The following is a 220,402-nucleotide window of genomic DNA, read 5'->3' as shown; positions in this document are numbered from 1 at the left end:
AATGGGGTGCGCGGGTTTCGATGCCCGTTCACCGTTCACCCGCACGGCGCCGGCACATACGCGCCCGGCAGCAAGGGTCCGGCTCTTGAAGAACCGGGCCTGCCATAGCCATTTGTCCAGGCGAATGCGCGCATTGGCCTCCGCCATCGCGTCAGATCTTGTCGCGCAGGCCCATCAGCGCAGCGGCGAAGGGATTGTCCGGATCGATCCGGTCCTTCTTTTGCGGCCGCGCCTCGAAGTTGCGGGGCTTGTCGTCACGCTTCGCGTCCTTGTCGCGACGTCCTTGCGGCTTGCCCTTGCCGGGCTTGCCGCCCCGCTCGGACCGTTCGCCACGCTCACCATCGCGCTTGACCTGCCGTTCAGGCCGAGCACCACGGCCCTCCTTGGCTTCGGGCCGCGGCTGGCGCGGCGCGCGTGGCTTCGGCGCCCAGGTAAAGGTATAGAACACCTCGGATTCGGTCACCGTCTGCATGGCGGCCTGTTCCTCGGGGATCGGATTGCCGGTCTCGCCGTCGGATGGCGCGGCGACCTCGGTCTTCACCTTCTCACGCTCGCCCCGCTCGCCCTTGTAGCCAAGCCCGGACATGAGGTCGGCAAACTGCTCAAGCGTCATGCCGGTGATCGACAGCATATCTGCGGTCGCCTCGAAGCCCGCCCGGCTGTCCTGGCCGCGCAAGAGATCGGCGAGCCTTTCCAGCATGTCGATGCGGATCGCGCGCGACCCGGCCGGGTGGTAGCCCGACAGGGTGTAATAGTCCTTGGGAACATCCGGCAGGTTCGGAATGGTGACCAGCCCCGGCGGCGGGCTTTCGGGAAACTCGTCAAGCCCTTGGGCGAGAGACGAAAGCACAAGACGCAGCCGCGTCGGAGCGGGCTTCAGCAGCGCCGCCTGGAAGATCGTGTACTGGCCGAACCGCACGCCATGCTTGCGCAGCGCGCCGCGCGCATCCTGATCCAGCGCCTTGACCTCTTCCGCCACGCCCTCGCGCGGAAGCACGCCCAGGTTCTCGATCAGCCGGAAGGCGAACCCACGCGCGAGCCCGGTCAGCGTTTCGTCGCGCTGCATGTTCATAAGCGGCTCGAAAAGCGTGGCGACCTTGCGGTCGATGAAATGCTGAAGACGACGGCGGACCTTCTCGCCGACATCAAAGCCCGCCTCTTCGTCGACAAAGGCCTCGACTTGCGGTTTCAGGGGATCGGCCCCCTTGACCAGCTTTCCCACGGCATTTGAACCCCACATCAACCCACCCTGCTCGGTGAAGTCGAGTTCGGTGTCGGGGGCGTTGTAGAAACGGTCCGCGCGCAGATGGAATTCGGGGCGCAGCGACTCGTAGGCCGCCTGGCGCAGCGTCTTAGCCTGATCCGGCGTGGCAGAGGCATCCTGACGGAAGCGGAACCCCTCCAGTCGGCCGACGAATTCCCCCTCGACCGCTACCTCACCCTTGTCGTTCACCTCGGCCACAAGGCTCTCCTTCTGCTTGAGCCGGCGAAGCAGGACGCTGGTCCGCCGATCCACAAATCTTTGCGTCAACGCGTTGTGCAACGCGTCCGACAGGCGGTCTTCTACAGCGCGCGTTTCGCCGCGCCAATGGGATTCATCATCAACCCAGCCCGCGCGCTGCGCAATGTATGTCCATGTGCGGATATAGGCCAACCGTTTCGACAACGCGTCAATGTCGCCAGGCGTGCGATCGATCCGCGCAACCTGCTGAGCAAGCCAGTCGGAGGGAACATGGCCATGATCCTGCAGGAAGCCGAATATGCGGTCCAGCAGCGACACATGTTCGCCCGAGGAAATCGAGCGGAAATCGGGGATGCGGCACACGTCCCACAAGAGCTTCACGTCCCGCGGCCCGCGCACCCTGCCCCGAATGTCGGGGATTTCCGCCAACGCCTTGAGCGCCCGCAAGTCATCGGCATCCCTGCCGCGGACAAGCCACTGGTTGTCAGGCGCGGCTTCGAGCGACGCGATCAGACGGTCGGTCGAACCGAAATCAAGCTCGGCATTGCGCCACTGAAGCCGGTCGATGGGACGGAAGCGGTGGTTTTCCAGCGCGTCCACCAGATCGTCATCGAAGGGCGAGGCCTCGCCCGTGACGCCGAAGGTGCCAGGCTGCATGTAGCGGCCGGCGCGGCCGGCGATCTGGCCCAGTTCGTGCGGGAAAAGCGAACGCATCCGGCGGCCGTCGAACTTGGACGTGGCCGAAAAGGCGACATGCGTGATGTCGAGGTTCAGCCCCATCCCGATGGCATCGGTCGCGACGATGTAGTCGACGTCGCCGTTCTGATAAAGCGCAACCTGCGAGTTGCGGGTGCGCGGCGAAAGCGCGCCCATCACGACCGCGCAACCGCCCTTCTGGCGCCGGATCAGTTCGGCGATGGCATACAGATTTTCAACAGAAAAGCTGACGATTGCCGAACGTGCGGGCAATCGGCTTATCTTTTTCGAACCTGTGTAGCTTAGCGTCGAAAAACGTTCCCGACGCAGGAACTGGGCCTTGGGCACCATCTGGGAAATGGCGGGGCGCATCGTTTCCGAACCGAGAAACAGCGTTTCGTGAAGGCCGCGCGCACGCAGGAGCCGGTCGGTGAAGATGTGCCCCCGCTCGAGATCGGCGCAGAGCTGGATTTCGTCCACCGCGACAAAGTCGGCCCCGATGTCCTGCGGCATCGCTTCGGTCGTGCAGACCCAGTACTGGGTCCGATCGGGAACGATCCGCTCCTCTCCGGTCACCAACGCCACGACCGACGGACCGCGTAGCGCGACGATGCGGTCATAGACCTCACGCGCGAGCAGGCGCAGCGGCAGGCCGATCACACCCGTCCGATGCGCAAGCATCCTGTCGATGGCATAATGCGTCTTGCCGGTGTTGGTCGGCCCGAGGACCGCCGCGATCCTCGTCTGCGCGTTCATGGCGCCACTCCTAAAGCCTGGTGCCCAGGCTTTCCCGCTCCAGTTCATCCACGGCGTGCCTTAGCGCGTCCTGATGCGGATGTATAGCAAGAGAGGCCGTGAACGCGCGCAGGGCCGCCTCTGGCTTTCCGCTGGCCTGCATGATCATTCCCAGCCCCGCGAGCGCGCCGAAGTGATGCGGGTTCAATGCAAGCGTGTGCTGGATGTCCACGATCGAGGGGCCCAGATAGCCCGCGTGGAAATAGGCCGTGGCACGGGCGTTCCAGCCCTCGGCGAAGTCCGGGGCCTGATCGACCAGCGCGGTCAGGTGTTCGATCGCGCCCTGAAAGTCGCCCGACTCGATCGCGTCCTGCCCGCGCTGAAGCAGCAGATCCATCGACGGCGACCCGGACCTGGACCATTCCCGCAAGATATCCGCCTGGGTGCGCTGCCAGTTTTCGTTTTCCGGATCGGCCAGTTCGGCATAGAGGCGATCCAGATCCGCGTCCTGCGCCATTGCCGCGCCGACAGCCATCATATGAATCGCGATCACCGCAGCGACGGGTTTGAGATATCGGAAAAGATTGCGCATAAGGTCAGTGTAACCGAAGCGCGCCGGAAATCGAGAGGCCTGGCGCTCACATTTGGAGGATCGGATGAGCGAGGTTCTTACAGCGGCGGTCGAGGCCTTGAACGGGCGGCTCAGCGGCGGGTTCCCCGGTGTGGCGAAGTTCGTGATCGAGGGCGAAGGCGCGATCATGCTGGACGGCTCCGGCGCGCGGATCGGAGACGAGGAAGCGGATGTGACGCTGAGCGCGACGCGCGAGACCTTCGAGGGGCTTTTGTCAGGCGACGTCAACCCGACCGCCGCCTTCATGACCGGAAGGCTTGCCGTGGACGGCGACATGGGGATGGCGATGCAGCTGGGCTCTGTCCTGTCCTGATGCATTCACAGGCGCCCTTCTTCGCGGACATCGCACGTGCGCCGGACGGCGTGCGTGCCTTCTGGACAGAGGCGCATGACGGCGTCAGGCTGCGGCTGGCTTTCTGGCCGACCGGTACCAAGGGGACGGTCCTGATCTTTCCCGGCCGTACGGAGTACATCGAGAAATACGGCCCTGCGATTTCGCATCTGATCAATGCCGGTTACGCCTGCCTGGCGGTCGACTGGCGCGGACAGGGCCTCTCCGACCGCGTCATCGCTGATCCGATGAGCGGTCATGTCCATGATTTCGTGGATTATCAGAGCGATGTGGCGGCGGTCGTGACCTCGGCGCGGGCGCTTGAGGTTTCGGGGCCGATGTTCGTCATGGGCCATTCGATGGGCGGCTGCATCGGGCTCAGGGCCCTTCATTCGGGACTGCCAGTGCGCGCCGCCTCGTTTTCGGCGCCGATGTGGGGGATACGTATCCACCCCGTGCTGCGGCCGACGGCCTGGTTCCTGTCATCGGCGGCACGGACGATGCGGCAGGGCCATCGCTACGCGCCCGGAACCTCGGCCGCGACCTATGTCGCCGACGCCGCGTTCGAGAACAACTTCCTGACGCGCGACCGCGCGATGTGGAACTTTGCCAGGGCTCAGATCGCGGCGCATCCCGAGCTGGGACTGGGCGGACCGTCCCTGCACTGGCTGAATGAAGCGCTGGTCGAAACACGGCGTCTGCGGTCACGAGCGGCGCCCGATGTCCCCTGCTATGCAGGTCTTGGCACGCATGAGCGAATCGTCGACCCCATCGCCGTGGACGAATTGATGTCGCGCTGGCCCAACGGTCAGCTTGATCTTTTCGACGGGGCGGAACACGAACTGCTGCTGGAGCTGCCCGAGGTGCGCGATCGCTTCATGGAGCGCACCATCGCGCTCTTCGACCAAACGGGAGACTGATCCCACCGGATCATTTCAGGATGCCGATCTTCCTGAAGCCCTCGCGCAGGGCCGCGGACCAAGCCTCGCTCATGGCGCGAAAATCCTCGTCCCCCGCCTCGATCCGACGCTCGCGCGCGACCTGGCAGGCATCGCGCTCGATGACCGCCATATCCAGCGGCATCCCGACCGACAGGTTTGACCGCAGCGTCGAATCCATCGACAGAAGCACCGCTTTCTGCCCGTCCGCCAAAGAGGTATCCGGTCGCACGATCCGGTCGAGAATCGGCTTGCCGTACTTGTGCTCTCCGATCTGTAGAAACGGCGTATCCTCGGTCGCCTCGATGAAGTTGCCCTCGGGGTAGACAAGGAACATGCGCATCACGCCCCCGCGCCGCTGGCCCGCCACGATCATCGTCGCCTGTCCGAAGGTGCCATTGGTGTGCAGGCGCTTTTCCATGCCCTCACGCACGGACCAAAGCGTGGCGCCGACGATCTCTGCGACCTTGAGCAACGAGGGCGCGAGAAGGATCGAGCTTTCCGGCGACGCCTCGGGGTCTTCGACCGCTTCCTGCAAGCGCGCGATGGTGGCCTGGCTTGTCGAAAGGCTGCCGGCCGTCAGGATGGTGATGACCCGCTCACCGGGCACGGAAAAGTGGAACATCTTGCGGTAGGAGGAGATGTGATCGATCCCCGCGTTGGTCCGGGTGTCGGACAACAGAACCATGCCCTCTTTCAGCAATAGCCCGACGCCATAGGTCATGGTGATCTTCCTCGTTCCTGAGCGGCGCCACACTATGGCGGCGGATGGCCACCTGCAACCGGGACCATGCTTTTGCGCCGCCCGCCCTTGCCTTGCGCTGCCGCCATGACCATTGTCGGGACGACGAATGAAGGAGATCTCCATGCCGATCCGCCTGCCCCGCCCCGTCCACGATGCCAACGCCGCTGCCGGGGGTCTTGGCGATCTGCCGGAATGGGACCTGAGCGATCTTTACACCGCGCCCGACGCGCCGGAGTTGAAGCGCGATCTTGAATGGCTGGAGGGTGCCTGCTCAAGCTTTGCCGCCGACTATCAGGGCAAGCTTGCGACGCTTGACGGCGCGGCGATGCTGGACTGCATCCGGCGCTACGAACGGATCGAGGCCGTGGCCGGGCGCATCATGTCCTTCGCGGGATTGCGCTACTACCAGAACACGGTCGACGGCGCCCGCGCCAAGTTCATGTCGGATTGCCAGGACCGCGTCACTGACATGACGACGCCGCTCGTCTTCTTCTCGCTCGAGTTCAACCGGATCGAGGATGCGCGCTACGCCGAGGTCTTCGCCGCCTCGCCGGACGTCGCGCGCTACAAGCCCGTTTTCGACCGTATGCGGGCGATGAAGCCCCACCAGTTGTCCGACGAACTGGAACGCTTCCTCCACGACCAATCCACGGTCGGTGCATCGGCCTGGAACAAGCTCTTCGACGAGACGCTGGCAGGGCTCACCTTCACGCCCGAGGGCGAGGAGGAGCCCCTGAGCCTCGAGGCGACCCTGAACCTTCTCTCCGAGCAGGAGCGCCCCCGGCGCGAGGCCGGCGCGCGGGCCTTGGCTGCGGTCTTCAGCCAGAACGTCAAGCTTTTCGCCCGCGTCCACAACACCTTGGCCAAGGAAAAGGAAATCGAGGACCGCTGGCGCAAGATGCCCTCGGCGCAGTTCGCCCGACACTTGTCGAACGACGTCGAGCCCGAGGTGGTCGAGGCCCTTCGCAACGCCGTCGTGGCGGCCTATCCCAAGCTGTCGCACCGCTACTATCGGCTCAAGGCGAAATGGATGGGCCTGGACAAGCTGCAGGTCTGGGACCGCAACGCGCCGCTGCCGATCGAGGAAAAGAAGACCGTCTGCTGGAACGAGGCCCGTGAAACGGTGATGTCCGCCTACGCGGGCTTCGACCCCGAAATGGCCAGGCTGGCGGAGCCCTTCTTCGATCGCGGCTGGATCGACGCGGCCGTGAAGCCCGGCAAGGCGCCAGGTGCCTTCGCGCATCCAACCGTCACCGAAGTGCACCCCTATGTCATGCTCAACTACCTGGGCAAGCCGCGCGACGTCATGACCCTGGCGCACGAACTTGGGCACGGCGTCCACCAGGTCCTGGCCGCGCCGCAGGGGGAAATGCTGGCCTCCACGCCGCTGACGGTTGCCGAAACCGCCAGCGTGTTCGGGGAAATGCTGACCTTCCGCAAGCTTCTAGCGCAGGCGAAGACCAAGAACGAACGCAAGGTCCTGCTGGCGGGCAAGGTCGAGGACATGATCAACACGGTCGTGCGCCAGATCGCGTTCTACGACTTCGAATGTAAGCTGCACGCCGCCCGACGCGAAGGCGAACTGACACCTGAGGACATCGGCGCGCTTTGGATGAGTGTGCAGGGCGAAAGCCTTGGCGACGCGTTCGAGTTCATGGACGGGTACCAGACCTTCTGGGCCTACATCCCGCACTTCGTCCATTCGCCCTTCTACGTTTATGCCTACGCCTTTGGCGATGGACTGGTGAACGCGCTTTATGCGGTCTACGAAGAGGGGCTTCCTGACTTCCAGTCCAAGTATTTCGACATGCTCAAGGCGGGCGGCTCCAAGCACCACAAACAGCTTCTGGCGCCATTCGGGCTTGATGCAACAGACCCGAAGTTCTGGGACAAGGGCCTGTCCATGATCGCCGGAATGATCGACGAGCTTGAGGCCATGGAGGAATAGCCCAAGGATCCGATCGCAGGACACGGCGGCAGGAATGCGTACCTGCCGCCCTGGTGGTTGCGGTATCGCTCCAGGTCCGCGGGAAGGATCGGCCGCTGCGGCAGGGTTACCGGTTTTTCCATGCGCTCGCCGTTGCGCAGCCAGGTCACCGCTTACGTCTGTCCGACCTTCAGGAGCCTGACCATTGCAAGCGTGGCGTCAAGGTCGTCGACCCGGATGCCATCAACATGGGTAATGATGTCCGCGCCTACGACGTCGGCATTTCAGGCACCCTGTTCGTCATGGACGATCACGGTCTGGGCGTCTGCGACGACATGCTGGTTTGTCGCGACCATGCCATCCGCAAGGTAGAAGCCCGATCCGAAGCTCGGCAGCACGCGATCGGCGACGCGGAATCTGGCGATCGTCAGGGAAAAGACCTCGACAACAGAAGGTGCCGCTCGCGCGTAGACTTCTTCTGCTGACATCCCGCACCGCGGCGCCTCGGAAAATGCTGGCGAAACGGAAAAGCAGGCAAACAAGAGTGCAGGACAAAAGACCCGAAGAACATTCATGGACAACTCTCCCGCCAAGACCATCTTCAGTCTGCAAGGCAAGGTGTCGCTTGTGGTCGACCTGCGTCAGTTCGCAGGCGACCGTTGTTGCTGCGGATAGAGCCGATTCACGTCATAGCCGGTTGCCGCGATCCGGTTCAGCACGTCGTCGATCATGTCCGGCGCGCCGGCATTCACGCAGTTCACCTTGAGGAACCAGTACAGAAACGCCGCGTAGTGCCACGGCCAGAGCCGCGCCTTGGCAAGCCCCGCATCCAGATCGAAGGCATCGCGGACCGTCACCGCCGAGTGGTGGAAGTCCGAGGGACCGCACAGCACGACCGGCACGCGGTGCATCATGCTTTCCAGCCCGACAGCGGAATTCAGCATCACCGTCACCCGCGCAGATGACAGGATGTCGTGAATGTTGGCGTGCGTCACGCGCACACGTGGATCGCGCGCTGCCACAGCGAGGAGTTCGGCCGTGTCTTCGCCGTCGTCGCGGGGGTGCGGCTTTATCAGGATGGGCGAGGTATCGTGGCGGGACAGAAGCGCATCGATCATCTCGCGGCGACCGAAAAAGGCCCCGGCATCGGCCGCGCCGTTCTGCAAGAATACGGCGATCGCGCCCTTCGGGAACTCCTCTGTTCCCTCTGCCTGCGGGTATCTGGATACCCGCTCACTCACCCGCCTGCGTCGCAGCGCTGCGAAGAAATTCTGCGCCTTCGCGGGGTCGATTGCTGCGGGATCGAAGGTCCTTTCCCCGATCGAGGACTGAAGGCGCACGCCTTCGGGATCCAGATACCAGAACGGCGCGATGTAGGCGGACGCCGTGTTCAGCGCGCGCGGGTGCCTGAAATTGCCATGGTTGACGATGTGGAAATCCTTGTCGCCGTCGATGCGGCGCAGCAGCCCATCGCGGTCAAGCGCTTCGATTTCAACGCGAATCTTCCGCTCCGAAAGGCCATCGCGCAACTTGTGGAAGTACGGCGCGATGTGTTCCTGCCCCAACAGGCAGCCAATCGGGAGATGGATAACAACGGCGGGTCTGGTCATGCGGCGACATTAGCAGAGCATACGGCACATTCAACGCTGGCCGACACCGGGACGCGAGCGCGTGATCGGCCATTACACTGCCAAGCGCATTCCAGACGCCTAGAGCGCAAGAACGACGCCCAGATGCGCTTCAAGCTCGATCAGCGGAACCTTGACCAGGTCCTTCGGCAGTTCCGCCGAAAGCGACGCGCGCCGGACTGTTCCGATCTCCTTGCGCAGCGACCCCAGCATCTTGGGCGCGGCCACCAGGATCAGCCGGTCCGGGTTGAGGCCCTGCCATTCCTGTTCCAGCGCCTCCGCGACGCGACGCGCAAATCTGGCACGCCCCTCCTCATCCGCGGACTGGTGGGGGGCAAACCCGTGTTTCGCCGTGCCCCCCGGCCCTGCAGAAGACCGTCCGGGACGGTCGCCATACCCGACCTGGTCTTCGGCGAACTGATGGGCCGACACGACTGCGCTTTCGCTTAGACCCTTGCCCAGGCCTTCATTCAGAACGAAGCGCGCGAGCGCATCGTCGGCGATCACGATCATGGTCCTGACAGGCTTCATCGACACATCCTCCCATTGCAGTCCGGCGTGATGTTACCGAACTCCCAAGGGTGGCACTTTGATCCATCTCACTCAAGGAAGGGGATTTCGCTGGCAAGAACCATGTCGATCATCGCTTGCGTTCCTCGTGCGTCCTCCAGCGACCAGGGATAGGGCGCGCCTTCACGAATGTGGCGCCCGAAAGCTTCGACCTGGTTCCGATACTGTCGGGCGCCCGGAAAGCGTTCGACGTGATCGGGCTTGCCCGGGCGCAGCATATGGACCTGTGCCTCGCCGAAAAGCCCGGCGTTGAACGGCGCGGTCAGCCGGATCAGGCCCCTTTCGCCCTGGAACACCACCTCTTGCCGGGCAGGCAGCCGCATCGAGGTCATCGCGGAATAGGTAAAGCGCCCCGCAGGCCCCTCCATGTCGGCCAGCACCTGCGCGAAGGTGTCGACACCGTTTTCGCGGCGGATGCGCGAGCGGACAGCGACCGGCTCTGCCCCGGTTGCCCAGCGGACCGAACCATAGGCGTAGACCCCGATGTCCGGGATCGAACCGCCGCCGGTTTCGGGGCGGTTGCGGATGTTGCCCGGATCGGCCCGGTTGTCGTAGCTGAAGGCTGCATCGGCATGAAGGACGCGGCCGATCGCCCCCTCCTCAAGCAGATCGCGCGCGCGCCGCCACTGGGGATGATGAACGATCATGTAGGCCTCGGTGGCGAAAAGCCCCGTACTGTCGCGCAGCGCGATCAGCGTGTCGATCTCGGCCACCTCCATGGCGATGGGCTTTTCTGTCAGGACATGCTTGCCCGCTTCCAGCGCCTTCAGCGTCCATTCGACATGCAGATGATTGGGAAGGGGAATGTAGACCGCATCCACATCCGGGTCCGCCAGAAGCGCGTCGTAGTCCCGATGGATCTTCAGGTCTGGGCTGAATGCACGAAACGCGTCGGCCTTGGTGTCGTCCCTCGTGGCAAGAGCGAAAAGCCTTGCGCCCTCGGCTTCGTGAATCGCGCGCGCCATGTGTTCCCGCGCGAACTTCGCGGCGCCGAGCACGCCCCAGTTGACCGTATTCATGTCCACCTCCCTGCCTGGCGACAGGTTAGGCGGCCTCGGCCGTTAGCGCAATCGCCAGACTAGCCCTTCGGCACGTTGCGGTTGCGCCGCCACTGGACGAAGGCGACGACCAGGCCCAGCATGTAAAGGATGTCCGCCACGAACAGCGTGACCCATGGGTAAGTCACAAGCGCCGCCAGCGCCGCCACGACAGCCACAAGGATATAGCGCGCGTGGTCGGCCCTGACCTTGACGGTCTTCAGCGAAAAGGTGGGCAGGCGGCTGATCATCAGTCCGCCGACAAGGATCATGTAGAAGCTGATCGCCTCTCGCGGGATCACGGGCCAGCCTTCGACCGACTTCGTGGCGAAGATCGGGAACAGCACCAGAAGCGCGCCTGCGGGCGCTGGAACGCCCGTGAAGAACCCCTTGTCCCCGCCATCAGGCGACTTGATCCCGACGTTGAACCGAGCAAGCCGCATCACACAGCAAATCGCGTAGATCAGAACCGCGATCCAGCCCGCCCCACGGGGTTCCGCCAAGGTCCAGGCGTAAAGGGTGAGAGCAGGTGCAACGCCGAAGTTCAGGAAATCGGCCAGGGAATCAAGTTCGGCCCCAAGATCGCTTTCGCTTTTGAGCGCGCGGGCAAGCCGCCCATCGATCGCGTCAAGAACACCCGCCAGAACGATGAGCCAGACGGCGAACTCGATCCGCCCCTGGAACGCAAAGCGGATCGCCGTCAGGCCCGCGCAGATGGCGGCCAAGGTCACCAGATTGGGAAAAAGCTGGAAGAACGGCAGTTCCGTCTTTTGCGATCGGGGGGCGCGCGCCATCGGATCAGTCCCGGCGCTGTCCGCTGGCGCGAATGCCGCCAGCCAGATCGGCGATGATGGTTTCGCCGGCGACCATGGTCTGCCCAAGCCCGACCAGCGGCTCGACCCCTTCGGGAAGATAGACATCGACCCGGGATCCGAAGCGGATCAGGCCGAACCTTTCACCGACATCCAGCCGACGCCCCTTTTCGACGAAACAGACGATCCGCCGGGCCACCAGCCCCGCGATTTGCACGACGGCAAGCGAGCGGCCATCCTCCATGTCGATCTTCAGGCTCATCCGCTCGTTGTCTTCGCTGGCCTTGTCCAGCGATGCGTTCAGGAACTTGCCCGGGCGGTAGGCGACGGCGCCCACAGTTCCCGGCACCGGAGTGCGGTTCACATGGCAGTTGAAGACATTCATGAAGACCGACACCCGCGTCAACGGGGTCGCTGGCATGCCAAGTTCCGCAGGCGGCACGGCCGGTTCGATCAGCGACACCACGCCATCGGCGGGGCTGATCACCAGCCCCTCGTTCAGCGGAACGACCCGGACGGGATCGCGAAAGAAGTAGTAGCACCAGATCGTCAGAACCAACCCGATCCAGCCCAGGGGTTCCCAGATCAGCCAAAGCACGATGGTCGCAACGGCGAAGGCCGCCACGAACTTGCGCCCCTCGGGGTGCATCGGCTTGATCACCGTGCTCATCATGTTCATCGTTTTACTCCGCGGCGCATTGCACGAGGAACGTGCATAGCGGTGATGCGAGGGAAGTCAACCGCGCTGGCAAGCCGATGCGATTTCGTGATCGCTACCGTGACGCCCGCATCCGGCATGATGGCCCGCACACTATCCCCCGATCAGCGCCCGGACGCGGTCGGTGAAATCCTCGCCCCGCTTTTCAAAGTCCTTGTACTGGTCGAAGCTCGCCGCGGCAGGCGCCAGAAGGACGGTGTCTCCGGACTCTGCCTCTTCCGCCGCGCGCGCGACGGCGCGTTCCATCGTCTCGCATATCTCGTGCGGGACATCGCCCAACTGCAGCGCGAAGTCTCGGGCCGAATGGCCGATCAGGTAGGCCTTGGTCACCGATCCGAAGTACGGGGCAAGGCCGGCGATCCCCCCGTCCTTGCCCAGCCCGCCCGCGATCCAGCGGACGCGGTCGAACGCCTGGAGGGCCTTCGCGGCGCTGTCGGCATTCGTCGCCTTGCTATCGTTGACGAAACGCACACCGTCCCGTTCGCCGACGACCTGAGACCGGTGCGGCAAGCCTTGGAAGCTGCGCAGCGCGTCCTCGACCAGCCGCGGCGCAAGGCCAAGACCGCGCGCGGCTGCATAGGCTGCGCAGGCGTTCTGATGGTTGTGCGCGCCAGGCAACCCGGCAATGTCGCGCAGGTCGATCGACGCGACCTGCCGACCTTTGCGCCACTCGGTCAGGAAACCCTTGCGCGCGAAGACAAGCCATCCCGGGCCGTCAAGCTTCTGCCCCGAGGATATCCGGATCAGGCGGTCGTCGGTGGGGCCTTGCGCGATCTGGTTCGCCAGGAACCGGCCTTCGATTTCGTCGACGCCGATGACCGCGCGGTCGGGGGCGCCTTCGGTGAACAGACGGCGCTTGGCCGCGAAGTAGCCGCCCATTCCGCCGTGCCGGTCCAAGTGATCTGGCGAAAGGTTCGTGAAGACACCGATGTCGGGCGTAAGGGCGCGGGCAAGCTCGATCTGGTAGGACGACAGCTCAAGCACCACCACCTCGCCATCCGAGGGCGGCTCGATATCAAGGACGCCGCGGCCGATGTTGCCCGCCATCTGCGTGGGCCGCCCGGCGACGCGAAGGATGTGATGGATCAGCGCGGTTGTCGTTGACTTGCCGTTCGAGCCCGTCACCGCGACCACGCGCGGCGTCGTGTCCATCTCGTCCCAGTCGGGCGTCGCGAACGAGCGGAAGAATAGGCCGATGTCGTTGTCCACCGGCACGCCCGCCGCCACCGCGCGGGCGATCAGCCGATTGGGTTCCGGGTAAAGGTGGGGAATGCCCGGCGACACGATCAGCGCGGCGACATCATCCCAGGCATTGCCGCGCGTCAGATCGAACAGTGTGAAGCCCTCAGCCTCGGCCTTGGCGCGCGCCTCGGGGCTGTCATCCCACAACAGCGCCTCGGCCCCGCCAGCCGCAAGCGCCCGCGCCGTGGCCAACCCCGACCGGCCCAGTCCCAGCACCGCGACGCGAGCCCCTGAATATCCTCTGACCGGAATCATCTTTCCCCCCGGATCCTTGCGGCGCCGACATTGCCCCGAGGCCGCTGCATGGGCAAGGTCGCGGCGCGCGTTGCCCCGACATCGACCGTTAGCGCGAAACGTGACTCACTGTCGCGCCAAGTTTCTGCAGGTGCAAAATTTGCGCAACATTCTTGTGAGAGGCGCAAGCGAGAAGTAAGCATTTTGCGGCCCGGTCGAGCCGGGCATCTAGGAGGAGGCGACCCCCGTGAGCTACCAGGAAACCTACGCGCGCTGGAAATCCGATCCGGAGGCCTTCTGGATGGAGGCGGCCGAGGCGATCGATTGGGACCAGAAGCCTAGCAAGGCGCTTTTTGCCGATCGGGCTCCGATCTACGAATGGTTTTCGGACGCGAAGGTCAACACCTGCTGGAACGCGGTCGATCGCCACGTCGAGTCGGGTCGCGGCGAACAGCTTGCCATCATCCACGACAGCCCGATCACCCATTCGACCAAGGGGATCACCTACCGCGAACTGCGCGACCGCGTCGCGTCGCTTGCCGGGGCGCTGCGGGCGAAGGGCGTCCAGAAGGGCGACCGCGTCATCATCTACATGCCGATGGTGCCCGAGGCGCTTGAAGCCATGCTGGCCTGCGCCCGCCTGGGCGCGATCCATTCGGTCGTCTTCGGCGGCTTCGCTGCGAACGAACTGGCGGTGCGCATCGACGACGCCAAGCCCAAGGCCATCATCGCGGCGTCCTGCGGGCTCGAACCCGGCCGGGTCGTCCACTACAAGCCGCTTCTGGACGCCGCGATCGAGCAGGCGGCCCACAAGCCCGATTTCACCGTGATCCTTCAGCGGGAACAGGAAGTCGCAAAGCTGATCGACGGGCGCGATTTCGCCTGGCACTCGTTCCAGTATGGCGTGGAGCCGGCCGAATGCGTTCCCGTCGAAGGCAATCACCCGGCCTATATCCTTTATACCTCTGGCACCACGGGTGCGCCCAAAGGGGTGGTCAGGCCGACGGCCGGTCACCTGGTCGCGCTGAACTGGTCGATGAAGGCTGTCTACAACGTCGCGGCGGGCGACGTGTTCTGGGCGGCCTCGGACGTGGGTTGGGTCGTCGGCCACAGCTACATCTGTTACGCGCCGCTGATTGCGGGCTGCACCACGATCGTGTTCGAGGGAAAACCCGTCGGCACTCCGGACGCGGGCACCTTCTGGCGCGTGATCCAGAACCACAAGGTCAAATCCTTCTTCACCGCCCCCACGGCGCTACGTGCCATCAAGCGCGAGGATCCCAAGGGCGAACTGATCGGTGACTACAACATCAAGGGCCTTCAGGCCTTGTACCTTGCGGGTGAACGGGCGGACCCCGACACGATCCAGTGGGCGCAGCGCCACCTTGGCGTTCCCGTGGTCGACCACTGGTGGCAGACTGAAACCGGTTGGGCCATCGCCGCGAATCCGCTTGGGATCGAGGAATTGCCGGTCAAGATCGGCTCCCCCTCGGTGCCGATGCCGGGCTACGACGTTCAGGTTCTGGACGAAGGCGGCCATCCCGTGCCCGCCGGAACGCTGGGCGCCATCGCGGTAAAGCTGCCCCTGCCGCCGGGCACGCTGCCGACGCTCTGGAACGCGGAAGAGCGGTTCCGCAAGTCCTACCTGAACCACTTCCCCGGCTATTACGAGACGGGCGACGCGGGCTACATCGACGAGGATGGCTATCTCTACATCATGGCGCGCACCGACGACGTGATCAACGTCGCGGGTCACCGTCTGTCGACAGGAGCGATGGAAGAGGTTCTGGCCGGGCATGACGATGTCGCCGAATGCGCGGTCATCGGCGTTGCGGACGAGCTCAAGGGCCAGCTTCCGATGGGTTTCCTCTGCCTCAACAAGGGGTCGAACCGCCCGCATGAAGAGGTGGTCAAGGAGTGTGTCGCCCGTGTGCGCGACCAGATCGGCCCCGTCGCGGCCTTCAAGCTGGCGACCGTCGTGGACCGTCTTCCCAAGACCCGGTCGGGCAAGATCCTGCGCGGAACCATGGTGAAGATCGCCGATGGCGAGGACTACAAGATGCCCGCCACGATCGACGATCCGGCAATCCTTGACGAGATCACCCAGGCCCTGAAAACCTTGGGGTATCCGCGCCGCTAAGGGCCGTGAAGCCGCCCCGGCAACCGGTCGGCCGGTCGCCGGGGGCAACGCGCATCAATGACCGCTAGACTGGTTGCGCGGTCAGACAAACTGTTCGCGGGTCAGGCGCTCCTCAAGCCCGTGGCCCGGGTCGAACAGGATGCGGTGCCGCACCCGCGGTTCCGACCGGATTTCGACGGAGCGCACGTTGCGAACGGAGACCCGGCTGTCGGCATCGGCCATCACCGGCCGCTTGTAGCCGTCCAGCACGTCGATGCGCACCGTCGATCCTTTGGGCAGCAATGCGCCGCGCCAGCGCCGGGGGCGAAACGCGGCCATCGCGGTCAGCGCCAGAACCTCTGCCCCGATGGGCAGGATTGGCCCGTGTGCGGAATAGTTGTAGGCCGTCGAGCCGGCAGGCGTGCAGACCAGCGCGCCGTCGCAGACCAGTTCCTCAAGCCGAACCTTGCCGTCGACCGTGATCTTCAGCTTCGCCGCCTGCGGGCCGGCCCTGAGTAGCGACACCTCGTTGATGGCAAGCGCCTCGAAGACCCGCCCGTCCTCGGCCTCGGCGCGCATCGCCAGAGGGTTGATCACCTCTTCCTCGGCCAGGTTCAAGCGCTCTTCCAGCCCGTCTTCGCTGTATTCGTTCATCAGGAAGCCGATGGTGCCGCAGTTCATCCCGTAGACGGGTGCGGTCTTGCCCTGCATGGCGTGCAGCGTGTGAAGCATGAAGCCGTCGCCGCCAAGCGCGACGATGACCTTCGCTTCATCGACCGGCACGTTGCCGTAACGTCCCACCAGCCGCGAGAGCGCCGCCTGCGCAACGTCGGCGTCGCTTGCCAGAAACGTGATCGGAATGGACACTTTGACCTCTGGCAAGCGGCGACCCCCACTGTGACTGCCCGCTGCATTGATCCATGCAGCCAAGCCAAAGCACAAGCCCTATCGGGCTGGCGGGCCATGATGGGGTCGTCTGGCGCCACACGCGGGTCCAAGACCTGCGCCGACGCAGAGAACGGCAATACTCCGCCGCCGGTCAGAAAAGTTTCGTATAGGAAACAGAGTTTCGCCCTCGCACCGAAACAGGTCGGATTCAAACTTTTCCAAGTCCCGCCCCTCGGCTAAAGAGCGGTCAACCTTAGATCATGAGGAGACGCCAATGAACGCCCCGCACCGTGACGATGGATTTTTCACTGAAAGCCTCGCCAGCCGCGACCCCGAGCTCTTTGGCTCGATCCGCAACGAACTCGGCCGTCAGCGCGACGAGATTGAGCTGATCGCCTCGGAAAATATCGTCTCGCTCGCCGTGCTTGAAGCGCAGGGCTCGGTGCTGACGAACAAGTACGCCGAAGGCTACCCCGGCAAGCGATACTACGGTGGCTGCCAGTTCGTGGACGTGGCCGAAACGCTGGCGATCGAGCGCGCCAAGGAACTGTTCGGCTGCAAGTTCGCGAACGTCCAGCCGAACTCCGGTTCGCAGATGAACCAGGCGGTGTTCCTCGCGCTTCTGCAGCCGGGCGACACCTTCATGGGTCTCGACCTGAACTCCGGCGGTCACCTGACCCACGGCTCGCCGGTGAACATGTCGGGCAAGTGGTTCAACGTCATCTCCTATGGTGTGCGCCAGCAGGACCAGCGCCTGGACATGGAAGATGTCCGTACCAAGGCACTGGAACATCGCCCGAAGCTGATCCTGGCCGGCGGCACCGCCTACAGCCGCGAATGGGACTGGGCCGCGTTCCGCGCGATCGCGGATGAAATCGGCGCCTATCTGCACGTCGACATGGCGCACATCGCTGGTCTGGTTGCAGGCGGCGTCCATGCATCGCCGCTGCCGCACGCCCATGTCGTGACCACGACCACGCACAAGTCGCTCCGCGGTCCGCGCGGCGGCATGATCCTGTGCAACGACGAAGACATCGCGAAGAAGATCAACTCGGCCGTGTTCCCCGGCCTGCAGGGCGGCCCGCTGATGCACGTCATCGCAGCCAAGGCCGTCGCCTTCGGCGAGGCGCTGCGCCCCGAGTTCAAGGCCTATGCCGCGCAGGTCAAGAAGAACGCCTCCGCGATGGCGGACGAACTGATGAAGGGCGGCATCGACATCGTGTCGGGCGGCACCGACAACCACCTGTGCCTGGCCGACCTGCGCCCGAAGAAGGTGACCGGCAAGGCCGCCGAGGCAGCGCTTGGCCGCGCCCACATCACCTGCAACAAGAACGGCGTGCCGTTCGATCCCGAAAAGCCCTTCGTGACCTCGGGCATCCGCCTTGGCGCGCCCGCCGGCACCACCCGCGGCTTCGGCGAGGAGGAATTCCGCCAGATCGCCCGCTGGATCGTCGAAGTCGTGGACGGCCTGGCCGCCAACGGCGATGAAGGCAACGGTGCGGTCGAGGACAAGGTCCGCGGCGAGGTTGAGGCGCTTTGCGCACGCTTCCCGCTTTACCCGACGCTCTGAATGTCCGGGAACAGACTTGAAGGGGCGCCCTGCGGGGCGCCCCTTTTTCGTTGCGCTGGAGCGGCGAAGCAACCCGTCAGGGGCCGCAGAAGCCGCTACTTCGGAAACACGCCAAGCCCGCGGGGTGCCGGGCGCACCGCGGGAATGGCTGCCGTTTGCAACCGGACAGGCCGGGTTTCGCGCGCGGCATCTGCCCTGAACCGGGACAGATCCAGGCGTTTCTTCGGAATGCTCTTCACCCTCGTTACTTCCTTTTGATTGTCCGTTCCGGAAGGCGTTCCCAGCGCCTGCCGCGGCGTGCCGTGGCAAGCCTGCTGTCCGCTGGAACCGCCCGTCGGCCGTGGTAGCGCCTTGGCCGCGGCTCCGCAACAAAGCGGAAAAAAATGCGCGGCAGATTGCCTGTCGACAATGGCAAGGGCTGTTCATGGTTGCGATCAGATGATCAACCTTGGCGCATGAGCCAGCACCGGACCACCCGCCAGATCGAACGCGCCCTAGGCGATGCCACCCGCGCCCGCCTCCCGCACTGGGCGGCGGATGTGGTCCTTTTCATCCTCAAGCAGGGTTGGGCCTGCCTGTTCGGCGGCCTGCTACTCGTGGCCCTTTTGCTGACGCGGACGCTCTGGCAGGCCGATTGGCCCATTCAGCGCTACGACGCCCTGTTCATCTTCGCGGTGCTGACCCAGGTGCTGTTCCTCGCGTTCCGGCTGGAAACGCCGCGCGAGGCCAAGGTGATCCTGCTCTTTCACCTGACCGGAACGGCGATGGAGTGGTTCAAGGTCGGCGCAGGATCCTGGGCGTACCCCGAACCGGGCGTCCTGAAGGTTATGGGCGTCCCGCTTTTTTCGGGCTTCATGTACGCCGCAGTCGGCAGCTACATTGCGCGGGTCATTCGCATCTTCGAGATGCAATTTTCGCCCTATCCCAGGTTTTCTGTCACGCTCCTTCTGGCCGGCGCGATCTACGTCAACTTCTTCGCCCACCACTACCTGCCCGACGCGCGGGTCGTTCTGTTCGCGGCGACGGTGATGATCTTTGCCAGGACCCGCGTCTGGTTCACGATCGGCATGCGCCAATACTGGATGCCCCTTCCTCTGGCCGCCTTTCTGACCAGCCTGTTCCTGTGGCTTGCCGAAAATGTCGGCACGATGACCGGCACATGGCTGTACGCGGGCCAGTCCCCCTTGCAGGGGGTCAGCTATGCCAAGATCGGTTCGTGGTACCTGTTGCTTTACGTCAGTTTCGTCACGGTGACACTGGTGTTCCGCGACGCGCTGGAACCTGCCGTCAAAGGTAGCCCCGCCACACCAGCGTCGCCAACACCAGCAAGCCCGTCACGAGGATGACGAAGGCCAGCTGCGCCGCGAAGTCCATCAGCCGGTTATACCACCTTTGCCCTGCCCCGATCGGCTGAAGATGGCGCAAGCAGGCATCGAAGGCAGCGGCCACGCGCTCTTGGTCCATCCGCGCGAGTAACGCCGGGTTTGCGGCCTCATCGACCGCGCGGCTCAGATACTCGGCCTGCTTTCGAACGCGGCGCGGAAGTCTTCGCCCCCCTCGTCGCAGCTTGTCCGCAAGGGTGCGCCCACGGATGCCCAGTCTGTTCGACATGAGCTCGGCGACCCGATCCGCCATTTGCTGTACCGAAGCGCCGTCCATCAATGTCTCCTGCGGCTTCGATTCTAGACCCGGATCCGCCCCTCGGCAACGCTCTGGCGGGCCGGCGGCAGGCACGATAGGAAGGGCTATGCTGAACACATCCACACACGGCGCCCGAAGCGCACTACCCACCGTCCTGATCGTCCATGGCCTTTTCGGTTCGGCCCGAAACTGGGGCGCGATCGCGCGGCGCCTGTCGTCCGACCGGCAGGTCGTGACGGTGGACATGCGCAATCACGCCGACAGCCCTTGGTATCCCACGCATTCATATGCCGATCTGGCGGAAGACCTTGCCCAGGTGGTTGATGCGATCGAGGGGCCGGTCGACGTCGTCGGACACTCAATGGGCGGCAAGGCGGCGATGCAGCTGGCTCTGACCCATCCTGACAAGGTCAACCGCCTTGTGGTGGCCGACATCGCGCCCGTGGCCTATGGCCATTCTCAAAACCACCTGATCGCGGCGATGCGTTCGCTTGACCTTGCGGGGCTCGACAGCAGGTCCGAGGCGGACAGGCACCTGGCTGGCACGATCGAAGATCCGGGCGTGCGCGCCTTCCTGCTGCAATCGCTGGACCTGAAGTCCAATCCGCCGCGCTGGCGGCTGAACCTGGACGTTCTTGAATCCGAGATGGACAAGATCACCGGCTGGCCGGGTACGGACGGGCGCTACGAAGGGCCGGTGCTGTTCCTTGCAGGCGCCCTGTCCGACTATGTCCAGCCCGAGCATCGCGCCAAGATCAAGCGGCTGTTCCCGGCCGCAAAGCAGGCGAAACTACCCGGCGCGGGCCATTGGCTGCACGCCGACCGCCCGCGCGAATTCGAAGCGGCCCTACGCGCCTTTCTGGACTGACTTCAGCCCGCCGGACGCTTCATGCGCTCCATCAGGCCGTCGCGCAGCACGAACTGGTGGTAGACTGCCGCCAGGACGTGCAGGCCTGACAGGATCAGAAGCGCTGTCTTCAGCACCTCGTGGACTTCGCCCAGTTCGGTCAGTCCGCCGAACCATGCCGCCGCGCCCGTGATCGGCAGCGCCAGCAGCAAGGCGTAAAGGGCCAGATGCGTCAGGCCGGCGAAGCGGTCCAGGACGGGTTTGCCGCCCGGCGGAAGAGCGGGCGCGCCGCGCCGCATCCTGATCGCGATCCGCCAGGCGACGATCAGAAGGATCGCCAGCCCACCGAAGACATGCATCGGAACCGTCGGATCAAATCCGGCCTCCTGCCCGCGGCGATAGGCGCGCCACGCGCCTTTGATGCCGTCTTCGAACAGGTACTGGGGAAGAAGCAGTACAAGTACTGCCCAATGCAGGGCGATCTGCACCCTGCTGTAGCCCGCCGGTCTCATGGTAACCTCCAACGCTCATTCGCTCATGAAACGCGTGGGACGCGCATTTCCGTCGTCTATGCGGCAATCAGCCGGCGCGCGACTCCATAGGCCAACGGAACGGCCGCGATGGCGCCCAGCGCGGCGGCGACGATGATGGGCCGATAACCGGGCATTTCCATCGTCAGAACGGCAACGATCGCGGACCCGGCCAGAACCGTGGCTGCCAAGGTATAGATGATGAAGAACAGGCGTAGCATGGGATATCCCTACAAACTCGCACGCGTTTCCGCCGCCAAACTGATCCGCGCGTCCTGCCTTTGCCTTGATCTGGATCATCAGCCGCAATCAAGGGTAAAGCGCGCCTCGCCCGTGTCGCCCGGCACGCCCGTTTCCTTGGATCCGGGTGCTGGCTTGCAGCCAGTGGTCAGCGCGATCGCCTGCTCCATCAAACGGGGCACGGGGTCGCGTTCGCTGCGGCCGAGATATCCCAACCGCACGACTTCGGCCCGGTTACCCTTGCGGAAGACCGCGAAGTCGATCCCTTCCAACCGAATCTCGTGACGCTCGGCGCCAAAAAATTGCGGCGCCGGAGAGGCGCCGCAGCCGCATAATGAAATCAGGAGCAGTATGCCACGCATGAATGGACCTAGTCTGAACATGGATGCAGGCTCCGCGGAACTGGTTAACATTCGGTAAATTTCCCCCCGGCGCATGTGTTGCGCGGGGCCGACAAGGGCAACACCTGGCAGTGTGCCCGCGAAAGCGATGAACCCATAGCGAGGCTAGGGAAGCACCCGGCTTGCAAGGTTTCCGATCCCCTGCGCCATTCCGCGCGCGGGCGGCCCGCTCAGAACCCCGCCCCCGGCTTGCGGCAGGCCCACGCTGGTCCGCGCCGAAGGGTTTATCACGGTATAGGCCCAGATTAGTCCGGCACCGATCAGAGCGGCAAGCAGCAGCCTGGTCATCGACACCTCCTGTAAGCTCTGCCCATCATAGCACGGCGCGTGTCATTTGCGGATGGGGTCACTTCACGGGATCCGCCGTGCGCTTGTTCCCTTCGGTGCAAGCTTCTGCCAAGCTGTGCGCAAAGGAGGACCCCATGGCACCGATGCGTTTGATCTTGATGATGGTGATGCTGAGTGCGCTTTCCGGCTGTGGCGCCGTCGTGGTCGGCGCAGGCGGCGCGGTCCTGGCCGATCAGGTGGTCGAGGACCAGGAGGGCGGCGACGGCCTGTTCTGATGCGGTTCGCCGCCGCCCAAGGGCTTTGATCAGTTCGGCGCGCTGTACTTTGCAGCGATGGCGCCGGCTTCCTTCTGCGCCGAAAGGAATTCCGCCGAGGTGAAGCACTGAACGGTCTTCAGGCTTGAAACCGCGCCGGACGCCCCGGCCGCGATCAGGGCGGCAAGCATCTTGACGATGTTGTCGGTGGTCACGCGGATGATGAAATCCGTCTCTCCGGTCGTCAGGAAGAAGCTCTCCATCTTCCCGCCCGACGCTGCGATCAGGGCGCCGGTCGCCTGTTCGCGGTCGCTGGGATTGGCGATCATGCCTTTCATTGCGGCAGGCGAATAGCAGCCGGTGATGATGTATTGCGCCATGTGCTGGTCCCTCCCAGGCGGAACCACACTTACCCGGCCCACGGAATTGCAGGCCGATCCCTGGGATCCACCCGGCAGTGAGCCTAACACGAAATCGTGATAATTGGCAGGCTTCGGCACCGAGCCTGCCAGTGAAGCGCCCGTGTTCAATTGGCATGCGGTCGATCAACCAGCTTGGCAAGGCCAAGGGCTACGAAAATCCACGTCAACTCTTGGGTGGCGGAACCCTTGTTTGAGACTGTTTCAAGGATTCTTCCGCTTGCGGCGCGGCCAGTTCGGGTCATCGCGCTTGATCTGGCGTGCGGTCCAGATTCCGGCGGGAACGCCGACGATCACCCCAATCGCACCCGAAATGGCGAATGGCACCCAGCCGTACCAGCCATAGCTGAAGAAAGCGGTCAGGACGGCACCTGCGAGGCAGGTCACCCACAAGGCGACCATGATCGTTCGAAGAGGGGCAGGCATGCGAACCTCCTTTCGGTTTCACGAAAGGAAAACGCCGCACCTGCGGGCCCGGTTCCAGCGCATCGTCGCGAGGGCCGCCGCCAACACCTGACGGACGCCGGCGATCGGTCGAGAAAACCCGGCGACCGGACGGTTTGGAACGCGGTACGGGTTGGTACCGTTGCGCCCGCGCTCAGGAATCCATCTTGAGCGCGTTGATAAACGCTTCCTGCGGGATCTCGACCTTGCCGAACTGGCGCATCTTCTTCTTGCCGGCCTTCTGCTTGTCCAAGAGCTTCCGTTTCCGGGTGGCGTCGCCGCCGTAGCACTTGGCCGTCACGTCCTTGCGCAGCGCCGCAATGGTTTCGCGGGCGATGACGCGGCCGCCGATGGCGGCCTGGACCGGGATCTTGAACATGTGCCTGGGGATCAGGTCCTTGAGCTTTTCGCACATCACCCGGCCACGGGATTCCGCGCGGTCTCGGTGCACCATGATGGACAGCGCATCGACAGGCTCGTCATTCACCAGGATCGACATCTTGACCAGGTTGTCCTCACGGTATTCGAGCATCTGGTAGTCGAAGCTCGCGTAGCCCTTGGTGACGGATTTCAGCCGGTCGTAGAAGTCGAAGACGACCTCGGCCAGCGGCAGGTCGTAGACCACCATGGCGCGGGAACCGGCATAGGTCAGGTCCATCTGGATGCCGCGGCGGTCCTGGCAGAGCTTCAGCACATCGCCCAGGTAGTCGTCGGGGACCATGATCGTGGCCTTGATCCGCGGTTCCTGGATGTGGTCCACATAGGTCAGATCGGGCATGTCGGCGGGGTTGTGCAGGTCGCGCACCTCGCCGTCGCGCATGTGGAGCTTGAAGACCACCGAAGGCGCGGTGGTGATCAGGTCCAGATCGTATTCGCGTTCCAGCCGGTCGCGGACGACCTCAAGATGCAGAAGGCCCAGGAAGCCCATGCGGAAACCGAAGCCAAGCGCAGCCGATGTCTCCATCTCGTAGCTGAAGCTCGCGTCGTTCAGGGCAAGTTTCTCGATCGCGTCGCGAAGCGCCTCGAAGTCGGCGGCGTCGACGGGGAAGAGACCGCAGAACACCACGGGCTGCGCCGGCTTGAATCCCGGAAGCGCCTTTTCGCAGCCCTTGCGTTCGTGCGTGATCGTGTCGCCCACGCGGGTGTCGCGGACCTGCTTGATCGAGGCGGTGAAGACGCCGATCTCACCCGGTCCAAGCTCCGGGATATCCGTCATCTTGGGCTTCAGCACGGCCAGCTTGTCGATGCCGTAGATCGCCCCGGTCTGCATCATCTTGATGCGGTCGCCCCTGCGGATGACTCCGTCCATGACGCGGATCATCACGACGACGCCAAGGTACGCGTCATACCAGCTGTCCACCAGCATCGCCTTCAAGGGAGCGTCAGGGTCGCCTTTGGGCGCGGGCAGGCGCGTGACGATGGCTTCGAGCACTTCGGGAATGCCAAGGCCGGTCTTGGCGGAAATCGGAATGGCGTCCTGCGCGTCGATGCCGATGACGTCCTCGATCTCGTGCTTGACGGCGGCGACATCGGCGGCGGGCAAATCGATCTTGTTCAGCACCGGCACGATGTCGTGGTTCGCATCGATGGCCTGGTAGACGTTGGCAAGCGTCTGCGCCTCCACCCCCTGCGTCGCGTCGACGACCAGCAGCGATCCCTCGACCGCGCGCATCGAGCGTGAAACCTCGTAGCCGAAGTCCACGTGGCCCGGCGTATCGATCAGGTTCAGGACATAGTCCTTGCCATCCTTGGCGCGATAGTCGATCCGGACCGTGTTGGCCTTGATGGTGATGCCGCGCTCGCGCTCGATATCCATCGCGTCAAGAAGCTGGGCCTTCATGTCCCGATCGGCCACTGTGCCGGTCATCTGGATCAGCCGATCCGCCAGCGTGGATTTGCCGTGGTCGATATGCGCCACGATGGAGAAATTGCGGATCTGTGCAAGCTCGGTCATGGGCCCGGCATATGCTTGGGATTTTGCTTACGGTCAATGGGGAGCATTGAGCACTCCGCCTGCCCGGTTCCGTTTGATGTCGGATCGGGCTGGGGGGCCGTCAAAGAACGACGTCAAGCGGCCGCGGCGTGATCCCGCGTCGCCGACGTCGGTCAGGCCAGTAGGTCCAGCGTCCGCTCGACCTCTTCCACATCCACGCTGAACGTATCGACTCCGCCTTCGGCGATCACAGCGCCAAAGCGCAGCTCCATGCGGTCGCAAACCAGCTTGAGCGCCGCCGTGACGCGTTCGGGCGGCTGAATCGTCAAAAGCGCCCCCCCTTTCGGCATGGCCACAAGCGCATGGGTCAATTGGCTGCCTTCGACCCCCACCACGATCCGAGCCCGCGCGCAGACTGCAATCAGATCGTCCACCGTTTCATCGGCGGGCGACATGACGCGGAACCCATGGCGCCGCTCCAGATGCTCGGCCAGCGCCAGCTCATTCAGGAGCAGGCGCCGGTCGCCGGTCTGGCCACGCAGCAGGAAGACGCCAGGACCTGGCTCAGTGTCGAGACCGCCTACAAGCTGCGCCCGGCGCGCCGCCGCACGGGCGATGCGGCCTTCGTTGTTTTGCATGTTGTCGAAAAGCACGAGTTCGGTGAAATGCGCATCACCGATCCTATGTGGCGTCATGCCGTGGAGCACTTCATATCGCGCCACATGTCCGCTTAACTCGGTGGCGGTCGTGACGGGACGCCCGACCTCTGCAGCCAGTTGGTAGGTATCGCAATCGTCTGTGAGCCAGTTTCCAAACCAGCGGTTTCCCAGCCAGGACTCGTACATTGATCCCGAAATGGAAACGACTGGCCGGCGGTAGGCTGGAACGCGAGTCCTGCGTGCGCGAAGATGAAACTCGGCCCCGCCACTATAGACGACACCATCCACGCAATCGACGTCACGGAACCGATAGGCCAATGTTGGCCCGATGCGCGGGTCCAGGTCGCCCAGAAGCATCGCCCTGACGACGTCGAGACTGCCGAATTCGGTGCGCCTGATGCGCTCCAATTGCCCTGGCAGCATCACCGCGGCGGGAAAATCGATCTCGCAGGCGGGCGCCACCTCCCAGCTTTCGGTCGCCCTGTCGAAAAACTCCGGTTGGGGCCGATGCAGCAATCGTCTCAGTCGATTGGTCAGCGGGCTGAACTGCAGCACTGCACGGCTCCGGCCCAGAGGGGCGTATCAATCAGACTTGACCCCACGACTTGCGACCGTCAAGGCGGCATCGCCCGGCCCATGGCGCGGGGATACACGCGCGACCCGCACGGGGGCGGCGGCACAGCTTATTCGAAGCGCACGCCGCGCGTCTGTGCCCGCAGGCGCGGATCATGGGATTTGACCAAAACCGGCCGGCCCGAAAGCGCCTCGTCGCAACGCTCGATCGTCTCGCGTTCCAGCCGCTCCATCGCCTCGGCGGTATAGAAGGTGAGGTGCGGCAGCATCAGCACGTTGGGCAGGCTGAACAGCGGGCTCATCAGGTGTCCGCCTGTGCTGAGCGGCTCGGCGGAAAAGACGTCCAGCCCCGCCCCCGCGATACGGCCCTGCGTCAGGGCCGCGACAAGCGCGGCTTCGTCCACCAGCGCGCCGCGGGATGAGTTGATGAGGAAGGCTGTGGGCTTCATCGCCGCAAGCTCGACCGCCCCGATGATGTGGCGCGTCGTGTCATTCAGAGTGCAGTGGAGCGAGACGAAATCCGATTGTGCCAGCAGGTCATGCAGGTCATCGATCTTCTCGACACCAAGCGCGGCCATGTCCGCGGCCGGCATGCCGGGATTATAGGCGATGACGCGCGCGCGGAACCCCTGCCCCGCCATCCTTGCGAAACTTCGCCCGATGCGGCCAAGCCCGACGATTCCAACGGTCTTGCCGGCAATGTCCTGTCCCATCCAGCGCGCGGTCGGCCATGCCCAGCCTTCGGCCTGCATCTGCCGGTCAAGCGGGATCAGCTTTTTCGCCAGCGCAATCATCATGGCAAACGCGCCTTCGGCGACCGTATCCTCGGCGTATTCGGGAATGTTGACCACGGGGATGCCGCGTTCCATCGCCGCCGCCATGTCGATCGCGTCGATGCCGACGCCATATTTCACGATCGCCTTCAGCCGCCTGGCCGCGCCGATCACGCGGGCGGTCACGGGCGTGTAGCACATCAGCAGGACATCTGCCTCGGCCACTTCATCGGCCAATTTGTCCTCTGCAACGCCATCGGGAAGAAGCACAAGCCCACCCCGCCGCGCCAGCTCCGCATCGATCAGCGGCGTTTCCAGTTCCCGATCGGTCCTGACGAAGTTCATTGCGCCCCCGATGACCTTGGCTGCCGCGGCGAGAGTGCGATCGGCAAGGGCTACGGTCAAGGCCGGGACTGTGCTAGACTTGTGGTCTGGAGGGGACGCCATGCACGAAATGGCAGTGCAGGTCCGCGTGACAGGCCGGGTTCAGGGAGTGGCCTATCGGGCCTGGACCAAAGCGGTCGCGGGGTCGCGCGGGATCCGCGGATGGGTCCGCAACCGCGAGGACGGCTCGGTCGAAGCTTGTCTGGCCGGGCCGGAGGACGACGTTAAGGAAATGGTCCTCGCGATGTCCGATGGCCCCGGCGCGGCACGGGTTACCGACGTCTGGACGGAACCTGCCGATCCCGATTCAGTCACCCAAGGCTTCGAAATTCGGTACTGACCGCCTATGAGTGGTGCGACCAACCAAGGCCCGGCACCACCGTCTCGACGGCAGAGGGCTGGTTTCCCGGATGGTCCGGTCAAGTTCTGAGCAAATGAGAGTAAAGCATCAGCCCTTGCGCAGTCAGCCTGCGCTCAACCGGCTTCCACAAGGCGTTGAACGCAAGGGGATCCAGACCGCGCGCCCGGGCGATCTCGGCCAGGTTGCGGCGGCCATCGGCAAGCGCCAGCAAAGGTGCAGCGGCCCGATCCAGCTTCACGGTGATCCGGCTGGCGCTACGCGTCACGATGATTTCGCCCTTGCGTTCCACCTGGCGGCCAAGGTCGGCCCCCGAAACGCCCTTGAGGTGGGGCACTGAACCGGGATCGGCGCCAGCCGGGATCAGCCTGCGGCCCTTCGGAACGGCATAGACGACGTGCGTCTTGAGCGTCCCGTCAAGTTTTTCGGCCAGCGCCATGCGTTCGGCCTGCCCCAGCCCCTCCGGCAATGTCGCGCCTTCGGGAAGGAAGCGCGCGGGATCGTAAAGCGCCGCCATCGGCGCGCCGGCAAAGGACAGGCCCGCCCTTTCCATACACGCAAGGAGCTCGTCGATGGCAAACGGCCGGTCCTGCGAATGCAGGAGCAGGTCATAGAACCCGGCGTCGCCCTGGTTGTGATCCACCAGATGCGGATTGCGCCGAAAGGGATGGCCTTCGGGCAGACGTGCATAGACGGCGCGGGCAAGCTTCAGCCGCGCCTCGGGTGTCATGCCGGACGTCAGCGTGCCGAAGGCGTCCTGCAAGGGATAGACCCCAGACCGTCCGTAGGGCGCGTAGACCATGATCCCCATGCCGCCGTCAGGGGCAAGCGCAGCTCCAAGCGCGTCGAAGCCCGCCTGCGGATCGGACAGGTGATGCAGCACGCCGCAGCAATCGATGTAGTCGAACCGCCCGTGATCGGCGGCGTCCAAAAGGCTGCCGGTGACGTAGGTGATGCCCCTGAGGCCGCGGACCGCCGCGCGTTCCTCGGCGATCTTTCGGGACGCGCGGGACAGGTCGACATAGGTGATCTCATAGGGCTTGCCGGCAGCCGTCAGCACCGCCGCCAGCTGGATCAGCGCATCCCCCGTGCCGCCGCCCGCGACCAGCGCGCGCAAGGGGCGCGACCAGTCGCGCGCGCCGCCCCAGATGAAATGGTCGATCTCAAGCGGATGGGAGGGCGAACCGGTGATCAGCCGCTTCCTTTCCTCCTGCGGGTCGCGCTCGGGGTATGGGTAGGCTTCGTACTGTTCCTCGATCGCGGACATGGGGTGCCTCCGTTTTTCCTCCTCTAGCAAGGCGCGGCGGCGGAGAGAACAGCTGAAACCCGTCATTGTCGTGTCGCGATTGGAAAGGACCGCAGCCGCCCAGCCGCAGAAGCTGGCCTCGACCCTTCAAGGAGCCGTCCATGGACACGCATTATTCTGATCGTCGCAAGATCGACCCCAACCGGGGCGACAAGCTGGGCGACGGAACACCCAACGACAACAACCGGGTCGAGATCGGCCCGACCCAGCTGGCCTTCGGTGAGTGGCAGGCGGCGGGACTGATCCTGCCGAACCTGGAACGGATGCGCGAACACCGCTGGAAGCGACTGACCAAGGCAATCGTGGATCGCGGCTGGGGCGGGCTTCTGATGTTCGATCCCCTGAACATCCGCTACGCCACCGATTCCACGAACATGCAGCTGTGGAACACCCATAACCCGTTCCGGGCGCTTCTGCTTTGCGCCGACGGCTACATGGTGATCTGGGACTACAAGCAGTCGCCGTTCCTGTCCGCTTTCAATCCGCTCGTCCGCGAACAGCGCTCGGGCGCCGACTTCTTCTACTTCGACCGCGGCGACAAGGCCGGCGACGCCGCCCGCCGCTTCGCGGCCGAGGTAAAGGATCTGATCGCGTTGCACGGGGGCGCGAACCCGAGGCTTGGCGTGGACAAGATCATGCTGCACGGGCTTCGGGCGCTGGAGTCCCAGGGCTTTGAGATCATGGAAGGCGAAGAGGCGACAGAGAAGACACGCGCGGTCAAGGGTCCGGACGAAATCCTGGCCATGCGCTGCGCCCACAACGCCTGTGAAATGGCCGTGGCCGAGATGGAGCGCGCCTGCCGCGAGGGCGTGCCCCTTGGCAACATGAGCGAGGACGATGTCTGGGCCGTGCTCCACGCCGAAAACATCAAGCGCGGCGGGGAATGGATCGAAACCCGGCTGCTGGCCTCGGGTCCGCGCACCAATCCCTGGTTCCAGGAATGCGGCCCCCGCATCATTCAGCCGAACGAGATCGTCGCCTTCGACACCGACCTGATCGGCTCTTACGGCATATGCGTGGACATCTCGCGCACGTGGTGGGTCGGCGATGCCAAGCCCACGAACTCGATGGTCCACGCGATGCGCCACGCGCACGAGCACATCATGACCAACATGGAGATGCTCAAGCCGGGCGTTTCGCTCAAGGAACTGACGTTCGGCGGGCATACGCTGGACGACCAGTTCCAGAAGCAGAAATACGGCTGCAAGATGCACGGCGTCGGGCTTTGCGACGAGTGGCCTCTGGTGTCGTACCCCGATGCCTGGGTAGACGGCGCGTTCGACTATGTGCTGGAACCCGGCATGGTCATGTGCGTCGAGGCGCTGGTCAGCCCCGAGGGCGGCGACTTTTCCATCAAGCTCGAGGATCAGGTGCTCATCACCGAGACGGGATACGAAAACCTGACGACCTACCCGTTCGACGAACGCCTCATGGGTCTTGCCTGACGGTCGGCGGACCTTCGCGAAGGTCCGAACGAAACGAGGGCAGGCCAGGGCTGGTCTGCCCTTTTCCGTCCTACGGGGTGCGCGGAGCAGGAGAGTACCGGCTTGTCATCGTATAGTCCTTGCGCGGGCCGCGAACCGTCCACTCGGCACTCCAGTCGGGCCAGTTCGTGAAGTCGTAGCGCACGACATAATCGTCCGGCGCACAGAAGTGCGAGGCGCCCGGATCATCGGGCGCAAAGTCGTGAAACGGGCGCCCGTCTGCGAAGGCGACCAAGATGCGACCGTCCTGCTCGGACCAGAGATATTGCCGCTCGGCCTTGACCGGCGGGGACGCACCGAAGGCAAGACAGCCCTCTTCCGAATAGCGCAGATGGTCGCCCGCAGGCGCAAAAGTCGCGGTCCCCTCGAAACGCCCGCGCAGATCGGCACGGCGATCGACGATGTCCCGTTCGACCTGCCAGCGCCCCTCGAAATCGCCCAGTCTCAACACCGTCATCTGGCCAGGTAGGTGCCGACCATGGTGCTGCCGTCGTCGGCCTTGAAGCGCAGCCGCTTGCGATCGCCGCTGAGGTACAGGCGATAGCAGGTCCAGTCTCCGGCGGGCGGCCAGGCGGTGCACAGCTTGTCGCCGTCGATCTTCCAGTATCCGCGCCGCGACACATCGGCCGCGTGTCGGGTGAAGCCGTCTTCGCCGAAGCTTTGCTCGGCCCCATCCTCCAATCGCAGCCGCTCGGCCACGATCGCGTTGTTCAGCTCTCCATGGCGAAGGCGGATCCACTCCTCCTGCGCGGAAGCGTCGGTCGCGGTCAAAAGAAGAATCGCGATCAATGCCCGTTTCATGCGTCCTCGCCCATTGCCACCCCGGCTCATGCGGTCTAGGAGAGCCGCGATTGCCAGGACATTCAAGAGGCCGCGATGATCCCCCGCTACGCCCGCCCCGAAATGGTCGCCATCTGGTCGCCCGAAACGAAATTCCGCATCTGGTACGAGATCGAGGCCCATGCCTGTGACGCCCAGGCCGCCCTGGGCGTGATCCCGAAGGCCAATGCCGAGGCCGTGTGGCGCGCGAAGGACGTCGAGTTCGACGTCGCCCGCATCGACGAGATCGAGGCGGTCACCAAGCACGACGTGATTGCCTTCCTGACCCATCTGGCCGAACACATCGGATCCGATGACGCGCGCTTCGTCCACCAGGGCATGACCTCGTCGGACGTCCTGGACACGACGTTCAACATCCAGCTAGTCCGCGCTGCGGACATCCTGCTGGCCGATCTGGACAAGCTTCTGGCCGCGCTCAAGAAGCGCGCCTTCGAACACAAGGACACCGTGCGTATCGGCCGGTCCCACGGCATACACGCCGAGCCGACCACGATGGGTCTGACCTTCGCACGCTTCTACGCCGAGATGGACCGCAACAAGGCCCGCCTTGCCGCCGCGCGCGACGAAGTCGCGACCGGCGCGATCTCGGGCGCGGTCGGCACCTTCGCGAACATCGACCCCGCGGTGGAAGAGCATGTCTGCGCCAAGCTGGGTCTGCGTCCCGAACCGATCTCGACGCAGGTGATCCCGCGCGACCGCCACGCGATGTTCTTCGCCACCCTGGGCGTCATCGCGTCGTCGATCGAGAACGTCGCGATCGAGATCCGCCACATGCAGCGGACCGAGGTCCTGGAGGCCGAGGAATACTTCTCCCCCGGTCAGAAGGGTTCTTCCGCGATGCCACACAAGCGCAACCCGGTCCTGACCGAGAACCTGACCGGCCTTGCCCGTCTTGTCCGCATGGCCGTCGTGCCCGCGATGGAAAACGTGGCCCTTTGGCACGAGCGCGACATTTCCCACTCCTCGGTCGAGCGCGGCATCGGGCCGGATGCGACGGTCACGCTTGACTTCGCGTTGAACCGCCTGGCGGGTGTGATCGAAAAGCTGGTCGTCTACCCTGAAAACATGCTGAAGAACATGAACAAGTTCAAAGGCCTGGTCATGTCGCAGCGTGTGCTTCTGGCGTTGACGCAGGCTGGCGTCAGCCGCGAGGACGCCTACCGGCTGGTGCAGCGCAACGCCATGAAGGTCTGGGAACAGGGCAAGGACTTCAAGGAAGAACTGCTGGCCGACCCGGAAGTCACCGCGGCGCTGTCGCCGGCCGAGATCGAGGAAAAGTTCGACCTTGGCTACCATACCAAGCACGTCGACACGATCTTTGCCCGCGTCTTCGGCGCCTGATCCCCGGCACACGATCGCGTGAGAACCGCCGGCGCCCCGGCGGTTCCCGTTGCCACGACGCGCCTTCTGCTGGCAGTATCCGTGATATTCGGAAGGAGGACACCATGAAGACAAGGACATTTGTCGCTGCCCTCGCCGTGATCGCGGGGATGATGCCTGCCTTGGCGATGGCCGAAGGATGCAGCCACGACCAGCGCAGCGCCCAAGTCACCTGTGCCGAGGGCATGGCCTGGGATGAGTCGGCGCAACGCTGCATCGTCATTTCAAGCTGACGATAACTCCGGATTAACGACGCTTTGAAATCATTCCCTCTGCCAAGGAGTGGAGGGAAAACATGAGCGTGGCAACCGCGGGCAACACCGGCGAGCTTCGGCTTTCAGGTAGGGAAAAGGCCGCCGTGATCGTCCGCCTGCTTTTGTCCGAAGGCGCGCAACCGCCGATCCAGGCGCTTTCCGAGCCCATGCAGGAGGCGCTGACGGAACAGATCGGCCGGATGAGAACCATCGACCGTGAAACCCTGCGAACCGTGGTTGAGGATTTCTGTTCGAGAATCGAATCGATCGGCCTTTCGTTTCCCGGTGGCATCGAAGGGGCGCTTGGCATGCTTGACGGCCATATCTCGGCCAATGCGGCAAGTCGGCTGCGCCGGACGGTGGGCGCCTCGGCGAGGGCCGACCCCTGGGACAGGTTGGCGGACCAGCCGCCAGACCGGCTGCTGCCGCTTCTCGAACGCGAAGCGCCGGAGGTCGGCGCGGTGATGCTCTCAAAACTGCCAGTCGCCCGCGCGGCGGAACTGCTGGGGATGCTGCCGGGGGAACGCGCACGCAGGCTTGCCTATGCCGTATCGCAAACCGCTGCGGCTGCACCCGAAGCGGTGCACCGGATCGGCCTGTCACTTATGCAAGAGTTGGAAAAGCAGCCTGCGCGCGCCTTCGATTTCGCACCCGACGAACGTGTCGGCGCGATGCTGAATCTGTCTGCCGCCGCGACCCGCGACACCGTCCTTCAGGCGCTGGAGGAACAGGACACCGATTTCGCCACCGCTGTGCGCAAGTCGATCTTCACCTTTGCCCATATTCCCGCGCGGCTTGACGCGCGCGACGTCCCCAGAGCGGTTCGTGGTGTCGACCAGGCGGTGTTGGTGCGCGCGCTTGCGGGTGCGGCCGACGATCTGGAGCCGGTGGCGGATTTCATCCTGTCGGCAATGTCGCAACGCATGGCCGCCTCGCTGCGCGAAGAGATGGCCACAGCCGGCAAGATCAAGGAAAAGGATGCCGAGGCCGCGCAGGCCGAGCTTGTCGGCGCCATCCGCGACCTTGCCGCGGCCGGTGACATACGCCTGTCGACAGAAGAGGAAGACTGAGCGGCATTCAGGCGGAACCCGCCTCGACTCAGCGCAACACCGCCGCAGCCAGAATCCGGCCCGGACCGGGTTCCTGCACGATCACGACGACCTGGTCCGGGCCGGGAACCTGAATATGCCGGGTGAAAGGCCGGCGCCCGTCCCAATCGCCCACGTGGATCCAGTCACGGACGATGTGCGAATAGGTGATGGACCGGCCCGCATTTTCGCCCCGGTGGATATCGACGGTTTCGGCCGGACTCACCCTGACGAGTTGCACCATCATCCGATCGGGCACTTCGCCCAGGGCGGTCGCGTTCAGGGTGACCTTGGTGCCGACCCGATCCAGAACCAGCGCGACCGGATCGGGGACCGAACGCAGGCGCTTGATGGCCTTGTCCACCATTGCGGACCGCGTGCCGACGAGGTGGTCCATTCCACCGACGATCATCTGGGGCGTGTAGACCATGCGGGCGCCGGCGTGGTGGGCATAGGCGCGCTGGCGCGCGGCGAACTCAGGCTGGCCGAAGGTGTCCTTCCAGCCGATGTAGTCCCAGTAGTCGACGTGCAGCGCGAGCGGCAGAACATCATTTCGCCCGGCCATCGACTTCAACAGCGCGTCCGCCGGCGGGCACGAGGAACAGCCCTGCGACGTATAAAGCTCGACGACGACCGGGCTTTCGCCTGCGACCAGGGCGGTCGGCACGGCGAATCCAAGATGAAGACAAGACGCGATAAGCAGAAGGTGACGCATTCCAAGGTCCGTAGCCATTTGTTCCGTGTTACGCTGGTGATGCGAATTTGACCAATCAAGGATGCGCGATGGGCTGGTCAGTCACGTTCTGAAGGGTGAAAGAACGACAATTGTGCACAATGGTATACAAAAAACGCCTTGCCCTCTTGATCCGCGACTTCCGTTGCGGCATTAGCCTTGGAAGTCTCACCCTGACCGCAGAAGGGAGTCCGAAATGACCGTCGTTACTGGAACCGATACCGCCAAGACCCGCCGCACGCTGACCGCCGGCGGCAAGTCGGTCGACTACTACTCGATTCCCGCCGCCGAGGCCGCGGGTCTGGGCGAGTTTTCGCGCCTGCCCGCAGCGCTGAAAGTCGTGCTGGAAAACATGCTCCGCTTCGAAGACGGCGGCCGCACCGTATCGGTCGACGACATCAAGGCGTTCTCGGACTGGGGCAAGAACGGCGGCCAGAACCCGCGTGAAATCGCCTATCGTCCCGCGCGCGTGCTGATGCAGGACTTCACCGGCGTTCCCGCGGTCGTGGACCTTGCCGCGATGCGCGACGGGATCAAGGCGCTTGGCGGCGACGCACAGAAGATCAACCCGCTGAACCCGGTCGACCTCGTGATCGACCACTCGGTCATGATCGACGAATTCGGCAATCCGCGCGCCTTCCAGAAGAACGTGGACCTGGAATACGAACGCAACATGGAGCGTTACGTCTTCCTCAAGTGGGGTCAGAACGCCTTCCAGAACTTCCGCGTCGTTCCCCCCGGAACCGGCATCTGCCACCAGGTCAACCTTGAATACCTGGCCCAGACCGTCTGGACCGACACCGACCAGAACGGGCAGATGGTCGCCTATCCCGACACGCTGGTGGGCACCGACAGCCACACCACCATGGTCAACGGCCTTGCCGTGCTGGGCTGGGGCGTCGGCGGGATCGAGGCCGAGGCCGCGATGCTGGGCCAGCCCGTGTCGATGCTGATCCCGGAAGTCGTGGGCTTCAAGCTGACCGGCAAGTTGGTCGAGGGCACCACCGCCACGGACCTCGTGCTCAAGGTCGTTGCCATGCTGCGCAAGCACGGTGTCGTGGGCAAGTTCGTCGAGTTCTACGGCGAGGGCCTTGACCATCTGCCGCTTGCCGACCGTGCGACGATCGCCAATATGGCGCCGGAATACGGCGCCACCTGCGGCTTTTTCCCGATCGACGCGGAAACGCTGCGCTACCTGCGCCAGACCGGCCGGGACGAGGACCGCATCGCATTGGTCGAAGCCTATGCCAAGGAAAACGGCTTCTGGCGCGGAGCGGACTACGCCCCGGTCTACTCCTCGACGCTGCATCTCGACATGGCAGAGATCGTGCCCGCGATCTCCGGTCCGAAGCGGCCGCAGGACTACACGCCGCTGAACCTTTCGGCAAAAAGCTTCTACAAGGTCGTCAGCGACTTTCGTGGCGTGGACACATCGGAAGCGGCCAAGGACATGGCTTCGGAAGGAGACACGCTGACAGCACCCGTCGAAGTGTTGAAGAGTACGGCGGTCGAGGGTGAGGACTACAAGCTGCGCGACGGCTCTGTGGTGATCGCCTCGATCACCTCCTGCACCAACACGTCGAACCCCTACGTCCTGATCGGCGCGGGTCTTCTTGCCCGCAAGGCGCGCGCGCTTGGACTGACGCGCAAACCCTGGGTCAAGACCTCTCTCGCACCCGGCTCGCAGGTCGTGTCGGAGTACCTTGAGGCCGCGGGCCTGCAGGAAGACCTGGACGCGCTCGGCTTCAACCTGGTGGGCTATGGCTGCACGACCTGTATCGGCAACTCCGGCCCGCTGCAGCCCGAGATCTCGAAAGCGATCAGCGACAGCGACCTTGTCGCGGTCTCGGTCCTGTCGGGCAACCGCAACTTCGAAGGACGGATCAGCCCGGACGTGCGCGCGAACTACCTCGCCTCGCCGCCGCTGGTCGTGGCCTATGCCATCGCGGGCGACATGAACGTCGATCTGACCTGCGACCCGATCGGCACGTCCAAGGACGGAGAGCCTGTCTACCTCAAGGACATCTGGCCCTCGAACAAGGAGATCGCCGAGCTGGTCCACGAGGTCGTCACCCGCGAGGCGTTCCAGAAGAAATACGCCGACGTCTTCAAGGGCGACGCGAAGTGGCAGGGCGTAAAGGTGACGGAGTCGGAAACCTACGACTGGCCGCCGACCTCGACCTACATCCAGAACCCGCCCTACTTCCGCGGCATGTCCAAGGAAAAGGGCACGATCAGCGACATCTCGGGCGCGCGCATCCTGGCGCTTCTGGGCGACATGATCACGACCGACCACATCAGCCCGGCCGGCTCGTTCAAGCCCACGACGCCCGCGGGTCAGTACCTGACCGAACGTCAGGTCGCGCCGAAGGACTTCAACAGCTACGGGTCGCGCCGCGGCAACCATGAGGTCATGATGCGCGGCACCTTCGCCAACATCCGCATCAAGAACGAGATGCTGGACGGCGTCGAAGGCGGCTACACGCTTGGCCCCGACGGAAAGCAGACCTCGATCTACGACGCCTCGATGGCCTATCAGGACGACGGCGTGCCGTTGGTCGTGATCGGCGGCATCGAGTATGGCGCGGGCTCATCGCGCGACTGGGCGGCCAAGGGCACCAACCTTCTGGGCATCAAGGCCGTGATCGCCGAATCGTTCGAGCGCATCCACCGCTCGAACCTGGTCGGCATGGGTGTGATCCCGTTCGAGTTCACCAACGGCCAGAACCGCCGGTCGCTGAATCTGAAGGGCGACGAGGTCATCTCGATCCACGGGCTCGAGGGTGACCTGAAGCCGCTCAGCCTGGTGCCCTGCACCATCCGGCGCGCCGACGGAACCGAGGAAACGATCCAGATCAAGTGCCGGATCGATACCGAGGTCGAGATCGAATACGTCGAGAACGGCGGTGTCCTGCACTACGTCCTGCGGAACCTGGCCAAGGCGTAAGCCAGGCCCAAAGATGGGAAAGCCCCGCTTCGGCGGGGCTTTTTTGCTTTGGCGCGCAAGGTCCGGCCGGTCAGTCTGTGCTATCCTGCCCCCCTGAAAGGAGCAGAGACATGATCATCCGTATCTTCCGCGTCACGGTCGAAGACGGCAAGGAGGCCGAGTTCGAAGACTTCTTCCTCAATACCGCGCTTCCCCTGGTCAAGAGCCAACCGGGCATCATCTCGGTCACGCCGGGTCTGCCCCGGCCAGAAACGCCAAACGAGTTCTGCATGGTGATGGTCTGGAGCGACGTCGAATCGATCAAGGCTTTCGCGGGCGACAACTGGCAGCTGCCCCACATCCACCCGGACGAGGCCGGGTTGATCCGCGACCGCGCCCTGCACCACTACAATCTGAACCAGCTGATAACGTGACAGGTCAGGGCAGCGGCGAACCCGTTTGATCAGCCGTCCAGTGCGGTCTGCCTGGAATTGCCAAGCGCCTTTTCCAGTTCAGGCAGGAACCGCTGCTGGAAGTCGGCGCCAACCAGCGGTCCGATGAACTTGAACAGCACCGTGCCGTCGCCGTCGACAATGAAGGTTTCCGGCGGCGCGGTCACGCCCCAGTCGATCGAACGGCGGCCGGTCGGATCGGACACCACCCCGATGAAGGGGTTGCCCTCTTCGTTCAGGTAGTCGGTCGCCTTTGCATCGTCATCGCGGATGTTGACGCCGATGATGCGCACGCCGTTCGCCGCCAGGTCTTTCAGCTTGGGGTGTTCGGCGCGGCAGGGCGGACACCAGGTCGCCCAGAAGTTCACCAGCGTCACTTCGCCCGTCCGCAAATCGGCGTCGGTGGAAAAGGCGAACCCCGGCAGCTGCGATCCGCCCAGTTCGGGCGCGGGCTGTCCGATGAAGGTGGACGGGATTTCATTCGGGTTGTCCCGCCCCATCCCCCAGTAGAAGGTCGCAGCGAGCGCTGCGAAGATCACTGGTGGCAGGATCACGAGGGGTGAGATTCTAGCCATTTTTCGCCATCCGTCTTTCCTGCGCCTCAAGCGCCCGCTTGACCCTTGCGCCCCTGCGCAAGGAGATTGCCACCAATCCCAGGACCAGAAGGATGGTAATACCGTAAGCCGCAAGCACCGTCCCGGCGTATTTTCCAAGTTCCACCATCACGCCATCCTTTCCCGCGCCTCAAGCGCGCGCAGACGGCGCGAGCGGATTTCGGTCCGGGTGCGGATCAGCACAAGTGATACGAACAGCAGGCCGAAGCCGACGATCGCAACCCAGAGCGGCCAGGCGTAGACGTCCGAAACGTGCTCTTCCGCATCCATCGAAAGCGACGAGCCCTGGTGAAGCCCTTGGTTCCAGAACAGCACGGCATAGCGCGATATGATCGCGAAGACCGACCCCACAAGACAGAGGACCGAGGTCAGGTCGGCTGCGGTGTCGGGATCCTCGATCGCTTCCCACAGGGCCATGTATCCCAGGTAGAACAGGAACAGGATCAGGAAAGCCGTCAGCCGGGGATCCCAGGCCCACCAGGTCCCCCACATCGGCTGGCCCCAGATCGCGCCGGTGAAAAGCCCGATCAGAGTCATGGTCGTGCCCACGGGCGCCGCGGCCTTGGCGGCAAGAACGGAAACATGATGCCGGCGGATCAGCCAGATCAGCGAGGCGGCGAGCATCATGAACCAGGTGCCGGTGGCCATGATCGCAGCCGGGACGTGGATGTAGATGATCTTGACAGTCGACCCCATGCGGAAGTCGTCGGGCGTGAAGAAGAAGCCCCAGACCAGGCCGGTGATCAGTGTCAGGACGGCAAGCCCCGTCACCCAGGGCAGGGCCCAGGCCGAGGTCTGCATGAATTTCTTCGGGTTCGCGTATTCCCAGATCGACATGGCGTCTGACTAATTGCTCCGGTGCGCTGTCACAATAGGCATAGCATGACCGCGACTATCTCAGATTGACGCGGATTGCCGCAGCGGCGGCAAATGGCAGGATCGCGACCGAGCCGAGCGTGATGCCAAGCAGCATCAGAAGCGGTGTCGTGGTCGGCAGCCCCTCGACCCCGCGCCGGACGCAGTCGGCGCCAAAGATCAGGGTGGGAATGTAGAGCGGCAGAACAAGAAGCGAAAGCAGAAGACCCCCGCGCTTGAGGCCGACGGTCAGCGCGGCCCCGAACGCGCCGATCATCGAAAGCGCCGGCGTTCCGACGGCAAGCGACAGCGTCAGCCAGGAAAAGCCCGCCGTGGGCAGGTTCAGCAGCACCCCAAGCGCCGGCGCCGCCAGCGTCAGCGGCAGGCCCGTCGTCAGCCAGTGCGCAAGCGCCTTGGTGGCCGTGACGGTTTCCAGCGGGATCGGGGCTGTGGCCATGAGGTCCAGCGTGCCGTCCTCGTAATCCAGCGCGAAGATGCGGTCGAGCGACAGCAGGCAGGCCAGAAGTGCGCCGACCCACAGGATGCCCGGGGCGATCCTGCCCAACACACCGCCTTCGGGCCCCACGCCGAAAGGCACCAGAACAGTGACGATCAGAAAGAACGCGAGGCTGAGCCCGAAGCCCCCGCCCGCGCGCAGGGCAAGCGTCAGGTCGCGAAGCAGAAGCGCCGTCATGCCAGGCCCCTCTTCCTGGCCCGCGCGCCGGGGGCGTTGCCCCCGGACCCCCAGGATATTTGGGAAAAGAAGAAGCTCATGCGAAGGCCTCGTCGAACCCGCCGGGCGCGGCGGCGGACGGGGCGGCGCGGAACGGGGTAAGGTCCAGAACTTCCGCCTCGGCGATCCCGAGATCGATGTGGGTCGCCATGAGCGTCGCGCCCCCGTTGGACAGGTGCGTGCGCACGGCCCGCGCGAAAAGTGCGACCGAGGCTGCGTCAAGCGACACGGTAGGTTCGTCCAGCAGCCAGAACCGGCGCCCGGTTACGAGCAGCCGCGCAAGGCCAAGACGGCGCTTCTGCCCAGCGGACAGGCTGTGAGCCGGTCGTTCGGCCAATGCTGCCAGGTCCATGGCGGCAAGCGCCGGGGCGATATCGCCTGTTCCGAAGATGCGCGCCCAGAAGCGCAGGTTTTCGGTCACGCTCAAGGTGGATTTGATCCCGTCGGCGTGACCGGCATAGGCGACGTCCTCGGACGGCAGACCGATGGTGCCGGACAGCGGCGGCTGCAATCCCGCGATGGTGCGCAACAGCGTCGTCTTGCCGATCCCGTTCGGCCCGCGCAGCACCAACGCGCACCCCGAGCGCAAGGTCAGTGAGACATGCCCAAGCACGGGAATGCCGCCGCGCGCGATCGAAAGGTCGGTGACGGTCAGGTCCATGATGCCCGGTTATCGAAGTTCGTGGCCAAGCGCAAAGTTTCAGTCGACGGGAAGCAGAGCCGCGGCAATGCGCCGCCCTTCGGACAGAAGCACGTTGTAGGTTCGGCAGGCTGCCGGGCTGTCCATGATCTCGACGCCGATGCCGGCGTTCTCAAGCCGGGTGCGGAACGCCGCGGGCAGATGCGCGATCTCGCGCCCGGTGCCGATGAAGATGACGTCCACCTGGTCCGAAAGCGCAAGCAGCGGCGCGGGATCCCCGTAGCCCTGCCAGAGCCGCGCGCCGGTTCGGGTGACCAGCACGCCGCCCTTCAGCACCTGCCCCGCGATGCGGAAGAAGCCGGGGCCATAGCTGTCGATCGGCTGGGCCTGTCCGTAGTCGATTTCACTCAGAGGCACGTTCGGTCCTGATCTTCCAATTCGCCGCCCAAGACTATCCGTTCCTTGCGGCCGCGCCAAGGCGGGTGTCCGCCGCATTGCCTGACCGCCCCCCCCTAGGCAAGCCAGCGGGCATAATCGCTGACAAGCAGATGCAACGGCGGTTCATCCTCGTCCACGGTCGAAAAGCGGCCGATCGGTTCGTGAAAGATGTTGTCGGTTTCATCGTCGTTGACGGTCGAGACCTCTCCGATCAGGACGTCGCCGCCCTCGCCCCAGAAAGCGTGCCAGTCGCCGGGGCGCAGTGTCACGCTTTCGCCGGGGGCGAGGCGCAGCTTCTGGCCCGGCGCGTAGTCGATGCGCAGCCCGTCGCACCAGACCGTGCCGCCGCGATCCCCGGCGAAGCCACCCCGGTCGTCGGAGCCGTAAAGCTCGACGACAAGCGTGGCGCCACCCCGGTTGATGATGTCCTCGGCCTTCAGGATGTGGGTGTGCATCGGTGACAGCTGATCCTGTCGCGAAATCAGAAGCTTTTCGGCGTAGCACATGCCGCCGCCCCGCTGCAGGTCGGCAAGAAGCCCGTTTCGCAGCGTGAACAGGAACAGGCCCATCCGATCGAAATCGCCTGCGCCGTAGTCGGTGATGTCCCATCCGCAGCGCGCGTCGATGACATGGGCCGCTGTTCGGGCGCGTCGCTGAAAGTCCTGGGGGGTCCAGTAGGCGAAGGGCGGCAGGGAGAACCCGTACCCGCGGATCATGTCGTCCGCCGCACGCATGATATCGTTGATCCGTGACCGCTTCATTTCCGCCCCTTGATCCGCCCGCCTCAAGCCTTAGACCATTTCGGGGCAAGAGCAAGCGCGGGCCCGTCAGGGCGCCATTGGTCGGGCTATGAGCTTTTGCCTTTCCGCCCCGCGGGCAGCAGATCGACCGGCAGCGGGAAGATGACCGTCGAAGTTCGCTCGCTCGATATGTCGTTCAGCGCGTTGAAATACCGCAGTTGCATCGAATTCGGCTGCGTCGCCAGAAGCTTGCCCGCTTCGACAAGCTTCGCGGCGGCCTGAAACTCCCCCTCGGAGTTGATGACGCGCGCACGGCGCAGCCGCTCGGCCTCGGCCTGCTTGGCGATCGCGCGGATCATGCTGTCATCGATATCGACATGCTTGATTTCGACATTCGCGACCTTGATCCCCCAGGCGTCGGTCTGTCGGTCGAGGATTTCCTGGATATCCGCGTTCAGCTTGTCACGCTCGGCCAGCATTTCGTCAAGCTCGTGCTTGCCCAGCACCGAACGCAGGGTCGTCTGGGCAAGCTGGCTGACGGCGGACCGGTAGTCGGCGACATTGATGATGGCGCGTTCGGCATCAACGATCCGGAAATAGATGACCGCGTTGACCTTGACCGAGACGTTGTCGCGCGAAATCACGTCCTGCGTGGGCACGTCTTCCACGAAGGTGCGCAGGTCGGTTCGCACGACCTGCTGGACGATCGGGATCACGATCACGAAGCCGGGCCCGCATACACGGGTGAACCGGCCAAGCGTGAACATGACCCCGCGTTCGTATTCGCGAAAGATGTAAACTGCGGCCCAGAACAGGAGTACGACCGCCGCGATCCCGATGAGATAGGCGAGGCCGTCAAAATAGGTGGTTTCCATGGCTAATCCTTTCCTTCCCTCAGGTTTCTGCCGCCGCCGCGGGGTTGGGTGGCCGCACCGGGACGAACGATCAGCGTAAGCCCCTCGATGGCCTGGATCTCGACTGCCGCTCCGGGCGCGATCTCGGTCTGCGCTGTCGCGTTCCACCGCTCGCCCTCGGCCCAGACGTGGCCGGTGCGACCCGACCAGTCCAGGACCTGGGCAATGGAACCGACCAACCGGCCATCGGCCGGTACCGCCCTGCGCCGATAGATCCGCACGGTGTAGCCCAGGACCAGCGTCAGGAACGCGCCGCTGATCGCCGCAAGCGTCCCTATCAGCCACCAGGATATCTGGTAGGCAGGCACGTCCGTATCCACCAGCATCGCCGATCCCACGACAAAGGCGGCAAGCCCTCCGAAACCTAGGACGCCGAAAGTCGGGGTGAACGCCTCGGTCACCATGAAGGCCACGCCAAGCCCGATCAGAGCCAGCCCGGCGTAGTCAAGCGGGAGAAGGTTCAGTGCATAAAGACCAAGTGTCAGCGAGATGGCCCCGATCACTCCGGGCCCGATGGATCCGGGGTTCCAGAATTCGAAGATCAGTCCATAGATGCCGATCATCATCAGGATCAGCGACACGTTCGGGTTCGACAGCACGCCCAGCAGCCGGGTGATCGCATCCATCTCCATCCGCTGGACTTCAAGACCCCGCGTTTCCAACACGACATCCGAAGATCGTACCAGCACGGTCCGCCCATCGACTGCGTCAAGCAGTTCATCCGTGTCCGAAGCGACAAGGTCGATCACGCCCAAGTCAAGCGCACGGGCGGAGGAAAGGCTTGCCGCCTCGCGGACGGCACTTTCGGCCCAGTCGGCATTGCGTCCGCGCAGCTCCGCCAGGCTGCGGATGAAGGCGACGGCGTCGTTCGTGGCCTTCCGCGTCATGGCTTCGTCGGGGGCAAGCCAAGGCGTGCTTTCGCCCGTTGCCCCGCCTTCATCGGTATCCGCGGTGTCGTTCGCCGCGCCGGCTTCATCGGAAGTGTCGGAGGGGCCGCGATCGAACTGATCGCCACCGCCAGGGCTTTGCCCGCCGATCTGCACGGGTGTCGCGGCACCGATATTCGTGCCCGGCGCCATGGCTGCGACATGCGTGGCATAAAGGATGTATGTCCCCGCACTGGCCGCATGTGCACCCGGAGGAGCGACATGGCCGATCACCGGTACCGGCGATTCGAGAATCTCAGAGATGATGTCGCGCATGGAGTCAGCAAGACCGCCCGGCGTGTTCAGACGCAGGATGATCACGGACGCCCCGCGCAAGTACGCCTCGGCGATCGTCTTTTCGACGTGGCGGGTCGTGGCCGGACCGATCGGACCGTCGATGTCGCTGAGCAGGGCGATCCCCCGCGTATCGGGGCGCTCAGCCTGCTGACCTGCGGCTTCGACGTGGCCCAAGAACACGATCGCCAGCGCCAGCAGCATGCGGACGATGGACAGACCCGTTGCAACCACCTCCTCCCTCTTCAAAATATAGGTCGACGGGCCTAGGCGACAATGGGCGGGGCAGTCGGGGGCCGATGGCTCCGGTTCACAGGGGCCGTCCATTCTGATGCGGCACGCAGCCTTGCCGATGCCGATTCGGCGCATCGGCCAGCTTGTGGACGATCCGGCCATACTGCTTTATCACGTTCCCGCCTCGACGGGTCGTGATCCCCGACGGGTGCCGGCGCCCGGCCATGGGCCACGTCGGCAAGCAACCTGCAACGCGCTCGACTTCGAAGGCTTCAATGACGCGGACATCGAAAAACGGAATGCCAGAGCAGCCTGTCGACAAGGTCCGTCGCGCCGCGCGCCTGTCCGTCGCGCCGATGATGGACTGGACCGATCGACACTGTCGGTTCTTCCACCGGCAGATGTCACGCCATGCGCTTCTCTATACCGAAATGGTCACTTCCCCGGCGGTGATCCATGGCGACCGCGATCGGCTGCTTGGGTTCGACGCCATCGAACATCCGGTGGCGCTGCAGCTGGGAGGGTCCGATCCGCGTGAACTGGCCGAGGCGACGCGGATCGCGGAGGGCTATGGCTATGACGAAATCAACCTGAATGTCGGCTGCCCATCGGATCGGGTGCAGTCGGGGTGCTTCGGCGCAGTGCTGATGGAGCGGCCCGGACTGGTTGCGGATTGCGTGGCGGCGATGATCGACGCGGCACGGGTCGAGGTGACGGTGAAGTGCCGGATCGGCGTCGACGACCAGGTTCCAGAGGACGTGCTGCCCGCCTTCCTCGAAACCGTATCCGCCGCGGGCGTGACCCGCTTCGCGATTCACGCGCGCAAGGCGTGGCTGCAGGGATTGAGCCCCAGGGAAAACCGAGAGATCCCGCCCCTGAACTACCCTCTGGTCGAAGAGATGAAGCAACGCTACCCCCACCTGCACATCTCCGTGAACGGTGGAATTCAGTCGCTTGAGCAGGCTGGCGGCTTTCTTGATCGCGGGCTTGACGGCGTCATGGTCGGACGGTCGGCCTATCACGAGCCCTGGGAGATCCTAGGCCGCGCGGACCACGTCATGTTTGGCGCCGAACCGGGACCGGATGCGTTCGAGGTGGTGGAACGAATGAAGCCCTATATCGCGAACCACCTGCAGCACGGCGGGCGGCTGCACCAGATCACGCGCCACATGCTGGGCCTGTTCCACGGACGCCCGGGCGCGCGCGGCTGGCGTCGCGTGCTGTCCGAACGCGGCCATGGTGGCGAGGCCGGGCTGGACGTCCTTGACGCCGCTTTGGCCGAGGTGCGCCGCGTCGCTGCCTGAGCCCTTCCGCCCCTCCCGCAAACCCGCTACCAAGGGCACGAAAGTGGAGGGCAGGATGCCGGAAACAGCTGACTTGATGACGATGGCCGCGCTGCTTCTGGCGATCGGCGGTTTTGCAGGGGTCATTGCGGGGCTTCTGGGTGTTGGCGGGGGTATCATTCTGGTGCCGGCCTTCTTCTACGCCTTTGCGGCCCTGGGATACGGGGGGCCGGATCTGATGCAGGTCTGCCTCGCGACTTCGCTTGCGACGATCATCGTGACCTCCCTTCGCTCGGTTCACGCCCACAACCGCAAGGGCGCGGTCGACTGGGCGATCCTCAAGGGCTGGGCGCCGGGAATCGCGATAGGGGCCGTCGCGGGGGTGCTGGCGGTCGCTCAGCTGCGCACGCCGGCGTTGCAGGCGATATTCGGCTCGCTTGCGCTGGTGGTCGCCTTCTACCTCGGCTTTGGAAGATCAAGCTGGCGGCTGGGGCCCGCGATGCCCGTGGGCGTCGCGCGCGCGGCGCTTTCGCCCTTGGTGGGATTTCTGTCGGTGCTCATGGGGATCGGCGGCGGATCCTTCGGCGTCCCGTTGATGAGCCTTTTCAACACCCCCATCCACCGCGCCGTTGCGACCGCCGCGGGCTTCGGCGTGGTGATCGCGGTGCCCTCGGTCGCGGGCTTCCTGCTGACGTCCGTCAGCGGCGCGCCGCCCTACACCTTGGGCGCGGTCAACCTGCCCGCCTTCGTGCTGGTCATCGCGATGACCCTTGTGACCACGCCCTGGGGGGTGCGGCTTGCCCACGCCATGGATCCGGGCCCATTGAAAAGGGTCTTCGCGGCGTTTCTTGCCGTCGTCGCGCTGAACATGCTGCGCAAGGCGGCGGGATGGTGAGCGCGCTGGCATCGGCGGGCTGGCTCAGGTTTCCCGCCGAAGCCTCGACCCTTGCCTGGGCATCGGCGGCCCTGCCCCACGCAATGGCGGCCGTTTCAAGCCCGGATGCCGATTGGCGCTCTGGCGGCACCTGGCTGGTCGGCCTGGAGGCTTTGCCAAACGCCCGCGACGGGTCGGTGGACAGCGTCCCGTTTGTGGGGGCGGCCGCGCGGGCCGTCGGCACGACCTTTGGCCCGCCCGTCTGGCACAGGGCGCAGTTGTCGGTCACGTGGCCAGGCTATCCAAGGCCTTCCGCCGGTGAAAGCGAAACCGCATTCGGCTATCGACTGCGCCGTGACGCGGCCCATGTGGATGGGCTTCTTGCCATCGGCCCGGACCGACGGCGCATGCTGAAGGAACCGCATGCGTTCATCCTTGGTATCGGCCTGAACGACTCCGAAGCGGGCGCCGCACCGCTTGCGGTTTGGGAGGGAAGTCATCACATCGTCGCCCGCGCCTTCCGCAGCGCGCTGTCGGGCCTGCCTGCAGAAGCATGGGGAGATGTGGACCTGACCGAGTGCTACCAAGCCGCCCGACGTGAAATCTTTGCGACCTGCGCCCGGCATCTGGTCCCGCTTCGGGCGGGTGAGGCCGTGCTGATGCACAGGATGCTGCTGCACGGCATCAGCCCTTGGGCCGAAGGCGCCATCGCGCCGCCCGAAGGCCGCGCAACCGCCTATGTGCGTCCGCTGCTGAATTCCGTTGAAGAATGGATGGGGCCGTCCTAGGCCTGCGCCGATCGCGATGCGACGTCAATTGCCCAGACGCGCCGAGCGGCCGCCCCGGCGCTGGCGCAGCAGCCCCGCACGACCGGGAAGCTCTGCCATGACCGCGCGTCGCTGCTCTGGCGTCATCCGGCCCCAACCCGCGATTTCATCTATGGTCCTGTGACAACCGATGCAGATGCGCGCCTCGGGATGCACCGTGCATATCTTGATGCAAGGGCTGTCGATCTCGTTCCGCTTCCAGACTTCGTCAGTCATGTCTGCCGCCTCAGATGCCCGATCCGGTCGAGCGCACCTTGAAGAATATAACCCGCCGCGACGTGGTCGATAACCTCGGAGCGACGTTTGCGCGACGTATCCGCCTCAAGCAACGCGCGTTCGGCGGCAACCGTTGACAGCCGTTCATCCCAGAACCCGATCGGCATGTCGGTCAGGCGCGACAAGTTGCGGGCGAAGGCGCGCGTCGACTGGCAGCGCGGCCCTTCGCTTCCGTCCATGTTGCGCGGCAGGCCCAGGATCAGTCCGCCCAGTTCGCGCGCAGCGGCGATCTGCAGCAGCGCCTCGGCGTCCTTGGTGAACTTGGTCCGCCGGATCGTCTGCAGCGGGCTTGCGACCGACAGCATCCGGTCCGAAACCGCAACCCCGATGGTCTTCTCGCCCAGGTCCAGGCCCGCAAGCGCCCGCATCGGCGGCAGCGCGGCCAGAAGATCCTCGATCTTTTCGCAGATCATCGCGAAATCCCCGCCCGCTCGGCCGCGGCATCGATCTCGGCCATCGCGGCCGGATCATCAGCATTCGCTGTGCGTGCGGCCTCATACGCGGCTTGCGCGCGCTCCGGCTCGCCCAGAACGCCAAGCGCACCGATCAGACGAGCCCATTCGGCGGGCGTTCCGCCATCGGATGACAGGCGCGTCTCAAGCCCCTCGACCATCGTGCGGATCATCGCAGAGCGGTCTTCGGCCGACATTTCCGCCGCAGCCGCCATGTCAGCGCTGCTGGGACCGGACAGCGCCGCGGGCGGGGCATAGTCCACCCCGGCCATCGCCGCGACCGTCACGATGTTTTCCCGCAGATAGGGTATCCAGGGGGCGTTCTGCGGCCCCGTCTCAAGCAGGCTGCGCCAGATCGTGAAGGCATGATCGGGCCGGCCGGTCTGGAACTCCATCAGCCCGGCATAGAACCGCGCCGTGCCGTTCGCCGGATCGCGTGCCAGGGTCGCACCGATCGCCGCCTCGGCGTCGGCCGTGACGATACCGCCCGCCGCACGGATCAGCAGGTCGGCAAGCTCGGCATAATCGTCGGCCCGGACGTCCGCTTCGGGCAACAGGGCGATGAACCGCGACTTGGCCCGCGCCGCATTCCCGAAGTTGCCCAGCCGAGCTTCATAGGTCGCAAGCAGGCGAAACCCTTCGGCAAGGTCCGGATGCTCCTGCGTCGAAAGGCGCAGCTTCTCCATCAGCGCCGCGAATTCCGGATCGGGCTCGATCAGTTGATCGGGAACGGCGGCCTCCGCCTGTTCCTGCGTCGGCCGCGCGGCCTTCAACTCCGCCGCCGCGGCGACGCGATCCGACATCGGCATGTCTGGCATCTCCGGCGTGCCCAGCCGGAGGTAAAGCGCGGTCGCGCCCAGCAGGATCAGGCCTGCGACCACCGGCACCGCCAAGCGCGGCCCCCGCGCGCTGTCCGACACCTCGGCCCGGGCGCGGTCGGCGGCAAGAATGCGGCGCGAAATCTCGATGCGAAGGCGCTCGGCGTCTTCCGCGCCGATCACCCCACGCGTCAGATCGCGTTCGACCTCCGCCAGCTGGTCGCGATAGACAGAGATATCGTGCTGAGCGCTTCCAAGCGAAACCTCGCCCCCCAGCGAAGCGCGCCAAAGCGTCGCCACGACAAATGCCGCGAGCGCCGCGGCGATGATCCAGAACAGCATCGCGCCTCCTTGTCGGGCCTGATATAGAATGTCGGTTGCAGGGGCAAAAGCCCAAAGACCGGCCACAATGCCGCAGGATCGCCTGTCGCGCGCCTCTTCACACCGGGGAATGTCGCATTTGTCGCGATTGCGGCGTTTGCCGGACGGTTGAAATTCGTGTGTCGTTCCATGAAGCGCTCGACAGACGCCGGACCATACGGAAAGGGATTCGCATGGCCATGAGACGCTATTCCGCCTTCGCCATCGCCAAGGAAGCGATGAGCTACCACCTCGGCTGGGAACGCGCCTGGGGTTCGCCCGCGCCGAAGAAGAAGTACGATGTGATCATCGTCGGCGCCGGTGGCCACGGGCTTGCCACGGCCTATTACCTTGGCAAGAACTACGGGATCACCAACGTCGCCATCATCGAGAAGGGATGGCTTGGCGGCGGGAACACCGGTCGCAACACGACGATCATCCGCTCCAACTACCTTCAGGACCCATCGGCCGCGATCTACGAGAAGGCGCGCTCGCTCTACGAGACGATGAGCCAGGACCTGAACTACAACGTCATGTTCTCCCCCCGCGGGCTGCTGATGCTTGGCCAGACCGAACACGAGGTGCGCGGCTACAAGCGCACGGTCTACGCCAACAACCTGCAGGGCGTTGCGACCGAGTGGATCAGCCCGGCCAAGGTCAAGGAACTGGTGCCGATCATCAACATCGACGGACCGCGCTATCCGGTCCTCGGCGCGCTCTACCAGGCACGCGGCGGCACCGCCCGCCACGACGCCGTGGCATGGGGCTATGCGCGGGCCTGTTCGGCCATGGGCATGGACGTGATCCAGCAGTGCGAGGTCACCGGCGTCCGCACCCAAGGCGGCAAGGTCGTCGGCGTCGACACCACCAAGGGCGCGATCGATTGTGATAAGCTTGGCATGGTCGTCGCAGGCCACGCGAGCGTTTTGGCCGAACAGGCCGGCTTCCGCCTTCCGATCGAGTCGCTTGCGCTGCAGGCGATGGTGTCCGAACCGATCAAGCCCTGCATGGACGTGGTCGTGATGGCCAACACCGTCCACGGCTACATGTCCCAGTCCGACAAGGGCGAAATGGTGATCGGCGGCGGCACCGACGGCTACAACAACTACACGCAGCGCGGCTCCTTCCATCATATCGAGGAAACCGTCCGCGCCCTGATCGAGACTTTCCCGATGATCAGCCGCCTCAAGCAGCTGCGCCAGTGGGGCGGCATCGTCGACATGACCGGCGACCGTTCGCCGATCCTGTCGAAGACCCCGGTCGAGGGGATCTTCGTGAACTGCGGTTGGGGCACCGGCGGCTTCAAGGCGATTCCGGGTTCGGGCTGGGCGATGGCGGAACTCATGGCGCGCGGCCATTCGCCGCTGACCGAAGAGTTCTCGATGTACCGCTTCCGCGAAGGCAAGTTCATCGACGAAAGCGTCGCCGCGGGGGTGGCCCACTGATGCCTCTTCTTCTTTTGAAAAATATCCCGGGGGACCGGGGGCAGAGCCCCCGGCCGATTGCCGAAAGGATCGCCACATGCTGACCCTTGAATGCCCCTACTGCGGCGTGAAAGCCGAGGAAACCGAACTCCAGGCCGGCGGCGAGGCGCATCTGAAGCGCTACGGGCCGGGCTCGTCGGATGACGAGTTCGAAAGCTACCTCTTCATGCGCAAGAACCCGAAGGGCGTGCACTTCGAACGCTGGCGGCACGCCTATGGTTGCGGCAAGTGGTTCCTTGCCGCCCGCTGCACCGCCACGCTCGAGGTCTTCGGCACCTATTCCGCGCAGACCAAGGAACCGCCCGCCGACCTTCAGGCGAAAATCAAGGCCAAGCGTCCGAACTGGGAGGGCTACAAGTGAGCACCCGTCTTTCCAAGGGCGGTCGCCTGATCGACCGCGCGAAACCCCTGAACTTCACCTTCAATGGCCGCCGGATGGCGGGCTACGAGGGCGACACGCTCGCCTCGGCCCTGCTTGGTGCGGACCAGATGCTGGTGGGCCGTTCGTTCAAGTATCACCGTCCGCGCGGCATCATCGCCTCGGGCGCAGAAGAGCCGAACGCTCTGCTCGGTCTGGGCGAAGGCGGCAAGTTCGAACCGAACCAGCGCGCCACCACGACCGAGCTTTTCGACGGCGCGTCGACAACGAGCCAGAACCACTGGCCGAGCCTGGAATTCGACGTCGGGGCGATCAACAACAAGCTTGGTCGCTTCCTGCCGGGCGGCTTCTACTACAAGACCTTCATGTTCCCGCGCTTCGCATGGAAGCACGTGTTCGAGCCGGTCATCCGCCAGTCCGCTGGCCTTGGCAAGGCGCCGACTGCGCGGGACGAGGATCGTTATGAATACGCCTACGCCTTCGCCGACGTGGTCGTCGCGGGTGGCGGCATCGCCGGCCTGACGGCTGCTCTTGCCGCCGCCAAGGCGGGCAAGCGCGTCTGGCTCATGGAACAGACCGCGCATTGGGGCGGTCGCGCGGTGGTCGATGGCGTCGAGATCGACGGCAAGCCGGCCGAAGCCTGGGTGAACGAAACCGTCGAAGCCCTGGGCAAGATGGACAACGTCACGCTGCGCACGCGCACCATGGCCTCGGGCCTGTTCGACCATGGCTATATCATGGGCTACGAACGCGTGGCCGACCACACCCCCGGCGACGGGCGTCCGCGCCACCGGCTGTGGCGCATCCGCGCGGGCCATGTCATCACCGCAACCGGCGCAATCGAGCGGTCGCTGTCCTTCGCGGGCAACGACATTCCCGGCGTCATGCTGGCCTCGGCCGTGCGCGACTATGTGGTGAACTGGGCCGTCAGCCCGGGCGACCGCACGGTCATCGTGACGAACAACGACGACGCCTATCGCACCGCGCTGGCGCTTCTGGACGCGGGCCTTCTGGTTCCCGCCGTCATCGACGCCCGCCCCGAGGCGACCGGCGCCCTGCCCGAGGCTGTCCGTGCGCGTGGCGTGCGCGTTCTGGCAGGCCATGGCATCGCCAAGGTCAAGGGCGGCAAGCGCGTGACCGGCGTTTCCATCTGCGTGCAGGCCGGTGAAGGCGCCGAGATCGAGTCGATCGCCTGTGACGCCGTCGCGATGTCGGGCGGATGGTCGCCCGTCGTGCACCTGTGGTCGCACTGTGGCGGCAAGTTGATCTGGGACGAGGAACGCGCGATGTTCCGCCCCGATCCGAAGCGCCCCGCAACCGGCGACGACGGCGAGGCGATGGTGACCGCGGTCGGTTCGGCCAACGGTTTCCTGACCCCGGACGAGGTTCTGGCCGACGCGCACAAGGCCGCCGGAGGCCAGGGCAAGGCGCCCGCCGCCCCCGCCGAGTCCGAAGCGCCGATGATGCCGGTCTGGATCATGCCGCAGGGAGCGGGCCCCGATCTTCGCATGAAGATGTGGCTCGACCCGCAGAACGACGTCAAGGTTTCCGACGTCCAGCTGGCCGCGCGCGAGGGCTATGAAAGCGTCGAGCACACCAAGCGCTACACCACGCTTGGCATGGCGACCGACCAGGGCAAGATGTCCAACATCAACGGCCTCGCGATCCTGTCGGACGCGCTGCACCGTCCGATCCCGGAAACCGGGACGACGACCTTCCGCCCGCCCTACACGCCGATCTCGATCGGCGCGATTGCAGGCGAAGCACGTGGCGACATCTTCCAGCCGCTGCGCCGCACACCGATGCACGCATGGCATGAAATCCATGGGGCGCACTGGGAACCGGTGGGCCTGTGGCGCCGTCCCTACTGCTTCCTGCGCACCGGTGAGGGCGTGCATGACGCCGTCAACCGCGAGATTCGCACAGTCCGCAACTCGGTCGGCCTGCTCGATGCCTCCACCCTGGGCAAGATCATCGTGAAAGGGCCGGATGCGGGCAAGTTCCTCGACATGCTCTACACGAACATGATGTCGACCCTGCCGGTGGGCAAATGCCGCTACGGCCTGATGTGTTCGGAAAACGGCTTCCTGTCGGATGACGGTGTTGTCGTGCGCCTGTCCGAAGATACCTGGCTGTGCCACACCACCACCGGGGGCGCGGACCGTATCCACGGCTGGATGGAAGACTGGCTCCAGTGCGAATGGTGGGACTGGAAGGTCTACACCGCCAACGTGACCGAGCAATATGCCCAGGTCGCGATCGCCGGCCCGAACGCCCGCAAGCTTCTGGAGAAGCTGGGTGGCATGGACCTCTCGAAAGAGGCGATCCCGTTCATGGAATGGCGCGAGGGCACGCTTGGCGGCTTCCGCGCCCGGGTACACCGGATCTCGTTCTCGGGCGAGCTGTCGTTCGAAGTCGCGGTCCCGGCCTCCGAAGGCCGCGCCTTCTGGGACGCACTGATCGCTGCCGGCGAAGAGTTCGGCGTCGCGCCCTACGGCACCGAGGCGATGCACATCATGCGCGCCGAGAAGGGCTTCATCATGATCGGTGATGAAACCGACGGCACGGTCATCCCGCAGGACCTGAACCTGCAGTGGGCGATCTCGAAGAAGAAAGACGACTACCTTGGCAAGCGCGCGCAAGAGCGCAGCCACATGGCCAGCCCCGACCGCTGGAAGCTCGTGGGCCTTGAAACGCTGGATGGCGGCGTGATCCCGGATGGCGCCTACGCAGTCGCCGAAGGGGTGAACGCCAACGGTCAGCGCAACATGCAGGGCCGCGTGACGTCGACCTACTATTCGCCCACGCTCAACAAGGGCATCGCGATGGGTCTGGTGAAACATGGCCCGGACCGGATGGGCGAGGTTCTCGACTTCCCGGTGGACAACGGCAAGGTGGTCAAGGCGCGGATCGTCGATCCGGTCTTCTACGACAAGGATGGGGAAAAGCAGAATGTCTAAGGCTGTCAGCGCCCTGGGCGGCGTTTCTCACAAGGGCTTCGCAGAGGTGGCGGAAGCCGGACTGCGCGGCATGATCACCGTGCGCGGCGACCTGTCGTCCGCCGCGATGAAAAAGGCGGTCAAGGCCGCGACCGGCACCGCCGTCCCGGCAGCCCGGCGCATCGAGATCGACGGCGACAAGGCTGCGGCCTGGATGTCACCGGACGAGCTTCTGGTCATGGTTCCTTATGAAGGCGCCCAGGACGCGGTCGCGGCGCTTGAAAAGGCGCTTGCGGGCGAACACCACCTTGTTGCGGATGTTTCGGACGCGCGGTCGGTCTTCACGGTGAAGGGCTCGAAAGCTCCCGAGGCGCTGATGAAGCTGTGCCCGGTCGATTTCGGGACCTTGGCCGAAGGCGAGATTCGCCGCACCCGCGCAGCCCAGGTCGCCGCCGCGTTCTGGAAATCGGGCGCGGATGAGTTCACCCTGGTGTCGTTCCGCTCGGTCGCAGGCTACGTCATGGGCCTGCTCGAGGTGTCCAGCCGCAAGGGTGGAGAGATCTTCCCGGCCTGACGCCAATACAACACCGACCGGCGCGTTGCCATGCGCCGGTTGGTTGCGGTTGCTTAATGCAACCACAGACATTAGACCTCGGTTCGCACAGTGATTTACGGGCGAATTTCGATGTCTAAGCACCCGATTTCCAACATTTCCAATCCGGTCAAGGTCGTGATCTGGGACCTGGACGAAACGTTCTGGAACGGGACGCTGTCCGAGGAGGGCATAACCCCGGTCGCAAAGCATATCGAGATCGTGCGCGCCCTGGTCGATCGCGGGATAATGTGCTCGATCTGCTCGAAGAACGATTTCGAGACGGCCAAGGCCAAGCTTGAAGAACTTGGTGTCTGGGACATGTTCGTGTTCCCACACATCGATTGGACGCCGAAGGGTCAGGCCATCAACACCATGCTGGAACGCATGGGGCTGCGGGCAGAGAACGCCCTTTTCCTGGACGACAATCACTTGAACCTCGAAGAAGCGCTTTTCTTCAACGAAGGCATCATGTGCGTCGACGCGAACCTGGACCTGACCGGGCTTCTGGACCTGCCGCAGTTGAAGGGCAAGGACGACCGGGCGCATTCGCGGCTGAAGCAGTACCGCGTCATGGAAGGCAAGTTCGCCGAGATGAAATCCAGCGGGCTGTCCAACGAGGACTTCCTGCGCCAGTCGGACATCCAGATCCGCATCATCACCGACATCGACGACAAGATGGACCGCGTGCTTGAGCTTCTGAATCGAACCAACCAGCTCAACTTTACCAAGGTCCGCGCGAATACCGAGAAGGAGCGCGATGATCTTGAAAAGCTTCTGCGCACCTCGGGGATGCATGCTGGACTTGTCCACGTCAAGGACCGCTACGGTGACTATGGCATTGTCGGTTTCTTCTGTGTCCGGACCAAGTTTTCCGGCACGACCGTCCACCACTTCGCCTTTTCCTGCCGAACGCTCAACATGGGCGTGGAACAATGGGTCTGGCAGTATCTGAACAAGCCTGAATTCAAGGTCGTCGGTCCGGTTTCGGGCGATCTCGACCCGGACAAGACCGTAGACTGGATCACCGAGGTTGCCGATTTCGGCGCCGGCGCCCCCGAAGATCAGAAACGCCTGGTGCTTGTCGGCGGCTGCGATCTTTTGCAGGTCTCCTTCTATTGCGGCACCAACCGCGACGAGTTCGTGAACAAGCAGGACGACATGGGCCTCCTGGTCCGCTACGACGATGTCGGCTTCTTCATCAATCCGCGCGACATGGAACTGAAGCATTCCAGGACGCTCAGGAACTTCATGGGCTGGTCCTTTGATGACATGAAGAACCTGGACGCCAGCCTGAAGGAAGCGGACCTGATCCTGTTGTCGATGTACTTCTCCGTCCCCTCGGACAATCTCTTTACCTTCGGGGGCCAGGAATTCGGCGGCAAGTATTGGGGCACGGTGCCGCCCCGGCGGCTCAAGCAACTGATGAAGGATCCCGATCTTGCTTTGCGCTTCGCGAAGGAAATGTTCCATCGCCGGCTGCCGCTGGAGGATCGGCTGGCCCTTACGCGGCAGGCGTTTGCGCATGCCTATGGGCTCAAGCAGCCGGGCGTACCGCTTTTCATCCTCTCTGCGGTGGCAGAACATGGCCAGCAGGCCGAGCGGACGCGCGACATGCGTCTGGCGTTCAACGCCATGTGCCGCGACTTCTGCGCCAGTCACTCCGAAGCGGTTTTCGTCGACATCGACACCTTGCTTGAACCCGATGAATTTGCCGATAGCGATCACTACACCCGAACCGGCTACTTCAAGATCGCGGAGTTCGTTAACAAGAACCTTGGCGCAGATGCGAAGGTGAAAGCTGCCTGACGCGCGGACCGAAGGTCCAAGTGGACCCGGTCTGCCGTTTTACATTTCTTCCCACTCAAGAGGCCAAGGCATGTCGACGCAAGCTGCCGCGCAACCAAACTCTGGTGCGGACGTTCCGGCGCCGCAGGAGAGCTACCAGCAACTGCTCGACGAAGCGCGTAATGCCGTGCAGGAACTGCGGCTGTCCGCGAGCCTGATGCGCGTTTCGCCGGACGGCACCTGCCCGATCTTCTACCGTGATTGCGTAATCCATGCCGCGCTTCCCTGGGCCGATGTCGACCAGTATCAAAGAAAGCTGCTGTCAAGGCGCGCGCCGGAGGACGAGGTTCTTCTGACCCAGCTGATAGACCTGATTCCGTCGCTTGCGGGGCGGACGCTCGTTGACGTGGGCAGCTTTACCGGCACCACCGCCTTCTTCCTGCGCACCTTCCTGAAACCCGACGCGACCCACCTTTTCGAGCCTCAGGCCTTGATGCAAGAGGCGCTGAGGGCAGCCGTTGCACGCAACGGCGCCGAGGGCTCCGCGATCCAGCTTCACCGCGACATCTTGGACCAGGACGAGCGTGAAATGGAAATCGGCGCAAGCACCCCGGCCCGCCTTTTCCAGACCCGCTACCTGAGACGCGAAGGTGGTCCGCTCCGGTCCCGGGCCCTGGACAGTCTTGAGCTTGGCCCTGTGGGCCTTCTCAACGTCGATTTCCATAACGACAAGGTCCCACTGTTGCGTGGTGCGATGAAGACGCTGGAACGCCACCGTCCGATCGTCGTCATGGACCTGACCGCGCGCGATGTTCAGGAAGTACGCGACCTGCTGGATCCATTGAAGTACACCGAGGTGCGCGCGGGCCGTCAATCCATCATCTGTCTGCCGGACTGAGACAAGGCGCATGTCCACCGTCTTCGTCACGATGGTCTACAATGACGAGGTTTTCCTCGACATCTGGTCACGCTACTACGCGCAGTACACCGACCGTAAGAACCTGCACGTGATCACTCATGGACCGCAGCCGAATGCGGCGAAGATCGCCCCTGGATGCACGTTCCTGGAATGTCCGCGCGATCCGCGCAATCCGCGGCTGGATCAGGACCGGTTCGCGTTCATCAACGACTATTGTGCGGGCCTGACCAAGACCCACGACCGCGTAATCTATAACGACGTCGACGAAATCGTGGTTCTGGATCCTGGCGTCGGGTCGGACCTGGTGGGATACATCGAGGCGATCGCGCCCGATATCGGGGTCATCACGCCGTTGGGGCTCGAGATCATTCACCGCCCCGACATCGAGAACGACTACGACTTCACCCGGCCGCTTTTTTCACAGCGCAAGTTCGTTCGGGTCAACGGCTGGTACACCAAGCCGTGCATCACCAACGTGCCGGTGGTCTGGGGGCCCGACGGACACGGCTCGTCCCATCCCCATATCCATGTCGACGAAAACCTGTTCGTCTTCCATCTCAAGTGGTTCGACAAGACCTATCACGTCAATCGCCACAAGGAGCGCCTGGCCTACCGCTTCAAGGACGACAACGGCGAAGAGGTCATCATCGGCGCCGGCAGCTGGTCCTGGTCGGCGCTGACCTACAAGATTGTCACGAACAGCTTGCTGCGCATGAGCTTCGACAAGAACGGCAAAGGTTTCGATTTCTCGGCCCAGCGCGAGCGCGTGCGCAACAGCTTCGTGGAAAATGACAGGGGTATGCACAAGATCGACTGGTTCGTGGAAAGCGACATGCGCGAATTGCCCGAACGTTTTGTCGGATTGATCTAGGCGTGCCATGCCCGCAGAAATGGTGCGCATATAGCTCCCGATTTCAGCGACCAATGAAGATACCCACTGATACATGATAGATTGATTGGAAAACCCATGCCGCTACCCGAACGCACCAGGTATCTTTTTGAAGTCTTCGACCTGCAGGATCGACTGCGCATTCTGGATGTTGGGGCCAATCCTCTTAGCCCTCCGCCGTATCAGCAACTGGCCGAAGAAGATCTCTGCGATGTATTCGGGTTCGAACCCCAGCGGGATGCGTATGACAAGCTGATGGAAACACGTCGGCCCAATGAACAGTATTATCCGCATGCGGTCGGAGACGGAAACGCTCACGACCTGCACATCTCGCCCAATAGCGGATTTACTTCACTGCTGCCCTTCTATGAGCGCGGCTTCCTCGAGTTTTCGATTTTCCCGGGCGCGGTGAATGGGCTGTCCAAGGTCAACGTCGCGACCGTCAGGCTCGACAGTTTGGCTGACCTGCCTCAGATCGATATGCTGAAGATCGACATTCAGGGCGGCGAAAAACTCGTGATCGAGAACGGACGCCAGAAGCTGGCTAACGCGGTCGTCGTCATTCCCGAAATCAGGTTTAGTCAACTCTACGAAGGCGAGCCGATGTTCGCCGGTGTTGATGCGGAACTGCGATCCCAAGGATTCATCCTGCACCGATTTCTTTTCGCGAAGAAGGCTCTCATCGGCCGGCGCTTCCGCAGCCAGATTGCCGTGCGAGATAACGCCAGCCACCTCGTGGATGGGGATGCGGTGTACATTCGCGACCTCATGCGGCACGAGTTGATGAGCGATGATCAGATCAAGAAGCTTGCCCTGCTTGCGGATACCGTTTTCAAGAGCTTCGATCTGGTTCTGCACTGCATCGACCACTTGATCCGGCGTGGTCTTCTGAGCGAAGAGCACGGGCACGAATACATTCGCAGACTTCCGGGACGTTTCCGGAAAGGCGGAGAGCTAGATGACGACCAGGTCGTCGTGGGCAGCATCTAACAACGGGCATTCAAGGCGGCACAGGAATCCCTGTGCGCCTACGCCGCCCTTTGCCGCCGATTGTGGCGGATCGACGAGATCAGCGCGAGGCCGATGAAGCCTGCGCCCAGGAGACCGGTCAGAAGCTCGTGGACATGCCAGAGCGTCTGCGTGAACATGATCACAGACAGGACAAGGATCGAATAGAAGGCCCCGTGTTCAAGATAGCGGAACTCGGCCAGGGTCTTCTTTTCCACCAGCATGATCGTCATGGACCGCACGTACATCGCCCCGATCCCAAGCCCGATGGCGATCAGGAACAGGTTGTGCGTCAGCGCAAACGCGCCGATCACCCCGTCGAAGCTGAATGACGCGTCAAGCACCTCCAGGTAAAGAAACGCGCCCAGACCGCCACGCGCGGCAAGCCCGACCGCCTGGCTTCGGTCCAGGAAATGGCCGATCACCTCGACCGCGAGAAAGGTCAGAAGGCCGCCCACCGCCGCGAAGAGGAACGGGGCGACATCGTGTTGCGGCAGGACCGAAGCGAACAGAAGCACGACGGACAGAACGAACCCGATCTCGAGCCCGCGAACGGATGCGCAACGGCGCAACTGGCATTCAAGCGCGCGGATCCAGTCCACCTCCTTTCCCTCGTCGATGAAGTAGCGCAGCGCCACCATCATCAGGAAGGTCCCGCCAAAGGCGGCGATCGTCAAATGAGCCCCGCCGACAAGGCGCGCGTATTCGTCGGGACGCGCGATGGCCAGGTGCAACGCCTCGAAGGGGCCGATGCCCGCCGCGACCACCACGATCAACAACGGAAATATGATGCGCATCCCGAAAACGGCGATCAGGATGCCCCAGGTCAGGAAGCGCTTCTGCCAGACGGGGCACATGTCCTTGAGCTTGTTCGCGTTGACTATGGCGTTGTCGAACGACAACGATATCTCAAGCACGGCCAAGACAAAGCCGATCACGAAGAACGACAGCGCGCCGACAAGGTTGTGGTTGTAGCTCCATCCCAGCCAGAAGGTCGCGACCAATCCGGCGATGGTCACGATGAACGCCCAGCGAAAATAGGAAAGCGTCGCGCTCATTCTTTTCTCCGCAGGCTACCGTCCCTGCCAGATAAGCCCGGCGGACCGCAGGAACAAGGCACAGTGACGGAAAGTGTGGGGTTCGATGCGCAGATCATGCGTCTTCAGAGGCAGTCAGGGGGCGCGCGGATTGCGGCGAAGTTGTGCGGCACCGCCTTTGACGCGCCACAAAAGGCGGCATTCCGCCCATATGTGAGCAGCAAATACCACGAGCGGGTCAAACTGCCGCCCCGATCCGCCCGCATATCTTGGTCAACGGATATCGGAGATGCAGATGGATCTTCTTGCCCAGATCACTTTCGATGACATCGCGCTTAGCTTTCTGACGTGCGTCGTGGTTCGGGAAACCATGATCATGTTCCTTCCCGACCAGATCGCCGGGCCCGGCGGCTGGCTGATCGACACCGGCGCCGAAGAGGCCTGAGCACACGATCCGTTCAGGTTCAGCCACGACGGGTGGCCATGTGGCGCGAATTGTGATTTGGCTCTGAGAGCCGAAAATACAGACAGCGCGACCTTGAATGCAGGACAACCCCACTTCCCCTGAAGCCAACCGTGCGTTTCGCGACGTTCTGGGGCATTTCGCAACCGGCGTCGTCATCGTCACCGCAAACGGGCCGCGCGGCCCGGTCGGTATCACCGCGAACAGCTTCACTTCTGTCTCATTGGAACCACCGCTGGTGCTTTGGTGCGCGGCAAAGCGATCGGCCCGCTTTGACAGCTTCGTTCAGGCGCAGCACTACGCGATCCATGTGCTGGGGGCCGACCAGCTTCCACTCTGCCGGCATTTCGCGCGGTCCGGAGGTGACTTTTCAGCATTTGGAGAGGATCTGACGCCAGAGGGGCTACCCGCCCTGCCCGGCTGCCTTGCCAGGCTGGACTGCGTCGCGGAGAACCGGCACGACGGCGGAGATCACGCCATCCTCGTCGGGCGCGTGACGCGCACGACGATGCGCGAAGGCGATCCGCTGCTTTTCTGGCGCGGTCGTTACGGCGACTTCATACACCACGACTGAACGCGCGGGCGCGCCGGTGCCCGATCGTCACATCTTTGCGACTTCGGCTGCAATCCTTCTCCGAATCTGCGATGATGGGTCGAAATCATATATGGCTTAGCCTATATGAACTCCGCCTCGGCAAAAGGCGCCCGTACAAAGGCGCCCCTACAGCGTTTCCGAGGTGCGCCGGAGACAGGAGATTCCCAATGGCCACTGCAGCGATCGATCTCGCGAATGATGCGCACGCCTCGGCGGAGGACATGCTTGCCCGCGCGACCGATGCGGCAGGCCTCTTGAAGGCGCTCGGGCACGAGGGCCGCCTGATGATTCTATGCTACTTGTCCGAAGGCGAATGCTCTGTGACAGAGCTTGAAAACCTGCTGGGGCTTCGTCAGGCGGCGGTGAGCCAGCAACTGGCCCGTCTGCGGGCCGAAGGGCTGGTGGGGTGCCGTCGCGACGGCAAGACGATCTATTATTCGATCGCTGACGAGCGCGCGGCCCGACTGGTGAAAACCTTGTACGAACTCTACTGCAAGGCTTGACGCCACCCAGGCCTCAGAAACCTCTTGTCCCACATCCTCGACTTGGGTCGCGTGCGTGCCCCGATAGCGCAGCGCAGTGTCGCAGACTTTCCGACGACTGAGATTTTTCCGGGCTCAAACCGGCAAACCTGGCAACTTCACCGCCGAGATATTCAATTCTTTATATGTCTTGATCTTGATCAAATCGCGCAAGATCGCTCCACCCTATCTTGCTCCAGATGCGCTGGCCACCTGCTTGCGCGCACGGGATCGCCGGTCATCCGGCCTTGGGGGAGTTCAGAAGATGGCAGATATCGTCGTACTTGGCGCCGGTCTGGGCGGCACGATCATGGCATACGAACTGGCGGACAAGTTGGGAGGGCAGCATCGCATCAGCGTCGTCAATCAGGGGTCGAAGTACCAGTTCGTTCCTTCGAACCCCTGGGTCGCGGTCGGGTGGCGCACGGAAGAGGCCACGACGGTGGACTTGGTGCCGGTCTTTGCCAAGCGCGACATTGCACTTCATGCGCAGGGCGCCAAGCGCCTTCACCCGGACGAAAAGCGCATCGAGTTGAACGATGGCGGCTCAGTCAGCTACGACTACCTGGTGATCGCGACAGGGCCAGAGCTTGCTTTCGACGAGATCGAGGGGTTCGGACCCGAAGCCAACACCCAGTCGGTCTGCCACGTGAGCCATGCGCTTCAGGCCAAGGAGGCTTTCGATCGCCTGGTGGCCAACCCCGGCCCGGTGGTGATCGGCGCGGTTCAGGGCGCGTCCTGTTTCGGCCCGGCCTACGAATTCACCTTCATTCTCGACACGGCGCTGCGCGACGCCAAGGTGCGCGACAAGGTGCCGATGACCTTCGTGACGTCAGAGCCCTACATCGGCCACCTTGGCCTTGACGGCGTGGGCGACACCAAGGGGCTTCTGGAGAGCGAGCTGCGCCAGCATCACATCAAGTGGATCTGCAACGCGAAGCTGGAAAAGGCCGAGGCAGACAAGCTTCACGTCTCGGAAATGGCCGAAGACGGCTCGGTCGCGAAAACGCACGAGATCGCGCAGCGCTTCACGATGATGCTACCGGCCTTCCGCGGTGTCTCGGCGGTTAGGGGCATCGAGGGGCTTACCAATCCCCGCGGCTTCATCATCGTGGACCAGCACCAGCGCAACCCGACCTATCCCGACATCTTCTCGGTCGGGGTCTGCGTGGCGATCCCGCCCATGGGCCAGACGCCCGTTCCGGTCGGTGTGCCCAAGACAGGCTTCATGATCGAAAGCATGGTGACCGCGACAACCCACAACATCGCGCGCCTGATCGAAGGCAAGGAACCGAATGCCGAGGGCACCTGGAATGCCGTCTGCCTTGCCGACTTCGGCGACGGCGGCGTCGCGTTCGTGGCCCAGCCGCAGATCCCGCCGCGCAACGTGAACTGGTCGTCTTCGGGCAAGTGGGTCCACGCAGCCAAGATCGGGTTCGAGAAGTACTTTCTGCACAAGGTCCGCACCGGCAAGGCCGAAAGCTTTTACGAAAAGCTGGCGCTGCATGTCCTTGGCATCCAGAAGCTGAAAGAAATCAGTGTAGACGCTGACTGAAGCCCGGCCCCATCCCGCGTCGACTTCCGCCACGCAGATCGCCGGACAAAGATGCGGTTTGGGGCTTGCAAATTCGCCAATACATTCACATTTACGAATGTATAGAATCTTTCCGAATGGAGTTCCCATGACCATCGACCGTGTGATGTTCGCCTTTGCAGGCACCATGATCCTTCTGTCGCTAGCGCTGACCCTTTGGGTTTCGCCCTATTTCATGTGGCTGACCGCCTTCGTCGGCGCCAACATGCTTCAGGCAGCCTTCACGGGCTTCTGTCCTGCCGCCGCGATCCTGCGTAAGATCGGCGTCAAACCCGGCTGTGCATTCTGATCCCGGAAAGGACCGATCCCTTGCGCGCGCTCCTGCTTGCCTCGACCCTGTTCGCTCTGCCCGCCTTTGCAGAGACCGTAGCCCTTGAACCCCAGCAGGTGACGGAATGGAAGCCCGTCTACGGGCGGGTGGAGGCGAAGGAAACCGTCCCCGCCCGCGCCCGGATCGGCGGAACCGTGACAGAGCTTTCGGTATCCGAGGGCGACGTTGTCGAGTCGGGTCAGGAAATCGCCCGGGTGCACGATGACAAGATCTCGTTCCAGATTGCGGCGCTCGATGCGCAGATCGAGGCGCTTCAGGCGCAGCTTGCTACCGCGGAGGCGGAACTGAAGCGCGGCGAGGCGCTGCTGGAAAGGGGCGTCACGACGGCCCAGCGGCTGGACCAGTTGCGCACCAGCGTCGATGTCACACGCGGCCAGATCCTTGCGACCGAAGCCCAGCGCGACGTCGTAGAACAGCAGGCGGCAGAGGGACAGGTCCTGGCCCCTGCCGCAGGACGGATACTGACGGTGCCTGTCACGAAGGGCGCGGTGATCCTGCCTGGGGAACCCATCGCTACGGTCGGCGGGGGCGGGTTCTTCCTGCGTCTGGCCATTCCTGAACGCCACGCGGCCGCCTTGAACGAAGGCGCCGCTCTGCGTATCAGCACCGAAACCGGCGAGGCACAGGGACGCATCGCCAAGCTTTATCCCCAGATCGAGAACGGCCGCGTCATTGCCGATGTCGAGGTCGAGGGACTTGACACCGCCTATGTCGGGCTTCGCCTTCTGGTTACTCTGCCCGTCGGCAGCCGCATGGCCTTGTTGGTGCCCGAAGGCGCGGTGGAGACGCGCGGCGGCATCGACTTTGTCGAGCTGCACGACGGGGCAGAGCGCGCGGTCGTTCTGGGCGAAAGCGTCGCGACCGACGAGGGTGACTTCATCGAGGTGCTGACCGGTCTGGTGGCCGGTGACAAGGTGGTGGCGCCGTGACACCCGAAACGCAGAAGCCCGGCCTGGCCGGGGCGCTGACCCGCGCCTTCATCACATCGCCGCTCACCCCTCTTTTCCTCGTGGCAGCCTTCGTTTTCGGCCTCGTGGCGCTGGTGTCGCTGCCGCGCGAGGAAGAGCCGCAGATCTCGGTGCCGATGGTGGACATCCTGCTAAGGGCGGATGGCCTGCGCGCAGAAGACGCGGTGAAGTTGATCACGGAACCGCTTGAAACCATTGTCAAAGGCATCAACGGGGTCGAGCATGTCTATTCCCAGACGCGCGATGACCAGGTGATGGTCACCGCGCGGTTCCTGGTCGGCACATCTTCCGACGCCGCGATCCTGCGCGTTCATGAAAAACTGCGCGCCAACATGGATCGCATCCCGGTCGGCGTGCCAGAACCGCTGATCGTCGGACGCGGCATCGACGACGTCGCCATCCTGTCGCTGACCTTGACGCCAAAGGCGGAGGCGGCCGAGCGGATGACCGCCAACGACCTGACCCGGATCGCGCGCGAACTCAGGGCAGAGGTCGCCAAGATCGAAGACGTTGGCCTGACCTATATCGTGGGCGAAACGACCGAGCGGATCCGCATCGCCCCCGATCCCGAAAGGCTTGCGCTTTACGGGATGACGCTTCAGCAACTCGCCGGCAAGGTGCAGGGCGCGAACGCCGCCTTTCCCGCGGGCCAGATCCGCGACGACGGAGAACAGATAGAACTTGCCGTCGGCGAAACCCTGCGCTCCCCCGAAGACATCGGAAACCTTCTTTTGACCACGCGCGACGGGCGTCCCGTCTATGTCCGCGACGTTGCCGATGTCAGCTTCACGTCCGGCGCCGAGGAACACATGGTCTCGTCGGTCAGCAGGAATGGCGAAGGGACGATGCGCGTGCCCGCCGTGACGCTTGCCGTGGCCAAGCGCGCGGGCGCCAACGCCGTTGTCGTCGCCGAAGCGATCCTGCACCGAGTCCACGCGCTGGAAGGTAGCCTCATCCCCGAGGACGTGGCGATCGAGGTCACCCGCGACTACGGCGAAAGCGCTAACGAAAAGGCCAACGAACTGCTCTACCACCTTGGCCTTGCCACGGTGTCGATCATCGCGCTGGTCTGGGCCACCATCGGCCGGCGCGAGGCATTCGTCGTCGCCATCGTCATTCCGGTGACCATCCTTCTCACGCTGTTCGCATCGTGGATCATGGGCTACACGCTGAACCGCGTGTCACTCTTCGCGCTGATCTTCTCGATCGGCATCCTGGTCGACGACGCGATCGTGGTGATCGAGAACATCGCGCGTCACTGGGGCATGTCCGACGGCCGGTCTCGGCGCGACGGCGCCATCGACGCCGTGGCCGAGGTCGGCAACCCCACCATCGTCGCCACGCTGACCGTGGTCGCGGCGCTCTTGCCGATGCTCTTCGTGTCGGGGCTGATGGGCCCCTACATGAGCCCGATTCCAGCCAACGCCTCGGCCGCCATGATCTTTTCGTTCTTCGTCGCCGTTATGGTGACGCCCTGGCTGATGCTCAAGGTCGCGGGCCGCGCCGAAATGACGGCGCATGGCCATGATGACGCCCATGGTGACCACCCCGGCGGCCCGCTGGGGCGCGCCTACGCGATCGTCGCCCGGCCGATCCTGGCCAGCAAGGCACGCAGCTGGGGCTTTCTGGGCGTGGTTCTCGTCCTGACCTTCGGCTCGCTGACGCTCTTTTACACCAAGCACGTGACGGTCAAGCTGCTGCCCTTCGACAACAAGTCAGAGCTGTCGATCACCATCGACATGCCCGAGGGCACCTCGGTCGAGGAAACCGACCGGATCGCGCAGGGCGCTGCGGAGATCGCGCTGACCCTGCCCGAGGTGATCTCGGCCCAGCCGCACGCGGGAACCTCGGCACCGTTCAACTTCAACGGCCTCGTGCGCCACACCTACCTGCGCTCGATGCCGGAAATGGGCGAGGTCGCCGTCAACCTGTCGCCCAAGGGCGATAGGGATCGCACCAGCCACGAAATTGCGCTTGAACTGCGGAAGAGGCTTTCTGACTTGAACCTGCCGCAGGGAGGGAGCCTGAAGGTCGTGGAGCCGCCACCGGGCCCGCCCGTCCTTGCGACGCTTCTGGCCGAAATCTACGGTCCCGATCCAGAAACGCGCCGCGCAGTCGCGGAACGGGTCGAGGCAGCGTTTCGTTCGGTCCCCTTCATCGTCGACGTCGACAATTCCTATGGCGACCCTGCGCGCCGCATGCGGCTGACCGTTTCCACCGACGCGGCCGAGTTCTTCCAGGTCCAGGAAGCGGATGTGCTGGATACGCTTGCGATCCTGAATGGGGGCCGGACGGTCGGCTATTCCCACCGCGGCGAAGGCCGGCAGCCGATCCCCATCGTGATGGAGCGGGACAAGTCCGACAGGGTTCTGGATGAACGATTCCTGACCACGCCCATTCCGGCGAACGTCCTTCCCGGAGCCCGCGGCGTGGTCGAGCTTGGCGACGTCCTGACGGTAACCGAAGAACGCGCCTCATACCCCGTGTTCCGCCACAACGGCCGCGAGGCCGAAATGGTGACGGCCGAGCTTGCCGGCGATTTCGAGGCCCCGCTTTACGGTATGCTCGCCGTGTCCGAGGCGTTGAACGCACAGGACTGGACCGATCTGCCGAAACCAAGGATCGCCCTGCACGGCCAACCCGTGGATGAAAGCCACCCCACCCTGCTGTGGGATGGCGAATGGGAAGTGACCTGGGTCACGTTCCGTGACATGGGCGCGGCCTTCGGCGTGGCGCTTCTTGGCATCTACATCCTGGTGGTCGCGCAGTTCGGGTCGTTCAAGGTGCCACTTGTCATCCTGACCCCGGTACCCTTGACCTTCATTGGCATTCTCGGAGGGCACTGGGCCTTTGGCGCGCCGTTCTCTGCGACGTCGATGATCGGGTTCATCGCGCTTGCGGGGATCATCGTGCGAAACTCGATCCTTCTGGTGGATTTCATCCGCCACGCCCGCACGCCCGATCGACCGCTGACCGAGGTTCTGATCGAGGCCGGGGCGATCCGCTTCAAGCCGATTCTTCTGACCGCACTCGCCGCCATGATCGGCGCGGCAGTGATCCTGACCGACCCGATCTTCCAGGGACTTGCGATATCGCTTCTGTTCGGGCTTGCCTCGTCGACGGCGCTGACGGTCCTGGTGATCCCGGCGCTTTACCGCGTGCTGCGGACCTGACCGGCCACGCGCGCGGAACGATCAGCGGCAAACCTGGAAATTGCACAAGGGGGCGAGATCAATCGCCCCTTTTTGCGCCTTGCCTCATGACAATGCCGCGCGCGGTCGGCATGGTAGCTTGGACTGTGCAGTAACTATCGCTTGGAGTTTGTCATGGCAGGCGCCGTCTACCCGCTTGATCCCGAAACGCTCGTCGCCTCGTCCGAGGCCGCGCGCGAAGCCGCGAAACCCTTTGCCGCGGCCTATCAGGGCGCGGGCCCCTACAACCACGGCGCCTTCGAAAACTTCCTGCCGCCCGAGATCCTGGAACGCGTGCGCGAAGAGCTGAAAACGCTGCCCGAGGCCGAGCAAAGCTTCGACCGCGCGCAAGAGAAGCTCAAGTTCAGCTATGTGCCAGAACGCCTGCCGCCCTATACGCGCGCGCTGTTCCATGCGCTGAACTCCCGCGCCTTTATCCTGTTCCTGGAAGAACTGACCGGCATCAAGGGTCTGATACCAGACCCCTACTACTTGGGCGGCGGCATCCATGTCGTCCGCAATGGCGGGCATCTCGACATCCATGCCGACTTCAACCACCACGGCAAGATGAACCTGGAACGGCGGTTGAATGTCCTGATCTACCTCAACAAGGACTGGCAAGAGGAATGGGGCGGTTCGTTCGAGATCTGGGACACCGAGATGAAGCACAAGATCCGAAGCTTCGTGCCGCTCTTCAACCGAATGGTCTGCTTCTCGACCGGATCGGATACCTGGCACGGCAATCCGGAGCCGGTAAATTCACCCAGCGGCGAACCGCGGATGTCGATCGCGCTTTACTATTACACGGCCACCTGGGGGCCGCACCGCAAGGAGCACACCACCCTGTTTCGTCCCCGCCCGGGAACCCGCGACAAGGCCGATCGCTCGGTGGCGAACATGCAGTTCTGGCAGGACATCCTGCCGCCCGTGCTGTTCCGCAAGATCGTCTGGAAGATCTGGGGCTGACCGAGGAAGCCCGCACCAATCGCGGGCTCCGAGGGCAAACGCCGGACCTGTTTACCGGTCAGACCTCGACCAGTTCCGCGCCCGGCGCGTTCGTCTTGACCGACTCGATGCCGTTTTCGCGGGCAGCCGCGCTTTCATAGCTTTCGCTGGTGCCGATCACCTGGCCGTTCGTGGCCTTGAGGTTGAACATGTGTTTGCCGGCCTTGGTTTCCTTGCGCTCGTAGCGTTCGTCGGTGGCGCCGTTGCGCCGTACGGAGTCGATGCCGTTCATTGCGCTGGCTTTGCTCTTGTATCCTTCGCTGGCCAGGATCACCTGCCCGTTTCCGGCCTTGAGCCGAAACCTGAATTCGCCGGCCTTGTCCTGGTAAAGTTCGAATTTTCCCGCCATCGCAAATCCTCCGATCACACCAAAAGTTGTTTCCGCCCCGCACGGTCGCACCGCAGGGAGTTTCCATAGCAGCAACACTGCGTCACAAGTCCGATATTGGCAACCCGGATGCGTATGCGCGACACCGGATTCAACCCGCGGCCTCACCGAACCGTCGTCGGGTCGGTGAAGGCAGCGCGCAGGGGCCTAGATAAGGTTGAACAGCATCACGACGGCGTTCAAAGCGACGTAAAGCGCCGAAATGATCAGCAGCGACCAGTTGTCGAGCCTGACGGATGCCTCGTCCCGATCCGCATAGCGCAGCCGAAGCGACCAGATCGAAATGAACACCGTCAGGAAGATTGCCCCGACGGCGATCAGGTTGATCTGTTCGGCAAGGGTGATGTGCGTCGTTTCCGGCAAGCTGTCCGAAATCACGAAGGCGTTCGCCGAGGCGGCAAAGATCGACCCAACCCCCATGCCGAAGCGGGCGTCTAGGTCGTCCGACTTCACCTTGAAGGCAAGAAGGCCCAGCACCACCGACAGAAGCGATATCCAGAATAGCTTGAACAGCGGCGCGATGCTTGTGCGCTCCAGCGTGATGGGAACGCTGAAACGGGAATACTTGGCCTCGACCTCACCGGAACTCTGGAAGCCGTAGTTGGTGGGATAGGCGTGGATGTCGGTTGCCGGGCGGCCAAGCCCGACCTGCCATCCCGCGACGTCGACCTTGGGGTCAAGCTCGGTCCCCGGGTCGACCACATAGACAAGGTTCGTCGCCTCGCGTTCGGCGTCCTCGATCTCGATCGTCAGGGTGTGATCGTCCAGCGGGAACTGGCGAACGTCGAATTCATGGTAGATCGTCCCCTGTACCCGCACCGCGGCGTAGTTGTAGCCGTTATCGTTCAGAACCTCGGTATCCGAGCGCGACGCGATCACCCCGTTGGCCAGTTCGAATGTCTGATCGGGGCGGACATCCGAGCCCTGCCAGCGGAACCAGATCCAGAAATCGGCGTCGAAGCTGCCATCGCGCGGTGACACGTTGGTCAGGCGCAGGACATAGATCCCCGTCTGCACTTCTGTCAGCGTATCAGAAAGCGTCGCCGCATCTGCGACGAGGTTCGACGATGCGTCCGACTGGGCCTGCCCCAAGGCCGGGCCGCAGATCAGGATCGCACACATCATCAGGCACGCGAAAACGCGCTTGAGCCACATTCATACCTCCCCCGATGAACGCCAGACGCTGGCGGATTTTCGCCGAAGCTATGCGAAGCCCGGGTGAGATTTCAAGCTGGATCGTCAAGGCCGACGGACCCTGGACCCAAGCCATGCTACGCCATGGGTCAGCTTGCGTAAGTGCTGCCCTCCGCGTCAAGAATTGCCTTGATTTCACGAAGATGCGCTTCCGCCTGCCCCGGATAATCCTCGATCTCCTGCGCGGTCTTCTCGGCAATCTCATCGCTGAGCACACGCAATGGGCGCCCGGTCTGAAGGGCGCGAATATAGGTTTCCGCGGCCCGTTCGAAATAGTAGAGCCGGTTGAAGGCCTCGGCGGGGTCGCGGCCGATCACAAGCACGCCGTGATTGCCCATGATCATCACCTTGATCTTGGGATTGGCAAGCATGGCCGCGCAGCGTGTGCCCTCTTCTTCGAACGCGAGCCCGCCGTAGTTGTCGTCAACGACATAGCGGCCGAAGAAGGTAGCGGTGTTCTGGTCGATGGGTGGCAAGGTGCTGTCGGCAAGACTTGCCAGAACCGTCGCGTGTATCGAATGGACGTGCATCACGCACCGCGCATGCGGACAGGCCCGGTGGATCGACCCATGCAGCCCCCAGGCCGTCGGATCAGGCGCATCGGGTCCGCTTAGCGTCGTGGGGTCGTTCGCGTCCAGAAGCAGCAGGTTCGACGCGGTTATGCGCGAAAAATGCATCTGGTTCGCGTTCATGAGGAACTGCGTCCCGTCGTCGTTCACCGCCAGACTGAAATGATTGGCAACGGCTTCGTGCATGTTCAGCCGCTCTGTCCATCGGAACGTCGCAGCAAGGTCAACGCGTTCCTGCCAGTGACCGATGTTGGTCTTGAGTTTCGTGACGCTCATGTCAGCCTCCGATTGTCACGAGAAGTGTGGGACAAATCGCACGCGCGGGCCAAGCAGAATCCGACAGGAAACGTCGCTTCAGGGCAAGACCGATATCCAGAACCAGACCGTCAGCAGCGCAAGCGCCGTGCTGATCAGCACGGACGATGCGGCGACGCGCCGCGCCGCGCCGTACATGGAGGAGAACAGGAACGCATTGATCCCGGGCGCCGCCGATGCGGTGACCACCGCAGAACGCAGCTGGTCGACGCTCAGCGCGAACACATGGCGCCCAAGCCCCCAGGTGATCGCGGGATGCACCGCAAGCGACAGGACGCAGACCATCAGGATCGTCTTCGTGTCGCCTTCGGGACGATAGCGGACCAGAACCCCGCCAAGACCGAACAGCGCCGCGGGAAGGGCCGCGCGCGCCATCATTCCAACCCCTGCCATCACGGGTTCTGGCATCGGAATGCGGGCAAGGTTCACGACAAGGCCCAAGGATATCCCGATCACCAGCGGGTTGCGGACAAGCGAACGGCCGATCTGCCGCGCGACACGCCGCGCAGGAAGGCCGCTGCCCTGGCTTCGCGCGAACTCCATCGCCGTGACGCCGGCGGCGTATAGCAACGGGGCATGGATCGAGATGATGGCGAAGTTCCCGGCCAGGGCTTCGCTTCCGTAGGCGCGCTCCATGATCGGCAGGCCCAGCAGCAGGGTGTTCGAAAAAAGACAGACGAAGCCGATAGCCACCGCGTCGACCGGTGTGCGGCGGAACAGGCGCCGGGCGCCGACATAGCCAAGTCCGAAGCAGACGAAAGCGCCAGCATAGAACGATACCAGCAGACCAAGGTCGAACTCGGCCCCGAGGTCGAGACGGGCAATCGACTGGAACAACAGGCAAGGCACCGCAAAGCTTTGCGCGAAGGTCATCAGCCCGTCGATCGCACCGTCGCCGATCCACCTGCGCCAGTTCGCAAGATATCCGAACCCGATCAGCAGGAAAACGGGCAGGATGACCTCGAACAAGGCCTGCACCGCTCAGACCTCGTATTCGACGGTCATCCCGTCAAATGCCACATCGACATGATCGGGCGTCTCGGCAACAAGCGTGGCATGGTCCAGATCGATGTGCATGTTCGTCAGGATCGCACGGCGCGGTTTCGCGCGCTCGATCCAGTCAAGGGCCTTGCCCAGATGGATGTGCGTCGGATGGGGCTTGCGCCTGAGCGCGTCCAGGATCCAGCAATCCAGTCCCCGGACCTGGTTCCAGGCGTCCTCGTCCATGTCGGAAACGTCGGGCAGGTACGCCAGCGCCGCGATCCGGAAGCCAAGCGCATCGATCACGCCATGTTCGACGCGGAACGGCGTCAGCGCGATCGCACCGCCCGCGCCCTGGACGGAGAAGGGACCGTGGATCGTGTTCATGTCGCAGATCGGCGGGTAGGACGACCCTTGCGGCTGCACGAAGGCATAGCCGAAGCGTGAGATCAGCGCCTCTTGCGTCGGCCCGTCGGCCCAGACCTGCATCCGGCGGCGCGTGTTGAATACGATTTGGCGGATGTCGTCGATGCCGTGGACATGATCGGCATGCGCATGTGTGTAGACGACGCCGTCAAGCTCGCCCACGCCGGCCGCCAGAAGCTGTTCGCGCATGTCGGGCGAGGTGTCGATCAGGACGCGCGTGGTGCCGCCCGTATCGATCCGCTCCACCAGCATGGAACAGCGGGTGCGGCGGTTCCTGGGGTTCGTCGGGTCGCAATCGCCCCAAAGCCCGCCGAGACGAGGAACGCCGCCGGAAGATCCGCAGCCAAGGATGGTAAAGCGAAGCCGCGCCATGTCAGACCGCCCCGTCGGCGGAACCGGCACGCGCTGCCTTCGCGAAGAGCCGTTCAAAATTGCGCTCGGTCTGGGCAGCGAAATCGGTCAGGCTCATCTGGAAAACCTCGGCGCCGACCTTTGCGGTATGCGTGGTATAGGCCGGCTCATTGCGCTTGCCGCGGTGGGGCGGCGGAGCCAGATACGGCGCATCGGTTTCCACCAGTATGCGATCTACCGGGGCAGCGGCGAAGATCTCGCGCAGTTCACGGCTTTTGGGGAAGGCCGCGATTCCGGACATGGACAGGTAGAAACCCAGGTCCAGAGCGGCACGCGCCAGACTGGCGCCCGAGGAAAAGCAATGCATCACGCATCCATACGCTCCCGCACGATGTTCTTCGGCCAGGATCCGCGCCATGTCTTCGTCGGCATCGCGGGCGTGGATGATCAGCGGCAGTCCGGTTTCCCTGGCCGCCGTGATATGGATGCGCAGTGAACGCTGCTGCACCTCGGCGCTTTCCGCGGTGTAGTGGTAGTCCAGTCCGGTTTCCCCGATGCCGACGAATTTCGGATGACGCGCCAGCGCGATCAGTTCATCGACCGTCACAACGGGTTCTTCCGCGGCGCTCATAGGATGAGTTCCGGCGGCGTAGAACACGCCTTCATGCGACTCGGCGATCGCGCGCACCCTTGGTTCGTTCCTCAGCCGGGTGCAGATCGTGACCATGCGCTGCACGCCCGCAGCGCGGGCCCGCGCGACAATTCCGTCCAGCTCGCCCTCGAAATCGGGAAAATCGAGATGACAATGGCTGTCCGTGATGCGGGGGGGCGTGGGTTCGGTCATGGCTGCCTCATCGCGCGGCAAGCCTGCCTGCCGTCTCGTCGATCTTGAGGATCATATCGAGGAGAAGCGCGCCGGGGTCAAGGTTCACCGCCCGCCCATGCCGCGCGCGGGCGCCAAGGCTTTGGTGCAGCTCCGCCCATCCGCGCCCTGCGCCGGCATCGGGCGACAGACCTGCCAGCAGCGCGGACTCGCCCGGCGCAGCTTCCGGCTTGGGCGGTCCCGCGATCCCGGTGCGCGCGAGCCTGGCCAGGAACAGATCCATGAGCGTCAGGACAAGGTCGAACCGTGCCTCGGCCGCCCGCCCACCGGCACTGTCCGCCAGACGGACGGCAGCCAGGCGGTCCAGGCGCGGCAGGCCGTCAAACAGCGCGACCATGGCGGCATAAACCTCGATCCCGCCCAGGTTCACCAGACGCACCGCCTCGCCCACCGATCCGCCGGACAACGCGGCCAGCGCGTCGACGGCCTCGGTCTCCGACCCAGCCGCCGACAGGGCCGAGGCAAGATCGGGCGGAGACAGCGGAACCAGCCGCAGTTCCCGGCAGCGCGACCGGATCGTGGGCAACAGGGCGGAGGGCTGGTGCGACACCAGAAGGATCGTGACCCCCGCAGGCGGTTCCTCAAGCAGCTTCAGAAGCGCGTTGGCGGCGCTGGTGTTCATTTCGTCGGCGGCATCCACGATCACGACGCGCCGCCCGCCGTCGGCGGCCGAAAGGCCCAGAAACGCCTTGAGGCGGCGCACTTCATCGACAGTTATGACGGTTTTCAGCCGCTTCTTTTCATCGTCCCAGGCACGCCGCAACAGGAACAGCCGTCCCTCTGATCCGGCCAGAAGCCGCCTTGCGACGGGATGTTCGGCATCAATGTCCAGCGTTGCGGGTGCGATCGGCGCATCGCCGAAAAGGCCGCCGCCAGCGTTCTCGGGCGTGGCCAGAAGGAACCGCGCGATGCGCCAGGCCATCGTCGCCTTGCCCACGCCGCGCGGCCCGGTCAGAAGCCAGCCGTGATGCAGTCGGCCACTGTTGTAGACATCCAGAAAGGCGCGCTCCGCCGCCCCCTGTCCCACGAGGTGAAGCGTTTCACGCGGGTGCGGGGCGCCATCGACCCTGTCAGGTTCCGGAATATCCTCACCACTCATGCCTTTTGGGTCCAGGCAAGCGATTTTCGGGCGATCTCTGCGATCTCCTCTGCCACCACTTCGGGCGCGCGGTCACCGTCAACGACGCGGCAGCGGCCTGAAAATTCACGCGCCAGGGCAAGAAATCCCTCACGCATCCGGGACTGAAGCCCCTCGCCGAAGTCCTCGAATCGTTCCTCGTGGCCGTTGCGGCCCTTGGCACGGGCAAGACCCTTGGCCGGGTCCATATCGATGACGAACGTCAGGTCAGGTTCGCGCCCGATCATTAGGCCGTGAAGCTGATCCACGATGCCGCGCAGATCACCACGCGACAGTCCCTGGTACATCCGCGTGGAGTCCGCGAAGCGGTCGGTGATGACGATCTTGCCTGCGGCAAGCGCAGGCAGGACCGTGCGTTCCATGTGATCGCGCCGCGCGGCGGTGAACAGAAGGATCTCGGTTTCTGCGGACCAGCGATCCGGGTCGCCCTCAAGCACCAGGCGCCGAATTTCCTCGGCTCCCGGGCTGCCGCCGGGTTCTCGCGTCAGAACGACGTCGTGCCCCTGCAAGCGCAACATCTCAGCCAAGAGCCGCGCCTGCGTCGACTTGCCCGATCCGTCGATCCCTTCGAAGCTGATGAACATCGTCGGGTCAGTTGGCGAACTTGGCGATGGCAAGGGCCGCAAGCTTGTCGAACGCGGTCTTCAGCCGGGTGGTGAAACCGCCTTTCGGTACCGTCTCCTCTGCGACCAAAGGCACCGAAACGGGTTCACGTCCGGGGATTTCCACCCTCATTTCGGCCAGTTGCGCGCCAGCTTCGATAGGCGCCTCGATCGGCCCTGTGTAGGAAATCTCGGCCTTGAGCTTGTCCTGCGCCAACGAGGGAAGCAGCAGGTTCAGATCCTCGCCCACCACAAGACCAACTTGCGATTTGGCGCCCATCCAGACTGGGGCGTCCGAAATGCGGGTGCCCGACTTTGCCACGGTCTTCTGAATGAACTCGCGAAATGCCCAGGATACGATCCGCTCTGCCTCTTCTGCGCGCTGGCGGTCGTCCGCAAGACCCGAGATTGAGAACACGATGCGCCGGCCATTCTGCACGGCGGATCCGACCAGACCGTATCCCGACTCTTCAGTGTGACCGGTCTTGAGCCCATCGGCGCCGATGTCGAGCTTGAGAAGCGGATTGCGGTTGTGGCGGTTGTCGGGTGCGCGATTGTCGAACGGAAACTCCTTGATCGCGAAGTAGCCATAGTACTCGGGGAACTCCGTGATCAGGCGAACGGAAAGCCGGCCCAGATCTTCCATGCTCATCCGCTGGTTCGGGTGCGGCCAGCCAGAGGCGTTCGCGAAAGTCGAATGCTCCATTCCAAGTGCCTTGGCACGCTCGTTCATCTTGCGGGCGAAATCCTCCTCGGTGCCGGCAAGGCCTTCGGCGACAACCACGCAGGCATCGTTTCCGGACAAGACGACGATGCCCTTGATCAACTCCTCGACCGTGGGACGATCGGTTTCGTTCAGGAACATGGTCGACCCGCCCATGTTCTTGGCGCGCGTCGATACCGCGAAACGATCCTCAAGCGAAACACGGCCGTCTCGAAGGGCTTCGAACAACATGTTGATCGTCATCAGCTTCGACATCGACGCTGGCGGCACCGGTTCGTCGCCGTTCTTGTTCATAAGCACGGTGTCGGTGGTGATGTCGTAGACCCATGCGTGGCGCGCGCGCGTCTCGAACGCATCGCCCCGGCTTCCAACGGTTGCGCTGGCAGCAGCGACCACGATCAGAAGCAGGCTGCGAAACAGTTTCATTCCCGGTCCTTTCCTCTTAGCCGCCAACGGCGAACGCGTCGGGGTAACCCGCAGACTTCACCCGATTGAGAAGCGCGTCGCGCTCGGCCGTGCCAAGAGCCGGGCCCACGATGACGCGCCAACTTGCGCCCGCATCCTCCCCGACCTTGCGCACCACGGCGGAAAGCCCTGTCTTCGACAATTCCAGCGCGGCGCGCTTGGCGTTGTCCTCGTTGCTGAATGTTCCGATCTGGATGTAGGGCTTTTCCAGAACCCCGGACAGCACCGCGCCACCCTCGGCGCTTGCCGCGGGAGCCGTAGCCTCGGGCTGGGGCTCGGCCGGCTTGGGCGCAGAGGCCTTTTCTTCCTGCTTGGGCGCGACGGCTGCGGCATCCATATTGGCGGGCTTTTCGGCCTTTTTCGCGGTTTCCTTGGGTGCCGGCGCCTCGGTCGAGGCGGGTTCGGCCGGCTTGCTCTTGGCCTCGGCTTTGGCGGGCCGCGCGGTGGGTTTCGCCTCTGCCTTCGCGATAGCCGCCGCAGCGGTCGCAGCGACCGGGTCGATCGCCTTCGTCTCGATTTCGCTGGCCGACGCGGGATCCGGCTCTTCCACGAGGGGCTCAGTACGCAGCGCTATGACGCTGACCTTGACCGGTTGCCCCGCGAGAGCGCCAAGCGCGCTCGCGGCGTCCGACGACATCTGGATCGACGGGCCGGGGAATTCACGTTCGCGCCGGAACAGCGCGGCCTTGACCGACTTCCCGTTCTCGGTGTTGCGCACGATCACCCTTTCTGGCGTCGTGACCGAGCGGTGCGCGACCCAGATACCACCCAAGGAAGGACGGCCATCCCACAAGGCCTGATCGGTCAGACTGAAGACCTCGGGCGCTTCGCGCTCTTCCTCCCTGACCTTCTTCGCGCTCGCAGGCGGCTGCACCGTGACCGGATCGCTGTCCGACCCGCCGCCAAAGGGCGACGCCCCTTCCATACAGCCGGAAAGAACAAGCATCATGCCCGCCAGGGCGCCTGCAAACCTCATGAAATCCGGCATCCTTGCCCCCATGTCGCGCACGCCGTTCCGGCGCGTCGCCTGCCCATTTTTCCTGTCGGGGCGCCTCCCGGCCGTTTGGGCCTTGGCCCGCCCCTTTTCGCTGCCTCGCGCGGCATACTAGCGGCATGGCCGATGCAAGAAAAGACTGCCTCCGACAACGGGCGGAAATCGGCCTTTAAGAATCGTCTCGCCCGGTCTAATCCCGACTGGAACTTGCAGCGGCGCTGACTGGCTATCCCAACCGCCAGACAACAATCAGCGGCGCCGCCGCGAACGGAAGCGTGGCCGAGTGGTTTAAGGCACTGGTCTTGAAAACCAGCGAACCGAAAGGTTCCGTGGGTTCGAATCCCACCGCTTCCGCCACACCCAAGACTTTTCTCCACGCATATTCCCAGAGAATGACGGGAAACGTGGAAGTCGCGCTATGTGATGCGGAGAAAGGGCCAGGATCTGCCCCACAATTTGCCACACAACGGCGTCCGATATGGGGGTGATCATGGCGAGGAATCTGGTTCTCCGGGGAGGCGTATTCCACCTCCGGCGGCGGGTGCCGCGGCGGTATGCCAAAGTTGAGACGCGCAAAGAGGTCTAGATCTGCCGGCTCGACGCAGGTTGCGGTGGCTTGCGGCATATCCTTGTGGACGATCGCCGGTCGGAACGGCGAGTACTCGTCCAAGGATCGCACCCAGGCGGGCATCGATTACCCAGATGCGGGTTTTCGCGTCGTGAGAGGTTGTGTCATCGCAACGCGGAAGCGTTGACCACGAGAAGCAGTTGCCGGCTCCTCAGCCGCGTCCCGGACGGCTCAGGCGGCAAGCGTCCGGGCCTCCGCGAATGAAAGAATTTCCGGTGCTTCTCGTCCCATAGGTGCAGCCTTGCGCAGCGGAAGCTCTGCCACAGCGTAATTCGCCGCGTCTCTACCAGAATCGCGTGATCCGCTATCACCTCGGGCAAGCGGTAGAATGGGATCCGGCTGGCCAAGTGATGCACGTGGTGGACGCCGATATTGCCCGTGATCCAACGCAACATTCTGGGCAGGTCGTAGTGGGAACTGCCGTGAAGGGCCGCCTCCTGGACGTTCCAGGCATCCTCGTGTTGCCAGCTGGTTTCCTCGAACTGATGCTGGACGTAAAAGAACCACATGCCGGCGACAGCAGCCAGAAGCGTCGTGGGCAGGAACACGAACAGCAGTACGTCCCAGCCGCCCAGCCAGACGATGACACCGAGAAAGAGGCCAATGGCTGCATTCGTCGCCATCGCGCTCAGCCAATAGCGCCAGCCAGAGCGCATCAGGTGAACGGGCAGCCGGTTCTGCAGGAAAAAGGTATAGAACGGCACCACCCCGAACAGAAAGACCGGATTGCGAATCAGGCGGTAGAGCGCCCGGCCGAGCCATCGCTTCTGCCGATATTCAGTGACCGTCAGTATCGGGATGTCGCCCACTCCCCTGCGGTCGAGATTGCCGGTCGAGGCATGGTGGATCGCGTGGGTCCGTCTCCAGACGTCGTAGGGTGTGAGCGTGAGGACGCCGAGCCCTCGGCCGATCCAGTCGCAGAGGCGCCGGCCGCGGAACAACGATCCGTGCCCGCAGTCGTGCTGGATCATGAACAGTCGGACGAGGAAGGCCGCGTTCGCCAACGCAAGGACCAGGGCCAAAACGGTGCTGATCGACAGAATCCACCACGCTACCGCCCAGATCGCGACGAATGGCACGAGCGTGACGGCAAGCTCGAAAACGCTTCGGGAGGGAAGCGGCTGGCGATATCTCGCCAGCGTCCTCGTCCAGTCCGACGCGCGTAGGTGCGTGCTGTCCTGCGCTGGAACGGTCGCAGACGAGAGGATGCCCGCATCAGGGGAGACACCCGCGGATGGACCCCGCGGCGCGTGGGCTTGACCCGGCCATGCGGCCGAACGTCGTTCGTCATCCCGACGGGCGGATCGCACATCGCCATCAAGCCCGTCGTTGCCGGGAAGCATGTCCTGATCGTCGGGCGGTTGAAGCAGCGGGTGGGGCAATGGGGAAGTAGATCGGCAAGGCAATCTGGGGTCCTCGGTGGTGGAACGTGTTGGGGTTAAGACCTGCGCACGGAGTTTCCACCGGCGATGATCCCGTTGATGAGAGCCGCAACCGCTCGGTGCATTTCCGCGTCCGGGCCGGTGTCGTTCTCATGGGTTGCCGCGGCATCACGGAGAACACCGATGATCTCCAGCTCCGGAAGCACCTTGCGGTCGATCATCGCCAGCAGAAGCGCTTCGCAGATCGACAGGGCCGCCATGCCGGCATGATCTTTCTGGTCGGGCATCGTGGGCGCTCCTCTCTGCGAACTGGCGTGCATGGTTGTGGCGCGCCGGGGTGATCCGCACCTTTGTTGCAGAAAATGTGCTAGGATGGGCTGATCTAAAGCAGTCGCTAGGCCAGAAGTTTTCGCCAATGCATCAACCATGACCCGCTCAGCCGTCGAGGGAGCCCATGACCGTCGAGGCGCTCAGCCCCCTTACCCGCAAACTTTCAGCCTTTGTCGCTCTGTCGGAGGTCGAGCTGGCCGGGCTTGAGCGACTGCACCAGCGGCGTCGCTCCTTTGTTGCGGGGCGCGATATGGTGCATCAGGGCCAGTCGTCTCAGGCCGCCTATATTCTGTCCGCGGGCTGGGTCTGTTCCTACAAGCTGCAGGCCGACGGGACGCGCCAGATCGTCGATTTCCAGGTGCCCGGGGATTTTCTAGGGTTGCGGAGCGTGCTCTTGCGCACTTCAGATCACAGCTTCGAACCCATCGTAGACATAGAGGCAGCCGAAGTACTGACGAGCGACCTCCTCGATGCGTTTGCGCAGACCCCTCGCCTGGCGACCGCCATACTCTGGGCGGCGTCAAGGGACGAGGCGATGGTGGTGGAACATCTCGTCGGGATCGGTCGACGCGACGCGAACGCCCGCATGGCGCATTTCCTGCTGGAGCTTGGGTCGAGGCTTGCGCTGGTCGGCATAGGCAGCAAGGAAGGGTTCGACTGCCCGCTGACGCAGTATCACCTCGCCGATACGCTGGGGCTGAGCGCGGTCCATGTGAACCGCGTCCTGCGGCAGCTTCGCGAGAGTGGACTGGTGACCTTTCGGGACGGCCATGTGACGTTTCACGACCATGGCGGGCTGGTGAAGCTTGCCGAGTTCGATCCGGCATATCTGGACCATGCCGGGCCGCTTCTAGAATGAGGAAACCGCCCCGCGGTCAGGTGGGGCGGCTTGTTGGCATTTGGCTGATCCAGCGCCCGGCGCACGGGCGCGCGGCGCGCCATGCCAGCCGCTTGCGCGATGTCAGTCGTCGCGATCACCTCTGTCAAACACGTCCAGGCGAGACACGACCTCGTCGAGCGTCAGGGTGCCGCATTCAGCCTTGGTCATGTCCGCGGACAGCTCCAACTGGGTGCAGGCCCGGGCGATGGATTCCGATTGAACGTCGCCTGTCGAAACGGGGTAGTTGCCAGCGAAGCTCATCCCGGCGGAGGCCGACAACAGAATTGCAGAGACCGCGATCAGCTTTCCGGGGCGGTAGAACCCGTTGCGGATTTCGAACTTCCCTAAGGGATTTTTCGTAACGGAAAACATTGTGTTGTCCTTTCATGGACGTGCCGAAGCCGTCGGACTGCCGGAGAACGAACTCCCTGGAGACTGTTTGTCCCCTTGGCTGTCAGGATGCTTCGGAAGATGTGTTGCTGCCGAGGATCGGCGGACACAAGTCACCATGGCGGTTTCGTCAGGCTGCGGCACTGATCAGTGTTAGTGCCGCGAAAGTTTGCCTTCCAAGAGCGGTATTCTTGGGGTGGACCGCCACCGCTGTTTCGCTCTCGGCTGAAGCGGCCGGGCGCAACGGGCGACAAAGCCGTCCAACATGTTGAGCGAAGTGCATCGTGAAGACGCGAAAGGCCGCCCTCCTTCGCTCGGCAGGCGGCCCCGATGATCAAATTAGACGCTGGAGGTCACGCGAGAGCGTGGGTCGCCGCATCAAGTTCCTTGTTGGTCTCGGCAAGGTTGTGCGCCATGTTGGCCTTCTCGGCTGCCTGATAGTGCTTGAGCGCCGCGTCCTTTTTCGGACCAGCGGGCGCCCTGTCCCACGCGGCCTTCACGGAGGTCATCTTTTCGGCGGTCTTGTTCTGTTCGGGAATCATTGGGATTGTCCTTTCCTGGACGCTCCGAGAAAAAAGAAGCCCGTCGACGTGCCGACCTTTTTGGGGTCGGCACGCCCACACGCTTCTCGGGTACTCGGAAAAACGCGCCGCCAAACACTCGGCGGGCACGTCTCACCTAACCGTGTCAGATCCTCGCCGCACTGACGCAGGTTAGTCCCTGCGCGTGTAGGTGAAGATTATCGTCAGCGCCCAACTTGAATACGGATGCCAACCGCGGGGCGAAGCCCTGCACCCGGACGCCTGAGCCGGTTGATGCAGAGGCGAGGCCCGCCTCAAATCCCTGTCGTTTGCTGGTGGGAAAGTCTCACCCATCTGTCGCTATCGTGAAGGTATGCGGTCGCGCAGAGCGCCTTGAAGATCGGCACGTCTGGCCTCTCTGCCGATACCCGGTAGGTGAGAATGGCGATGCCACGACTCCACGTCACGCGCCGCTCGGCCATGACGACAGAGCGCCAGCCGGTCCTCTGCTGAAGATGGGTCCAGATCTCGTCACCCTGGAGGATGCCGGAGGGATAGGGAAAGATCATCACGGCATTGTTCGCTGTGGTCGCCCGCGCGTTGTCGGTGCCACCGGTCCAGAAGTGTTCCTCCATCTCCCAGAGAACTTCCCGTTCACTTGGGGACAGGGTGCCGGCGCGGTGCGCCGCATGGGCCAGAGCCCTTGGTGTCTTGCTGGAAACGGTCATTCGCCCGACCCCGACCCGCCAACCATCAACATCTGATACAGAACAAGGACGATCGCGAGCACCGCCCAGATCGTTCCGCTCGTGCCCAAGCGGCCGTCGGTGGCCGTCGAGGCAGCTCGCTTCAGGGTACTTGATGCCGGGCCTTCGGGAAGCAGCTCGCACAGGTCTCGTACGACCCTGCCGTGATCGCTGGCGAGCGTGGGAACGTCCTGAAATCGAACAAGCAGCGTCCCCAATCGCGCTCGCGCGGCTTCGCGTCCCAGCGTGACCAGTTCGGCGGTTTCCTGCCATGGATCGAGACCGAGCCGCGCGAGCGCGGAGAGAACCGTCACGACGTATCCGTTCCGGTCCTCGCCGACCGACGCATAAAGAAATCGTTCGAACTCGGGCGGGTGCGGGTTGAGAATATTGGATTCGGCCATCGTCATTCCATTCCATCGTTGCGGGAACGCAAGTCGTCCCTTTCCCGCTATAGGTACGCGCAAGTCCGTTTCGGCGCCCTTACACAGGTCAGTGCCGGCAACTGTCCCCAAGGCGCTCGCTACTGGTTTGGTGGCCGGGACTAACATGCGTCAGCGCCAGTCGAACTATCCTGACGTACAAGAGAAGAAATCGTTCAACTGTTCAGGCCTGTAATCCGATCGGCCTTCAACAATGGTGAGCGACGGATCTGCCTTCATCACGGAGACCTTTTATGAACATGCGGTCGACCAGATCGACGGTCACGTTTTCGAATTCGTTCACCTTGCCGGGATGCCCAAGCGATTTGCCCGCGGGCGACTACGATGTTCTCGTCGAAGAGGAACTTCTCCAGGGCCTAAGCTTCGAGGCTTATCGACGGACGGCGACTTACCTGACGGTGCGCGGCGAGGGCAGTCATGCGGGACGTACCGAGATACGGGCGATATCCGATCGCGACCTGAAAGAGGCGCTGCGCCGGGATGCGACCACACACGAAACGAACAATCACAGCGAGGCGGCGCTTTCTCCGCAGGAGGACTTGAAATGAATACTCCCGAATGGCTCAAACCTGGCATCTATGGTGCCGTGATTGGCGCCGCCTTCGTCGGCGTGGTCGGTTTTTCCTGGGGTGGCTGGGTGACCGGCGGAACCGCGAATGACAGGGCGATGGCGATGTCCCGAACCAAGGTCGTTGCCTCCATGGTACCGGTCTGCCTCGACATGGCGCAGTCCGACCCCGCACGGGCAGAGAAGCTCGAAACGATCCGGGCCGCCTCGACCTATCAGCGGCGCGACGCGCTCATGACGGCCGGCTGGGCGACGGTTCCGGGAACAGATGCTCCCAACCGTGACATCGCGCAGGCCTGCCTGGCAGCCCTTGATGTTGACCGTTCGCCGGAGCGCCCGGAAAACACGATTGACGAGGGATGAGGCGCGCCATGCCGGAAGCTTCCCCAGAGACCACCGATCTGGAACGGCGTGTGCTCGCCCATGAAAGGGTGCTTCAAGCTCTGATCGCCTTCATGGCGCGCACGGAGCCGCGTTTCGTCGAACACCTCCGGGAACGGTTCGTCGAACCTATGCGCATGGCACGGCACGAACACGACCACCGTGAAACCGACGACTACGCAGAGGAGTTCATCCGCGCCGTGATGCAAATTGGAGAGGTGCGCATACCGCAGCCCAAGGCGCCCCAAATGACCGTTGAGCACCCTGGGCCACCGGAGAAGCTGGAAAGACGGGGTCGTTCCGCGAAGCAATCGGCGAAGCGCTCCGGGGTTCAGGTGCGTGAACGAAACGGGATCTGGGAGGTGAAGGTCGGTGGCAAATTCCACGGCGACTACCACCAGGAGGAGCACGCCCTTGCGGCGGCTGCTTTGCTGAAGTTGTCCCCGCTATGACCGGTAGTGTCCGCCCGACAGTCCCAAAGGACTTCGCGATCGAGGCAGCCGAGAACGAAGGTATGCCGTCGCTACCGGCTTGCGAGGGTATTTCCCCACCTATGGCGGCGCCCGGGCCCCGCAGGGGAACGCTGCGGCTGGGTCGGCAAGATGAAGCCGTACCGACCCGCAAACCTTTGATCATGGCGAGAACGCAAATCGACTCCCCACAGGCGCGACATCCCCTAAAACACCTGCGTTCGAGGCTGGCGATCTTGGCAGGCGTGGCCGCATCCATCGCATTTCCGGTCCTTGCGCAGGACGGCACCGGAGCGGTGCCTGAGAATGCACAGGCCCGGAGCTATGGCGGTGGCTGGGACTGCGACCTCGGGTATCGTGTGGACGGCGCAAGGTGCGTTGCCATGGACGTCCCGGATAACGCTTATGCGACGGGGCGGTCATACGGCTTGGGCTGGGCGTGCCGACACGGATACGAAGAAGTTGGAGGTACATCCTGCGCTGCTATCCCAGTTCCCGAGAATGCCTTCTTGCAATCGTCGGGCTACGACTGGCAGTGTGATCGCGGATATCGGCAGGATCGCGAGACCTGCGTTCCGATTGTCCTTCCGGAAAACGCATACCTGACGGAAGAGTTTTCGGGTACCGGCTGGGCGTGCGAACGCGGCTTCAAAGCGTTGACAGACGCTTGTGTGCCGATTGCGGTTCCCGAGAACGGTTATCTCACCAATTCGGACTACGGCGCGGCATGGGTCTGCGAGAGAGGCTTCTTCGAGATCAATGGTCGCTGTGATCCCGTGGCACTTCCGGCGAACGCCTTTCTGAACCACGATGCCTCCGGGCCGGGATGGCGTTGCGAACGGGGCTTTGCCGCGGCGGACGACGCCTGCGTCGCGATTGACCTGCCTGCAAATGCCCATCTCGATCGCGCCGGAAACAGTTGGCGCTGCGACCGCAGCTTTCAACTTTCGGACGGAGAGTGTGTTCTTGGACGATAAAGCGCACCATTCGGCGCGCGACGATGCGCCCGGCATACGGATGCGGATCGGCTGTCGCCTGGGCTACCGGCTGACGCACGCCACGCCACTCATAGCCATGCTGAACGTGCATTACTCGCGCTTTGGCGATCTGGAGCGAGCCGACTATCTCGTGACGCAGCCGAGCGTGCCGCTGGAAAGCTATCGCGACGGCTTCGGGAACTGGTGCACGCGGATGGTGGTGCCGGCGGGCGACTTCACCCTGTCCACCGACGGGATATTCCGCGACGCGGGACTGCCTGATCCGACAGAACCCGATGCCACGCAGCATGCCGTTGAGGATTTGCCCTGCGAAACCTTGGTCTATCTTCTGGGCAGTCGCTATTGCGACACCGATCTGCTTTCGCAGGAAGCCTGGCGCCTGTTCGAGAACACGCCTCCGGGCTGGGCACGCGTCCAGGCGATCTGCGACTTCGTGCACTCTGCCGTTTCGTTCGACTACACGCAGGCGAGCGCAACCCGCACGGCGTCTCAAACGCTGGCTGGCAGACAGGGTGTCTGCCGGGATTTCGCCCATCTCGCCATCGCCTTCTGCCGTTGCATGAACATCCCGGCGCGCTACTGCACCGGCTATCTGAGCGATATCGGTGAGACTGAACCCTACCCGCCAGGCGACTTCGCTGCGTGGATGGAAGTCTTTCTCGACGGTCGGTGGTGGGTCTTCGATCCGCGGAACAACACGCGGCGTATGGGGAGGATCCTGATTGCCCGTGGTCGGGACGCCGCCGATGTCCCTCTGACCCAGACATTCGGGTCGAGCACCTTGACCCAATTCGACGTTTGGACAAGGGACGCTCAGGACGACCCCGCCGAGGCCCCACCCGGTTCTTGAAACCAGACGGGAGCGAGTCAATGCCGGGTGTGCAGGTTTACCCTTCCCCGGCTTGCCGACGGACCGGTTGGTCCGCGTGTCCTTAGGGGCATTCGCAGTCGGAAACCATCGTGGAGAATTGAGATGACCGCTTCGATCAAGACGACCGCCGTATTTCTGCGACCTTTTCAACTTCCAAGTTTCAACGAGACCCTGCCGGCCGGAGAATACGAAATTGAGACCCAACCGCTTGAGCCTGTCGACTGGATCGAACCGGGCGCCTGGACATCGTCCGTCCTTGTCCACCTCCATCCGCGATCGTCGCATCCTGGGCTTAGCCGAACGCTCACCGTGCCGCTCGCCGAATTGGAGCAAGCTGTTGCAAGGGACAAGCTCACCGGCAAGGCTCTGACGGATTACTTCCTCGAGGAGATGCTGGCGGACCCGATGATCCGTCTCGTGATGAAGGCGGATGGCGTGGCCGAATCCGACCTCCGCGACCTCTATTCGGCCCAGCCCGAAATAAGGCGCGAAGACCGACGGAAGATGGGAAAATCGGGCGGGGTAGGCAAAGGGAAAGATAAAGGCAATACCGGACCGCGCCCCGGAAGCGCGCGCCCTGGGATAGGAGAATGACATATGTTTCGGGAAGACGGCTTCCCGTTCAACCGAGAGTGGCTCTTGTTAAGAGCCTTGGGGCTTCGCAGTGACCGACGACCCGGTCGATCTCGGCGGTCCCAGGGCCCTTTTCGAACGGCATAGGACCGAAATGCGGCGGCGGCGGGCCAACGCGCCGTCCGGAGCACCTTCCGAGCAGCCGCGGCCGGGATGTCTTGAAGGCCAAAGGATTGCCGTGCTTGCGCGGACTTGGCGCGAAGTTATGGAGAATTGCCGTCATGATCGCTTTTCAGAAACGCCAGATGCCGACGATGACTGCATCCAACGACGCATCAAGCGCGCAATTGGCGACATGGAGCGACTGCGAAAACGGGAGAAGCGCAAGTGAAGATAAAATCGACAGACGAAGAAGTTCAGACGGTCAAGGCAATGGCCGACATTGCGGCCGAGCGCGCCTGCCTGCGGTGCAGGGCGACGTTTTGGAGCGAAGGATTCGGCGAGCGGATATGTTCCCGTTGCAAGGGGACAGTCGCTTGGCGCACGGCTGTACCTGGAGGCGGCGGACAGGCGCGACGCCGCTCTGGCGGTCGTTTGTCGTAGGTCTCACCGGTGCCAACCGTCACCATAACGCATGCAACCATGTATCGGTATTGTGGCGCGGTCGCTCTCGGACCGCACAGGCTGATGCTGCTTCCGCGGGAGCCTTGAGATCTCAGCTTGACGTCCTTTGACCTAGAGATCAGCCCCGAGGCCCGCATAGACACTGGTCACACGACGTTGCCGGCAACGCGATCGCGACTGCACAGTTCGATTCCTTGACGGAAATGCTTTGGATAATCGCGCTGCGTGAAGAGTGGTGCGCGCGCGCTGGATCAACCCGGCCTATGGGAGGCGGCACCGCTTTCGCAAGACTAGGAATTCCACGCCGGGTGCTCGTAGATATCCTGATAGCTTTCAGCGACAACATACTGCATCTGAAGCCCCTCGAAGAAGGGCTTGCGGTGAAGACTGCCCTTCTTGGGCGTATCAACGAACCAGGTCGGCGCTTTCCACGCGGGGATGATCTTGTGGAGGCGCGCACGTTCGAGAAAAAGCCAGCGCAGAAAGTTCTCGTCCTTGTTGAAGCTGAACCCAAAGATCACGAGCGGACAGAAGAACAGGACTTCCAGCCAGCTATCTGCGCCGCGCCAATTGGCTTCGGCGTTCTTGGCCGACGCACGAAGACCCCGGTCGCCGTAAACCCATTGCCGCGCGCGCTGAACCGAGCCCATGTAATGGGTGAGACCAAGACGGATGCTACGCTTGTAGTGCATCATGCCGTGGGCGTGCCAGATCGCGAATTCCGTCTTCGGATCAGAGATCGACGTATCCGAGAAATAGCAGTTCCACGGATAGTAGTCCGTGGACGGCTTGCCCAACCATTGCCGTCGCGCCTTCACAGCGAGCGACAAATTCTCATCGAAGTTGACGGTGATGACCGGACGGCGATGACGTTGAGCCCAGCCGACGATTGACTGATGATGCTGTGCGGGCCTCCAGTCCTTCATCGTCTCACAGAATTTTGCCTGAAGACTGCTGCGATCTTCGGCCGGTCGCGCAAGATCGAGAATGTCGAACAGTTCGGTGTTGGACATCTCGCGAATTTCGTCATCGGTGAAGGCAACGCCATAGTCTCGCATGAGCCCGCGCAGCAGGTCGTCCCAACTGGAGCGCGCATCATTGTTGTGCCTATTGATCCCGTTACCGATGAACAGAGCCGGTTTTTCAGGACGGTCGAGGATTTCAGATAGCGGCGGCAATGACAGGTTCCATCGAGAAGGCTTCAGCTCAATACTTCGTAACGACGAGGTATCCCATGCGCCCCATGCACGGGTAGCCCTTGATCGGCGCGAACTGGTATTTCGCCACGCTATCGACACCCGCGTTCGAAGCACCCAGATCCATGTTTTCTTGCGTGGTCTTTTCGTCGTTCATCACTCGTTTTTCCTGAAATGCCAGTTCTTGGTGTCACAATAGGCGCGCATATCGCAGTTCTCACACCGCTTCGCCGGGCGGGCCTTGATCCGGCAGTCGCCGTCTTCGACCCGGCCGACGATCTCATCGAACCGCGCGATGGTCGTGCCGATGGCCCGGTCATCCTTGGAGCAGGTGACATACGGGTTCCTGAACAACACCGCGATCGTTGTCGAGCAGGGAGACGCGGAAGGCGCGAAGTCGATCGAAACGATCTTCGAGCCGTGGGTTTTCTTCCAGGTCTCCGCGGCACTCCAGGCCGCCGGGCTGTCCTGCATTTCACACAATTCAATATTCGAGCCGATGGCAAGAGATCGTTTCTCGGTCGATCTCGATCGGAATGCGGCGATAGATTTTGAAGCCCTGACCTGAGACCCGACTTCCCTCCAGCCTTTGGGAGAATCCGTCGGTTGGTTTCTGGCCTCATGCGGCCTTCATTTCCAGTCTCGATCTGATTGCAAATTCCTCGGGCGTCAGGTTGCCCAAGGATGAGTGTGGTCTGATCTGGTTGTAGTCCTCCTTCCATGTGGTGATCTTGGCGCGCGCTTCAGCGAGCGACGAGAACAGTGTTTCGTTGAGAAGCTCATCGCGGAAGCTGCCATTGAAGCTCTCGACAAAACCGTTCTGCATCGGTTTGCCGGGCGCAACGAACTCAAATGTTTCCGCCAAGGTGGAGAAGGTTCGACGACAGGCCCATCCCCTCCGCCACTTGCGTCGATTGCCCAAGCGTTTGAGCGCTAATATGCTCCAGCCGTGTTCTTGATGATGTGGGCTAGGGCCGCCTTTGCAGCGTCGTGTTGGGAGTATTGCACTCCTATTTTGCTGACTCGCTGCCCCGCCTGTGCGAAGCTTCCGTTCGCAATCAATCGGAAGCAGAGGACAGCGAGAAAATGAAGGCGATCGAACTAACGGCGCTTTTGGGGTGCGTCGCACTTGTGGCAGCCTGCGCTCAGAAACCCGAACCGATGACGGTAAATCCAGAGCCCATGTACGACAAGTACGGCAGTGGGTCGTGTGCTGCTGGCTATGTCTATACGCCGGGTGCAGGGGTGACAGCAGATCAATGCATTCCCGAAGACGATTGCGTGCCATCAACAGCGTCTTCGGCGCAGGATGCCTGCCTGCCGCCGACGAGTGATGGAGGCCGGGACACGTCTCGCAGCACTCCTGGCACCGCTCCGTAACCCTCCGCAAGCCCAAGCGGCCCGCGCCGGATTCGACCTGGCGGGGGTGCGTTCGGTATGCCGGTTTGGCAGCAGAAGCGTCAGCCGATGCGGGCTATGTTAGCCGTGGTGAACTTGTTGAAGGCAGCCCATGCCTTCATCATCTTGCGGCGCTTGTCCAAGACGTTCGAGCGGGCGCAAGCCGCTACTGACTTGTCGCGGATGGCATGAGCCAGCGCCGCCTCCGCGACCTCGCGCGGGACGTTGGTGCGCGCCTGCGCCCAAGTGCCGAAGGACGTGCGGAAGCCGTGCACGTCGGCGTCAAAGCCCAGTTCTTTGACCAGCTTTGATAGCGTCATGTCCGACAACGGCTTGCCGTGCTTGGTGCCGGAGAACACGAACCCGCTTCCATCCGACAGGTTCCGCGCCGCTTGCAGGATTTCCTGCGCACGCTGGGACAGGGGCACGACATGCGCGCGCTTTGCCTTCATGCGGCTGCCGGGGATGGCCGCAATCGGTCAATCCTGCGAGAGAACGGTGACGATCGGGAATTCCTGCAGATCGGTCGGCGCATGCCGGGTCACTTGGCCCTGGCCCTTAACCTTTGCAGTGCCTTTGCAATGGACTCTGGCAGAGCGTGCGGTTTTTCTTCGGGGTATGCGCGACGCAGATGCGCATCCACCTGATCCGCTGCTCCGTCCGGCTGTTCCCATTCTGCTGCCTCATATGCTTGTAAAGTCTGGTGTTTCATGGTGCGCCTCTTGCGTGCCTTCAGAATCCAAACCACGCCCAGGGGGTTTTGTTCCGCAGGCATTCATCCAAAAGGCCGGCGTTGAAACAGCTCTCCGCGCGGAGGCTTCATCCAACACCTTTCGCTGGTTCGCGAACTGACAGCCGTCAATCTTCCGCGGCCCAGTCCTGCAGACGATCGATCACCTGATTGGACAGGGACTGCAGATCCTTCCGAACCGCGATCGCCGGGCAGGCGTTGTCCAGTCTGGCGGCCATGTCTCCGATCCTGAACCCGTTCGCGGCCTTGAGCCCTTCAAGTTCGTCCCATGTCACCGGAACCGCGACCGGCGCACTCTTGCGGGCGCGAAGTGAATACGGCGCGATGGCGGTAGCGCCGCGTTCATTGCGCAGCCAGTCGACGAATATGCGGCCCTTGCGCCGGGCCTTGGACATGGTGGCAGTGTAGCGGTCGGGCGACTTTTCGGCCAGCGCATGGGCAAAAGTCCTGGCAAACAGTTTCACCACATCCCAATCCCGCGTGCGCCGCAACGCGGTCCAGACATGGATGCCCTTGCCGCCCGTCACGATGGCGCCGGATCTCAGGCCCAGAAGGTCCAGAAGGTCGCGCACCTCGATCGCGGCCGCCCGCACCTCCGCCCAATCCAGCGCCTCGTCCGGGTCGAGGTCGAAGACCAGCCTGTCAGGCCGTTCCAGCCGATCGGTCCGCGCGCCCCAGATGTGAAATTCGACCGCTCCCATCTGCGCGGCCGCGACCAGGCTTTCCGGCCGGGTCGCGTAAAGGTAATCCTCGATTTCCCCGTCCTTTTCCCGGATATCAATGTGCGACAACGCATCGGGCATGCCGCCATGGCCGTGCTTCTGGAAAAAGCACTCGCCCAGACCGCCTGGACAGCGGAAAAGCGACAGCGGGCGCCGCCCTGCGAGCGCGATCATCCGTTTGCCCACGCGCGCGTAGTGCTCAGCGATATCCAGCTTGGTACAGCCGGCGTCGGGAAAGACCTGCCTGTCGCCGTTCGATATCTCGATACCGAGCACGCTGTCGTTCATGGCCTTGCCCCTTCCCGATTCAAGCGTCACCTCTTGCGCGGACTTGTCCTCACGCAGTCCCAGGTAGCTGCCATGCCGAACGTGGTCGTCGGCCGTGAACTCGGTGAACGCGACCTCGGCCACAAGCTCCGGGCGAACCCACCGCGCATGGCGGGCCACCGCGTCGGGCACATCCTCGAACGGCGCCGTCTTGCGCGGCGACATCGAGCCGGACAGCCGATCGAAATCCGCCTGCGCGAAACCGGTGCCGATCCGGCCACGATAGCGCAATTGCTTTCCGTCGTATGTTCCGATGAGCAGGGAAGAAAACGGACGGCCAGCCTTGTCGGAAGGGCTTAGCCCGCCGATCACGAATTCCTGCCTGCGCGTGCACTTGATCTTGCGCCACGCCTTTGTGCGCCGTCCGCGATAGGGCGCGTCGATCCGCTTTGACACGATGCCCTCCGCTCCGCGGTCGCAGGCCTGCGCGAACAATTCGGGGCCGTGCCCGATCACATGCTCGCTCATTCGCAAGGGCGCGTCCGCTGGCAGATCCTTCAGAACCTGCGCAAGCCGGTCCTTCCTCTCGCTCAGCGGCTCTGCCGTCAGGTCGCGCCCGTCAACGGACAGAAGGTCGAACGCGTAAAAGACAAGCGGCCCGCCGTTCGACAGCGCCGATTGGAGCGACGAGAAGGCGGACCCTTCGATCTTTGCCGCCATGACCTCGCCATCGATCAGCGCGGAGGAGCATGTCAGGGGGGCAAAGGCCCCTTCCAGGGCGGCGAAACGGTCGGTCCAGTCCTGGCCCGAGCGCGTGTAAAGACGCGTCCCGCCTTTGCCGATCGCGGCAAGCGCGCGGTAGCCGTCGAACTTGGTTTCGTGCAGCCAGTCGTCCCCTGCCGGTGCGGCGTCGAAAAGCGTGGCAAGCTGAACGTCGCGGAAGGCCGGGCGCTGGCGGGTGCGTTTTCCTTGCGGGCCGTCGGGGTTGCCTTCGGCGATCTCGTCCATGCTGCGTCCAGTGGCGATCGAGCGGGTGTTGCCCTTGGTCAGTGCATCGGCATCGCCGCTGGCCTCGGGGTCGCGTTCCTTGATCAGCAACCAGTTTTCGCGCTTCTCATTCCCCTTCATCCGGACAAGCGCCCATCCGCCCTTCATCCGTTCCCCCTTGAGACTGAAGGACAGCTTGCCATCCTTGAGCCCTTCGTCCGGGTCGCCCTCGGGCAGCCATGTTCCCCGGTCCCACAGCATCACCGTCCCGCCTCCGTATTCCTTCTTCGGGATCGCGCCCTCGAACTCGGCGTAAGACAGCGGGTGATCCTCGGTTCGAACAGCCAGACGCTTTTCGCCGGGATCGGCGCTTGGCCCCCGCGTCACCGCCCAGCTCAGCAGCACGCCTTTCCACTCCAACCGGAAATCGTAATGTAGCCGGCGCGCCGCATGTTTCTGGACGACGAAACACAGGTCGCTGTCACGCGCCTTCGCGGGCTCGCCCCGAGGTTCATCCGTTCGGCTGAAATCGCGCTTGGCGAGGTATTCGGAAAGCCGGTCCGACGTCTTTGCCATCATGAGGCTTTCTTCTTGCGCCCGCGCCCCTTGGAGCCCGCCTTGCCAGCCGACTTCAGGCTTTCCTTCAACGCCGCCATAAGGTCGACGACGTTTTCCCCATCCCCTTCGCTCTTGCTGTCCCGCGCTTGGGTTCGGGGCGTCTTGCGGTTCTTCTGCTTCGCCTCCAGAAGCTCGCCGAGCGCGGTCGCATAGCTGTCGGAATAGCTGGACGCGTCGAACGGGGCCGTCTTGCGGTCGATGAGCGAGGTGGCGACCTCCAGAAGCTCCTTGTCCGCCGTCTCATCCTCGATCTGGTTGAACATGGGCTCCGCATCGCGCAATTCGTCCGCGTAATGAAGTGTTTCAAGCAGCAGGCCATCGCCACAGGGGCGCACGGCGGCAAGATACTCCTTGCCGCGCATCGTGATCTGGCCCAACCCGACCTTGCCGCTCTCGCGAAGCGCGTCGCGGATGACGCGGTAGGCGTCCTGTGCAAGCTCATCCGTGGGAACAAGATAGTAGGGCTTGTCGAACCAGATCGGCGCGATGTCGCAGGCCCCGACGAATTGCACCAGTTCAAAGGTCTTCCTGGTCTCCAGCTTGATTGCGTCGACCTCTTCGGGGTCGATCAGAAGGTATTCGCCATCGCCGATCTCGTAGCCCTTGACGATATCGTCCTGATCGACCGGGCCGATACCGGGAACCACCTTTTCGTAGCGGATGGGTTTGCCCGACGGTTCGTGGATCTGGCGGAAGGATATCTTGGCAGCGCGTCGCGTGGCCGAATAGAGCTCGACCGGGATAGAGACGAGCGACAGCCGAAGCTGGCCTTTCCAGAGCGCGCGCGCGGCCATCATCCACTCTCCTTCGCGATAAGGGGGTCATATCCGATCGATGCGCTCATGCGGGGTTCGCTGATGCTGCAAGCTGTTTTCGCAAGTTGAACGTTCCGAACCACGCGGATGTTCCCGAATGAGATTTCCGCTCCAAAGCGTGGAACCATGCCCGGCAGAACTTGTTGTGCTGGCGTCGGCTGATGTACCTCGGGCCGACATGAAGGCTCGGGATTCGCCCCGGCCAAGTTCCGCCGGCCTTTCCCTGAATGGCCGGCGGCCCTTGGGGCAAGACGTCTAGGGTCGATCCGGGCCAGAAGTATGCCGATGCCCCAGGTGCGGCGGGGGTGCCGGCGGGTTTCGCCCAAGCCTTGCTTGGCCCTTCAGTCGCTCTTGTGCTCGGGCTTTCCCTTGCGCTCGGTCGAGGCCATTTCCTCAAGCTCGCTTTCGGACATCGAATCGTACATGTCCTTGGAAGCGCCTTGAAGTTCGCTGACTTTCGTCTCGCCGCGCTTGGCCGACAGGGCAGCGCCCGCGGCTTTCTGCTGTGCCTTTGATTTTGCCGGCATGTTCCATCTCCTCTGCACCAGCCCAACTGCGTCGAAAACATCGGAGCGCCGGGATTGTTCCGGTGAACACCCGAAGGTGCGGAAGGTTGGAATCGCCGGATGCCCATGCCGAGGTCCTGCCATCCAGGGTGACACCGGTCGTCTCTTGCCGATGCTTGGCGCATAAGGCGCTGTCGCGCCTCAGGGTGCGCATCGCGACAGGGCCGCATGCCACCCGGCGCAAAAGGAAAGGGGGCCGACAGCCCCCTTTCGCGTTCGCTTCACTTGGGCGGGACGCGCCCGGTTATTCGCCCAGTTTCTTGATGCGGCCCTCGACGGTCGCCTTCGCCCCACCCTGCGCCTCGATATAGGCCATCACGTCGTTGGCGACGAGCTTTCCTTCGCCCACGTTGGTCAGGATGCGGCCGCCGCCCAAGGCCGAATAGCCGTCTCCGCCCGCAAGGACATAGTCGTTGGTGGCAAGGGTGTAGAGCTTGTCCATCTCAAGCGGCGCGCCATCGACAGTGACCGAGGACACGCGGCTTCCCGGTTCGGCAGAGGGGTCGTAGACGACCTCCATCCCCGACACCTGCGGGAAGCGCCCGGCCCCCTTTTCAACCTGACTGAAGCCGTTTTCCAGCGCGGCCAGAACCTGTGAACCGGGAAGTTCCGTCACCTGCGTGATGTTGCCGAAGGGCAGTTCCGTCAGGATGTCGCGCCGGGTCAGCATCGTTCCCGCATCATAGGTGCGGTCCGCACGGATGCCGCCGCCGTTCATGATTGCCAGGTCCGCTCCGGTCGCGGCGCGCATCGCATCGGCGATCAGGTTGCCCATGGCCGATTCCTCGCCCCGAACCACATTGCGGCGGCTATCGAGCGCGCCTTCGGTCTGACCGATCTCCACGTTCAGCGCGGCATCCAGATCCGCGGTCAACTTATCGACCATGGCCTGTGTTTCGGGATCGGGTTCGACCGTCGCGGTGTCGATGAACCGGAACGTGGGCGTCCACTTCACCGTCTTCTTGCCGTCCTTTTCCCCGATCTCGACCTCAAGGTCGAGCGGCGCGACGATGCGCGCGTCGACCGAGGTGTCGATGTAGGCCGTGATCCCGTCGTAGGACGTGGCATAGAAATGGTCGTCGCCCGAAATCACGACGTCGAACGCCTTTGACGTGACCAGCTTGCGGTCGTTGTTCAGGTCCGTCTGGACCACGCCGATCACCAGATCGGCGCCACCTTCGCGCGCGGCCCGCGCGGCCTCGACAGCCGTGTCGACTGTGGGCAGGAACTTCAGGTCTCCGGTCGAGGCGACCTCGGGCGAGGTGTCTTGAGCCACTGGTACCAGCGCGATGTTCAGCCCGGCCATTTCCTTGGTCATCACGCCGCCAAGCCCTTCGATCGGCGACCCGTCGGCGTTGGTCACGTTGATCGCGGCCCAGGGGTAGTTCGACGCCTTCATCTTCTCGATGAAGTTCTCCGGCCCGAAGTCGAATTCATGGTTGCCGGGCACGGCCAGGTCGAAGGGTACCAGGTTGGTCAGATCGATCGTGTTCTGGCCCTTGTCGAAGCCCGAGATGAGCGAGGGCGACAGCATGTCGCCGTCGAACAGATAAAGCGTGTTCGGGTTTGCCGCGCGCTCCGCCTTGACGACGGCGTTCAGGCGCGCAAAGCCGCCACGGGTGCCGTCACCATCGTAATCGTAGATGTCTCCGATCCCGACGATGGTCAGCTTCACGGTCTCGGCGCCCACGGCGCCGGCGCCCAATGCGACAAGCGCGGCCGCCCCCATGATTCCTGCGATGCTGCTTCTTGCGGATTTCATGCCTTACCACTCCCGATCAAACGATACCCAAGAACTCTGCGCCGTCGTCCTGCGGCTGTCAAAGACCTTTCCCGATTTGACTACAAGGCGGATGTGTCGGCGCGATGAAGGTTCAGGGCATTGACCGCGCGAGACGCAAAGGGCATGACGTCTTCATGCTGATCCTCAAGATTTTCCGTCGCAACGAATGGGATGCCTTCCGCAAGGCGGGCGAAACCGTCGGCGCGCCGGTGGATCTGGCGGATGGCTTCATCCACTTTTCGACGCCCGCGCAGGTGGCCGAAACGGCGGCGAAGCACTTTGCCGAGGAAAGCAACCTTGTTCTCGTGGCGGTCGAGGCCGACAGGCTGGGCCCGATGCTCAGGTGGGAACCCTCGCGCGGCGGCGCGCTTTTCCCGCATCTTTACCGCCCCCTGCGGCTGGATGAAGTGGTCTGGGACAAGTCCCTGCCCCTTGGCAAGACCGGCCATATCTTTCCGGAAGGTGTGCTTTGAACATCGTAGAATGCGCGGGGCTCGCCGCACTGCACCGGCTAGACCCGGAACGGGCGCACGGCCTGGCGATCCGCGCGGTTTCGCTGGGGCTGGTTCCCCTGCCCGGCGCCGTCAGTTCCCCCCGCCTGGCGACAAGCATCGCCGGCCTGACCCTGCCCAATCCCGTCGGCCTTGCGGCGGGCTTCGACAAGAACGCCGAAGCGGCGGGGCCCCTCACGCGTGCCGGGTTCGGCTTTGTCGAGGTGGGGGCCGCGACCCCGCGCCCTCAACCTGGCAATCCGAAACCCAGGCTTTTCCGCCTGCGCGAGGATCGCGCAGTGATCAATCGCTTTGGCTTCAACAACGATGGCGCAGGCGCTGTCGCGGCGCGGCTATCCCATGTCGAAAGGAAGGTGCCGGTAGGCATCAACCTCGGCGCCAACAAGGATAGCAGCGACCGCGCCGCGGACTTCGCCAAGGTCCTGGCCACGGTGGGCCCGCATGTCGATTTCGCGACGGTCAACGTGTCATCCCCCAACACCGAAAAACTGCGCGACCTGCAGGGCAAGGCAGCGCTTTCGGCGCTGCTTGCCGGCGTCCTGGCCACCCGCGACACACTGGACCGACCGATCCCCATCTTTCTCAAGATAGCGCCGGACCTGACGGATGCGGAACTTGCCGATGTGGCCGAGGTGGCGATGTTGGCTGGCATCGACGCAGTGATCGCCACGAACACCACGCTGTCCCGCGACGGGCTGGCAAGCCGCCACAAGGCCGAGGCCGGTGGTCTGTCGGGAAGGCCGCTGTTGCGCAAATCGACGCGTGTGCTGGCGCGGCTTTCGCAACTGACCGAGGGGCGGCTGCCCCTGATCGGCGTCGGCGGCATCAGCTCGGCCGAGGATGCGCGCCAGAAGATCCTGGCGGGTGCGTCGGCGGTGCAGCTCTATTCGGCGCTTGTCTACCAGGGTCTGTCGCTGGCTGCGCGGATCGCGCGCGAACTGGATGCGATGTTGAAGCGCGAGGGCGTGGACAACATCTCGGACCTTGTCGGCCAGGGTAGGGACGCGTGGCTGAAACCGTGATCTGGCATAACCCTCGCTGCTCGAAGTCGCGGGAAACACTGAACCTTTTGCGGGATCGGGGGGTTGATCCACGGGTTCGCCTGTATCTTGAGGATGCGCCGTCCGTGGCGGAAATCGGCTCGGCGCTTGCCGCGCTTGGCCGGCCTGCCGGGGACCTTGTGCGCTGGAAAGAGCCAGCCGTTCGCGACCTGGGCTTGACCAGGTTCATGCCAGAGGCAGAGCTGATCGCGGCCCTGGCCGCCACGCCCGCGCTGATCGAACGGCCGCTGGTGCTGCACGATGGCAAGGCAGCCCTTGGCCGGCCGCCCGAAGCCGTGCTTTCGCTGTTCCAACTGCGTGGCGATTGAAGGTCGGGCCCTCAGGCTGCCGCCCGCTCGACCCGCCCGTAGACCGCCCCCAGCGTCACCGCACGCGTGACGTTCATCACCATCAGCGCCGCCCACAGCCCATGGTTGCCCCACCCGGACAGCACCACCACGGCGACGGCATAGACCAGCACGGAAATGGCCGCAGAGTTGCGCATTTCGCGTGCGCGGGTCGCGCCGATGAAGATGCCGTCGAACATCCAGCTTGCAATGCCGATGACGGGGGCGACGGCGACCCAGGGCAGGTAGCTTCGCGCGTCGATACGCACATGGGGCTCGGTCGTCATCAGGTCGATGATCCCTGGGCCGGCCACCCAGAAGAAGATGCCCAGAACCAGCGATCCTCCGACGCCCCATTGGCTTGTCAGCACCGAAGCGCGCCGCACGTCGCGGACAGAGCGGGCGCCGACCGCCTGCCCTACCAGCGATTCCGCGGCAAAGGCAAATCCGTCTAGACCGTAGGCGGTGATTTCAAGGAACTGAAGCAGCACCTGGTTGGCCGCCAATGTCACGTCCCCGAAAGCCGCTGACATGAAGATGAAGCCGGTGAAGGCCCCCTGAAGCAGGATCGAGCGCAACATGATGTCGCCGTTGACCTGCATCATCCGCTTGACACGCGCCCGGTCGAACACGCGCGCCCAGTCATGCCATTGCCCGCCGGCAAACGCCGGGCGGCAAAGCCAGAGGCCAAGCGCCAGCCCCGACCATTCCGCGATCAGCGAGGCCGCGGCCACACCCTCGATCCCCCAGCCCTGGCCAAGCACGAACCAGATATCCAGAATCACGTTCAACGCATTGATCCAAAGTTGAAGGACCAGGACCGCGCGCGTGCGTTCGACCGCGATCAGCCAGCCCGTGACGGCATAAAGCGCGATCGTCGCGGGCGCGCCCCAGACCCGGATCGTCAGGTACTGTGTCGCCAGCTCCTCGACCTCGGCCGAGGCGGGCGCGATCGCGAAGCCAAGGGCGAAGAGCAGGCGATGGAACAGGATGAACACCGCCCCGGCCGCCAGTCCGATCAGCAGCGCGCGCATCAGGATCGCGCCGGTTTCCGCAGGATCCTTGGCGCCATGAGACTGCGCCACCAGACCCGAGGTCCCCATACGCAGGAAGCCGAATATCCAGTAGATGGCTGCAAGGATGACGGCGCCGATGCCAACCGCGCCGATCGGGGCAGCCTGCCCCATCTGGCCCACCACACCGGTATCGACGGCACCGATCAGGGGAACCGTGGCGTTGGACAGAACGATCGGAAGCGCGATCTTCAGAACGCGCGCGTGGGTGATGTTATCCATCGCGGCCAGGCATGAGGAAATGGCCCGTCGCCTGGGCAAACAGCCGCGCACGGTTGTCCTGCCAGGCCTCGACATGCACACTGGCATAGCGTCGGCCCGACCGGTTGATGCGCGCACGTGCATAGGCGTCGCGCGGCAAGCCCGAGCGCAGGTAATCCACCGTGAAATCGATGGTCTTGGGAAGCCTCGGCAGTGCCGTGTCCGGCGCGGACGCATCAAGCCGCCCGCTTTCCATCTCTTCCCACAGCATCGACCAGGAAAGCTCGATGATGGCGGTCACTTCCAGGAACGCCGCGGTCACGCCGCCGTGCAGAGCCGGCAGCAGCGGATTTCCGATCAGCTTCTCGTCGAAGGGCAGAACCGCCGTCAGTTCGTCGCCCCGCCGATCGAACTCGATCCCCAGGAACTGGATGTAGGGAACGCCGTGCACCAGCGATTTCAGTGCCGCGTCGCGGCGCTGCTTCACAACCTGCACGGGTTCGGGGCGCTGCCGGCTCATGCGGATTTCTCGCGTTCGACGGTAAAGGCGCCCGTCGCGGTCGCGACCGGGCGGTCGGGATCGTCGTCGTGGGCGGTCGCGCGGACGAAGGCCACCGAGCGCGTGACGTTGTAGCATTCGGCCCGGGCGGTGATCCTTTGTCCCGGCGTCGCAGGCCGCATGTAGTCGATCCGCAGGTCCAGTGTGGCAGTCGAGGTCACGCCGGGATAGCTCATCACCGCCGCGCCGCCACAGGTGTCCATCAGCGCCGAAACTGCACCGCCGTGAATGACCCCGGTCTCGGGATCGCCGACGAACCGCGGATCGTAATCCATCGCGATCACCGCCCGGCCCGCGCCGATGTCTTCGAGCTGCATGCCCAAGGCACGCGAATGCGGGATCGCCTCGATGAACTGCCGCGTCATCTTCTGCTTCTGATCGTCCACCGCTGCGGCCCCTTCCGCCTTGCCCCAGGCGCTTGGATAAAAGGCCCTTGCGTTATGCGCCGCAAGTGTTATCTTTCGCAATTGAGAATTATTCGCAAGATAAGATGCACAACGTAACAGGCTCCGTCGCCTCCCCCACCGCCCTTCCGTTCCGCCTGAGGCCCAGGCGCGCCGTCCTCGTCCTCGGCCTCGTCGCCCTTGCGCTGGCGCCGGGCGAACTTGGCGAACTGACCCGGTCGCTGATGTCCGACGCCTTCGTACAGGTTTCGGTCTTCGTCGCGGCGACGCTGCTTCTGTTCTACGGGCTTGAGCGGTTGTTCCGTTTCGACCTTGGCCTTGCCATGGGTGGCGCGCGGGCCATGCAGGTTCCGATCGCGGCGCTTCTGGGCGCGACACCGGGCTGCGGCGGCGCGGTGGTGGTGGTTGCGGCCTATGCTTCGGGCAAGGTCAGCTTCGGCGCGGTCGTCGCCGCGCTGACCGCGACGATGGGCGACGCCGCCTTTCTTCTGCTCGCGACACGGCCTGATGCGGCGTTGGTGCTTCTGCCCATGCAGTTCGCCGTCGGCATCCTGACCGGCTGGCTGATCGACCGCTTCGTATCGGTCGACTACCGGCCGCGCGGAGGAACCTGCGAGGTCGTGGCCCCAATCGGCAGGCTGCGCGCGCGCGACATCGGCTATCTTATACCGGCGGCGCCCGGCCTGATCGTCGGCGCTGCACAGATTGCCGGGATCGAGATCGTCGACATCCTTTCCATCCCGGTGCAGGCGATCGCCCTTGTCGGGGTGTTCATCGGACTGGCGATCTGGGCGACCTCATCGGTCACGGCGATGACCAACCCGTCCGACCATCCCGTGACGCGCATGGCCGAGGAGACCTCTTTCATATCGGTCTGGGTGATCCTGGCCTATCTTTCCTATGACTACGCAGCCGCTTACGCGGGCCTTGATCTGAAGACGATGTTCAGCGCAATCGCCCCGGTTCTGCCGCTGGTCGGCGCCGCCATCGGCTTCATTCCCGGCTGCGGGCCGCAGGTTCTGGTCGCGACGCTTTACACACACGGGGCAATCCCGTTTTCGGCCCTGGCCGCCAATGCGATCTCGAACGACGGGGACGCATTGTTCCCGGCCATCGCGCTTGCCCCCCGCGCCGCCATCATGGCAACGGCCTATTCCACGGTGCCCGCGCTGATCGTCGCCTACACGCTGCATTTCTTGGCACCAGGCTTCCTGAACTGAGTTGTGCGCGCAACTTCAAGCCGTTAGGGTCGGCGCGGAGGGTGCCGATGTCTGATCCGCGTCTGTCATTCAAGGAGATGTGCGCGCGTTTCGATGTGACGCCGCGCACGTTGCGCTACTACGAATACATCGAACTTCTGGCACCGGAAAAGGAAGGACGCGCGCGCTTCTACGGCCCGCGCGAAATCGCGCGCATGACGCTGATCCTGCGCGGCCGCCGCTTCGGCTTCAGCCTTGAGGAAATCCGCCAGTGGCTGGAAATCTACCAGAAACAGGGCACGCGCGAACAGAACCTGATCTGGGTTCAGATGGCCGACCGCCAGCTGGGCGTCCTGCGCCAGCAGCATGAAGATCTGGCCGCCACCATCGCCGATCTGAAGGCGTTGCGCGATCAGGTCTCGGACCTGCTTTGACGCGCCGAGCGGCGCGAATTTCCGTGTAACGAAATTGCGTCAACCGCATGAAGGCTTTCCTGACGTTTCGTCAGCATCGCCATGACGTCACGTCACAGGTGACGTTAAGGTAAACCTTGCTTGTATGATGGGGGCAAGCCTCTCCACCTTGGCGGTCATGACCCGGTTGAAGGGATATCGAGGATAAAGATGACCAAGGACGTTATGACAATCCGCGAAATGTGCGACGCATTCGACGTGACGCCGCGCACGCTGCGCTTTTACGAGGCGAAAGAGCTTCTGTTTCCGATCCGCGAGGGCCAGAAGCGGCTGTTCACGCGGCGCGACAGGGCCCGCCTGAAACTGATCCTGCGGGGCAAGCGCTTTGGCTTCACCCTTGAGGAGCTTCGCCAGCTTCTGAGCCTTTACGACCTGGGCGACGGGCAGCGCACGCAGCTGACCAGGACCATCGAAGTGGCGCAGCAGCACTTGTGCAACATGCAGCGCCAGCGTGAGGACCTTGAAACCGCGATCACCGAGCTGCAAGACCAGATCGAAATCGCGGCGCAGCTGCTTAGGGAAAGGTCAACGCGGGACGCTGCCTGACCAAGGGGAGGATGACCATGCCCAGCTACTCGGCGCCGACGCGGGACATGCAGTTCGTACTGCATGAGGTTCTGGACATCAGCCACAGCGAAACGCCGGGCTACGCCGATCTGGACCGCGACTTTACCGGCGCCATCCTGGAAGAGGCGGGCAAGATCGCCAGCGACGTTCTTGCCCCGCTGAACACGGCGGGCGACACGCAGGGCTGCCGGCTTGAAAACGGCATGGTCATCACCCCCGAGGGTTTCAAGCCGGCATTTGACGCGCTCAGGGCCGGCGGCTGGCCAGCGATCGATGGCGACGCCGCGTATGGTGGACAGGGCCTGCCCTACATCATGAGCTGCGCGACCGGCGAGATGTTCGTGTCGGCCAACATGGCGCTGAACATCTATCAGGGCCTGACCCACGGCGCGGTTTCGGCCATCCGGGCGCATGGGACGGATGCGCAAAAGGCGACCTACCTGCCAAGGCTCGTGACCTGCGACTGGACCGGCACGATGAACCTGACCGAGCCGCAGTGCGGCACCGATCTGGGCCAGGTGCGCACCAAGGCAGAACCGCAGGACGAAGGCAGCTACGCGATCACCGGCCAGAAGATATTCATATCGGCCGGGGACCACGACCTTGCAGAAAACGTGATCCACCTGGTTCTGGCCAGGGCGCCGGGTGGAGGTGAGGGCACCAGGGGCCTCTCGCTGTTCATCGTGCCGAAGGTTCTTGTCAACCAGGACGGCAGCCTGGGCGCGCGCAACGCCGTGTCGGTCGGCAAGATCGAGCACAAGATGGGCATTCACGGCAACGCCACCTGCGTCATGAACTACGACGGAGCGAAGGGCTGGCTTCTTGGCGATTTGCACAAGGGCATGCGCGCGATGTTCACCATGATGAACGAGGCACGGCTTTCCGTCGGCCTTCAGGGCTACGCCGTGGCCGAGGCCGCCTATCAAGGCGCCGCCGCCTACGCGACAGAGCGGCTTCAGGGCCGCGCCGTGACGGGACCGGAAAACCCCGACGGCCCGGCCGACCCGCTCATCGTCCATCCCGACATCCGCCGCAGCCTCATGTCGCAAAAGGCGTTCGTCGAAGGCGCCCGGATGCTGACCTTCTGGGGCGCGTCGCTGGTCGACCGGGCCCAACGCGCCGATGACACCCAGGCCGAAGGGCTGATTTCCCTTCTGACGCCGGTCATCAAGGGGTTTCTGACCGACAAGGGGTTCGAGGCCACGGTCAACGCGCAGCAGGTGTTCGGCGGTCACGGCTATATCGAGGAACAGGGCATGTCCCAGTTCGTCCGCGACGCGCGGATCACGATGATCTACGAAGGCGCGAACGGGGTGCAGGCGTTGGATCTTGTCGGCCGCAAGCTGGCTGCGGACGGTGGCAAACCGCTGATGGGCTTTTTCGAGATGGTGAAAGCCTTCATCAGGGAAAACGAAGCCGATGCTGCGTTGAAGTCCGCCTTCCTCGACCCCCTGAAACGAGCGTCCAAGGACCTGCAGGCGGCGGCAGTGTTCTTCATGTCCGAGGGGATGAAGAACCCGAATGCCGCCTTGGCGGGGTCCCACGATTTCCTTCATCTTTTCGGCCATGTCTGCATGGGGCTGATGTGGGCGCGCGCGGCAAGGGCCGCCCATGCGGCATTGAAGAGTGGCGACGGGGATACGGCATTCTATCAAGCCAAGATCATGACGGGGCGTTACTACATGGCACGGGAACTGCCCGCGACCGCGTTTCATCTTGCGCGCATAACGAGCGGCGCCGATCCGGTCATGGCGCTGCCCGCAGAGTCATTCTGATGCCGGCGGCCGGGATCGTGGCGCGCGATCGGCAAGGTTTGCACGACCGGCGGCGGCTTGGGTCCATGAAACCGCTTGCACCACGGCCCATCCACTCAAGGCGGATCTGCATGGAATCGGTTAACAATTGCAGCTTCTTCATTGAAACATACCCGCATGCAGGAGCGCGGCACCCACCAGCTTGCGCCTGGGACCGGAGGTGCGGATCATGACAGCGAAGCTCCACTGCTTCGGCGAAAGCGGCAACGCCTACAAGGCGGCGCTGACCCTGACTTTAGCGGGATATGACTGGGAACCGGTCTTCGTCGACTTCTTCAACGGTGAAACGCGCACCGAAGCCTTCCGAAAGCTCAACGTGATGGGCGAGGTGCCGGTCTTCGATGAGGATGGCCGCATCCTGACGCAATCGGGGTCGATCATGTACCATGTCGCGAACCGAACGGGAAAGCTGGCGGGCGCGCGGGACGAGGCAGAAGAAGTGCTGCGATGGATCCTGTGGGACAACCACAAGATGTCTTCCCAAGCCGGTTCGACACGGTTCCTGATGAACTTCCTGCCCGCCGAAAAGCGCCCGAAAGAAGTCATCGCCTTCATGCAGGCACGCCTGAAGGCGGCCTATGCGACGCTTGAGACGCATTTGACGGGCCGCGACTGGCTGGTGGGGGATGCCCCGACCATCGCCGACCTGTCGTGCTGCGGATACCTCTATTATCCCGAACCGTTCGGCTTTTCCCGCGACGACTGGCCCGGGATCGACCGGTGGCTGGGCAACATCGCCGCCCTGCCCGGTTGGAAGCACCCCTATGACCTGATGCCCGGAAACCCTTCGGACCGGGACCCGAAATGACGCGGAGAAGACCATGACAGATGCGTTCATATACGACGCCGTCCGCACGCCCCGTGGCAAGGGCCGCCCGGACGGCGCGCTGCACGAAGTCACCTCGGTCGCACTTTCCGCCGGGATCCTGAACGCGGTCGCGGACCGCAACGGCCTTGAGGGTCACGCGGTCGAGGACGTGATCTGGGGCAATGTCACCCAGGTGGGCGAACAGGGCGGCTGCCTGGCCCGATCCGCGGTTCTGCTTTCCGGCCTTGACGAAAGCATCCCTGGGCTTTCGATCAACCGTTTCTGCGCCTCGGGGATGGAGGCGGTGAACCTTGCCGCCAACCAGGTCAGGGGCGGTGCCGGCACGGCCTATATCGCGGGCGGGGTCGAGATGATGGGCCGCGTGCCCATGGGATCTGACGGCGCGGCGATTGCGGTGGACCCCAGCCTTGCCATGAAGACCTATTTCGTGCCGCAAGGAATTTCGGCCGACATCATCGCCACCGAATACGGTTTTTCGCGTGCAGATGCCGACGCCCTGGCGGTCGAAAGCCAGCGCCGCGCAGCACTTGCCTGGGGCGAAGGGCGCTTTGCCCGCTCGATTGTTTCCGTGCGCGATCAGAACGGCCTGACGATCCTTGATCGCGACGAGCATATGCGGCCCGGCACGGACATGGACGCGCTTGCCCGGCTTGACCCCGCCTTCAAGACGATGGGAGAGGTCATGCCGGGCTTCGACAAGCTGGCGATCATGAAGTACCCGCATCTGGAACGGATAAACCATATCCACCATGCCGGTAACTCTTCCGGCATCGTCGACGGGGCCGCCGCCGTCCTGATCGGAAACGAAGCGTTCGGCAAAGCGCACGGGCTTAAACCCCGCGCCCGGATCCGTGCGACGGCAAAGATCGGCACCGACCCTACGATCATGCTGACTGGACCGGTGCCCGTGACCGAAAAGATCCTGCGTGAGGCCGGCATGTCCGTCGCCGACATCGACCTTTTCGAGGTGAACGAGGCCTTCGCCTCGGTCGTTCTGCGCTTCCTGCAGGCGTTCGACGCCGACCCCGCCAGGGTCAACGTCAACGGCGGCGCCATCGCGATGGGTCATCCGTTGGGCGCGACGGGCGCGATCATCATCGGAACGCTTCTGGACGAACTGGAACGCACCGGCAAGGGAACCGGCCTTGCCACGCTTTGCATTGCCAGCGGCATGGGTGCCGCAACCATCATCGAGAGGGTATGATGCCAAAGATTGATCTCACCAAGGTTCCGGTCAAGACCGGCTCGATCTATCCCGAACCCTATGCCGCGATGATGGCCGGGCGGTCGTCCATGCGGCTTGGCGCCGCCGGTGGCCTGACGCAGTTCGGCGCGAACCTTGTCACGCTTGAGCCGGGCGGGCTGTCAAGCCTGCGTCACTGGCACCAGCACGAAGACGAGTTCGTGATGGTGACCTCAGGTGAATGCACTCTGATCGACGACGCGGGCGAACACGTCATGCTGCCAGGTGACTGCGCGGCTTTCCCGGCAGGCGACGGCAACGGACACCACTTCGTCAACCGCACCGACCGCATCGCGCAATTCCTGGTCGTCGGGACCAAGGCGCCGTTCGAGGTCGCGACCTATTCGGACGTCGACATGAAGGTGGAGATGGCAGACGGCAAGGCCGTCTTCACCTATCGGGACGGCACACCCTGGAACGGGCCGCGGTAACGACCGGCGCGCGCGCCGCCCCCGAAAGAGGAGTTGAGGATGGCTGATTTCACCTGTTCCGTGGACGCGGACGGCATCGCGACCATTACTTGGGACGTTCCGGGCAAGTCCATGAACGTCCTCAACCTGGAAGGAGCGGCCGAACTTGAGGCCCACGTGGACAGTGCGCTTGCCGACCCCGCCGTCGCCGGCGTGATCCTGACTTCGGGCAAGAAGGACTTCGCGGGGGGCATGGACCTGAACGTCATCGCGAAGATGAAGGAAAGCGCGGGCACCGATCCCGCGCAGGGCCTTTTCGACGGGATCATGCGGTTCCATGCGCTTGAGCGGAAAATCGAACTGGCGGGCATGGACCCCAGGACCAAGAAAGGCGGCAAGCCCATTGTCGCCGCCCTGCCCGGCACCGCGCTCGGGATCGGACTGGAGATCCCGCTGGCCTGCCACCGCATCTTCGCCGCTGACAACCCCAAGGCCAAGATCGGCCTGCCAGAGATCCTGGTGGGAATATTCCCCGGCGCGGGCGGCACGACGCGGCTTGTCCGCAAGCTCGGCCCCATGGCCGCATCCCCCTTCCTGCTTGAGGGCAAGCTTTCCGACCCGCAAAGGGCGAAGGCGGCGGGCATCATCGATGAGGTCGTCGCACCCGACCTGTTGCTCGCCCGTGCCAAGGAATGGGTTCTTGCCGCGACAGAGGCCGACCTGGTCAAACCCTGGGACCAGAAGGGCTACAAGCTGCCCGGTGGTGCGCCCTATCACCCTGCGGGCTTCATGACCTTCGTCGGCGCCTCCGCGATGGTTCTGGGCAAGACGATGGGCGTCTATCCAGCCGCCAAGGCGCTGTTGTCGGCCGTCTACGAAGGCGCTCTGGTGCCCTTCGACACCGCGCTTCGGATCGAGGCGCGCTGGTTCACACATGTGCTGATGAACCCCTCCTCCTCGGCCATGATCCGGTCGTTGTTCATCAACAAGGCGGCGCTTGAGAAGGGCGCGAACCGCCCGCAGGTGGCCGATCAGAAGGTGGCGAAACTTGGCGTTCTCGGCGCAGGCATGATGGGTGCGGGCATCGCGCATGTCGCGGCCAGCTCGGGTATCCAGGTCATCCTGATCGACGCCACGCAAGAGGCCGCCGATCGCGGAAAGGCGCATTCGCAGGGTCTTCTCGACAAGGGGATCAAGCGGGGCAAGGTGACGGCAGACGAGAAGGCTGAAGTGCTGGCGCGCATCACCGCGACGGCCGACTACGCGGCGCTTTCGGGTTGTGAACTGGTGATCGAAGCCGTGTTTGAAGACCCGAAGGTGAAAGCAGAGGTCACGGCGAAAGCCGAAGCGGTGCTTTCCGAAACGGCCGTGTTCGCCACCAACACCTCGACCCTGCCCATATCCGACCTGGCAAAGGCATCGCGGCGTCCGGCGCAATTCATCGGCATCCACTTCTTCAGCCCGGTCGACAAGATGATGCTGGTCGAGATCATCAAGGGCCGGGATACCGGCGATACCGCCGTCGCCAAGGCGTTGGACTTCGTGCGCCAGATCCGCAAGACGCCGATCGTCGTCAACGACGCGCGCTTCTTCTACGCCAACCGCTGCATCATCCCCTACATCAACGAAGGCATCCGCATGGTGGCAGAGGGGGTCGAACCCGCGCTGATCGAGAACGCGGCCAAGCTGGTCGGCCTGCCGCTGGGGCCGCTGCAACTGGTCGACGAAACGTCGATCGACCTGGGGGTGAAGATCGCCAAGGCGACCAGGGCCGCCATGGGCGACGCCTATCCCGACGGTGCGGTCGACACGGTTCTGTTCGCGATGGCCGATCGCGCGCGGCTTGGCCGCAAGGCCGGCGCGGGCTTTTACGCCTATGACGACGCCGGCAAGCGCACCGGGCTCTGGGACGGGCTGTCGGACTTGTGGCCCGTGGCCCAGGTTCAGCCCGAGCTGACCGAAGTTCAGCACAGGATGCTGTTCGTGCAGGTGCTGGAGGCGGTCCGCGCGCTGGAACAGGGCGTGCTGACCGACATCCGCGAAGGCGACGTGGGCGCGATCCTTGGATGGGGCTTCTGCCCGTGGTCGGGCGGGCCGTTCAGCTGGCTGGACATGATCGGAGCGGAAACGGCGGTCCAGATATGCGACCGCCTGGCCGATGCCCATGGTCCGCGCTTCGCGGCGCCGGGGCTTCTGCGCGAAATCGCGGCGGACGGGGACAGTTTCTATGCCCGCTTCGCCACGGCGGTGCAGGCCGCGTGACGAGGAACGCGGCGGCGGCGGTGCCTATTTGCCCCGTACCGCGATGATCAGGCCCGCAAGGAAGATGAGCGCCATGCCCGCCATCGCGCGCAGTGACAGGAGATCACCCCAGATCGCCCAGGTCCAGAAGGCGGATGCGGGCAGGATCACGTATTCGAAGACCGCGACGCGGCTTGCCTCGGCCATCTGGTAGGCCTTGACCATCATCCCGACACCCAGAAGCGACCCGGCGGCCTGCACGAAGGTCCAGAACAGGAAGGTGGCAGAGGGCCAGACGGCACCGCGCAGGATGAAGCCGTCCGTGCCCGCGGGAACCTCGGGCTGCCACAGCGCCAGCGCGACAAGCCCCAGAAGGCCATAGGTTCCAAGCGCGGCGAAGAAACCCGCCAGCATCGTTTCGGCGCTTTCGTCCCGGCACCACTGCCGCGTGGCGATGTTGCCCAATGCGTAAAGCGCCCCGGCCGCGACGGGCAGCAGTGTCGCCGGACCGATGGCCATGTCGCCGTCGGGCCCCAACACCATCATCACGCCAAGAAACCCGACCGCGACCGCCAGGATCCGGAAAGGCCCGATATACATCCCGAATGCGAAGCGCGAAATCAGAAGCACGAAGATCGGCGCGGTGAAAAGCCCGGCCGCGACGACCGCGACCGGCAGGAAGGCCAGGCAGCCGAAGTAGACGACCATGGCCGATCCGTGGACGAGGCTGCGGAACCCGACAGCGCGCCAGTTGCGCGGCCGAAGCCGTAGCCCAAGCGGCACGGCCGCCAGCGCCAGGATGACGAATGCCATGGCCGTGCGCGTGGCGTGAAACTGCCAAAGCCCGGTATCCGCGGCGATCAGTTGAACGTAATTGTCCGTGAACCCGATCACGAACGCGTAGATCAGGATCGCCCCCGCCGCGGCCAGGGTTCGGTTCGCAGGCATGGTTGCCGCCGCTGTCGTCATGTGAGAATCCGGTGTCGTTTTCCGCTTCCCTTCAACCCCTGGCCGCCTCCATATTCGCGCCTGAATGCGACATGATCGGTCGGGGAGGTATGTCATGGGTTGGCTTTCAGATGAAACGGGTCTTGGCAAGAACCCGGCGAACTTCGTGGCGATGACGCCCTTGTCGTTTCTCAGGCGTGCGGCGGACGTCCACGCCGAACAGACCGCCGTGGTCTACCGCGGCACTCGGCGCAGCTATGCGGACTACAGCGCGCGCGTCAGCCGCCTTGCATCTGCTTTGGCGCGGGCGGGGGTCGAGCCGGGCGACGTGGTGGCGACGCTTCTGCCCAACATCCCCGCGCAGGCCGAGGCTCATTTCGGTGTGCCGGCTGCGGGCGCGATCCTGAACACGATCAACACCCGGCTTGACGCCGACACGATTGGATACATCTTCGACCACGGCGAGGCGAAGATCGTCCTGGCCGATACGGCACTTCTGCCGCTGGTCGCCGAGGCGATCGCGCGCATGGAAGGCCCCGCGCCGATGATCGTCGAGGTCGCCGACCGGGAGGCCGGCTTCGAACCCTCCGGGGCACATGCGGAATACGAGGATTTCCTGGCGACGGGCGATCCGGATGCAGCTTGGCACATGCCCCAGGATGAATGGGAAAGCCTTGCCCTCAACTACACCTCCGGCACGACGGGTCGGCCGAAAGGGGTCGTCTATCATCATCGTGGGGCCTACCTTCTGGCGATGGGGACGGCGGTCACCTGGGCCGTCGGAATCCGGCCGGTCTACTTGACCATCGTGCCACTTTTTCACTGCAACGGCTGGTGCCACACCTGGATGATGCCGGCGGTTGGCGGCACGCTTGTTTGCTGCCGCGACATCACCGCCAAGAACATCTATGACGCCATCGCGGACGAGGGTGTGACCCACATGGGCGGCGCGCCGATCGTGCTGAACTCGATCATCAACGCCAAGCCCGGCGACCGGCGCGATTTCGACCACATCGTCGAAGTCTACACCGCAGGCGCCCCGCCCCCGGCCGCAACGCTTGCCGCGATCGAACCGCTGGGCTTCAGTGTGACCCAGGTGTACGGGCTGACCGAAACCTACGGCCACGTGACCGAATGCCTCTGGCATGATCGCTGGGACGACCTGCCGCAGGCGGAGCGCGCGGCGATCAAGGCGCGCACTGGCATCCTCATGCCGTTCATGGAGGACATCACCGTCCACGACGAGCAGGGCAATCCCGTGCCGCGCGACGGGCAGACGCTGGGCGAAATCGCCATCCGCGGCAATTCGGTGATGAAGGGCTATTACAAGAATCCCAAGGCAACCGAAGAGGCCTTCAAGGGCGGTTTCTTCCGCTCGGGCGACATCGCCTTCCAGCATCCCGACGGTTACATCAAGATCACCGATAGGGCGAAGGACATCATCATCTCGGGCGGGGAAAACGTGTCCTCGGTCGAGGTTGAGGGCGCGTTGATGCACCATCCAGCCGTGTCGCTCTGCGCGGTCGTGGCCAAGCCTGACGACAAATGGGGCGAAGTGCCCTGCGCCTTTGTCGAACTGAAGGAAGGCGCCGAAGCCGACGAGGTCGAGTTGATCGCCTTTGCCCGGTCCCGCCTGGCCGGCTTCAAGACACCAAAGCATGTCATCTTCTGCGACCTGCCGAAGACGTCGACGGGCAAGGTCCAGAAATTCGAACTGCGGGTCCGCGCAAAGGAAGTCTGATAACGCAGGGCGGGGTATCCCCTACGCCGCCACCGCACGAATGGCGTAGAAGATCACCGCCGACATCAGCGCCGCCGCTGGGACCGTGATCACCCAGGCGGCGATGATCGTCATGAAATGGTTCCGGCGCACCAGCTTGCGGCGGCGGCGCTCTTCGGGCGCAAGGTTCGGCCTCTCGGGGCTTGCCACGCGGCTCATCTTCAGGCGGCGCTCGGAATCCCATTCGCGGAAGAAGCCAACCCCGAATACCGCGCCGACGGCGATGTGCGTGGAACTGACCGGAAGACCCAGCCAGCTTGCCACGATCACCGTCAACGCGGCCGAAAGGGCCACGCAGTAGGCCCGCATCGGGTTCAGCTTGGTGATCTGGCTGCCGACCATGCGGATCAGCTTGGGCCCGAACAGGAAAAGCCCGAACGAGATCCCGAAGGCGCCGATCACCATCACCCAGTGCGGAATGCTGACATCGCCGCCGATCTCGCCCGAGCCCGAGGCCTGCACGATCGCGGCCAGCGGCCCAACGGCATTGGCGACGTCGTTGGCGCCGTGCGCGAAGCTCAGAAGCGCGGCCGAGACGACCAGCGGAATGCCGAACAGCACCTTCAGCGACTTGTTTCGGTTTTCCAGCCCTCTGGACTGGCGGCGTATCACCGGGATCATCGCGGCCCAGGTCGCAACGCCGCCAACCAGCCCGATCAGAAGCGCCATCGGGAAGGTAATCTTGACCAGGTGCTTGAGCCCCTTCAGCGAAAGATACGCGGCAAAGGCCCCCGCCATGATGCCGACAAGGACCGGCACCCAGACCCGCGCCGCCGCGATCTTGTCGTCGCGGTAGATCACGCGGGCCTTGATGAACCACAGGAAAGCGGCCGCGATCAGACCGCCAAGAAGCGGCGAAATCACCCAGCTTGCCGCGATCGTGCCCATCGTGGCCCAGTTGACCGCGGCGAACCCGGCCGAGGCAATGCCCGCCCCCATCACGCCGCCCACGACCGAATGGGTCGTCGAAACCGGTGCGCCGATCCAGGTCGCAAGGTTGACCCAGAGCGCCGAAGAAAGAAGCGCGGCCATCATCGCCCAGACGAAGACCGAAGAGGTCTCGATGCTTTCGGGCGCGACGATCCCTTTTGAAATCGTCTTGACCACATCGCCCCCGGCAATCAGCGCGCCCGCACTTTCAAAGACCACCGCGATCGCGATAGCGCCCCCCATGGTCAGCGCATTGGCGCCCACCGCGGGCCCCATGTTGTTGGCGACATCGTTTGCGCCGATGTTCAACGCCATGTAGGCGCCAAAGATCGCGGCGACCACGACGACCAGCGTGTTGCTGGTCTGGCCAAAGAACAGCGCAGCCGCCAAACCGGCAAGCATGATGAACACGAAGGCGATGCCGGGTGCGACCGTGGGCCGCGCGACATAGGCTGTCGCTTTTTCCAGATTGGAGAAGCGACCCAGGTCACGGTCCAGCGTCTCAAGATGGCGTGGTTCGAAGTCGTTCTGGGCCATGTCGGTCTCCGGCTGCTCTGGCGCTGCTGGTTAGGGATCTTTGCCGCACAAATCAATGGCCTCGGCATGCTGGCGCCGCCTCGCCTGCCGATTGTTCAAGCGGCCCCGATGGTCTATCCTTGCCCTCAATCGAGGCAAGAGCAGGCCCGGCCCGACATGACGGCGTTATCCGAGTATCAGCGGCTGGAATCGACCGGCCTTTGGCGCGCCGCGCCGGACGGGCAACGGCGCGAAGTGCTGGTGGTGTTCGGGGATGCGACGCTGGTGATATCGGACACGCGCACGATGGCGGCGCTGGCGCACTGGTCGCTGCCCGCGGTGGTACGGCTGAATCCCGGCAAGCGGCCCGCGCTTTATGCGCCCGGAACGGATGGCGGGGAAGAGCTTGAAATCGACGACGACACCATGATCGCGGCGATCGGCAAGGTCCGTCGCCTGATCGAGGCGCGCCGCCCCCATCCCGGAAGATTGCGCCATGTGTTGCTGGGAGCGTTCGTCGCGACGATGCTTGCGCTCTTGCTGTTCTGGCTGCCCGGCGCGCTGGTCGCGCACACCGCGAAGATCTTGCCGGACTCCAAGCGCGAAGACATCGGATCGCGCGTTCTGGCGGACCTTGGGCGTCTGACCGGCTCACCCTGCTCCACGCCCGAAGGCGACGCGGCGCTTGCGCGCCTTGCGGCGCGGGTTCTTACGGCAGGGCGCGGCACGATCCTCGTACTGCCGACCGGGCTTGACGCCCCCCGCGCGCTGCCCGGCGGGCGCATCGTCCTTCCCCGCTCATTTGCCGAGTCCGACGCGGCGCCCGAGGTGCTGGCGGGTCACATCCTGGCTGCGCGGCTGCGGGCGGAACAGGCCGACCCGACGCGCGAACTGTTGGACTGGGCCGGGCTTGGTACGGCTCTCAGACTTCTGACCACGGGCGATCTCTCCGACGGGGCAGTCCATGGCTACGCGGAAACCTTTCTGACCGAACCGATCACGCCGGTCCGGTCCGAAGACCTGGTCGGAGCCTTCGATCAGGCCCGCATCCCCTCCACCCCCTTCGCCTATGCGCTAGACCCCAGCGGCGAGGCGACGCTCGCCCTGATCGAGGCCGACCCCTTCCGCAGCGGATCACCGGCAGAGCCGGTGCTGAGCGACGGAGACTGGGTCGCGCTTCAAGGCATCTGCTCGGGCTGAGCGCTAGCGGTAGAAGGCATCCGCATAGCCCGCAGTCTGGAAAGCCAGCCAGGCCGCACGAAGATCATCGGGCCGATCGAAGGGGCCAGCAAGCACCAGCGTCAGCTTGCTTCCCGAAACCCGCCTCTGCTCTGCTGGAAACCCAAGCCGCTTGGCAAGATCGGCGCATTGGTCCACGTTCGCGGACTGCCCGAAGGCGCCAAGCTGCAGATAGCGCGCGCCAGCCGGAACCGCGGGCGCGCGCTTCACGGCACGCAGGAAGCCCCGGTTGACCAGAACATCAAGCGGATCGTCTGCGGGGCCAGCACAGCGCACAGGCTGCCGCCCGTCGGAAAGAAGGTAACGTTCAACAAGCGCCGCGCCATTCTTGCAATCGGTCTGAGCGATTGGAAGCGTCGATATCGCAAGAAGCCGAACAGGCCCGGTCGTCCCGCGCGTCGGGGCGGGATTGGCAACAGGTTCGGGTTCCGCCACCGTTTCCGGTTCATCGGCTGGTTCCTCGACATCGGCCATGGCCGCCGCGGGCGGGGTTTCGTCCGACACCTGCGGCTCTGGCACAGGCTCCACGGAAGGGGGCGGAGGCGCATCGACGCTGAGGTTGAGGGTCGCCGTGGGCTTGTGGCCGCACAGAAGCTCCCCTTCCGTCGTCGCCACCGGCGCCCAGGCGACAACGCCATCATCGCCTTCCACGCGCACGAACATGCATCCGTCGCTGTCCACGTACTGCCGTTCGGCATAACCTTCGGGCGGCGGCTCGGCGGGTCCAGAAACCTCGGACACGGGAACGGCGCCAGCGGCGAAGGACGTCATCGCCACCGCAACCGAGATCGCAATCAACCGCACCTTGTCCTGCATCCGTTTCGCCCTGCGCTTTCCTCGAAGATGACGCAGCACCAACCGCCCGTAAAGTCCCGGCTACTTCGTGCCGAACATGCGGTCGCCCGCATCCCCAAGCCCCGGCACGATGTATCCATGCTCATTCAACCTTTCGTCCACCGCGGCTGTCACGATGGGCACGTCGGGGTGCGCCTGTTGCATCCGCTCCACCCCTTCGGGCGCGGCCAGCAGGCACATGAATCGGATGTTGCGCGCCCCGGACTTCTTGAGCAAATCGATCGCCGCGACCGAGGAATTGCCCGTCGCAAGCATCGGGTCGAGCGTGATCACCAACCGCTCATCCAGTTCCGAGGGAACCTTGTAGTAGTACTGGACCGGCTCAAGCGTCCTTTCGTCGCGGTAAAGTCCGACGAAGCCCACCCGCGCCGCGGGCATCAGCTCCAGCACCCCGTCCAGAAGCCCGTTGCCCGCGCGCAGGATCGAGATCAGCGCCGGCTTCTTGCCCGCCAGCGTCGGCGCCTCCATCGGGCACAGCGGCGTTTCGATCACCTGGGTGGTCATCTCCATCTCGCGCGTGATTTCATAGGCCAGAAGCTGGCTGATTTCGCGCAGAAGCCTGCGGAACGTGTTCGTGGATGTCGTCTTGTCGCGCATGATGGTCAGCTTGTGCTGGACAAGCGGGTGGCGGACGACGTTCAGGTGCTCAAGCATGCGCAGTCTCCAGTTTCTTCAGAATCTTGTCTTTCATGATCGTGTCGCAGAATGCAGCTTCGGCAGAGGTTCTGGCAATGGCCGCGAAGACGCCCGCGTCCCAGTCGAAGGCATCGGCCAGCCGGTCGTATTCGCGTGTCATCGTCGTGTGGAAGAACGGCGGGTCATCGGTCGAGATCGTGATCTTTACCCCCCGATCGTACAGCTGCCCGACCGGGTGCCTGCGCCAGTCGGGGTAAAGGCCAAGCGCGATGTTCGACCCCGGGCAGACTTCAAGCACCGTTCCGCGCTCGGCCAGTTCTTCGACCAACGCCGGATCCTCGATCGCACGCACGCCATGGCCGATCCGTTCGACCTGCAAGTCGCGGACCGCGTCGCGCACGCTGTCGGGTCCGCCCCACTCTCCCGCATGGCAGGTGAGCCTGAGTCCCGCCTCGCGCGCGGCGTCGAAGGACCAGGCGAAATCCTTGGGTTTTCCGAGCTTCTCGTCCCCCGCCAGCCCAAAGCCGACGATCCAGTCGCCTGCGGTTTCGGCCGCGCAGATCGCCGTCTGCTTCGCCTTTTCCGGTCCGAAATGCCGGATCGGGGTGACGATGCCGCGCAGGACGATCCCGTCCTGCCGCTCGGCCTCGTCGGCGGCTTCTCGGATCGCGTGCAGATACTCACGCCACGCGCCAAGGTCGCGACCACCGCAGAAGTCCGGCGAAAGAAACGTTTCGCAATAGATGACGCCGGATGCGGCGCTTTCCTCAAGCACCGCGCGGGTGAGGCGGTGATAGTCGCGTGGCGTCTTCAGAGTTTCAGTCGCAGCTTCGTAAACCTTCAGGAAGTGCCAGAAGTCGGTATAGCTGTAGTGCCCCTGCGCATTGAAGATGCCCGAAATGTCCATCTTCTTTTCCGCCGCAAGCCCCCGGATGAAGGCAGGGGGTGCCGCGCCTTCCAGGTGCAGGTGCAGTTCGATCTTTGGAAGCGTGTTCGTCATCAACTTCGTCCTTCGCGCCGGTACGTCCGCCGTGGGTATGGCCGGCGCTGTCCTACGCGGGCGCTGCGTTCCTTGCCAGCCTTACAGAAAGCTGTTCCCCGGCCCCTGCGAGGGCACGCCCAGGTGCTCCGCGACCGAGGCGCCGACATCCGCGAACGCGACCAGTCCGACGCCGCGCGCGCCCCGGCCATGGCCCAGCACAGGCACCCGTTCGCGCGTATGATCCGATCCGGCCCAAGTCGGATCGTTGCCATGATCGGCGGTGAAGATCGCGAAGTCTCCGGGGCGAAGACTGCTCATGAAGGTTCCGGCCATGCGGTCGAACCATTCCAGAGCGTGGGCGTAGCCCGAGACGTCGCGTCGATGACCGAAGTGGCTGTCAAACTCGACAAAGTTCGCGAAGGTCAATGAACCATCCTCTGCCTCTGAAGAAAGCGCCATCAAATGTTCGAAAAGTGCAATGTCTGTTCCCTTGCGGACATCCGAGATTCCGCGGCCCGAGAAAATGTCTTCGATCTTGCCGATGCCGTAGACCTTGCGCCCTGCCTTGGATACCCAGTCACACAGCGTGGGCGCGGGCGGCGCTATCGCAAAGTCGCGACGATTGGCCGTGCGACTGAAATTGCCGCTGTTTCCGACGAAGGGGCGCGCGATCACACGGCCCACCCTCATCGCGTGAAGGGTCGGCGCGAGGTCCCTGCACAGCTTCAGCAATCGGTCGAGCCCGAAGGTTTCCTCGTGCGCGGCAATCTGGAAAACACTGTCAGCCGATGTGTAGCAGATCGGCCAGCCGGTCCGCATGTGTTCGGCACAGTGTTCCTCGATGATCGGAACACCGGAGGCGTGGCAGTTTCCAAGCGTGCCCCCGGTGCCCGCAAGCTGCGCCACCTTGTCCATAAGCTCCTGCGGAAAGGCAGGTTTCGTGTCCGGAAAGTAGTGCCAGTCCCACGGAACGGGCACTCCTGCCAGTTCCCAGTGCCCCGAGGGCGTGTCCTTGCCTTTGGACACCTCTGTGGCCGCGCCCCAAAGTCCTGTCGGCATCGCGTTGAAGCCGGGGGTGGCGGCCCCCGATGCAAGCCGGATCGTTGCCCCAAGCCCCAGAGCGTCAAGATTGGGCATCCGCAGCGGACCGGATCGCCCATCCTCGGCCCGGCCGGCCGCGCAGGCCTGCGCGATATGCGCCAAGGTGTTGGCGCCGGTGTCGGGCAGGTGGCCATTGAAGAACGACGCCGCGTCCGGCGCGCCGCCGCATCCCACGCTGTCCATGACGATCAGGAATGCGCGTCGCATCAGCCCACCCTTTCATGGATGAGCGGCGGTTCATCCGGAACCGCCTCGGCCAGACGGAAAGCCGCCTGCACCGCAGCCACGGCACGATCGGCCGCATCCTCGCTGGCTGCGTGAACGCGCGCCAGGGCTTCGCCCCGCGCCATCGGTTCACCTACGGGCCGCATCTCGGACAATCCGACGGACGGGTTGATGCGATCGGTGCCCCGCAGCCGCCCGCCGCCAAGGTGCACAACCGCGTGGCCAAGGGCCTCGGCGTCGATCTCGGAAATGAAGCCAGCCTGCGGCGCGGGAACGTCCCTGACCACCCGCGCCGCCGGCAAGCGGTCCGGATAGTGGTCGACGAAATCCGAGGGGCCGCCCAATGCCGCCACCATCCGGCCGAATGTTTCCGCCGCGCGGCCCGATTCCAGCGCCTCGTCGATCTGGTCAGCGCCTTCGTCGGCATCGGTCGCCAGACCAGCAAGCACCAGCGCCTCGCCGCCGAGGGCTGCGGTGACATCCCAAAGCGCCTGGTTCACGACCGCGCCAGTCAGAGTCTCCATGACCTCGAGAACCTCAAGCGCGTTGCCCGCGGTCGAGGCAAGAGGCTGGCTCATGTCGGTGATCAGTGCCGCGGTCCGGCATCCCGCGCCGTTCGCGGTCGCGACCAGCGACTGCGCCAGCGCGCGGGCGTCCCGCATCGTCTTCATGAAGGCACCCGACCCGACCTTGACGTCCAGGACCAGCGCCTCAAGCCCGGCCGCAAGCTTCTTGGACAGGATTGAAGCGGTGATAAGGTCGATGCTTTCGACGGTGCCTGTCACATCCCGGATCGCATACAGCCGTCGGTCGGCCGGCGCGATATCGGCCGAGGCCGCGACGATGGCGCACCCCACGTCGGCCACGATGCGATGCAGCTTGTCCACGCCGATATCGGTGCGATAGCCCGGGATGGCTTCCAGCTTGTCGACCGTCCCGCCGGTATGCCCAAGGCCCCGGCCCGAGATCATCGGCACATAGGCGCCGCAAGCCGCCAAGGCGGGGGCCAGCAACAGCGATGTGGAATCGCCGATGCCACCCGTGGAATGCTTGTCCACGACTGGGCCCGGCAAGATCCAGTTCAGGACCTGTCCGGAATCGCGCATGGCAATCGTCAGCCCGACCCGGTCGTCGTCCGAAAGCCCCTTGAGCAGGACGGCCATGGCGAAGGCACCCGCCTGGGCATCGGTCACGTCGCCCGAGGCAAGCCCCCGGGCGAACCAATTCGCGGCATCACCCGGAAGACCGCAGCCATCGCGCAGCGCCGCGATGACGGTCCGCGCGTCCATTACGCGCGATCCATGTGGCTTGCGTCGAAGCGGCCGGGCAGCAGCCCGCCAACCGTCGTTTCAAGTCGTGCGCCTTCGGTCGTCGCAAGCGTTACCGGTGCGTCATGGCGGGCGAACTCTGCCAGCTTCTGGCGGCATCCGCCACAGGGCGGCACGGGTGCGGGACTGTCTGCAATCACGGCAACCTCGATTATCTCGGTTTCGCCCGCGGCGATCATCGCGGCGATTGCGCCTGCTTCTGCGCAGGTTCCCTCCGGATATGCCACGTTTTCAACGTTGCAGCCGGCAAATACCTTGCCCGACGGCGCGCGCACCGCCGCACCAACCTTGAAATGCGAGTACGGCGCATAGGCGTTTTCTCGAACCGCCCTGGCCGCGGCGACAAGATCGGCGTCATCGGAAGACATATGCAACCCTTTCTTGACCGTATGGTCATGTATCGCGCCATTCCCCGTTCGGGGCAAGCGAAGGCTTGCCCGAGCCAGACGACCGCCGCGACAGGCCGTGGGTCACGCCGGCACGGTGACAAAGTATCCGGGCAAGGACACTTCCAGCAGCTCGAAATCCTCGGTCGGGTCGGCCCAGGAGGTGACCATGCCGGGCGGCGTCACGAATGCGTCGCCCCTGCCAAGACGGAAGGGCTCCTTGCCTTCGCCCTGCAGGGTCATCGCGCCCGCCATGACGAAGCCGAAAAGGATGTCGCTGTCATGGCGCGCGGGCACGGGTTTGCCCTGCCCGCGGCGCACGACCTGCACGCCCGCGACGCCCTTGGTGTTCTCAGCTACGGTGGTGTCGCGGCAGATGTAGCCCGGCAACCGGAAGTCCTGCCAAATCGCATCGTTGCCAAGGTTGTGGACGAACTTCTGCCCGTCCCATTCGCGCTCGGGGCGGTAATCGGGCGTGGGCAGGGTCATGTCGTGGTCGATCTCGGTAACATGCTCGGCGGGAACGCCGATTTCGACCACCTCGATGTCATCGCCTGCCTCGACCACGCGGTGGCGGATTCCCGGCGGCTGGATGAAGCAGTCCCCGGCATGAATGCGGCGAAGCCCGCCCTGATCCTCGTAAAGCACGTCCACCCAGCCGTTTACGCAGAAGATCAGCTGGAAGCCGACCTTGTGGAAGTGGACCATGTCCGGGACCTTGCCATCGGGCACGCGAATGTGGCTGGCGATGATCGCACCGCCAAGGCGGCTGGGCACCAGATCCCGGTAGGCCATGCCCGCACGGCCGATGACCCAGGGCGCCTGGTCGGCAAGGCGGCGCACGACAAAGGCATGTTCCGTGGGCGGCAGGACCAGCGGCGGGTTCAGCTCGTCAACCTCAACCACAGTCCCGCCCGGCGCGGTGATGCACCGCTTTCCCTCCGCAAGGGCATCGGGTGTATCGGTCAGGATGCGAAGCCGCCCGGGCGCCTGAGGTGCGGCCTGATCCAGCCGCACCCGCAAGCCGTGGCCCGAAAAGACCGCGACCGCCGGATTGTCCGCAGGATAGATCATGTCCATCCGCATCCCGAGCACCTTGGTGAAGAACGGGATATCCTGCCTCAGGTCGGTGGTGGGCAAAAGAACTTCGGCGCGGGTCTCGCTCATCGTATGCTCCTGGTCGGAGAAGGTTCCGGTTTCGGCCAGTCTTCCCGCCGGGTCGCTGAGTTCAAGCGAAATCTGTGGTCGTCCCAGCCGTGGCGTGGTAAGGGCAAGGCATGCGAAGTATACTAGTTTAATACTAAACTAGAAGGGGAGGCGTCATGGAAGAGGCCCGTCAAGACAGCGCAAGACAGGCGGCGCTGGACTATCACGAGTTTCCGAAACCCGGAAAGCTTGAGATCCGGCCTACCAAGCCGATGGCGAACGGGCGCGATCTGTCCAGGGCGTATTCCCCAGGCGTCGCGGAAGCCTGTCTGGAGATCAAGGCCGATCCGGCAACAGCCAGCCGCTACACGGCGCGCGGAAACCTGGTTGCGGTGGTGTCGAACGGAACGGCGGTTCTTGGCCTTGGCAACATCGGCGCGCTGGCCTCGAAACCGGTGATGGAAGGAAAGGCCGTTCTTTTCAAGAAATTCGCCAACATCGATTGCTTCGACATAGAGGTCAACGAGAGCGACCCGGAGAGGCTGGCGGACATCGTCTGCGCGCTAGAGCCGACGTTCGGCGCGATCAACCTCGAGGATATCAAGGCACCGGACTGTTTCATCGTGGAGCGGCTGTGTCGGGAACGCATGAACATCCCGGTCTTCCACGACGACCAGCATGGAACCGCGATCGTCGTCGGTGCGGCGGCGACCAATGCGCTGCACGTCACAGGCAAGCGGTTCGAGGATATCAAGATCGTTTCGACCGGCGGCGGCGCTGCGGGGATCGCCTGCCTCGACATGCTGCTGAAGCTGGGCGTCAGGCGGGAAAACGTGTGGCTCTGCGATCTGGCGGGCCTGGTCTATCATGGACGGGCAGAACAGATGACGCCGCAGAAGGCGGCCTATGCCCAGGGAACCGACCCCGCGACACTGGACCAGGTGATCGAGGGCGCGGACCTTTTCCTTGGCCTGTCGGGTCCCGGCGTGCTGACACCCGGCATGGTGGCCAAGATGGCGCCGCGCCCGATCGTCTTTGCCCTGGCCAATCCCACGCCAGAGATCCTGCCGGACGAAGTGCGCGGCGTGGCGCCGGACGCGATCATCGCGACGGGCCGCAGCGATTTCCCGAATCAGGTCAACAACGTCCTTTGCTTCCCTTTCATCTTCCGCGGCGCGCTGGACGTGGGTGCGACCACGATCAACGACGAAATGGAACTGGCCTGTGTCGCGGGGATCGCCGCGCTTGCCCGCGCGACGACCAGCGCAGAGGCCGCCGCCGCCTATCGCGGCGAAAAGCTTAGCTTCGGGCCGGACTACCTGATCCCCAAGCCCTTCGACCCTCGACTGATCGGCGTCGTCGCCTCAGCCGTCGCGAAGGCGGCGATGGAAACGGGCGTGGCCTCGCGGCCGATCGCCGACATGGACGCCTACAAGCAAAAGCTTGACGGTTCGGTCTTCCGGTCGGCCCTGATCATGCGGCCGGTCTTCGAGGCGGCGCGCGGCGCGACCCGCAAGATCATCTATGCGGAGGGCGAGGACGAACGCGTCCTGCGCTGCGCCAACGCAATGCTTGAAGAGATGACAGACAGCCCGATCCTGATCGGCCGCCCCGAAGTGATCGAGCGACGCTGCGAACGCGCGGGCTTGCCGATCCGGCCCGGACGGGATTTCGAGGTCATCAACCCCGAGAATGATCCGCGCTACCGCGACTATTGGGGCACCTACCATCAGCTGATGGAGCGCCGCGGCGTGACGCCCGACATCGCCCGTGCCGTGGTCCGGACGAACACCACGGCGATCGCCGCCATCGCTGTGCACCGGGGCGATGCCGACAGCATGATCTGCGGCACCTTCGGGCAGTACCTGTGGCACATGAACTACGTCACCCAGCTTCTGGCACGCGACGGGCTGAGTCCGCACGGCGCGCTTTCGCTGATGATCCAGGAAGACGGGCCGCTATTCATCGCGGATACGCATGTCAACGCGATACCCACGCCCGAACAGATCGCCACGACCATCTGCGGTGCCGCGCGCCATGCCCGCCGCTTCGGCATCATCCCCAAGGTCGCGCTGTGTTCGCATTCGAACTTCGGCAACCTGGAGACCGATTCCGGCCGCCGGATGCGTGCGGCAATGGACATCCTTGACGCCAAGGGCGTGGACTTCGCCTATGAGGGAGAGATGTCGGCCGACACGGCGCTTGACCCCGAACTCCGGGCGCGCGTGTTCCCCAACTCTCGGCTTGAGGGCGCGGCGAACATCCTGGTGTTCGCCTACACGGACGCCGCAAGTACGGCGCGCAACATGCTGAAGATGCGCGCTGGCGGGCTTGAGGTCGGGCCGATCCTGATGGGTATGGGGAACAAGGCCCACATCGTGACGCCGTCGATCACGGCGCGGGGCCTTCTGAACATGTCCGCGATCGCGGGCACGCCGGTGGCACATTACAGTTGAGGGAGGGCGCGGGCCCTCCCCCTTCGCTTGGCCTTAGGCCAGAACGATGTTGATCGCGCTTTCGCGGCCGTCACGGCCGGCCTGAACGTCGTAGGTGACCTTCTGGCCGTCCTTCAGCTCGCGGATGCCCGCGCGCTCAAGAGCGGTGATATGGACGAACACGTCCTTGTTTCCGCCTTCGGGGGCGATGAAGCCGTAACCCTTGGTGGCGTTGAACCATTTCACGGAGCCGGTGGCCATCGTGCATTCTCCTGTCATGTCCCGCCCGCGATATGCGGCGGCCCGGCGCAGTCAGTGCAAGATCGAGACTGGGCCGAAGACGGAGACAGTGGTCGATAGAGGTAACGTCGCGGCAAAGATTCTAGGTCAATTTGGGGTAAAACGCAATAAAGTCTGAAGGCTCGGACGGCACCTGCCTGGTACCCGCGGCAAAGTCTGAAGGCTCGGACGGCACCCGCCTGGTACCCGCGGCCGGACTCGAACCGGCATGGCCTTTCGGCCTAGGGATTTTAAGTCCCCTGTGTCTACCATTCCACCACGCGGGCCGGGCGGAGCGACCATAGAGGAATGCGCGCTGCGGACAAGGGTTACAAACCGCGTTCCTTAACTGCCTCCATCACCACGTAGGTCGAAGTCGATGCCACGTGGGGAAGCGACGATATCCTTTCGCCCAGGACGCGCCGGTAATCCGCGATGTCGCCGGTGCGCACCTTCAGCAGGTAATCGAAGCTTGACGCCATCATGTGACATTCCTCGATCTCGGCGACCCCCTGCACGGCCCGATTGAAGGCCTGAAGCGCGCTTTCCCTGGTGTCGGACAGCCGGACCTCGACGAAGGCGACGTTCGCAAGACCCAGGCGAACCGGGCTCAGCACCGCGCGGTAGCCCGCGATGACGCCGGTTTCCTCCAGCCGCTTGACCCGTGCCTGAGTCGGCGTTTTCGACAATCCGATGCGCCGGGCAAGCTCCGTCACAGGCATTCGCCCGTCCGCCGCAAGCTCTCGCAGAATCGCGGCGTCGTAGCGATCCATATCCGGAAGATCGTTTGGCATGTCCATACACCCGAAAATAGTCTACTTGCCTACCTTCTACCATTCTTTGGGAAGAATGCCCCGTCTGCAAGCGATATCATGGTTCAAACGTCAGGAGGATTTCATGGACGCGCTCTGGCACAGGATCGAAACCGGCTCTCTTGCTGCGGAAGGTCCGCTTCTGGAACGGCTGATCGCCGAGGCCGCCCTTTCGGCGCAGGACCGCGCGCGCATCGTCGCCAAGGGCGCGGATCTGGTCCGGCGCATCCGCGCGGACGTGCGGCCGGGGCTGATGGAAGTGTTCCTGGCCGAATACGGGCTTTCGACCGAAGAGGGCATCGCGCTGATGTGTCTGGCCGAGGCGCTGCTGCGCGTGCCCGACGCCGAAACCATGGATGCGCTGATCGAGGACAAGATCGCGCCCTCGGACTGGGGCAAGCACTTGGGCCACTCTGCCTCTCCGCTGGTCAACGCGTCCACCTGGGCGCTGATGCTGACCGGCAAGGTCCTGGAAGAAAAGGAGCCGGGCGTTGCCGGCCACCTGCGCAACGCCGTCCGCCGCCTGGGCGAACCGGTCATCCGCAAGGCCGTGTCCCGCGCGATGAAGGAAATGGGCAAGCAGTTCGTGCTGGGCGAAACCATCTCATCCGCGATGGACCGCGCCGCGGGAATGGAAGCGCAGGGCTACACCTATTCCTATGACATGCTGGGCGAGGCCGCAAAGACTGCCGACGACGCCCGCCGCTATGCCGTGGCCTATGCGCGCGCGATCACCGCGATCGCCTCGGCCTGCCGTTCTGACGACATCCGCGCCAATCCGGGCATTTCGGTCAAGCTTTCCGCCCTGCATCCGCGCTACGAAGTGGCGCAGGAAGCACGCGTGATGGCCGAGCTGGTGCCCGTCGTGCGTGATCTGGCCCGGCAGGCCGCCAAGGCGCAGATGGGCTTCAACATCGACGCCGAGGAAGCCGACCGTCTGACGCTTTCGCTGAAGGTGATCGAGGCCGTGCTGTCGGACCCGGAACTTGAAGGTTGGGACGGGTTCGGCGTGGTCGTGCAGGGTTACGGCCGCCGCGCAGGCCTCGTGATCGAATGGCTGCATGCGCTGGCAGACAAGTTTGACCGCAAGATCATGATCCGGCTCGTCAAGGGCGCGTACTGGGACGCAGAGGTGAAGCGCGCGCAGGTCATGGGCCTGACCGACTTCCCGGTCTTCACCCGCAAGGAGGCGACCGACGTTTCCTACATCGCGAACGCGCGCAAGCTCCTGGGCCTGACGGATCGCATTTATCCGCAGTTCGCGACCCACAACGCCCATACCGTCGCCGCGATCCTGGACATGGCGGCGGACAAGACCGCGTTCGAGTTCCAGCGCCTTCACGGCATGGGCGAGCGTCTGCATGACATCGTCCACCGGGATGAGGGCACGCGCTGCCGCATCTACGCCCCCGTCGGCGCGCACCGCGATCTTTTGGCCTATCTGGTGCGCCGCCTGCTGGAAAACGGAGCCAACTCCTCGTTCGTGCACCAGATCGTCGACCTTGAAGTCGCGCCGGAAACCGTCGCGTCGGACCCGTTCGATGCGGTCGAGGCGATGCTGCCCGACATTGCCAACCGCGTCATCCGCAAGGGTCCGGAACTCTTCGCGCCCGAACGGCGGAATTCGGAAGGGTTCGACCTGACCGACGCGCCGACGCTGTCTATGATCGACACGGCGCGCGACGAACACGCCAAGACGGAATTCACCGGCCAGCCGCTGATCGCGGGCAAGGTGAAGGGCTTGGCGCCCCGCCTTGTTGCCAACCCCGCCACCGGCGCCCGCGTGGGCCGCATCACCGACGCATCGCCCGAGGATGTCGACACCGCACTGTCCGCTGCACGTCCCTGGGCGGCCTCTTCCAAGGAACGCGCAGTCATCCTGAACCGTGCCGCCGACCTGTACGAGGAAAACTTCGGCCCAATCTTCGCGCTCCTGGCGCGCGAGGCCGGCAAGACGCTGGCGGACGCAGTCGCGGAAGTGCGCGAAGCGGTCGACTTCCTGCGCTACTACGCGGCGCGCGCGCAAGCGATCAGCGCAGCCCCGGCCGGGCTATTCGTCTGCATCAGCCCCTGGAACTTCCCGCTTGCCATCTTCACCGGCCAGATCGCCGCGGCGCTGGCCACGGGCAATGCGGTCCTGGCGAAACCCGCCGAGCAGACGCCACTGATCGCCACCTTCGCGGCGGGGCTCATGCTGAAGGCGGGTGTGCCGGCCTCGGCCCTGCAGCTTCTGCCCGGCGACGGCGCAACCGTCGGCGCACGGCTGACATCCGACCCGCGCGTCAACGGGGTGTGCTTCACCGGATCGACCGAAACCGCGCTGATCATCCGCCGCGCCATGGCCAAGCACCTAGCGCCGGGTGCGCCGCTGATCGCCGAAACCGGCGGGTTGAACGCGATGATCGTCGACTCGACCGCGCTGCCCGAACAGGCGGTGCGCGACGTGATCGCCTCGTCCTTCCAGTCCGCGGGCCAGCGGTGCTCGGCGCTGCGCTGCCTCTACGTGCAGGAAGACATCGCGCCCCATTTCACCGACATGCTTTTCGGCGCGATGGAGGAACTGAAGCTGGGTGATCCCTGGTCGCTTTCGACCGACGTTGGCCCCGTGATCGACGCCGAGGCCGAAGAAGGCATCCGCGCACACATCGAAAAGGCGCGAAAGGAAGGAAGGCTGCTGCGTCAGCTTTCGATCCCGCGCAACGGGCATTTCATCGCGCCGTCGGTAATCCGGGTGAAGGGCATCGCCGATCTTGGCCGCGAAATCTTCGGCCCGGTGCTGCATCTCGCGACCTACAAGGCTGAGGACCTGCCCAAGGTCATCGATGACATCAACGCGACCGGCTACGGGCTGACCTTCGGTCTTCACACCCGCATCGACAACCGCGTGCAGGAAGTGTGCGAGGCGCTGCGCGTCGGCAACATCTATGTCAACCGCAACCAGATCGGTGCCGTCGTCGGCAGCCAGCCCTTCGGTGGCGAGGGACTTTCCGGCACCGGCCCCAAGGCGGGCGGCCCGGAATACCTGGCGCGCTTCACCCAACCCGAACCTGCCGCTCTGTCGGCGGGATCGAACGCAAAGGCCGACCCGAACGCCGTGCGCGCGGCACTTGCCAAGGCCGGCGCGGGCGGAGAGATCACCAGGATCGACCTGCCCGGCCCGACGGGGGAATCGAATCAGCTGACGCTTTGCGCCCGTGCCCCGTTCCTTTGCCTTGGACCGGGCGCCGCCGCCCAGACCCAGGCCGAGGCAATCCGCGCGCTTGGCGGGACCGCGGTGGCGGTCGAAGGGCAGCTTGCGCCGGAAATGCTCACGACGCTTGAGGGCTTCGCCGGCGCGCTGTGGTGGGGCGAGGAAGAACAGGCCCGCGATTACGCATTGGCTCTTGCAGAGCGCCGGGGGCCGATCCTGCCGCTGATCACCGCGATGCCGGACCTTGGACATGTGGCATTGGAACGCCACGTCTGCGTCGACACGACCGCCTCGGGTGGAAACGCGGCGCTTCTGGCCGAAGCAGGGGCGGCCTGACCCCTTGACGGCAGATCGCGGATCGGAAAGCGTCGAACGATGTTTCCGATCCGCGACCACAATCCTTCCGGTTCCACGCCCTGGGTGACCTGGACGCTCATCCTGGCGAATGCTGCGGTCTTTCTGGTCGAATTGGGCTACCTCAACTCGCCCGCGGGGCAGTCAGCGCTATTGCGCGACTGGGCATTGTACCCGGTTTTGGTGACGCAGTACGGCGAATACACGGGCATATTCAGCTCGATGTTCTTGCATGCCGGCTTCATGCACCTTGCGGGCAACATGCTGTTTCTGTGGATCTTCGGCGATAATCTGGAAGATGCCCTGGGGCACGCGGGTTTCCTGTTGCTTTACGTCGTCGCCGGTGTGGCGGCCGCGGTCGCGCAGATCGCGGCAAATCCGCTTTCAGATATCCCGACCGTCGGCGCATCCGGCGCGATCGGCGGCGTCATGGGGGGCTATGTGCTGCTGTTCCCCCGCGCGCGCATCGACGTCCTGATAATTTTCATCGTGTTCTTCCGTGTGGTCGCCGTGCCCGCCTGGCTCATGCTGGGGCTGTGGTTCGCGATACAGGTCTTTTCGGGGCTTGGCACGCCGACGGACATCGGCGGGGTCGCCTATTGGGCACATGTGGGGGGCTTCGCCGCCGGGCTCGTCCTGACGCTGCCGGCCTGGCTGAGACGCGGTGCCGCCGAATTCTGGCAGAGGACGGGCGGGCGCCCGCCACATCCGGACACCGAATATACGCACACGCGCGTCCCGCGCGTGAAGCGTCGCAAATGGTAGCTTTTTCTAAGGACGTCCGTCGCGATCAGGCCGGTGCGCGCAGGATGTTCGCAAGCGGTTCGTGCAGCTGGCCATTGGCCGCGATGATCGTGCCGCTGTCGAAGATGTCCTGATCTTCACGCACGCCCGACACGAAACCGCCAGCCTCGCGCACCAGAAGCAGACCGGCAGCCATGTCCCAGGAATTCAGTTCGCGTTCCCAGAACCCGTCGTAGCGTCCGGCTGCAACGTAAGCCAGGTCCAGCGCCGCAGAGCCCCAGCGACGCACGCCCGCGCAGGCGGGCATCAGGCGCGCAAGGTCGCGCATGGTCGCCGGCAGTGTCTTCTTGGTGCCGAAGGGCACGCCCGTCGCGAAAAGCGCCTCGGCCATCACGCGGCGGCCCGAAACGCGGATTCGGGTGTCGTTCATCCACGCGCCCGCGCCCTTTTCAGCCCAGAAAAGCTCGTCCTTGGCAGGATCGAAGACGACGGCAGAAACGATCTCGCCCTTGTGCTCAAGCGCGATGGAGATCGCCCAGTGCGGCAAGCCGTGAAGGAAATTTGTGGTCCCGTCCAGGGGATCGACAATCCAGCGCCGGGTCGGGTCCTGACCGTCCGCCGCGCCGGTTTCCTCGCCCAGCCAGCCGTAGCTGGCCCGCGCGGTCATCAGTTCTTCACGGATGATCTTTTCCGCCGCGATGTCGGCGCGGCTGACGAAGTCGCCCGCCCCCTTGGCAGAAACCTGGAGGTTTTCGACTTCGCGGAAGTCCTTGACGAGACTGCGGCCCGCCTTGCGCGCGGCCTTGATCATCACGTTGAGATTGGCACTGCCCTGCATCGCTGGCTTCTCCTGGATCAGCGCCTGCCTATACGCGGCCCCTGCGCCCTTGTGAAGGGCGCGCGGGGCGAAAAGTTTCCCAGTGTCCGCCCGGTTGCGCCTGGGCGGCTCAACCGCCCCCCTCCTCCGCCTCGCGGAAAAAGCCTTCCGGACTTTCGACCTCGACCAGCTGGCGCCCGGCGATCCGCCAGAAGCGGGTTCCGACCGCCCGCACGAAAGCGCGGTCATGCGATATGATCAGCGCGGCGGCCGCATCGGTGGCGATCTCTGCCTCAAGCGCTTCCTGCCCTTCGATGTCCAGGTGGTTGGTCGGCTCGTCCAGCAGGTACAGGTTCGGCTGCTCAAGCCGGAGGATCAGCATCGCAAGCCGCGCCCTTTGCCCGCCCGAGAGCCTGCGGGCCGGCGCGGTCTGGCGATCGATGGCGATACCCGCGCCCGCCAGCGCGCCCCGCAGCGCCTGATCGCCAAGATCGAACCGCTCAGAAAGCTGGGAATGAGGAGAGCGGTCGGGATCGATCTGCCCCAGGTCCTGGTCCGCGATCCCGACGCGGGCCGATGCCGCCGCGCGGATCGCCCCGTCCGCGCCGCCTAGCGCCGCGCGAACCGTGGCCATCATCCTGCTCTTGCCCGCGCCGTTCTGCCCCAGCAGGACCACCCGGTCGCCCGGCACGATCCATTTCGGGCCTGTCCGGAACAGCAGACGGCCGTCGGGGGCAAGGATCTGGGCATCCTCGAAGGTCAGAAGCGCGCGCGCATGACTGGCGCTGCCCTCGAGACGGATGGCGCCTGCCGACCGATCGCGGTGTCCGGGCCTTGCCCCGGCCTCGATCTTGTCGGCCCTGTCGGTCAGTTGCCGTGTCTTGACCGTCAGCAGGTCGCTGCCGGAGTTGATCCCGATATTCTTCAGCTTCGCCGCCTGCCTGCGCAGTTGCTGCGCTTCCTTCATCTGGTTGTCGAAGACGCGGGCGTCGGCGGCGTCAGCCGCGTCCAGCGCGGCGCGCGCGGGTGAATAGGGAAGCGCGAAGATCCTGCTGCGGCTCTGGCGCAGGAACAGTGTGTGCGTTGTCGAAGCATCAAGGAACGCGCGGTCGTGGCTTACCGTGAGGACCGCCACCGCACGCGGCAGCGCCCCCAGCCAGCGGGTCAACACACCTATGCGCGACAGATCAAGATGGTTGGTCGGCTCATCCAGAAGATAAATGTCCGGTTCGGCGACTGCCGCGCGGGCAAGCAGCGCGCTGCGCTGCCAGCCCCCCGAAAGCGCCTCCATCGGCCTGTCGCGCAGGTCATGGGGCACCAGCAGGTCGTCCAGCGCGATATCCACGCGCCACCCCTCATAATCGCGCGACTCCTCTGGAAGGCCAAGCAGGACTGCCTCGCGCAGGGGCAGGAACCGAAGCGACGCGGGTGGGTCCTGCTCCACCAGCGCGACCTTCGCATCCCTCGCAAGGACCACGCGGCCGTGCGTCGGTTCCGAGAACCCTGCAAGAACGCGCAAGAGCGAGGACTTGCCGCGGCCATTGGCGGCGACAAGGCCCACGCGGTCGCCGGGGTGGATGGTGAAATCAAGATCGGAAAACAGCGGCTCTGCGAGCGTCAGGGCAAGGTCGGATACGGAAAGAAGGCTCATCGTGGTCTCGTCTGCCGGGGGATGCTTTGCATCCTGAACACATCCGGCTGGTGCTCTTGCTCCAGCCTTGGGGCAGACGGGGTTCGCTCAGGCTTCCACGCCGCCCCGCATCACGCCATGCGGGGCCGGAACAGGGCCAAGCGTCAGTCGCCGCGTCACGCGGTATGTCATCGCGGCCCTCCTTGCCTGAAGCTTCGAAACGAAGCCTAGCCGCACTGTTCCTGCCGGTCAAACGCCGCGTGACCCGCCAAAGGTGGTAAAGCGCAGCATCGCCACCCATCCCAGGGCCGCGAAGGGAATGCTGCCCAGGAAGATCGTGCGCGCGACCTGCGCTGCGTCTGGCGCGCTGGCCGAGGCATCGAACCCGGCGGAGTTGGCGAAGATCCCCATGGTCGAGGCACCAAGCGCGTAGCCCAGCCGTCCGATCGTCGGCAGCGCCGCGGTCATCCGGTCCGTATCCTCGCCCACGGCCAAGCGCCCGGCGCGGCGGACGATGAAGGACCAGGCCATGCCATAGCCGATCCCTTCGCAGGCGGCGAATACGGCAATCAGCCACACCGGCCCTCGGGGCACCGCGTGGAAAAGCCCCATCACGCTTAACAGCACCAAGGTCATGCCGGCCATGATGAACATCGGATCGCGTCGCTGGGGCTGGCCAGAGACAACAACGGCGGACACAGTCCATGCTATCGAAATGATCGCGACGATGTAGCCGGCGACCAGGGGCTTGGTCCCGTGGATCAGGTCCATCAGAAGCGGCCCATAGGTCGCGAGCCCCATGGTCGAGATGTTCATGGCGAGGATCATCACCAGGGCCGCACCGGTCGGATGCCGCAGATCGAAGGCCCGGCGGGGCCAGAGCCGGTCCGCTCCGCTGCGATTGTCGAGCCAGGCGAACAGCGCCAGCGCCCCGACACCCAGGGCCAGGAACAGCGACATCAGCGCGACGGAGCCTGCGATCCCGGCAAAGGCCACCGACAGCACCGCCGCGCACAACAGAGCAAGCCGCCGCATCGGCAGGCCGGCCGCGTCATCCTGACCCTTTGGTGCCGCGCCATCTCCGATCCCGAAGCGGAACCAGACCGCCAGAAGCGCAGCCTGCAGCGCAAAGGCGACGAAGCCCGCGCGCCAGCTGCCCCAGGTCACGAAGACGCCCCCCACCAGCGGCCCTGCAAAGGCCGAGGCGCCCCAGACGACCGACATGGCCGCGAAGGCGCGCGGCATCATTCTGACGGGAAAGATCCGCGCAACCGCGACGAAGGAAAGCGAGACAAGCCCGCCTCCGCCCAGCCCCTGTGCGACCCGGCCCGCAAGAAGCACCGGCATCGTCGGCGCCACCGCGCTGAGAAGGCATCCGGCCGCGAACAGCAGCGCGGCGGCGATCATCGGCCCTCGGATCCCAAGGCGCAGCGCGACAAGACCGGTTGCGGCCCCGGCAACGATGGAACCGGTGTCATAAAGCGCGAAGTTCCAGGCGACGATGCGGTCGCCACCGATATCGGCCACGATGGCCGGCATCATCGTCGTCACGACCAGCGCGTCTGCGGCATGCAGCCAGACACCAAGGCAGCACAAGAGGACGGAAGCAGCGTAGCGCCCCCGCAAGACCTCTGCCCAGGTGACATATTCGCCGTCTGCCGCCTGCATTCTTCCTCACATGCGCCCCTGGGGCCCGTTCGCGATGCCTGACCGACGCGCCCCTCAGACGGGGCGAAGATCGACCAGTGTGGTATGCGCCGTAGGCCCCTGCGCGATCGGGGATGTTCCGATGTCGCGCGTCAGCACGTTCGGATTGCCCTGCGTGTCCCGCCCCTGGCCGTCCGGCCGGTACCACGCGCCCGTGGGAAGGATCAGGACGCCGGGCATCACGTCGTCGCTGATCCGCGCGCGCGCCAGGCAGGTGCCGCGGTCGTTGAAGACCTCGACCAGCGTGCCGTCCGCGATCCCGCGGGACCTCGCCTCTTCCGGGTTCAGGACGACGCGCATGGGCCGGGCGTCGGGTTCATCCGCCAGCGCCGCTTCAAGTTGCGAATGCAGCTTGTCGGCGGGCTGCGGCGACAGCATGTGCAGCCGGTAGCGGTCGCGCGTCCCCAGCCATTCGGTTGGCTCGATCCAGACCGCGTGACCGGGGCAGTGACCGTAGCCCATGGCCGCGATCGTGTCTGAAAAGACCTCGATCCGTCCCGAAGGCGTTTGCAGCGGGTGCGCCTCCGGATCCCTGCGGAAAGCGGCCAGCGGGCCCTCGGCAGGTTGCGGGGGCGGATCGATCTTGGCCCAGTTGCGCGCCTTCAAATCGTCAAGGGCCGGCGTCGCGACCCCTTGCCCCGCGCTGTGGGCGCGAAAATCGCCGTAAAGGCGGGCGATCCACTCTGTGGCGCTCAGCCCTTCCGTGAAGGCTTCCTCTGCGCCCAGGCGGGCGGCGAGGCCGCGGAAGATCTCGAAATCGTCGCGCGCCTCGCCCAATGGTTCGATCAGGCGGGGCATGTGAAAGATGTAGGGATCGGTGCTTTCGCGCCCGAAATCTTCGCGTTCGTAGGGGGTCGTCGCCGGAAAGACGATGTCGGCCCGGCGCGCCGTCGCCGTCCACCACGGCTCGTTCACGATGACGCAGTCGGGCTTTTCCCAGGCCCGTTCCAACCTCCGAAGGTCCTGGTGGTGATGGTAGGGGTTCCCGCCCGCCCACATGATCAGGCGGATGTCGGGATAGGTCCGGTTCTGACCATTGTACTGGTAGGGCATGCCGGGGTTCAGCAGCATGTCCGCGATGCGCGCGACGGGAATGGCGATGCCCACTGGGTTCGTCCCCTGCGGCAACGCACCACCGCCCCAGCGGCGTGTCGGCCCCGTGCCACCGCCATCGGTCGTTCCATAACCTTCCCCGAAGCCCCCGCCCGGCAGGCCGATCTGTCCCAGCATCGCCGCCAGCGTCGCAGCGGCCCAATAGGGCTGTTCGCCGTTCTCGGCCCGCTGCACCGACCAGGAGACGGCGACCATCGTGCGGGTCGTGGCCATCCGGTCTGCCAAGGCGACGATTTCCTCCGCGGGCACCCCCGATATCGCGGACGCCCAGGCGACATTCTTTGCGACGCCGTCCGTTTCGCCTGCAAGGTAAGCGCGGAAGCGGTCGTAGCCGACAGCGCAGCGCGACAGGAAATCGCGGTCCACGCGCCCCGTCCGCTCAAGCTCGTGTGCGAGGGCCAGGATCAGCGCTGTATCTGTGCCTGGAATGACCGGTATCCAGCGCGCGAACTCGGGGCTGTCGCCCCGCTGCGGGCTGACATTGAACATCACACCGCGCCCGGCGCCGAACGCGCGCAGGTAGGCGCCGGTCCGATGCGCGCCCGTTCCGCCGGGGTTGACCTGTGCGTTCTTGGTGTTGATCCCGCCGAAGGCCACCAGAGTTTCGGTATGTTCGACGATTTCGGACCAACGCTCCTGGTAGGAATAGTGGAATTCGCTCTCGCTTACACCGAAGATATGCGGGATCATGACCTCGGCCGCGCTGAGCGAATAGCTGCCCTGGCGCGCGACATAGCCACCGATGCAGTTCAGGAACCTGTGCAACTGGCTTTGCGCGTGGTGAAACCGCCCCGCGCTGGACCAGCCGTAAGAACCGCCGTAGATCGCTTCGTTCCCGTGGACGCGCCGGATGCGGCCTATCTCCTCGGCCGCGATGTCCAGGGCCTCGTCCCACGGCATCTCCACGAAATCGTCGTGGCCGGACCCGCGCGCCCTGTCACCCTTAAGCCACCCCTTCCGGACCGAGGGCCGCGCGACCCTGTCGGCATGGTGGACAGCCTTGGGCAAGATATGTGCGATGGGCGAGGGATCCGGATCCTCCTCGAACGGTTCGGCGCGCACGATCCGCCCCCCCTCGGTGAAAACCCGCGAGGCCCCCCAATGAGCTGAAGTCACCTGTCCCCGATCGCCAGACATGCCGTCCCTCCCTGCGAATGGCGGCAGGTTCCTCCGGGCGGCCGACTTGGTCAAGCTTTACGCGCGCTGAAGCTTCACCGCCTCGGTTCTGGCAAGCCGCAGGAAATGCGCCATGAAGGGACGGGTCGCGTCCTCCTCCCGCGTGGCGGCATACATCCGCTTGACCACGCCGTGTTCGGTCAGGCGGCGCGTGACATAGTCGTCTTGCCGCTTGACGTCCCGCAAGACCCAGTCTGGCAGAACCGCGACGCCGCGGTCCGAGGCGACCAGCATCAGGATCACCGCCGTGAGTTCGACCTGTCGCATCCCAAGGGGTTCGACCCGCGCAGGGGTCAGCAGCGTGGAAAAGACGTCCAGCCTTCCGCGATCCACCGGATAGGTGATCAGGATCTGGTCGCGCAGGTCCTCTGCCTCGATCCACTCCTTGGCGGCGAGCGAATTCGATGATGAGGCGACAAGCGTGGGCGAATAGTCGAAAAGCGGGTTGAACACGGCTCCGCCCGGCCCGTCCGGATCGGAGGAGATGACAAGATCCACCTCTTCTCGCATCAAGGCGGGCAGTGCATCGAAGGCCAGCCCCGCGCGAATGTCGACGTCGATATCCGGCCAGGCGTGACGGAACCGCTCCAACACCGGGAACAGCCAGTCGAAGCAGGCGTGGCATTCCATCGCGATGTGAAGGCGACCGGAGCGGCCCGCGCGCAACGCGCGGAAATCCTCGGTCAGCGCCTCAAGCTCGGGCAGGATCCGCTCGGCGGCCCGCAGCATCCTGAGCCCCGCGGCCGACAGCTTCAGCGGCTTCGTCCGGCGCACGAAAAGCTCCACCCCCGCCTGATCCTCAAGCCCCTTCATCTGATGAGAAAGCGCCGACTGGGTGATGTGCAGCAGGTCGGCTGCCTTGGCCAGCCCGCCGGCATCATGGATCGCCTTGATCGTCCGCAGATGCCGAAGTTCCAGATACATCTTGTTGCACGACTCATATTAATGATGAGAATTATGAATTTGTCTCACGCCGACAATCCCGGCACAAGGGGAGCAAGCAAAAAGAGGTTCCCCATGACACTTCGCATCTCCTTCGAATTCTTCCCGCCGCAAACGCTCGATGCGTCCTTCCGTCTCTGGGATGCGGCGCAGACCCTGGCGCCGCTGCGCCCGGATTTCGTTTCCGTCACCTATGGCGCCGGCGGCACGACGCGAAAGCTGACGCACGAGGCCGTGGGCGCCATCGGTCAGAACTTCGGCCTGAACGTCGCGGCACATCTCACCTGCGTCGAGGCATCAAGGGCCGAAACGCTTGAGATTGCCCAGGATTACGCAGCCGCCGGTGTATCAGAGATCGTGGCGCTTCGGGGTGACCCCCCCGGCGGCGCGGACGCGTTCTGCCCACACCCCGAGGGCTTTCGTGATGCGGTCGAACTGGTCGAGGCGCTGGCCGACACGGGCAAGTTCAAGATCCGGGTGGGTGCCTATCCCGAACGGCACCCGGACGCAGCCGACACGGCCGCGGACATCGCTTGGCTCAAGCGCAAGATCGACGCAGGCGCCAGTTCCGCGATCACCCAGTTCTTTTTCGAGGCCGAAACCTTCTTCCGCTTCCGCGACGCCTGCGAAAAGGCTGGGATCGACGCGCCGATCATTCCCGGCATCCTGCCCATCCACTCCTGGCAAGGTGCGAGGCGCTTTGCCACCCGGTGCGGCACCGCGATCCCGACCTGGCTGGACGAGGCTTACGCCCACGCCATCCGCGACGGCCACGAAACGCTGCTGTCAACAGCGATCGCGACCGAGCTTTGCGACGAACTGCTGACGGGCGGGGTTGAGGACCTGCATTTCTACACGCTCAATCGCCCGCAGCTGACCCGCGACGTCTGCACCGCGCTTGGGATCGCGACCGAGGTCTCCCTGCAGAACGTGGCCTGATGCACAGTCTCTGCACTGGCCCCGAAGCCCCGGCTTCGGGGCCTTTTCGCGCGCGACCGCCCGGCACACGGCATCACGCCTGGCGCATGTGGTGTGCCATCGCCCGCCGCGCGCCGCGCGACCCATCGCGCGCGCTGCGGTGCAGCGCCTCGGACGGATCCTGGCCAAACCTCCGCTTCGAGCGCAACAGGAACGCCTTGCCCCAGCCATTCCAAGTCCCGACCGAGGGCGCCTTGGGGTCGGTGGGGAAGTCTCCCCGCCAATCGACCGGCAGCGGCAGCCCATGTGCCTCGGCCTTTTCCAGCATCCAGACCAGCGGGATGTTGGCAAGCGGTCGGGCCGCAGCAAAGCCGCCGATCTGCCCCCCGATGTCGCCGTGGGTTCCGCGAAACCAGACCTGCTCGACCTGAGCGGACTTTTCAGCCGCAGTCGTGTCCCACAATAGCGGGTCATAGGCGGCGCGCGTCTCATCCAGCGCAAGCGCGTGGTAGCCGTTGCGGATATGAGGACCCAGTGCATGATTGTGGAAATCATGCTGCGGTTCGGTCCAGCTCCAGAGGAACGGCAATCTCAGGCCAAGCGCTTTGACCGTGTCGAAGACGCCCAGCATCTCGATCCCGACCTTGGCATGGCAGAAGCGCCGGACGAAGATGTCACGGGACTCCGACGCTTCGGCCTGGCGGTAATAGCGATAGGCAAGCTGGACGTTGCGCTCGATCGCGCAATCGGTCCGCAGAAGCCCGACCTGGTCGATAATCCCTGCAAGGGATCGCACGGCGAAGGCGCCCCGCGAAAAGCCGAACAGGAAAACGCGGTCCCCCGGACGGTAGCGCGTGGCGAGCCAGCCGTAGGCGCGCTGGATCTGGCGATTGATCCCCCGGCCCATCGCGACATCGCGCGCGTCGCGCCAGCTTCGCCACTGCACGCCAGGTTCGTAGTACATCGACATGCGCGCCGACTGCGGCACCGCGCGAAGCGCAAGGTAGATGCGGCCGATGTTGGTTTCCTGCCCCGGATCAAGCGAGGACATCGTTCCATCAATCAGGATGACGTGATCGGTGGGCTCCCGTCCGCGTGGCGGAACCTGCACCTCGACCGCGGCACGACGACCGAGACCAAGCAATCCCCAGAGCCTTCGCGCGACATCGCGCATTGTATCGCCGTCTCCTTTCGTCGGCAGCCCCTACCCCTATCCCCATCATCGCCCCGCCGGCCGCATACGTCCAGAAAAGATCCCGTGACGGCTTGTGCCGCGTTCATCGACGAAGTGTTTACGGCAAACTGGAAACAGTGACGCCGCAAGAGGGGGATCTGCGATGTGCAGGACACCTTGGCGCGGGTCAAACGCCCAGCGACATCACCGTGGCGATCGACAGATCACCGAACCCGTTGAAGCGCGTGTTGGTCGCGGTCGAATAGGCGCCCATTCCGGCGAAAACCAGATAGTCTCCCTCGTCCATATCGGCGGGCAGCGGCAGTTCCCCGGGCAGCCGGTCGACCGAATCGCAGGTCGGACCAAAAACGATGTGATCCTCTAGCGCACCGCTGCGGATCTCTCCGCGTTCGGACAACACGCGGACCCGGTCGATCGTTCCCATCAGCGGCAGTTCGTCCATCGCGCCATAGGCACCGTCATTCAGGAACACGTGCTCGTTATCGCGGATGCCCTTGATCCGCGCGGCAAGCGAAAAGCATTCGGCGACCAGCCCGCGCCCCGGCTCGCAGACGAGCGCCGGCGGGGCACCATCGAAAGCCTCCGCCGCTACGCGGCCGATCAGGGCGAAAATCGCGTCAAGCTGGGGCAGTTCGCCCTGCAGACGATGGGACGGGAATCCGCCGCCGACGTTAAGCCGCCGCACCATGACGCCAGACCGGCCGCAGATGTCTGCCGCGGCGCGAATGTACGCGTCCCACGCCATCGGGTCGCTGCATTGGGTGCCGGGATGGAAGGTCAGCGAGGGGATGTAGCCCGCCTCTGCGACCTCTTGCAGCAGCAGGACCGCCTTTTCGAAAGTCGCGCCGAACTTGGCGCCAAAATTGTAGGTCGCGCCTGAAACCGGCAGCTTGAAGCGCACGCTGATCTCGACGCCCCTGGCGGGCACGAGTTCGATCAGTTTCTTGAGCTCCGAATGGCTGTCGACCGAGTAAGAGCATACGCCCATGCCCACGGCGTAGGTGATCTCGTGCCGGGCGCGTACGGGATTGTTGTAGTGCATGGCCGCACCCGGAGCGAGCCGCGCGACCATCTCGATCTCGGCCGGGGAGGCCACGTCAAAACCCTTGACGCCCGCAGCGACGAGATTCTGGATCACCATTTCCTCGGGGTTTGATTTTACCGCATAGGTCACGAGACCGGGAAAGCCGTCGATGAACCGCCGCGCCGTCGCCTGCAGGACCGTGGGCGAAAAGAACATCACCGGCTGATCAGGCCGTTGCGTGCGCAGAAATTCGGACGGATTCGTCCAGATCGTCTTGGAAAGCCCCATCGGCGTGCTCCTGCCAACAAGGCGCAGCCACCCTATGCCCCGGCACGACCGGTTGGAAAGCGCTTACGCATTTGACCAAACCAGGCAAGGTGCGTATGAGCCGCCCTTTTCCCTGAACGTGCCGGGCATATGGGGCACATTCCGACCGATCGAAAGAGTGGATTTGCCGAAAATACCTGCTAAAACGACGAAACGACAGGTCACAACGCCGGCACCCCGAAATGGACGATCTCGACAAGGCAATTTTGGCCCAACTGGGCACGGATGCCCGCACATCAGTCGCGACTCTTGCGCGCAAACTGAAGGTCGCGCGGTCCACGGTTCAGGCGCGGCTTGAACGACTGGAGGGCACCGGCATCATCGCCGGATACACCGTCAAACTTGGCGAGGCGGCCCGACAGGGCCACATCCGCGCGACGATCCTTCTGAACATCGAACCGCGCGCGCAGGCAGCTGTCCTGTCGCGATTGAAGACCATCCCCGAGGTCGAGCGCGCCTTCACGACCTCGGGCCGGGTCGACCTGCTGCTTCACGTCGCGGCGGCGTCGACGACGATACTCGACAACGTTCTGGATCAGATCGGCGCGCTGACAGGCGTCAAAAGCTCGGAAAGCCTGATCCACTTGTCGACCAAGATCGACCGCGGGTCATGATCACGGCACGGCGCGGCGACCTGCGCTAGACTTGCGCGCCGGGTCCATCGAAGGTGCGCATGCGCTCCATCAGCCAGGCGCGGAAGGCCCGCGCAGGGCGGCGCAGCGTGCCAGGATCGGGATAGACCAGGTGGTAGTATTCCAGCCCCATCACGCCGACGCCGGGAAGACACGGCACAAGACCCTGCGCGGCCATGATCGGATCGCTCGCCGGCGCGCGCGCCAGCGCGACGCCCGCGCCCTGCCCCGCCAGCGCAGCCGCCATGACGGTGGAGTCAACCATCAGGAACCGCGCGCCTGCGCCAAGGATGCGAAGCGATTCGAAGACATGCGGCCAGCCCGCGCGATGGGTCGCCACCTCAAGCAGTGGATGGGAAAGCAGGTCGGCGGGCGTCCGGATGGATGCCGCGATCTCGGGGCGCGCGACGGGGTACAGCGTTTCACCGATCAGCCGGTCGTGAGCAGGGCCAAAGGCCGAAGGCGCGCCGAAGATGATCTTCAGATCGCTGAAGGCATGGGTGAAATCGCCGACCGCGTTGCCGGTGGTCAGCACCAGCTTGATGCCGGGATGCCGTGTGGTGAAATCGCTGTACAGCGGGGCCAGGACCCCTTGGGCGAAGATGTGCACCGCCTGCACGTAAAGCCGCTCTTCCCTTCCCCGGCCGAAGAGGCCGGCTGTCGAGGTTTCGAGCGAGACGAGTGACATCTGGACTGAGGGCAGATAGGCGCGGCCCGCCTCTGTCAGGCGCACGGCATGGGCGTGACGGGTGAACAGCTCTGCCCCCAGATGCGCCTCCAACGCCTTGACCTGCTGACTGACGGCCGGTGCCGACATGCTCAGTTCGACCGCGGCGCGGGCAAAGCTTTCCGTCCGCGCCGCCGCCTCGAAAACGCGCAGCCAGTTGAGCGAGGGGATGCGGGTTCGTTCCATGAATTCAGGATAAGCTGAACTTATCCTGACCGGCAAGATATACCGCTCTGAGCAGCTGCCATTCCGGCATACCGTGACCCCGACGCTGTGAACCGGAGACACCCGATGAACATTCCACTGCCCGACGGCCGCTTGAGCAAGGCGGCGGTCGACCGTTACTGGGAAGATGGTTATCTGCATCCGATCAAGGCCATAAGCCCCGCGCAGGCCGCCGAATGGCGCGCTGAACTTGAAGCGATCGAGCGCGACTGGCTGGACGCCGGGCTACCGCTGCCCCTGAACACCTACAAGCGCGTGAACGCCAACTGCGTCTTGCCGCTTGCCCACCGGATCGGGACCCACCCGGCAATTCTGGATGTGGTCGAGGACGTGCTGGGCCCCGACCTGCTGATCTACGGAGTCGAGTTCTTCATCAAGGAGCCGCATACCAGGCACAAGGTTTCCATGCACCAGGATCTGACCTACTGGGGCCTGGGCGCGATTGACGGCATGGTGACGATGTGGCTGGCGCTTTCGCCCGCGACTCTTGCATCGGGCTGCATGGAATTCGTCGCCGGTTCGCACCGCAACCCCATCCTGCCGCACGACGACACCTTTGCCGAGGACAACCTTCTGAGCCGTGGGCAGGAGATCAAGGTCGACGTCGCCCCCGAAGACCGCGTGCCGATCGAACTGATGCCGGGAGAGTTGAGCCTGCATCACGGCCTGACGATCCACGGTTCGGGCCCCAACACCTCGGACGATCGCCGGATCGGCGCAGTGGTCCGCTACATCCGGCCCGAGGTCGCGCAAGAGGTCGGCGACAAGGATTACGCGATGCTGGCGCGCGGGGCCGACAGGATGCGCAACTTCATCCTCTATTCGCCACCGACCCAGAACTTCACACCACAGAGCCTTGCGCTTTACGAGGAAATCCGCTCCGCTCAGGGGGCATTCCTGATGAAGGGCACCAAGAACGACAAGGGACTATACGCGGGAGCCGCACAATGAAGACGGTAAGCTTCACCCAGATGAAGGACGGCACGAAGGAAGAGTACGAATTCCTGACGGCGCATGAAATCGACCACACCAAGCACACCGCAGACCGGCTGCTGACGGCGCTGGTCGATCTGGACAAGAGCCTGTCGGGCTACAAGATCACGCGACTTGGCCATTCCGTGCAATCCGCAACCCGCGCCTGGCGCGACGGGGCGGACATCGACTGGGTCGTCTCTGCCCTGCTTCACGACATCGGTGACATCTACGCGCCCTACAACCATGATGAATACGCCGCCACGATTCTCAAGCCCTTCGTGCGCGAACAATGCACCTGGTGCGTCCAGACCCATGGCGACTTCCAGATGCTTTACTACGGCCACCACCTGGACGGCTTCGACCAGCACAAGCGCGAACGCCACAGGGGGCATCCGTATTTCGATGACTGCGCCGAATTCTGCGAACGCTGGGACCAGGCCAGCTTCGATCCCGACTACCCAGACCTGCCGATCGAGTTCTTCGCCCCGATGGTGCGCGAGGTCTTCGACCGCAAGCCCTATGACCCGGCGGTGATCCGTCGCGGCGAACGCGCGCCCCTGACCGACGCTGCCGTCGCCGCAGGCCGCTGACACCGGCGGGGACGGCAGCCCCGATCGGCTGAAAGCGGCAACACGCGCCTTGCCATCGGGGCGGCCTTCGGTTTGGAGTTCCAGACAGAAGGCTGTATGAATGCTCATCGATGCGCTCATTCTTTGCTGCGGGCTGGCGACTGCCGGGCTGCTTCTTTGGCCGCGCCTTTCCCGGGCGCGGCTTTGGCGCGCCACCGTCACTCCGCTAGCCTCGATCATCGGCTCGGGTTTTTCTGGTGCTGGGACCTGTTCTGGAACACAGCTACGGGGTTTACGCGCCCGCCGTCATGGCGCTGCTCTGCCTTGCGGCCTACGCCTTCGGCGATGCGATCCGCTTCAACATCACCCGGCGGTTGGACGGCGAAAGCGGGCGTAGCGCGACGGAACAACGGCTGGAAACCGTTGCCTCCTGGGCGCTGGCCATCGCCTATGTGATCTCGGTCGCCTACTACCTGAACCTGTTCGGAGCCTTCGCGGTCGACCTGACACCCTTCGCCGGCGACCTTGCCGGCAGGATCGTCACGACGGCGATCTTCGGGGTCATTCTGATCACCGGGTGGGCGCATGGATTCCAGGCGCTTGAGCGGATGGAGCAGGTGTCCGTCGGCATCAAGCTGGCCATCATATCGTCGATGCTCGCAGGACTTGCCGTCTACTTCTCCGAAAAGTTGAACGGTGGCGGGCTGGTCTTCGACCCGCCGACGCTGACGGGCTGGCCGGCGGTGCAGCTTGCCTTCGGGCTGATCGTGACCGTCCAGGGATTCGAGACCGCGCGCTACCTTGGCGCCGAATACGACGCGCCGACCAGGCGCCGGGCGATGCGCATCGCGCAGCTTCTTTCCACGGCAATCTACCTCGCCTATATCGGGCTCATCGCCTACCTCTTCACCCCGGACCAAGCACGGCTGTCCGAAACCGCGATCATCGACATGATGCAGATTGTGGCCCCGGTCCTGCCCGGCCTTCTGGTCGCCGCCGCCCTGGCAGCGCAGTTTTCCGCGGCCGTCGCGGATCGATCATCGCCTATGCGTCGCGCGCCTTCGCGCTTTACTACGCAATCCAGGCTGCCATCGCGGCTGCGGGCGCACGTAAGGGCTCGAGGATGCGCGCGGGCGCCTATGACCTATTGGCGGCCCTGGGGCTTGCGATGGCGGCCTGCGGCACCCCTGCGGAGTAGCCGCCCCTTTTCCTTCGCCCGCCCTTTCGCTAAGGGAAACCCGAGCGAATGACGGGACGAACGACATGCCGATGGAAAAGACCTTCAACGCCGCCGAGGCCGAAACCCGCCTCTACGAGGCCTGGGAAAGCGCGGGCGCCTTCAAGGCCGGCGCCAATGCCTCGCGCGAGGATACCTTCTGCATCATGATCCCGCCGCCGAACGTGACCGGCTCGCTCCACATGGGCCATGCGTTCAACAACACGCTGCAGGACATTCTGGTGCGCTGGCACCGGATGCGCGGCTTCGACACGCTCTGGCAGCCGGGGCAGGACCACGCCGGTATCGCAACCCAGATGGTCGTGGAACGCGAGCTGGCCAAGGACAAGTCCAATCAGACCCGCCGCGAGATGGGGCGTGAGGCGTTCCTGGCGAAGGTCTGGGAATGGAAGGGCAAGTCCGGCGACACCATCATCAACCAGCTCAAGCGCCTCGGCGCCTCCTGCGACTGGTCGCGCAACGCCTTCACCATGTCCGGCGCCCCCGGCGCGCCCGCGGGCGAAGAGGGCAACTTCCACGACGCGGTGATCAAGGTCTTCGTCGACCTCTACAACAAGGGCTATATCTACCGCGGCAAGCGGCTGGTGAACTGGGACCCGCATTTCGAGACCGCGATTTCTGACCTCGAGGTCGAGCAGGTCGAGGTGCAGGGCCACATGTGGCACTTCAAGTACCCGCTCGCAGACGGCCAGACCTACGAATACGTGGAGAAGGACGAGGACGGCAACGTCACCTTCCGCGAAACGCGCGACTACATCTCCATCGCGACGACCCGGCCAGAAACCATGCTGGGCGACGGCGCGGTCGCGGTTCACCCCTCTGATGAACGTTACGCGCCAATCGTCGGGAAACTTTGCGAGATTCCGGTCGGCCCCAAGGAACATCGCCGCCTGATCCCGATCATCACCGACGAATACCCCGACCCGAGTTTCGGTTCCGGTGCGGTCAAGATCACCGGCGCCCATGACTTCAACGACTACGGCGTGGCCAAGCGCGGCAACATCCCCTGCTACCGGCTGATGGACACCAAGGCGCAGATGCGCGCCGACGGCGCCGCCTACGCCGAGGCTGCCGCCATCGCGATGTCAGTAGCGAAGGGCGAACGGCAACTTTCCGAGGCCGAGGTGGATGCCATCAACCTCGTCCCCGACGACCTGCGCGGCCTTGACCGTTACGAGGCCCGCCGCCGCGTGATCGACCAGATCACCGCCGAGGGGCTGGCCGTCACCATCCTGCAGAAGTCCATCGACAAGGAAACCGGCGCGGAACACCTGGAGCGCGTGCCCTTCGTCGAGCAGAACAAGATGATGCAGCCGCATGGCGACCGCTCGAAGGTCGTGATCGAGCCGATGCTGACCGACCAGTGGTTCGTGGACACGGCAAAGATCGTCGAACCCGCGCTTGAGGCGGTGCGCAAGGGCATGGCCGCGCATGAGGCCGGAACCTTCGACGAAAAGGCCGGCTACACCCGCATCCTGCCCGAACGCGACGCCAAGACCTATTTCCACTGGCTGGAAAACATCGAGCCCTGGTGCATTTCGCGCCAACTCTGGTGGGGCCACCAGATTCCGGTGTGGTATGGGCCGACCAAAGATTTCGTTTCTTCGATGGCTTGGCGAGATGGCGTTTCTGACAAGGGTACCTGGCCCTTGCAGACATTCTGCGCCGCCACCGCGGAAGAGGCCTGCAAGATCGCGCATGCCTACTACTGGAATGAAGAGATCGCCGCAGGCGACACACGAGCAATCGGGGATATCTTGGTTGCGGAAGGCGCAGAGCCTTCAATTGCTGGCTTCGCTGGCGAACTGCCAGAAATCCAGATCGCCCGCGACCCCGACGTCCTCGACACCTGGTTCTCCTCCGGCCTCTGGCCCATCGGCACGCTCGGCTGGCCCGAGGACACCGAGGAGCTGAAGAAATACTTCCCGACCGACGTCCTCGTCACCGGCTTCGACATCATCTTCTTCTGGGTCGCCCGGATGATGATGATGCAGCTTGCGGTCGTCGATCAGGTCCCCTTCCACACCGTCTATGTCCACGCCCTCGTCCGCGACGAGAAGGGCAAGAAGATGTCGAAGTCGCTCGGCAACGTGCTCGACCCCCTCGACCTCATCGCCGAATACGGGGCGGACGCCGTGCGCTTCACGCTCACCGCCATGGCCGCCATGGGACGCGACCTGAAGCTCTCGAAGGACCGGATCGCGGGCTATCGGAACTTCACCACCAAGCTCTGGAACGCCACCCGCTTTGCCGAGATGAACGGTGCGCTGCGGCGTGACGTGGGCACCGCCGACCTGCCGCAGGCCAGCCACACGGTGAACCGCTGGATCATCGGCGAAACCGCCCGCGCCCGGCTTGCGGTGGACGAGGCGCTGGCCGCCTACCGTTTCAACGATGCGGCCAACACCCTTTACGCCTTCGTCTGGGGCAAGGTCTGCGACTGGTACGTTGAATTCGCCAAGCCGCTGATGGATGGCGAACAGGCCGCCGAAACCCGCGCCACAATGGCCTGGGTGCTGGACCAATGCTATGTCCTGATGCACCCGTTCATGCCCTTCATCACGGAGGAGCTTTGGGGCCAGACGGGCGAGCGTGCCAAGATGCTGGTCCATGCCGACTGGCCATCCTATGGCGCCGAACTGATCGACACGGACGCCGACCGGGAAATGAACTGGGTCATCGGCCTGATCGAGGAGATTCGCTCTGCCCGGATGCAGATGCATGTCCCGGCGGGCCTGAAGCTGCCCATCGTGATGACCGCGATGGACGACAAGGGCCGTGCGGCATGGGCCAACAACGAACCGATGATCACCCGGCTTGCACGGCTTGACGGCATGACCGAAAGCGCCGCCCCCAAGGGCGCGATCACTGTCGCGGTCGAAGGCGGCAGCTTCGCGATCCCGCTTGAAGGCGTGATCGACATCGCCGAGGAAAAGGCGCGCCTGTCCAAGACGCTGGAGAAGCTGGAAAAGGATCTGAACGGCCTGCGCGGACGCCTGTCGAACCCCAAGTTCGTCGAAAGCGCGCCCGAGGAGATCGTCGATGAAACGCGCGAGAAACTGGGTCTGGGCGAGGATGAAGCGGCAAAGCTCAAGGCCGCCCTGTCGCGCCTGGCCGAAGTGAACTGAGGCGACAGGCCATCCTTGAAACCGTCCTGATGGGCCCCGGGGGGAAAGATCCGGGGCCTTGTCATGCGCGCCCCTGCGTCCCATTTTGGAATCAGGAGGTTAACCATGTCAGACTGGCTGAACAGAATGGCCGAACGGCGGATGCTGAAAGCCCGTGCGGAAGGCACGCTTGACCACCTTGCCGGCGAAGGCCGGCCACTTCCCGAACGCCCGGGCGACGCCTTCGTGGATACCGGCACCGCATTGGGGTTCCGGATCATGGCGGAAGCTGGGGCCTTGCCGGAAGAGGTGATCCTGAAACAGGAACTTTCCGCCGCAAGGGCGGGCTATGCCGAGGCCACGACCGAGGATGAACGCCACATGGCGATGAAGCGCATCGCCACGCTGGAACTGAAGATCGCGGTCGCGGAAGAGGCCCGCAAGAAGTTCATGCGCGACTGAGCGCTTGCCGAAGCCGGGGAATTCGGCTTTCACTCGGTCCATGACCGGACCGCGCTATACCCAGCTTGTGGCGTCTCTGCCCGCCACCGTGCCCTTCGTCGGCCCCGAGACGCAGGAGCGCGACCGTGGCAGGCCATTCGCCGCCCGTCTGGGCGCGAACGAAAACGTCTTTGGCCCCTCGCCCCGCGCCATTGAAGCCATGGCAAAGGCCGCGCACGACGTCTGGATGTACGGGGACCCCGAGAACCATGACCTTCGCCTTGCCCTGGCCGCGCATCATGGCGTCAAGGCCGAAAACATCGTCGTGGGCGAAGGGATCGACGGCCTTCTGGGCTACCTTGTCCGCATGTTGATCGAGCCGGGCGACGCGGTGGTGACCTCTGACGGGGCCTATCCGACCTTCAACTTCCATGTCGCGGGCTTCGGCGGCGCCATCCACAAGGTTCCCTACAGCGGTTGCCACGAGGACCCCGACGCCCTGACCGCGCGCGCCGCCGAAACCGGGGCGAAGCTTATCTACCTGGCCAATCCGGACAATCCGATGGGCTCCTGGCACGGGGCCGACACCATCGCGCGCATGATCGCCAAGGTTCCCGAAGGATCCCTTCTGGTTCTTGACGAGGCTTACGTGGAACTCGCGCCCGCGGGCACCGCCCCCGTCCTTGATCCGCAAGATCCGCGCGTGATCCGGATGCGGACCTTTTCAAAGGGCTACGGCATGGCGGGCGCCCGCGTGGGCTATGCCATCGGGGCCGCACCCCTTGTCACCGCCTTCAACAAGATCCGCAATCATTTCGGGATGAGCCGCATCGGACAGGCGGGCGCGCTGGCCGCCCTGTCGGACCAGGACTGGCTGACCAGGGTTCAGGTCTGGGTCTCTGATGCGCGTGCCACGCTGGGCGCCATAGCACGTGCAAATGGCCTCGCGCCGCTGCCATCGGCCACGAACTTCGTCACCATCGATTGCGGCGGCGATGGCGCCTTTGCCCGGCGGGTTCTGTCAGAGCTGATCGCGCACGACATCTTCGTTCGTATGCCCTTCGTCGCGCCGCATGACCGCTGCATCAGGGTCAGCGTCGGCAGGGCCGAGGATCTGGCGGCATTCGACGCGGCGCTGCCGGCGGCGCTGGACGCCGCGCGCGCCTGAGGCGTCTTTATCCCGTCGCGCGGGCAGTATCGCCGCCTTATGAACAGCCCTGAGGACCTTCAAGGCTTTCGGCACCGCGGTAAGTTCCGATCGAATGCGACCGCAGCCGCCCTTCGACCAGTTCCGTGGCCATGACGCGCGACCAGTCGGCATCGGCGGTCAAGAACACAAGGCGCCCGCCGCAGAGCGCGATGCCGCCCTGGATGAATGCGTCCCCGATGCGATGATTGGTCATTCCGGATGTCTGGGCGACGGGCAGCAGCCGGTCGCCTTCAAGCCGGACGACCTTGAGTATCTTGCCCAGATGCGGCGTTTCCACATAAGCGATTTCAGCCCGCCCGTCGCCATCCACATCCGCAGCCCCGACGGGCGCAAGCCAGCGGTGCCTTGTTCCGATATACGGCGTTGCCGCGATCAGCCCATCCTCGCCATAGACTGACAGCCGTGCCCCGCGTTCAATATCGGTTTCGACGACGATGACCTCTGGCGCGCCGTCGGCGTCAAGGTCAGCGAGTCGGGGCGCGATATCCTCGAACACGCGGTCTTCCGGCAAACGAATGCGCAAAGGCCCCCGCGTCGTCGTCAGCACCAGCGCGCCGTATTCGATCTCGTCGCCCAGCACGCCATGATCGTAGCGCGTCGTGGGTTCGTCGAAGCGGGCCTGCGTGATCGTGGCCGAAGCCCCTTCCGGGCTTCCCGCCAGCACCAGCGCAAGCGCCGCCCCGCGGATCAAATCTGTTTTTCCGGCATGAAGACCTTGAGCCCGTCCAGCGCATCCGTCACCTTGATCTGGCAGGTCAGGCGCGAGCGGGCGGGATCGGGTTCGTAGGCGAAGTCAAGCATGTCCTCTTCCATCGAATCCTTCGACGGAAGGCGGTCCACCCAGGCGGCATCGACATAGACATGGCAGGTCGAACAGGCACAGGCGCCGCCGCAATCCGCTTCGATCCCCGGGATGCCATTGTCGCGGGCGCCTTCCATGACGGTCATCCCGTTGGCGACGTCCACGACATGTTCCTTGCCGTCAAATTCTACGTAGGTGATCTTCGCCATCTTGAGTCCCTTGCAGCGGTTCCCTTGGCTATCTAGTCCGTGACCGCTTCGTGTTCCAGCCCCCCAGCGACGCAGGAACGTCGCGCCCCGACGCGCAAGCCGTTATCAGTCCGGGAACCGTTGCAAAAACGAAACGGGCGCCCCGGCAGAAGCGCCCGCTGCCATTCTTGGGCCGCGCCTTACTCGACCGACAACGCGACAAACCGCGGGTCGCCTGAACGGCGGATCAGCAGAAGCAAGGACTTGCGGCCTGCTTCCTTCGCCTCGTCGATCCGATCCTCAAGGTCGGCCAGCGTCGCCACCGACTGCTGGCCCGCCTCGGTGATGACATCGCCAGAGCGGAGGCCTTTGCCGTAGGCCTCGCTGGTTTCGTCGATATCGACGACCACCAGACCTGTACTGCCTTCCGAAAGTCCAAGCTCGATCGCCAGATCATCGGTCAACTGCGTCAGCGTCAGCCCCAGAAGGTCCTTCTGCATGGGTTCGGCTTCGGCCTCCGGCGTCACTATGGCGCCCTCGCCTTCCGCCTCGGCCGCCTCGCGCCGTCCCAGCGTCACCAGCAGGGTCTGGCTCTTGCCTTCGCGCATCACGACGACGCGAACCGCCTTGCCCACATCGGCCTCGGCGACGCGCCGCACGAGATCGCGGGTATCGGAAACGTCGGCACCGTCAAAACTGGTGATCAGATCGCCCGGAAGCATGCCCGCGTCCTTGGCCGGTCCATCCGGCACATCGCTGACCAGCGCGCCCTTTGCCTCGGACAGGCCCATCGCCTCGGCGACGTCGGGGGTCACGTCCTGGATGCGCACACCCAACCATCCGCGCCGGGTTTCCCCGAACTCGCGCAGCTGGTCGATCACGCGCGACACCACGTTCGACGCCATTGAAAAGCCGATGCCGATCGAACCGCCGTTGGGGCTTAGAATCGCGGTATTCACCCCGATGACTTCACCCTCCATGTTGAACAGAGGCCCGCCTGAGTTGCCGCGGTTGATGGCGGCGTCGGTCTGGATGAAATCATCATAGGTTCCGCTCAGTTCGCGGTTGCGGGCAGACACGATCCCGGCGGACACCGAAAACCCCTGCCCCAGCGGGTTGCCCATCGCCATGACCCAGTCGCCAACGCGCATCAGGTTGGAATCGCCGAAGCTGACGAACGGCAGCGGTGCGTCGCTTTCGACCTTCAGCAGCGCGATGTCGGTCTTGGGATCGGTACCGACCAGCTTCGCGTCCAACCGCTTGCCGGTGAAGAACTCCACCTCGATCTCATCGGCGCCGTCGATCACGTGGTTGTTCGTGACGATGTAGCCGTCCTCGGAGATGACGAACCCCGACCCCAGCGCGTTCGAGCGGCGCGGACCATTCGGTCCGGGCGCGCCGAAATCCTTGAAGAAGTCCTCAAAGGGGGAACCCTCGGGCACGATGGGATTGCCGTCGGTCGGCGCCGCCACGACCATCGAGGTCGTGATGTTGACCACTGACGGGCTGACCTTGTCCGCAAGATCCGCGAAGCTCTCGGGTGCGGCCCGCGCGCTTGCCTGAAGAGCCAGCGCCAAGGCGAGCACGAGCCCGATGAACAGGGCCCAGAAATACCGCAGGTTTGACGCGTTCCCTTCACGCGCAGCAGCAACTGAAATTGCCTGAGGTCTCACTCCACTTTCCCCTTGTCACTTCCGGCGGCGCTTGGCGCCGCCCTTGTCCGTCCTAGTAGGTAGGCATGTCCTACCGGGAATCAAACCCGCAGGACCCGCGTCACACAAGCGTGATTGCAAACAGTGTTTCAGGCCCCAAGGTGGCGGGCAAGCCAAATGAGCGCGAGGCCAAGCGTCGCGGCGGCGATTCCGATGTTTCGGCGCGTCTCGGCCGGCAGGCGCCGAAGCAGGTCAAGGACCTCTTCGATGCGCGAAGGGGCCAGCGCAAAGGCCAGCCCCTCCAGCAAAAGCACCAGACCGATCCCAAGCACCAGGAGAGCGAAGCCCCCCATGCCTTACCGCCTCTGGTCGGACTTGAGGTAGTTGAAGAACTCGCTGTCCGGCGCCATCACCATGGTCGAGTTGCCGCCCAGAAGGGATGCGCGATAGGCCGCGAGAGACCGGTAGAAGTAGAAGAACTCCGGATCAGCGCCATAGGCGTCGGCGAAAATGGCGTTCCGTCTTGCGTCGGCCTGTCCGCGGATGATTTCCGACTGGCGCTGCGCGTCCGATACAAGCTCGACCTTGGTACGATCGGCCTGCGCACGCAGCCTCTGGGCGGCCTCCTTGCCTCGCGCGACTTCGTCGGCCGCTTCCCTTTCGCGTTCCGCGCGCATCCGCGCGAAAGTCGCGTCAAGGTTCTGGACCGGAAGATCGGTGCGCTTGAGCCGCACGTCAATGACTTCGACGCCCAGGGTCGCGGCCTCGTTGCGGGACGCATCCCGGATGCGCTGCGCAAGTGCCGCGCGGTCGGCCGACAGGATCTCGGAGGACGTCACGCCGCCCAGAACCTCGCGCGTCTGGGCGCGCAGGATCGTGTCGATGCGGCTTTCGGCCAGTCCCAGCCCGGACGCGCCGACCGCCTGGCGGAAGCGCTGCACATCCGTGATCCGGTAACGCGCGAATGCGTCGACGACCAGACGACGGTCGTCCAGCGGCGTGACTTCAAGCGGCTCGACGTCCAGCCCAAGGATGCGATCGTCGTAGCGAACGATCTCCTGCACGATCGGGATCTTGAAGTAGAGCCCCGGTTCCTGGTGCACGGCCCTGATCTGGCCGAACTGGAGCACCAGCGCCCGTTCCTTTTCATCCACGATGAAGATGGCGGAAAGCGCGCCCGCGATTGCAAGAACGATGACGGGAATGATAAGTGCGGCGCGGTTCATCAGTTGCCCTCCGCGGCCGGCTTGCGGCCCAGTTCATTCAGCGGCAGGTAGGGCACAACGCCCTGGCCGCCCTGGTTCTCGTCGATGATGACCTTGTCGACCCGGCCCATCACCTGCTCCATGGTTTCAAGATAAAGACGCTTGCGCGTGACCTCGGGTGCCTTTTCGTATTCGGCAAGAACCGCCGAGAAGCGGCTTGCCTCACCCTCGGCCTGGTTCACGACCTGCGCGCGATAGGCTTCCGCCTCTTCAAGGATCTGCGCGGCCTGACCCCGCGCGCCCGCCACAACCGTGTTGGCGTAGGCGTCGGCTTCCTTCTGCAGGCGGTCGCGTTCCTGTTCCGCGGACTGGACGTTCTTGAACGCCTCGATGACTTCCCTCGGGGGGTCGGCGCGGTCGAAGTTCACGCGCACCACGTTAAGCCCGGAGTCGTAGCCGTCCAGCGTTGTCTGGATCAGGTCCTTCAACCGTTCTGCAATCGCGCCGCGATCCCGGTTCAGGATCGGCGCAAGCTGGGACTGGGCGATGATTTCACGCATCGACGCTTCGGCCACGGCGTTGATCGTCAGTTCCGGGTCGCGCAGGTTGAACAGGTATCTTTCAGGGTCAGAAATATTCCAGACGACCTGGAAGTCGATGTCGACGATGTTTTCGTCACCGGTCAGCATCAGGCCGCTGTCGTCCTGCCCGCCGCGCCCGACGCCGATATCCTCGGTGCGTTCCGTCGACAGCTGCACCTTTTCGGGAATGACGATCGGCCAGGGGGCAAAGTTCAGCCCCGGCTCGCCGATGCAGGGCGAGTTGCACTTGCCCAGGAACAGTTCAACCGAGCGCTCTTCAGGCTTTACGGTGTAAAAGCTTTCGTAGGACCACAGCGCGACCGCGGCCAGCGCGGCAAGCACGAAGGTGCCGCGCGGCAGGCCGGGCTGATCGCCACCATTGCCGCGGCCCGATCCGCCCCTGCCGCCCATCAGCACCTTCAGCCGCTCCGAGCCTTTGCGCATGATGTCGTCGATTTCGGGGATCTGCGCCCCCCCGACCGGGCGCCGAGGTCCACGGGATTGACGATCGTCGTCATCCCCGCCGCCAGAACCGCCACCTCCCCAGGGGCCTCCGCTTCCACTCATCTATGCCTACCTTCTTTGTTCAGATTTCGTGCATCCTGCATCCCAACTGGGACTTTTGACAGGAAAATCAAGCCGTCCTGACCGGTTTGCGCAACGTGACCAGTTCCTCAGCCATGACAGGGTGAACGGCGACGGTGCGGTCGAAATCCTCTTTCGTTGCGCCCATCTTGATGGCTATGGCCGCAAGCTGGATCATTTCCCCGGCGCCAGGCGCCACGATGTGGCATCCCAGCACCTTGCGGCTCTGCGCGCAGACGATCAGTTTCATCATCACGCGGTCGCGCCGGCCCGCAAAGGCCGACTGCATCGCGCGGAACGAGGTTGCATAAACCTCGATCGGGCCAAGGTCGCGCGCGGCTTCCTCGGTCAGGCCCACGGTCCCGAACTCTGGCTGCGTGAAGACGGCCGAAGCCACAAGATCGTGATCCGCCTTCGTCGGCTTCGCACCGAATACCGTGTCGACAAAAGCGTGCCCTTCGCGGATGGCGACCGGCGTCAGGTTGATGCGGTCGGTGACGTCGCCGACGGCATAGATCGAGGGGACCGAGGTTTGGCTCCAGCCATCGACAACGATCTCGCCGCGGCGTCCCAGTTTCACACCTGCCTCTTCAAGGCCAATGCCCGAAGAGTTCGGCGTGCGGCCAGTCGCGTAAAGCACCTTTTCAAAGACATGCTCACGACCATCTGTGGACTTGACCCATGTGCCGCCGTCGGCGTCGCGCATCTCGATCACGTCGGTGCCGACGTGCAGGTTCACGCCCGAGTCGCGCATCAGTTCCGCGATATGGCCCCGCGCTTCGCCATCGAACCCGCGCAGGATCTGCTCTCCGCGGTAGAACTGCGTGACCTCGACACCCATCCCGTTCAGGATGCAGGCGAATTCGCAGGCGATGAAACCGCCGCCCACGATCAGAATGGACTTTGGCAGGGTGTCCAGCTTGAAGACGTCGTTCGACGTCATGACCCCGACCGAGGCTGCCGGTTCGGGCACCGATGGCTGCCCGCCCGTCGCAACGAGAATGTGCTTGGTCGTGAACCGCGCGCCGTTTTCCAGCCGGACGGTATGAGCATCCTCGATCACGGCACGTTCGTCGTGGATGGTAACGCCGTTCCTGACAAGCGCGGCGCGATAGACGCCCTCCAACCGATCAAGTTCCGCATCCAGCTTGGCACGAAACGCGGACCAGTCGAAGGCACCCGCCCGAACGTCCCAGCCGTAGGCGCGCGCGTCCTCGATCTGCCCGGCATAGGAAGATGCGAAGACCATCAGCTTCTTGGGCACGCAGCCCCGGATGACGCAGGTCCCGCCCATCCGGTATTCCTCGGCGATAGCGACTTTCGCGCCGTACTCGCCGGCGGCGATCCGCGCCGCACGCACGCCGCCCGAACCGCCACCGATGACGAACAGGTCGTAGTCGAATGCCATCGGGTCCCTATTCCTCGATATTGGCAAAGATGTTCGTGGTGTCCCCAACCGGAAGCTCCGTCACGTCGATCGAACAGTCGTGTATATCGCGCACTTCGACCCTTCCGTCCGCATGTCCGATCACCACCCTGTCGCAGATATCTACGAAAAGCCCATTTTCAACCACGCCGGGAACCTGATTCAGCATCAGCGCAAGCTGGCGCGGATCGCCGATGCGGCCCAGGTGCAGATCGAGGATGAAGTTGCCCTCGTCGGTGCGGAAGGGGTCGCTGCCGTTCATGCGGATCGTGGTGCGCCGTCCCATGACGTCGAAGGCGCCCAGAAGCTCTTCGACCAGCCCGCGCGTGACGTTCACGCCGAAGGGAATGACCTCGATCGGCAGGGGGAAGGCGCCCAGATGCGCGACTTCTTTCGCGGAGTCCGCGATCACCACCATGCGGTCGGATGCCGTCGCCACGATCTTTTCCTGCAAAAGCGCCCCGCCGCCGCCCTTGATCAGGTTCATTTCGGCGTCGAACTCGTCGGCGCCGTCGATCGTGATGTCGAGCCACTTGGCTTCGTCGAGGGTGATGACGGTGATGCCCACCTCGCGCGCAAGCGCGGCGGTGCGGCTTGAGGTCGGCACGGCGACGATACGCAGGCCTTCGTCGCGCACGCGCTCACCAAGGCGCTTGACCATCCAGGCAGCGGTGGACCCGGTGCCAAGCCCCACCTTCATTCCGCTTTCGACGAAATCGACGGCCTTGCGGGCCGCGTTCGCCTTGGCCTGGTCAATGGGGGACAGGTTCTCGGACATGGCACTCTCCTGCATCGTGTCGCGCGCGTTATAGGAAAACTCGTCGCCGGGCGCGAGCGGCAATTGTCCAGGCGCCGGCATTGTTGATGCGAACGCGGGCCGAAGCGCGAACCGAGGACATCAGGACGCAGAGTCGCGTTCGCAGACCGCCGACAGCTTGTTGCCATCGGGGTCTCTGACATAGCAGGCGTAGAAATGCGGCGCATAGGGCCTCAGGCCCGGCGCGCCCTCGTCGCTGCCTCCGTTGGCCAGGGCGGCCTTGTGAAAGGCATCCACCGCTGCCCGGTCGGCCACATCGAACGCAGGCATGGAGCCGTTCCCGACCGTCGCCGGACGGCCGTCGAAGGGCCGCGTCACCCAAAAGCGGGTGCGCTCCCCAGGCTTGCGATAGCCAACTTCGCTTGCGTTCTCCGCCGCTCTCTCAAATCCCAGGGTGGCCATGACGGCGTCGTAGAAGCGGCCCGCCCGCGCCAGATCGTTCGTCCCGATCGTAATATAGAGAAACATGCGCCCCCGAAGCCTCCACGCGGCGATTTTGCTGTTTCGCCCGGCGGGCGTCACCGTTATAGGACGCGGGGTTTGTCAAAGTTGCAAGGACAGGATCATGGCCAACGTGGTTGTCGTGGGCGCCCAATGGGGCGACGAGGGCAAGGGCAAGATCGTCGACTGGCTGTCGGAACGCGCCGACGTCATCGCGCGCTTCCAGGGCGGCCACAACGCGGGCCACACGCTTGTCATCAGCGGCAAGGTCTATAAGCTGAACGCGCTGCCGTCGGGCGTGGTTCGCGGCGGCAAGCTGTCCGTCATCGGCAACGGCGTGGTGCTGGACCCCTGGCACCTGGTCAAGGAAATCGCCTCGATCCGCGAACAGGGCGTCGAGATCACGCCCGAGACGCTGATGATCGCGGAAAACACCCCGCTGATCATGCCCTATCACGGAGAGTTGGACCGCGCGCGCGAGGCGCAGGCGACCGGATCGAAGGCCAAGATCGGCACGACGGGGCGCGGGATCGGTCCGTGCTACGAGGACAAGGTCGGCCGCCGCGTGATCCGGGTCGCGGACCTGGCCGATGCGGCGACGCTGGAATTGCGCGTGGAACGCGCGCTGGTCCACCACAACGCGCTGCGCGCGGGTCTGGGGCTTGAGCCGATCGACACGGACGCGCTTCTTGCCCAGCTGAAAGAGATCGCGCCCGAGATCCTGCAATATGCCGCGCCTGTCTGGAAGGTGATGAACGAAGCCCGTCGGGCCGGCAAGCGTATCCTGTTCGAAGGTGCGCAAGGCTCCCTGCTTGATATCGACTTCGGGACCTATCCGTTCGTCACATCGTCGAACGTCATCGCGGGACAGGCGGCGACAGGCGTGGGACTTGGTCCGAACGCCATCGACTTTGTCCTTGGCATCGTCAAGGCCTACACGACCCGCGTCGGCGAAGGCCCCTTCCCGACCGAGCTGCACGACGCCGACGGCGAACGCCTGGGCACGCGCGGGCACGAGTTCGGCACCGTCACGGGCCGCAAGCGCCGCTGCGGCTGGTTCGACGCGGCTCTGGTGCGCCAGACCTGCGCGATCTCGGGCATCAACGGCATCGCGCTGACCAAGCTCGACGTGCTGGACGGCTTCGACACGCTGAAGATCTGCGTGGGCTATGACCTGGACGGAAAGCGGCTGGATTATCTTCCGACCGCCGCCGATCAGCAGGCGCGCTGCGTGCCGGTCTACGAGGAAATCGAGGGCTGGCAGGAAAGCACCGAGGGTGCGCGCAGCTGGGCAGAACTGCCGGCCGCCGCGATCAAGTACGTCCGCCGGATCGAGGAGCTGATCCAGTGCCCGGTGGCACTTCTGTCCACCAGCCCCGAGCGGGACGACACGATCCTGGTCACCGACCCGTTTGCGGACTGAGCCTATGCTTTCCTACCGCGCCCGCCGCAGGCTTTCCCTACTGATCCTGATCTTCGGGTTGCCGGCCTATATCGTCGTGGCGGTCACGCTGGCGAACTGGATCGACGCGCGCTTCGGACGACTTCCGATCTGGGCGGAGGTCGCCCTCTACGTGGCGCTTGGCTTCCTGTGGGCACTTCCGTTCAAGTCGGTGTTCAAGGGCGTCGGGAAAGAGGATCCCGACGAACCCAAGGACTGATCCTTAGCGCGATCCCCGCAGTCCATCGCTGAGAAAGCGCGAGGCGTCCGTTATCTTGAACTGCCCCCTCCGCACCTTCTGGATCTTGCCTTGCCGCAGAAGCATCCCGAACGACCGCAAGCCGTCCTCGCGGCTGAAGTCAGGGGTATCCGACACGGTTGCCACCTTGCGCAGAAGCTGCGGGCGAGAGAAGTGCGGCGTGCCTTCGATGGTCGCGGTATAGGCCGCGGCGGCCTCAAGCAGGTCCGAAAGATCCGAGGCGCCCATCATTTCGGCGAACTCTGCGAAGCTGTCGGCGTCCTCGGGCTGCACCCGGCGGCGCGGCACCACCACCTCATCCTCGGTAAGGATGCGGGTCGGGATCGCCGAGCGGCGACGGGCTACCGCAGGCTCTGCGGCTTGTGATTCATCCTGAACCTTCTGCTCCGAGAAAAGCACAAGCGGCGCGGGATGGACCGACGACCGGGGCGGATTGGGGGCCGGCGCCTTCGCGGGCTCTGCCACCGCTGGCGCTTCGGCCTTACGCTCTTGGGCAGGCGCGGGTGGTACTGCAGGCCTGCCCGTTTCTGTAGCCTTGGGCGGCGTCGAGGGCGCGGAAGCCGCCTGCCTCTTGGGCGGGGACGGCGGCGTGGGCCGCGGGCGGACGACGCGCGACAGGTCCTCCCGGTAGCGGTTCAGCTGGGTTTCCTCGCCGCCCTCATCACCATCGTCCTCGACCTCTGCCTCCGCCTTGAACCGGCGGTCTGCCACCGTCGCGGCAACCGCGGCCTTCATATGCGAGATCGCCGAAAACTTGCGCTTGCTTTCGGGGCCTTCAAGCTTGCTGTGCGCCTCTTTCATCAGGCGGGCAACAGCGGCTTCGTCGTCACCCGACGCCTGCTCGAGGATTGAGCGGCCTTGAACGGTGTCAGCGCTTACCGCTTGGTCTTCGGCGCGGCTTTCCTCGGTGACGCGGCGCAGAAGGTCCTCATCGACTTTCGGCGCCGGGCGCGGAGATGCCGGGGGGCGGGGACCACCGCGCAGATAGGGTGCCTCCGCCTCGTAGGCGCGCAGCCGCGCGGCAAGGTTCGGCAGCGTCGTCTGACCCGCGGGTTCTTCCCGTTCATCGCTTGCGGCGGCCTGGGATGGCCGCTCCGTTGCGGGTGCAGCGATGTCCTCGGCCTCCTCGTCCTCGTAGAACTCCTCCTCATGGAATTCGTCCTTCGCGGGTCCCGCCTTGATGTTGGCGGATACGACATCAAGCGTATAGCCGAAATCGGCGGCTGGGGCCTCGGCGGAGAATGAGGTGCGGTTTTCGACCCAGTCTTCTTGTGACGCTGCGGCCTCGGCCTCGGCGACCGCCGCCCGGAGGCGCTTGAGCTTCTCGGCAGCGGTCTCGGCCGGGGTCTCGGCCGGGGCCAGGCTTTCCTGCTCAGGGCTGGCCTGATCGGGCTCTTCTACGGTTTCGGGCTCCTGAACCTCGGGTTCCGCTGCTTTCAGGGTGATCCCCTCGTCGTCCACGCGGGCCTCGACCCGGCGGCGCACCTCGCGCTCGGCGATGCGGTGAAGCATTTCGGTGTCAGGCGTGGGCGGCTCGGCGCCAAAGTATCGATCCTGCGAGGCGAGATCCCGGAAGTACTCAGCGATTGCCCGCATCGTGCCAAAAGGCTCCTCAAACCCCTCCAGAGTGCAGGAGAAGGTTCCGTAGGAAACCGTCAGGATCTTGTTCGCACCTACCATCGTCATTCTCTACCCAAACACGGCTCACCTTTTGCAGGTTTGCCCACTACTCGTCCCCTACAATGATGACATATAGGAAAAAGGAAGGATTCTTTCAGGCCTGAATTGCCTTTCTTTGCCCTAATCGTCATCAATGCCGCCATGCCACCAACATTGCCACCATTTTCGCAACCCGTCACGCTTCTGGGCGGCGGTGAAGTCGACCGCGAAACCCTCTCGGAAGCCCTGTCATTCGCCCCTCGGATCGTAGCGGCGGATGGTGGCGCGAATGTGGCGCGGGCCTTTGGTCACGTTCCCGAATGGGTGATCGGCGACCTGGACAGTGCCGATCGGCGGCATCTGGCCGAACTTGACCCTTCGCGCGTGCTGTTTGTCGCCGAGCAGGAAAGCACGGACTTCGAAAAATGCCTGATGCGGCTTCGCGCACCGTTCATCCTGGGGCTTGGATTCACGGGGTTGCGATTCGATCACTCGCTTTCGGCCTGCAACGCCCTTGTGCGCCATCCAGGGTCAACGTGCCTGCTGGTCGGGCGCGACGACGTGATCTTTCACGCCCCGTCCAGCGTGTCGCTGGACCTGGCCCCCGGCATGCGCGTGTCACTGTTCCCGATGGCCGAAGTTTCGGGCCGTTCCGAGGGACTGCGCTGGCCGATCGCGGGCCTGACGCTTGCGCCTGGCGGGCGCATCGGCACTTCGAACGAGGCGACCGGAAGGGTCGAGATGGAATTCGATTCCCACGGGATGCTGGTCATCCTGCCGCGCATCGCGCTTGGCGCGGCTATTGCGGCACTGCGACCGGATTGCGGACAACCAGCCGCGCCTGCCGGTCCAGCTGCCGCTCGCGGTAGATGACGTAAAGTCCGGAACCGACGATCACCCCGATTCCGGCCCAGGTCAGGCCGCCGGGAAAGTCTCCGAAAACCAGGTAACCGAAAAGCGTTGCCGTCACGATTTCCAGATAGTGCAACGGCGCCAGCGTCGAGGACGGCGCAAAGGTCAGCGCATAGGTCATCGCCATGTGACTGACCGAAGCGGCAAGCCCGACGCAGAACAGCCAGAGCCAGAAGATGCCCGAGGGCAGCGTCAGCTTCAGCGAAGGCTCGCCCAGGTAGTTGCCGATGGCAAGCAGCGGCACACAGACAAGAGCCGCGACAAGCGCGGTGTGGAACTGCATCGGCACCGGATGCACCAGCCGCGAAAGGCGCCGCGTGACCAGCATGTAAAGCGCGAAGGTCACGGCCGTGCCCAACGGGAACAGCGCGACCGCGCCGAATGCCGCGAAGGACGGCTGGATGACCATCAGCGATCCGCCGAAACCTATCGCGCAGGCCACCAGGCGGCGCGGGCCGACCTGTTCGGCCAGCACGAGGCGTCCTATCAGCAGGATGACGAAGGGCTCGACGAAGGCGATGGCCAGGGCATCCGCGATCGGCATCGCCTTGAGCGCGGCGACGAAACAATAGGTGGACAGGATCAGCATCGCAGCCCGGACGGCGGTCAGCCCCAGTGCGCGGGGGGACAGCCTGAGCCCGAGGCCCAGCACCAGCACTACGGGCAGCATGAGCCCCGCCTGGACCACGAAGCGCGCCAATGCGATCACGCCGACGGAAACAGCGACCGCCGAAAGCTTCGATGCCACGTCGATCAGCGGCGCGAAGACGCAAAAGACGATCATCAGCGCGACGCCGGGAAGGATGCGGTCAGACGGGTTCATGACGCCCCGCTATAGCGGCGCTTGGACTACGTCCATGGGGAAAATGTGCCAGATACAATCCGCCCGCGTGTTCCCGGTTCAGGCCAGCGCTATGGATGCGAATGTGCGCGCATCCAGTTCGGCGCGCAGCGCGGCACCGCGGCCAGCGAAACCGCCCCCCGGCAGGATGCAGTCCTCGATCGCTTCCATCCGGAACAGGCGAAGGTCTTCGGCAAGCTCGCACCACGCCACGACGAACGCGGCATCAGCGCGCGTGACGGACGCGACAGGCAGAATCGCGCGATGTGAAATCGCCCCGTCCTGCCCCCTGTAGGCGATGGCCAGCCTGCGTTCCTCTCGCATCGCCCTGCGCAACAGCGCCGGCTCGGCGGCGGTCGATGAGGATGCCCGCGGCAAGGTCCGGCGGCCTTTCGGCGGTTGCGCGATCTGGATCTTCGCCGCGACCGAGCGGGCCGCGGCAGACAGGCCCCCTGCACTGGCCGGCAGAAGCGCGAGGCCGACGATGATCGCCTCGATCTCGGCGGGTGAGAAACCGATCGGCGGCAGGTCGAAGCCCGGCCGCAGCACATATCCCTGCCCCGCGGTTCCATCGATCGGGACGCCCATCGCCTGAAGGGCCGATATGTCGCGGTATATGGTGCGCCGCGACGCACCAAGCCGCGCGGCCAGCGCCTCTGCCGTCAGCGCCCCTCCCTCTGACCGGAACAGCGCTATGATCTGAAGCATCCGGTTCGGTTTCATCCCCGTGCCCACCGATTCCCTGCTGCCAGGATAATGGCAGCAGGATCGCGGGTCTGGGCGCCCCCGGCAAGCGCATACCGATCAGCAGTTGGGGACGTTCACCGCCAGGCCGCCCAGCGAGGTTTCCTTGTACTTCTCGTGCATGTCGCGGCCCGTCTGCCACATCGTCTCGATCGCGGCATCAAGCGGAACCAGGTGCTGGCCATCGCCCCGAAGCGCCAGAGAAGCGGCGGAGACCGCCTTGATCGCGCCGAGGCCATTGCGTTCGATGCAGGGCACCTGAACCAGACCCTTCACCGGGTCGCAGGTCATGCCCAGGTGATGTTCCAGCGCAATCTCTGCCGCGTTTTCGACCTGTTCGGGCGTGCCACCCATCACGGCGCAAAGCCCTGCCGCCGACATCGCGGCAGCGGATCCGACTTCGGCCTGGCAGCCGCACTCGGCGCCCGAGATCGAGGCATTGTGCTTGCAGAGCCCGCCGATCGCCGCCGCGGTTAGCAGGAAATCACCGACACGGGACGCGCTTGCGCCGGGAACGTGATCCAGCCAGTAGCGGATGACGGCGGGAAGCACCCCCGCCGCACCGTTCGTGGGCGCGGTTACGACCTGCCCGCCGGCTGCGTTTTCCTCGTTCACGGCCATTGCGTAAACGCTCATCCAGTCGTTGATGGTGTGCGGCGCGGACAGGTTCATGCCGCGTTCGGCCAACAGCGCTTCGTGGATGCCCTTGGCACGGCGGCGCACCTTCAGCCCGCCCGGAAGGATGCCATCGGTCGCAAGTCCACGCTCGATGCAGTCGTTCATCACCTGCCACAGCCGCGCCATGCCATCCTCAAGCTCGCGCTCGGTGCGGAAGTGCAATTCATTGGCCCGCTTCATCTGGGCGATTGACTTGCCCGATGCCTTGGCCATCTCAAGCATTTCGGCCGCATTCTGGAACGGATAGGGGCAGCCGGATGGTTTGGCCGCGACCTTGTCGGCGGACTCGCTTTCGGCGGCCGTCAAGACGAAACCGCCACCGATGGAGTAATACGTCTCCTGCAGGATGACGTCGCCCTGCGCGTCCGTGGCCATCAGGATCATGCCGTTGGCATGACCGGGCAGCGCCGGACCATAGTCAAAGGACAGATCCGTCGAGGGGTCGAATTTCAGCGTGGGAAGGCCGGGCGGCGTCACGGTGCCGGTTTCGGCGATCGCGGCCAGCGTCGCCTCGGCCTTTTCGTTGTCGTAGGATTCGGGCACGAAGCCGGCAAGCCCAAGGATCGTCGCGCGGTCAGTGGCGTGTCCCTTGCCGGTGAAGGCAAGCGAGCCGTGAAGCGAGGCCTTGAGGCCCGCGGGATGGAAAGGCGAGGCGCGCAGCAGGTCAAGGAAGCGCGAGCCCGCCACCATTGGCCCCATCGTGTGCGAGGACGAAGGGCCTACCCCGACCTTGAACATATCGAAGACGGACAGAAACATCGGGTGGTCCTTTCAGGTCGCGCTGCCCTCTGTCGGGCAGGCATAAGACGGTTGCGTAAAGATCGTGGCTCCAAGCCCCTCGATCAAGGAGGCCTGGAGAGCAGAGGGCCTTTGCTCCATCGCGGCGGCGACCGCGCCAAGCGCGGGGTAACGCCCCAGGTCGAGCCATCCGGCGGTTTCAACCGGATAAAGCGCGAGCCAGCGCACAAGGCAGCAGACATAAAGCGTCAGGACCGACGGCGCATCCGGCGAAAACCAGCCGGGGCGGGTCGCGGCCATCGCCTCGACCAGACCAAGATGACTTGCGACGCGGTTGCGCGCGGCATCCCGGAAAGCCGCGACATCGGCCGACTGCCCGGCGTGACGCTCGGGATAGAACAGCAGGCGCGTGTCGGCGTGAAGCGTGTTGGAAACGAAGAAAAGCCACTTGAGGAAATCGCCGCGCGCGGCGTCGCCCGGTTGCGGAGCCAGCGCGCCGTGGCGTTCGGACAGCCACAGCAGAATCGCGCCGGTTTCGAAAAGCGCCCCATCCGGCGTTTCCAGCGCAGGGATCAGACCGTTCGGGTTCAGTCGCCGATATTCCGGCCCGTCCTGGGCGCGGACACGCCGGTCGACAAGCGACGTCCGGTGCGCGGCGTCCAGTTCCAGAAGCACCAGGCGGACGATCAGCGAAGCATTGTCAGGCGCGTAGTGGAGCACGTACATGGTTTTCTCCTCGTCTGGCCTTATCGCCGGAGCGGCTTTCGCGGAAAAGCGCGAAAGCGACGTTTCTTGCCGCGAAGGCGGTCGGGCACCTCCGCTTCCGGGCTTGCGCCCCGGACGTCATACGCCTAGATAGGCGCGTCAGCCCGAAACAAGACCCGGTCCCGATGGAAAACGTCATTCTTACCGTCCACCTGATCCTCGCGCTCATGCTTATCGGCGTGGTGCTGCTTCAGCGGTCGGAAGGCGGCGGTCTTCTGTCCGGCGGCGGCGCCATGAGCGCGCGGGGCGCGGCGAACGCGCTGACCAAGCTGACCTGGGGACTGGCGGCCGCCTTCATCGCGACGTCGATCGCCCTGACGCTGCTTGCCGCACAGAATTCCGAAGGCACCTCGGTCGTCGACCAGGCCGAAACCGAAGCTCCGGCAGACGCGCCGGTTGCACCTGTCGTCCCGACCGGAGACCTGCTGCCACCCTCTGCGGCCGATGGCGATCAGGCACCTGCTGCCGATGATGCGCCGCTGACGCCCCCTCCGGCCAACTGACCACAACCCTTTGATCCGAGCGCGAAAGCGCACCACTAGACCTTGCGGTCCTGTTGCGGGCAGGCTGCGAATCTGATAAGGCTTGAATCCCGTGATGCCGAAGCTAGGGCGCTTTGGCGAAACCAAGAATTTGAGGCATTCACGGGGGCATCCGAACCATGGCGCGTTACGTTTTCATCACCGGCGGTGTGGTTTCTTCGCTCGGCAAGGGGCTTGCCTCGGCGGCGCTCGGGGCCCTTTTGCAGGCCCGCGGCTATTCGGTCCGCCTGCGCAAGCTGGACCCCTACCTCAACGTCGATCCCGGCACCATGTCGCCCTTCGAACATGGCGAGGTCTTCGTGACCGATGACGGGGCGGAAACCGACCTGGACCTTGGCCACTATGAGCGTTTCACGGGTGTTCACGCCCGCAAGACCGATTCCATCTCCTCGGGCCGGATCTACTCGAATGTTCTCGAGAAGGAACGCCGGGGCGACTATCTGGGCAAAACGATCCAGGTCATTCCCCACGTCACCAACGAGATCAAGGACTTCCTCCACATCGGTGAGGACGAGGTCGATTTCATGCTGTGCGAGATCGGCGGAACGGTCGGCGACATCGAGGGCCTACCCTTCTTCGAGGCGATCCGCCAGTTCATCCACGAACGCCCGCGCGGTCAGTCGATCCTGATGCACCTGACCCTTCTGCCCTACCTGGCGGCCAGTGGAGAGCTGAAGACGAAACCGACCCAACATTCGGTGAAGGAACTCCAGTCCATCGGCCTCGCGCCCGACGTTCTGGTCTGCCGCTCGGAACACCCGATCCCGGAGAAGGAGCGCGCCAAGATCGCCCTTTTCTGCAACGTCCGGCCCGACGCCGTGATTCCAGCCTACGACCTCAAGACGATCTATGAGGCGCCGCTGGCCTATCACCGCGAGGGGCTGGACCAGGCGGTTCTGGACGCCTTCGGCATAGCGCCTGCCCCCAAGCCAAACCTCGCACGTTGGGAAGACGTCATGGACCGGCTCGTCAACGCCGAGGGCGAGGTTCGCGTCGCCATCGTGGGCAAGTACACGCAGCTTGAAGATGCCTACAAATCCATCGCCGAGGCGTTGACGCATGGCGGCATGGCGAACCGGGTCCGGGTCAAGGCCGAATGGATCGACGCGGAGATCTTCGAGCGCGAAGATCCCGCGCCTTATCTGGAACGATTCCACGCCATCCTGGTGCCGGGCGGCTTCGGCGAGCGGGGGACAGAGGGCAAGATCAAGGCCGCCCAGTTCGCCCGCGAAAAGAACATCCCCTACCTGGGCATCTGCCTGGGGATGCAGATGGCGGTGATCGAAGCAGCGCGGAACAAGGCCGGCCTGACCAAGGCGGGATCCGAGGAGTTCGACCACGAAAAGGGTGAAAAGCGGTTCGAACCCGTCGTCTATCACCTGAAGGAATGGGTGCAGGGCAACCACACCGTCGCGCGCAAGGTCGACGACGACAAGGGCGGCACGATGCGCCTTGGCGCCTACACCGCGCATCTGAAGGACGGATCGAAGGTCGCCCAGGTCTACAACGCATCCGAGATCGAAGAGCGACACCGCCATCGCTACGAGGTGGACGTGAAATACCGCGACAAGCTGGAAAGCTGCGGAATGATCTTTTCGGGCATGAGCCCGGACGGGCGGCTGCCGGAAATCGTGGAATGGAAGGACCATCCCTGGTTCATCGGGGTCCAGTTCCACCCGGAACTGAAGTCCAAGCCCTTCGCCCCTCATCCGCTGTTCGCGGATTTCATCCGCGCCGCGAAGGACGTCGAGCGGCTGGTCTGACCCACGGCCAGAACAATCTTGGTTCCCGCCCCCAACGACACGGTTGGGGACCGAGATAACCGCCGACCGACGGCGATTGCCGAGTTTGCTTGACCACTCGGAACACTTTTCAGTGTTCTGAAATTCGACGAACGTGGTACATCCGGAAAGACGCGATGGGGGGCTGATTACGCCCCCCCGCCCATCGAACGCTTGGCCCAGACATGTCCGCCCGGCCCTTGCTTGTCCTGCTTCTTCTTGCCGCCCCGGCGCAGGCCGAGACGCTGAAGGGAAAGTCCTACATCATCGAGTTGTCTTCGTCGCAATATGCCAGCGGTTACGGCGAGTATATTCTGCCGCCGCTCGCGTCGGTTCTGGACCGGTCGGGAATGCGGGCTCGGAACGGTCCTGGCGCCGACTACGTCGTGAACGTCGTCACCGACAGCGATGTCGGTCGATGGGTCGGAACGGGCGAGACCAAGACGTGGACATATACGATTTCTGCAATGGTGGGTTTATCCCCCGAGTCCCATGTGATCCCGCTTGACGGCACACCGGTCCTCGGCGTCCGCGCCGTCCTTGAGACCCCGAACCCGGACCGGCAGGATGAATGGAATTGCCTGATCACGATGGCCGCTCGAACGGTTCTGGAGAAGGCGGGAGATAGGGGCACAAGCCGCGTAGACGGGCGCCCTTGCCTGCGCCGTTGAGTCGCCAATGTCGCGACATTTGGCTGCCCCGACCTGACATTTGGCGGCACCGCCCTCTTGAAACCGCGCAAGGTCCTTGCCAGTTCCCCGCCTCGGAACGCAACCAATCAAAGTTTCCAATACAAAAACGCTGCATTTCCCAAGGGACCACAAAGGGACTCGGCTGCATTTTGCCGAAATGCAGCATGCGCAGGCGCGCTTTTTCGCGTGCCGCCAAAATTTTGCCCTAATCGCCAATCAAGCTGATTTATGATCACGATCTGACGCGGGGGCGCAGAATGTATCTTGGAATGCTGATATTCGGATGGGTGCTGGGACTGGCCGCTGGGCTGGTGGCTTCGTTCGTTTACGGCGCTCCTCTCTGGGCCGGATTCCTGATATGGTCGTTTGGCGGCGCGGCCATCGCGCTTCTGGGCCTTGTCAGCCTGCACCTGCTGCCAGGCGATCAGGCCAAGGAACGCAGGCACTCTGCGCGCGTCGGCACGCGCGCAGGCTAAGGCGCTTTTCTACAGGCACCGGGATCGCTATATCCTGATCATGTTTTCAAAGCTGCTATCGACGCTGATGGCGTCGCCCACCTCACTTCCACCCGACGACGCCCGCCTTGCGCTCGCAGCGCTCTTGGTGCGGATCGCGCGCGCCGACGGCGTCTATGCCCTGGTCGAGGCGGCGCGGATCGATCGCGCCCTTGTCAGCAGGTACGAACTTTCACCTTTCGAAGCGGCACATTTGCGGCAGGAAGCCGAAGCACTTGAGGCAGAGGCGCCAGACACCGTGCGGTTCACGCGCGCCCTGAAAGACGCGGTGCCGCATGAAGATCGTATCGCGCTGATCGAAACGCTATGGTCGATCGCCCTTGCGGACGGCGAGCGCGACGCGCATGAGGATGCCGTGATCAGGCTGGCCGCCAGCCTGCTTGGGGTCACCGATGCCGAAAGCGGACTGGCCAGAAAAAGAATGGAGCGCGGGACATGATCGCACTCTTGCCAATGTACGACTGGGACGAAGTGCGCGAACCGACCGATCGCTTCTGGGGGCTGATCCGCGACGGGTTGCGCGCGCGCGAGATCGATGCGCCCGACAACCTGACCCGAGGGATGGATCTGTGGGAGGCATGGGAAAGCCCCGACCTGATCCTGGGGCAGACCTGCGGTTTCCCATACCGCACACGCCTGCATGATCGGGTGTCATTGATCGGAACGCCTGATTACGGGCTGCCCGATGCGGCACCCGGACACTATTATTCCCAACTGGTCGTCCGGGCGGACGAAGAGCGATCGACGCAGGATTTGTTCGGGCAGCGTTTGGCGGCCAACAGCACCGACAGCCAGTCGGGCTGGGCCGCGCCCCTCAATCACTCCGCGATGTTGGGGATTGCCGTCAATGAGGTGATCCTGACCGGCGCCCATATCGAAAGCGCTCGTGCTGTCGCGGAAGGGCGCGCCGACATTGCTGCGGTTGACGCGGTGACCTGGCGGCTTCTGGAGGCGCACCGGCCTGCCCTTGCCGCGCAACTGCGCGTCCTTGGCCCCACGGCGCCCGCCACCCCCGGCCTGCCCTACATCAGCGCGCTAGGGCGCGACGTCGTTGCCATCGGAGAAACGGTGGATGCGGCAGTCCGTGCGCTTGCCCCCGGCGATCGTGCGGCATTGGGGCTTGCCGGCCACGTGCGGATCGGCCGGGATGCGTACCTGAACGTTCCGGTGCCGCAGCGTCACTGACGTTTTGCGCGCTTTTGTCGTCCAAATCGCGCAACTTCTTCCAAAACGCCCCACATCGGACGTTGCATGACGCCGTTTTTTTAGCACACTTGGTCGCCAGACCAGGGGATGGGCGACAGTGACGACGAAAGAAACACCGGTCATCGAAATCAGGGACCTGCACAAATCCTACGGACAGCTGGAAGTTCTGAAGGGCGTGTCGATAACCGCGCACAAGGGAGAGGTAATTTCCCTGATCGGTTCTTCAGGCTCTGGAAAATCCACGCTTCTTCGCTGCTGCAACCTGCTTGAGGACAGCCAGCAGGGCGAGGTGATCTTCAACGGCGACGCCGTGCGCTGGCGCGGAGAGGGCCTTGGCCGCCATCCCGCCGACCGCGCGCAAGTGATCCGAATCCGCACCAACCTGTCGATGGTGTTCCAGCAGTTCAACCTCTGGTCACACATGACGATTCTTCAGAACGTGATGGAGGCGCCTCTGACCGTTCTCAGGCGCGACCGCGCGGACGTCGAAAAGGCCGCGCGCGGGTATCTGACAAAGGTAGGAATCGGTGACAAGTGCGACGCCTACCCCGCGCAGCTTTCGGGCGGGCAGCAGCAGCGCGCGGCAATTGCCCGCGCGCTGTGCATGGAGCCGACCGCCCTGCTTTTCGATGAACCCACCTCGGCGCTTGATCCCGAGTTGGAGCAAGAGGTGGTCAAGGTGATCAAGGCGCTGGCCGAGGAAGGCCGAACGATGCTGATCGTGACGCATGACATGCGCCTGGCCGCCGATGTATCGGATCATGTGGTATTTCTTCACCGCGGCCTGATCGAGGAAGAGGGCCGACCGGACGACCTGTTCGGCAACCCCAAAACCGAGCGTTTGCAGCAGTTCCTGAGCGCGACCGCGCCGGCCTGACCCCCGGCACGAGCCATTTCGGGCAAGCCCGCCAGACCTAACAATAACAACCAGACGACCATCAAGGAGAAAACGATGAAATACCTTCTGATTGCGGCGGCCGCGCTTGCCGCCGGGGCAGCCCAGGCCCAGACCGTGCGCATGGGCACCGAGGGCGCCTACCCTCCGTACAACTACATCGACGATAGCGGCCAGGTCGCCGGCTTTGAGCGCGAACTGGGCGACGAGCTTTGCAAGCGCGCCGAGCTGACGTGCGAATGGGTCACGAACGACTGGGATTCGATCATCCCGAACCTCGTCTCCGGCAACTACGACACCATCATCGCCGGCATGTCGATCACCGACGAGCGCGATGAGGTCATCGACTTCACCCAGAACTACACCCAGCCCGATCCCTCGGCCTTCCTGGCCAAGGCCGGAGCGGATGTCGATCTGACCGGTGGCGTGATCGCGGCTCAGACCGGGACGATCCAGGCCTCCTACGTCGCGCAGTCGGGCGCGACCCTGCTTGAGTTCGCCACGCCCGAGGAAACCATCGGTGCCGTGCGCAACGGTGAAGCGGACGCGGTGCTTGCGGACCGCGCCTACCTTGAGCCGATCGCGGCCGAAGACGCCGACCTGGACTTCGTTGGTGACGACGTCCTGATCGGCGGCGGCGTCGGCATGGGCCTGCGCGAATCCGACACCGAACTGAAAGAGAAGTTCAACGCCGCGATTCAGTCGATGAAGGATGACGGAACGCTGAACGAACTCATCACCAAGTGGGAAATCGGCGCAACCTTCTGACCGGAAAAGGGGGGCGGGGTCGTCGCGATCCCGCCCCGGACCCGCATGTTTTCATACTGTTCGGACCCCGAGACGCTTTCCGGCCTCACTTGGCTTTCGTGCTATCTGACCACCGGCAAGCACACGTCGCTTTACCTGTCCTTCGGGACCGTGCTGCTGCTACTTGCGATCACGGCCCCCATAGCCCTTGTCTTCGGCTTCGGCGGCGCCAGCGCTGCGCGGTCGCGCTTCGTGCCGCTGTCCTGGCTCGGCAAGGCCTATATCGGCATCGTTCGGGGCGTACCGGACATCGCCTTCTTCCTGTTCTTCGTCATCGCCCTGGATCAGGCGTTCGAATATCTCCGCCACACGATCAAATGCCCCGATTGGGATCAGCCGATCCGTCAGGGCAATGATTTCGTCGTCTGCGCGGCAGCCAAGCTGCCCTTGGGCGACGCACCACAGTGGGTCCATGAAACCTACGGATTTTTCCTGGCGGTTCTGACATTCTCGATCATCTTCGGGGCTTTTGCCGCCAACGTGCTTTACGGCGCGATGCAGGCGGTTCCTCGCGCCCAGGTTGAAACCGCCGAGGCTTATGGCATGACGCACCGCCAGGCGTTCTGGCGCATCATGGTGCCGCAGATGTGGGTCTACGCGCTGCCGGGCCTTTCGAACCTCTGGATGGTGCTTATCAAGGCGACGCCACTTCTGTTCCTGCTTGGGGTGGAGGATATCGTCTATTGGGCCCGCGAACTTGGCGGCACCAAGACGCCAAAGTTCACCGACTATCCGCATGGCGACTGGCGCATGTGGTACTTTGGCGCGCTGCTAGTCTTCTATCTTCTTTTCACCAAGGTTTCCGAGGTCGTGCTTGGCCGGATCATGCGCCGTCTGACCCACGGTCAGGCCACGATGGGGGGCGAAGCGCAAAGAAAGGCTGCCGCATGAGTTGCTGGGATACGGTCGCCGACTACGCGCTGCGCAGCGTCGGCATTGGCGAAAGGCTTCTGCCCAGATCCGACTTCACGCTTTGTCAGCAGGTGACCCTGATCGGCTCCGGCATGATCTGGAACATCTATTTCGGCACGATCGCGCTGTTGTCCGGCTTCTTCCTGGCCACGGCGCTGGCCATGGCCAAGGCGGCGCATTCGCCGTTGCTGCGCAAGCCGGCAGAATGGTTCATCTTCGTCTTCCGGGGCTCGCCCCTCTTCATACAGTTCTTCTTCGCCTACTTCCTGTTCCTGAGCCTGAAGAACGTCTTCCCGGTCTTCTCTCCGCTGACCTCGGCCTGGGCGGGGGCGCTGGTTGTCCTGTTCTTCAACACCTCTGCTTACTCGGCGGAAATCTTCTACGGCGCGATGCAGTCCATTCCCAAGGGCGACATCGAGGCCGCGGACGCCTACGGAATGTCCGGCTGGCCGCGCTTCCGCCGGATCATCTGGCCGACGATGCTGCGGCTTGCCTGGCCCGCCTACACGAACGAGGCGATCTTCCTGTTCCATGCCACGGCTCTTGTCTTCTTCTCGGGGTTCCCGGCGACGCAGCAGATGGGCGACGCGCTCTACTATGCGAACTACTTCGCGGACAAGACATTCAACCCCTTCATCCCCTACCCGATCCTGGCCTGCTACTTCATCTTGCTGACGCTCACGGTCATCAAGCTTTTCGGCATCGTGAACCAGCGCCTGAACCGGCACCTGCCGCAACTGCAACGCGGCAGAATTCGCTTGCGTCCTATGCTGGTCCGGTAGTATCTGTTATTTGATCAAATTCATCTGGTGCAGCCCCTTCGGCGCAAAACTGCAGGGGCCTGCCATGTCGGCCACCAGATCGCGATTTGATCAATTGAACGGAAGGACAACGGCCGGGCCATTCCGCCCCCTGCCCCTGAGGGACAGCGCGAGGCGTGCCGAATGCCCAGGTCTCCCGGTGAGATGATGAAGGACTGGCTCAGAAAACACCCGCAGGTGCGCACGATCCGTGTGGCCGCGGCAGACCTGAACGGACAACCCCGCGGCAAGCGCATTCCGACGCGCTTCGCTGACAAGATCACGGCCGATGGGACAAGATTCCCGTTCTCGGTCCTGAACCTCGACATTTGGGGCGAGGACATCGAGGATAGCCCACTGGTCTTTGACACGGGCGATGCGGACGGCGTGCTCAGGCCGACCGAACGCGGGTTCATGCCAATGCCCTGGCTCGAGGCGCCGACGGCGCTGCTGCCGATCTGGATGTTCCGCGAAAACGGCAAGCCGTATGAGGGCGATCCCCGCCACGCCCTGGCCCGCGTCGTCGATCGCTACAAGGCGCTCGGCCTGACGCCGGTCGCGGCAATGGAACTGGAATTCTTCCTGATCGACGACAGCGGCAAGACCCTGCAGGTTCCACCAAGCCCGCGGTCGGGCAAGCGTCGCAAGGCGGCCGAGATCATGTCGATCCGCGCGCTGGACGCTTTCGACACGTTCTTCACCGACCTCTACGACGCATGCGAGGAGATGGACATACCCGCCGATACCGCCATTTCGGAATCGGGTCTGGGGCAGTTCGAAATCAACCTGATGCACCAGGAAGATGCGCTGCGTGCCGCAGACGACGCCTGGCTGTTCAAGCTTCTGGTCAAGGGTCTGGCCCGCCGGCATGGCTTTGCCGCGAGTTTCATGGCCAAGCCTTACCCGGAATACTCCGGCAACGGGCTGCACACCCATTTCTCGGTCCTGGACCGCGACGGACGCAACATCTTTTCCAACGGCGGGCCCGAAGGATCGCTGAAGCTGCGGCAAGCCATTGCCGGATGTCTGCACGCGATGCCGGACTCCACCCTGCTGTTCGCGCCGCATTCCAACAGTTTCGACCGCCTCGTGCCCGAGGCTCACGCCCCGAATGCGGTCTGCTGGGCCTACGAAAACCGGACCGCGGCAATCCGCGTGCCTTCAGGCAACCCGGCCGCGCGCCGGATCGAGCATCGCGTGGCGGGGGGCGACGTCAACCCCTACCTGATGCTGGCTGCGATCCTGGGTGCGGGCCTCTTGGGGATCGAGCAAGAGCTGACGCCACCGCCGCCGATCACCGGAAACGCCTATGCGATGGACCTGCCGCTGATCCATGACAACTGGGCCGACGCCATCGAGGCGTTCGAGAAAAGCTCGATCATGCCCCAGATCTTCGCGCCAGAGCTGATCCGCAATCTGGTGATGACCAAGCGTCAGGAACTGCACTACATGGCAGAGCTTTCGCCGGTCGAGCAGACCGAAATCTACCTCGATACCGTGTGAACCGCCCCGCCCCTTGCCAGGTGGTAGGGGGCGGTCTATTTTGATCAAAAGCAGCCAAGAGACAGCCATGCTGATCGGCATACTTCAGACGGGACAGGCGCCCGACGTCCTCAGGACCGAGATGGGCGACTATCCCGACATGTTCATCCGTCTGCTTGCGAACCGCGGGCTGACTTTCAAGACCTTCCATGTCGAAGCGATGGAGTTTCCCAAGGATGTGCATGATTGCGACGGCTGGCTGATCACCGGCTCGCGCCATGGCGCCTACGAGGACCACGCGTTCATCAAACCGCTCGAAGACTTCATTCGCGACGCCTTCGCGCACCGAGTGCCTATTGTGGGTATCTGTTTCGGTCATCAGATCATCGCGCAGGCCCTTGGCGGCAAGGTCGAAAAGTTCAAGGGCGGATGGGCCGTGGGCCCGCAGGACTATAATTTCGGCGGCGAGACCATCAGTCTGAACGCCTGGCATCAGGACCAGGTCGTCGAGCGCCCCGAGGCCGCGGAAGTGATCGGCTCGAACGCCTTTTGCGAGAACGCCGCCCTGCTTTACGGCGACAGCGCCTATACGGTCCAGGCGCACCCCGAATATGGCAATGAGTTCATAGACGGGCTGATGCGCACAAGGGGCAAGGGCCTTGTCCCGGATGAGCTGATGCAGCAGGCGCGCGCGCGCTTCTCCGACCGAAATTCCTCGGCCGCGATCGCAGATCGGATCGCGGATTTCTTCAAGCAAACCCGTAACTGAAAAAGCGTGATCCCATGTCCGACTGGACCGAAAAACTGCCCGAAGCAGCACGGGAATATATTGCCGGCCGCCGACTGGACGAGGTCGAATGCCTTGTCTCCGACCTTGCCGGCGTTGCCAAGGGCAAGGCCATGCCCGGCTCGAAGTTCGCCAAGCAGAAGTTCTTTCACCTGCCCAACTCGATCTTCGCCCAGACGATCACCGGCGACTATGCCGACATGCCCGATGAAAGCGAGTTCACCGAGCCCGACATGGTTCTGGTCCCCGATTTCACCACCGCCACCGCGGTGCCCTGGACGGCTGACATTACTTTGCAGGTAATCCACGACGTCAACGACCAGAAGGGCAACCCGGTCACGATGGCGCCGCGGAACGTGCTGAAGCGGATGGTGCAGCTTTACACCGAACAAGGCTGGCGCCCGATCGTCGCGCCCGAGATGGAGTTTTACATCGTCGCCCGCAACATAGACCCCAACCAGCCAATCATCCCGCCGGTCGGCCGGTCGGGCCGGCGGGTCATGGCCAACCAGGCCTATTCGATGTCGGCGGTGGACGAGTACGGCAAGGTCGTCGACGACATCTACGACTTTGCCGAAGCGCAGGGGCTCGAGATCGACGGCATCGTGCAGGAAGGCGGGGCGGGCCAGGTCGAATTGAACCTCTCCCACGGCGACCCGGTCGTTCTGGCGGATGAGGTCTTCTATTTCAAACGACTGATCCGCGAGGCAGCCCTGCGCCACGATTGCTTCGCCACCTTCATGGCCAAGCCGATCGAGGGCGAACCGGGCTCTGCCATGCACATTCACCAGTCGGTCGTCAATGCACAGACCGGAGACAACATTTTCTGTGACGCCAACGGGCAAGAGACGCCGGAGTTCTTTCACTTCATCGCGGGGATGCAGAACTACCTGCCTGCGGTCGTGGCGCTCATGGCACCTTATGTGAATTCCTACCGTCGTTACGTCCCGGATTTCGCCGCCCCGATCAACCTGGAATGGGGGCGCGACAACCGCACCACGGGCCTGCGCGTGCCCATCTCCGAGCCGCCGGCGCGTCGGTTGGAAAACCGCCTGCCCGGCATGGACTGCAACCCCTATCTGGGCATGGTCGCGACGATGGTTTGCGGCTACCTCGGCCTGATGGAAAAGAAGATGCCGCGGCCCGAAAAGGTAGGGAACGCCTACATTGACTCGGACGAACTGCCGACCAACCTGGGCGACGCCCTTGACCTTTTCTCTGAGTGCCAGCCGGTGCGCGAAGCGCTGTCTTCGGATTTCTGCGACATCTACGAGGCGGTGAAGCGCAACGAATACAAGGAGTTCCTGCAGGTCATCAGCCCTTGGGAACGTGAACACCTGCTTCTGAACGTATGAACCTGCTTTTCGCCAATGACCGCCGGGGCGAATACCCCCGAAGCTATTACGCTGCCACGGCCGCGCCCATCGACCGCTTTCCGGCGCTGGAAGGTGACGCCAAGGCGGATGTCTGCGTCGTGGGTGCTGGCTTCACCGGGCTTTCCGCGGCCCTGCACCTAGCCGAAGCCGGGTTGTCCGTCATCGTGCTTGAGGCGCATCGCGTGGGCTTCGGTGCTTCGGGGCGCAACGGCGGCCAGGTGGGCTCGGGCCAGAGGCTTGAGCAGGACGCGCTGGAACGGATGTTCGGACTGGATACGGCGCGCGGGCTCTGGGCGTTCGGAGAGGAATCCAAGCAACTGGTCCGCGACCTGATTGCCGCGCACGACATGCCCTGCACGTACAAGCCGGGCATCGCCCATGCGTGCTGGCACGACGGCGAGGTGCGCCACTCCCACGACTATGCCGAAAAGCTGTCGCGCGATTACGGATACGACCAGGTCCAACCGCTGGACGCGGCCGAACTGGCCGCGATCATCCCCTCGGGCGTCTACAAGGGCGGTGACATCGACCACGGCTCGGGCCATATCCACCCGCTGAACTTCGCGATAGGACTGGCACAGGCGGCCGCAGCCAAGGGCGCCCGAATTTGCGAGGACAGCCATGTGACGGCGATCCGCCATGGCCCGCGCCCTGTGGTCGAAACCGCGCAGGGACGTGTCACGTGCGGCCATGTCCTGCTGGCCTGCAACGGATACCTGGGCGGCCTCGATGACAAGGTGGCCGCACGGGTGATGCCCATCAACAACTTCGTCATCGCGACCGAACCGCTGGGCGAGCGGGCGGACGAAGTGCTGGCACGAGATGTGGCCGCCTGCGATACCAAGTTCGTCGTGAATTACTGGCGGCTTTCCGATGACAAGCGGCTGTTGTTCGGCGGCGGCGAAAGCTACGGCTACCGCTTCCCGGATGTCGTCAAGACCGTGCGCCCGCCGATGCTGAAGGTTTACCCTGGGCTTGCGGATGTGCGGATCGACTACGCCTGGGGCGGCACTCTCGCGATCACGATGAACCGGATGCCGTGTTTTCTGCGGCCCGCGGACAATGTGCTTTCGGCGTCCGGCTACTCGGGCCATGGCGTCGCGATGGCGACGCTTGCCGGCAAGATCCTGGCCGAGGCGGTTCGCGGACAGACGGGGCGCTTCGACGTCTTGTCCGGACTGAACCTGCCGCGCTTTCCGGGAGGGCCTGCGATGCGCTGGCCGCTTCTGGTGCTGGCCATGACCTGGTATTCCATGCGCGATCGCCTTGGAATATGAAAAGGCCCCTGCGGGGGCCTTTGTCACATCTTGGACAGCTTGGCCTGCAGTTCTGCCAACTGCTTCTTGATGGCCGCCAGGTCTTCATCGTCCCTGGGCTTGGATTTCGCCTTGGCAGGCTTTTCCCGCTCGGCGTCCTCTTGCGCTGCCTCGGCCCATCCGCCCATCATCGACTTCAGAAAGGCTTGCTGCTGGCGCTGCAACGCGTCGAAACCCGGCATCGACGCCATCGGGTTGGGGAACTGGTTCATGTTCTCCAGCATCTTGGAATGGCCTTCGCGCAGCATTTCGAATGACGCGGCCAGGAACTGCGGCACGACGCTTTGCGCGCTTGTGGTGTAGCTTCGGACCAGATCCGTCAGAACGTCGATCGGCAGGACGCTTTCACCGCGGCTTTCATGCTCTGCGATGATCTGCAGAAGGTATTGCCGTGTCAGGTCGTCGCCGGTCTTGAGATCGACGATCTGAACCTCCCGACCATCGCGGATGAAGGCTGCGATGTCCTCAAGCGTCACATAGTCGCTTGTTTCAGTATTGTAGAGCCGTCGGCTTGCATATCGCTTTATCAGCAGCGGCTTGGAGTCTTCGGCCATGCAATCCTCCCAAAGGGTCGTTTCTTATTGGCGCTGCAGCGAGATTAAGGCGCGGCGCGGAAAAAACAACAACCGAAAAGCCGCACAGTGCTGCGAGCGCAAAGAAAAGCGGGCCCCGAGGGGCCCGCCAGTGCGATCGACCGTATGGGAGGAGGACGGTCGTCGACAGATTACTTCGCAGCGGTGGTCGCGGCGGTCGCGGCTTTTTTCGCGGCGGTCTGGACTTCGGCGGTCGCCTTCTTGACGGCGGCGGTCGCTTCTTCCGAGAAGTCCTTGCCGGCGGCCAGCATCAGCTCGACGGTTTCGGTCTGGGCTTTCTTCGCGACTTCGGCGAAGGCGGCCAGGTTTTCAGCAGTCAGCTCGGCAGCCGACGAGGCGAAGTCGCTGAACGCTTTGGTGTAGTCGGCCGGCTCGGCCTTGGCTTTCGACAGCTCGCCGAACTTGGCGATCGCTTCCTTGGCCCACTTCGAGGAGATGTCGTTCGACTTCTCGGCGGCTTCCAGTGCGACCTTGGTCATCTTCTCGCCCAGAACGGCAGAGTTCTTGTAGGCGTCTTTCATTGCAGCGGCGTCAACCGGGAACGCCGAAACCATGTCCTGAAGGACTTTCGAGTAATCTTGCGGCTTCGTCATGGTGGTCACTCCATTTGCGACGGGGGGTTTCATTCGCTTCTGGAGCCTAGATACATGCTGCGGCGCAGCATTTCAAGTCCTTTTTGCTGCACCGCAGAAAAAATTCACAAAACACTCACGTGCCGGGAACCTCGCTCACGTAGGTTCCCGGCGCCGCGGCAAGCACCTTGTGGGTCTGGGAGCCCAGGGGGCGGGCGTCGATCATGCGCCCGGAGCGGGCCGACAGCCAGTCGCGCCAGCGTGGCCACCAGCTTCCCTTGTGATAGCCCGCGCCCTCCTTCCATTCATCAACGGTGCGCATCGGGCCCTCGTTCGTGTAATGGCCGTACTTGTCCTTGCCGGGCGGATTGACGATGCCCGCGATGTGGCCGCTTTCGGACAGGATGAAGGTCTTCTCCCGCGATCCGAATTGCTGGATTCCGTTGTACGAGGACTTCCACGGCGCGATGTGATCGGTCTCGCAGGCGATGGCGCAGACCGGGATCTTGACATCCTTCACTGTCACGCGTTCGCCACCGACATCGAAACCGGGCGCGATCAGCTGGTTTTGTTGGCACAGCTCCCGAAGATATTCGACACACATGCGACCGGGAAGGTTGGTGCCATCGCCATTCCAGTAAAGCAGATCGAAGGCCGGGGGGGCCTCGCCCAGCATGTAGCTTCTGATGGCAGGCGTGTAGATCAGGTCGTTCGCCCTCAGATAGGAGAAGGTCCGCGACATGAAGAACTTGTCCAGATAGCCCTCCTTGTTCACCGTTTCCTCGATCCCGTCGACGAAATCGTCGTCCAGGAACACGCCGATCTCTCCGGGATCGGAGAAGTCGGTGAGCGTGGTGAAGAAGGTGGCGGAATTCACGGACTTGTCGCCACGCTTGTTCATCAGCCCAAGCGTGGCTGTCAGAGTGGTCCCCGCGATACAGTAGCCCACGGCATTGATCTTTGCCTCGCCCGTGATCTCCTTGACCTGCTCGATTGCCGTCAGGTAGCCATCCTGCACGTAGTCGTCCATGCCGACCTCGGCATAGCTGGCGTCGGGGTTCTTCCAGCTGACCACGAACAGCGTGAAGCCCTGGTCGACGATCCACTTGATCAGGGAATTCGCGGGCTTCAGATCCAGGATATAGAACTTGTTGATCCAGGGTGGGAAGATCAGCAGCGGGGTCTTGTGAACCTTGTCCGTCGTGGCCTTGTACTGGATCAGCTCGAACATCCGGTTACGGAAAACGACGCCACCTTCGGTCGTGCCGATATTGTTGCCGACCGCGAAGGCCTCCTTGTCGGCCAGCGTGACCAGCAGATCGCCCCGGTTAGCCTCGACGTCGCGCACAAGGTTTTCAAGCCCCTTGACGAGGCTTTCGCCCTCGGTTGCGACCGCGCGCTCAAGGGCGTCGGGGTTGGTGGCCAGAAAGTTCGTCGGCGCCAGCATGTCCACGATCTGCCGCGTGAAATACGCGATCCTGCGTTTGTCCGCTGGTTCAAGCCCCTCGAGCCCCTCGACGGCCTTCGACATCGCCTCGACGTTGGTCTGGTACTGGCGCTTGATGAAGCTGAAATAGGGATTGGTGTCCCAAAGCGGGTTCGAGAACCGCCGGTCCTTCGGCCCCTTGTCATCTTCGGGCTCCACCGTCTGGCCGGCGAATGCCTGCTGCATCTCCATGTAGTGCTCAAGCGACTTGCCCCAGAATTCGACCTGCTGTTCGAGAATCCGGGTCGGATTCGAGATCGCCTCGCTCAGAAACGCGGTCATCGCCTTGCCGTAAAGTTCCTGTCCGGGGGCTTCAAGCGCCGGCGTCCGCATCCGCTTTTGCTGCAGCGCAGCGACCAACCGTTGCGTCAATTCCTCAATCTTAGCAAGATTTGAGGTGAATTTCTCGAGATTGGGGCCAGATTCGGTTACCTCTGTTGTCATCTCGATCTTTCCCTCCTAATCTTTCTTGCGGTGCAGCATAGCGCTGCCCGCGCGACCGTGAAAGCAATGATTTCCGCAGGGCCAGTCCCGGAGAAGGAGATACGATGAAGGGCATGGCAACCTACGACCTGATGGAAAGCATTCGCAACACCAACGAATGGCTTGGGGCGAGCGCACGCGCGATGGCCTCCTATCCGGTCTGGGGACTTGCCCCGCATCCGATGTTCAAGGTCATGTCCGCCTGGGGCCGCATCACCGAGCGGTCGTTTGCGCGCATGGTCATCAAGCCCGACTGGGGCATCCGGACGATTGTGGGCCCCGACGGCCGCGACCACATCGTCGAGATCGACACTCTGGTCACGCGCGCCTTCGGCGACCTGATCCATTTCCGCGTTCAGGGCCGCGCTCCAATGAAGCGTCGCGTCCTGCTGGTCGCGCCGATGTCCGGCCATTATTCAACGCTCCTTCGTTCTACGGTCAAAAGTCTCCTTCCCGACTGTGAAGTCTATGTGACGGACTGGAAGAACGCACGCGACATCCCGGTTTCGCAAGGCAAGTTCGACGTCGAGGATTATACGCTCTACCTCGTGGATTTCATCCGCTTCCTCGGACCCGACATCAACATCGTATCGGTCTGTCAGCCTGTGCCCCTGACGCTTGCCGCCACGGCGTATCTGGCCGGCGAAGACCCTGCCGCGCAGCCCAGGACGCTGACGCTGATCGGCGGCCCGGTCGACCCCGACGCCGCCCCGACCGAGGTGACGGACTTCGGACGGCGCGTAACGATGGGTCAGCTTGAGCATATGGTGATCCAGCGCGTCGGCTTCAAATACGGCGGCGCGGGACGGCTGGTCTATCCCGGGCTCATGCAGCTCGCGTCCTTCATCTCGATGAACCTAGATCGCCACACCACCGCGTTTTCCGAACAGATCCTGCGCGCGGCCAAGGGCGAGGCAACCGAACGGGATGCGCACAACCGGTTCTATGACGAATATCTGTCCGTCATGGACATGACGGCAGAGTTCTATCTTTCGACGGTCGAGCGCGTCTTCAAGAACCGCGAGATCGCGCGCAACGACTTCACGGTGGCCGGCACCAAGGTCGACTTCGGCAAGATCACCGACGTTGCGGTGAAGATCGTCGAGGGCGAAAAGGACGACATTTCGGCGCCGGGCCAGTGCCTTGCGGCCCTGGATCTTCTGACCGGCCTTGCCGACGAAAAGAAGGCCCAGCACCTGGAACCCGAAGCCGGCCACTATGGCATCTTCGCCGGCAAGTCCTGGCGCAACAACATCCGCCCGCTCGTGCTCGACTTCATCGATGCCAATGCCGGGCCGTCCAAGGCGCATATCCGCGCGGTCTAAGCCGCGCGGTTTCCAACCTTCAGCACGGTAGCCTCGATAAGCCTCAGGCAGTCGGGCGTCGAAAACCGATGGTCGGCACCCTTGACCAGGGTCAGCCGGATGTCGGGGCCCGACATGTGATTGAGCAGGCGCATGGCGACGTCGACGGGAACATCGGCATCCGCCGTGCCTTGGAGCATGCGGACAGGCATCGCCAGATCCAGCGGCCGGTCGAAGATCAGCCGCTCGCGTCCCTCTTCGATCAGCCTCCGCGTGAACACATAGGGCTCGGGCGAGTAGTCCGAAGGACGCTCCAACCGGCCCTTTTCCATCATCTCGTGCCGCTCGGGCTCGGTCATTTCGCTCCAAAGGCTTTCGGTGAAGTCGGGTGCCGCCGCCACGGTGACCAGCCCCGCCACCTTTTCGGGATAGTCGCGAGCCAAGAGCAGGGAAATCCAGCCGCCCATCGAAGACCCGACAAGTATCTGCGGCCCTTCGGTCAGCGCGAGGATCGCCGAAAGCGCGTCGTCGAACCAGTCGCCGATGGCGCCGTCCATGAAATCGCCGGAGGACAAACCGTGACCGGAATAATCGAACCTGAGAAATGCGCGCCCGCGGGTTCTTGCCCAGTCCTCAAGCGCCAGCGCCTTGGTGCCTTCCTTGTCCGACTTGAAGCCCCCGAGGAAAACGATGCCCGGCCCCTTACCTTCAAGACGGTCATAGGCAATGTGCCGGCCCGTTTCCGTTCGATGATGATCGCTCATGCTCCGCCCCCCTTTGCCTTGCTCCATGCGACAAATACCGTCGAGCGGCACGGCGTGAAACCCCCGGTGATTGACTTCCCCGCCGCGATTGAGGAATAAGGCGCGACATCACCCGCAACCGGGCGTTCCGTGGGCGCCAAACCGACGAGGAGCCGGCCATGAGCCAGATTTCCCTGACATTTCCCGATGGCAAGCAGCGCGACTACGACAAGGGCGTGACCGCGGCCGAGGTTGCGCAGTCGATCGCGCCCTCGCTTGCGAAAAGCGCGATTTCGGCCAGCGTCAACGGCAAGCACTGGGACCTGCAGTGGCCCATTGAAGACGATGCGCAGATCGCCATCCACACGATGAAGGACGACGCCCAGGCGCTTGAGCTGATCCGCCACGACTTTGCACATGTCATGGCCCGCGCCGTCCAGAAGCTCTGGCCCGACGTCAAGGTGACAATCGGCCCGGTGATCGAGAACGGCTGGTACTACGACTTCGACCGGGATGAGCCTTTCACGCCCGAGGACCTTGGGCTGATCGAAAAGGAAATGAAGGCGATCATCAACGAACGCGACCTGGTCAAGACCGAGGTCTGGGATCGTTCGCGCGCGATCGAGCACTACATCCGCAAGAACGAGCCCTTCAAGGTGGAACTGATCGAGGCGATCCCCGGCGATGAACCGCTGCGGATGTATTGGCACGGCCACTGGCAGGACCTGTGCCGCGGCCCGCACCTGCAGCATACCGGCCAGCTTCCCGCCGACGCCTTCAAGCTGATGTCGGTCGCGGGCGCCTACTGGCGCGGCGACCACACCAAGAAGCAGCTTCAGCGCATCTACGGCGTGGCGTTCAAGAACCGCGAGGACCTCAAGGCCTACCTGACCATGCTGGAAGAGGCCGCCAAGCGCGACCACCGCAAGCTTGGCAAGGAGATGGAGCTTTTCCATCTGCAGGAAGAAGCGCCTGGCATGGTCTTTTGGCATCCCAACGGCTGGACGGTCTATCGCGCGCTTGAAGACTACATGCGCCGCCGCCTCGCCCGTGCCGGATACAAGGAGATCAAGACCCCCCAGGTCGTCGACCGCATCCTGTGGGAACGTTCGGGCCACTGGGAGGCCTACCGCGAAAACATGTTCATCGTCGAAGTCGAGGAAGAACATGCCAAGGAAAAGCGCATCAATGCGCTGAAGCCCATGAACTGCCCCTGCCACGTGCAGGTATACAATCAGGGCCTGAAATCCTACCGCGACCTGCCACTGCGCCTGGCCGAGTTCGGCTCCTGCCACCGCTACGAATCCTCGGGGTCCATGCACGGCCTGATGCGCGTGCGCGGCTTCACTCAGGATGACGCGCATATCTTCTGCACCGAAGACCAGATCGAGCAGGAATGTGCGAACTTCATCGGCCTTCTGTCCTCGATCTATCGCGACCTGGGCTTCACCAAGTTCGACGTCAAGCTGTCCACCCGCCCCGACGTGCGTGTCGGCAGCGACGAGATCTGGGACAAGGCCGAGGCCGCGCTGGAAAATGCCGTCCGCAAAGTCACGAACGACTATGAGGTCGACCCCGGCGAAGGCGCGTTCTATGGCCCGAAGCTCGACTTCAAGCTGACGGATGCGATCGGACGTGAATGGCAGTGCGGAACCTTCCAGGCCGACTTCAACCTGCCCGTTCGGCTGGGTGCGGAATACGTTGGCGAGGATGGCGCAAAGCACCGGCCCGTCATGCTGCACCGCGCGATCCTGGGCAGCTTCGAACGCTTCCTCGGGATACTGATCGAAAACTACGCAGGCAAACTGCCGATCTGGCTGGCCCCGCGGCAAGTCGTCGTGGCATCCATCGTGTCGGACGCGGATGACTACGTGAACGAGGTCGTGGCGAAGCTGCGCGATGCAGGCATCCGGGCCGAGGCGGACACCCGCAACGAGAAGATCAACTACAAGGTTCGCGAACATTCGGTGGGCAAGGTTCCCGTGATCCTCGCGATCGGCATGAAGGAAGTGGCGGAACGGACTGTTTCACTTCGCAGACTGGGCGAGACGCGCACTGAAACGGTGGCGCTGTCGGACGTGCTATCGTCTCTAACGGCGGAAGCGGCGCCGCCTGATCTGGCAAATCACTGATATATAAAGAAAAGCGCCCCGTTTCAGGGCGCTTTTTTCTTTACCTGCGGCGTGCTGGACCTTCATCAGCAATGTTTCACTGGGTCACACCGGCGTGGCCCACGGGGTCGTGACTGGCCCGTTACGCCGTCCGCCGGATAGGACTCCGGTGTCGATAAAGAAACGACGCAACACATTTCAGGAGGAAGATAATGTCCAATTCCGTCAAGACCCTCGCCGTTGCAAGCTCTCTCGCAGCAGCCCTCGCCGCACAGTTCGCCACGCCCGCCGTCGCCCAGGAAAACGAAAAATGCTTCGGCGTGGCGCTTGCCGGACAGAATGACTGCGCCGCGGGTCCGGGCACGACCTGCGCTGGAACCTCGACGGTCGACTATCAGGGCAACTCCTGGAAGCTGGTGCCGGCCGGCACCTGCACCACGATGGAGCTTCCCGACGGCCGCATGGGATCTCTTGAGGCGCTCGAGCGCGATCTTCCCCAGAGCTGATGGAAACAAGTCCCCCCGTGCACTGGCGTGGGGGGACGCTTGCAACCAGGGGGTAAGAAATGTTGGACCAGGGTTCCCGCCGCAGACTGCCGACCAGTCCCGGTATCGGTTACAAGCCCCAGCACATATCGAACATTCTGGAGCACCCAGGACCGGTTGAATGGCTTGAGATCCATGCAGAAAACTACATGGGGGCCGGTGGACGCCCGATCGCGCAACTGCGCCACCTGGCCGAACGGTTTCCGATCTCGGTTCATGGTGTGGGCCTGTCGATCGGGGGGGAAGCGCCACTGGACCGCGATCACCTTGACCGGCTCAAGCATCTCCTGAACTGGCTGAACCCCGCCAGTTTCTCGGAACACCTGGCCTGGTCCACGCATGGGGCAGAGTTCCTGAACGATCTGCTGCCTCTCCCATACACAAATGCGACGCTGGCACGCGTCGCCCGCCACATCGACCAGGTGCAGGAATGCCTGGGACGCCAGATGCTGTTGGAGAATCCTTCGGTTTACGTCGAGCTCACCGGATCGGCGCTGGATGAGATCGATTTCCTTGTCGAACTTGCCCGCCGCACCGGCTGCGGACTGCTTCTGGATGTGAACAACGTCTACGTATCCAGCACGAACCGGCGAACCGATCCGCAGGACTACATCACCCGATTTCCGCATGATCTGGTCAAGGAAATCCACCTTGGCGGCCATGATGAAGACCGTGACGATACAGATCAGCCTTTTCTGATCGACGCGCACGGATCGGAAGTCGTGGACCCTGTCTGGCAACTCTACGCTCGGACGATCGAACTGGGCGGCGCGAAACCCACCCTGATCGAGTGGGACAACGACGTGCCGGACTGGCCCGTGCTTGCCGCCGAAGCCGCGCGCGCCGCACGCATCCTCGACCGGGTGAAAGCATGAACCAGTCCGAATTCCGCGCGGCACTTCTTGACCCCGAAAGGCCCCTGCCCGCTGGCATTACGGATCCTGAGGGCCGTCCCGCGCCGAAGCGTTTCAATGTCTACCGGAACAATGTCACCGCATCCCTGACAGAAGCCCTGCGCAAGGCGTTTCCCGTCGTCCATGCGCTGGTCGGGGCTGAGTTCTTTGCGGACATGGCGCGCGTGCACCTGCGCGCGCATCCGCCCAAGTCCCCGCTTCTGATGTTCTATGGCGAAGACATGCCTGCTTTTCTTGAAGGCTTCGACCCGGTGCGGCATCTGGGCTATCTTCCCGATGTCGCGCGATTGGAACTTGCCATTCGCCACTCCTACCATGCTGCCGACGCATGCCCCATGCGCCGCGAATTGTTCGCATCGATCTCGCCAGACCGCCTGATGTCGGCGCGGGTGCGCTTCACCCCCCCGACCAGGTTATTGCGGTCGCGTTGGCCCATCAGGTCGATCTGGGCCGCGAACGTGTTGGGCGAGAACCCACCCAAAGCGGCCGCGGCCGAGGACGTCTTGATCGTGCGTCCGGAATTCGACCCCGAGCCTGTCCTGCTGCCGAACGGTGCGGGGGACTTCATTGCCGCGCTCATGGAGGGCGCGCAGCTGTCCGAAGCACTTGATCGAGCGCCGGAGATGGATCTGACCGCAGCGTTGACGATCCTGGTCGGCAGGCGCGTCATCGCGGAAATCGCCGCAGGAGATGCGACATGAACATGCTTCTTGCCCTTTACGACCGAGTCTCTGCGACGCTCGCCAGCGTCGCGCCTGGCGTCCTTCCCACCTTGGCGCGGCTTGGCTTCGCGGGCGTGCTGCTTGTCTACTTCTGGAACTCGGCGCGCACCAAGGTTGGCGACGGCATCTTCGGCATTCTGTTCCCACGCGATGGGGCCTACATTCAGATATTTCCCAAGGCGGTCGAGGCTGTCGGTTATGACGTGAGCCAGCTGGGCGTGTTTCACTACCTGGTCGTTCTGGCTGGGACCCTGGCCGAGCTGACCTTGCCCGCCCTGATCCTTGTCGGCCTGTTCACCCGGCTTGCCGCGCTTGGCATGATGGGCTTCGTCGTCGTCCAGAGCCTGACCGACGTCTACGGCCATGGCATCGGCGGCAGCGACTTGGGAAGCTGGTTCGACAGGGCATCCGACGCGCTGATCCTTGATCAGCGCGCGCTGTGGATGGTGCTGCTCTCCATCCTCGTCTTCCTTGGGGCCGGCCCGCTTTCCCTGGACCGACTATTTGCCCGCGCCAGAGCCAAAGCGCGCGGTTTCTGACCTTATCGTCAAAATTCTTGATTTTTTGCGCAAATCGCTCATCCTTCACTCCGCGTGACCGCAGACTTTCTACCGCTCCTCGTTTCGGGGCAGCCGGACTGAGTGAAAGACCTGGCTGCACGATCCGCAGGCAATCTCGCAGGCGGAGAATTAAACAGGGAGTAAACGGATGGCCACCGGCACCGTGAAATGGTTCAATTCGACGAAGGGTTATGGCTTCATCGCCCCGGATGACGGCGGGAAGGACATTTTCGTCCATATCTCCGCGGTCGAGCGGGCTGGGTTGAAGTCGCTGAACGACAATCAGAAGGTTTCGTACGAACTTCAGGCGGGGCGCGACGGGCGGTCGTCGGCCTCCGACCTCAAGCTGCTCTGAACTTCGCCAACGCGCATGCAACGGCCCGCCCCGCGGGCCGTTTTCATTTCAGGACGCGGGCCTTGGCCTCGGCGGTCCAGCCAAGGATCAGTTCGCCCTCGTGCTCGATCACCGGGCGCTTCATCAGCGTCGGATGATCGGCCAGAAGCTTTTCCGGAGCGGCCGCACGGGCATCGTCGTCAAGCCCCCGCCAGGTCGCCGACGCGCGGTTCACCAGACGGTCGCCAAACACGGACAAGAAGCGGGAGACCTGTTCCGGCTCAAGCGGCTCGGCGCGGATGTCCCGAAAGGCGACGGCCTTGCCAGCGGACTCGATCTCTTTCCTGGCCTTTCGGCAGGTGTCGCAGGTCGGGATGCCATAAAGGATCATGGGTGTCCTATCCTTACAGTCAGCGGACCGGCAATAGCAGCCCGCGGGGCCAGAGCCAAGCACGCCCTGCGGCACGCCCCCCCCACGAACGGCGCAGACATTTCTGATCCACATTCACGAAACGGTGAAGACATGATCCAGCCTGCCCTTCCGCCCGTAGTCAAAGGGTCGATCTAAAAGACGGCACAACAATGGGGGTAGATATGAAAACGACTCTGACGATCCTGACGGCGGGACTTCTGGCTGTTGCCGCGCCGGCGATGGCCGACAGCAACAAGGACGCGGCACAGAACATGGCCGCGGCGCTGAAGGGCGGCGGCGGTGGAAACAATTCGCCCATCAAGGAAGCGCTTGGGCTTGAAGGCAACGGCGGCGTCGCCAGCTATGTCTCGGGCGGCGGGACCGGCGGCTGGGGCAACGTCGGCAGTGGTCTAGTCGGCGACCAGGTGTCGAAGCGCAACAAGTGATCGGACGATCCGTCCGGGCAAGGCCCCGTCCGATCGGCGGGGCCTTTTTCCTTGCACGCTAGAACTCTTCGTCCACGAAGCGGTATTCGCCGTCGCGGAGGATCTTCATGACGTGGCGGTCGTCGTGATACTGGTCCACCAGTTCCTCGCATCCGGAAACCACGACCGCGGTGATCGCCAACATGAGGAAGCGCGTCGGCGCGGGAGCGATCTTGTCGGGCGCTTTCGCCCACTTTTGCCAGAGGTCCATGGATTGAGCGTCGCACCAAGGGGCGAATGGCGCAAGGGGGAATGAAGGGTGCGCTGGCGCTGGCGCTCCAAAATCCTAGATTATTAACTTCAGAGAACTCATAAAGAGAACCCTATTAATTATTCAGCGCAAATCTATCAGTAATACACCGAATGAATTGCGCCGACCCCGCATATTCTCCTAGTGCGCAACGGGAATCGCATTCCAAGGTCGTTTGTTCGAGGTGGAAATTCGTCTGAGATAATGACAAAGAAAGTTATCAGTATCTACTACCAAGTCGTCAACAAGATTCGTCAATTCAGTAAGACGTTCAATGCGGACATATTGCGCATCTGCGCCTCGATGAGCAATTTCGCCACGCAGCCCAACAAAATCGTTCAGAGAATCAGCGGGATGCCGCCAAGCGCCTTCTAATTCCTCGGCGGGAACACCTAACCATTTCTGAAACAATCCAGATACCTGCGAGAATTTTGGTGTATTTAAAACGGCACACTCAGCCACTGCAGCATTCTTGTAGACATCCTTCCAACCATCTCCACACAATTCCAAGGCGCCGTGATCATGTTTTGACTTCTTTGCTACTGACGCTATCTCTGTTTTGACATTGGCGGGCAAAAATTCTGGACTCATAGAACTCTTCACTAAGAAATCAATTCCTTCAACAATGACTTCTTCTGTATACAACTCCCAAGCGGCACATAACATAACCACGCCACTACGGGTAATGTGCCCAAGGTATCGCCTCCCTCGTCCTGGCGCGTTCAATAGACCGTGAGTGGCGATGAGTTGAACTACATCTGGATATAGTTTGTCGTGAAAAAACTTTCTTGATTTTGACGGCATCTCACCCCCAAACGCCTTCGAACTCCCGCCATTCACCCTTCGACATGCCCGAGGTCTCTTGCGTGACGACCTCGCCGGCCAAGCGGCGTTTCAGGACCTCGACCCCCTTGGCCGACAGCGTCGCGCCGCCCATGCGGTAATCCTCGAAGGCGGCGTAGGCGAGCGGGACCCAGTCCTTGACGATTCCGCACATCGTTTCGGCATAGGCGCGGATTTCGTACTGGGCGTGGGCGTCCGCGCGCAGGCGCAGGAAGTGGAACAGGTTGTGCAGGTCCACCTTCCAGTACCACTGGGTGTAGACGTTCGCGGGCAGGTTCATGCGGGCGAGTTCACGAGCCAGGCCCTTCTGCCCGTCCTGGCTCAGCATGTCTTCGTAATGATCGTAGGCGCGGGTGGCGTCGTCGCGCAGGATGTCCAGCACTCGCTGCGCCTCGTCCCCTTCAAGCAATTCGCCGCGGCCCTGGTTGTTGACCGTCGATTGCGCGGCCAGGTGTTCGGGCGCGGGGATGTAGAATTCGCGGTCCAGAATCGAGTAGCGGGCAGAGTACTCGTTAACGTTCGCTGTGCGATGGCGGATCCACTGGCGGGCGACGAAGACGGGAAGCTTGACGTGAAACTTGACCTCGCACATCTCGAACGGGGTCGAGTGCCAGTGCCGCATCAGATAGCGGATCAGCCCCTCGTCGTTCTGCACGGCCTTGGTTCCACGGCCGTAGCTGACGCGGGCGGCCTGGGTGATGGCGGCGTCGTCGCCCATGTAGTCGATGACGCGGACAAGGCCATGGTCCAGCACCTCGTGCGCGACGTAAAGGCGGCGCTCCATCCCCTCGGAGGTGGCGCGCAGCGTCGGCCGAGTGGTGGCGCGGGCCTCGTCGATTTCGGCTTGCTGTTCGGGGGTGAGGGTCATCGGTCGTCCTCCGCATCATCGAATCGTTACCCACCTTATATTGATGCAGGCGCACAGGACACCACGATGGAATGTGTCTGCCGTGTTTTTTCCGGGCGGCTTGGAAAACCGGAGCAGGGTGGTAGTCTGGGGGCCAATGAAAGACGGGGGAAAGATGACGATCCGATATCTGCATACGATGGTCCGGGTGCTGGACCTTGATAAATCGATGGCGTTCTACGAGCTGCTCGGGCTGAAGGAAACGCGGCGCTGGGACAACGAAGGCGGGCGCTTCACGCTGGTGTTCATGGCGCCGCCGGGTCAGGAGGAGTGCCCCGTCGAACTGACCTGGAACTGGGACGGCGATCCGGGGCTGCCCTCGGACAGCCGCCATTTCGGGCATTTGGCCTACGAGGTCGACGACATCTACGCCACCTGCGCGCATCTTCAGGCGAACGGCGTGACGATCAACCGGCCGCCGCGCGACGGTCGGATGGCCTTCGTCCGGTCGCCCGACAACATCTCGGTCGAGTTGCTGCAGAAGGGCGAGGCAAAAACGCAGGCGGAACCTTGGGCCAGCATGGGCAATACAGGGCACTGGTAGCGGCGGCGGCGCTGTCGCTTTGGGCGGGGCCCGGCTGGGGCGCCTGCCGTCTGGCGCTGGCGCTGGGGTTCGATGTATCGCGTTCGGTCGATGTGCAGGATTACGCGATCCAGCGCGACGGGATCCTTGCCGCGCTGGCCGCACCAGAAATCGTTCGCGCGCTTCTGGGGGGCGATCAGCCCGTGCGCCTGGCGCTGTACGAATGGTCGGGCCAGGGCGCGCAAGCGATCGTGGTCGACTGGACCGAAATCAGCACCCAATCGGATATCGACGCGATATCGGCCCGGGTTGCGGCGCACCCCAGATCCGAGGACAAACTGCCGACAGCGTTGGGGGAGGCGCTGGATTTCGGGCTGGACCTGCTGAACCGGTCAGGGGATTGCCCAGTGAGGACGCTGGACATATCGGGCGACGGTCGCAACAACGACGGCGACGCACCTGAACAAGTCCGCGCGCGGCGCGACCTTGGCGACATTCTTGTCAACGGGCTGGCGATCGGCGGGCATGAAGCCGACATCGCCGTGTACTACCGGCAGCACCTGATCCACGGCAAAGGCGCCTTCGTCGAAGTCGCGCGCCAGCACAGCGATTTCCCACGCGTCTTCCGCCGCAAGCTTGAGCGAGAGTTGACCGAGCAGCTTCTGGGCCGCCTCGAACCGCGGGAGGATCGTGGGTGAAGGCTTTGGCCCTGGCACTTGCATTCGGTTTTCCCGCGACCCAGGCTGCGGCAGCAGAGTGCCGTCTGGCGCTGGCGCTGGGGCTTGATGTCTCGTCTTCGGTCGATCCGCAGGAATACGCGCTTCAGCGCGACGGCCTTGCCGCCGCGCTTCTGTCGCAACAGGTGAAAGAAGCGCTGTTTTCCGGTGACCCCCGCTGGGTCGCGATCGCCGTATACGAATGGAGCGGGCGCTGGCAGCAGGCCATGGTGCTTGACTGGACGCCGATCCGGAACGACATGGACCTGACGCTTGCCGCCGAACGCATCGCATCGGCGCAACGCAGCTACCAGGACTATCCGACTGCGCTTGGTGCAGCTCTTGGGTTCGGCTCAACGCTGCTGGATCGCGGGCCGGCTTGCGACCGGCGAACGCTTGATATCTCTGGCGACGGCGTCAACAACGAGGCGTTCGCCCCTTCCGACGCGTACCGGGCGTTTCCGTTCGGTGACACGTTGGTAAACGGCCTTGTCATCACGGGATCCGACCCGAACGTCGCGCAATTCTACATGTCTCATGTATTGCGCGGCCCCGGCGCATTTCTGGAGCAAGCTGGGGACTACCGCGACTATGAAGAGGCAATGGCGCGCAAGCTGAGGCGCGAGATCGGATTCGCGATCATTGGCGCGGCTGCGCAACCCGATGGAGAAGAAGGGTAGATGCGAAAGACGCTGATTCTTGCGGCGACTCTCGCGGTGGCGGGTCCGACGGTGGCCCTGCACTGGCCGCGAGAAGCGCGCGTGGCAGCGCAGGTCGTCATGGCGCAGTTTGTCAACCCCGCCGTGCCGGACGCCCATCTGGTTCCGACCACGCCCGAGGCGGCGCGTCTGATCACAGCGGCAGAAGCGCAGGTGGGCGTAACCAGTCGTTATGATCCCGCCTATGTGACGCTGGCCTTTCCCGGCGGGGATGTTCCGGCCGAGCGCGGGGTCTGCACCGACGTCGTGATCCGTGCCCTTCGGGCCGGGCTGGGCATCGACCTGCAGGCGGCGGTTCATCACGACATGACGCGCAATTTCCAAGCCTATCCGGCGCTATGGGGGCTCACCCGCCCCGACGCAAACATCGACCATCGCCGCGTGCCGAACCTCGAGGCGCTCTTTCGCCGCACCGGGGCGGAGGTTCCGATTGGGCCAACACCAGCGGCGTTCCGACCCGGCGACATCGTGACGTCACGGTTGCCGGACAACAGGCCGCATGTGATGATCGTGACCGCGCGGATTTCGCCGGACGGCACCCCCCTTGTAGCGCATAACATCGGCGCGGGCGTACGGATTGAAAATGCTCTGTTCGACTATCCGCTGTCGGCTCAGTTCCGCTTGACGCCGGACGTCCTTGCGCGTCTGTCCGGTCTTGCCAATCAGTAGATGTACCGGATCTGGTCCGTCCAGTAGCGCTCAAGCCGCTTGAGCGTGGTGTTGGTTTCCTCGGCCATCAGCCGCACGATCAGGCCGCGCGCCTCCATCCCGTCGGCGTGGCGTCGGAACAGCGCGGCGACGACATCGCGGACCCGCCTGCCCTCGGCTGTCAAGCTTACCCGAACCGAACGGCGATCCACGGTCGAGCGTTCGTGATGCATGTAGCCGCCATCCACCAGCTTCTTCAGATTGTAGCTGACGTTCGACCCCTGATAGTAGCCGCGGCTTTTCAATTCGCCCGCCGTCACCTCGGCGTCGCCGACATTGAACAGCAACAGCGCCTGCACCGGGTTTATCTCGAACATGCCCAGCCGTTCGAACTCGTCCTTGATAAGGTCAAGCAACAGGCGATGCAGCCGTTCGAGCAGCGCCAGCGTTTCCAGATAGCCCGCCAGGACATGCGCCTGCGGCGTGTCCGGCACGGCTGCGTGAATGGTCATCCTGGCCTCCACCTTGGTCTTGCCTTTGGGCAGACTGGGCGAAAAAGCCAAAGTTTCTGTTAAAAGCGTGAAGGCTCAGTGCGCCTTCGCGTGACGTGCGCGCGCGAAGGCGGATATGTCGGCCACCAGGGGCCGAAGGACCGGCGGCGCATCCGCGACACCGGTCATCCAGGGATAGATATCCTGATCATTCTCGGCCAGAAGACGCTCATACAATTCAAGCGCATCGGCCTGCATCGAAGCCAGGTGTGCGTCGGCATAGGGGCCAAGGATAAGATCCATTTCCTTGGTTCCCCGCCGCCACGACCGCATGGCGAGCCGTTTCAGCCTGGCCTCGTGCGGGTCGGTCATGCGGCCTCCAGTCCGATCAACCGTTCGAGGCGGCTTTCCAGCGCGGCGATGCGACCGGCCAATTCTGACGCATCGCGATACAGCACGCGCAGGTCGCCCCGAAGGCGGGTCATCTTGCCATTGTCATCGGAGCTGGGTGGCGCAACGCCCGGCCCCTCTCCGGTCAGCAGCCACATGATGGACACGCCAAGCATGCCGGCGATCATCTGAAGCCGGTTGGCGCGCGGCTCTCGCGCGTCTTCTTCCCACTGCCGCACTGTCTTCAGCTTGACGCCAAGACGCTGGGCGAACTCTTCCTGTCTGATCCCCTGCGCCTCGCGCGCAGCAGCCAGACGATCGCCAAAGGTCGCGATGCTGTCCGCATACCAGCTTTCATCGGTTACGTCGGGCATGGTGTCTCCTCTCGTTGCCGCTTGAACAGGTTCTGCACCCAACCTATGACATGGGCCCGGCAATTACAAACCGGAGTACCCCCGATGGCCTTCCTTTCCGACACATTGGCCCGCGTCAAACCGTCGCCCACCATCGCCGTGACGACCAAGGCGCAGCAACTGAAAGCCGATGGCAAGGACGTGATCGGCCTTGGCGCGGGCGAGCCCGATTTCGACACGCCCCAGAACATCAAGGACGCAGCCAAGCGCGCGATCGACGCGGGCAAGACGAAATACACCGCCGTAGACGGCATCCCGGAGCTGAAGGCCGCCATCTGCCGCAAGTTCAAGCGCGAAAACGGCCTGGACTACACACCGTCGCAGATCACCGTGGGCACGGGCGGCAAGCAGATCCTCTACAATGCGCTGATGGCCACCTGCAATCCGGGGGACGAGGTGATCATCCCCGCGCCCTACTGGGTCAGCTATCCCGACATGGTGCTTCTGGCCGGCGGCACGCCGGTGACGGTCGAATGCGGGATCGAGACGGATTTCAAGCTGACAGCCGAAAAGCTTGAGGCCGCCATTACGCCGAAGACCAAGTGGTTCATCTTCAACTCGCCCTCGAACCCCACCGGCGCGGGATATACCGCAGAGGAGCTGAAGGCACTGACCGATGTTCTGATACGTCATCCCCAGGTCTGGATCATGTCGGATGACATGTACGAACACCTTGTCTTCGACGACTTCAGATTCGCGACGCCGGCCCAGGTGGAGCCCCGCCTTTACGACCGTACGCTGACCTGCAACGGCGTCTCCAAGGCCTATGCGATGACAGGCTGGCGCATCGGCTACGCGGGCGGCCCGGTCGCGCTGATCAAGGCGATGGGCACGATCCAGTCGCAATCGACATCGAACCCCTGCTCGGTTTCGCAATACGCGGCGGTCGAGGCGCTGGACGGGCCGCAGGGCTTCCTTGACGAAAACCGCAAGCTCTTCCAACGCCGCCGCGACCTGGTCGTATCGATGCTGAACGAGGCGAGCGGCATCACCTGTCCGCGCCCCGAGGGCGCATTCTACGTCTACCCCGACATTTCCGGCTGCATCGGCAAGACTTCGGCCGGTGGGGCGCCGATCAAGGATGACGAGGCGTTCGCCACTGCACTGCTTGAGGAAACCGGCGTCGCGGTCGTCTTCGGTGCGGCCTTCGGCGTGTCACCGAACTTCCGCGTCAGCTACGCGACCTCGGACGCGGCGCTTGAGGAAGCCTGCCGGCGCATCCAGAACTTCTGTGCAGGGCTTCGTTGAGCGAACGGCAAAAGCGGCGCGGTGCTTTTGACAGCGCCCGCCGCGGCCCCTAAAGTCTGCGAAAACCAAGGGCGGGTGCCATGTCCGAACTGCCAGAGTTCTACTTCCGCATCCGCGAAAACGGCGCGGCGGTGTTTCGGGTCGATACCGAAAACCGCATGCGCCGGATCGAGATGGACCAGATCGCCGTCGTCAACGTGAAGAACGGCGAGATCAAGCCGCAGGGCGGACGCACGCTGTCACCAGGGGACCTTGCCGCGATACGGGATTGGCTAGCCCAACGCCAGGCGCTGGTCGCGCGGCGCGATACCGACGACATCCTCAGAACCGTGGACCACCTGAACCAGACCGCGCATTGGGCCCAGACACGGGCAAGCGAGGCACAGCTTGACCAGGTCACCGACGCGCTGCTTCTGGCCATGCATGACCTGAGATCTGTTTTGGTGAAGAAAAGATCCGAACGCCCGTCCAGAGAGCCCGCGCGGGATCAGGCGGGCTGAGCGGCTATGCCGCGCCAGCGCCAAAACCGCCACATCAGCAGGACGGCCGCCACGGTCAGCCCCGCGACCAGGCCAAGCCATAGCCCGATGCCCCCCATGCCCATCGGAAAAGCCAGCAGGTAGCTGACCGGAATCCCGATAAGCCAATAGCTGATCGACGCGATGACCATCGGCACCCTCGTGTCATGGATGCCGCGCAGCAGCCCCAGCGCCATGACCTGCGCGCTGTCCGCCATCTGGAACAGGGCCGCCATGGCCACCAGGCTGGTAGCGTAGGCAACGATCTGGGGGCCTTGCGGGTTTTCGGGATCCAGGAACAGACGGATCATCGGCTCTGGCAGCATCAGGAAGGCGGTCACGACCAGTACGCCGAAGAGCGAAGACATGTAGATCGCCGTCCGCGCGCCGTCGCGCAATCCGATCATGTCTCCGATGCCAAAGGCTCTTCCGGCGCGCACGGTCGCGGCGTTCGACAGGCCAAGGTGGACCATGAAGGTGATCGCGGCCAACTGCAGCGCGATCCCGTGAGATGCAAGCTCGACCGCGCCGATCCATCCCATCATGATCGCCGCCGCTTCGAATAGGCCGCTTTCGAAAAGACCCGTCAGCCCGATGGGCCAGCCCAGCCGGAAGACCTGAACCAGGGCCGCGTAGTCCGGCCGCCAGAACCGGACGAAAAGCTGGAAGCGGCGCAGGGCCGGATGAAACGATGAGTGGAGCGCCAGCAAGGCCATCATCAGGAACTGCGTCGAGGCCGAAGCGATCGCCGCGCCGCGCACGCCCATTTCGGGCGCCCCCCAATTGCCGAAGATCAGCAGCCAGTTGAGAAAGACGTTCAGGAAAACCCCCGCGATCGTCGCCCACAGGACAACGCCGGCACGCTCCAATGCGGACAGCAGGCTTCGCAGTGCGGTCAGGACAAGCGCCGGCAGCATGCCAAGTCCGGCGATGCGCAGGTAATCCTGTCCAAGTTCGGCCACGCGCGGCTCCTGGCCAAGCGCCAGCAGCAGGGCGCCCGACCACCAGAAAACCGGAATCGTGAGAACCGAGAAGCCGATCGACAGCCAGAGCCCCATCCGCGTGTCGCGCCGCACCTGCACCTCGTCCCCGCGCGCAAGCGCCGAGGCCACCATCGGCATTACCGCCTGGGCAAAACCTGAACCAAGGATGAAAATGACGAAAAAGGTGGCGGACCCGATGACGACAGAAGCCAGTTCAATCGTGCCATACCAGCCAACCATGACCGTGTCGGCGACATGCAGCGCCATCTGGGCGATGTTGGACCCGATCAGCGGCAGGCCCAGCACCAGCAGCGCCCTTGCATGGGCCGGATATGACAGTCGCGCGCTCATCCCCGAGGATTACAGCCACGGTTGAGACAGGTCCAGAGGCGTAGAGATCAGCCAGATGGGTGCCCCCCAAGTCGCAACAACCTTCGCCAGAGGGGCGTCTTTCCAAACCGCGCGTGTACCTCGGCGATGTTCGGATCACCACTGTCAAGCGGCTCCAGGCCTGAGCGCGCTGCGATGCGCTGCATCGCCGCGTTCGCCTTGCGGAAGTAGAGATGCACGTCCGCGAAGCCGCGCCTCCGACCTTCCTTCAGCGCGGCGTCGATCAACGCCTGTCCGATGCCTGACCGGCGATGGCCTTCGTTGACCGATACGGCAATCTCGCCCTCGCCCGACACATCCGGCCAGCGGTAAAGCTCTGCCACGCCGACGATGACACCGTTTTCCACGGCGTCGAAGACGACCTCGGGCCGGGACGTCGCGGCGTAGCGCTCCAGATGCGCGTCGGACACCCATGTGAAGAAGCGGTTGAGCCGGGCGTCAGGTCCAAGGCCCAGCAGATGCGCCTTCATCCGGTCCCGCCAGCCGGGCTCTGCCGGCGAATGCGAGGCGATCCGGACACCTTTTGCAGGTGCAGCGGCCATGGCGGCCTCCTTGCAGGCACCGCCATGCTGCGGCGCAGCACAAGGATGGGCCCTGCCGCCGCGTTTGACCAGCCCCACCGGCGCAGAGCAGTCATGCATCAGCCTCAATGCGGCCAACGTGACCGCAGTATCAGACCTTGCTGCGCCGCAGGTCCGGATGAAGCGAAGCGCCCAGGATGTGTTCCGCCTGGTGAACGACATGGCTGGCACGGCCGACGATAAGGGGGTCGGGCTGGGTGACAACCGTCAGATCCTTGTCGGGATAGTCCAGCGAGGACAGGAAATGCTTCATGCAATTCAGACGGGCGCGTTTCTTGTCGTTCGACTTCACGATCAACCACGGTGCATCCGCCGTGTCGGTGTAGAAGAACATTGCCTCCTTGGCCTCGGTGTAGTCGTCCCACTTGTCAAGCGACGCCTTGTCGATGGGCGAAAGCTTCCAACGTTTCAGGGGATCCGTCTCGCGTGACATGAAGCGCCTGCGCTGTTCTTCGCGCGTGACCGAGAACCAATACTTGTAAAGCCGGATGCCGGAACGAACGAGCATCCGTTCCACCTCGGGCGCCTGGCGCATGAACTCGAGATATTCGGTGGGCGAGCAGAAGCCCATGACCCGCTCGACGCCCGCGCGGTTGTACCAGCTGCGGTCATAGAAGACCATTTCCCCGGCGGTCGGCAGGTGTTCGATGTAACGCTGAAAGAACCACTGTCCCTTCTCGACATCCGAGGGCTTGTTCAGCGCCACGACACGGGCAAAACGTGGATTCAGGTGTTCCATGTAGCGCTTTATGGTGCCACCCTTGCCTGCGGCGTCGCGCCCCTCGAACAGGATCACGAATTTCTGTCCGGTGTCCTGCGCCCAAAGCTGGACCTTCAGCAACTCGGTCTGAAGCCTGGCCTTTTCTGCCTCGTAAGCCTTGGTCGCCAGCTTGTGCCCGTAGGGATACTTGCCGCTTTCGAATGCGTGGCGGATTGCGTCGGCATTGACGACCGGAAACGCGCGCGGACCCTTCCTGTCAGGCGATGCGGCGGCACTTTCGGGCGCGGCTGCGTCAGGGATGGCTGCTTCAGCGGCGGTTTCATCGGCGGGAACAGCTTGAAGGGTTTCGGCCATGGATCCTCCTTCCAGTTTTCAATGACAGGCCGAGTCTCTGGCCCTCGGCGACGCCGCGCCATGACTCGTGTCAAATTTCGGCTGCCCGACGGGAAAAATCGTCATCGGCGGCGAGCTCGCGTGGCTTGATCGATGGCGTGATTTGCCAACCCGGACGATGGCAAACGACGCGATTGCACCTTAGAAAGGACAGGACCCCGCGACCCGGCGCGAAACACCGGGCCCGCTTCAAAGGAGAGCTTCCATGCTTCGTCTTCACGGCGTCTACCGATCGCGCGCGGCGCGCAACATCTGGCTTCTGGAAGAACTCGGCCTGCCTTACGACCATGTGCCGGTCGTTCAGCGCTACCGCCTGTCCGACGAACAGGCCGAAACGCGGATCCACACGCAGTCCGAAACCTTCAGGTCCATGTCGCCCGCGGCGGCGATCCCGGTTCTGCAGGACGGCGATCTGATCCTGTCTGAGTCCATGGCGATAAACCTTCATATCGCGCGGACGCAAGGCAAGGACCTTGGTCCTCGCGATGAACGGGAACAGGCGATGATGGACCAATGGTCGTATTACGGCATTACGGCAATCGAACCCCCGGCGCTGGAACTGCTTTATGCCGACCAGGCGACCGATGACGGGCGCGCGCAGGTCTCGGCAGCGGCGGAAAAGCTGCGCCGACCGCTGTCGGTGGTGAACGGCGCGCTAGCGGAAACCGGATGGCTTGTCGGCGGGCGGTTTACCGTGGCCGACATCAACATGGCCGAGGTCGTCCGCTATGCGATGCCCGCATCCGGCCTGATCGAGGGTTTTCCGGATCTGCAGCACTGGATCACGCAGCTGCATGCCCGCCCCGCGTTCCGGAAGATGTGGCAAGCCCGCGAGGCCGAAACGCTTTGACGCCAAGGCATCACTGGGGTTTGCGCGCTATGAAATCTATCAGCGCCGAGCGGCCGGAATGGCCGCGCCCCTCGTCGACGTCGGCGTCGAAATCCTTGGCGCGCAGAATCTCGTAGTCCGAGAATGCATCGGTTAGCATTTCGAGCGTGTACATGTTTTCCCGATGCGGCGGCCCGCCCGTCCCGTAATCCACTTGACGCGGCGCGTAACCGTGCAAAAGCAGCAGCCCGCCGGGGCGGATCGCGCGGTCGATGCGGTCGAACAGCAGCGACCGCTCGGCGGGCGTGACGAACTGGATGAAGATGCCCGCGACGACGTCAAAGCGCCGCGACCAGTCCCAGCCATCCAGATCGGACAGGTGGAAATCCACCGTCACAGCCCGAGCCGCGGACAGCTTCCGCGCCTTGGCAACGGCATTGGGCGCCGGATCGAAGGCGGTCACCTTCAGGCCCTGCCCCGCCAGCCAGACCGAATTGCGGCCCTCGCCGTCCGCTATGGCCAGCGCGGTTTCCCCTTCCTTCAGCCAAGGTTCAGCGCGCAGCAGGAAATCGGCCGGCTCCGTCCCGAACAGATAGTCATCCCCGGCGTATCGCTCGTTCCACATTCCACGCTCCCTTGTGGCCCTTCGGGTGTCTTCACCCATATTTCGTGAGGCCCGCAGCGCGATCAAGCCCCGACCGCTTGCCCCTGCCCCGCGCGCGTGGTCTAATCCGCAGCCAATCAGAACGAAGAGCAGTGCCATGCCCAACGACCTTCTATCCGCTCGGGCGGACGACTATAACGCCCATTCGATCGAGGTGCTCGAGGGGCTTGAGCCGGTTCGCAAGCGGCCGGGCATGTACATCGGCGGCACCGACGAACGCGCGCTGCACCACCTGGTGGCCGAAATCCTCGACAACTCCATGGATGAGGCCGTGGCGGGTCACGCCACCCGGATCGAGGTGGAACTGCACGCGGACTTTGCCGTCACCATTCGCGACAACGGCCGGGGCATCCCGACCGATCCGCATCCCAAGTTTCCCGGCAAATCGGCGCTCGAGGTGATCCTGTGCACCCTGCATGCGGGGGGCAAGTTCTCGGGCAAGGCCTATGAGACCTCTGGCGGTTTGCACGGAGTGGGCGCGTCTGTCGTGAACGCGCTTTCGGACAGCATGGTGGTCGAGGTCGCGCGCAACAAGGAACTGGTCGAGCAGCGCTTTTCGCGCGGCATACCGCTTGGCCCGGTCAGGAAGATCGGGCAGGCCCCGAACCGGCGCGGCACATCCGTAACCTTCCACGCAGATGAGGAGATCTTCGGCCACCACCGCTTCAAGCCCGCGCGGCTGATGAAGATGGTGCGCTCCAAGGCCTACCTGTTCTCGGGCGTGGAAATCCGCTGGAAGACCGCGATCGAGGATGGCGAAACCCCGAAAGAGGCCGTGTTTCACTTCCCCGGCGGGCTGGCCGACTACCTGGGCGAAAACCTGAACGGATCGACGACCTACGCCGACCGGCCCTTCGCGGGCAAGGTCAGCTTCCAGGACAAGTTCGGCGAGCCGGGTAGCGTCGAGTGGGCGATCAACTGGACGCCGTCGCGCGACGGGTTCATCCAGTCCTACTGCAACACCGTCCCCACGCCCGAGGGCGGCACCCACGAGGCCGGATTCTGGTCGGCGATCCTGAAGGGCATCCGCGCCTACGGGGAGCTGGTCAAGAACCGCAAGGCCGAACTGATCACCCGCGACGACCTGATCGCGGGCGGCTGCGCGCTGGTGTCCTGCTTCATCCGCGAACCGCAGTTCGTGGGCCAGACCAAGGACCGGCTCGCGACCGAGGCCGCCGCGCGCATGACGGAAGGCGCGGTCCGGGACCATTTCGACAACTGGCTGGCCTCGGACACGAAGTCGGCGGGCGCGATCCTCGACTTCCTGGTGCTGCGCGCGGAGGAACGCCTGCGCCGCCGGCAGGAAAAGGAAACCGCCCGCAAGTCGGCCACCAAGAAGCTGCGCCTGCCGGGCAAGCTGGTGGACTGTTCCGCCACCAACCGCGAGGGGACCGAGCTTTTCATCGTCGAGGGTGACAGCGCGGGCGGCTCTGCCAAGATGGCGCGGGACCGGGCAACGCAGGCGCTACTGCCCCTGCGCGGCAAGATCCTGAACGTGCTTGGCGCGGCCTCGGGCAAGATCGGCACCAACCAGGAGATCAGTGACCTGACGCAGGCGCTTGGGGTCGGCCTGGGCACCAGGTTCAACGTCGATGACCTGCGTTATGACAAGGTCATCATCATGACCGACGCCGACGTGGACGGGGCGCATATCGCATCCCTTCTGATGACGTTCTTCTTCACCCAGATGCGCCCGATGATCGACAAGGGGCACCTCTACCTTGCCTGCCCGCCGCTTTACCGGCTGACACAGGGCGCACGCCGCATCTACGTCGCCGACGACGCCGAGAAAGAGGCGATGCTGGCCAAGGGCCTGGGCGGCAAGGGCAAGATCGACGTCCAGCGCTTCAAGGGCCTGGGCGAGATGGACGCCAAGGACCTGAAGGACACCACCATGAACCCCGCCACGCGGAAATTGATCCGCGTCAGCATCGACGAGGATGAACCGGGCGAGACCTCGGACCTTGTCGAACGGCTGATGGGCAAGAAACCCGAACTGCGGTTCCAGTATATTTCCGAGAACGCGCGGTTCGTGGAGGAGTTGGATGTTTGAGTAATGGCGCTGAGTGGTGCCATTCTTCAGGAGGCACGCCTTGTATCTTGGATATTTTGATGAAGCTGATCACACTTCCAAAAACAACTTTACGGTATGTGGCCTGACTGCAATTCATGTAGAACATGCAGCAGATCTGTCGCGGCAGATTGAAAAAATCAGGATTGTTGGCGAATTTAAACCAGAAGACCTCCTCAAATTTTCGACCAATTCAAGGCCAGTATATTGCAGTGAAGACAATCACAGACAGACCAAAGACTCTGTAATCAGTGCGGCTGTCGACCATGGCGTCGTATTCTTCGGTTATTGCCATTTCAACGAGGACCACGTCGCACATGATTCTGATCGGAACAGAATTTACTGATTCAACACTTTAGCTGCTAAGTTCAACGATTTCCTTTCACAGAACCGAGCCTTTGGTATTCTGCAAATGGATAGGTGTGACTTTTCTCGAAATACGAAGAAAAGATATCGAGATGCATATGATTTTATGAAAGAGAAGTTTCAAAATGGAAATTCGTACCCCGAAGGTTACAGGAAGCTAGAAAACATCATTTCATATGGAATGAGTAGTGAAGGCACGTCGCACCTAAGTTCTTTAAATGATATTCTAACAGGAAGTCTCCGGTATCTTGCGAACGGCGATAACCCGATTGCCAGAAGGACAATTCAGTCGAAGCTGCAGAAACTTCTGTGGAAAGATCACTCAGGTCGATATAGGGAGCGCGGCTTCACATTGCGGCCATACAATGTTAGCCGACTTAAACCCGTCATTCTGTCCGAATACACCGCGCTAAGAGAGTTCCTAAACTCGTCGACGCAATAGCGCAGCACTCGCTGTGGCACTGGTGCACGGCAACCTCTACCCTCTACCTCACCCGCCAGGCCTGCGTGCGGCGCAGGATGCTCCGCGAGGCGAACGCGTGCAGGACCCTTGCCGTCGCGTTGGTGTAGAAGATCATCATGCCCATCGCGGCGGCGGGCGCGATGTCGCCCGCGTCGTCCATGTTCAGCACCGCGACCGAGGCGAGCGCGGTGTGGGTGGAATAAAGGAACACCACCGCCGACACCGTCGTCATCGCGTTCACGAACATGTAGATCGAGATGTCGAGGATCGCGGGCAGGCAGACCGGCACCGTGACGCGGGCAAAAAGCCTCCAGAACGGCTGGCGAAGGGATGTGGCGACAGGCTCGAACTCTGCGTCGATCTGCTTCAGCGCGGTCAGCGCGGTCAGGTGGCCCACGGTGTAGAAATGCGTCACCGTCGAAACGACCAGGATCGCCATCGTCCCGTAGATCGCGTTCAGCGGATTGGCGGGGTTGTTGAAGAAGAAGATATAGGCCAGCCCCAGCACCATCCCCGGAATCGCCATCGGCAGCATCGCCAGGAACTGGAACGCCGCCCGGCCGGTTTTGAAGCCGTCGATCTTTTCAACCATGTAGGCGCCCACGAAGATGATCGCGGTGCCGATCACGGCGGTCAGCGCGGCGAGTTCGAGCGAGTTCCAGTAGGCCCCCCAGCCGCCGCCATCCATCTTGTTGAAGTCGTAGTTGCGCAAGGAGAAGCTCAGGTCATAGGGCCAGTAGTTGATCAGAGCCGCGAACTGGCAGACGGCGATGATCCCGGCGATGAAAATGCCCATGATCGTGCACCAGGCCAGCATCGCCATGTCGAAGCGGCGGTTGGGCTTCGGCTCATACGGGACAGAGCGGGCGGAAAGGAGCGAGACCTGTTTCTTCTGTACCTGCCGGTCGATGACGAAGGCGACAATGGCGGGGATCAGCAAGACGACGGACACGACCGCCCCCATCTCGAAATTCTGCTGGCCGATGACCTGCTTGTAGATGTCGATCGCCAGCACGTTGTATTGCCCGCCGATGACCTTGGGCAGGCCGAAGTCGGTGATGACCAGCGTGAAGGTCACGAAGGCGGCCGAGATCAGCCCGTAGCGCGCGCCCGGGATCGTCACCGTCCAGAAGGTCCGCCACTTCGAGGCGCGAAGGGACTCCGCGGCCTCGTACTGCCGCTGGTCGGAAATCGAGAGCGCCGTCGAGATGATGATCAGCGCGTGCGGGAAGGTGAAGAACACCGAGCCGATGACGATGCCCAAGGGGCCGTAGATCGACTGGCCGAACAGAAGCGGCTTGAGGAACCCCTGGTTGCCGAACATGTAGATCAGTGCGATGCCGGGCAAAAGCGACGGCACGAGGATCGGCATCATCGCGATCAGCCGGAACGCCCCCTTGAGTGGCATGCAGGATCGGTTGATCGCATAGGCGAAGCCAAAGGCGAAAAGCACCGTCAGGACAGTCGAGATCGAAGCGATGTAAAGCGAGTTCTCGATCGACGAGAAAAGAGCGGGGTTCGAGAAATACTCCTGGTAGTTCTGCAGTCCCGTATCCGCGACCGGGCGCAGGTTCACGCGGCGGAAGGTGTTGCTGTCAAGCTCGCGCCAGTCGGTCGAATTCTGGAGGTCGAGCCCGACAAGGTAGGGCGCATTGTCGGTCGTGCCCCGGATCCGGTACATGACCGGGCTGCGAAAGCTGAAGTCGGGGAACAGATCCGTCACCGAAAGACGCCCGTCCGAGCTTGAGCGCAGATCGTCCGGCGCGAACTCGCCGAGCCGGTCGTTCAGTTCGGCCGCGGTAACCGGATCACCCCAGACGGCGCCGCTTTCATCGCTGACCTGGAATTCGTAGCGCGTCAGGTCGAAGCTGTAGGTCACGAAGCTTTTGGACAGCATCGCGTAAAGCGGCAGCGCAAGCGCCACAACCAGGTAAAGCGCGATGACCCCCATGAAGGCGCGCTTGATCCAGCCGTCGCTGTCGATCCTGAGCCGAACGTTGCGGCCCTCGGGAAGGACGGTCGCGTCAGCCATCTTCGCCCCCGCGCGGGAAGACAAGCACACGCTCGGCCGGCAGTTCGACCGTCAGCGAAGCGCCGGCTGAAAGCCCGAAGCGGCGGACCGCATTCATCGAGAAATTCGCGAACAGCGGCGTGTCGCCCAATGCCGGGCTTGTCAGATGCGTGCGCCAGTAGGACCCGAGGAACTCCATCGCCTCAATCCGGACGTCCAGGTGATTTGGGCGCGGCGCGGCACCGTCCGCGCTGGCATGAGGCAGCACATCCTCTGGCCGCACCGCCATCGTGACCGGGGCACCGTTCGCCAGCCCGACGGCATGGGTTTGTAGCACGGCGTCCCCGATCGTCACGGCGCCGTCCGAATAGGTCGTCGCGACGCGGTTCGTCTCTCCGATGAAGTCGGCGACGAACAGCGTCGCCGGTTGCCGGTAGATTTCCGTCGGTGTGCCGATCTGCTCGATCACGCCATGATTCATCACCACGATGCGGTCGGCCATCGACAAGGCCTCTTCCTGGTCGTGGGTCACCATGATGGTGGTGACCCCCAGCTTGCGCTGAAGCTCCTTTATCTCGTGCCGCAGGTGAACGCGCACCTTCGCGTCCAGCGCCGACAGCGGCTCGTCCAGCAGCAGCAAGCCGGGGTTGATCGCGATGGCCCGCGCCAGGGCGATCCGCTGCTGCTGGCCGCCTGAAAGCTGGGCCGGATACTTGCGTGCCTGGTCGGGCAGCCCGACGAGGTCCAGAAGCTCCCGCACCCGCGCGGCGATTTCGGCCCTTGGGCGCCTGGTGTTTTCCAGACCGAAGGCAATGTTCCGTTCGACCGTCAGGTTGGGAAAAAGGGCGTAGGACTGAAACACGATGCCGTAATCGCGCTGTGACGCCGGCAATTCCGAAATATCGCGTCCGCCCTGCCAAATCGTCCCGCGCGTCTGCGGGTCAAGTCCTGCGACCGCCCTGAGCAGGGTCGTCTTGCCGCAGCCGGACGGCCCGAGGAAGCAGATGAATTCCCCTTGCGCGATTTCCAGCGAAATGTCCTTGAGCGCGAGGAAGTCGCCAAACGCTTTCCACAGCCCTTCGATCTTCAGATAGGTCGGTTCCGCTGCGGCGCCTTGCATCACCACTGCCTTGGATTCGCTCATGTTTGCCGTCCGGTCAATGCAGGCGCAGAAGGGGCGCCGGTCAAACGGCGCCCCCGCCCAATTCGGGTCAAGATCAGCCCTTCGGCTCCGATTTGGAATCGTAGCGCTTCGACCACTCTTCCAGGATGGCCGAGCGATTGTTCGCCGCCCATTCGAAGTCGTTGTCGATCATCTTTTCCGGAATGTTGGCTGGGAAATGTTCGACCGGCTTGGCCATTCCCGGAATACCGACGACGGCGTAGCCTACGTTGTACATCTCCATCGCCTTGGGCGTGATGGACCAGTCGACAAGCGTCTTTGCCGCCTCTTCCTTGGCCGTTCCCGCGACGATCGCGGTCGCCTCCATGTCCCAGCCGATGCCTTCTTCGGGGATGATGATCTCGACCGGGGCGCCGTTGGCCTTTTCCTTGGCGCCGCGGAAGGCGAATGAAACACCCATCACGGTTTCACCGGCAGCCGCCATCTTGCAGGGCTTGGATCCCGAATGGGTATAGGCCGCGATGTTGTTGTGCAGGGCGTCCATGTAGGCCCAGCCGCCTTCCTCGCCCATCATCTGAAGCCAGCTCGACACGTCAAGGAAACCCGTGCCGGAGGACGCCGGGTTGGGCATGACGACATGGCCAGCGTATTCCGGCTTGGTCAGGTCCGCCCAGCTTGTCGGTGCGGTAAGGCCAAGCTTTTCACCCTCGACCGTATTGTAGCAGATCGCGGCAACCCATGCGTCCATCCCGACCCAAGAGGGCGGATTGTCGCTGTCGCGGAACTTCGGATCCAGCGCATCAAGACCGGCAGGCGCGTAGGGCTCAAGCATGTCTTCCGTCTTCAGAACCAGAAGCGATGTCGCGGCCAAGCCCCAGATCACGTCTGCCTGGGGGTTATTCTTCTCTGCCAGCAGCTTGGCGGTGATGACCCCGGTGGAATCGCGCACCCAGTTGATCTTGATGTCGGGATGATCCTCGTTGAAGGTCGCGGCGTAGCGCTCCAGATCCTCCGCCTCGACCGCCGTGTATACGGTAAGTTCGGTTTGGGCCCAAAGCGCGGTGCTGCTCATCACAAGCGCCAGCGCGCCCAAAGCCAAAGATTTCGAATTGGTCATTTTTTTCCCCAGTGTTGGCCAGTGCGATTTCACTGTTGTCGAGCCTGTCGGCGCATGGCGCCGCAGGCTTCTTTGCGTTCGGTAGCGCGTGAGTGTGACACCCGCATGAACCGGTGTCCGTTCTACGCGACCCCGAAAGGAGTTTGGGGACCGCCAAACAATAAGTAAAATCTATTTATCTTATAGATCCGTCAAAATAATCGATACCGCTAGATGACGGACGCACGGCATTTTCAACGGTCAGGCGGCCTCGTCCGCGATCGCTTGCGCGACGATGTCGAGCGCGCGATCAAGGTCCTGCCTTGCGATCGTCAGCGGCGGCGACAGCGTCAGCACGCAGCCGGCGCTGATCTTGAAGCTTAGCCCCGCCTCCAGACAACGATAGTAGATGCGCTCGGCGGCGGCCTTCCCCGCGGCCTTGAACGAACGGTCCTCGACGATCTCAACCCCGAACATGAGCCCGCGCCCCCGAATGTCGCCGACGATTGGGCAATCCCCGACCATATCGGCAAGCCGCTGAAGCGCGTGACAGCCAAGCGCCGCAGCCCTCTCGACCAGGCCCTCTTCCTGAATGACGGCAAGCGTTTCCAGAGCGGCGCGCGCCGTCACGGGGTTCTTTTCATGCGTGTAGTGGCCGATGGCGAAATCGCCGCACAGGTCCAGGTCGCGCCGCGCGACGACCGCCGCGATGGGCAGGATGGCGCCGCCAAGCGCCTTGCCCAGGGTCACGATGTCCGGAACGATGTCGTCATGCTCGAACGCGAACATGCGGCCCGTCTTGCCCAGCCCCGTGGGGATCTCGTCCATGATCAGAAGCGCGCCGTGCCGGTTGCAGGCTTCGCGGACATGCTTCCAGAAGCCCGCCGGCGGAAGCGTGGGAACCGCCCGCATCGGCTCGGCGATCACCGCGGCCACATCGCCCTCGCGCTCAAGGACGAACTCGACCATTTTCGCACAGGCCAGTCCGCAAGCCGCCGGTCCGGGATGCCCGTAGGCGCAGCGGTAGCAGTTGAATGGCGCGACATGTTCTGCCCCCGGCAAGAGGGGACCCGCGATATGCGACCGGAACGTCGCCTCGCCGCCGACGCTTGAGGCGCCGAAACCCGCGCCGTGGAATGCGTCCCAGAAGCTGACCGTCTTGAAACGCCCGGTGGCCGCGCGCGCGAGCCGCAAGGCGACCTCGTTCGCGTCCGAGCCTCCGGTCGTAAACAGCACCTTGCCCAGATCGCCCGGCGCGATCTGCCCCAGACGCTCGGCCAGTTCGACCGACACCTCGTTCGTGAAGCGGCGCGGCGCGAAGCTCAATTCATCCAGTTGCGCCTTGATCGCGGCGACGACGCGAGGATGGCTGTAGCCGATGTGATGAACCGAGTTGCCATGGAAATCCATGTAGCGCCGCCCGGCGGTATCCTCGATCCAGATCCCATCCGCCTTCGCGATCGTCGAAACGCAGGGGGAGGACAGCGACTGGTGCAGGAAGGCGCCCGCGTCGCGCGCCAGAAGCGCGCGCGTCGCCGCATCCGGGTGCTTCTCTGCCCAGGCGCGGCGCGCTTGCGACGTGTTAGACTCGCCCTCGGTATGCGTGATCACACCCCGCCCCTTCCTCTTGTCCATCCCGGCCCGGGACCTGCGCGACCCAAGCCTTTCAGCGCGGCCAGGGAAGCGAATAGGTCTTCACGTTGGTGAAGAACTTCATGGCCTCGCTGACACCTTCCTTGACGCCGTTGCCCGAGTCCTTGATGCCGCCGAAGGGCGAGGTCTCGATCCGGTATCCGGGCTGCTCCCAGATGTTCACGGTACCCACATTCAACCCCTCGATATAGGCCTGCATGCGGCGGAAGTCGTTCGTGCACACGCCCGAGGACAGCCCGAAGGGCGTTCCGTTCGATATCCGCATGACCGCGGCATCGTCGTCGGGCACACGCACGATGGGCACGATGGGGCCGAAGGTTTCCTCCATCACCAGTTCGCTGTCATGGGGCACATGGTCAACCACGATCGGCGGCAGAAGCGCACCCTTGCGGCCGGGATCGTAGAGCACCTTGGCGCCCTGCTCGGCCGCCATGTAGACGCGCTTCTCGAAAAGCTCCGCAGCCTTGGCATGGATCACGCAGCCAAGCTCGGTCGCGGGGTCCATCGGGTCGCCGAAGCGGATCTTCCTGGCCTTTTCCAGCACCATCGGCACGAAGCGGTCGGCGACGCTTTCCTGCACCAGGATGCGCTTGACCGCCGTGCAGCGCTGCCCCGAATTGCCCGTGGCTCCGGCCACGGCGATCGTCGCGGCCTTTTCAAGGTCGGCGTCGTCCAGATCGTTCAGCACGATCAGGGGATCGTTGCCGCCCAGTTCCAGCGCCTGGCGCTTGTAGACGCCCTTGTCCGCGATCATCTTGCCGACTGGCACGCCACCGGTGAAGGTGATGATGTCGATGTGCTCATTTGTGATCATCTCGTCGCCGATGTCCTGCGGCCAGCCGGTGACGACCTGGAACATCTGCGGCGGAAGACCCGCCTCATACAGAATGTCTGCCAGCGCGATGGCGGTCAGCGGCGTCAGCTCGGTCGGCTTGCAGACCATGCAGTTGTTGGTCGCGATCGAGGGCGCGATCTTGTGGCTGACCATGTTCAGCGGATGGTTGAAGGGCGTGATCGCGCTGATCGCCCGGACTGGCTCGCGCTTGGTGTAGATCTTGCGGTCCTTGCCGTTGTGCGTCAGGTCGCAGGAAAAGATCTGCCCGTCGTCTTGCAGCGCCTGCGCTGCGGCGAAGGTATAGACATCCTGCGCACGCTTGGTCTCATAGATCGCATGCTGCCAGCAGATGCCAAGCTCAAGCACAAGCCACGTTGCCAGGTACTCGCGCCGCTCTCCGATCAACTCGCCCGCGCGCTTGAGGATCTGGCTGCGCTCGTAGCGCGAAAGCGTCGCGCGATAGCTGGCGGCGATCTCGAAGGCGCGGCGGGCATGTTCGGCCGTGCCCGCCGGGACCGTTCCCACCACCTCATCGGTGTAGGGATAGCGGACCTCGATCACGCGGTCGGTAAAGACCTTTTCGCCCCCGATCCGCATGCCTTCGTGCCGGACCTCGATCGTCGTCATGTCCTGGTCCTTCATGATCAAAGCGCCGCCGCCGTGCAGGCGTAAAGGAAGGCGTCGAAATTGCGAAGGTCCGGCGCGTCCGGCAAGTCGACCTTGCGATTGACGATGAAGGGCACCTCCTGCTCGGTCAGCCCGCCATGGCTGCGCAGCGGCTCCTTCAGCGCCGCCAGGTCGTGGCGGTGGGCCGAAGTGCCGATGGTCATGTTCTCGCCCGAGATCATGACGATGTCGCCGATCCGGTCGGCCGGCAGTTCGAAACGCGTCACCGCCTCGTCCCGGTCCACGACAAGGATCAGCTCATCCCGCGCCGAAAGCCGCGCCATGATGTCCGCCCTGTCCGCGCCCTCGGGCAGATAGGCGGTGGCAAAGGAGCCGAGTGCGCCGTGATGGACGACATAGGGATCCGTGATGGGCAGGATCACGCGCGCCGCGTCCTTTCCGAGCCAATCGTCCAGAAGGTCCTGGACGTAGATCACGGCAGGTGTGCCGTCGGCGTTGTGCTTGGGCTTCATGCCATGGTCGGCCGTCACCACGATCGCCGCGCCAAGCGCGTCAAGCTGGGCCAGGTAGCCGTCGAACATCCTGTAGAAATCCTTCGCCCCCTGTTCGTCAGGCGCGAACTTGTGCTGGATGTAGTCGGTCGTGGACAGGTACATCACGTCGGGCTTCCATTCCTTCAGAAGCTTGACGCCAGCGGCGAAGACGAATTCCGACAGGTCGGCCGAATAGACCTCCGGCACCGGGCGGCCCAGCCAGGCACTGGCGTTGTCGATCCCGTGTTCGGCCTTCGTCGTGGTGTCGGCGCGCTCCGAGGAAAAGGCGATGGCGCGATCTTCGTCGAACTTCAGCCCCGCGCCCAGAAGCGCGCGAAGCTTGTCCTTGGCGGTGACAACGGCCACTCGGGCGCCGGCATCGTAGAACTGGGCGAATACGGTCGGCGCGCGCAGGAAGCGCACGTCGTTCATCATCACCTCTTGCCCCGTTTCCGGCTCATACAGGTAGTTTCCGCAGATCCCGTGCACCGCGGGCGGGCGCCCCGTGGCGATCGACAGGTTGTTTGGGTTCGTGAAGGACGGAATGACCGAGTGCGCCAGACGCTCGGTGCCGGTTTCACGAATGCGCTTCAACGTGGGCATCAGCCCTTCGGAGATGGCCACGTCCAGGTATTCAGGTTCGCATCCGTCCAGGCAGATCGCGATGGCGGGCACCTTGGGCCAGGGATAAACGCGGCCGTTGGCGGTCACGGCGGCGCGGTTGATCATGTTCATCTTCGGTCCTTCCGTCAGTGTCTCGGGGCCGCTCAAGCGGCAAGCCTGGCGCGTTCGGCGATGGCGGCTTCGGGCGGGGCGGCAGAAGCGACGCCCATTTCGGCCAATGCTTCCTTCGCGGCCTGAACCACCTTGCGCATCACGTGTTCGTCCATCCGCCCGATACAGCCGACACGGAAGCTGTCCACGACCGTCAGCTTGCCGGGATAGATGATGAAGCCCTTGGCCTTCATCAACTCATAGAAGCGCGAAAAGACGAAGTTCGGATCGGCGGGGCAGAAGAACGTGACGATGATCGGGGACAGCCAGCGGTCCTTCAGAAGGGTTTCGAACCCCAAGCCCCGCATCCCGTCAACCATCACGTCGCGGTTGCGGGTGTAGCGCGCGCCGCGGGCGGGAACGCCGCCTTCTTCCGCGTGCAGGCGCAGTGCCTCAAGGAAGGCCGCGACGACGTGGGTCGGCGGCGTATAGCGCCACTGGCCGGTCTTTTCCATGTAGGCCCACTGCGCGTGCAGGTCGAGCGCGAGCGAATGGCTGTTGCCCTTCGCAGCCTCAAGCTCGGACCTGCGGGCGACAACGAAGCCGAAGCCCGGCACACCTTCGATGCACTTGTTGGCCGAGGACACCATCGCCTCGTACCGGATCCGGTTCACGTCCAGGTCGATCGCCCCGAAGGCCGACATGGAGTCGATCAGCAGCTTGCGCCCGCGTGAATAAACCGCCTCTGAAATCTCGGCGACCGGGTTCAGGATGCCGCTGGACGTTTCGCAGTGGATCGCGACGACATGGGTGATCGCGGGGTCGGCGTCCAGCTCCGCCGCGACCTCATCGCCCCGCGGCGGCATGTAGTCGCCCTTGTCGATCAGCGTGTAGGCGCGGCCAAGGTAGCGCATGGTTTCGGCCGCCCGCAGCCCGTAGGCGCCGTTTGCAAGGACCAGCGCCTTGCCCTCCCGCGGGACGAAGGTGCCCAGCATCGCCTCGACCGAGAACGAACCGGAGCCCTGCATCGGCACGCAAACGAACTCGCCCCGGCTGTCGCCAGCAAGCGCAACCAGCTGATCGCAAAGCGACCTGGTCATCGCCCGGAAATCGGCGTCCCAAGACCCCCAGTCTTTCAGCATCGCCTCCTTGGTTGAAAAGGCGGTGGTCAGCGGACCGGGCGTCAGCAGGTAGGGTTCGCCCAGATGCGGCGCGGGAAGCGGTTTGGCAGAAGCAGTCATGGGAACGTCCTGGCTTCGTGTTTCGGCATGCCTTTCGTATCTGTCACGCGGCTTGTCATCTGTAAAATCGTTAATTTGTATTGTTATATAAGCTCAGCTTACCGATAATCCCGCCCAGGCTCCAAACAGTACGACCGGATCAGCCCCAGAGCCGCATCAAACCACGAGGACCCGGATGCGCTACGTTCAGCTTCGCGCCTTCCACTATGTCGCGATCTGCGGCGGATTTTCCCGCGCGGCAGAGGAGCTTCGGCTGACCCAACCCGCCATTTCGGACCAGGTGCGAAAGTTGGAGGAAGAATACGACGTCCTTCTGTTCAACCGGCACAAGAAGCAGGTCGCGCTGACGCCGGCGGGCGAGCGGCTGCTTGAAATCACGCGACGTCTTTTCGACAACGAACAGCAGGCGCTGGAGCTTCTTTCGGAATCGCGCGCACTGCGGGCTGGCACGCTCAGGATCGTCGCCGACAGCGCCCATCACCTTCTGCATGTGCTTACCCAGTTCCGGCAGCGCTATCCGGGTGTGCGGATATCGATGCGGGCCGGCAATACCGACACGGTGCTTGAAAGCCTGCACAGTTACGAGGCCGACATCGGCGTCCTTGGCGAGATACCCCAAAGCCGGGACTTCGACTATATCCGCCTGAACTCCACCCCGATCATTGCCTTCGTGGCAAAGGAACACCCGTTTGCAGGTCGGGTCTCGGTGTCGTTCTCGGATCTTGCCAATCAACCGCTTGTAATGCGCGAAAGCGGGTCGCGCACGCGCCAGAAGCTGGAAGCCGCGGCACGGGCGAAAGGCTTCGCCCTGACCCCGGCGATCGAGGCCGAGGGACGGGAGGCCGTGCGCGAAATCGTGGCCTCGGGCGCGGGGATCGGCTTTGTTTCCGCCGCCGAGTTCGGACAGGACCCGCGCCTGGTGCGGATCAGGATCGAGGGGGAGGACGCCATGCGGATGGACGAGGCCCTTGTTTGCCTGCGCGAAAGAAGGGGAAGCACCCGCGTTTCGGCCTTCTTTGAAATTTGCAGGGAATTTGCTGAAAAATCATTGCGTTGATCGTCATCACACGCGAAACTTCGTATCGGGACGGGCAGCATCCCAAATTCGCCCCATCCCGTGAAATTCTGCACTAAGCTGGTTGCGGACACATCCATCCGGCGAATCAAATCGCCGCCCTTGACGCCCATATTGCGCTGAACGACGGGCGCACCCAGCCCTCAAGAGGTTTGCCATGCCAATGACCCCCGAAGCGACCGAAGAACTCAAGTCGATGGTTCCCGTTGCGCGAAAGCGGGCCTTGGGGTTCGGCGTGTGCCTTGGAAAGAAACCCGAGGGCACCGTGATGGTGCTTCACCGCATGAAGGAGCCCGCGATTCTTGCCCGCCAGGCCAAGAAGGAGGGCGAGACGCCGAAGGTCACGTTCGGCACGGTCGAAATCAAGGGCAAGAAGATGATGCTGCAATGCCAGGGCGACATCCTGCCCGGCATGTCGAAGAACCTTCGCAAGTTCCTTGCCGGGCTTGACCTGAAGCTGAAGATCGTGGCGCTTGACGCCGACGGGAATGTGGCGGACGACGACGGGGAGCCGGAGGAAGAGGGCGATCAGGATCAGGTGGAAACCGCCGAGGCCCAAAGCCCCGAGGCGCAGAACTGGGCCAAGATCGCACCGGCCATGACGGCGATGGTCGAACGGGCGCTGAATGCGGGACATGAAAAAGCCCCCCAGATCGAGGCCGCATGGAACCGGGCCCTTGAGGCGGCGGAAGCCGGCAACCATCAGGAAGCGCTGGCCATCGCGGCGAAGCTGCGCCCATTGCTGAGCGCCCAGCAACCGCAACAGCAGGCCCCGGAAAGCAACGCGCCCGAGGGTCCGGACGCCAAGCGTTGGGGCGCGGTCGCGGGCGCGATCGGCCAGCTATACGAAAAGGCCATGGCGCTGAACCCCGAGAACCGCAGCCAGCTGAGTGCCGCCTGGGCCATGGCGACCGAGAAGGCAGAGGCGGGCGACTTCGCGGCGGCGCTTCAGATCGCCACCAGGCTGAAGTCAGCGCTCGAGGCCGCGATCAGCAAGGGCGGATCAGGCACCGAGCGCGAGGTCCCCAAGGATGTCGTGCCCTTCCAGAAGTCCCGCGTGCTCTGGGGCGCCACCAGGTCCACCATGATGAAGGAAATGGCGAAACTGGAATCCGCGATCGTCAGCGTCTGCGCTGGCGACCCGGAACTCGCCCCCATCGCGGCCGAGGCAAGCGAACTGCGCAAGCGGCTTGATGTCTTCGACGCGCGGCTCGAGGATGTGCTTGACCGGATCACCAACACCCCCGAGGGCGATCAGCGCAGCGCGCTGAAGGTCGAGGCGCGCGCCGCAATTCGGGACTACAGTAGCGCGCTTGAAAGCGACTTCTTCGCCGAAGTGGATGACGACAACGGCTTTGTTCAGGTTGCCGTCGCCGCAAGTGCGCGCAAGGCATTGGATGCGATCGCAAAGGTCCTTGGCTAGGACGCATCCGCCAACTTACCCCCTTCAGACCTCAGCGCCCCGAGGAGATATAGATGCCGTTTTCATCGCTTGACCCCAAAGCCCAGAAATTCGTCAAGAAGTACTTCAAGTCCGGCGGGCTTTTCGGAAAGGGGACCAGTCAGGTCGACAAGGACCGGATGTCGGATGAATACCAGGCGTACCAGGACGCCTGCGCGCAATTCTCTCTGAAGATCCAGAACTACCCGCCCTTTATCGGCACGAAATCCATCGTCAAATCGTTCGATACGGCGCGCGACTCCGTCGACAAGGACAAGAAGCAGCTGAACGCCGCCGCCGCGACGCAGGAAATAGGCCGGCTGAGCACGGCATTGGAGACCTTGGGCCAGACCTACGTCAACCGGTTGCAAACCGAGGCGCAGCAGGCGGTGACACGGATGCAGGCGCTCAGGGGCACCGTCATTCACCGTCAGAAGGCCGAAGCGCGTCTGGTCGAGTTGCGCAATGCCGGCGCGCGAACCCCTCCCGACTTTGACGCGGTGCGTTCGGCGCACGCCTTCATCCTTGGCGAAGAGACAAGGGTCACGCAGGTTTCGAACGCCTACATGGCCGAATACAACAAGTACAAGGGCTGGCCGCAGATGGTCCGGAATCGCTATCCCGAGATCAACGACGCCTTCGTCAGTACCGAACGGCAAGAGGTCGAAAGGCTTGTCGCCCTTGCAGAGCAGCAGCTTGATGAGCACTCCATCTCGGTGGCGCGCAGCAACATCAGCATCGCCTGGGGCAAGGTCGACGCGGCCAAGCGACTTCTGGACAACCGCGCCGACTACGAACTCGTCAAGGCCGCCGCCGAAACCGAGATCAACAAGCTTCTGGCCAAGCGTTGTCCAGGGGTCGAGGAAGAATGCGCCGAAATCGTGCGCCGACAGGGGGAGGCTGCGACCGCTGTCGCTGCGCGCGACTTCATCACACCATGGCACATCATGCAGGACCTGAAGAAACGCGCGGTGGCAGAGTTGCCATTCGCGCAAGGCTACCTTGACTTCGAGGCTGCGGCCAAGACGGCAAGTGAAGCGATCAGCGCGCTTGCCAGCCATCCTCAGGGCAAGTTCGCCCTTGGTCAGATCGCCGAGGCGCGGTCGGTCTTCGCGCAGGCAGAGGCGCTTGCCGGCGTTCGCAAATACGCCCAAGCCGTCGCGCGCCTGGATCTCATTCCCGACATGTGCAAGGCCGCCGCCGAGAACGCGGCGGCGGGTGCTCCGTTCACGAGGCTTGAGGAAGCCGTCGGCAGCGAGCCGCCCGAACGGATCATCTCTCAGGCCGAGGCGCTGATAAAGTCGCTCGAGGCGCATCCCCGCGCGGCCCAGATCGCCGAAGCGATTGCGGACTTGAAGCGGCGCCACAAGGCTGCCGACGAGGGCGTTGAAAACTTTGACGACGATACCGCCCGCAGTCATCTTAAGGAACTGGCCGAACTGGCCAGCGGCGCCCGGCGACTGGCCGATATCGTCGACGCGCTGATGACGCGCGCGGACAGGCTGATCGATCGGATAACAAACCTGCGCGACACGCACGGCCAGGCGAAGTACGCCGAAACCAGCCTGAAGACCGCGTTGGAAACCGCCAAACAGGGCCGCGAAGCCGCCGAAAAGGGCAATGACGCCGCGACGGGAATGCTGGACCGGGCAGAGGCCGCACTGGACCGCGCGCGCATGTTGGCGGACGGCCAGGAGGTCTATCTCATCCGTCGCGCCGAGGTGAAATCCGAAGCAGACAAGGCGCTGAAGCAGAACTTCCCCGACAAGCCGGGGGCCCAGGGCCGCATCAACGACGCGATGCTTCGGGCAGAGGAGTTTTCCAAGGGGCTTGAACCCGCAAAGGCCAAGGGTGCGCTTGACGGTGTGATGGCAGAGGTCGCCAGCATCAACATCGCTGCGAAGGCAAAGGCCGGGACGCCGCCGACCAAACAGGAAGTTCTGGACATCATCGCGCAACCAAACGGCCAGCGAATGCTGGATGGTCTGATCGAGCAGCTTGGCCCGAACGACGTGACGCAGGAAGTCATGATGGCCTTGCTGGGCGCCCGCTTCGACATGGAGGTTGGAGTATTCGATACCAAGGCGCAAATGGAAGCCGGTGGCGGCAAGGCGTCACTTACCGGGCCCGCGCCAAATTTGCTTAAATATTACAAGATGATGACCAAAGTTCCTGATGCTCACACCAAGCTCAATGAAAGCCTTCTTCGTTTTGATGAGGTCGAACAAGTCGGTGTTTACGATTCCTTCTACCAGTCCGGCAAGCGCCAGGTCGTAATGGGCTTGGGTGGCGCCATGGACTGGGGCTCAAGCCTCAGCGACCCCGACAAGCTCGAGGACATCGAGCCTGACTGCGTTTGCGTTCCCGACACCGAAAAGCCTCAGCCAACCTACGGAACCTGGACGACCCTGCATGAGATCGGACACGCGGTGGATGATGCGAAGGGGTTCATGAAGGGCAAGGCAGGTAATGCGGCATTCGGTGGCTGGACCGAATATGGAGGTGACATCAGGCCAATCGCGAAGGCGGTAGCCGCCGAATACAAGTACGACGAGTTCTACGTCGAGCGCTTGATCTCGGGTGGTGCACCAGAAGATCCGGAGATGCCGGAAGAACTGAAGGAGAATCCCAACGGCGC

General features: G+C 63.8%; 223 protein-coding genes, 2 tRNA genes and 2 pseudogenes (2 of these 227 cut by a window edge). 104 read left to right on the top strand and 123 right to left on the bottom strand.

The features are described from left to right. The 3 genes in view from OEW28_RS07080 to OEW28_RS07070 are tightly spaced (at most 10 nt apart) and all read right to left on the bottom strand, a layout consistent with a single transcriptional unit that may run on beyond the window. Positions 1–147: the beginning of an RNA-binding S4 domain-containing protein gene (locus tag OEW28_RS07080; protein ID WP_263734001.1), read on the bottom strand. Its footprint begins 159 nt before the window's first position; only the first 147 of its 306 coding nucleotides appear in the window; it begins with the start codon at positions 145–147; the stop codon falls past the left edge of the window. A gap of 4 nt (positions 148–151) precedes the next feature. After that, on the bottom strand, positions 152–2,914 hold the full coding sequence (locus tag OEW28_RS07075; RefSeq protein WP_263734000.1) for a helicase-related protein: 2,763 nt from the start codon (positions 2,912–2,914) through the stop codon (positions 152–154). 10 nt (positions 2,915–2,924) lie between these two features. Continuing rightward, a complete protein-coding gene (locus OEW28_RS07070) occupies positions 2,925–3,485 on the bottom strand; it encodes a tetratricopeptide repeat protein (protein ID WP_263733999.1) in 561 nt (186 codons plus the stop codon). A 64-nt stretch (positions 3,486–3,549) separates the two neighbouring features. Between OEW28_RS07070 and OEW28_RS07065 the strand changes: the two genes are divergently transcribed. Both OEW28_RS07065 and OEW28_RS07060 read left to right on the top strand, forming a co-directional pair. After that, positions 3,550–3,837, top strand: a complete 288-nt coding sequence (locus OEW28_RS07065; protein ID WP_263733998.1) for an SCP2 sterol-binding domain-containing protein — start codon at positions 3,550–3,552, stop codon at positions 3,835–3,837. Continuing rightward, positions 3,837–4,775 (top strand): alpha/beta fold hydrolase, encoded by a 939-nt coding sequence (locus OEW28_RS07060; protein ID WP_263733997.1) that lies wholly within the window; start codon positions 3,837–3,839, stop codon positions 4,773–4,775. Before OEW28_RS07065 ends, OEW28_RS07060 begins: the two co-directional genes overlap by 1 nt. Positions 4,776–4,785: 10 nt before the next feature. Here the strand turns inward: OEW28_RS07060 and OEW28_RS07055 are convergent, their stop codons facing one another. Beyond that, entirely contained in the window at positions 4,786–5,517 is a 732-nt protein-coding gene (locus OEW28_RS07055; protein WP_263733996.1) for an Ntn hydrolase family protein, read from the bottom strand. Positions 5,518–5,659: 142 nt separating this feature from the next. Here OEW28_RS07055 and OEW28_RS07050 point away from each other — a divergent pair, with 142 nt between their 5' ends. Next, positions 5,660–7,486, top strand: coding sequence for a M3 family oligoendopeptidase (locus OEW28_RS07050; RefSeq protein WP_263734387.1), 1,827 nt, complete (start codon positions 5,660–5,662; stop codon positions 7,484–7,486). A 263-nt stretch (positions 7,487–7,749) separates the two neighbouring features. Here OEW28_RS07050 and OEW28_RS07045 read toward each other — a convergent pair whose 3' ends face one another. From OEW28_RS07045 to murD, 7 genes and pseudogenes are all read right to left on the bottom strand, one after another. Continuing rightward, positions 7,750–7,953: a hypothetical protein gene (locus OEW28_RS07045; RefSeq protein ID WP_263733995.1), complete on the bottom strand. Its 204-nt coding sequence runs from the start codon at positions 7,951–7,953 to the stop codon at positions 7,750–7,752. Positions 7,954–8,106: 153 nt separating this feature from the next. Further along, positions 8,107–9,075 carry a capsular polysaccharide export protein, LipB/KpsS family gene (locus OEW28_RS07040; protein ID WP_263733994.1) on the bottom strand — a complete coding sequence of 323 codons (969 nt, stop codon included), beginning with the start codon at positions 9,073–9,075 and terminating at the stop codon, positions 8,107–8,109. 99 nt (positions 9,076–9,174) lie between these two features. Next, positions 9,175–9,624 carry a host attachment protein gene (locus OEW28_RS07035; protein WP_263733993.1) on the bottom strand — a complete coding sequence of 150 codons (450 nt, stop codon included), beginning with the start codon at positions 9,622–9,624 and terminating at the stop codon, positions 9,175–9,177. Between the two features lie 68 nt (positions 9,625–9,692). Then, entirely contained in the window at positions 9,693–10,682 is a 990-nt protein-coding gene (locus OEW28_RS07030) for a Gfo/Idh/MocA family protein (RefSeq protein ID WP_263733992.1), read from the bottom strand. Positions 10,683–10,741: 59 nt separating this feature from the next. Beyond that, on the bottom strand, positions 10,742–11,494 hold the full coding sequence (pssA, locus tag OEW28_RS07025; protein ID WP_263733991.1) for a CDP-diacylglycerol--serine O-phosphatidyltransferase: 753 nt from the start codon (positions 11,492–11,494) through the stop codon (positions 10,742–10,744). A 4-nt stretch (positions 11,495–11,498) separates the two neighbouring features. Then, a pseudogene (locus OEW28_RS07020) lies at positions 11,499–12,200 on the bottom strand (phosphatidylserine decarboxylase); the annotation flags it as partial. A 123-nt stretch (positions 12,201–12,323) separates the two neighbouring features. Continuing rightward, a complete protein-coding gene (gene murD / locus OEW28_RS07015) occupies positions 12,324–13,727 on the bottom strand; it encodes a UDP-N-acetylmuramoyl-L-alanine--D-glutamate ligase (RefSeq protein ID WP_263733990.1) in 1,404 nt (467 codons plus the stop codon). A 226-nt stretch (positions 13,728–13,953) separates the two neighbouring features. On the opposite strand from murD, the gene prpE reads away from it, so the two are divergent. Then, on the top strand, positions 13,954–15,846 hold the full coding sequence (gene prpE / locus OEW28_RS07010) for a propionate-CoA ligase PrpE (RefSeq protein ID WP_263733989.1): 1,893 nt from the start codon (positions 13,954–13,956) through the stop codon (positions 15,844–15,846). Between the two features lie 81 nt (positions 15,847–15,927). Here the strand turns inward: prpE and OEW28_RS07005 are convergent, their stop codons facing one another. After that, complete coding sequence (locus OEW28_RS07005) at positions 15,928–16,692, bottom strand: NAD kinase (RefSeq protein WP_263733988.1); 765 nt, start codon at positions 16,690–16,692, stop codon at positions 15,928–15,930. Between the two features lie 295 nt (positions 16,693–16,987). Between OEW28_RS07005 and glyA the strand changes: the two genes are divergently transcribed. Together glyA and OEW28_RS06995 are read left to right on the top strand one after the other, a co-directional pair. After that, positions 16,988–18,283: a serine hydroxymethyltransferase gene (gene glyA, locus OEW28_RS07000; protein WP_263733987.1), complete on the top strand. Its 1,296-nt coding sequence runs from the start codon at positions 16,988–16,990 to the stop codon at positions 18,281–18,283. Between the two features lie 455 nt (positions 18,284–18,738). Next, positions 18,739–19,629, top strand: coding sequence for a DUF817 domain-containing protein (locus OEW28_RS06995; protein WP_263733986.1), 891 nt, complete (start codon positions 18,739–18,741; stop codon positions 19,627–19,629). On the opposite strand, the gene OEW28_RS06990 is transcribed toward OEW28_RS06995, so the two are convergent. Further along, complete coding sequence (locus tag OEW28_RS06990) at positions 19,571–19,942, bottom strand: hypothetical protein (RefSeq protein ID WP_263733985.1); 372 nt, start codon at positions 19,940–19,942, stop codon at positions 19,571–19,573. The two genes, OEW28_RS06995 and OEW28_RS06990, sit on opposite strands and share 59 nt — an antisense overlap. Before the next feature lie 88 nt (positions 19,943–20,030). Between OEW28_RS06990 and OEW28_RS06985 the strand changes: the two genes are divergently transcribed. Next, a complete protein-coding gene (locus OEW28_RS06985; protein ID WP_263733984.1) occupies positions 20,031–20,792 on the top strand; it encodes an alpha/beta fold hydrolase in 762 nt (253 codons plus the stop codon). Between the two features lie 2 nt (positions 20,793–20,794). Here OEW28_RS06985 and OEW28_RS06980 read toward each other — a convergent pair whose 3' ends face one another. The 4 genes from OEW28_RS06980 to OEW28_RS06965 all read right to left on the bottom strand — a co-directional run bounded on the left by OEW28_RS06980 (position 20,795) and on the right by OEW28_RS06965 (position 22,230). Then, entirely contained in the window at positions 20,795–21,283 is a 489-nt protein-coding gene (locus tag OEW28_RS06980) for a cytochrome b (RefSeq protein WP_263733983.1), read from the bottom strand. A 56-nt stretch (positions 21,284–21,339) separates the two neighbouring features. Beyond that, positions 21,340–21,522 (bottom strand): CTP synthetase, encoded by a 183-nt coding sequence (locus OEW28_RS06975; protein WP_263733982.1) that lies wholly within the window; start codon positions 21,520–21,522, stop codon positions 21,340–21,342. Between the two features lie 78 nt (positions 21,523–21,600). Next, the gene (locus tag OEW28_RS06970; protein ID WP_263733981.1) at positions 21,601–21,813 is read right to left on the bottom strand and encodes a hypothetical protein; all 213 of its coding nucleotides are present in this window, start codon (positions 21,811–21,813) and stop codon (positions 21,601–21,603) included. Between the two features lie 234 nt (positions 21,814–22,047). Then, positions 22,048–22,230: a hypothetical protein gene (locus OEW28_RS06965; RefSeq protein WP_263733980.1), complete on the bottom strand. Its 183-nt coding sequence runs from the start codon at positions 22,228–22,230 to the stop codon at positions 22,048–22,050. A 134-nt stretch (positions 22,231–22,364) separates the two neighbouring features. On the opposite strand from OEW28_RS06965, the gene OEW28_RS06960 reads away from it, so the two are divergent. Beyond that, positions 22,365–22,505: a hypothetical protein gene (locus OEW28_RS06960; RefSeq protein ID WP_263733979.1), complete on the top strand. Its 141-nt coding sequence runs from the start codon at positions 22,365–22,367 to the stop codon at positions 22,503–22,505. Positions 22,506–22,534: 29 nt separating this feature from the next. Here the strand turns inward: OEW28_RS06960 and OEW28_RS06955 are convergent, their stop codons facing one another. The 5 genes from OEW28_RS06955 to OEW28_RS06935 all read right to left on the bottom strand — a co-directional run bounded on the left by OEW28_RS06955 (position 22,535) and on the right by OEW28_RS06935 (position 27,630). After that, positions 22,535–22,864: a GYD domain-containing protein gene (locus OEW28_RS06955; protein ID WP_263733978.1), complete on the bottom strand. Its 330-nt coding sequence runs from the start codon at positions 22,862–22,864 to the stop codon at positions 22,535–22,537. A gap of 243 nt (positions 22,865–23,107) precedes the next feature. Continuing rightward, a complete protein-coding gene (locus OEW28_RS06950; RefSeq protein ID WP_263733977.1) occupies positions 23,108–23,329 on the bottom strand; it encodes a hypothetical protein in 222 nt (73 codons plus the stop codon). A 172-nt stretch (positions 23,330–23,501) separates the two neighbouring features. Then, positions 23,502–25,301 carry a translation elongation factor 4 gene (gene lepA, locus OEW28_RS06945; protein WP_263733976.1) on the bottom strand — a complete coding sequence of 600 codons (1,800 nt, stop codon included), beginning with the start codon at positions 25,299–25,301 and terminating at the stop codon, positions 23,502–23,504. 152 nt (positions 25,302–25,453) lie between these two features. Then, on the bottom strand, positions 25,454–26,494 hold the full coding sequence (locus tag OEW28_RS06940) for a glycosyltransferase 61 family protein (protein WP_263733975.1): 1,041 nt from the start codon (positions 26,492–26,494) through the stop codon (positions 25,454–25,456). Positions 26,495–26,622: 128 nt separating this feature from the next. Then, positions 26,623–27,630, bottom strand: a complete 1,008-nt coding sequence (locus OEW28_RS06935) for a C-terminal binding protein (RefSeq protein WP_263733974.1) — start codon at positions 27,628–27,630, stop codon at positions 26,623–26,625. Between the two features lie 100 nt (positions 27,631–27,730). Here OEW28_RS06935 and OEW28_RS06930 point away from each other — a divergent pair, with 100 nt between their 5' ends. Beyond that, positions 27,731–28,009 carry an acylphosphatase gene (locus tag OEW28_RS06930; RefSeq protein ID WP_263733973.1) on the top strand — a complete coding sequence of 93 codons (279 nt, stop codon included), beginning with the start codon at positions 27,731–27,733 and terminating at the stop codon, positions 28,007–28,009. Between the two features lie 79 nt (positions 28,010–28,088). Here OEW28_RS06930 and OEW28_RS06925 read toward each other — a convergent pair whose 3' ends face one another. After that, entirely contained in the window at positions 28,089–29,294 is a 1,206-nt protein-coding gene (locus OEW28_RS06925; protein ID WP_263733972.1) for a class I SAM-dependent methyltransferase, read from the bottom strand. Positions 29,295–29,434: 140 nt separating this feature from the next. Here OEW28_RS06925 and dddP point away from each other — a divergent pair, with 140 nt between their 5' ends. Then, complete coding sequence (gene dddP, locus OEW28_RS06920; RefSeq protein WP_263733971.1) at positions 29,435–30,778, top strand: dimethylsulfonioproprionate lyase DddP; 1,344 nt, start codon at positions 29,435–29,437, stop codon at positions 30,776–30,778. Positions 30,779–30,848: 70 nt separating this feature from the next. On the opposite strand, the gene OEW28_RS06915 is transcribed toward dddP, so the two are convergent. Together OEW28_RS06915 and OEW28_RS06910 are read right to left on the bottom strand one after the other, a co-directional pair. Then, positions 30,849–31,274, bottom strand: a complete 426-nt coding sequence (locus OEW28_RS06915; protein WP_263733970.1) for a DUF6314 family protein — start codon at positions 31,272–31,274, stop codon at positions 30,849–30,851. After that, complete coding sequence (locus OEW28_RS06910; RefSeq protein WP_263733969.1) at positions 31,271–31,618, bottom strand: hypothetical protein; 348 nt, start codon at positions 31,616–31,618, stop codon at positions 31,271–31,273. The genes OEW28_RS06915 and OEW28_RS06910 overlap by 4 nt, the downstream gene beginning before the upstream one ends. Positions 31,619–31,693: 75 nt before the next feature. On the opposite strand from OEW28_RS06910, the gene purB reads away from it, so the two are divergent. The 3 genes from purB (at position 31,694) to OEW28_RS06895 (ending at position 34,361) form a co-directional block, all read left to right on the top strand. Next, the gene (gene purB / locus OEW28_RS06905) at positions 31,694–32,998 is read left to right on the top strand and encodes an adenylosuccinate lyase (protein WP_263733968.1); all 1,305 of its coding nucleotides are present in this window, start codon (positions 31,694–31,696) and stop codon (positions 32,996–32,998) included. Positions 32,999–33,102: 104 nt separating this feature from the next. Further along, the gene (locus tag OEW28_RS06900) at positions 33,103–33,270 is read left to right on the top strand and encodes a hypothetical protein (protein WP_263733967.1); all 168 of its coding nucleotides are present in this window, start codon (positions 33,103–33,105) and stop codon (positions 33,268–33,270) included. A 62-nt stretch (positions 33,271–33,332) separates the two neighbouring features. Beyond that, positions 33,333–34,361, top strand: coding sequence for a flagellar motor switch protein FliG (locus OEW28_RS06895; RefSeq protein WP_263733966.1), 1,029 nt, complete (start codon positions 33,333–33,335; stop codon positions 34,359–34,361). Positions 34,362–34,389: 28 nt separating this feature from the next. On the opposite strand, the gene OEW28_RS06890 is transcribed toward OEW28_RS06895, so the two are convergent. Further along, positions 34,390–35,094 carry a DUF1223 domain-containing protein gene (locus tag OEW28_RS06890; RefSeq protein WP_263733965.1) on the bottom strand — a complete coding sequence of 235 codons (705 nt, stop codon included), beginning with the start codon at positions 35,092–35,094 and terminating at the stop codon, positions 34,390–34,392. A 214-nt stretch (positions 35,095–35,308) separates the two neighbouring features. On the opposite strand from OEW28_RS06890, the gene acnA reads away from it, so the two are divergent. Together acnA and OEW28_RS06880 are read left to right on the top strand one after the other, a co-directional pair. Further along, positions 35,309–38,059: an aconitate hydratase AcnA gene (gene acnA / locus OEW28_RS06885; RefSeq protein ID WP_263733964.1), complete on the top strand. Its 2,751-nt coding sequence runs from the start codon at positions 35,309–35,311 to the stop codon at positions 38,057–38,059. Positions 38,060–38,169: 110 nt separating this feature from the next. Then, positions 38,170–38,472 (top strand): antibiotic biosynthesis monooxygenase family protein, encoded by a 303-nt coding sequence (locus tag OEW28_RS06880; RefSeq protein ID WP_263733963.1) that lies wholly within the window; start codon positions 38,170–38,172, stop codon positions 38,470–38,472. A 29-nt stretch (positions 38,473–38,501) separates the two neighbouring features. Here OEW28_RS06880 and OEW28_RS06875 read toward each other — a convergent pair whose 3' ends face one another. The 9 genes from OEW28_RS06875 to OEW28_RS06835 all read right to left on the bottom strand — a co-directional run bounded on the left by OEW28_RS06875 (position 38,502) and on the right by OEW28_RS06835 (position 44,878). Then, the gene (locus OEW28_RS06875; protein WP_263733962.1) at positions 38,502–39,065 is read right to left on the bottom strand and encodes a DsbE family thiol:disulfide interchange protein; all 564 of its coding nucleotides are present in this window, start codon (positions 39,063–39,065) and stop codon (positions 38,502–38,504) included. Next, positions 39,058–39,213, bottom strand: coding sequence for a heme exporter protein CcmD (gene ccmD, locus OEW28_RS06870; protein WP_412174780.1), 156 nt, complete (start codon positions 39,211–39,213; stop codon positions 39,058–39,060). The genes OEW28_RS06875 and ccmD overlap by 8 nt, the downstream gene beginning before the upstream one ends. Continuing rightward, the gene (locus tag OEW28_RS06865; RefSeq protein WP_263733960.1) at positions 39,213–39,941 is read right to left on the bottom strand and encodes a heme ABC transporter permease; all 729 of its coding nucleotides are present in this window, start codon (positions 39,939–39,941) and stop codon (positions 39,213–39,215) included. The genes ccmD and OEW28_RS06865 overlap by 1 nt, the downstream gene beginning before the upstream one ends. 55 nt (positions 39,942–39,996) lie before the next feature. Continuing rightward, positions 39,997–40,653, bottom strand: a complete 657-nt coding sequence (gene ccmB, locus OEW28_RS06860) for a heme exporter protein CcmB (protein WP_263733959.1) — start codon at positions 40,651–40,653, stop codon at positions 39,997–39,999. 76 nt (positions 40,654–40,729) lie between these two features. After that, the gene (gene ccmA / locus OEW28_RS06855) at positions 40,730–41,353 is read right to left on the bottom strand and encodes a heme ABC exporter ATP-binding protein CcmA (RefSeq protein WP_263733958.1); all 624 of its coding nucleotides are present in this window, start codon (positions 41,351–41,353) and stop codon (positions 40,730–40,732) included. 39 nt (positions 41,354–41,392) lie between these two features. Beyond that, entirely contained in the window at positions 41,393–41,749 is a 357-nt protein-coding gene (locus OEW28_RS06850) for an Mth938-like domain-containing protein (protein ID WP_263733957.1), read from the bottom strand. A gap of 95 nt (positions 41,750–41,844) precedes the next feature. Continuing rightward, complete coding sequence (locus OEW28_RS06845; RefSeq protein ID WP_263733956.1) at positions 41,845–42,531, bottom strand: D-lyxose/D-mannose family sugar isomerase; 687 nt, start codon at positions 42,529–42,531, stop codon at positions 41,845–41,847. An 86-nt stretch (positions 42,532–42,617) separates the two neighbouring features. Continuing rightward, positions 42,618–43,385: a slipin family protein gene (locus OEW28_RS06840; protein WP_263733955.1), complete on the bottom strand. Its 768-nt coding sequence runs from the start codon at positions 43,383–43,385 to the stop codon at positions 42,618–42,620. A gap of 2 nt (positions 43,386–43,387) precedes the next feature. Next, a complete protein-coding gene (locus OEW28_RS06835) occupies positions 43,388–44,878 on the bottom strand; it encodes an NfeD family protein (protein ID WP_263733954.1) in 1,491 nt (496 codons plus the stop codon). A 299-nt stretch (positions 44,879–45,177) separates the two neighbouring features. Here OEW28_RS06835 and dusA point away from each other — a divergent pair, with 299 nt between their 5' ends. From dusA to OEW28_RS06820, 3 genes are read left to right on the top strand one after another with little or no spacing between them, the layout of a single operon-like run. Continuing rightward, a complete protein-coding gene (gene dusA, locus OEW28_RS06830; RefSeq protein ID WP_263734386.1) occupies positions 45,178–46,182 on the top strand; it encodes a tRNA dihydrouridine(20/20a) synthase DusA in 1,005 nt (334 codons plus the stop codon). Positions 46,183–46,237: 55 nt separating this feature from the next. Further along, complete coding sequence (locus OEW28_RS06825; protein ID WP_263733953.1) at positions 46,238–47,056, top strand: sulfite exporter TauE/SafE family protein; 819 nt, start codon at positions 46,238–46,240, stop codon at positions 47,054–47,056. After that, a complete protein-coding gene (locus tag OEW28_RS06820; protein WP_263733952.1) occupies positions 47,050–47,823 on the top strand; it encodes a hypothetical protein in 774 nt (257 codons plus the stop codon). The genes OEW28_RS06825 and OEW28_RS06820 overlap by 7 nt, the downstream gene beginning before the upstream one ends. Positions 47,824–47,847: 24 nt before the next feature. Here the strand turns inward: OEW28_RS06820 and OEW28_RS06815 are convergent, their stop codons facing one another. Genes OEW28_RS06815 through ccmI form a run of 3 tightly spaced genes read right to left on the bottom strand, consistent with a single transcriptional unit; the run spans position 47,848 to position 49,750 of the window. Beyond that, a complete protein-coding gene (locus OEW28_RS06815; RefSeq protein WP_263733951.1) occupies positions 47,848–48,078 on the bottom strand; it encodes a DUF1289 domain-containing protein in 231 nt (76 codons plus the stop codon). After that, positions 48,075–48,551: a Holliday junction resolvase RuvX gene (gene ruvX / locus OEW28_RS06810; protein WP_263733950.1), complete on the bottom strand. Its 477-nt coding sequence runs from the start codon at positions 48,549–48,551 to the stop codon at positions 48,075–48,077. Before ruvX ends, OEW28_RS06815 begins: the two co-directional genes overlap by 4 nt. Continuing rightward, positions 48,548–49,750: a c-type cytochrome biogenesis protein CcmI gene (gene ccmI / locus OEW28_RS06805; protein ID WP_263733949.1), complete on the bottom strand. Its 1,203-nt coding sequence runs from the start codon at positions 49,748–49,750 to the stop codon at positions 48,548–48,550. Before ccmI ends, ruvX begins: the two co-directional genes overlap by 4 nt. A 218-nt stretch (positions 49,751–49,968) precedes the next feature. On the opposite strand from ccmI, the gene OEW28_RS06800 reads away from it, so the two are divergent. The 8 genes from OEW28_RS06800 to OEW28_RS06765 all read left to right on the top strand — a co-directional run bounded on the left by OEW28_RS06800 (position 49,969) and on the right by OEW28_RS06765 (position 59,748). Continuing rightward, positions 49,969–51,213 carry a sarcosine oxidase subunit beta family protein gene (locus tag OEW28_RS06800; protein ID WP_263733948.1) on the top strand — a complete coding sequence of 415 codons (1,245 nt, stop codon included), beginning with the start codon at positions 49,969–49,971 and terminating at the stop codon, positions 51,211–51,213. A 76-nt stretch (positions 51,214–51,289) separates the two neighbouring features. After that, positions 51,290–51,613: a sarcosine oxidase subunit delta gene (locus tag OEW28_RS06795; RefSeq protein WP_263733947.1), complete on the top strand. Its 324-nt coding sequence runs from the start codon at positions 51,290–51,292 to the stop codon at positions 51,611–51,613. After that, positions 51,610–54,591, top strand: a complete 2,982-nt coding sequence (locus tag OEW28_RS06790) for a sarcosine oxidase subunit alpha family protein (protein WP_263733946.1) — start codon at positions 51,610–51,612, stop codon at positions 54,589–54,591. The genes OEW28_RS06795 and OEW28_RS06790 overlap by 4 nt, the downstream gene beginning before the upstream one ends. Continuing rightward, the gene (locus OEW28_RS06785; protein ID WP_263733945.1) at positions 54,584–55,144 is read left to right on the top strand and encodes a sarcosine oxidase subunit gamma; all 561 of its coding nucleotides are present in this window, start codon (positions 54,584–54,586) and stop codon (positions 55,142–55,144) included. The genes OEW28_RS06790 and OEW28_RS06785 overlap by 8 nt, the downstream gene beginning before the upstream one ends. Positions 55,145–55,255: 111 nt before the next feature. Further along, entirely contained in the window at positions 55,256–56,971 is a 1,716-nt protein-coding gene (locus OEW28_RS06780; RefSeq protein ID WP_263733944.1) for a hypothetical protein, read from the top strand. A 70-nt stretch (positions 56,972–57,041) separates the two neighbouring features. Next, positions 57,042–57,848, top strand: coding sequence for a class I SAM-dependent methyltransferase (locus OEW28_RS06775; RefSeq protein WP_263733943.1), 807 nt, complete (start codon positions 57,042–57,044; stop codon positions 57,846–57,848). A gap of 10 nt (positions 57,849–57,858) precedes the next feature. Continuing rightward, entirely contained in the window at positions 57,859–58,740 is an 882-nt protein-coding gene (locus OEW28_RS06770; RefSeq protein WP_263733942.1) for a hypothetical protein, read from the top strand. Between the two features lie 96 nt (positions 58,741–58,836). Next, on the top strand, positions 58,837–59,748 hold the full coding sequence (locus tag OEW28_RS06765) for an FkbM family methyltransferase (RefSeq protein WP_263733941.1): 912 nt from the start codon (positions 58,837–58,839) through the stop codon (positions 59,746–59,748). 38 nt (positions 59,749–59,786) lie between these two features. Here OEW28_RS06765 and OEW28_RS06760 read toward each other — a convergent pair whose 3' ends face one another. Then, positions 59,787–60,824 carry a DUF475 domain-containing protein gene (locus OEW28_RS06760; protein WP_263733940.1) on the bottom strand — a complete coding sequence of 346 codons (1,038 nt, stop codon included), beginning with the start codon at positions 60,822–60,824 and terminating at the stop codon, positions 59,787–59,789. Between the two features lie 268 nt (positions 60,825–61,092). On the opposite strand from OEW28_RS06760, the gene OEW28_RS06755 reads away from it, so the two are divergent. From OEW28_RS06755 to OEW28_RS06720, 8 genes are all read left to right on the top strand, one after another. Next, positions 61,093–61,248: a hypothetical protein gene (locus OEW28_RS06755; protein WP_263733939.1), complete on the top strand. Its 156-nt coding sequence runs from the start codon at positions 61,093–61,095 to the stop codon at positions 61,246–61,248. 97 nt (positions 61,249–61,345) lie between these two features. Beyond that, positions 61,346–61,840 (top strand): flavin reductase family protein, encoded by a 495-nt coding sequence (locus OEW28_RS06750; RefSeq protein ID WP_263733938.1) that lies wholly within the window; start codon positions 61,346–61,348, stop codon positions 61,838–61,840. A gap of 188 nt (positions 61,841–62,028) precedes the next feature. Beyond that, positions 62,029–62,364: an ArsR/SmtB family transcription factor gene (locus OEW28_RS06745; RefSeq protein WP_263733937.1), complete on the top strand. Its 336-nt coding sequence runs from the start codon at positions 62,029–62,031 to the stop codon at positions 62,362–62,364. A gap of 283 nt (positions 62,365–62,647) precedes the next feature. Continuing rightward, positions 62,648–63,937 carry an NAD(P)/FAD-dependent oxidoreductase gene (locus OEW28_RS06740; RefSeq protein WP_263733936.1) on the top strand — a complete coding sequence of 430 codons (1,290 nt, stop codon included), beginning with the start codon at positions 62,648–62,650 and terminating at the stop codon, positions 63,935–63,937. Positions 63,938–64,064: 127 nt separating this feature from the next. Then, on the top strand, positions 64,065–64,265 hold the full coding sequence (locus tag OEW28_RS06735) for a YgaP family membrane protein (RefSeq protein WP_263723077.1): 201 nt from the start codon (positions 64,065–64,067) through the stop codon (positions 64,263–64,265). A gap of 20 nt (positions 64,266–64,285) precedes the next feature. Beyond that, complete coding sequence (locus OEW28_RS06730) at positions 64,286–65,236, top strand: efflux RND transporter periplasmic adaptor subunit (protein WP_412174779.1); 951 nt, start codon at positions 64,286–64,288, stop codon at positions 65,234–65,236. Continuing rightward, complete coding sequence (locus tag OEW28_RS06725; protein WP_263733935.1) at positions 65,233–68,448, top strand: efflux RND transporter permease subunit; 3,216 nt, start codon at positions 65,233–65,235, stop codon at positions 68,446–68,448. The genes OEW28_RS06730 and OEW28_RS06725 overlap by 4 nt, the downstream gene beginning before the upstream one ends. Before the next feature lie 153 nt (positions 68,449–68,601). Further along, positions 68,602–69,432 carry a 2OG-Fe(II) oxygenase gene (locus tag OEW28_RS06720; protein ID WP_263733934.1) on the top strand — a complete coding sequence of 277 codons (831 nt, stop codon included), beginning with the start codon at positions 68,602–68,604 and terminating at the stop codon, positions 69,430–69,432. Positions 69,433–69,490: 58 nt separating this feature from the next. Here the strand turns inward: OEW28_RS06720 and OEW28_RS06715 are convergent, their stop codons facing one another. From OEW28_RS06715 to OEW28_RS06670, 10 genes are all read right to left on the bottom strand, one after another. After that, on the bottom strand, positions 69,491–69,820 hold the full coding sequence (locus tag OEW28_RS06715; protein ID WP_263733933.1) for a YegP family protein: 330 nt from the start codon (positions 69,818–69,820) through the stop codon (positions 69,491–69,493). Positions 69,821–70,006: 186 nt separating this feature from the next. Then, positions 70,007–71,014 carry a ligand-gated ion channel gene (locus OEW28_RS06710; RefSeq protein WP_263733932.1) on the bottom strand — a complete coding sequence of 336 codons (1,008 nt, stop codon included), beginning with the start codon at positions 71,012–71,014 and terminating at the stop codon, positions 70,007–70,009. A gap of 128 nt (positions 71,015–71,142) precedes the next feature. After that, a complete protein-coding gene (locus OEW28_RS06705) occupies positions 71,143–71,898 on the bottom strand; it encodes a class II aldolase and adducin N-terminal domain-containing protein (protein WP_263733931.1) in 756 nt (251 codons plus the stop codon). 78 nt (positions 71,899–71,976) lie between these two features. Then, a complete protein-coding gene (locus OEW28_RS06700; protein WP_263733930.1) occupies positions 71,977–72,915 on the bottom strand; it encodes an AEC family transporter in 939 nt (312 codons plus the stop codon). A 3-nt stretch (positions 72,916–72,918) separates the two neighbouring features. After that, positions 72,919–73,716: an MBL fold metallo-hydrolase gene (locus tag OEW28_RS06695; protein WP_263733929.1), complete on the bottom strand. Its 798-nt coding sequence runs from the start codon at positions 73,714–73,716 to the stop codon at positions 72,919–72,921. A gap of 1 nt (position 73,717) precedes the next feature. After that, positions 73,718–74,539 carry a TatD family hydrolase gene (locus OEW28_RS06690; RefSeq protein WP_263733928.1) on the bottom strand — a complete coding sequence of 274 codons (822 nt, stop codon included), beginning with the start codon at positions 74,537–74,539 and terminating at the stop codon, positions 73,718–73,720. A gap of 7 nt (positions 74,540–74,546) precedes the next feature. Continuing rightward, positions 74,547–75,677 (bottom strand): DNA polymerase III subunit delta', encoded by a 1,131-nt coding sequence (locus OEW28_RS06685; protein ID WP_263733927.1) that lies wholly within the window; start codon positions 75,675–75,677, stop codon positions 74,547–74,549. Then, positions 75,674–76,300 (bottom strand): dTMP kinase, encoded by a 627-nt coding sequence (gene tmk, locus OEW28_RS06680; RefSeq protein ID WP_263733926.1) that lies wholly within the window; start codon positions 76,298–76,300, stop codon positions 75,674–75,676. Before tmk ends, OEW28_RS06685 begins: the two co-directional genes overlap by 4 nt. A gap of 7 nt (positions 76,301–76,307) precedes the next feature. Further along, the gene (locus OEW28_RS06675) at positions 76,308–77,468 is read right to left on the bottom strand and encodes a D-alanyl-D-alanine carboxypeptidase family protein (protein ID WP_263733925.1); all 1,161 of its coding nucleotides are present in this window, start codon (positions 77,466–77,468) and stop codon (positions 76,308–76,310) included. Positions 77,469–77,484: 16 nt separating this feature from the next. After that, positions 77,485–78,483, bottom strand: coding sequence for an SPOR domain-containing protein (locus OEW28_RS06670; RefSeq protein WP_263733924.1), 999 nt, complete (start codon positions 78,481–78,483; stop codon positions 77,485–77,487). A 287-nt stretch (positions 78,484–78,770) separates the two neighbouring features. On the opposite strand from OEW28_RS06670, the gene OEW28_RS06665 reads away from it, so the two are divergent. Further along, a tRNA-Ser gene (locus tag OEW28_RS06665) sits at positions 78,771–78,858 on the top strand. Positions 78,859–79,233: 375 nt separating this feature from the next. Here OEW28_RS06665 and OEW28_RS06660 read toward each other — a convergent pair. Together OEW28_RS06660 and OEW28_RS06655 are read right to left on the bottom strand one after the other, a co-directional pair. Then, complete coding sequence (locus tag OEW28_RS06660) at positions 79,234–80,511, bottom strand: fatty acid desaturase (RefSeq protein ID WP_263733923.1); 1,278 nt, start codon at positions 80,509–80,511, stop codon at positions 79,234–79,236. Positions 80,512–80,567: 56 nt separating this feature from the next. After that, positions 80,568–80,798 carry a hypothetical protein gene (locus tag OEW28_RS06655; RefSeq protein WP_263733922.1) on the bottom strand — a complete coding sequence of 77 codons (231 nt, stop codon included), beginning with the start codon at positions 80,796–80,798 and terminating at the stop codon, positions 80,568–80,570. A 167-nt stretch (positions 80,799–80,965) separates the two neighbouring features. Between OEW28_RS06655 and OEW28_RS06650 the strand changes: the two genes are divergently transcribed. Then, positions 80,966–81,700, top strand: coding sequence for a Crp/Fnr family transcriptional regulator (locus OEW28_RS06650; RefSeq protein WP_263733921.1), 735 nt, complete (start codon positions 80,966–80,968; stop codon positions 81,698–81,700). Positions 81,701–81,802: 102 nt separating this feature from the next. Here OEW28_RS06650 and OEW28_RS06645 read toward each other — a convergent pair whose 3' ends face one another. The 4 genes from OEW28_RS06645 to OEW28_RS06630 all read right to left on the bottom strand — a co-directional run bounded on the left by OEW28_RS06645 (position 81,803) and on the right by OEW28_RS06630 (position 83,788). Then, entirely contained in the window at positions 81,803–82,093 is a 291-nt protein-coding gene (locus OEW28_RS06645; RefSeq protein ID WP_263733920.1) for a hypothetical protein, read from the bottom strand. Positions 82,094–82,464: 371 nt separating this feature from the next. After that, positions 82,465–82,653 (bottom strand): hypothetical protein, encoded by a 189-nt coding sequence (locus tag OEW28_RS06640; RefSeq protein WP_263733919.1) that lies wholly within the window; start codon positions 82,651–82,653, stop codon positions 82,465–82,467. 293 nt (positions 82,654–82,946) lie between these two features. Then, complete coding sequence (locus tag OEW28_RS06635; RefSeq protein WP_263733918.1) at positions 82,947–83,360, bottom strand: hypothetical protein; 414 nt, start codon at positions 83,358–83,360, stop codon at positions 82,947–82,949. Next, positions 83,357–83,788 carry a hypothetical protein gene (locus OEW28_RS06630; protein ID WP_263733917.1) on the bottom strand — a complete coding sequence of 144 codons (432 nt, stop codon included), beginning with the start codon at positions 83,786–83,788 and terminating at the stop codon, positions 83,357–83,359. Before OEW28_RS06630 ends, OEW28_RS06635 begins: the two co-directional genes overlap by 4 nt. A gap of 266 nt (positions 83,789–84,054) precedes the next feature. Here OEW28_RS06630 and OEW28_RS06625 point away from each other — a divergent pair, with 266 nt between their 5' ends. The 7 genes from OEW28_RS06625 (at position 84,055) to OEW28_RS18895 (ending at position 88,393) form a co-directional block, all read left to right on the top strand. Then, complete coding sequence (locus OEW28_RS06625; RefSeq protein WP_263733916.1) at positions 84,055–84,369, top strand: hypothetical protein; 315 nt, start codon at positions 84,055–84,057, stop codon at positions 84,367–84,369. Further along, complete coding sequence (locus OEW28_RS06620) at positions 84,366–84,752, top strand: hypothetical protein (RefSeq protein ID WP_263733915.1); 387 nt, start codon at positions 84,366–84,368, stop codon at positions 84,750–84,752. Before OEW28_RS06625 ends, OEW28_RS06620 begins: the two co-directional genes overlap by 4 nt. Before the next feature lie 8 nt (positions 84,753–84,760). Beyond that, positions 84,761–85,222, top strand: coding sequence for a hypothetical protein (locus OEW28_RS06615; protein ID WP_263733914.1), 462 nt, complete (start codon positions 84,761–84,763; stop codon positions 85,220–85,222). 401 nt (positions 85,223–85,623) lie between these two features. After that, a complete protein-coding gene (locus tag OEW28_RS06610; protein WP_263733913.1) occupies positions 85,624–86,217 on the top strand; it encodes a hypothetical protein in 594 nt (197 codons plus the stop codon). A 40-nt stretch (positions 86,218–86,257) separates the two neighbouring features. Next, positions 86,258–87,088 (top strand): transglutaminase-like domain-containing protein, encoded by an 831-nt coding sequence (locus OEW28_RS06605; protein WP_412174791.1) that lies wholly within the window; start codon positions 86,258–86,260, stop codon positions 87,086–87,088. Between the two features lie 123 nt (positions 87,089–87,211). After that, positions 87,212–87,703, top strand: coding sequence for a hypothetical protein (locus tag OEW28_RS06600; RefSeq protein ID WP_263733911.1), 492 nt, complete (start codon positions 87,212–87,214; stop codon positions 87,701–87,703). A gap of 591 nt (positions 87,704–88,294) precedes the next feature. Continuing rightward, positions 88,295–88,393 carry a transglutaminase N-terminal domain-containing protein gene (locus OEW28_RS18895; protein ID WP_412174778.1) on the top strand — a complete coding sequence of 33 codons (99 nt, stop codon included), beginning with the start codon at positions 88,295–88,297 and terminating at the stop codon, positions 88,391–88,393. Positions 88,394–88,596: 203 nt separating this feature from the next. Here the strand turns inward: OEW28_RS18895 and OEW28_RS06595 are convergent, their stop codons facing one another. From OEW28_RS06595 to OEW28_RS06555, 9 genes and pseudogenes are all read right to left on the bottom strand, one after another. Beyond that, positions 88,597–89,484 carry a hypothetical protein gene (locus tag OEW28_RS06595; protein ID WP_263733910.1) on the bottom strand — a complete coding sequence of 296 codons (888 nt, stop codon included), beginning with the start codon at positions 89,482–89,484 and terminating at the stop codon, positions 88,597–88,599. A gap of 28 nt (positions 89,485–89,512) precedes the next feature. Further along, entirely contained in the window at positions 89,513–89,659 is a 147-nt protein-coding gene (locus OEW28_RS06590; RefSeq protein ID WP_263733909.1) for a hypothetical protein, read from the bottom strand. After that, the gene (locus tag OEW28_RS06585; RefSeq protein WP_263733908.1) at positions 89,659–89,976 is read right to left on the bottom strand and encodes a hypothetical protein; all 318 of its coding nucleotides are present in this window, start codon (positions 89,974–89,976) and stop codon (positions 89,659–89,661) included. The genes OEW28_RS06590 and OEW28_RS06585 overlap by 1 nt, the downstream gene beginning before the upstream one ends. A gap of 145 nt (positions 89,977–90,121) precedes the next feature. Continuing rightward, positions 90,122–90,355, bottom strand: a pseudogene (locus tag OEW28_RS06580) (integrase core domain-containing protein); the annotation flags it as partial. 607 nt (positions 90,356–90,962) lie between these two features. Further along, positions 90,963–91,352, bottom strand: a complete 390-nt coding sequence (locus OEW28_RS06575) for a tyrosine-type recombinase/integrase (RefSeq protein WP_263733907.1) — start codon at positions 91,350–91,352, stop codon at positions 90,963–90,965. 406 nt (positions 91,353–91,758) lie between these two features. Then, positions 91,759–94,206, bottom strand: coding sequence for a DNA ligase D (gene ligD / locus OEW28_RS06570; protein ID WP_412174777.1), 2,448 nt, complete (start codon positions 94,204–94,206; stop codon positions 91,759–91,761). Further along, positions 94,203–95,039 carry a non-homologous end joining protein Ku gene (ku, locus tag OEW28_RS06565; RefSeq protein WP_263733905.1) on the bottom strand — a complete coding sequence of 279 codons (837 nt, stop codon included), beginning with the start codon at positions 95,037–95,039 and terminating at the stop codon, positions 94,203–94,205. The genes ligD and ku overlap by 4 nt, the downstream gene beginning before the upstream one ends. 362 nt (positions 95,040–95,401) lie before the next feature. Beyond that, the gene (locus OEW28_RS06560) at positions 95,402–95,587 is read right to left on the bottom strand and encodes a DUF3008 family protein (protein WP_263733904.1); all 186 of its coding nucleotides are present in this window, start codon (positions 95,585–95,587) and stop codon (positions 95,402–95,404) included. A gap of 283 nt (positions 95,588–95,870) precedes the next feature. After that, on the bottom strand, positions 95,871–97,388 hold the full coding sequence (locus OEW28_RS06555; RefSeq protein ID WP_263733903.1) for a bifunctional metallophosphatase/5'-nucleotidase: 1,518 nt from the start codon (positions 97,386–97,388) through the stop codon (positions 95,871–95,873). A 155-nt stretch (positions 97,389–97,543) separates the two neighbouring features. Between OEW28_RS06555 and OEW28_RS06550 the strand changes: the two genes are divergently transcribed. Genes OEW28_RS06550 through arsC form a run of 3 tightly spaced genes read left to right on the top strand, consistent with a single transcriptional unit; the run spans position 97,544 to position 99,290 of the window. Then, entirely contained in the window at positions 97,544–97,882 is a 339-nt protein-coding gene (locus tag OEW28_RS06550; RefSeq protein ID WP_263733902.1) for a DUF952 domain-containing protein, read from the top strand. Beyond that, entirely contained in the window at positions 97,879–98,943 is a 1,065-nt protein-coding gene (locus OEW28_RS06545) for a quinone-dependent dihydroorotate dehydrogenase (RefSeq protein ID WP_263733901.1), read from the top strand. Before OEW28_RS06550 ends, OEW28_RS06545 begins: the two co-directional genes overlap by 4 nt. Continuing rightward, positions 98,928–99,290, top strand: a complete 363-nt coding sequence (arsC, locus tag OEW28_RS06540; protein ID WP_263733900.1) for an arsenate reductase (glutaredoxin) — start codon at positions 98,928–98,930, stop codon at positions 99,288–99,290. Before OEW28_RS06545 ends, arsC begins: the two co-directional genes overlap by 16 nt. Before the next feature lie 11 nt (positions 99,291–99,301). Here arsC and OEW28_RS06535 read toward each other — a convergent pair whose 3' ends face one another. From OEW28_RS06535 to OEW28_RS06525, 3 genes are read right to left on the bottom strand one after another with little or no spacing between them, the layout of a single operon-like run. Further along, the gene (locus tag OEW28_RS06535) at positions 99,302–100,603 is read right to left on the bottom strand and encodes an MATE family efflux transporter (protein ID WP_263733899.1); all 1,302 of its coding nucleotides are present in this window, start codon (positions 100,601–100,603) and stop codon (positions 99,302–99,304) included. Further along, on the bottom strand, positions 100,596–101,102 hold the full coding sequence (locus OEW28_RS06530; protein WP_263733898.1) for a PaaI family thioesterase: 507 nt from the start codon (positions 101,100–101,102) through the stop codon (positions 100,596–100,598). Before OEW28_RS06530 ends, OEW28_RS06535 begins: the two co-directional genes overlap by 8 nt. Further along, complete coding sequence (locus OEW28_RS06525) at positions 101,099–101,527, bottom strand: PaaI family thioesterase (protein ID WP_263733897.1); 429 nt, start codon at positions 101,525–101,527, stop codon at positions 101,099–101,101. Before OEW28_RS06525 ends, OEW28_RS06530 begins: the two co-directional genes overlap by 4 nt. 104 nt (positions 101,528–101,631) lie before the next feature. On the opposite strand from OEW28_RS06525, the gene OEW28_RS06520 reads away from it, so the two are divergent. From OEW28_RS06520 to OEW28_RS06485, 8 genes are all read left to right on the top strand, one after another. Beyond that, positions 101,632–102,765 carry a putative manganese transporter gene (locus OEW28_RS06520; RefSeq protein WP_263733896.1) on the top strand — a complete coding sequence of 378 codons (1,134 nt, stop codon included), beginning with the start codon at positions 101,632–101,634 and terminating at the stop codon, positions 102,763–102,765. Between the two features lie 47 nt (positions 102,766–102,812). Continuing rightward, positions 102,813–103,178, top strand: a complete 366-nt coding sequence (locus OEW28_RS06515; RefSeq protein ID WP_263733895.1) for a MerR family transcriptional regulator — start codon at positions 102,813–102,815, stop codon at positions 103,176–103,178. Between the two features lie 189 nt (positions 103,179–103,367). Then, positions 103,368–103,763 (top strand): MerR family transcriptional regulator, encoded by a 396-nt coding sequence (locus OEW28_RS06510; RefSeq protein WP_263733894.1) that lies wholly within the window; start codon positions 103,368–103,370, stop codon positions 103,761–103,763. Between the two features lie 17 nt (positions 103,764–103,780). Next, positions 103,781–105,559 carry an acyl-CoA dehydrogenase C-terminal domain-containing protein gene (locus OEW28_RS06505; RefSeq protein WP_263733893.1) on the top strand — a complete coding sequence of 593 codons (1,779 nt, stop codon included), beginning with the start codon at positions 103,781–103,783 and terminating at the stop codon, positions 105,557–105,559. Positions 105,560–105,767: 208 nt separating this feature from the next. Beyond that, the gene (locus tag OEW28_RS06500) at positions 105,768–106,406 is read left to right on the top strand and encodes a glutathione S-transferase family protein (RefSeq protein ID WP_263733892.1); all 639 of its coding nucleotides are present in this window, start codon (positions 105,768–105,770) and stop codon (positions 106,404–106,406) included. A 13-nt stretch (positions 106,407–106,419) separates the two neighbouring features. Continuing rightward, positions 106,420–107,631, top strand: a complete 1,212-nt coding sequence (locus OEW28_RS06495; RefSeq protein ID WP_263733891.1) for an acetyl-CoA C-acetyltransferase — start codon at positions 106,420–106,422, stop codon at positions 107,629–107,631. Further along, a complete protein-coding gene (locus tag OEW28_RS06490; protein WP_263733890.1) occupies positions 107,631–108,101 on the top strand; it encodes a cupin domain-containing protein in 471 nt (156 codons plus the stop codon). The genes OEW28_RS06495 and OEW28_RS06490 overlap by 1 nt, the downstream gene beginning before the upstream one ends. A 39-nt stretch (positions 108,102–108,140) precedes the next feature. Next, the gene (locus OEW28_RS06485; RefSeq protein ID WP_263733889.1) at positions 108,141–110,342 is read left to right on the top strand and encodes a 3-hydroxyacyl-CoA dehydrogenase NAD-binding domain-containing protein; all 2,202 of its coding nucleotides are present in this window, start codon (positions 108,141–108,143) and stop codon (positions 110,340–110,342) included. A 24-nt stretch (positions 110,343–110,366) separates the two neighbouring features. Here the strand turns inward: OEW28_RS06485 and OEW28_RS06480 are convergent, their stop codons facing one another. Next, positions 110,367–111,290 (bottom strand): DMT family transporter, encoded by a 924-nt coding sequence (locus OEW28_RS06480; RefSeq protein ID WP_263733888.1) that lies wholly within the window; start codon positions 111,288–111,290, stop codon positions 110,367–110,369. Positions 111,291–111,384: 94 nt separating this feature from the next. Between OEW28_RS06480 and OEW28_RS06475 the strand changes: the two genes are divergently transcribed. Beyond that, positions 111,385–113,010: an AMP-binding protein gene (locus OEW28_RS06475; RefSeq protein WP_263733887.1), complete on the top strand. Its 1,626-nt coding sequence runs from the start codon at positions 111,385–111,387 to the stop codon at positions 113,008–113,010. A 21-nt stretch (positions 113,011–113,031) separates the two neighbouring features. On the opposite strand, the gene OEW28_RS06470 is transcribed toward OEW28_RS06475, so the two are convergent. Then, positions 113,032–114,516: an inorganic phosphate transporter gene (locus OEW28_RS06470; protein ID WP_263733886.1), complete on the bottom strand. Its 1,485-nt coding sequence runs from the start codon at positions 114,514–114,516 to the stop codon at positions 113,032–113,034. Positions 114,517–114,672: 156 nt separating this feature from the next. Between OEW28_RS06470 and OEW28_RS06465 the strand changes: the two genes are divergently transcribed. Continuing rightward, on the top strand, positions 114,673–115,695 hold the full coding sequence (locus OEW28_RS06465) for a hypothetical protein (protein WP_263733885.1): 1,023 nt from the start codon (positions 114,673–114,675) through the stop codon (positions 115,693–115,695). 3 nt (positions 115,696–115,698) lie between these two features. On the opposite strand, the gene OEW28_RS06460 is transcribed toward OEW28_RS06465, so the two are convergent. From OEW28_RS06460 to OEW28_RS06430, 7 genes are all read right to left on the bottom strand, one after another. Beyond that, positions 115,699–116,550, bottom strand: coding sequence for an SPOR domain-containing protein (locus OEW28_RS06460; RefSeq protein WP_263733884.1), 852 nt, complete (start codon positions 116,548–116,550; stop codon positions 115,699–115,701). A 60-nt stretch (positions 116,551–116,610) separates the two neighbouring features. Continuing rightward, positions 116,611–117,243 carry a uracil phosphoribosyltransferase gene (upp, locus tag OEW28_RS06455; RefSeq protein WP_263733883.1) on the bottom strand — a complete coding sequence of 211 codons (633 nt, stop codon included), beginning with the start codon at positions 117,241–117,243 and terminating at the stop codon, positions 116,611–116,613. Continuing rightward, entirely contained in the window at positions 117,236–118,225 is a 990-nt protein-coding gene (locus tag OEW28_RS06450; protein ID WP_263733882.1) for an adenosine deaminase, read from the bottom strand. Before OEW28_RS06450 ends, upp begins: the two co-directional genes overlap by 8 nt. Before the next feature lie 81 nt (positions 118,226–118,306). Next, a complete protein-coding gene (locus OEW28_RS06445) occupies positions 118,307–119,515 on the bottom strand; it encodes a phosphopentomutase (RefSeq protein WP_263733881.1) in 1,209 nt (402 codons plus the stop codon). After that, the gene (locus OEW28_RS06440; RefSeq protein ID WP_263733880.1) at positions 119,515–120,822 is read right to left on the bottom strand and encodes a thymidine phosphorylase; all 1,308 of its coding nucleotides are present in this window, start codon (positions 120,820–120,822) and stop codon (positions 119,515–119,517) included. Before OEW28_RS06440 ends, OEW28_RS06445 begins: the two co-directional genes overlap by 1 nt. Beyond that, positions 120,822–121,229, bottom strand: a complete 408-nt coding sequence (locus OEW28_RS06435) for a cytidine deaminase (RefSeq protein WP_263733879.1) — start codon at positions 121,227–121,229, stop codon at positions 120,822–120,824. Before OEW28_RS06435 ends, OEW28_RS06440 begins: the two co-directional genes overlap by 1 nt. A 102-nt stretch (positions 121,230–121,331) precedes the next feature. Beyond that, the gene (locus OEW28_RS06430) at positions 121,332–122,414 is read right to left on the bottom strand and encodes a cupin domain-containing protein (protein WP_263733878.1); all 1,083 of its coding nucleotides are present in this window, start codon (positions 122,412–122,414) and stop codon (positions 121,332–121,334) included. Positions 122,415–122,569: 155 nt separating this feature from the next. On the opposite strand from OEW28_RS06430, the gene OEW28_RS06425 reads away from it, so the two are divergent. Then, positions 122,570–124,849, top strand: coding sequence for an NADP-dependent malic enzyme (locus OEW28_RS06425; RefSeq protein ID WP_263733877.1), 2,280 nt, complete (start codon positions 122,570–122,572; stop codon positions 124,847–124,849). Between the two features lie 33 nt (positions 124,850–124,882). Here OEW28_RS06425 and OEW28_RS06420 read toward each other — a convergent pair whose 3' ends face one another. The 3 genes from OEW28_RS06420 to OEW28_RS06410 form a co-directional block, all read right to left on the bottom strand. Next, on the bottom strand, positions 124,883–125,089 hold the full coding sequence (locus OEW28_RS06420; protein ID WP_263733876.1) for a cold-shock protein: 207 nt from the start codon (positions 125,087–125,089) through the stop codon (positions 124,883–124,885). A 219-nt stretch (positions 125,090–125,308) separates the two neighbouring features. Then, positions 125,309–125,394: transfer RNA gene (locus OEW28_RS06415), tRNA-Leu, on the bottom strand. 42 nt (positions 125,395–125,436) lie between these two features. Continuing rightward, positions 125,437–125,901, bottom strand: coding sequence for an Lrp/AsnC ligand binding domain-containing protein (locus tag OEW28_RS06410; protein WP_263733875.1), 465 nt, complete (start codon positions 125,899–125,901; stop codon positions 125,437–125,439). Between the two features lie 103 nt (positions 125,902–126,004). Between OEW28_RS06410 and putA the strand changes: the two genes are divergently transcribed. Beyond that, entirely contained in the window at positions 126,005–129,445 is a 3,441-nt protein-coding gene (gene putA / locus OEW28_RS06405) for a bifunctional proline dehydrogenase/L-glutamate gamma-semialdehyde dehydrogenase PutA (protein WP_263733874.1), read from the top strand. Between the two features lie 39 nt (positions 129,446–129,484). Then, entirely contained in the window at positions 129,485–130,228 is a 744-nt protein-coding gene (locus OEW28_RS06400) for a rhomboid family intramembrane serine protease (RefSeq protein ID WP_263733873.1), read from the top strand. Positions 130,229–130,253: 25 nt separating this feature from the next. Here OEW28_RS06400 and OEW28_RS06395 read toward each other — a convergent pair whose 3' ends face one another. From OEW28_RS06395 to OEW28_RS06375, 5 genes are all read right to left on the bottom strand, one after another. Then, positions 130,254–131,045, bottom strand: coding sequence for an inositol monophosphatase family protein (locus tag OEW28_RS06395; RefSeq protein WP_263733872.1), 792 nt, complete (start codon positions 131,043–131,045; stop codon positions 130,254–130,256). A gap of 109 nt (positions 131,046–131,154) precedes the next feature. Next, positions 131,155–132,675, bottom strand: coding sequence for an ABC-F family ATP-binding cassette domain-containing protein (locus OEW28_RS06390; protein WP_263733871.1), 1,521 nt, complete (start codon positions 132,673–132,675; stop codon positions 131,155–131,157). A 228-nt stretch (positions 132,676–132,903) separates the two neighbouring features. Then, positions 132,904–134,322, bottom strand: coding sequence for an MFS transporter (locus tag OEW28_RS06385; RefSeq protein ID WP_263733870.1), 1,419 nt, complete (start codon positions 134,320–134,322; stop codon positions 132,904–132,906). 54 nt (positions 134,323–134,376) lie between these two features. Next, the gene (locus OEW28_RS06380) at positions 134,377–136,611 is read right to left on the bottom strand and encodes a molybdopterin-dependent oxidoreductase (protein ID WP_263733869.1); all 2,235 of its coding nucleotides are present in this window, start codon (positions 136,609–136,611) and stop codon (positions 134,377–134,379) included. A 57-nt stretch (positions 136,612–136,668) separates the two neighbouring features. Next, positions 136,669–137,574, bottom strand: coding sequence for a LysR family transcriptional regulator (locus OEW28_RS06375; RefSeq protein WP_263733868.1), 906 nt, complete (start codon positions 137,572–137,574; stop codon positions 136,669–136,671). 93 nt (positions 137,575–137,667) lie between these two features. Here OEW28_RS06375 and metF point away from each other — a divergent pair, with 93 nt between their 5' ends. Next, a complete protein-coding gene (metF, locus tag OEW28_RS06370) occupies positions 137,668–138,531 on the top strand; it encodes a methylenetetrahydrofolate reductase [NAD(P)H] (protein WP_263733867.1) in 864 nt (287 codons plus the stop codon). 73 nt (positions 138,532–138,604) lie between these two features. On the opposite strand, the gene OEW28_RS06365 is transcribed toward metF, so the two are convergent. Further along, positions 138,605–139,684, bottom strand: coding sequence for a DUF2235 domain-containing protein (locus tag OEW28_RS06365; RefSeq protein WP_263733866.1), 1,080 nt, complete (start codon positions 139,682–139,684; stop codon positions 138,605–138,607). Positions 139,685–139,871: 187 nt separating this feature from the next. Beyond that, positions 139,872–141,017 carry a type III PLP-dependent enzyme gene (locus OEW28_RS06360; RefSeq protein WP_263733865.1) on the bottom strand — a complete coding sequence of 382 codons (1,146 nt, stop codon included), beginning with the start codon at positions 141,015–141,017 and terminating at the stop codon, positions 139,872–139,874. Positions 141,018–141,238: 221 nt separating this feature from the next. Between OEW28_RS06360 and OEW28_RS06355 the strand changes: the two genes are divergently transcribed. Next, positions 141,239–141,670 carry an Lrp/AsnC family transcriptional regulator gene (locus tag OEW28_RS06355; protein ID WP_263733864.1) on the top strand — a complete coding sequence of 144 codons (432 nt, stop codon included), beginning with the start codon at positions 141,239–141,241 and terminating at the stop codon, positions 141,668–141,670. Between the two features lie 25 nt (positions 141,671–141,695). Here the strand turns inward: OEW28_RS06355 and OEW28_RS06350 are convergent, their stop codons facing one another. Next, positions 141,696–142,601, bottom strand: a complete 906-nt coding sequence (locus OEW28_RS06350) for a LysR family transcriptional regulator (protein ID WP_263733863.1) — start codon at positions 142,599–142,601, stop codon at positions 141,696–141,698. A 105-nt stretch (positions 142,602–142,706) separates the two neighbouring features. Between OEW28_RS06350 and OEW28_RS06345 the strand changes: the two genes are divergently transcribed. The 6 genes from OEW28_RS06345 to OEW28_RS06320 all read left to right on the top strand — a co-directional run bounded on the left by OEW28_RS06345 (position 142,707) and on the right by OEW28_RS06320 (position 150,137). Continuing rightward, entirely contained in the window at positions 142,707–143,591 is an 885-nt protein-coding gene (locus OEW28_RS06345; RefSeq protein ID WP_263733862.1) for a phytanoyl-CoA dioxygenase family protein, read from the top strand. After that, positions 143,588–144,205, top strand: a complete 618-nt coding sequence (locus tag OEW28_RS06340) for an HD domain-containing protein (protein ID WP_263733861.1) — start codon at positions 143,588–143,590, stop codon at positions 144,203–144,205. Before OEW28_RS06345 ends, OEW28_RS06340 begins: the two co-directional genes overlap by 4 nt. Before the next feature lie 236 nt (positions 144,206–144,441). Beyond that, positions 144,442–145,434, top strand: coding sequence for an APC family permease (locus OEW28_RS06335; RefSeq protein WP_263733860.1), 993 nt, complete (start codon positions 144,442–144,444; stop codon positions 145,432–145,434). Between the two features lie 13 nt (positions 145,435–145,447). Further along, entirely contained in the window at positions 145,448–148,549 is a 3,102-nt protein-coding gene (locus OEW28_RS06330; RefSeq protein ID WP_263733859.1) for a valine--tRNA ligase, read from the top strand. Positions 148,550–148,654: 105 nt separating this feature from the next. Continuing rightward, positions 148,655–148,990 (top strand): DnaJ family domain-containing protein, encoded by a 336-nt coding sequence (locus OEW28_RS06325; protein ID WP_263733858.1) that lies wholly within the window; start codon positions 148,655–148,657, stop codon positions 148,988–148,990. Positions 148,991–149,030: 40 nt separating this feature from the next. Next, the gene (locus OEW28_RS06320; protein ID WP_263733857.1) at positions 149,031–150,137 is read left to right on the top strand and encodes a pyridoxal phosphate-dependent aminotransferase; all 1,107 of its coding nucleotides are present in this window, start codon (positions 149,031–149,033) and stop codon (positions 150,135–150,137) included. A 37-nt stretch (positions 150,138–150,174) separates the two neighbouring features. Here OEW28_RS06320 and OEW28_RS06315 read toward each other — a convergent pair whose 3' ends face one another. From OEW28_RS06315 to OEW28_RS06275, 9 genes are all read right to left on the bottom strand, one after another. Continuing rightward, positions 150,175–150,870, bottom strand: coding sequence for an FG-GAP repeat domain-containing protein (locus tag OEW28_RS06315; protein ID WP_263733856.1), 696 nt, complete (start codon positions 150,868–150,870; stop codon positions 150,175–150,177). Continuing rightward, positions 150,867–151,190 carry a 2Fe-2S iron-sulfur cluster-binding protein gene (locus OEW28_RS06310; protein WP_263733855.1) on the bottom strand — a complete coding sequence of 108 codons (324 nt, stop codon included), beginning with the start codon at positions 151,188–151,190 and terminating at the stop codon, positions 150,867–150,869. Before OEW28_RS06310 ends, OEW28_RS06315 begins: the two co-directional genes overlap by 4 nt. A 179-nt stretch (positions 151,191–151,369) precedes the next feature. Next, on the bottom strand, positions 151,370–152,842 hold the full coding sequence (locus tag OEW28_RS06305; protein WP_263733854.1) for a Do family serine endopeptidase: 1,473 nt from the start codon (positions 152,840–152,842) through the stop codon (positions 151,370–151,372). Between the two features lie 128 nt (positions 152,843–152,970). After that, positions 152,971–153,174 carry a DUF2065 family protein gene (locus OEW28_RS06300; RefSeq protein ID WP_263733853.1) on the bottom strand — a complete coding sequence of 68 codons (204 nt, stop codon included), beginning with the start codon at positions 153,172–153,174 and terminating at the stop codon, positions 152,971–152,973. Between the two features lie 3 nt (positions 153,175–153,177). Beyond that, positions 153,178–154,047: a protease modulator HflC gene (gene hflC, locus OEW28_RS06295; RefSeq protein WP_263733852.1), complete on the bottom strand. Its 870-nt coding sequence runs from the start codon at positions 154,045–154,047 to the stop codon at positions 153,178–153,180. Further along, the gene (hflK, locus tag OEW28_RS06290) at positions 154,047–155,174 is read right to left on the bottom strand and encodes an FtsH protease activity modulator HflK (protein WP_263733851.1); all 1,128 of its coding nucleotides are present in this window, start codon (positions 155,172–155,174) and stop codon (positions 154,047–154,049) included. The genes hflC and hflK overlap by 1 nt, the downstream gene beginning before the upstream one ends. A gap of 67 nt (positions 155,175–155,241) precedes the next feature. Then, positions 155,242–156,600, bottom strand: a complete 1,359-nt coding sequence (gorA, locus tag OEW28_RS06285; RefSeq protein ID WP_263733850.1) for a glutathione-disulfide reductase — start codon at positions 156,598–156,600, stop codon at positions 155,242–155,244. Positions 156,601–156,607: 7 nt separating this feature from the next. Further along, entirely contained in the window at positions 156,608–157,396 is a 789-nt protein-coding gene (rpiA, locus tag OEW28_RS06280; RefSeq protein ID WP_263733849.1) for a ribose-5-phosphate isomerase RpiA, read from the bottom strand. 120 nt (positions 157,397–157,516) lie between these two features. Further along, positions 157,517–157,903: a VOC family protein gene (locus OEW28_RS06275; RefSeq protein ID WP_263733848.1), complete on the bottom strand. Its 387-nt coding sequence runs from the start codon at positions 157,901–157,903 to the stop codon at positions 157,517–157,519. 97 nt (positions 157,904–158,000) lie between these two features. On the opposite strand from OEW28_RS06275, the gene OEW28_RS06270 reads away from it, so the two are divergent. Together OEW28_RS06270 and OEW28_RS06265 are read left to right on the top strand one after the other, a co-directional pair. Next, positions 158,001–159,299 carry an adenylosuccinate synthase gene (locus tag OEW28_RS06270; RefSeq protein WP_263733847.1) on the top strand — a complete coding sequence of 433 codons (1,299 nt, stop codon included), beginning with the start codon at positions 158,001–158,003 and terminating at the stop codon, positions 159,297–159,299. A 4-nt stretch (positions 159,300–159,303) separates the two neighbouring features. Then, complete coding sequence (locus tag OEW28_RS06265) at positions 159,304–159,537, top strand: DUF2842 domain-containing protein (RefSeq protein ID WP_263733846.1); 234 nt, start codon at positions 159,304–159,306, stop codon at positions 159,535–159,537. A gap of 3 nt (positions 159,538–159,540) precedes the next feature. Here the strand turns inward: OEW28_RS06265 and OEW28_RS06260 are convergent, their stop codons facing one another. After that, on the bottom strand, positions 159,541–161,262 hold the full coding sequence (locus OEW28_RS06260) for a hypothetical protein (protein WP_263733845.1): 1,722 nt from the start codon (positions 161,260–161,262) through the stop codon (positions 159,541–159,543). 135 nt (positions 161,263–161,397) lie between these two features. Here OEW28_RS06260 and OEW28_RS06255 point away from each other — a divergent pair, with 135 nt between their 5' ends. Next, a complete protein-coding gene (locus OEW28_RS06255) occupies positions 161,398–162,108 on the top strand; it encodes a thiamine diphosphokinase (RefSeq protein ID WP_263733844.1) in 711 nt (236 codons plus the stop codon). Here OEW28_RS06255 and OEW28_RS06250 read toward each other — a convergent pair. The 4 genes from OEW28_RS06250 to OEW28_RS06235 all read right to left on the bottom strand — a co-directional run bounded on the left by OEW28_RS06250 (position 162,035) and on the right by OEW28_RS06235 (position 165,874). Continuing rightward, positions 162,035–162,970, bottom strand: coding sequence for a DMT family transporter (locus OEW28_RS06250; RefSeq protein WP_263733843.1), 936 nt, complete (start codon positions 162,968–162,970; stop codon positions 162,035–162,037). The two genes, OEW28_RS06255 and OEW28_RS06250, sit on opposite strands and share 74 nt — an antisense overlap. A gap of 78 nt (positions 162,971–163,048) precedes the next feature. Further along, positions 163,049–163,711 (bottom strand): helix-turn-helix transcriptional regulator, encoded by a 663-nt coding sequence (locus OEW28_RS06245; RefSeq protein WP_263733842.1) that lies wholly within the window; start codon positions 163,709–163,711, stop codon positions 163,049–163,051. A gap of 81 nt (positions 163,712–163,792) precedes the next feature. After that, complete coding sequence (locus OEW28_RS06240) at positions 163,793–165,169, bottom strand: L-serine ammonia-lyase (protein ID WP_263733841.1); 1,377 nt, start codon at positions 165,167–165,169, stop codon at positions 163,793–163,795. A gap of 12 nt (positions 165,170–165,181) precedes the next feature. Continuing rightward, the gene (locus tag OEW28_RS06235) at positions 165,182–165,874 is read right to left on the bottom strand and encodes a glutathione S-transferase family protein (protein ID WP_263733840.1); all 693 of its coding nucleotides are present in this window, start codon (positions 165,872–165,874) and stop codon (positions 165,182–165,184) included. A gap of 164 nt (positions 165,875–166,038) precedes the next feature. Here OEW28_RS06235 and secG point away from each other — a divergent pair, with 164 nt between their 5' ends. The 14 genes from secG to OEW28_RS06165 all read left to right on the top strand — a co-directional run bounded on the left by secG (position 166,039) and on the right by OEW28_RS06165 (position 178,985). After that, entirely contained in the window at positions 166,039–166,416 is a 378-nt protein-coding gene (gene secG / locus OEW28_RS06230; protein WP_263733839.1) for a preprotein translocase subunit SecG, read from the top strand. A gap of 158 nt (positions 166,417–166,574) precedes the next feature. Then, positions 166,575–168,218: a CTP synthase gene (locus OEW28_RS06225; protein WP_263733838.1), complete on the top strand. Its 1,644-nt coding sequence runs from the start codon at positions 166,575–166,577 to the stop codon at positions 168,216–168,218. Positions 168,219–168,421: 203 nt separating this feature from the next. Beyond that, positions 168,422–168,907: a hypothetical protein gene (locus OEW28_RS06220; RefSeq protein WP_263733837.1), complete on the top strand. Its 486-nt coding sequence runs from the start codon at positions 168,422–168,424 to the stop codon at positions 168,905–168,907. A gap of 278 nt (positions 168,908–169,185) precedes the next feature. After that, positions 169,186–169,404 carry a hypothetical protein gene (locus tag OEW28_RS06215; protein WP_263733836.1) on the top strand — a complete coding sequence of 73 codons (219 nt, stop codon included), beginning with the start codon at positions 169,186–169,188 and terminating at the stop codon, positions 169,402–169,404. 40 nt (positions 169,405–169,444) lie between these two features. Beyond that, positions 169,445–169,882, top strand: coding sequence for a tellurite resistance TerB family protein (locus OEW28_RS06210; protein ID WP_263733835.1), 438 nt, complete (start codon positions 169,445–169,447; stop codon positions 169,880–169,882). After that, entirely contained in the window at positions 169,879–170,628 is a 750-nt protein-coding gene (locus tag OEW28_RS06205; protein WP_263733834.1) for a phosphate/phosphite/phosphonate ABC transporter substrate-binding protein, read from the top strand. The genes OEW28_RS06210 and OEW28_RS06205 overlap by 4 nt, the downstream gene beginning before the upstream one ends. Positions 170,629–170,746: 118 nt before the next feature. Beyond that, entirely contained in the window at positions 170,747–171,526 is a 780-nt protein-coding gene (locus OEW28_RS06200) for an ABC transporter ATP-binding protein (protein WP_263733833.1), read from the top strand. Positions 171,527–171,601: 75 nt separating this feature from the next. After that, on the top strand, positions 171,602–172,312 hold the full coding sequence (locus tag OEW28_RS06195) for a transporter substrate-binding domain-containing protein (RefSeq protein WP_263733832.1): 711 nt from the start codon (positions 171,602–171,604) through the stop codon (positions 172,310–172,312). 45 nt (positions 172,313–172,357) lie between these two features. Next, the gene (locus OEW28_RS06190) at positions 172,358–173,242 is read left to right on the top strand and encodes an ABC transporter permease (protein WP_263733831.1); all 885 of its coding nucleotides are present in this window, start codon (positions 172,358–172,360) and stop codon (positions 173,240–173,242) included. Next, positions 173,239–174,045 carry an ABC transporter permease gene (locus tag OEW28_RS06185; RefSeq protein WP_263733830.1) on the top strand — a complete coding sequence of 269 codons (807 nt, stop codon included), beginning with the start codon at positions 173,239–173,241 and terminating at the stop codon, positions 174,043–174,045. The genes OEW28_RS06190 and OEW28_RS06185 overlap by 4 nt, the downstream gene beginning before the upstream one ends. A 186-nt stretch (positions 174,046–174,231) precedes the next feature. Beyond that, the gene (locus OEW28_RS06180; RefSeq protein WP_263734384.1) at positions 174,232–175,566 is read left to right on the top strand and encodes a glutamine synthetase family protein; all 1,335 of its coding nucleotides are present in this window, start codon (positions 174,232–174,234) and stop codon (positions 175,564–175,566) included. 67 nt (positions 175,567–175,633) lie between these two features. Then, the gene (locus OEW28_RS06175; RefSeq protein WP_263733829.1) at positions 175,634–176,314 is read left to right on the top strand and encodes a type 1 glutamine amidotransferase; all 681 of its coding nucleotides are present in this window, start codon (positions 175,634–175,636) and stop codon (positions 176,312–176,314) included. 14 nt (positions 176,315–176,328) lie between these two features. Next, a complete protein-coding gene (locus OEW28_RS06170; RefSeq protein ID WP_263733828.1) occupies positions 176,329–177,687 on the top strand; it encodes a glutamine synthetase family protein in 1,359 nt (452 codons plus the stop codon). Beyond that, on the top strand, positions 177,684–178,985 hold the full coding sequence (locus OEW28_RS06165; protein WP_263733827.1) for an NAD(P)/FAD-dependent oxidoreductase: 1,302 nt from the start codon (positions 177,684–177,686) through the stop codon (positions 178,983–178,985). The genes OEW28_RS06170 and OEW28_RS06165 overlap by 4 nt, the downstream gene beginning before the upstream one ends. A gap of 23 nt (positions 178,986–179,008) precedes the next feature. Here OEW28_RS06165 and phaR read toward each other — a convergent pair whose 3' ends face one another. The 3 genes from phaR to phaC form a co-directional block, all read right to left on the bottom strand. Further along, positions 179,009–179,578 (bottom strand): polyhydroxyalkanoate synthesis repressor PhaR, encoded by a 570-nt coding sequence (gene phaR / locus OEW28_RS06160; protein WP_263733826.1) that lies wholly within the window; start codon positions 179,576–179,578, stop codon positions 179,009–179,011. Positions 179,579–179,748: 170 nt separating this feature from the next. Further along, entirely contained in the window at positions 179,749–180,210 is a 462-nt protein-coding gene (locus OEW28_RS06155; RefSeq protein ID WP_263733825.1) for a Phasin, read from the bottom strand. A gap of 115 nt (positions 180,211–180,325) precedes the next feature. Beyond that, positions 180,326–182,119, bottom strand: coding sequence for a class I poly(R)-hydroxyalkanoic acid synthase (gene phaC / locus OEW28_RS06150; RefSeq protein WP_263733824.1), 1,794 nt, complete (start codon positions 182,117–182,119; stop codon positions 180,326–180,328). A 104-nt stretch (positions 182,120–182,223) separates the two neighbouring features. Between phaC and phaZ the strand changes: the two genes are divergently transcribed. Continuing rightward, positions 182,224–183,483, top strand: coding sequence for a polyhydroxyalkanoate depolymerase (gene phaZ, locus OEW28_RS06145; protein WP_263733823.1), 1,260 nt, complete (start codon positions 182,224–182,226; stop codon positions 183,481–183,483). Here phaZ and OEW28_RS06140 read toward each other — a convergent pair. Further along, a complete protein-coding gene (locus OEW28_RS06140; RefSeq protein ID WP_263733822.1) occupies positions 183,480–184,226 on the bottom strand; it encodes an alpha/beta hydrolase in 747 nt (248 codons plus the stop codon). The two genes, phaZ and OEW28_RS06140, sit on opposite strands and share 4 nt — an antisense overlap. A gap of 158 nt (positions 184,227–184,384) precedes the next feature. On the opposite strand from OEW28_RS06140, the gene thrS reads away from it, so the two are divergent. From thrS to OEW28_RS06110, 6 genes are all read left to right on the top strand, one after another. Next, complete coding sequence (gene thrS, locus OEW28_RS06135; protein WP_263733821.1) at positions 184,385–186,337, top strand: threonine--tRNA ligase; 1,953 nt, start codon at positions 184,385–184,387, stop codon at positions 186,335–186,337. A gap of 191 nt (positions 186,338–186,528) precedes the next feature. Beyond that, positions 186,529–186,822 (top strand): BufA1 family periplasmic bufferin-type metallophore, encoded by a 294-nt coding sequence (locus OEW28_RS06130; RefSeq protein WP_263733820.1) that lies wholly within the window; start codon positions 186,529–186,531, stop codon positions 186,820–186,822. 59 nt (positions 186,823–186,881) lie between these two features. Next, complete coding sequence (gene bufB / locus OEW28_RS06125; protein WP_263733819.1) at positions 186,882–187,736, top strand: MNIO family bufferin maturase; 855 nt, start codon at positions 186,882–186,884, stop codon at positions 187,734–187,736. Then, positions 187,733–188,476 (top strand): HvfC/BufC N-terminal domain-containing protein, encoded by a 744-nt coding sequence (locus tag OEW28_RS06120; RefSeq protein WP_263733818.1) that lies wholly within the window; start codon positions 187,733–187,735, stop codon positions 188,474–188,476. Before bufB ends, OEW28_RS06120 begins: the two co-directional genes overlap by 4 nt. Next, positions 188,473–189,036, top strand: a complete 564-nt coding sequence (locus OEW28_RS06115; RefSeq protein ID WP_263733817.1) for a DoxX family protein — start codon at positions 188,473–188,475, stop codon at positions 189,034–189,036. Before OEW28_RS06120 ends, OEW28_RS06115 begins: the two co-directional genes overlap by 4 nt. 169 nt (positions 189,037–189,205) lie before the next feature. After that, positions 189,206–189,412 (top strand): cold-shock protein, encoded by a 207-nt coding sequence (locus OEW28_RS06110; RefSeq protein ID WP_263733816.1) that lies wholly within the window; start codon positions 189,206–189,208, stop codon positions 189,410–189,412. Positions 189,413–189,455: 43 nt separating this feature from the next. Here OEW28_RS06110 and OEW28_RS06105 read toward each other — a convergent pair whose 3' ends face one another. Next, entirely contained in the window at positions 189,456–189,782 is a 327-nt protein-coding gene (locus OEW28_RS06105) for an ArsC/Spx/MgsR family protein (RefSeq protein WP_263733815.1), read from the bottom strand. 203 nt (positions 189,783–189,985) lie between these two features. Here OEW28_RS06105 and OEW28_RS06100 point away from each other — a divergent pair, with 203 nt between their 5' ends. Continuing rightward, a complete protein-coding gene (locus OEW28_RS06100) occupies positions 189,986–190,249 on the top strand; it encodes a hypothetical protein (protein ID WP_263733814.1) in 264 nt (87 codons plus the stop codon). A 58-nt stretch (positions 190,250–190,307) separates the two neighbouring features. Here OEW28_RS06100 and OEW28_RS06095 read toward each other — a convergent pair whose 3' ends face one another. The 3 genes from OEW28_RS06095 to thyX form a co-directional block, all read right to left on the bottom strand. Beyond that, positions 190,308–190,499: a hypothetical protein gene (locus OEW28_RS06095; protein WP_263733813.1), complete on the bottom strand. Its 192-nt coding sequence runs from the start codon at positions 190,497–190,499 to the stop codon at positions 190,308–190,310. A gap of 180 nt (positions 190,500–190,679) precedes the next feature. After that, on the bottom strand, positions 190,680–191,342 hold the full coding sequence (locus tag OEW28_RS06090; protein WP_263733812.1) for a HEPN domain-containing protein: 663 nt from the start codon (positions 191,340–191,342) through the stop codon (positions 190,680–190,682). 1 nt (position 191,343) lies between these two features. Further along, the gene (gene thyX, locus OEW28_RS06085) at positions 191,344–192,249 is read right to left on the bottom strand and encodes an FAD-dependent thymidylate synthase (RefSeq protein ID WP_263733811.1); all 906 of its coding nucleotides are present in this window, start codon (positions 192,247–192,249) and stop codon (positions 191,344–191,346) included. Positions 192,250–192,403: 154 nt separating this feature from the next. Here thyX and OEW28_RS06080 point away from each other — a divergent pair, with 154 nt between their 5' ends. Genes OEW28_RS06080 through OEW28_RS06065 form a run of 4 tightly spaced genes read left to right on the top strand, consistent with a single transcriptional unit; the run spans position 192,404 to position 194,915 of the window. Continuing rightward, complete coding sequence (locus OEW28_RS06080; RefSeq protein WP_263734383.1) at positions 192,404–192,832, top strand: VOC family protein; 429 nt, start codon at positions 192,404–192,406, stop codon at positions 192,830–192,832. Continuing rightward, on the top strand, positions 192,799–193,509 hold the full coding sequence (locus OEW28_RS06075; protein WP_263733810.1) for a DUF1194 domain-containing protein: 711 nt from the start codon (positions 192,799–192,801) through the stop codon (positions 193,507–193,509). The genes OEW28_RS06080 and OEW28_RS06075 overlap by 34 nt, the downstream gene beginning before the upstream one ends. Further along, positions 193,506–194,207 carry a DUF1194 domain-containing protein gene (locus tag OEW28_RS06070; RefSeq protein WP_263733809.1) on the top strand — a complete coding sequence of 234 codons (702 nt, stop codon included), beginning with the start codon at positions 193,506–193,508 and terminating at the stop codon, positions 194,205–194,207. Before OEW28_RS06075 ends, OEW28_RS06070 begins: the two co-directional genes overlap by 4 nt. Then, positions 194,208–194,915, top strand: a complete 708-nt coding sequence (locus OEW28_RS06065; RefSeq protein WP_263733808.1) for a DUF1287 domain-containing protein — start codon at positions 194,208–194,210, stop codon at positions 194,913–194,915. Here the strand turns inward: OEW28_RS06065 and OEW28_RS06060 are convergent. The 3 genes from OEW28_RS06060 to OEW28_RS06050 form a co-directional block, all read right to left on the bottom strand. After that, positions 194,909–195,406 (bottom strand): MarR family winged helix-turn-helix transcriptional regulator, encoded by a 498-nt coding sequence (locus tag OEW28_RS06060; RefSeq protein WP_263733807.1) that lies wholly within the window; start codon positions 195,404–195,406, stop codon positions 194,909–194,911. The two genes, OEW28_RS06065 and OEW28_RS06060, sit on opposite strands and share 7 nt — an antisense overlap. 75 nt (positions 195,407–195,481) lie before the next feature. After that, positions 195,482–195,757 carry an FAD assembly factor SdhE gene (locus tag OEW28_RS06055; protein WP_263733806.1) on the bottom strand — a complete coding sequence of 92 codons (276 nt, stop codon included), beginning with the start codon at positions 195,755–195,757 and terminating at the stop codon, positions 195,482–195,484. Continuing rightward, positions 195,754–196,149: a helix-turn-helix domain-containing protein gene (locus OEW28_RS06050; RefSeq protein ID WP_263733805.1), complete on the bottom strand. Its 396-nt coding sequence runs from the start codon at positions 196,147–196,149 to the stop codon at positions 195,754–195,756. Before OEW28_RS06050 ends, OEW28_RS06055 begins: the two co-directional genes overlap by 4 nt. Before the next feature lie 84 nt (positions 196,150–196,233). Between OEW28_RS06050 and OEW28_RS06045 the strand changes: the two genes are divergently transcribed. Next, a complete protein-coding gene (locus tag OEW28_RS06045) occupies positions 196,234–197,436 on the top strand; it encodes a pyridoxal phosphate-dependent aminotransferase (RefSeq protein WP_263733804.1) in 1,203 nt (400 codons plus the stop codon). 80 nt (positions 197,437–197,516) lie between these two features. Further along, positions 197,517–197,936 (top strand): hypothetical protein, encoded by a 420-nt coding sequence (locus OEW28_RS06040; RefSeq protein WP_263733803.1) that lies wholly within the window; start codon positions 197,517–197,519, stop codon positions 197,934–197,936. Here OEW28_RS06040 and OEW28_RS06035 read toward each other — a convergent pair. The 3 genes from OEW28_RS06035 to ppk2 form a co-directional block, all read right to left on the bottom strand. Next, positions 197,924–199,288: an MATE family efflux transporter gene (locus OEW28_RS06035; RefSeq protein WP_263733802.1), complete on the bottom strand. Its 1,365-nt coding sequence runs from the start codon at positions 199,286–199,288 to the stop codon at positions 197,924–197,926. The genes OEW28_RS06040 and OEW28_RS06035 overlap by 13 nt on opposite strands. 47 nt (positions 199,289–199,335) lie before the next feature. Next, entirely contained in the window at positions 199,336–199,869 is a 534-nt protein-coding gene (locus OEW28_RS06030; RefSeq protein ID WP_263733801.1) for a GNAT family N-acetyltransferase, read from the bottom strand. 130 nt (positions 199,870–199,999) lie between these two features. Beyond that, positions 200,000–200,983 carry a polyphosphate kinase 2 gene (gene ppk2, locus OEW28_RS06025; RefSeq protein ID WP_263733800.1) on the bottom strand — a complete coding sequence of 328 codons (984 nt, stop codon included), beginning with the start codon at positions 200,981–200,983 and terminating at the stop codon, positions 200,000–200,002. Between the two features lie 244 nt (positions 200,984–201,227). On the opposite strand from ppk2, the gene OEW28_RS06020 reads away from it, so the two are divergent. Beyond that, complete coding sequence (locus OEW28_RS06020) at positions 201,228–201,872, top strand: glutathione S-transferase family protein (protein ID WP_263733799.1); 645 nt, start codon at positions 201,228–201,230, stop codon at positions 201,870–201,872. A gap of 10 nt (positions 201,873–201,882) precedes the next feature. Here the strand turns inward: OEW28_RS06020 and OEW28_RS06015 are convergent, their stop codons facing one another. After that, positions 201,883–202,476 carry an SAM-dependent methyltransferase gene (locus OEW28_RS06015; RefSeq protein ID WP_263733798.1) on the bottom strand — a complete coding sequence of 198 codons (594 nt, stop codon included), beginning with the start codon at positions 202,474–202,476 and terminating at the stop codon, positions 201,883–201,885. Between the two features lie 136 nt (positions 202,477–202,612). Here OEW28_RS06015 and parE point away from each other — a divergent pair, with 136 nt between their 5' ends. Both parE and OEW28_RS06005 read left to right on the top strand, forming a co-directional pair. Beyond that, positions 202,613–204,568 carry a DNA topoisomerase IV subunit B gene (parE, locus tag OEW28_RS06010; RefSeq protein ID WP_263733797.1) on the top strand — a complete coding sequence of 652 codons (1,956 nt, stop codon included), beginning with the start codon at positions 202,613–202,615 and terminating at the stop codon, positions 204,566–204,568. 40 nt (positions 204,569–204,608) lie between these two features. Continuing rightward, positions 204,609–204,932, top strand: a complete 324-nt coding sequence (locus tag OEW28_RS06005) for a hypothetical protein (RefSeq protein ID WP_263733796.1) — start codon at positions 204,609–204,611, stop codon at positions 204,930–204,932. Between the two features lie 505 nt (positions 204,933–205,437). Here the strand turns inward: OEW28_RS06005 and OEW28_RS06000 are convergent. The 7 genes from OEW28_RS06000 to OEW28_RS05970 form a co-directional block, all read right to left on the bottom strand. Beyond that, positions 205,438–207,447: a putative 2-aminoethylphosphonate ABC transporter permease subunit gene (locus OEW28_RS06000; RefSeq protein ID WP_263733795.1), complete on the bottom strand. Its 2,010-nt coding sequence runs from the start codon at positions 207,445–207,447 to the stop codon at positions 205,438–205,440. After that, positions 207,440–208,570, bottom strand: coding sequence for a putative 2-aminoethylphosphonate ABC transporter ATP-binding protein (locus tag OEW28_RS05995; protein WP_263733794.1), 1,131 nt, complete (start codon positions 208,568–208,570; stop codon positions 207,440–207,442). Before OEW28_RS05995 ends, OEW28_RS06000 begins: the two co-directional genes overlap by 8 nt. Positions 208,571–208,643: 73 nt before the next feature. After that, positions 208,644–209,666 (bottom strand): putative 2-aminoethylphosphonate ABC transporter substrate-binding protein, encoded by a 1,023-nt coding sequence (locus OEW28_RS05990; RefSeq protein WP_263733793.1) that lies wholly within the window; start codon positions 209,664–209,666, stop codon positions 208,644–208,646. A gap of 240 nt (positions 209,667–209,906) precedes the next feature. Next, a complete protein-coding gene (pbfA, locus tag OEW28_RS05985; protein ID WP_263733792.1) occupies positions 209,907–211,280 on the bottom strand; it encodes a (R)-1-hydroxy-2-aminoethylphosphonate ammonia-lyase in 1,374 nt (457 codons plus the stop codon). 31 nt (positions 211,281–211,311) lie between these two features. Then, on the bottom strand, positions 211,312–212,760 hold the full coding sequence (phnY, locus tag OEW28_RS05980) for a phosphonoacetaldehyde dehydrogenase (protein ID WP_263733791.1): 1,449 nt from the start codon (positions 212,758–212,760) through the stop codon (positions 211,312–211,314). 17 nt (positions 212,761–212,777) lie between these two features. Further along, entirely contained in the window at positions 212,778–214,028 is a 1,251-nt protein-coding gene (gene phnA / locus OEW28_RS05975) for a phosphonoacetate hydrolase (RefSeq protein WP_263733790.1), read from the bottom strand. A gap of 32 nt (positions 214,029–214,060) precedes the next feature. Then, positions 214,061–215,248 carry a 2-aminoethylphosphonate--pyruvate transaminase gene (locus tag OEW28_RS05970; RefSeq protein ID WP_263733789.1) on the bottom strand — a complete coding sequence of 396 codons (1,188 nt, stop codon included), beginning with the start codon at positions 215,246–215,248 and terminating at the stop codon, positions 214,061–214,063. A 175-nt stretch (positions 215,249–215,423) separates the two neighbouring features. Between OEW28_RS05970 and OEW28_RS05965 the strand changes: the two genes are divergently transcribed. From OEW28_RS05965 to OEW28_RS05955, 3 genes are all read left to right on the top strand, one after another. Continuing rightward, a complete protein-coding gene (locus OEW28_RS05965) occupies positions 215,424–216,305 on the top strand; it encodes a LysR substrate-binding domain-containing protein (protein ID WP_263733788.1) in 882 nt (293 codons plus the stop codon). A 181-nt stretch (positions 216,306–216,486) separates the two neighbouring features. Then, positions 216,487–217,746 (top strand): hypothetical protein, encoded by a 1,260-nt coding sequence (locus OEW28_RS05960; RefSeq protein WP_263733787.1) that lies wholly within the window; start codon positions 216,487–216,489, stop codon positions 217,744–217,746. A 53-nt stretch (positions 217,747–217,799) separates the two neighbouring features. Next, on the top strand, positions 217,800–220,402 hold the 5' portion of the coding sequence (locus tag OEW28_RS05955) for a coiled-coil domain-containing protein (RefSeq protein ID WP_263733786.1). Its footprint extends 295 nt past the window's final position; 2,603 of the gene's 2,898 nt are visible here — the first part of the coding sequence; it begins with the start codon at positions 217,800–217,802; the stop codon falls past the right edge of the window.

Origin of the sequence: Albidovulum marisflavi, from assembly GCF_025751435.1 — a bacterium.
GTDB lineage: Bacteria > Pseudomonadota > Alphaproteobacteria > Rhodobacterales > Rhodobacteraceae > Albidovulum > Albidovulum marisflavi.
Note: the sequence above shows the minus strand (reverse complement) of the source record. Positions and strands in the feature narration are given on the sequence as shown.

What these genes read in the sequence shown, in the direction of transcription:
- OEW28_RS06950 (WP_263733977.1), bottom strand. Translation starts at nt 23,329, where the DNA reads ATGCCTGCCCCTCTTCGAACGATCATGGTCGCCTTGTGGGTGACCTGC.
- OEW28_RS06165 (WP_263733827.1), top strand. Translation starts at nt 177,684, where the DNA reads ATGAACCTGCTTTTCGCCAATGACCGCCGGGGCGAATACCCCCGAAGC.
- OEW28_RS06435 (WP_263733879.1), bottom strand. Translation starts at nt 121,229, where the DNA reads ATGTCTTCCGATGACGCCGATCTTGTCGCCGCGGCCAGGGCGGTTCGA.
- OEW28_RS06100 (WP_263733814.1), top strand. Translation starts at nt 189,986, where the DNA reads ATGAAAACGACTCTGACGATCCTGACGGCGGGACTTCTGGCTGTTGCC.
- OEW28_RS06375 (WP_263733868.1), bottom strand. Translation starts at nt 137,574, where the DNA reads ATGTATCTGGAACTTCGGCATCTGCGGACGATCAAGGCGATCCATGAT.
- OEW28_RS06245 (WP_263733842.1), bottom strand. Translation starts at nt 163,711, where the DNA reads ATGAAACCGAACCGGATGCTTCAGATCATAGCGCTGTTCCGGTCAGAG.
- ccmD (WP_412174780.1), bottom strand. Translation starts at nt 39,213, where the DNA reads ATGGTGGAACTTGGAAAATACGCCGGGACGGTGCTTGCGGCTTACGGT.
- OEW28_RS06440 (WP_263733880.1), bottom strand. Translation starts at nt 120,822, where the DNA reads ATGGACGCGCGGACCGTCATCGCGGCGCTGCGCGATGGCTGCGGTCTT.
- OEW28_RS06515 (WP_263733895.1), top strand. Translation starts at nt 102,813, where the DNA reads ATGTCTGATCCGCGTCTGTCATTCAAGGAGATGTGCGCGCGTTTCGAT.
- OEW28_RS07065 (WP_263733998.1), top strand. Translation starts at nt 3,550, where the DNA reads ATGAGCGAGGTTCTTACAGCGGCGGTCGAGGCCTTGAACGGGCGGCTC.
- OEW28_RS06785 (WP_263733945.1), top strand. Translation starts at nt 54,584, where the DNA reads ATGTCTAAGGCTGTCAGCGCCCTGGGCGGCGTTTCTCACAAGGGCTTC.
- OEW28_RS06485 (WP_263733889.1), top strand. Translation starts at nt 108,141, where the DNA reads ATGGCTGATTTCACCTGTTCCGTGGACGCGGACGGCATCGCGACCATT.
- OEW28_RS06740 (WP_263733936.1), top strand. Translation starts at nt 62,648, where the DNA reads ATGGCAGATATCGTCGTACTTGGCGCCGGTCTGGGCGGCACGATCATG.
- OEW28_RS07030 (WP_263733992.1), bottom strand. Translation starts at nt 10,682, where the DNA reads ATGAATACGGTCAACTGGGGCGTGCTCGGCGCCGCGAAGTTCGCGCGG.
- OEW28_RS06605 (WP_412174791.1), top strand. Translation starts at nt 86,258, where the DNA reads ATGCGGATCGGCTGTCGCCTGGGCTACCGGCTGACGCACGCCACGCCA.
- pssA (WP_263733991.1), bottom strand. Translation starts at nt 11,494, where the DNA reads ATGGCGCGCGCCCCCCGATCGCAAAAGACGGAACTGCCGTTCTTCCAG.
- phnA (WP_263733790.1), bottom strand. Translation starts at nt 214,028, where the DNA reads ATGAACATGATCAACCGCGCCGCCGTGACCGCCAACGGCCGCGTTTAT.
- OEW28_RS06170 (WP_263733828.1), top strand. Translation starts at nt 176,329, where the DNA reads ATGTCCGACTGGACCGAAAAACTGCCCGAAGCAGCACGGGAATATATT.
- OEW28_RS06825 (WP_263733953.1), top strand. Translation starts at nt 46,238, where the DNA reads ATGCCGGAAACAGCTGACTTGATGACGATGGCCGCGCTGCTTCTGGCG.
- OEW28_RS06360 (WP_263733865.1), bottom strand. Translation starts at nt 141,017, where the DNA reads ATGGGGCTTTCCAAGACGATCTGGACGAATCCGTCCGAATTTCTGCGC.
- OEW28_RS06990 (WP_263733985.1), bottom strand. Translation starts at nt 19,942, where the DNA reads ATGGACGGCGCTTCGGTACAGCAAATGGCGGATCGGGTCGCCGAGCTC.
- OEW28_RS07075 (WP_263734000.1), bottom strand. Translation starts at nt 2,914, where the DNA reads ATGAACGCGCAGACGAGGATCGCGGCGGTCCTCGGGCCGACCAACACC.
- upp (WP_263733883.1), bottom strand. Translation starts at nt 117,243, where the DNA reads ATGCTTGAGCACCTGAACGTCGTCCGCCACCCGCTTGTCCAGCACAAG.
- OEW28_RS06910 (WP_263733969.1), bottom strand. Translation starts at nt 31,618, where the DNA reads ATGAAACGGGCATTGATCGCGATTCTTCTTTTGACCGCGACCGACGCT.
- OEW28_RS06330 (WP_263733859.1), top strand. Translation starts at nt 145,448, where the DNA reads ATGCCGATGGAAAAGACCTTCAACGCCGCCGAGGCCGAAACCCGCCTC.
- OEW28_RS06800 (WP_263733948.1), top strand. Translation starts at nt 49,969, where the DNA reads ATGAGACGCTATTCCGCCTTCGCCATCGCCAAGGAAGCGATGAGCTAC.
- OEW28_RS06155 (WP_263733825.1), bottom strand. Translation starts at nt 180,210, where the DNA reads ATGACGAAGCCGCAAGATTACTCGAAAGTCCTTCAGGACATGGTTTCG.
- OEW28_RS06585 (WP_263733908.1), bottom strand. Translation starts at nt 89,976, where the DNA reads ATGCAGGACAGCCCGGCGGCCTGGAGTGCCGCGGAGACCTGGAAGAAA.
- OEW28_RS06880 (WP_263733963.1), top strand. Translation starts at nt 38,170, where the DNA reads ATGATCATCCGTATCTTCCGCGTCACGGTCGAAGACGGCAAGGAGGCC.
- OEW28_RS06380 (WP_263733869.1), bottom strand. Translation starts at nt 136,611, where the DNA reads ATGTCTGGCGATCGGGGACAGGTGACTTCAGCTCATTGGGGGGCCTCG.
- OEW28_RS06620 (WP_263733915.1), top strand. Translation starts at nt 84,366, where the DNA reads ATGAATACTCCCGAATGGCTCAAACCTGGCATCTATGGTGCCGTGATT.
- OEW28_RS06420 (WP_263733876.1), bottom strand. Translation starts at nt 125,089, where the DNA reads ATGGCCACCGGCTCCGTGAAATGGTTCAACGCCACCAAGGGTTACGGC.
- OEW28_RS06550 (WP_263733902.1), top strand. Translation starts at nt 97,544, where the DNA reads ATGCTGATCCTCAAGATTTTCCGTCGCAACGAATGGGATGCCTTCCGC.
- OEW28_RS06190 (WP_263733831.1), top strand. Translation starts at nt 172,358, where the DNA reads ATGTTTTCATACTGTTCGGACCCCGAGACGCTTTCCGGCCTCACTTGG.
- OEW28_RS06410 (WP_263733875.1), bottom strand. Translation starts at nt 125,901, where the DNA reads ATGCCAAACGATCTTCCGGATATGGATCGCTACGACGCCGCGATTCTG.
- OEW28_RS06355 (WP_263733864.1), top strand. Translation starts at nt 141,239, where the DNA reads ATGGACGATCTCGACAAGGCAATTTTGGCCCAACTGGGCACGGATGCC.
- OEW28_RS06030 (WP_263733801.1), bottom strand. Translation starts at nt 199,869, where the DNA reads ATGGCCGCTGCACCTGCAAAAGGTGTCCGGATCGCCTCGCATTCGCCG.
- OEW28_RS06110 (WP_263733816.1), top strand. Translation starts at nt 189,206, where the DNA reads ATGGCCACCGGCACCGTGAAATGGTTCAATTCGACGAAGGGTTATGGC.
- OEW28_RS06090 (WP_263733812.1), bottom strand. Translation starts at nt 191,342, where the DNA reads ATGCCGTCAAAATCAAGAAAGTTTTTTCACGACAAACTATATCCAGAT.
- OEW28_RS06225 (WP_263733838.1), top strand. Translation starts at nt 166,575, where the DNA reads ATGGCGCGTTACGTTTTCATCACCGGCGGTGTGGTTTCTTCGCTCGGC.
- OEW28_RS06775 (WP_263733943.1), top strand. Translation starts at nt 57,042, where the DNA reads ATGTCGACGCAAGCTGCCGCGCAACCAAACTCTGGTGCGGACGTTCCG.
- OEW28_RS05990 (WP_263733793.1), bottom strand. Translation starts at nt 209,666, where the DNA reads ATGACCAATTCGAAATCTTTGGCTTTGGGCGCGCTGGCGCTTGTGATG.
- OEW28_RS06930 (WP_263733973.1), top strand. Translation starts at nt 27,731, where the DNA reads ATGCACGAAATGGCAGTGCAGGTCCGCGTGACAGGCCGGGTTCAGGGA.
- OEW28_RS06345 (WP_263733862.1), top strand. Translation starts at nt 142,707, where the DNA reads ATGAACATTCCACTGCCCGACGGCCGCTTGAGCAAGGCGGCGGTCGAC.
- OEW28_RS07035 (WP_263733993.1), bottom strand. Translation starts at nt 9,624, where the DNA reads ATGAAGCCTGTCAGGACCATGATCGTGATCGCCGACGATGCGCTCGCG.
- ruvX (WP_263733950.1), bottom strand. Translation starts at nt 48,551, where the DNA reads ATGATCTGCGAAAAGATCGAGGATCTTCTGGCCGCGCTGCCGCCGATG.
- OEW28_RS06765 (WP_263733941.1), top strand. Translation starts at nt 58,837, where the DNA reads ATGCCGCTACCCGAACGCACCAGGTATCTTTTTGAAGTCTTCGACCTG.
- OEW28_RS06780 (WP_263733944.1), top strand. Translation starts at nt 55,256, where the DNA reads ATGTCTAAGCACCCGATTTCCAACATTTCCAATCCGGTCAAGGTCGTG.
- OEW28_RS06815 (WP_263733951.1), bottom strand. Translation starts at nt 48,078, where the DNA reads ATGACTGACGAAGTCTGGAAGCGGAACGAGATCGACAGCCCTTGCATC.
- OEW28_RS06745 (WP_263733937.1), top strand. Translation starts at nt 62,029, where the DNA reads ATGGCCACTGCAGCGATCGATCTCGCGAATGATGCGCACGCCTCGGCG.
- OEW28_RS06060 (WP_263733807.1), bottom strand. Translation starts at nt 195,406, where the DNA reads ATGACCATTCACGCAGCCGTGCCGGACACGCCGCAGGCGCATGTCCTG.
- OEW28_RS06500 (WP_263733892.1), top strand. Translation starts at nt 105,768, where the DNA reads ATGACAGCGAAGCTCCACTGCTTCGGCGAAAGCGGCAACGCCTACAAG.
- OEW28_RS06650 (WP_263733921.1), top strand. Translation starts at nt 80,966, where the DNA reads ATGACCGTCGAGGCGCTCAGCCCCCTTACCCGCAAACTTTCAGCCTTT.
- OEW28_RS06760 (WP_263733940.1), bottom strand. Translation starts at nt 60,824, where the DNA reads ATGAGCGCGACGCTTTCCTATTTTCGCTGGGCGTTCATCGTGACCATC.
- OEW28_RS06475 (WP_263733887.1), top strand. Translation starts at nt 111,385, where the DNA reads ATGGGTTGGCTTTCAGATGAAACGGGTCTTGGCAAGAACCCGGCGAAC.
- purB (WP_263733968.1), top strand. Translation starts at nt 31,694, where the DNA reads ATGATCCCCCGCTACGCCCGCCCCGAAATGGTCGCCATCTGGTCGCCC.
- lepA (WP_263733976.1), bottom strand. Translation starts at nt 25,301, where the DNA reads ATGACCGAGCTTGCACAGATCCGCAATTTCTCCATCGTGGCGCATATC.
- OEW28_RS06430 (WP_263733878.1), bottom strand. Translation starts at nt 122,414, where the DNA reads ATGAGCGAGACCCGCGCCGAAGTTCTTTTGCCCACCACCGACCTGAGG.
- OEW28_RS06495 (WP_263733891.1), top strand. Translation starts at nt 106,420, where the DNA reads ATGACAGATGCGTTCATATACGACGCCGTCCGCACGCCCCGTGGCAAG.
- OEW28_RS07060 (WP_263733997.1), top strand. Translation starts at nt 3,837, where the DNA reads ATGCATTCACAGGCGCCCTTCTTCGCGGACATCGCACGTGCGCCGGAC.
- OEW28_RS06095 (WP_263733813.1), bottom strand. Translation starts at nt 190,499, where the DNA reads ATGGACCTCTGGCAAAAGTGGGCGAAAGCGCCCGACAAGATCGCTCCC.
- phaZ (WP_263733823.1), top strand. Translation starts at nt 182,224, where the DNA reads ATGAAGGGCATGGCAACCTACGACCTGATGGAAAGCATTCGCAACACC.
- OEW28_RS06690 (WP_263733928.1), bottom strand. Translation starts at nt 74,539, where the DNA reads ATGACCGAACCCACGCCCCCCCGCATCACGGACAGCCATTGTCATCTC.
- OEW28_RS05960 (WP_263733787.1), top strand. Translation starts at nt 216,487, where the DNA reads ATGACCCCCGAAGCGACCGAAGAACTCAAGTCGATGGTTCCCGTTGCG.
- OEW28_RS06210 (WP_263733835.1), top strand. Translation starts at nt 169,445, where the DNA reads ATGTTTTCAAAGCTGCTATCGACGCTGATGGCGTCGCCCACCTCACTT.
- OEW28_RS06995 (WP_263733986.1), top strand. Translation starts at nt 18,739, where the DNA reads ATGAGCCAGCACCGGACCACCCGCCAGATCGAACGCGCCCTAGGCGAT.
- OEW28_RS06530 (WP_263733898.1), bottom strand. Translation starts at nt 101,102, where the DNA reads ATGAGCCGGCAGCGCCCCGAACCCGTGCAGGTTGTGAAGCAGCGCCGC.
- OEW28_RS06445 (WP_263733881.1), bottom strand. Translation starts at nt 119,515, where the DNA reads ATGCGACGCGCATTCCTGATCGTCATGGACAGCGTGGGATGCGGCGGC.
- OEW28_RS06695 (WP_263733929.1), bottom strand. Translation starts at nt 73,716, where the DNA reads ATGGCGCGGCTTCGCTTTACCATCCTTGGCTGCGGATCTTCCGGCGGC.
- OEW28_RS06215 (WP_263733836.1), top strand. Translation starts at nt 169,186, where the DNA reads ATGTATCTTGGAATGCTGATATTCGGATGGGTGCTGGGACTGGCCGCT.
- OEW28_RS07045 (WP_263733995.1), bottom strand. Translation starts at nt 7,953, where the DNA reads ATGTCAGCAGAAGAAGTCTACGCGCGAGCGGCACCTTCTGTTGTCGAG.
- acnA (WP_263733964.1), top strand. Translation starts at nt 35,309, where the DNA reads ATGACCGTCGTTACTGGAACCGATACCGCCAAGACCCGCCGCACGCTG.
- OEW28_RS06080 (WP_263734383.1), top strand. Translation starts at nt 192,404, where the DNA reads ATGACGATCCGATATCTGCATACGATGGTCCGGGTGCTGGACCTTGAT.
- OEW28_RS06560 (WP_263733904.1), bottom strand. Translation starts at nt 95,587, where the DNA reads ATGCCGGCAAAATCAAAGGCACAGCAGAAAGCCGCGGGCGCTGCCCTG.
- OEW28_RS06115 (WP_263733817.1), top strand. Translation starts at nt 188,473, where the DNA reads ATGAACATGCTTCTTGCCCTTTACGACCGAGTCTCTGCGACGCTCGCC.
- OEW28_RS06480 (WP_263733888.1), bottom strand. Translation starts at nt 111,290, where the DNA reads ATGACGACAGCGGCGGCAACCATGCCTGCGAACCGAACCCTGGCCGCG.
- phaR (WP_263733826.1), bottom strand. Translation starts at nt 179,578, where the DNA reads ATGGCCGAAGACTCCAAGCCGCTGCTGATAAAGCGATATGCAAGCCGA.
- metF (WP_263733867.1), top strand. Translation starts at nt 137,668, where the DNA reads ATGACACTTCGCATCTCCTTCGAATTCTTCCCGCCGCAAACGCTCGAT.
- OEW28_RS06175 (WP_263733829.1), top strand. Translation starts at nt 175,634, where the DNA reads ATGCTGATCGGCATACTTCAGACGGGACAGGCGCCCGACGTCCTCAGG.
- OEW28_RS06975 (WP_263733982.1), bottom strand. Translation starts at nt 21,522, where the DNA reads ATGCTACGCCTGTTCTTCATCATCTATACCTTGGCAGCCACGGTTCTG.
- OEW28_RS06715 (WP_263733933.1), bottom strand. Translation starts at nt 69,820, where the DNA reads ATGGCGGGAAAATTCGAACTTTACCAGGACAAGGCCGGCGAATTCAGG.
- murD (WP_263733990.1), bottom strand. Translation starts at nt 13,727, where the DNA reads ATGATTCCGGTCAGAGGATATTCAGGGGCTCGCGTCGCGGTGCTGGGA.
- OEW28_RS06900 (WP_263733967.1), top strand. Translation starts at nt 33,103, where the DNA reads ATGAAGACAAGGACATTTGTCGCTGCCCTCGCCGTGATCGCGGGGATG.
- OEW28_RS06635 (WP_263733918.1), bottom strand. Translation starts at nt 83,360, where the DNA reads ATGACCGTTTCCAGCAAGACACCAAGGGCTCTGGCCCATGCGGCGCAC.
- putA (WP_263733874.1), top strand. Translation starts at nt 126,005, where the DNA reads ATGGACGCGCTCTGGCACAGGATCGAAACCGGCTCTCTTGCTGCGGAA.
- OEW28_RS06670 (WP_263733924.1), bottom strand. Translation starts at nt 78,483, where the DNA reads ATGAGGTTTGCAGGCGCCCTGGCGGGCATGATGCTTGTTCTTTCCGGC.
- OEW28_RS06460 (WP_263733884.1), bottom strand. Translation starts at nt 116,550, where the DNA reads ATGCAGGACAAGGTGCGGTTGATTGCGATCTCGGTTGCGGTGGCGATG.
- OEW28_RS07055 (WP_263733996.1), bottom strand. Translation starts at nt 5,517, where the DNA reads ATGACCTATGGCGTCGGGCTATTGCTGAAAGAGGGCATGGTTCTGTTG.
- OEW28_RS06955 (WP_263733978.1), bottom strand. Translation starts at nt 22,864, where the DNA reads ATGGCGCAATACATCATCACCGGCTGCTATTCGCCTGCCGCAATGAAA.
- OEW28_RS06555 (WP_263733903.1), bottom strand. Translation starts at nt 97,388, where the DNA reads ATGAAATCCGCAAGAAGCAGCATCGCAGGAATCATGGGGGCGGCCGCG.
- ku (WP_263733905.1), bottom strand. Translation starts at nt 95,039, where the DNA reads ATGGCCGCGCGCGCGCTCTGGAAAGGCCAGCTTCGGCTGTCGCTCGTC.
- ccmB (WP_263733959.1), bottom strand. Translation starts at nt 40,653, where the DNA reads ATGACGGCGCTTCTGCTTCGCGACCTGACGCTTGCCCTGCGCGCGGGC.
- OEW28_RS06490 (WP_263733890.1), top strand. Translation starts at nt 107,631, where the DNA reads ATGCCAAAGATTGATCTCACCAAGGTTCCGGTCAAGACCGGCTCGATC.
- pbfA (WP_263733792.1), bottom strand. Translation starts at nt 211,280, where the DNA reads ATGGACAAGAGGAAGGGGCGGGGTGTGATCACGCATACCGAGGGCGAG.
- OEW28_RS06035 (WP_263733802.1), bottom strand. Translation starts at nt 199,288, where the DNA reads ATGAGCGCGCGACTGTCATATCCGGCCCATGCAAGGGCGCTGCTGGTG.
- OEW28_RS06260 (WP_263733845.1), bottom strand. Translation starts at nt 161,262, where the DNA reads ATGACGATGGTAGGTGCGAACAAGATCCTGACGGTTTCCTACGGAACC.
- OEW28_RS06465 (WP_263733885.1), top strand. Translation starts at nt 114,673, where the DNA reads ATGACGGCGTTATCCGAGTATCAGCGGCTGGAATCGACCGGCCTTTGG.
- OEW28_RS06270 (WP_263733847.1), top strand. Translation starts at nt 158,001, where the DNA reads ATGGCCAACGTGGTTGTCGTGGGCGCCCAATGGGGCGACGAGGGCAAG.
- tmk (WP_263733926.1), bottom strand. Translation starts at nt 76,300, where the DNA reads ATGTTCATCAGCTTCGAAGGGATCGACGGATCGGGCAAGTCGACGCAG.
- OEW28_RS06820 (WP_263733952.1), top strand. Translation starts at nt 47,050, where the DNA reads ATGGTGAGCGCGCTGGCATCGGCGGGCTGGCTCAGGTTTCCCGCCGAA.
- OEW28_RS06400 (WP_263733873.1), top strand. Translation starts at nt 129,485, where the DNA reads ATGTTTCCGATCCGCGACCACAATCCTTCCGGTTCCACGCCCTGGGTG.
- OEW28_RS06235 (WP_263733840.1), bottom strand. Translation starts at nt 165,874, where the DNA reads ATGTACGTGCTCCACTACGCGCCTGACAATGCTTCGCTGATCGTCCGC.
- OEW28_RS06050 (WP_263733805.1), bottom strand. Translation starts at nt 196,149, where the DNA reads ATGCCCGACGTAACCGATGAAAGCTGGTATGCGGACAGCATCGCGACC.
- phaC (WP_263733824.1), bottom strand. Translation starts at nt 182,119, where the DNA reads ATGACAACAGAGGTAACCGAATCTGGCCCCAATCTCGAGAAATTCACC.
- OEW28_RS06795 (WP_263733947.1), top strand. Translation starts at nt 51,290, where the DNA reads ATGCTGACCCTTGAATGCCCCTACTGCGGCGTGAAAGCCGAGGAAACC.
- OEW28_RS06250 (WP_263733843.1), bottom strand. Translation starts at nt 162,970, where the DNA reads ATGAACCCGTCTGACCGCATCCTTCCCGGCGTCGCGCTGATGATCGTC.
- hflK (WP_263733851.1), bottom strand. Translation starts at nt 155,174, where the DNA reads ATGAGTGGAAGCGGAGGCCCCTGGGGAGGTGGCGGTTCTGGCGGCGGG.
- OEW28_RS06965 (WP_263733980.1), bottom strand. Translation starts at nt 22,230, where the DNA reads ATGACCAGGCTGCTGCTTGCCGCTCTGATCGGTGCCGGACTAATCTGG.
- OEW28_RS06255 (WP_263733844.1), top strand. Translation starts at nt 161,398, where the DNA reads ATGCCACCAACATTGCCACCATTTTCGCAACCCGTCACGCTTCTGGGC.
- ligD (WP_412174777.1), bottom strand. Translation starts at nt 94,206, where the DNA reads ATGATGGCAAAGACGTCGGACCGGCTTTCCGAATACCTCGCCAAGCGC.
- dddP (WP_263733971.1), top strand. Translation starts at nt 29,435, where the DNA reads ATGGACACGCATTATTCTGATCGTCGCAAGATCGACCCCAACCGGGGC.
- rpiA (WP_263733849.1), bottom strand. Translation starts at nt 157,396, where the DNA reads ATGTCCGAGAACCTGTCCCCCATTGACCAGGCCAAGGCGAACGCGGCC.
- OEW28_RS06960 (WP_263733979.1), top strand. Translation starts at nt 22,365, where the DNA reads ATGGCACCGATGCGTTTGATCTTGATGATGGTGATGCTGAGTGCGCTT.
- OEW28_RS06655 (WP_263733922.1), bottom strand. Translation starts at nt 80,798, where the DNA reads ATGCCCGACCAGAAAGATCATGCCGGCATGGCGGCCCTGTCGATCTGC.
- parE (WP_263733797.1), top strand. Translation starts at nt 202,613, where the DNA reads ATGCCCAACGACCTTCTATCCGCTCGGGCGGACGACTATAACGCCCAT.
- OEW28_RS07040 (WP_263733994.1), bottom strand. Translation starts at nt 9,075, where the DNA reads ATGACCAGACCCGCCGTTGTTATCCATCTCCCGATTGGCTGCCTGTTG.
- OEW28_RS06980 (WP_263733983.1), bottom strand. Translation starts at nt 21,283, where the DNA reads ATGAGACCGGCGGGCTACAGCAGGGTGCAGATCGCCCTGCATTGGGCA.
- OEW28_RS06140 (WP_263733822.1), bottom strand. Translation starts at nt 184,226, where the DNA reads ATGAGCGATCATCATCGAACGGAAACGGGCCGGCACATTGCCTATGAC.
- OEW28_RS06675 (WP_263733925.1), bottom strand. Translation starts at nt 77,468, where the DNA reads ATGAAACTGTTTCGCAGCCTGCTTCTGATCGTGGTCGCTGCTGCCAGC.
- OEW28_RS06205 (WP_263733834.1), top strand. Translation starts at nt 169,879, where the DNA reads ATGATCGCACTCTTGCCAATGTACGACTGGGACGAAGTGCGCGAACCG.
- OEW28_RS06505 (WP_263733893.1), top strand. Translation starts at nt 103,781, where the DNA reads ATGCCCAGCTACTCGGCGCCGACGCGGGACATGCAGTTCGTACTGCAT.
- OEW28_RS06365 (WP_263733866.1), bottom strand. Translation starts at nt 139,684, where the DNA reads ATGCGCGATGTCGCGCGAAGGCTCTGGGGATTGCTTGGTCTCGGTCGT.
- OEW28_RS06310 (WP_263733855.1), bottom strand. Translation starts at nt 151,190, where the DNA reads ATGGCGAAGATCACCTACGTAGAATTTGACGGCAAGGAACATGTCGTG.
- OEW28_RS06865 (WP_263733960.1), bottom strand. Translation starts at nt 39,941, where the DNA reads ATGTCGATCTGGGAATACGCGAACCCGAAGAAATTCATGCAGACCTCG.
- OEW28_RS06770 (WP_263733942.1), top strand. Translation starts at nt 57,859, where the DNA reads ATGTCCACCGTCTTCGTCACGATGGTCTACAATGACGAGGTTTTCCTC.
- OEW28_RS06985 (WP_263733984.1), top strand. Translation starts at nt 20,031, where the DNA reads ATGCTGAACACATCCACACACGGCGCCCGAAGCGCACTACCCACCGTC.
- OEW28_RS06625 (WP_263733916.1), top strand. Translation starts at nt 84,055, where the DNA reads ATGAACATGCGGTCGACCAGATCGACGGTCACGTTTTCGAATTCGTTC.
- OEW28_RS06890 (WP_263733965.1), bottom strand. Translation starts at nt 35,094, where the DNA reads ATGCGTCACCTTCTGCTTATCGCGTCTTGTCTTCATCTTGGATTCGCC.
- OEW28_RS06105 (WP_263733815.1), bottom strand. Translation starts at nt 189,782, where the DNA reads ATGATCCTTTATGGCATCCCGACCTGCGACACCTGCCGAAAGGCCAGG.
- OEW28_RS06705 (WP_263733931.1), bottom strand. Translation starts at nt 71,898, where the DNA reads ATGAGCGTCACGAAACTCAAGACCAACATCGGTCACTGGCAGGAACGC.
- OEW28_RS06130 (WP_263733820.1), top strand. Translation starts at nt 186,529, where the DNA reads ATGTCCAATTCCGTCAAGACCCTCGCCGTTGCAAGCTCTCTCGCAGCA.
- OEW28_RS06450 (WP_263733882.1), bottom strand. Translation starts at nt 118,225, where the DNA reads ATGACGAACACGCTTCCAAAGATCGAACTGCACCTGCACCTGGAAGGC.
- thrS (WP_263733821.1), top strand. Translation starts at nt 184,385, where the DNA reads ATGAGCCAGATTTCCCTGACATTTCCCGATGGCAAGCAGCGCGACTAC.
- secG (WP_263733839.1), top strand. Translation starts at nt 166,039, where the DNA reads ATGGAAAACGTCATTCTTACCGTCCACCTGATCCTCGCGCTCATGCTT.
- OEW28_RS06925 (WP_263733972.1), bottom strand. Translation starts at nt 29,294, where the DNA reads ATGTCCGCGATCGAGGAACAGTACGAAGCCTACCCATACCCCGAGCGC.
- OEW28_RS07050 (WP_263734387.1), top strand. Translation starts at nt 5,660, where the DNA reads ATGCCGATCCGCCTGCCCCGCCCCGTCCACGATGCCAACGCCGCTGCC.
- OEW28_RS06220 (WP_263733837.1), top strand. Translation starts at nt 168,422, where the DNA reads ATGTCCGCCCGGCCCTTGCTTGTCCTGCTTCTTCTTGCCGCCCCGGCG.
- OEW28_RS06020 (WP_263733799.1), top strand. Translation starts at nt 201,228, where the DNA reads ATGCTTCGTCTTCACGGCGTCTACCGATCGCGCGCGGCGCGCAACATC.
- OEW28_RS06385 (WP_263733870.1), bottom strand. Translation starts at nt 134,322, where the DNA reads ATGCAGGCGGCAGACGGCGAATATGTCACCTGGGCAGAGGTCTTGCGG.
- OEW28_RS06240 (WP_263733841.1), bottom strand. Translation starts at nt 165,169, where the DNA reads ATGTTTCTGTCCGTCTTCGATATGTTCAAGGTCGGGGTAGGCCCTTCG.
- OEW28_RS06180 (WP_263734384.1), top strand. Translation starts at nt 174,232, where the DNA reads ATGAAGGACTGGCTCAGAAAACACCCGCAGGTGCGCACGATCCGTGTG.
- OEW28_RS05970 (WP_263733789.1), bottom strand. Translation starts at nt 215,248, where the DNA reads ATGACTGCTTCTGCCAAACCGCTTCCCGCGCCGCATCTGGGCGAACCC.
- ccmA (WP_263733958.1), bottom strand. Translation starts at nt 41,353, where the DNA reads ATGGACCTGACCGTCACCGACCTTTCGATCGCGCGCGGCGGCATTCCC.
- OEW28_RS06350 (WP_263733863.1), bottom strand. Translation starts at nt 142,601, where the DNA reads ATGGAACGAACCCGCATCCCCTCGCTCAACTGGCTGCGCGTTTTCGAG.
- OEW28_RS06575 (WP_263733907.1), bottom strand. Translation starts at nt 91,352, where the DNA reads ATGAAGGCAAAGCGCGCGCATGTCGTGCCCCTGTCCCAGCGTGCGCAG.
- OEW28_RS06395 (WP_263733872.1), bottom strand. Translation starts at nt 131,045, where the DNA reads ATGCAGGGCAGTGCCAATCTCAACGTGATGATCAAGGCCGCGCGCAAG.
- OEW28_RS06840 (WP_263733955.1), bottom strand. Translation starts at nt 43,385, where the DNA reads ATGGAAACCACCTATTTTGACGGCCTCGCCTATCTCATCGGGATCGCG.
- OEW28_RS05965 (WP_263733788.1), top strand. Translation starts at nt 215,424, where the DNA reads ATGCGCTACGTTCAGCTTCGCGCCTTCCACTATGTCGCGATCTGCGGC.
- hflC (WP_263733852.1), bottom strand. Translation starts at nt 154,047, where the DNA reads ATGAACCGCGCCGCACTTATCATTCCCGTCATCGTTCTTGCAATCGCG.
- OEW28_RS06065 (WP_263733808.1), top strand. Translation starts at nt 194,208, where the DNA reads ATGCGAAAGACGCTGATTCTTGCGGCGACTCTCGCGGTGGCGGGTCCG.
- OEW28_RS06685 (WP_263733927.1), bottom strand. Translation starts at nt 75,677, where the DNA reads ATGAGTGGTGAGGATATTCCGGAACCTGACAGGGTCGATGGCGCCCCG.
- OEW28_RS06045 (WP_263733804.1), top strand. Translation starts at nt 196,234, where the DNA reads ATGGCCTTCCTTTCCGACACATTGGCCCGCGTCAAACCGTCGCCCACC.
- gorA (WP_263733850.1), bottom strand. Translation starts at nt 156,600, where the DNA reads ATGGCATTCGACTACGACCTGTTCGTCATCGGTGGCGGTTCGGGCGGC.
- OEW28_RS06640 (WP_263733919.1), bottom strand. Translation starts at nt 82,653, where the DNA reads ATGATTCCCGAACAGAACAAGACCGCCGAAAAGATGACCTCCGTGAAG.
- thyX (WP_263733811.1), bottom strand. Translation starts at nt 192,249, where the DNA reads ATGACCCTCACCCCCGAACAGCAAGCCGAAATCGACGAGGCCCGCGCC.
- OEW28_RS06275 (WP_263733848.1), bottom strand. Translation starts at nt 157,903, where the DNA reads ATGTTTCTCTATATTACGATCGGGACGAACGATCTGGCGCGGGCGGGC.
- glyA (WP_263733987.1), top strand. Translation starts at nt 16,988, where the DNA reads ATGAACGCCCCGCACCGTGACGATGGATTTTTCACTGAAAGCCTCGCC.
- OEW28_RS06845 (WP_263733956.1), bottom strand. Translation starts at nt 42,531, where the DNA reads ATGAAGCGGTCACGGATCAACGATATCATGCGTGCGGCGGACGACATG.
- OEW28_RS06710 (WP_263733932.1), bottom strand. Translation starts at nt 71,014, where the DNA reads ATGTGGCTCAAGCGCGTTTTCGCGTGCCTGATGATGTGTGCGATCCTG.
- bufB (WP_263733819.1), top strand. Translation starts at nt 186,882, where the DNA reads ATGTTGGACCAGGGTTCCCGCCGCAGACTGCCGACCAGTCCCGGTATC.
- OEW28_RS06535 (WP_263733899.1), bottom strand. Translation starts at nt 100,603, where the DNA reads ATGGATAACATCACCCACGCGCGCGTTCTGAAGATCGCGCTTCCGATC.
- OEW28_RS06615 (WP_263733914.1), top strand. Translation starts at nt 84,761, where the DNA reads ATGCCGGAAGCTTCCCCAGAGACCACCGATCTGGAACGGCGTGTGCTC.
- ppk2 (WP_263733800.1), bottom strand. Translation starts at nt 200,983, where the DNA reads ATGGCCGAAACCCTTCAAGCTGTTCCCGCCGATGAAACCGCCGCTGAA.
- OEW28_RS06590 (WP_263733909.1), bottom strand. Translation starts at nt 89,659, where the DNA reads ATGAACGACGAAAAGACCACGCAAGAAAACATGGATCTGGGTGCTTCG.
- ccmI (WP_263733949.1), bottom strand. Translation starts at nt 49,750, where the DNA reads ATGCTGTTCTGGATCATCGCCGCGGCGCTCGCGGCATTTGTCGTGGCG.
- OEW28_RS06470 (WP_263733886.1), bottom strand. Translation starts at nt 114,516, where the DNA reads ATGGCCCAGAACGACTTCGAACCACGCCATCTTGAGACGCTGGACCGT.
- OEW28_RS06055 (WP_263733806.1), bottom strand. Translation starts at nt 195,757, where the DNA reads ATGACCGACCCGCACGAGGCCAGGCTGAAACGGCTCGCCATGCGGTCG.
- OEW28_RS06300 (WP_263733853.1), bottom strand. Translation starts at nt 153,174, where the DNA reads ATGGGGGGCTTCGCTCTCCTGGTGCTTGGGATCGGTCTGGTGCTTTTG.
- OEW28_RS06320 (WP_263733857.1), top strand. Translation starts at nt 149,031, where the DNA reads ATGACCGGACCGCGCTATACCCAGCTTGTGGCGTCTCTGCCCGCCACC.
- OEW28_RS06915 (WP_263733970.1), bottom strand. Translation starts at nt 31,274, where the DNA reads ATGACGGTGTTGAGACTGGGCGATTTCGAGGGGCGCTGGCAGGTCGAA.
- OEW28_RS06000 (WP_263733795.1), bottom strand. Translation starts at nt 207,447, where the DNA reads ATGGCTGACGCGACCGTCCTTCCCGAGGGCCGCAACGTTCGGCTCAGG.
- OEW28_RS06015 (WP_263733798.1), bottom strand. Translation starts at nt 202,476, where the DNA reads ATGTGGAACGAGCGATACGCCGGGGATGACTATCTGTTCGGGACGGAG.
- OEW28_RS06935 (WP_263733974.1), bottom strand. Translation starts at nt 27,630, where the DNA reads ATGAACTTCGTCAGGACCGATCGGGAACTGGAAACGCCGCTGATCGAT.
- OEW28_RS06120 (WP_263733818.1), top strand. Translation starts at nt 187,733, where the DNA reads ATGAACCAGTCCGAATTCCGCGCGGCACTTCTTGACCCCGAAAGGCCC.
- OEW28_RS06325 (WP_263733858.1), top strand. Translation starts at nt 148,655, where the DNA reads ATGTCAGACTGGCTGAACAGAATGGCCGAACGGCGGATGCTGAAAGCC.
- OEW28_RS06755 (WP_263733939.1), top strand. Translation starts at nt 61,093, where the DNA reads ATGCAGATGGATCTTCTTGCCCAGATCACTTTCGATGACATCGCGCTT.
- OEW28_RS06265 (WP_263733846.1), top strand. Translation starts at nt 159,304, where the DNA reads ATGCTTTCCTACCGCGCCCGCCGCAGGCTTTCCCTACTGATCCTGATC.
- OEW28_RS06875 (WP_263733962.1), bottom strand. Translation starts at nt 39,065, where the DNA reads ATGGCTAGAATCTCACCCCTCGTGATCCTGCCACCAGTGATCTTCGCA.
- OEW28_RS06340 (WP_263733861.1), top strand. Translation starts at nt 143,588, where the DNA reads ATGAAGACGGTAAGCTTCACCCAGATGAAGGACGGCACGAAGGAAGAG.
- OEW28_RS06630 (WP_263733917.1), bottom strand. Translation starts at nt 83,788, where the DNA reads ATGACGATGGCCGAATCCAATATTCTCAACCCGCACCCGCCCGAGTTC.
- OEW28_RS06600 (WP_263733911.1), top strand. Translation starts at nt 87,212, where the DNA reads ATGACCGCTTCGATCAAGACGACCGCCGTATTTCTGCGACCTTTTCAA.
- OEW28_RS06610 (WP_263733913.1), top strand. Translation starts at nt 85,624, where the DNA reads ATGGACGTCCCGGATAACGCTTATGCGACGGGGCGGTCATACGGCTTG.
- OEW28_RS06195 (WP_263733832.1), top strand. Translation starts at nt 171,602, where the DNA reads ATGAAATACCTTCTGATTGCGGCGGCCGCGCTTGCCGCCGGGGCAGCC.
- OEW28_RS06720 (WP_263733934.1), top strand. Translation starts at nt 68,602, where the DNA reads ATGGCAGGCGCCGTCTACCCGCTTGATCCCGAAACGCTCGTCGCCTCG.
- OEW28_RS06040 (WP_263733803.1), top strand. Translation starts at nt 197,517, where the DNA reads ATGTCCGAACTGCCAGAGTTCTACTTCCGCATCCGCGAAAACGGCGCG.
- OEW28_RS07070 (WP_263733999.1), bottom strand. Translation starts at nt 3,485, where the DNA reads ATGCGCAATCTTTTCCGATATCTCAAACCCGTCGCTGCGGTGATCGCG.
- OEW28_RS06390 (WP_263733871.1), bottom strand. Translation starts at nt 132,675, where the DNA reads ATGAGCCTTCTTTCCGTATCCGACCTTGCCCTGACGCTCGCAGAGCCG.
- OEW28_RS05995 (WP_263733794.1), bottom strand. Translation starts at nt 208,570, where the DNA reads ATGAGCGAATCCAAGGCAGTGGTGATGCAAGGCGCCGCAGCGGAACCG.
- OEW28_RS06645 (WP_263733920.1), bottom strand. Translation starts at nt 82,093, where the DNA reads ATGTTTTCCGTTACGAAAAATCCCTTAGGGAAGTTCGAAATCCGCAAC.
- OEW28_RS06510 (WP_263733894.1), top strand. Translation starts at nt 103,368, where the DNA reads ATGACCAAGGACGTTATGACAATCCGCGAAATGTGCGACGCATTCGAC.
- OEW28_RS06425 (WP_263733877.1), top strand. Translation starts at nt 122,570, where the DNA reads ATGGAAGAGGCCCGTCAAGACAGCGCAAGACAGGCGGCGCTGGACTAT.
- OEW28_RS06750 (WP_263733938.1), top strand. Translation starts at nt 61,346, where the DNA reads ATGCAGGACAACCCCACTTCCCCTGAAGCCAACCGTGCGTTTCGCGAC.
- dusA (WP_263734386.1), top strand. Translation starts at nt 45,178, where the DNA reads ATGCCAGAGCAGCCTGTCGACAAGGTCCGTCGCGCCGCGCGCCTGTCC.
- OEW28_RS06735 (WP_263723077.1), top strand. Translation starts at nt 64,065, where the DNA reads ATGACCATCGACCGTGTGATGTTCGCCTTTGCAGGCACCATGATCCTT.
- OEW28_RS06520 (WP_263733896.1), top strand. Translation starts at nt 101,632, where the DNA reads ATGCACAACGTAACAGGCTCCGTCGCCTCCCCCACCGCCCTTCCGTTC.
- OEW28_RS06895 (WP_263733966.1), top strand. Translation starts at nt 33,333, where the DNA reads ATGAGCGTGGCAACCGCGGGCAACACCGGCGAGCTTCGGCTTTCAGGT.
- OEW28_RS06185 (WP_263733830.1), top strand. Translation starts at nt 173,239, where the DNA reads ATGAGTTGCTGGGATACGGTCGCCGACTACGCGCTGCGCAGCGTCGGC.
- phnY (WP_263733791.1), bottom strand. Translation starts at nt 212,760, where the DNA reads ATGACGACGATCGAGGTCCGGCACGAAGGCATGCGGATCGGGGGCGAA.